Annotated in this window: 211 protein-coding genes, 4 tRNA genes and 3 pseudogenes (2 of these 218 only partly in view); 121 read left to right on the top strand and 97 right to left on the bottom strand. The window is 50.9% G+C overall.

Annotation, left to right across the window (positions count from 1 at the left end):
* Both ACK3CJ_RS12045 and ACK3CJ_RS12040 read left to right on the top strand, forming a co-directional pair.
* Nucleotides 1-678 carry the 3' portion of a heme o synthase gene (locus ACK3CJ_RS12045; protein ID WP_409522452.1) on the top strand. The gene continues 243 nt to the left of window position 1, outside the view, so 678 of the gene's 921 nt are visible here — the last part of the coding sequence; its start codon lies off the left edge, out of view; its stop codon occupies nucleotides 676-678.
* 95 nt (nucleotides 679-773) lie between these two features.
* Nucleotides 774-1,376, top strand: coding sequence for a Yip1 family protein (locus ACK3CJ_RS12040; protein ID WP_409522451.1), 603 nt, complete (start codon nucleotides 774-776; stop codon nucleotides 1,374-1,376).
* On the opposite strand, the gene ACK3CJ_RS12035 is transcribed toward ACK3CJ_RS12040, so the two are convergent.
* Nucleotides 1,373-1,984, bottom strand: coding sequence for an SCO family protein (locus tag ACK3CJ_RS12035; RefSeq protein ID WP_409522450.1), 612 nt, complete (start codon nucleotides 1,982-1,984; stop codon nucleotides 1,373-1,375). The two genes, ACK3CJ_RS12040 and ACK3CJ_RS12035, sit on opposite strands and share 4 nt — an antisense overlap.
* Nucleotides 1,985-2,077: 93 nt before the next feature.
* Between ACK3CJ_RS12035 and ACK3CJ_RS12030 the strand changes: the two genes are divergently transcribed.
* From ACK3CJ_RS12030 to ACK3CJ_RS12010, 5 genes are all read left to right on the top strand, one after another.
* Nucleotides 2,078-2,602 carry a TlpA family protein disulfide reductase gene (locus ACK3CJ_RS12030; protein ID WP_409522449.1) on the top strand — a complete coding sequence of 175 codons (525 nt, stop codon included), beginning with the start codon at nucleotides 2,078-2,080 and terminating at the stop codon, nucleotides 2,600-2,602.
* Nucleotides 2,603-2,736: 134 nt separating this feature from the next.
* Nucleotides 2,737-3,486, top strand: a complete 750-nt coding sequence (locus ACK3CJ_RS12025) for a substrate-binding periplasmic protein (RefSeq protein WP_409522448.1) — start codon at nucleotides 2,737-2,739, stop codon at nucleotides 3,484-3,486.
* A 54-nt stretch (nucleotides 3,487-3,540) separates the two neighbouring features.
* Nucleotides 3,541-5,052, top strand: coding sequence for a sensor histidine kinase (locus ACK3CJ_RS12020; RefSeq protein WP_409522447.1), 1,512 nt, complete (start codon nucleotides 3,541-3,543; stop codon nucleotides 5,050-5,052).
* A 15-nt stretch (nucleotides 5,053-5,067) separates the two neighbouring features.
* Nucleotides 5,068-7,296 (top strand): two-component system response regulator, encoded by a 2,229-nt coding sequence (locus ACK3CJ_RS12015; RefSeq protein ID WP_409522446.1) that lies wholly within the window; start codon nucleotides 5,068-5,070, stop codon nucleotides 7,294-7,296.
* Between the two features lie 110 nt (nucleotides 7,297-7,406).
* Nucleotides 7,407-8,579: a PQQ-dependent sugar dehydrogenase gene (locus ACK3CJ_RS12010; protein ID WP_409522445.1), complete on the top strand. Its 1,173-nt coding sequence runs from the start codon at nucleotides 7,407-7,409 to the stop codon at nucleotides 8,577-8,579.
* 45 nt (nucleotides 8,580-8,624) lie between these two features.
* Here the strand turns inward: ACK3CJ_RS12010 and ACK3CJ_RS12005 are convergent, their stop codons facing one another.
* Nucleotides 8,625-9,875 (bottom strand): MFS transporter, encoded by a 1,251-nt coding sequence (locus tag ACK3CJ_RS12005; RefSeq protein WP_409522444.1) that lies wholly within the window; start codon nucleotides 9,873-9,875, stop codon nucleotides 8,625-8,627.
* A 147-nt stretch (nucleotides 9,876-10,022) separates the two neighbouring features.
* The gene (locus tag ACK3CJ_RS12000) at nucleotides 10,023-11,276 is read right to left on the bottom strand and encodes a TIGR03862 family flavoprotein (protein WP_409522443.1); all 1,254 of its coding nucleotides are present in this window, start codon (nucleotides 11,274-11,276) and stop codon (nucleotides 10,023-10,025) included.
* Nucleotides 11,277-11,513: 237 nt separating this feature from the next.
* Between ACK3CJ_RS12000 and pbpG the strand changes: the two genes are divergently transcribed.
* The 3 genes from pbpG (at nucleotide 11,514) to ACK3CJ_RS11985 (ending at nucleotide 14,417) form a co-directional block, all read left to right on the top strand.
* Nucleotides 11,514-12,434: a D-alanyl-D-alanine endopeptidase gene (gene pbpG, locus ACK3CJ_RS11995; protein WP_409522442.1), complete on the top strand. Its 921-nt coding sequence runs from the start codon at nucleotides 11,514-11,516 to the stop codon at nucleotides 12,432-12,434.
* Between the two features lie 6 nt (nucleotides 12,435-12,440).
* Nucleotides 12,441-13,049 carry an HAD family hydrolase gene (locus ACK3CJ_RS11990; protein WP_409522441.1) on the top strand — a complete coding sequence of 203 codons (609 nt, stop codon included), beginning with the start codon at nucleotides 12,441-12,443 and terminating at the stop codon, nucleotides 13,047-13,049.
* Between the two features lie 174 nt (nucleotides 13,050-13,223).
* Nucleotides 13,224-14,417, top strand: coding sequence for a YbfB/YjiJ family MFS transporter (locus ACK3CJ_RS11985; RefSeq protein WP_409522440.1), 1,194 nt, complete (start codon nucleotides 13,224-13,226; stop codon nucleotides 14,415-14,417).
* A gap of 24 nt (nucleotides 14,418-14,441) precedes the next feature.
* Here ACK3CJ_RS11985 and ACK3CJ_RS11980 read toward each other — a convergent pair whose 3' ends face one another.
* Nucleotides 14,442-15,377, bottom strand: coding sequence for a LysR family transcriptional regulator (locus ACK3CJ_RS11980; RefSeq protein ID WP_409522439.1), 936 nt, complete (start codon nucleotides 15,375-15,377; stop codon nucleotides 14,442-14,444).
* Between the two features lie 113 nt (nucleotides 15,378-15,490).
* On the opposite strand from ACK3CJ_RS11980, the gene ydiJ reads away from it, so the two are divergent.
* From ydiJ to ACK3CJ_RS11960, 4 genes are all read left to right on the top strand, one after another.
* Complete coding sequence (gene ydiJ, locus ACK3CJ_RS11975; protein WP_409522438.1) at nucleotides 15,491-18,556, top strand: D-2-hydroxyglutarate dehydrogenase YdiJ; 3,066 nt, start codon at nucleotides 15,491-15,493, stop codon at nucleotides 18,554-18,556.
* A 97-nt stretch (nucleotides 18,557-18,653) separates the two neighbouring features.
* The gene (rraA, locus tag ACK3CJ_RS11970) at nucleotides 18,654-19,145 is read left to right on the top strand and encodes a ribonuclease E activity regulator RraA (RefSeq protein ID WP_409522437.1); all 492 of its coding nucleotides are present in this window, start codon (nucleotides 18,654-18,656) and stop codon (nucleotides 19,143-19,145) included.
* A gap of 557 nt (nucleotides 19,146-19,702) precedes the next feature.
* A complete protein-coding gene (gene nosP, locus ACK3CJ_RS11965) occupies nucleotides 19,703-20,863 on the top strand; it encodes a nitric oxide-sensing protein NosP (protein ID WP_409522436.1) in 1,161 nt (386 codons plus the stop codon).
* The gene (locus ACK3CJ_RS11960; protein ID WP_409522435.1) at nucleotides 20,856-23,126 is read left to right on the top strand and encodes a PAS domain-containing hybrid sensor histidine kinase/response regulator; all 2,271 of its coding nucleotides are present in this window, start codon (nucleotides 20,856-20,858) and stop codon (nucleotides 23,124-23,126) included. The genes nosP and ACK3CJ_RS11960 overlap by 8 nt, the downstream gene beginning before the upstream one ends.
* Before the next feature lie 90 nt (nucleotides 23,127-23,216).
* Here ACK3CJ_RS11960 and ACK3CJ_RS11955 read toward each other — a convergent pair whose 3' ends face one another.
* On the bottom strand, nucleotides 23,217-23,633 hold the full coding sequence (locus ACK3CJ_RS11955; RefSeq protein ID WP_409522434.1) for an organic hydroperoxide resistance protein: 417 nt from the start codon (nucleotides 23,631-23,633) through the stop codon (nucleotides 23,217-23,219).
* Between the two features lie 197 nt (nucleotides 23,634-23,830).
* Between ACK3CJ_RS11955 and ACK3CJ_RS11950 the strand changes: the two genes are divergently transcribed.
* Nucleotides 23,831-24,283 (top strand): MarR family winged helix-turn-helix transcriptional regulator, encoded by a 453-nt coding sequence (locus ACK3CJ_RS11950; protein WP_409522433.1) that lies wholly within the window; start codon nucleotides 23,831-23,833, stop codon nucleotides 24,281-24,283.
* Nucleotide 24,284: 1 nt separating this feature from the next.
* Here ACK3CJ_RS11950 and ACK3CJ_RS11945 read toward each other — a convergent pair whose 3' ends face one another.
* The 4 genes from ACK3CJ_RS11945 to ACK3CJ_RS11930 are packed head-to-tail and all read right to left on the bottom strand — an operon-like array spanning nucleotide 24,285 to nucleotide 29,983.
* Nucleotides 24,285-24,953 (bottom strand): response regulator, encoded by a 669-nt coding sequence (locus ACK3CJ_RS11945; protein WP_409522432.1) that lies wholly within the window; start codon nucleotides 24,951-24,953, stop codon nucleotides 24,285-24,287.
* Nucleotides 24,954-25,013: 60 nt separating this feature from the next.
* On the bottom strand, nucleotides 25,014-26,390 hold the full coding sequence (locus ACK3CJ_RS11940; RefSeq protein ID WP_409522431.1) for an SLC13 family permease: 1,377 nt from the start codon (nucleotides 26,388-26,390) through the stop codon (nucleotides 25,014-25,016).
* A gap of 37 nt (nucleotides 26,391-26,427) precedes the next feature.
* Nucleotides 26,428-28,218: an ABC transporter ATP-binding protein gene (locus tag ACK3CJ_RS11935; protein ID WP_409522430.1), complete on the bottom strand. Its 1,791-nt coding sequence runs from the start codon at nucleotides 28,216-28,218 to the stop codon at nucleotides 26,428-26,430.
* Nucleotides 28,211-29,983: an ABC transporter transmembrane domain-containing protein gene (locus ACK3CJ_RS11930; RefSeq protein WP_409522429.1), complete on the bottom strand. Its 1,773-nt coding sequence runs from the start codon at nucleotides 29,981-29,983 to the stop codon at nucleotides 28,211-28,213. The genes ACK3CJ_RS11935 and ACK3CJ_RS11930 overlap by 8 nt, the downstream gene beginning before the upstream one ends.
* A gap of 266 nt (nucleotides 29,984-30,249) precedes the next feature.
* Here ACK3CJ_RS11930 and ACK3CJ_RS11925 point away from each other — a divergent pair, with 266 nt between their 5' ends.
* The 7 genes and pseudogenes from ACK3CJ_RS11925 to ACK3CJ_RS11895 all read left to right on the top strand — a co-directional run bounded on the left by ACK3CJ_RS11925 (nucleotide 30,250) and on the right by ACK3CJ_RS11895 (nucleotide 35,251).
* The gene (locus ACK3CJ_RS11925; RefSeq protein ID WP_409522428.1) at nucleotides 30,250-30,756 is read left to right on the top strand and encodes a TRAP transporter small permease subunit; all 507 of its coding nucleotides are present in this window, start codon (nucleotides 30,250-30,252) and stop codon (nucleotides 30,754-30,756) included.
* Nucleotides 30,756-32,075 (top strand): TRAP transporter large permease, encoded by a 1,320-nt coding sequence (locus tag ACK3CJ_RS11920; protein WP_409522427.1) that lies wholly within the window; start codon nucleotides 30,756-30,758, stop codon nucleotides 32,073-32,075. The genes ACK3CJ_RS11925 and ACK3CJ_RS11920 overlap by 1 nt, the downstream gene beginning before the upstream one ends.
* A gap of 192 nt (nucleotides 32,076-32,267) precedes the next feature.
* Complete coding sequence (gene dctP / locus ACK3CJ_RS11915) at nucleotides 32,268-33,314, top strand: TRAP transporter substrate-binding protein DctP (RefSeq protein WP_409522426.1); 1,047 nt, start codon at nucleotides 32,268-32,270, stop codon at nucleotides 33,312-33,314.
* A gap of 112 nt (nucleotides 33,315-33,426) precedes the next feature.
* Nucleotides 33,427-34,032 (top strand): DUF4202 domain-containing protein, encoded by a 606-nt coding sequence (locus ACK3CJ_RS11910; protein ID WP_409522425.1) that lies wholly within the window; start codon nucleotides 33,427-33,429, stop codon nucleotides 34,030-34,032.
* Between the two features lie 78 nt (nucleotides 34,033-34,110).
* A pseudogene (locus tag ACK3CJ_RS11905) lies at nucleotides 34,111-34,275 on the top strand (GFA family protein); the annotation flags it as partial.
* 51 nt (nucleotides 34,276-34,326) lie between these two features.
* Entirely contained in the window at nucleotides 34,327-34,707 is a 381-nt protein-coding gene (locus tag ACK3CJ_RS11900; RefSeq protein WP_409526643.1) for a hypothetical protein, read from the top strand.
* Nucleotides 34,700-35,251 carry a YdeI/OmpD-associated family protein gene (locus tag ACK3CJ_RS11895; protein WP_409522424.1) on the top strand — a complete coding sequence of 184 codons (552 nt, stop codon included), beginning with the start codon at nucleotides 34,700-34,702 and terminating at the stop codon, nucleotides 35,249-35,251. Before ACK3CJ_RS11900 ends, ACK3CJ_RS11895 begins: the two co-directional genes overlap by 8 nt.
* A 182-nt stretch (nucleotides 35,252-35,433) precedes the next feature.
* On the opposite strand, the gene ACK3CJ_RS11890 is transcribed toward ACK3CJ_RS11895, so the two are convergent.
* The gene (locus tag ACK3CJ_RS11890; RefSeq protein WP_409522423.1) at nucleotides 35,434-36,429 is read right to left on the bottom strand and encodes an NADP-dependent oxidoreductase; all 996 of its coding nucleotides are present in this window, start codon (nucleotides 36,427-36,429) and stop codon (nucleotides 35,434-35,436) included.
* A 144-nt stretch (nucleotides 36,430-36,573) separates the two neighbouring features.
* Here ACK3CJ_RS11890 and ACK3CJ_RS11885 point away from each other — a divergent pair, with 144 nt between their 5' ends.
* From ACK3CJ_RS11885 to ACK3CJ_RS11855, 7 genes are all read left to right on the top strand, one after another.
* The gene (locus ACK3CJ_RS11885; protein ID WP_409522422.1) at nucleotides 36,574-37,482 is read left to right on the top strand and encodes a LysR family transcriptional regulator; all 909 of its coding nucleotides are present in this window, start codon (nucleotides 36,574-36,576) and stop codon (nucleotides 37,480-37,482) included.
* A gap of 139 nt (nucleotides 37,483-37,621) precedes the next feature.
* The gene (locus ACK3CJ_RS11880) at nucleotides 37,622-38,833 is read left to right on the top strand and encodes an FAD-dependent oxidoreductase (RefSeq protein ID WP_409522421.1); all 1,212 of its coding nucleotides are present in this window, start codon (nucleotides 37,622-37,624) and stop codon (nucleotides 38,831-38,833) included.
* Between the two features lie 165 nt (nucleotides 38,834-38,998).
* Nucleotides 38,999-39,655, top strand: coding sequence for a PAQR family membrane homeostasis protein TrhA (trhA, locus tag ACK3CJ_RS11875; protein WP_409522420.1), 657 nt, complete (start codon nucleotides 38,999-39,001; stop codon nucleotides 39,653-39,655).
* Nucleotides 39,656-39,835: 180 nt separating this feature from the next.
* The gene (locus ACK3CJ_RS11870; RefSeq protein ID WP_409522419.1) at nucleotides 39,836-40,066 is read left to right on the top strand and encodes a hypothetical protein; all 231 of its coding nucleotides are present in this window, start codon (nucleotides 39,836-39,838) and stop codon (nucleotides 40,064-40,066) included.
* A 132-nt stretch (nucleotides 40,067-40,198) separates the two neighbouring features.
* Complete coding sequence (locus tag ACK3CJ_RS11865) at nucleotides 40,199-42,385, top strand: OsmC domain/YcaO domain-containing protein (RefSeq protein WP_409522418.1); 2,187 nt, start codon at nucleotides 40,199-40,201, stop codon at nucleotides 42,383-42,385.
* Between the two features lie 37 nt (nucleotides 42,386-42,422).
* Nucleotides 42,423-42,929: a Crp/Fnr family transcriptional regulator gene (locus ACK3CJ_RS11860; RefSeq protein ID WP_409522417.1), complete on the top strand. Its 507-nt coding sequence runs from the start codon at nucleotides 42,423-42,425 to the stop codon at nucleotides 42,927-42,929.
* 81 nt (nucleotides 42,930-43,010) lie between these two features.
* The gene (locus ACK3CJ_RS11855) at nucleotides 43,011-43,766 is read left to right on the top strand and encodes a substrate-binding periplasmic protein (RefSeq protein WP_409522416.1); all 756 of its coding nucleotides are present in this window, start codon (nucleotides 43,011-43,013) and stop codon (nucleotides 43,764-43,766) included.
* A gap of 98 nt (nucleotides 43,767-43,864) precedes the next feature.
* Here the strand turns inward: ACK3CJ_RS11855 and ACK3CJ_RS11850 are convergent, their stop codons facing one another.
* From ACK3CJ_RS11850 to betC, 4 genes are all read right to left on the bottom strand, one after another.
* The gene (locus ACK3CJ_RS11850) at nucleotides 43,865-44,344 is read right to left on the bottom strand and encodes a methyltransferase family protein (RefSeq protein ID WP_409522415.1); all 480 of its coding nucleotides are present in this window, start codon (nucleotides 44,342-44,344) and stop codon (nucleotides 43,865-43,867) included.
* A gap of 155 nt (nucleotides 44,345-44,499) precedes the next feature.
* Nucleotides 44,500-46,539, bottom strand: a complete 2,040-nt coding sequence (gene betT, locus ACK3CJ_RS11845; protein ID WP_409522414.1) for a choline BCCT transporter BetT — start codon at nucleotides 46,537-46,539, stop codon at nucleotides 44,500-44,502.
* A gap of 9 nt (nucleotides 46,540-46,548) precedes the next feature.
* The gene (locus ACK3CJ_RS11840) at nucleotides 46,549-48,192 is read right to left on the bottom strand and encodes a SulP family inorganic anion transporter (RefSeq protein WP_409522413.1); all 1,644 of its coding nucleotides are present in this window, start codon (nucleotides 48,190-48,192) and stop codon (nucleotides 46,549-46,551) included.
* A 29-nt stretch (nucleotides 48,193-48,221) separates the two neighbouring features.
* Nucleotides 48,222-49,745, bottom strand: a complete 1,524-nt coding sequence (betC, locus tag ACK3CJ_RS11835) for a choline-sulfatase (protein WP_409522412.1) — start codon at nucleotides 49,743-49,745, stop codon at nucleotides 48,222-48,224.
* A gap of 115 nt (nucleotides 49,746-49,860) precedes the next feature.
* Here betC and ACK3CJ_RS11830 point away from each other — a divergent pair, with 115 nt between their 5' ends.
* Nucleotides 49,861-50,766, top strand: coding sequence for a LysR substrate-binding domain-containing protein (locus ACK3CJ_RS11830; protein WP_409522411.1), 906 nt, complete (start codon nucleotides 49,861-49,863; stop codon nucleotides 50,764-50,766).
* 118 nt (nucleotides 50,767-50,884) lie between these two features.
* Entirely contained in the window at nucleotides 50,885-51,619 is a 735-nt protein-coding gene (locus ACK3CJ_RS11825) for an NYN domain-containing protein (protein WP_409522410.1), read from the top strand.
* A gap of 29 nt (nucleotides 51,620-51,648) precedes the next feature.
* Here the strand turns inward: ACK3CJ_RS11825 and ACK3CJ_RS11820 are convergent, their stop codons facing one another.
* Complete coding sequence (locus ACK3CJ_RS11820) at nucleotides 51,649-53,094, bottom strand: PLP-dependent aminotransferase family protein (RefSeq protein WP_409522409.1); 1,446 nt, start codon at nucleotides 53,092-53,094, stop codon at nucleotides 51,649-51,651.
* A gap of 173 nt (nucleotides 53,095-53,267) precedes the next feature.
* On the opposite strand from ACK3CJ_RS11820, the gene ACK3CJ_RS11815 reads away from it, so the two are divergent.
* Both ACK3CJ_RS11815 and tpx read left to right on the top strand, forming a co-directional pair.
* Nucleotides 53,268-53,438, top strand: a complete 171-nt coding sequence (locus ACK3CJ_RS11815) for a DUF1127 domain-containing protein (protein ID WP_409522408.1) — start codon at nucleotides 53,268-53,270, stop codon at nucleotides 53,436-53,438.
* Nucleotides 53,439-53,635: 197 nt separating this feature from the next.
* Nucleotides 53,636-54,133: a thiol peroxidase gene (gene tpx, locus ACK3CJ_RS11810; protein WP_409526589.1), complete on the top strand. Its 498-nt coding sequence runs from the start codon at nucleotides 53,636-53,638 to the stop codon at nucleotides 54,131-54,133.
* 37 nt (nucleotides 54,134-54,170) lie between these two features.
* Here tpx and ACK3CJ_RS11805 read toward each other — a convergent pair whose 3' ends face one another.
* Nucleotides 54,171-54,809, bottom strand: coding sequence for a response regulator (locus ACK3CJ_RS11805; RefSeq protein ID WP_409522407.1), 639 nt, complete (start codon nucleotides 54,807-54,809; stop codon nucleotides 54,171-54,173).
* A gap of 250 nt (nucleotides 54,810-55,059) precedes the next feature.
* On the opposite strand from ACK3CJ_RS11805, the gene ACK3CJ_RS11800 reads away from it, so the two are divergent.
* The 5 genes from ACK3CJ_RS11800 (at nucleotide 55,060) to ACK3CJ_RS11780 (ending at nucleotide 62,861) form a co-directional block, all read left to right on the top strand.
* On the top strand, nucleotides 55,060-57,177 hold the full coding sequence (locus tag ACK3CJ_RS11800) for a methyl-accepting chemotaxis protein (protein WP_409522406.1): 2,118 nt from the start codon (nucleotides 55,060-55,062) through the stop codon (nucleotides 57,175-57,177).
* A 289-nt stretch (nucleotides 57,178-57,466) separates the two neighbouring features.
* Nucleotides 57,467-58,966 (top strand): CoA-acylating methylmalonate-semialdehyde dehydrogenase, encoded by a 1,500-nt coding sequence (locus ACK3CJ_RS11795; RefSeq protein ID WP_409522405.1) that lies wholly within the window; start codon nucleotides 57,467-57,469, stop codon nucleotides 58,964-58,966.
* A gap of 88 nt (nucleotides 58,967-59,054) precedes the next feature.
* Nucleotides 59,055-60,713: a GMC family oxidoreductase gene (locus tag ACK3CJ_RS11790; RefSeq protein ID WP_409522404.1), complete on the top strand. Its 1,659-nt coding sequence runs from the start codon at nucleotides 59,055-59,057 to the stop codon at nucleotides 60,711-60,713.
* A gap of 125 nt (nucleotides 60,714-60,838) precedes the next feature.
* The gene (locus ACK3CJ_RS11785; RefSeq protein WP_409522403.1) at nucleotides 60,839-61,966 is read left to right on the top strand and encodes a pyridoxal phosphate-dependent aminotransferase; all 1,128 of its coding nucleotides are present in this window, start codon (nucleotides 60,839-60,841) and stop codon (nucleotides 61,964-61,966) included.
* Complete coding sequence (locus tag ACK3CJ_RS11780; RefSeq protein ID WP_409522402.1) at nucleotides 61,947-62,861, top strand: LysR family transcriptional regulator; 915 nt, start codon at nucleotides 61,947-61,949, stop codon at nucleotides 62,859-62,861. Before ACK3CJ_RS11785 ends, ACK3CJ_RS11780 begins: the two co-directional genes overlap by 20 nt.
* A 16-nt stretch (nucleotides 62,862-62,877) precedes the next feature.
* Here ACK3CJ_RS11780 and ACK3CJ_RS11775 read toward each other — a convergent pair whose 3' ends face one another.
* Nucleotides 62,878-64,248 carry a cache domain-containing protein gene (locus ACK3CJ_RS11775; RefSeq protein ID WP_409522401.1) on the bottom strand — a complete coding sequence of 457 codons (1,371 nt, stop codon included), beginning with the start codon at nucleotides 64,246-64,248 and terminating at the stop codon, nucleotides 62,878-62,880.
* 230 nt (nucleotides 64,249-64,478) lie between these two features.
* On the opposite strand from ACK3CJ_RS11775, the gene ACK3CJ_RS11770 reads away from it, so the two are divergent.
* From ACK3CJ_RS11770 to ACK3CJ_RS11760, 3 genes are all read left to right on the top strand, one after another.
* Nucleotides 64,479-65,030 (top strand): TRAP transporter small permease subunit, encoded by a 552-nt coding sequence (locus ACK3CJ_RS11770; protein ID WP_409522400.1) that lies wholly within the window; start codon nucleotides 64,479-64,481, stop codon nucleotides 65,028-65,030.
* 2 nt (nucleotides 65,031-65,032) lie between these two features.
* Nucleotides 65,033-66,427, top strand: a complete 1,395-nt coding sequence (locus tag ACK3CJ_RS11765) for a TRAP transporter large permease (protein ID WP_409522399.1) — start codon at nucleotides 65,033-65,035, stop codon at nucleotides 66,425-66,427.
* Between the two features lie 392 nt (nucleotides 66,428-66,819).
* Nucleotides 66,820-68,493: a DUF342 domain-containing protein gene (locus tag ACK3CJ_RS11760; RefSeq protein ID WP_409522398.1), complete on the top strand. Its 1,674-nt coding sequence runs from the start codon at nucleotides 66,820-66,822 to the stop codon at nucleotides 68,491-68,493.
* A gap of 5 nt (nucleotides 68,494-68,498) precedes the next feature.
* On the opposite strand, the gene ACK3CJ_RS11755 is transcribed toward ACK3CJ_RS11760, so the two are convergent.
* The 4 genes from ACK3CJ_RS11755 to ACK3CJ_RS11740 form a co-directional block, all read right to left on the bottom strand.
* Nucleotides 68,499-69,116, bottom strand: a complete 618-nt coding sequence (locus ACK3CJ_RS11755) for a LysE family transporter (RefSeq protein WP_409522397.1) — start codon at nucleotides 69,114-69,116, stop codon at nucleotides 68,499-68,501.
* The gene (locus ACK3CJ_RS11750; RefSeq protein WP_409522396.1) at nucleotides 69,113-69,481 is read right to left on the bottom strand and encodes a hypothetical protein; all 369 of its coding nucleotides are present in this window, start codon (nucleotides 69,479-69,481) and stop codon (nucleotides 69,113-69,115) included. Before ACK3CJ_RS11750 ends, ACK3CJ_RS11755 begins: the two co-directional genes overlap by 4 nt.
* Nucleotides 69,482-69,621: 140 nt before the next feature.
* Nucleotides 69,622-71,157, bottom strand: a complete 1,536-nt coding sequence (locus tag ACK3CJ_RS11745; RefSeq protein WP_409522395.1) for an alanine/glycine:cation symporter family protein — start codon at nucleotides 71,155-71,157, stop codon at nucleotides 69,622-69,624.
* Nucleotides 71,158-71,248: 91 nt separating this feature from the next.
* Nucleotides 71,249-71,680 carry a universal stress protein gene (locus tag ACK3CJ_RS11740; protein WP_409522394.1) on the bottom strand — a complete coding sequence of 144 codons (432 nt, stop codon included), beginning with the start codon at nucleotides 71,678-71,680 and terminating at the stop codon, nucleotides 71,249-71,251.
* A 400-nt stretch (nucleotides 71,681-72,080) separates the two neighbouring features.
* On the opposite strand from ACK3CJ_RS11740, the gene paaN reads away from it, so the two are divergent.
* Genes paaN through ACK3CJ_RS11725 form a run of 3 tightly spaced genes read left to right on the top strand, consistent with a single transcriptional unit; the run spans nucleotide 72,081 to nucleotide 75,372 of the window.
* The gene (paaN, locus tag ACK3CJ_RS11735) at nucleotides 72,081-73,763 is read left to right on the top strand and encodes a phenylacetic acid degradation protein PaaN (protein WP_409522393.1); all 1,683 of its coding nucleotides are present in this window, start codon (nucleotides 72,081-72,083) and stop codon (nucleotides 73,761-73,763) included.
* Nucleotides 73,764-73,822: 59 nt separating this feature from the next.
* Nucleotides 73,823-74,608, top strand: coding sequence for an enoyl-CoA hydratase-related protein (locus tag ACK3CJ_RS11730; RefSeq protein WP_409522392.1), 786 nt, complete (start codon nucleotides 73,823-73,825; stop codon nucleotides 74,606-74,608).
* A 17-nt stretch (nucleotides 74,609-74,625) separates the two neighbouring features.
* Nucleotides 74,626-75,372, top strand: a complete 747-nt coding sequence (locus ACK3CJ_RS11725) for an SDR family oxidoreductase (RefSeq protein WP_409522391.1) — start codon at nucleotides 74,626-74,628, stop codon at nucleotides 75,370-75,372.
* A 22-nt stretch (nucleotides 75,373-75,394) separates the two neighbouring features.
* Here the strand turns inward: ACK3CJ_RS11725 and ACK3CJ_RS11720 are convergent, their stop codons facing one another.
* The 5 genes from ACK3CJ_RS11720 to ACK3CJ_RS11700 all read right to left on the bottom strand — a co-directional run bounded on the left by ACK3CJ_RS11720 (nucleotide 75,395) and on the right by ACK3CJ_RS11700 (nucleotide 80,269).
* A complete protein-coding gene (locus tag ACK3CJ_RS11720) occupies nucleotides 75,395-75,871 on the bottom strand; it encodes a MarR family winged helix-turn-helix transcriptional regulator (RefSeq protein WP_409522390.1) in 477 nt (158 codons plus the stop codon).
* Between the two features lie 18 nt (nucleotides 75,872-75,889).
* The gene (locus ACK3CJ_RS11715; RefSeq protein WP_409522389.1) at nucleotides 75,890-77,101 is read right to left on the bottom strand and encodes a multidrug effflux MFS transporter; all 1,212 of its coding nucleotides are present in this window, start codon (nucleotides 77,099-77,101) and stop codon (nucleotides 75,890-75,892) included.
* A 107-nt stretch (nucleotides 77,102-77,208) separates the two neighbouring features.
* Nucleotides 77,209-78,513, bottom strand: a complete 1,305-nt coding sequence (locus tag ACK3CJ_RS11710) for a TRAP transporter large permease (RefSeq protein ID WP_409522388.1) — start codon at nucleotides 78,511-78,513, stop codon at nucleotides 77,209-77,211.
* Nucleotides 78,514-78,545: 32 nt separating this feature from the next.
* Nucleotides 78,546-79,136 (bottom strand): TRAP transporter small permease, encoded by a 591-nt coding sequence (locus ACK3CJ_RS11705; protein ID WP_409522387.1) that lies wholly within the window; start codon nucleotides 79,134-79,136, stop codon nucleotides 78,546-78,548.
* A 113-nt stretch (nucleotides 79,137-79,249) separates the two neighbouring features.
* Nucleotides 79,250-80,269 (bottom strand): TRAP transporter substrate-binding protein, encoded by a 1,020-nt coding sequence (locus tag ACK3CJ_RS11700; protein ID WP_409522386.1) that lies wholly within the window; start codon nucleotides 80,267-80,269, stop codon nucleotides 79,250-79,252.
* A 530-nt stretch (nucleotides 80,270-80,799) separates the two neighbouring features.
* On the opposite strand from ACK3CJ_RS11700, the gene ACK3CJ_RS11695 reads away from it, so the two are divergent.
* A complete protein-coding gene (locus ACK3CJ_RS11695; protein WP_409522385.1) occupies nucleotides 80,800-81,714 on the top strand; it encodes a LysR family transcriptional regulator in 915 nt (304 codons plus the stop codon).
* Nucleotides 81,715-81,724: 10 nt separating this feature from the next.
* Here ACK3CJ_RS11695 and pepQ read toward each other — a convergent pair whose 3' ends face one another.
* Entirely contained in the window at nucleotides 81,725-83,053 is a 1,329-nt protein-coding gene (gene pepQ / locus ACK3CJ_RS11690; protein WP_409522384.1) for a Xaa-Pro dipeptidase, read from the bottom strand.
* 159 nt (nucleotides 83,054-83,212) lie between these two features.
* Between pepQ and ACK3CJ_RS11685 the strand changes: the two genes are divergently transcribed.
* The gene (locus tag ACK3CJ_RS11685; protein ID WP_409522383.1) at nucleotides 83,213-83,818 is read left to right on the top strand and encodes a cupin domain-containing protein; all 606 of its coding nucleotides are present in this window, start codon (nucleotides 83,213-83,215) and stop codon (nucleotides 83,816-83,818) included.
* A gap of 27 nt (nucleotides 83,819-83,845) precedes the next feature.
* A complete protein-coding gene (locus tag ACK3CJ_RS11680; protein ID WP_409522382.1) occupies nucleotides 83,846-84,583 on the top strand; it encodes a glycerophosphodiester phosphodiesterase in 738 nt (245 codons plus the stop codon).
* 120 nt (nucleotides 84,584-84,703) lie between these two features.
* Here ACK3CJ_RS11680 and ACK3CJ_RS11675 read toward each other — a convergent pair whose 3' ends face one another.
* The 4 genes from ACK3CJ_RS11675 to ACK3CJ_RS11660 form a co-directional block, all read right to left on the bottom strand.
* Nucleotides 84,704-85,903 (bottom strand): aromatic amino acid transaminase, encoded by a 1,200-nt coding sequence (locus ACK3CJ_RS11675; protein ID WP_409522381.1) that lies wholly within the window; start codon nucleotides 85,901-85,903, stop codon nucleotides 84,704-84,706.
* A gap of 11 nt (nucleotides 85,904-85,914) precedes the next feature.
* Nucleotides 85,915-89,427, bottom strand: coding sequence for an indolepyruvate ferredoxin oxidoreductase family protein (locus ACK3CJ_RS11670; RefSeq protein WP_409522380.1), 3,513 nt, complete (start codon nucleotides 89,425-89,427; stop codon nucleotides 85,915-85,917).
* 317 nt (nucleotides 89,428-89,744) lie between these two features.
* Nucleotides 89,745-90,080, bottom strand: coding sequence for a hypothetical protein (locus ACK3CJ_RS11665; RefSeq protein WP_409522379.1), 336 nt, complete (start codon nucleotides 90,078-90,080; stop codon nucleotides 89,745-89,747).
* Between the two features lie 11 nt (nucleotides 90,081-90,091).
* Nucleotides 90,092-91,477 carry an NAD(P)/FAD-dependent oxidoreductase gene (locus tag ACK3CJ_RS11660; RefSeq protein WP_409522378.1) on the bottom strand — a complete coding sequence of 462 codons (1,386 nt, stop codon included), beginning with the start codon at nucleotides 91,475-91,477 and terminating at the stop codon, nucleotides 90,092-90,094.
* A gap of 232 nt (nucleotides 91,478-91,709) precedes the next feature.
* On the opposite strand from ACK3CJ_RS11660, the gene ACK3CJ_RS11655 reads away from it, so the two are divergent.
* From ACK3CJ_RS11655 to ACK3CJ_RS11625, 7 genes are all read left to right on the top strand, one after another.
* Entirely contained in the window at nucleotides 91,710-92,171 is a 462-nt protein-coding gene (locus tag ACK3CJ_RS11655; RefSeq protein ID WP_409522377.1) for an Lrp/AsnC family transcriptional regulator, read from the top strand.
* 209 nt (nucleotides 92,172-92,380) lie between these two features.
* Nucleotides 92,381-94,057: an FAD-dependent oxidoreductase gene (locus ACK3CJ_RS11650; RefSeq protein WP_409522376.1), complete on the top strand. Its 1,677-nt coding sequence runs from the start codon at nucleotides 92,381-92,383 to the stop codon at nucleotides 94,055-94,057.
* Nucleotides 94,058-94,087: 30 nt separating this feature from the next.
* Nucleotides 94,088-94,291 carry a DUF2783 domain-containing protein gene (locus ACK3CJ_RS11645; protein ID WP_409522375.1) on the top strand — a complete coding sequence of 68 codons (204 nt, stop codon included), beginning with the start codon at nucleotides 94,088-94,090 and terminating at the stop codon, nucleotides 94,289-94,291.
* 89 nt (nucleotides 94,292-94,380) lie between these two features.
* On the top strand, nucleotides 94,381-95,505 hold the full coding sequence (locus tag ACK3CJ_RS11640; RefSeq protein WP_409522374.1) for a homogentisate 1,2-dioxygenase: 1,125 nt from the start codon (nucleotides 94,381-94,383) through the stop codon (nucleotides 95,503-95,505).
* A gap of 48 nt (nucleotides 95,506-95,553) precedes the next feature.
* On the top strand, nucleotides 95,554-96,573 hold the full coding sequence (locus ACK3CJ_RS11635; protein WP_409522373.1) for a fumarylacetoacetate hydrolase family protein: 1,020 nt from the start codon (nucleotides 95,554-95,556) through the stop codon (nucleotides 96,571-96,573).
* Entirely contained in the window at nucleotides 96,570-97,211 is a 642-nt protein-coding gene (gene maiA, locus ACK3CJ_RS11630; protein WP_409522372.1) for a maleylacetoacetate isomerase, read from the top strand. Before ACK3CJ_RS11635 ends, maiA begins: the two co-directional genes overlap by 4 nt.
* Before the next feature lie 65 nt (nucleotides 97,212-97,276).
* Nucleotides 97,277-98,239 (top strand): MBL fold metallo-hydrolase, encoded by a 963-nt coding sequence (locus ACK3CJ_RS11625; protein WP_409522371.1) that lies wholly within the window; start codon nucleotides 97,277-97,279, stop codon nucleotides 98,237-98,239.
* A gap of 144 nt (nucleotides 98,240-98,383) precedes the next feature.
* On the opposite strand, the gene ACK3CJ_RS11620 is transcribed toward ACK3CJ_RS11625, so the two are convergent.
* The 4 genes from ACK3CJ_RS11620 to ACK3CJ_RS11605 form a co-directional block, all read right to left on the bottom strand.
* Nucleotides 98,384-99,133, bottom strand: coding sequence for a hypothetical protein (locus ACK3CJ_RS11620; protein WP_409522370.1), 750 nt, complete (start codon nucleotides 99,131-99,133; stop codon nucleotides 98,384-98,386).
* Nucleotides 99,124-99,918, bottom strand: coding sequence for a lipase family protein (locus tag ACK3CJ_RS11615; RefSeq protein ID WP_409522369.1), 795 nt, complete (start codon nucleotides 99,916-99,918; stop codon nucleotides 99,124-99,126). The genes ACK3CJ_RS11620 and ACK3CJ_RS11615 overlap by 10 nt, the downstream gene beginning before the upstream one ends.
* Nucleotides 99,919-100,088: 170 nt before the next feature.
* Nucleotides 100,089-100,838 carry a hypothetical protein gene (locus ACK3CJ_RS11610; RefSeq protein WP_409522368.1) on the bottom strand — a complete coding sequence of 250 codons (750 nt, stop codon included), beginning with the start codon at nucleotides 100,836-100,838 and terminating at the stop codon, nucleotides 100,089-100,091.
* Nucleotides 100,839-100,974: 136 nt separating this feature from the next.
* Nucleotides 100,975-101,979: a GlxA family transcriptional regulator gene (locus tag ACK3CJ_RS11605; protein WP_409522367.1), complete on the bottom strand. Its 1,005-nt coding sequence runs from the start codon at nucleotides 101,977-101,979 to the stop codon at nucleotides 100,975-100,977.
* 71 nt (nucleotides 101,980-102,050) lie between these two features.
* Here ACK3CJ_RS11605 and ACK3CJ_RS11600 point away from each other — a divergent pair, with 71 nt between their 5' ends.
* The 4 genes from ACK3CJ_RS11600 (at nucleotide 102,051) to ACK3CJ_RS11585 (ending at nucleotide 103,498) form a co-directional block, all read left to right on the top strand.
* On the top strand, nucleotides 102,051-102,251 hold the full coding sequence (locus ACK3CJ_RS11600) for a glutathione S-transferase (protein ID WP_409522366.1): 201 nt from the start codon (nucleotides 102,051-102,053) through the stop codon (nucleotides 102,249-102,251).
* A complete protein-coding gene (locus ACK3CJ_RS11595) occupies nucleotides 102,248-102,559 on the top strand; it encodes a cupin domain-containing protein (protein WP_409522365.1) in 312 nt (103 codons plus the stop codon). The genes ACK3CJ_RS11600 and ACK3CJ_RS11595 overlap by 4 nt, the downstream gene beginning before the upstream one ends.
* 84 nt (nucleotides 102,560-102,643) lie before the next feature.
* Nucleotides 102,644-103,060 (top strand): MarR family winged helix-turn-helix transcriptional regulator, encoded by a 417-nt coding sequence (locus tag ACK3CJ_RS11590; protein ID WP_409522364.1) that lies wholly within the window; start codon nucleotides 102,644-102,646, stop codon nucleotides 103,058-103,060.
* Between the two features lie 48 nt (nucleotides 103,061-103,108).
* A complete protein-coding gene (locus tag ACK3CJ_RS11585) occupies nucleotides 103,109-103,498 on the top strand; it encodes a tautomerase family protein (RefSeq protein ID WP_409522363.1) in 390 nt (129 codons plus the stop codon).
* Nucleotides 103,499-103,567: 69 nt separating this feature from the next.
* Here ACK3CJ_RS11585 and ACK3CJ_RS11580 read toward each other — a convergent pair whose 3' ends face one another.
* Nucleotides 103,568-105,922 carry a bifunctional diguanylate cyclase/phosphodiesterase gene (locus ACK3CJ_RS11580; protein WP_409522362.1) on the bottom strand — a complete coding sequence of 785 codons (2,355 nt, stop codon included), beginning with the start codon at nucleotides 105,920-105,922 and terminating at the stop codon, nucleotides 103,568-103,570.
* 211 nt (nucleotides 105,923-106,133) lie between these two features.
* Here ACK3CJ_RS11580 and ACK3CJ_RS11575 point away from each other — a divergent pair, with 211 nt between their 5' ends.
* Nucleotides 106,134-106,934 carry an enoyl-CoA hydratase gene (locus tag ACK3CJ_RS11575; RefSeq protein WP_409522361.1) on the top strand — a complete coding sequence of 267 codons (801 nt, stop codon included), beginning with the start codon at nucleotides 106,134-106,136 and terminating at the stop codon, nucleotides 106,932-106,934.
* Nucleotides 106,935-106,955: 21 nt separating this feature from the next.
* Here ACK3CJ_RS11575 and ACK3CJ_RS11570 read toward each other — a convergent pair whose 3' ends face one another.
* Together ACK3CJ_RS11570 and ACK3CJ_RS11565 are read right to left on the bottom strand one after the other, a co-directional pair.
* On the bottom strand, nucleotides 106,956-107,585 hold the full coding sequence (locus tag ACK3CJ_RS11570; protein WP_409522360.1) for a 4'-phosphopantetheinyl transferase family protein: 630 nt from the start codon (nucleotides 107,583-107,585) through the stop codon (nucleotides 106,956-106,958).
* Nucleotides 107,586-107,621: 36 nt separating this feature from the next.
* Entirely contained in the window at nucleotides 107,622-108,047 is a 426-nt protein-coding gene (locus tag ACK3CJ_RS11565) for a GFA family protein (protein WP_409522359.1), read from the bottom strand.
* Between the two features lie 175 nt (nucleotides 108,048-108,222).
* On the opposite strand from ACK3CJ_RS11565, the gene ACK3CJ_RS11560 reads away from it, so the two are divergent.
* Entirely contained in the window at nucleotides 108,223-109,095 is an 873-nt protein-coding gene (locus ACK3CJ_RS11560) for an MOSC domain-containing protein (protein ID WP_409522358.1), read from the top strand.
* 31 nt (nucleotides 109,096-109,126) lie between these two features.
* Here ACK3CJ_RS11560 and yeiP read toward each other — a convergent pair whose 3' ends face one another.
* Nucleotides 109,127-109,693: an elongation factor P-like protein EfpL gene (gene yeiP / locus ACK3CJ_RS11555; protein WP_409522357.1), complete on the bottom strand. Its 567-nt coding sequence runs from the start codon at nucleotides 109,691-109,693 to the stop codon at nucleotides 109,127-109,129.
* Nucleotides 109,694-109,883: 190 nt separating this feature from the next.
* Between yeiP and ACK3CJ_RS11550 the strand changes: the two genes are divergently transcribed.
* From ACK3CJ_RS11550 to ACK3CJ_RS11535, 4 genes are all read left to right on the top strand, one after another.
* On the top strand, nucleotides 109,884-110,369 hold the full coding sequence (locus ACK3CJ_RS11550) for a thioesterase family protein (RefSeq protein WP_409522356.1): 486 nt from the start codon (nucleotides 109,884-109,886) through the stop codon (nucleotides 110,367-110,369).
* A 121-nt stretch (nucleotides 110,370-110,490) separates the two neighbouring features.
* Nucleotides 110,491-111,183 carry an aspartate/glutamate racemase family protein gene (locus tag ACK3CJ_RS11545; RefSeq protein WP_409522355.1) on the top strand — a complete coding sequence of 231 codons (693 nt, stop codon included), beginning with the start codon at nucleotides 110,491-110,493 and terminating at the stop codon, nucleotides 111,181-111,183.
* 83 nt (nucleotides 111,184-111,266) lie between these two features.
* Nucleotides 111,267-111,581: a helix-turn-helix domain-containing protein gene (locus ACK3CJ_RS11540; protein ID WP_409522354.1), complete on the top strand. Its 315-nt coding sequence runs from the start codon at nucleotides 111,267-111,269 to the stop codon at nucleotides 111,579-111,581.
* Entirely contained in the window at nucleotides 111,571-112,803 is a 1,233-nt protein-coding gene (locus tag ACK3CJ_RS11535) for a type II toxin-antitoxin system HipA family toxin (RefSeq protein ID WP_409522353.1), read from the top strand. The genes ACK3CJ_RS11540 and ACK3CJ_RS11535 overlap by 11 nt, the downstream gene beginning before the upstream one ends.
* A 21-nt stretch (nucleotides 112,804-112,824) precedes the next feature.
* On the opposite strand, the gene ACK3CJ_RS11530 is transcribed toward ACK3CJ_RS11535, so the two are convergent.
* Nucleotides 112,825-113,751, bottom strand: a complete 927-nt coding sequence (locus tag ACK3CJ_RS11530) for a DMT family transporter (RefSeq protein WP_409522352.1) — start codon at nucleotides 113,749-113,751, stop codon at nucleotides 112,825-112,827.
* 122 nt (nucleotides 113,752-113,873) lie between these two features.
* Between ACK3CJ_RS11530 and ACK3CJ_RS11525 the strand changes: the two genes are divergently transcribed.
* From ACK3CJ_RS11525 to ACK3CJ_RS11515, 3 genes are all read left to right on the top strand, one after another.
* Nucleotides 113,874-114,752, top strand: a complete 879-nt coding sequence (locus ACK3CJ_RS11525; protein ID WP_409522351.1) for a LysR substrate-binding domain-containing protein — start codon at nucleotides 113,874-113,876, stop codon at nucleotides 114,750-114,752.
* Between the two features lie 537 nt (nucleotides 114,753-115,289).
* Nucleotides 115,290-115,928 (top strand): SinI family restriction endonuclease, encoded by a 639-nt coding sequence (locus ACK3CJ_RS11520; protein ID WP_409522350.1) that lies wholly within the window; start codon nucleotides 115,290-115,292, stop codon nucleotides 115,926-115,928.
* Nucleotides 115,925-116,485 carry a hypothetical protein gene (locus tag ACK3CJ_RS11515; protein ID WP_409522349.1) on the top strand — a complete coding sequence of 187 codons (561 nt, stop codon included), beginning with the start codon at nucleotides 115,925-115,927 and terminating at the stop codon, nucleotides 116,483-116,485. Before ACK3CJ_RS11520 ends, ACK3CJ_RS11515 begins: the two co-directional genes overlap by 4 nt.
* Nucleotides 116,486-116,489: 4 nt before the next feature.
* On the opposite strand, the gene ACK3CJ_RS11510 is transcribed toward ACK3CJ_RS11515, so the two are convergent.
* From ACK3CJ_RS11510 to tnpA, 5 genes are all read right to left on the bottom strand, one after another.
* Nucleotides 116,490-116,963 carry a hypothetical protein gene (locus ACK3CJ_RS11510; protein WP_409522348.1) on the bottom strand — a complete coding sequence of 158 codons (474 nt, stop codon included), beginning with the start codon at nucleotides 116,961-116,963 and terminating at the stop codon, nucleotides 116,490-116,492.
* Nucleotides 116,960-118,453, bottom strand: coding sequence for a DNA cytosine methyltransferase (locus ACK3CJ_RS11505; protein WP_409522347.1), 1,494 nt, complete (start codon nucleotides 118,451-118,453; stop codon nucleotides 116,960-116,962). Before ACK3CJ_RS11505 ends, ACK3CJ_RS11510 begins: the two co-directional genes overlap by 4 nt.
* A gap of 397 nt (nucleotides 118,454-118,850) precedes the next feature.
* Nucleotides 118,851-119,093, bottom strand: a complete 243-nt coding sequence (locus ACK3CJ_RS11500) for a hypothetical protein (RefSeq protein ID WP_409522346.1) — start codon at nucleotides 119,091-119,093, stop codon at nucleotides 118,851-118,853.
* A complete protein-coding gene (gene tnpB, locus ACK3CJ_RS11495; RefSeq protein ID WP_409522345.1) occupies nucleotides 119,094-119,372 on the bottom strand; it encodes an IS66 family insertion sequence element accessory protein TnpB in 279 nt (92 codons plus the stop codon).
* The gene (gene tnpA / locus ACK3CJ_RS11490) at nucleotides 119,372-119,617 is read right to left on the bottom strand and encodes an IS66 family insertion sequence element accessory protein TnpA (protein ID WP_409526588.1); all 246 of its coding nucleotides are present in this window, start codon (nucleotides 119,615-119,617) and stop codon (nucleotides 119,372-119,374) included. Before tnpA ends, tnpB begins: the two co-directional genes overlap by 1 nt.
* A gap of 394 nt (nucleotides 119,618-120,011) precedes the next feature.
* Between tnpA and ACK3CJ_RS11485 the strand changes: the two genes are divergently transcribed.
* The 6 genes from ACK3CJ_RS11485 to ACK3CJ_RS11460 all read left to right on the top strand — a co-directional run bounded on the left by ACK3CJ_RS11485 (nucleotide 120,012) and on the right by ACK3CJ_RS11460 (nucleotide 122,393).
* The gene (locus ACK3CJ_RS11485; RefSeq protein WP_409522344.1) at nucleotides 120,012-120,248 is read left to right on the top strand and encodes a helix-turn-helix domain-containing protein; all 237 of its coding nucleotides are present in this window, start codon (nucleotides 120,012-120,014) and stop codon (nucleotides 120,246-120,248) included.
* A 148-nt stretch (nucleotides 120,249-120,396) separates the two neighbouring features.
* On the top strand, nucleotides 120,397-120,663 hold the full coding sequence (locus tag ACK3CJ_RS11480) for a carbon storage regulator (protein ID WP_409522343.1): 267 nt from the start codon (nucleotides 120,397-120,399) through the stop codon (nucleotides 120,661-120,663).
* Nucleotides 120,664-120,782: 119 nt separating this feature from the next.
* Nucleotides 120,783-120,974 carry a hypothetical protein gene (locus tag ACK3CJ_RS11475; RefSeq protein WP_409522342.1) on the top strand — a complete coding sequence of 64 codons (192 nt, stop codon included), beginning with the start codon at nucleotides 120,783-120,785 and terminating at the stop codon, nucleotides 120,972-120,974.
* Between the two features lie 79 nt (nucleotides 120,975-121,053).
* Complete coding sequence (gene fosF, locus ACK3CJ_RS11470) at nucleotides 121,054-121,452, top strand: fosfomycin resistance glutathione transferase FosF (protein ID WP_409522341.1); 399 nt, start codon at nucleotides 121,054-121,056, stop codon at nucleotides 121,450-121,452.
* A 70-nt stretch (nucleotides 121,453-121,522) separates the two neighbouring features.
* Nucleotides 121,523-121,699 (top strand): transposase, encoded by a 177-nt coding sequence (locus ACK3CJ_RS11465; protein ID WP_409522340.1) that lies wholly within the window; start codon nucleotides 121,523-121,525, stop codon nucleotides 121,697-121,699.
* Nucleotides 121,700-121,862: 163 nt separating this feature from the next.
* A complete protein-coding gene (locus tag ACK3CJ_RS11460) occupies nucleotides 121,863-122,393 on the top strand; it encodes a hypothetical protein (protein ID WP_409522339.1) in 531 nt (176 codons plus the stop codon).
* A 323-nt stretch (nucleotides 122,394-122,716) separates the two neighbouring features.
* Here ACK3CJ_RS11460 and ACK3CJ_RS11455 read toward each other — a convergent pair.
* Nucleotides 122,717-123,335: pseudogene (locus tag ACK3CJ_RS11455) on the bottom strand (transposase); the annotation flags it as partial.
* A 70-nt stretch (nucleotides 123,336-123,405) separates the two neighbouring features.
* Here ACK3CJ_RS11455 and ACK3CJ_RS11450 point away from each other — a divergent pair.
* From ACK3CJ_RS11450 to ACK3CJ_RS11435, 4 genes are all read left to right on the top strand, one after another.
* The gene (locus ACK3CJ_RS11450; RefSeq protein ID WP_409526527.1) at nucleotides 123,406-123,861 is read left to right on the top strand and encodes a hypothetical protein; all 456 of its coding nucleotides are present in this window, start codon (nucleotides 123,406-123,408) and stop codon (nucleotides 123,859-123,861) included.
* 151 nt (nucleotides 123,862-124,012) lie between these two features.
* Nucleotides 124,013-125,260: a transposase gene (locus ACK3CJ_RS11445; protein WP_409526526.1), complete on the top strand. Its 1,248-nt coding sequence runs from the start codon at nucleotides 124,013-124,015 to the stop codon at nucleotides 125,258-125,260.
* Between the two features lie 189 nt (nucleotides 125,261-125,449).
* Entirely contained in the window at nucleotides 125,450-126,124 is a 675-nt protein-coding gene (locus ACK3CJ_RS11440; protein WP_409526525.1) for a hypothetical protein, read from the top strand.
* Nucleotides 126,125-126,361: 237 nt separating this feature from the next.
* A complete protein-coding gene (locus ACK3CJ_RS11435; RefSeq protein ID WP_409526524.1) occupies nucleotides 126,362-128,467 on the top strand; it encodes an ATP-binding protein in 2,106 nt (701 codons plus the stop codon).
* A 393-nt stretch (nucleotides 128,468-128,860) separates the two neighbouring features.
* Here ACK3CJ_RS11435 and ACK3CJ_RS11430 read toward each other — a convergent pair whose 3' ends face one another.
* Nucleotides 128,861-128,989: a hypothetical protein gene (locus tag ACK3CJ_RS11430; protein ID WP_409526523.1), complete on the bottom strand. Its 129-nt coding sequence runs from the start codon at nucleotides 128,987-128,989 to the stop codon at nucleotides 128,861-128,863.
* Between the two features lie 47 nt (nucleotides 128,990-129,036).
* On the opposite strand from ACK3CJ_RS11430, the gene ACK3CJ_RS11425 reads away from it, so the two are divergent.
* On the top strand, nucleotides 129,037-129,510 hold the full coding sequence (locus ACK3CJ_RS11425) for a HEPN family nuclease (protein ID WP_409526522.1): 474 nt from the start codon (nucleotides 129,037-129,039) through the stop codon (nucleotides 129,508-129,510).
* 313 nt (nucleotides 129,511-129,823) lie between these two features.
* On the opposite strand, the gene ACK3CJ_RS11420 is transcribed toward ACK3CJ_RS11425, so the two are convergent.
* Entirely contained in the window at nucleotides 129,824-130,864 is a 1,041-nt protein-coding gene (locus ACK3CJ_RS11420) for an IS110 family transposase (RefSeq protein ID WP_409526521.1), read from the bottom strand.
* Between the two features lie 208 nt (nucleotides 130,865-131,072).
* On the opposite strand from ACK3CJ_RS11420, the gene ACK3CJ_RS11415 reads away from it, so the two are divergent.
* The gene (locus ACK3CJ_RS11415) at nucleotides 131,073-133,325 is read left to right on the top strand and encodes an ATP-dependent nuclease (RefSeq protein ID WP_409526520.1); all 2,253 of its coding nucleotides are present in this window, start codon (nucleotides 131,073-131,075) and stop codon (nucleotides 133,323-133,325) included.
* Nucleotides 133,307-135,211 carry a UvrD-helicase domain-containing protein gene (locus ACK3CJ_RS11410; RefSeq protein ID WP_409526519.1) on the top strand — a complete coding sequence of 635 codons (1,905 nt, stop codon included), beginning with the start codon at nucleotides 133,307-133,309 and terminating at the stop codon, nucleotides 135,209-135,211. The genes ACK3CJ_RS11415 and ACK3CJ_RS11410 overlap by 19 nt, the downstream gene beginning before the upstream one ends.
* Nucleotides 135,212-135,314: 103 nt before the next feature.
* On the opposite strand, the pseudogene ACK3CJ_RS11405 reads toward ACK3CJ_RS11410, so the two are convergent.
* Nucleotides 135,315-136,110: pseudogene (locus ACK3CJ_RS11405) on the bottom strand (IS110 family transposase).
* A gap of 292 nt (nucleotides 136,111-136,402) precedes the next feature.
* Here ACK3CJ_RS11405 and ACK3CJ_RS11400 point away from each other — a divergent pair.
* Nucleotides 136,403-137,026, top strand: coding sequence for a suppressor of fused domain protein (locus ACK3CJ_RS11400; protein ID WP_409526518.1), 624 nt, complete (start codon nucleotides 136,403-136,405; stop codon nucleotides 137,024-137,026).
* 41 nt (nucleotides 137,027-137,067) lie between these two features.
* Nucleotides 137,068-137,517 (top strand): hypothetical protein, encoded by a 450-nt coding sequence (locus ACK3CJ_RS11395; RefSeq protein ID WP_409526517.1) that lies wholly within the window; start codon nucleotides 137,068-137,070, stop codon nucleotides 137,515-137,517.
* A 426-nt stretch (nucleotides 137,518-137,943) separates the two neighbouring features.
* Here the strand turns inward: ACK3CJ_RS11395 and creC are convergent, their stop codons facing one another.
* Both creC and creB read right to left on the bottom strand, forming a co-directional pair.
* Nucleotides 137,944-139,389: a two-component system sensor histidine kinase CreC gene (creC, locus tag ACK3CJ_RS11390; RefSeq protein ID WP_409526516.1), complete on the bottom strand. Its 1,446-nt coding sequence runs from the start codon at nucleotides 139,387-139,389 to the stop codon at nucleotides 137,944-137,946.
* Nucleotides 139,386-140,054, bottom strand: coding sequence for a two-component system response regulator CreB (gene creB, locus ACK3CJ_RS11385; protein ID WP_409526515.1), 669 nt, complete (start codon nucleotides 140,052-140,054; stop codon nucleotides 139,386-139,388). Before creB ends, creC begins: the two co-directional genes overlap by 4 nt.
* A 251-nt stretch (nucleotides 140,055-140,305) precedes the next feature.
* On the opposite strand from creB, the gene ACK3CJ_RS11380 reads away from it, so the two are divergent.
* The 4 genes from ACK3CJ_RS11380 (at nucleotide 140,306) to ACK3CJ_RS11365 (ending at nucleotide 145,081) form a co-directional block, all read left to right on the top strand.
* Nucleotides 140,306-142,360, top strand: a complete 2,055-nt coding sequence (locus tag ACK3CJ_RS11380; protein WP_409526514.1) for a marine proteobacterial sortase target protein — start codon at nucleotides 140,306-140,308, stop codon at nucleotides 142,358-142,360.
* The gene (locus ACK3CJ_RS11375) at nucleotides 142,357-142,947 is read left to right on the top strand and encodes a class GN sortase (RefSeq protein ID WP_409526513.1); all 591 of its coding nucleotides are present in this window, start codon (nucleotides 142,357-142,359) and stop codon (nucleotides 142,945-142,947) included. The genes ACK3CJ_RS11380 and ACK3CJ_RS11375 overlap by 4 nt, the downstream gene beginning before the upstream one ends.
* A 537-nt stretch (nucleotides 142,948-143,484) precedes the next feature.
* Entirely contained in the window at nucleotides 143,485-143,970 is a 486-nt protein-coding gene (locus ACK3CJ_RS11370) for a shikimate kinase (RefSeq protein ID WP_409526512.1), read from the top strand.
* A 148-nt stretch (nucleotides 143,971-144,118) separates the two neighbouring features.
* Complete coding sequence (locus ACK3CJ_RS11365; RefSeq protein WP_409526511.1) at nucleotides 144,119-145,081, top strand: calcium/sodium antiporter; 963 nt, start codon at nucleotides 144,119-144,121, stop codon at nucleotides 145,079-145,081.
* Between the two features lie 20 nt (nucleotides 145,082-145,101).
* Here the strand turns inward: ACK3CJ_RS11365 and ACK3CJ_RS11360 are convergent, their stop codons facing one another.
* Entirely contained in the window at nucleotides 145,102-146,013 is a 912-nt protein-coding gene (locus tag ACK3CJ_RS11360) for a LysR family transcriptional regulator (RefSeq protein WP_409526510.1), read from the bottom strand.
* Nucleotides 146,014-146,108: 95 nt separating this feature from the next.
* On the opposite strand from ACK3CJ_RS11360, the gene ACK3CJ_RS11355 reads away from it, so the two are divergent.
* A complete protein-coding gene (locus ACK3CJ_RS11355; RefSeq protein WP_409526509.1) occupies nucleotides 146,109-146,996 on the top strand; it encodes an NmrA family NAD(P)-binding protein in 888 nt (295 codons plus the stop codon).
* Between the two features lie 18 nt (nucleotides 146,997-147,014).
* On the opposite strand, the gene ACK3CJ_RS11350 is transcribed toward ACK3CJ_RS11355, so the two are convergent.
* Entirely contained in the window at nucleotides 147,015-147,551 is a 537-nt protein-coding gene (locus ACK3CJ_RS11350) for a DUF4426 domain-containing protein (RefSeq protein WP_409526508.1), read from the bottom strand.
* 286 nt (nucleotides 147,552-147,837) lie between these two features.
* On the opposite strand from ACK3CJ_RS11350, the gene ACK3CJ_RS11345 reads away from it, so the two are divergent.
* From ACK3CJ_RS11345 to ACK3CJ_RS11330, 4 genes are all read left to right on the top strand, one after another.
* Nucleotides 147,838-148,119, top strand: a complete 282-nt coding sequence (locus tag ACK3CJ_RS11345; RefSeq protein WP_409526507.1) for a peptidylprolyl isomerase — start codon at nucleotides 147,838-147,840, stop codon at nucleotides 148,117-148,119.
* A gap of 298 nt (nucleotides 148,120-148,417) precedes the next feature.
* Complete coding sequence (locus tag ACK3CJ_RS11340; protein WP_409526506.1) at nucleotides 148,418-148,642, top strand: addiction module protein; 225 nt, start codon at nucleotides 148,418-148,420, stop codon at nucleotides 148,640-148,642.
* Nucleotides 148,639-148,971, top strand: coding sequence for a type II toxin-antitoxin system RelE/ParE family toxin (locus tag ACK3CJ_RS11335; protein WP_409526505.1), 333 nt, complete (start codon nucleotides 148,639-148,641; stop codon nucleotides 148,969-148,971). Before ACK3CJ_RS11340 ends, ACK3CJ_RS11335 begins: the two co-directional genes overlap by 4 nt.
* Nucleotides 148,972-149,099: 128 nt before the next feature.
* Nucleotides 149,100-149,399, top strand: a complete 300-nt coding sequence (locus tag ACK3CJ_RS11330; RefSeq protein WP_409526504.1) for a DUF2726 domain-containing protein — start codon at nucleotides 149,100-149,102, stop codon at nucleotides 149,397-149,399.
* A 103-nt stretch (nucleotides 149,400-149,502) separates the two neighbouring features.
* On the opposite strand, the gene ACK3CJ_RS11325 is transcribed toward ACK3CJ_RS11330, so the two are convergent.
* From ACK3CJ_RS11325 to ACK3CJ_RS11305, 5 genes are all read right to left on the bottom strand, one after another.
* A complete protein-coding gene (locus ACK3CJ_RS11325; RefSeq protein ID WP_409526503.1) occupies nucleotides 149,503-150,219 on the bottom strand; it encodes a YebC/PmpR family DNA-binding transcriptional regulator in 717 nt (238 codons plus the stop codon).
* A 178-nt stretch (nucleotides 150,220-150,397) separates the two neighbouring features.
* Nucleotides 150,398-151,861, bottom strand: coding sequence for a succinylglutamate-semialdehyde dehydrogenase (gene astD / locus ACK3CJ_RS11320; RefSeq protein WP_409526502.1), 1,464 nt, complete (start codon nucleotides 151,859-151,861; stop codon nucleotides 150,398-150,400).
* A complete protein-coding gene (gene astA, locus ACK3CJ_RS11315) occupies nucleotides 151,854-152,903 on the bottom strand; it encodes an arginine N-succinyltransferase (RefSeq protein WP_409526501.1) in 1,050 nt (349 codons plus the stop codon). Before astA ends, astD begins: the two co-directional genes overlap by 8 nt.
* Nucleotides 152,890-153,900 carry an arginine N-succinyltransferase gene (locus tag ACK3CJ_RS11310; protein WP_409526500.1) on the bottom strand — a complete coding sequence of 337 codons (1,011 nt, stop codon included), beginning with the start codon at nucleotides 153,898-153,900 and terminating at the stop codon, nucleotides 152,890-152,892. The genes astA and ACK3CJ_RS11310 overlap by 14 nt, the downstream gene beginning before the upstream one ends.
* Nucleotides 153,901-153,910: 10 nt before the next feature.
* Complete coding sequence (locus ACK3CJ_RS11305; RefSeq protein ID WP_409526499.1) at nucleotides 153,911-155,125, bottom strand: aspartate aminotransferase family protein; 1,215 nt, start codon at nucleotides 155,123-155,125, stop codon at nucleotides 153,911-153,913.
* A 251-nt stretch (nucleotides 155,126-155,376) separates the two neighbouring features.
* Here ACK3CJ_RS11305 and mtgA point away from each other — a divergent pair, with 251 nt between their 5' ends.
* Nucleotides 155,377-156,081, top strand: a complete 705-nt coding sequence (mtgA, locus tag ACK3CJ_RS11300) for a monofunctional biosynthetic peptidoglycan transglycosylase (RefSeq protein WP_409526498.1) — start codon at nucleotides 155,377-155,379, stop codon at nucleotides 156,079-156,081.
* 35 nt (nucleotides 156,082-156,116) lie between these two features.
* Here mtgA and ACK3CJ_RS11295 read toward each other — a convergent pair whose 3' ends face one another.
* Entirely contained in the window at nucleotides 156,117-157,919 is a 1,803-nt protein-coding gene (locus tag ACK3CJ_RS11295) for a GGDEF domain-containing protein (RefSeq protein ID WP_409526497.1), read from the bottom strand.
* Nucleotides 157,920-158,147: 228 nt separating this feature from the next.
* Nucleotides 158,148-158,897: a hypothetical protein gene (locus ACK3CJ_RS11290; RefSeq protein ID WP_409526496.1), complete on the bottom strand. Its 750-nt coding sequence runs from the start codon at nucleotides 158,895-158,897 to the stop codon at nucleotides 158,148-158,150.
* 301 nt (nucleotides 158,898-159,198) lie between these two features.
* On the opposite strand from ACK3CJ_RS11290, the gene ACK3CJ_RS11285 reads away from it, so the two are divergent.
* The 6 genes from ACK3CJ_RS11285 (at nucleotide 159,199) to ybaK (ending at nucleotide 167,372) form a co-directional block, all read left to right on the top strand.
* Nucleotides 159,199-161,622, top strand: coding sequence for a putative bifunctional diguanylate cyclase/phosphodiesterase (locus ACK3CJ_RS11285; RefSeq protein WP_409526495.1), 2,424 nt, complete (start codon nucleotides 159,199-159,201; stop codon nucleotides 161,620-161,622).
* Nucleotides 161,623-161,784: 162 nt separating this feature from the next.
* Complete coding sequence (locus ACK3CJ_RS11280) at nucleotides 161,785-162,723, top strand: glycine betaine ABC transporter substrate-binding protein (protein ID WP_409526494.1); 939 nt, start codon at nucleotides 161,785-161,787, stop codon at nucleotides 162,721-162,723.
* Nucleotides 162,724-162,729: 6 nt separating this feature from the next.
* Entirely contained in the window at nucleotides 162,730-164,436 is a 1,707-nt protein-coding gene (locus tag ACK3CJ_RS11275) for an ATP-binding protein (RefSeq protein ID WP_409526493.1), read from the top strand.
* The gene (locus ACK3CJ_RS11270) at nucleotides 164,433-165,554 is read left to right on the top strand and encodes a hypothetical protein (protein ID WP_409526492.1); all 1,122 of its coding nucleotides are present in this window, start codon (nucleotides 164,433-164,435) and stop codon (nucleotides 165,552-165,554) included. The genes ACK3CJ_RS11275 and ACK3CJ_RS11270 overlap by 4 nt, the downstream gene beginning before the upstream one ends.
* Before the next feature lie 119 nt (nucleotides 165,555-165,673).
* Nucleotides 165,674-166,882, top strand: a complete 1,209-nt coding sequence (locus tag ACK3CJ_RS11265) for a TraB/GumN family protein (RefSeq protein WP_409526491.1) — start codon at nucleotides 165,674-165,676, stop codon at nucleotides 166,880-166,882.
* A gap of 19 nt (nucleotides 166,883-166,901) precedes the next feature.
* Entirely contained in the window at nucleotides 166,902-167,372 is a 471-nt protein-coding gene (gene ybaK, locus ACK3CJ_RS11260) for a Cys-tRNA(Pro) deacylase (protein WP_409526490.1), read from the top strand.
* Nucleotides 167,373-167,379: 7 nt separating this feature from the next.
* Here ybaK and ACK3CJ_RS11255 read toward each other — a convergent pair whose 3' ends face one another.
* The 3 genes from ACK3CJ_RS11255 to trpB form a co-directional block, all read right to left on the bottom strand.
* Nucleotides 167,380-168,528, bottom strand: a complete 1,149-nt coding sequence (locus tag ACK3CJ_RS11255; RefSeq protein WP_409526489.1) for a patatin-like phospholipase family protein — start codon at nucleotides 168,526-168,528, stop codon at nucleotides 167,380-167,382.
* Between the two features lie 66 nt (nucleotides 168,529-168,594).
* A complete protein-coding gene (trpA, locus tag ACK3CJ_RS11250; protein WP_409526488.1) occupies nucleotides 168,595-169,365 on the bottom strand; it encodes a tryptophan synthase subunit alpha in 771 nt (256 codons plus the stop codon).
* A gap of 2 nt (nucleotides 169,366-169,367) precedes the next feature.
* Nucleotides 169,368-170,591 (bottom strand): tryptophan synthase subunit beta, encoded by a 1,224-nt coding sequence (gene trpB, locus ACK3CJ_RS11245; RefSeq protein WP_409526487.1) that lies wholly within the window; start codon nucleotides 170,589-170,591, stop codon nucleotides 169,368-169,370.
* A gap of 81 nt (nucleotides 170,592-170,672) precedes the next feature.
* Here trpB and ACK3CJ_RS11240 point away from each other — a divergent pair, with 81 nt between their 5' ends.
* Nucleotides 170,673-171,254: a TetR/AcrR family transcriptional regulator gene (locus ACK3CJ_RS11240; RefSeq protein WP_409526486.1), complete on the top strand. Its 582-nt coding sequence runs from the start codon at nucleotides 170,673-170,675 to the stop codon at nucleotides 171,252-171,254.
* A gap of 176 nt (nucleotides 171,255-171,430) precedes the next feature.
* Nucleotides 171,431-171,970 carry a DUF924 family protein gene (locus ACK3CJ_RS11235; protein ID WP_409526485.1) on the top strand — a complete coding sequence of 180 codons (540 nt, stop codon included), beginning with the start codon at nucleotides 171,431-171,433 and terminating at the stop codon, nucleotides 171,968-171,970.
* Between the two features lie 33 nt (nucleotides 171,971-172,003).
* Here the strand turns inward: ACK3CJ_RS11235 and metH are convergent, their stop codons facing one another.
* A complete protein-coding gene (metH, locus tag ACK3CJ_RS11230; protein ID WP_409526484.1) occupies nucleotides 172,004-175,717 on the bottom strand; it encodes a methionine synthase in 3,714 nt (1,237 codons plus the stop codon).
* 386 nt (nucleotides 175,718-176,103) lie between these two features.
* On the opposite strand from metH, the gene ACK3CJ_RS11225 reads away from it, so the two are divergent.
* The 4 genes from ACK3CJ_RS11225 to ACK3CJ_RS11210 all read left to right on the top strand — a co-directional run bounded on the left by ACK3CJ_RS11225 (nucleotide 176,104) and on the right by ACK3CJ_RS11210 (nucleotide 185,172).
* Complete coding sequence (locus ACK3CJ_RS11225) at nucleotides 176,104-177,999, top strand: propionyl-CoA synthetase (protein WP_409526483.1); 1,896 nt, start codon at nucleotides 176,104-176,106, stop codon at nucleotides 177,997-177,999.
* A gap of 245 nt (nucleotides 178,000-178,244) precedes the next feature.
* Entirely contained in the window at nucleotides 178,245-179,150 is a 906-nt protein-coding gene (rarD, locus tag ACK3CJ_RS11220) for an EamA family transporter RarD (RefSeq protein WP_409526482.1), read from the top strand.
* A 194-nt stretch (nucleotides 179,151-179,344) separates the two neighbouring features.
* Entirely contained in the window at nucleotides 179,345-181,081 is a 1,737-nt protein-coding gene (locus tag ACK3CJ_RS11215) for an autotransporter assembly complex protein TamA (RefSeq protein WP_409526481.1), read from the top strand.
* Nucleotides 181,078-185,172, top strand: coding sequence for a translocation/assembly module TamB domain-containing protein (locus ACK3CJ_RS11210; protein ID WP_409526480.1), 4,095 nt, complete (start codon nucleotides 181,078-181,080; stop codon nucleotides 185,170-185,172). The genes ACK3CJ_RS11215 and ACK3CJ_RS11210 overlap by 4 nt, the downstream gene beginning before the upstream one ends.
* 49 nt (nucleotides 185,173-185,221) lie before the next feature.
* On the opposite strand, the gene amt is transcribed toward ACK3CJ_RS11210, so the two are convergent.
* Nucleotides 185,222-188,686 carry an ammonium transporter gene (amt, locus tag ACK3CJ_RS11205; protein WP_409526479.1) on the bottom strand — a complete coding sequence of 1,155 codons (3,465 nt, stop codon included), beginning with the start codon at nucleotides 188,684-188,686 and terminating at the stop codon, nucleotides 185,222-185,224.
* A 249-nt stretch (nucleotides 188,687-188,935) separates the two neighbouring features.
* Here amt and ACK3CJ_RS11200 point away from each other — a divergent pair, with 249 nt between their 5' ends.
* The 4 genes from ACK3CJ_RS11200 (at nucleotide 188,936) to ACK3CJ_RS11185 (ending at nucleotide 195,077) form a co-directional block, all read left to right on the top strand.
* Entirely contained in the window at nucleotides 188,936-191,338 is a 2,403-nt protein-coding gene (locus ACK3CJ_RS11200; protein ID WP_409526478.1) for a sensor domain-containing diguanylate cyclase, read from the top strand.
* A 362-nt stretch (nucleotides 191,339-191,700) separates the two neighbouring features.
* The gene (locus tag ACK3CJ_RS11195) at nucleotides 191,701-193,338 is read left to right on the top strand and encodes a diguanylate cyclase domain-containing protein (RefSeq protein ID WP_409526477.1); all 1,638 of its coding nucleotides are present in this window, start codon (nucleotides 191,701-191,703) and stop codon (nucleotides 193,336-193,338) included.
* A gap of 165 nt (nucleotides 193,339-193,503) precedes the next feature.
* Nucleotides 193,504-193,968: a hypothetical protein gene (locus ACK3CJ_RS11190; RefSeq protein ID WP_409526476.1), complete on the top strand. Its 465-nt coding sequence runs from the start codon at nucleotides 193,504-193,506 to the stop codon at nucleotides 193,966-193,968.
* A 47-nt stretch (nucleotides 193,969-194,015) separates the two neighbouring features.
* Complete coding sequence (locus ACK3CJ_RS11185; RefSeq protein ID WP_409526475.1) at nucleotides 194,016-195,077, top strand: GGDEF domain-containing protein; 1,062 nt, start codon at nucleotides 194,016-194,018, stop codon at nucleotides 195,075-195,077.
* A gap of 8 nt (nucleotides 195,078-195,085) precedes the next feature.
* Here the strand turns inward: ACK3CJ_RS11185 and ACK3CJ_RS11180 are convergent, their stop codons facing one another.
* From ACK3CJ_RS11180 to ACK3CJ_RS11155, 6 genes are all read right to left on the bottom strand, one after another.
* A complete protein-coding gene (locus tag ACK3CJ_RS11180; protein WP_409526474.1) occupies nucleotides 195,086-196,462 on the bottom strand; it encodes a DEAD/DEAH box helicase in 1,377 nt (458 codons plus the stop codon).
* 93 nt (nucleotides 196,463-196,555) lie between these two features.
* Nucleotides 196,556-197,827 carry an EAL domain-containing protein gene (locus tag ACK3CJ_RS11175; RefSeq protein WP_409526473.1) on the bottom strand — a complete coding sequence of 424 codons (1,272 nt, stop codon included), beginning with the start codon at nucleotides 197,825-197,827 and terminating at the stop codon, nucleotides 196,556-196,558.
* Between the two features lie 288 nt (nucleotides 197,828-198,115).
* Nucleotides 198,116-198,253 (bottom strand): TIGR02450 family Trp-rich protein, encoded by a 138-nt coding sequence (locus ACK3CJ_RS11170; protein WP_409526587.1) that lies wholly within the window; start codon nucleotides 198,251-198,253, stop codon nucleotides 198,116-198,118.
* Nucleotides 198,254-198,761: 508 nt separating this feature from the next.
* Nucleotides 198,762-199,424 carry a response regulator gene (locus ACK3CJ_RS11165; RefSeq protein WP_409526472.1) on the bottom strand — a complete coding sequence of 221 codons (663 nt, stop codon included), beginning with the start codon at nucleotides 199,422-199,424 and terminating at the stop codon, nucleotides 198,762-198,764.
* Between the two features lie 87 nt (nucleotides 199,425-199,511).
* Entirely contained in the window at nucleotides 199,512-199,952 is a 441-nt protein-coding gene (locus ACK3CJ_RS11160; protein WP_409526471.1) for a response regulator, read from the bottom strand.
* 77 nt (nucleotides 199,953-200,029) lie between these two features.
* Complete coding sequence (locus tag ACK3CJ_RS11155; protein ID WP_409526470.1) at nucleotides 200,030-200,692, bottom strand: DNA-binding protein; 663 nt, start codon at nucleotides 200,690-200,692, stop codon at nucleotides 200,030-200,032.
* 142 nt (nucleotides 200,693-200,834) lie between these two features.
* Between ACK3CJ_RS11155 and rimO the strand changes: the two genes are divergently transcribed.
* The 3 genes from rimO (at nucleotide 200,835) to ACK3CJ_RS11140 (ending at nucleotide 205,060) form a co-directional block, all read left to right on the top strand.
* Complete coding sequence (gene rimO, locus ACK3CJ_RS11150; protein WP_409526469.1) at nucleotides 200,835-202,151, top strand: 30S ribosomal protein S12 methylthiotransferase RimO; 1,317 nt, start codon at nucleotides 200,835-200,837, stop codon at nucleotides 202,149-202,151.
* 87 nt (nucleotides 202,152-202,238) lie between these two features.
* Nucleotides 202,239-203,681: a DUF2868 domain-containing protein gene (locus tag ACK3CJ_RS11145; protein ID WP_409526468.1), complete on the top strand. Its 1,443-nt coding sequence runs from the start codon at nucleotides 202,239-202,241 to the stop codon at nucleotides 203,679-203,681.
* Nucleotides 203,678-205,060 (top strand): GTPase/DUF3482 domain-containing protein, encoded by a 1,383-nt coding sequence (locus tag ACK3CJ_RS11140; protein ID WP_409526467.1) that lies wholly within the window; start codon nucleotides 203,678-203,680, stop codon nucleotides 205,058-205,060. The genes ACK3CJ_RS11145 and ACK3CJ_RS11140 overlap by 4 nt, the downstream gene beginning before the upstream one ends.
* Before the next feature lie 14 nt (nucleotides 205,061-205,074).
* Here ACK3CJ_RS11140 and ACK3CJ_RS11135 read toward each other — a convergent pair.
* From ACK3CJ_RS11135 to ACK3CJ_RS11110, 6 genes are all read right to left on the bottom strand, one after another.
* A tRNA-Leu gene (locus ACK3CJ_RS11135) sits at nucleotides 205,075-205,161 on the bottom strand.
* Between the two features lie 68 nt (nucleotides 205,162-205,229).
* Nucleotides 205,230-205,303 (bottom strand) — tRNA-Cys (locus ACK3CJ_RS11130).
* A gap of 21 nt (nucleotides 205,304-205,324) precedes the next feature.
* Nucleotides 205,325-205,400, bottom strand: a tRNA-Gly gene (locus ACK3CJ_RS11125).
* Nucleotides 205,401-205,485: 85 nt separating this feature from the next.
* Complete coding sequence (gene pgsA, locus ACK3CJ_RS11120) at nucleotides 205,486-206,034, bottom strand: CDP-diacylglycerol--glycerol-3-phosphate 3-phosphatidyltransferase (RefSeq protein WP_409526466.1); 549 nt, start codon at nucleotides 206,032-206,034, stop codon at nucleotides 205,486-205,488.
* 33 nt (nucleotides 206,035-206,067) lie between these two features.
* Nucleotides 206,068-207,912: an excinuclease ABC subunit UvrC gene (gene uvrC, locus ACK3CJ_RS11115; RefSeq protein ID WP_409526465.1), complete on the bottom strand. Its 1,845-nt coding sequence runs from the start codon at nucleotides 207,910-207,912 to the stop codon at nucleotides 206,068-206,070.
* A gap of 27 nt (nucleotides 207,913-207,939) precedes the next feature.
* On the bottom strand, nucleotides 207,940-208,257 hold the full coding sequence (locus ACK3CJ_RS11110) for an excinuclease ABC subunit C (protein ID WP_409526464.1): 318 nt from the start codon (nucleotides 208,255-208,257) through the stop codon (nucleotides 207,940-207,942).
* A gap of 73 nt (nucleotides 208,258-208,330) precedes the next feature.
* Between ACK3CJ_RS11110 and ACK3CJ_RS11105 the strand changes: the two genes are divergently transcribed.
* Entirely contained in the window at nucleotides 208,331-209,188 is an 858-nt protein-coding gene (locus tag ACK3CJ_RS11105; RefSeq protein WP_409526463.1) for a DUF1853 family protein, read from the top strand.
* A complete protein-coding gene (locus tag ACK3CJ_RS11100) occupies nucleotides 209,185-211,269 on the top strand; it encodes a GAF domain-containing hybrid sensor histidine kinase/response regulator (RefSeq protein ID WP_409526462.1) in 2,085 nt (694 codons plus the stop codon). The genes ACK3CJ_RS11105 and ACK3CJ_RS11100 overlap by 4 nt, the downstream gene beginning before the upstream one ends.
* A 78-nt stretch (nucleotides 211,270-211,347) precedes the next feature.
* On the opposite strand, the gene ACK3CJ_RS11095 is transcribed toward ACK3CJ_RS11100, so the two are convergent.
* The 5 genes from ACK3CJ_RS11095 to ACK3CJ_RS11075 all read right to left on the bottom strand — a co-directional run bounded on the left by ACK3CJ_RS11095 (nucleotide 211,348) and on the right by ACK3CJ_RS11075 (nucleotide 214,269).
* Nucleotides 211,348-211,488: a hypothetical protein gene (locus ACK3CJ_RS11095; protein ID WP_409526461.1), complete on the bottom strand. Its 141-nt coding sequence runs from the start codon at nucleotides 211,486-211,488 to the stop codon at nucleotides 211,348-211,350.
* A gap of 129 nt (nucleotides 211,489-211,617) precedes the next feature.
* Nucleotides 211,618-212,487, bottom strand: a complete 870-nt coding sequence (locus ACK3CJ_RS11090; RefSeq protein WP_409526460.1) for an NAD(P)-dependent oxidoreductase — start codon at nucleotides 212,485-212,487, stop codon at nucleotides 211,618-211,620.
* Nucleotides 212,488-212,511: 24 nt separating this feature from the next.
* Entirely contained in the window at nucleotides 212,512-213,279 is a 768-nt protein-coding gene (mtnN, locus tag ACK3CJ_RS11085) for a 5'-methylthioadenosine/S-adenosylhomocysteine nucleosidase (RefSeq protein ID WP_409526459.1), read from the bottom strand.
* A gap of 78 nt (nucleotides 213,280-213,357) precedes the next feature.
* A complete protein-coding gene (locus ACK3CJ_RS11080; RefSeq protein WP_409526458.1) occupies nucleotides 213,358-214,134 on the bottom strand; it encodes a pseudouridine synthase in 777 nt (258 codons plus the stop codon).
* 47 nt (nucleotides 214,135-214,181) lie between these two features.
* A tRNA-Ser gene (locus tag ACK3CJ_RS11075) sits at nucleotides 214,182-214,269 on the bottom strand.
* A 118-nt stretch (nucleotides 214,270-214,387) separates the two neighbouring features.
* On the opposite strand from ACK3CJ_RS11075, the gene ACK3CJ_RS11070 reads away from it, so the two are divergent.
* The 7 genes from ACK3CJ_RS11070 (at nucleotide 214,388) to ACK3CJ_RS11040 (ending at nucleotide 218,163) form a co-directional block, all read left to right on the top strand.
* Nucleotides 214,388-215,068 carry a Bax inhibitor-1/YccA family protein gene (locus ACK3CJ_RS11070; protein ID WP_409526457.1) on the top strand — a complete coding sequence of 227 codons (681 nt, stop codon included), beginning with the start codon at nucleotides 214,388-214,390 and terminating at the stop codon, nucleotides 215,066-215,068.
* A 75-nt stretch (nucleotides 215,069-215,143) separates the two neighbouring features.
* Entirely contained in the window at nucleotides 215,144-215,536 is a 393-nt protein-coding gene (gene tusD, locus ACK3CJ_RS11065; protein WP_409526456.1) for a sulfurtransferase complex subunit TusD, read from the top strand.
* A 1-nt stretch (nucleotide 215,537) separates the two neighbouring features.
* Entirely contained in the window at nucleotides 215,538-215,903 is a 366-nt protein-coding gene (gene tusC, locus ACK3CJ_RS11060) for a sulfurtransferase complex subunit TusC (RefSeq protein ID WP_409526455.1), read from the top strand.
* The gene (gene tusB, locus ACK3CJ_RS11055; protein WP_409526454.1) at nucleotides 215,903-216,187 is read left to right on the top strand and encodes a sulfurtransferase complex subunit TusB; all 285 of its coding nucleotides are present in this window, start codon (nucleotides 215,903-215,905) and stop codon (nucleotides 216,185-216,187) included. The genes tusC and tusB overlap by 1 nt, the downstream gene beginning before the upstream one ends.
* A gap of 2 nt (nucleotides 216,188-216,189) precedes the next feature.
* The gene (locus ACK3CJ_RS11050) at nucleotides 216,190-216,525 is read left to right on the top strand and encodes a TusE/DsrC/DsvC family sulfur relay protein (RefSeq protein ID WP_409526453.1); all 336 of its coding nucleotides are present in this window, start codon (nucleotides 216,190-216,192) and stop codon (nucleotides 216,523-216,525) included.
* A gap of 23 nt (nucleotides 216,526-216,548) precedes the next feature.
* Complete coding sequence (locus ACK3CJ_RS11045) at nucleotides 216,549-217,445, top strand: NAD(P)-dependent oxidoreductase (protein WP_409526452.1); 897 nt, start codon at nucleotides 216,549-216,551, stop codon at nucleotides 217,443-217,445.
* Nucleotides 217,446-217,581: 136 nt separating this feature from the next.
* Nucleotides 217,582-218,163: a chemotaxis protein CheW gene (locus ACK3CJ_RS11040; RefSeq protein WP_409526451.1), complete on the top strand. Its 582-nt coding sequence runs from the start codon at nucleotides 217,582-217,584 to the stop codon at nucleotides 218,161-218,163.
* Nucleotides 218,164-218,288: 125 nt separating this feature from the next.
* Here the strand turns inward: ACK3CJ_RS11040 and ACK3CJ_RS11035 are convergent, their stop codons facing one another.
* The 14 genes from ACK3CJ_RS11035 to ACK3CJ_RS10970 all read right to left on the bottom strand — a co-directional run bounded on the left by ACK3CJ_RS11035 (nucleotide 218,289) and on the right by ACK3CJ_RS10970 (nucleotide 229,543).
* Nucleotides 218,289-219,389: a malate dehydrogenase gene (locus ACK3CJ_RS11035; protein ID WP_409526450.1), complete on the bottom strand. Its 1,101-nt coding sequence runs from the start codon at nucleotides 219,387-219,389 to the stop codon at nucleotides 218,289-218,291.
* 101 nt (nucleotides 219,390-219,490) lie between these two features.
* Entirely contained in the window at nucleotides 219,491-220,276 is a 786-nt protein-coding gene (locus ACK3CJ_RS11030) for a TatD family hydrolase (protein ID WP_409526449.1), read from the bottom strand.
* An 8-nt stretch (nucleotides 220,277-220,284) separates the two neighbouring features.
* Nucleotides 220,285-220,638: a PilZ domain-containing protein gene (locus ACK3CJ_RS11025; RefSeq protein WP_409526448.1), complete on the bottom strand. Its 354-nt coding sequence runs from the start codon at nucleotides 220,636-220,638 to the stop codon at nucleotides 220,285-220,287.
* A gap of 20 nt (nucleotides 220,639-220,658) precedes the next feature.
* Nucleotides 220,659-221,651 (bottom strand): DNA polymerase III subunit delta', encoded by a 993-nt coding sequence (locus ACK3CJ_RS11020; protein WP_409526447.1) that lies wholly within the window; start codon nucleotides 221,649-221,651, stop codon nucleotides 220,659-220,661.
* Nucleotides 221,648-222,271, bottom strand: a complete 624-nt coding sequence (tmk, locus tag ACK3CJ_RS11015) for a dTMP kinase (RefSeq protein ID WP_409526446.1) — start codon at nucleotides 222,269-222,271, stop codon at nucleotides 221,648-221,650. The genes ACK3CJ_RS11020 and tmk overlap by 4 nt, the downstream gene beginning before the upstream one ends.
* Before the next feature lie 3 nt (nucleotides 222,272-222,274).
* Nucleotides 222,275-223,309: an endolytic transglycosylase MltG gene (gene mltG / locus ACK3CJ_RS11010; protein ID WP_409526445.1), complete on the bottom strand. Its 1,035-nt coding sequence runs from the start codon at nucleotides 223,307-223,309 to the stop codon at nucleotides 222,275-222,277.
* The gene (gene pabC, locus ACK3CJ_RS11005; protein WP_409526444.1) at nucleotides 223,309-224,133 is read right to left on the bottom strand and encodes an aminodeoxychorismate lyase; all 825 of its coding nucleotides are present in this window, start codon (nucleotides 224,131-224,133) and stop codon (nucleotides 223,309-223,311) included. Before pabC ends, mltG begins: the two co-directional genes overlap by 1 nt.
* 48 nt (nucleotides 224,134-224,181) lie before the next feature.
* Nucleotides 224,182-225,420: a beta-ketoacyl-ACP synthase II gene (fabF, locus tag ACK3CJ_RS11000; RefSeq protein ID WP_409526443.1), complete on the bottom strand. Its 1,239-nt coding sequence runs from the start codon at nucleotides 225,418-225,420 to the stop codon at nucleotides 224,182-224,184.
* A gap of 88 nt (nucleotides 225,421-225,508) precedes the next feature.
* Entirely contained in the window at nucleotides 225,509-225,742 is a 234-nt protein-coding gene (acpP, locus tag ACK3CJ_RS10995) for an acyl carrier protein (protein WP_010323864.1), read from the bottom strand.
* 168 nt (nucleotides 225,743-225,910) lie between these two features.
* Nucleotides 225,911-226,654, bottom strand: coding sequence for a 3-oxoacyl-ACP reductase FabG (fabG, locus tag ACK3CJ_RS10990; RefSeq protein WP_409526442.1), 744 nt, complete (start codon nucleotides 226,652-226,654; stop codon nucleotides 225,911-225,913).
* A 37-nt stretch (nucleotides 226,655-226,691) separates the two neighbouring features.
* The gene (gene fabD / locus ACK3CJ_RS10985) at nucleotides 226,692-227,624 is read right to left on the bottom strand and encodes an ACP S-malonyltransferase (RefSeq protein ID WP_409526441.1); all 933 of its coding nucleotides are present in this window, start codon (nucleotides 227,622-227,624) and stop codon (nucleotides 226,692-226,694) included.
* A 156-nt stretch (nucleotides 227,625-227,780) separates the two neighbouring features.
* Nucleotides 227,781-228,815: a phosphate acyltransferase PlsX gene (gene plsX / locus ACK3CJ_RS10980; protein ID WP_409526440.1), complete on the bottom strand. Its 1,035-nt coding sequence runs from the start codon at nucleotides 228,813-228,815 to the stop codon at nucleotides 227,781-227,783.
* Nucleotides 228,816-228,817: 2 nt separating this feature from the next.
* Nucleotides 228,818-229,000, bottom strand: a complete 183-nt coding sequence (gene rpmF, locus ACK3CJ_RS10975) for a 50S ribosomal protein L32 (RefSeq protein WP_151705342.1) — start codon at nucleotides 228,998-229,000, stop codon at nucleotides 228,818-228,820.
* An 18-nt stretch (nucleotides 229,001-229,018) separates the two neighbouring features.
* Complete coding sequence (locus ACK3CJ_RS10970; RefSeq protein ID WP_409526439.1) at nucleotides 229,019-229,543, bottom strand: YceD family protein; 525 nt, start codon at nucleotides 229,541-229,543, stop codon at nucleotides 229,019-229,021.
* 118 nt (nucleotides 229,544-229,661) lie between these two features.
* Between ACK3CJ_RS10970 and ACK3CJ_RS10965 the strand changes: the two genes are divergently transcribed.
* Entirely contained in the window at nucleotides 229,662-230,243 is a 582-nt protein-coding gene (locus tag ACK3CJ_RS10965) for a Maf family protein (protein WP_409526438.1), read from the top strand.
* A 34-nt stretch (nucleotides 230,244-230,277) separates the two neighbouring features.
* Here ACK3CJ_RS10965 and sppA read toward each other — a convergent pair whose 3' ends face one another.
* Nucleotides 230,278-230,686 carry the 3' end of a signal peptide peptidase SppA gene (gene sppA / locus ACK3CJ_RS10960; protein ID WP_409526437.1) on the bottom strand. 641 nt of this gene lie beyond the right edge of the window, so 409 of the gene's 1,050 nt are visible here — the last part of the coding sequence; the start codon falls outside the window, past its right edge — the gene reads right to left on this strand; it ends in the stop codon at nucleotides 230,278-230,280.

Below are 230,686 nucleotides of genomic sequence, written 5' to 3'. Positions count from 1 at the left end.
TTGGATCAGATGATGCTTCGCACTTCACGCCGCCCAGTGGCAGAGGGCAGGTTGAATAGTTGGCAAGCGGCGCTTTATGCTTCCAGCCTTTCTGTTGCCGGGTTGTCTCTGCTCTGGTTTGAAGTGAATCCGCTGACCTCCATGCTGACCGCAGCGGCTCTGCTAGGCTATGCGGTGGTATATACGGCATTTCTTAAGCGAGCCACACCTCAGAATATCACTATTGGTGGATTAGCAGGTGCTGCGCCACCATTACTGGGTTGGACTGCTGTTACAGGTAACATTCACTCTGATGCTCTGTTGCTGGTTCTGATTATTTTTGCCTGGACACCACCTCATTTCTGGGCTTTGGCCATCCATAAGCGTGAGGAGTATGCCAAAGCAGGTGTTCCGATGTTGCCTGTCACACATGGCACCGAGTTCACACGACTTCAGATCTGGCTCTACGGCTGGCTCACTGTTGCTGCCACACTCCTGCCATTTGCAACCGGCATGAGTGGCTGGATCTACCTGGTAGGTGTTATTGGATTGAATGCGCGTTTCATGTACTGGAACTGGAAAATCTGGCGTGGGCAGGATGCCACGGCACCACTATCAGCCTTCTGGTTTTCAATTCGTTATATTCTGTACCTTTTTGGTTTGCTTTTGCTCGATCATTATTTTTTTCTACTAATATAAGAGAAGGGAGGATGACGCTTTTCCTGATAAAAATAAAAACAACAGTGTCAGCAAGCCCTATAACCGGGTAGACATGCATATCAAGGAGATCACATATGTTATTTCAGCAAATGTGCGGTGTAATGTTCCATCAGAAAGATGTCTGGACCAAGATTCGGGAGCGTAAGTATACGATCGTTGAGTGTTATACCCATGTCCTGCTATGGCTTTGTGCGATAGCCCCTGTCAGCTTTTTCTTTGGTACGACCCAGATAGGTTGGAGTATTGGCACCGGCGACTATGTCAAACTGACGGCAGGCAGCGCCTTCATGATTGCTATCCTTTTCTACTTCGCGCTATTGATCGGAGTTGGATTTATGGCTCATGTCATTCACTGGATGGAAAAAACCTATGGCGCTGATTCTGATCTGGAACATTGTATGGTTCTGGCAACCTGTACGGCGGCTCCTCTACTGCTGGCAGGTATAACGGGACTCTGGCCAATGCTTTGGTTCGTGGTGGCAGTGGGCCTGGTAGCGCTGGCCTATACGGTTTACCTCCTTTATTCAGGAGTGCCTGTGCTGATGAATATTCCTGAAGAGCAGGGGTTCATGTTTTCCACCTCCATACTGACCGTCGGTATGGTTGTGCTGGTCAGCATGCTGGTATCAACTGTTATTCTGTGGGATCTGGGCATCGCACCAGCATTTACTAACTAAAGTCGACTGCTGCTGAGCAGGTTGATAAGGGTGTTTACAAGTGGCTCTGGATCATTGCTGTGATGAACCAGAGCCAACACCTCTCCTCGACTATTGACCAGATAGGTCTGTGCTGAATGGTCCACGGTATATTCCATAGCGGAATCAAGCGTGACTTTTCTGAAAAACGCCCCGTACTGTCGAGTGATCATCTCGATTTCATCCATCGAACCGGTCAGCCCGATAAACCGTTTATCAAAAAAAGCGACATATTCAGCCAGATAATCTACCGTATCACGCTCAGGATCCACGGTGATGAACAAAGGCTGGATACGTGCACTTTGTTCTGGCTCAAGTTGCTTGAGGCTGGCGGCAGTTGTCATGAGTGACGTGGGGCAGATGTCTGGACAAGAGGTGAAGCCGAAAAAAATAAGGATCAGCTTGTTGTCAAAATCAGACAGGCTGACAGGGCCGCTGGCAGATTCCAGGGTGAAAGGGCCACCAAGCTGATTGCCTGCTGACAGCTCCTGCGGTTGCGCTGTGATCTCTGTTTTGACGAGAGTGTATGCCGTAATGGCCAGTAGCAGCCCTGCAAGTGCAGAGGCCAGAATGATAGGGTTGGATTTCACACCGAGTCCTTCTTTTGTGTTGTATTAATCCGAGGGAGTCATGATAGCGTATCCAGACTGTATAAATGATAGTGACAGATCTCAAGGTGAAAAATGACTCTTGTATCAACTTTTAAATCAATGCGCTGGTGGCTGTTTGCTCTAGTGGTGGTGTTGATCGGCCTTTCCACATTAGTGGCTATCAAGAGTGAGGGTAAATCGCTTCCCGAAGGTATTATGCTGGCTACTATCGAAGGCCAGTCAGTTCAACTCGATGAGTTCAAGGGAAAGCCTCTGATCATCAATTTCTGGGCTACATGGTGCCCTCCCTGTATTCGTGAGATGCCACTTCTGAATCGTTACGATGACCTTCAGGATGTTGATGTGATTCTGATCAATCAGGGAGAGGCTGTGCCAGTGATCAAGTCTTATCTGGAAAAAGCCGATATCAGCTTTCGTAACATGTTGCTGGATCCTCGCCAGCAGAGTCTTCAGTCCCTTGAAATAAGAGGTTTGCCGACAACGCTTTTTTACTCTGCTGAAGGTGTGCTTGTGGATCAGCATATGGGCGAAGTGACAGCCGAACAACTCGATGCTTTCATCCAGCGATATGCAGCGCCAAATGACAGAAAATCCTGACTTGTCAATTGCTTGTCACATACACTAGACTGCTGAGACGATATGCTGAAGATGGTTGCCAGGGAGCATTCAGTTAGATGAAAAGATCAGGCTCATTGAGCATTCATCTTTTTCTTTGTTCATTGCTTTATTCAATGACACTTTCTGCTGCTTTTGCTGATGAGAGATGTACTCGGTTAACTGCCAGTGGTAACCCTGAGTATCCTCCTTACCTATGGCGTGATCCCAATGATCCGCAACGCTTGATCGGAGCAAATGCACAGATGATCGGGTTTGTTGCCAATGAGCTGGGTATTGAAATAGAACTTTATTACAGCGGTCCCTGGGGACGAGTCCAAGAGGAAGTATCTGCTGGTCGAATCGATCTGATTGCCGGTGCTTTTTATACTTCTGAGAGAAGCGGTTGGATGGATTATATCTATCCTGAATTTCAGGGCACCAGAACGGCTGTCTGGACTCGTGAAGATGCAGATATCGACTATCAGGAGTGGATTGATCTGAAGCCCTATCTCGGCGTGACAGTTATCAACAACAGTTTTGGTCAAGAATTTGATACTTTCGCCCGGGAAGAGCTCAATATCATGGAAGTAGGAAGTCTTTCTCAGGCGCTGAAACTGGTAGCCGAGTCGCGGGCTGACTATCTGATCTATGAAGATAACCCGGGTAAGGCTTATGCCGAACAGCTCAATATCAACAATTTGAAACTATTGCCAGTCGCCATCACCAGTCAAAATCTTTACCTGACCATATCCCGGCTGTCACTGTGTAATACTGATGAAATGAAAGAGAGGTTGTCGCTGGCTCTGTTGAAGCTTGAAAAAGATGATCTGATGTCCTTTTTTCTGGAGAGAGCACACGCTCAATGGCGTGTTCAGACTCAGTAATAGATGTGATGAGATGTATACGAGGAGTTGATCTGTGGTGCGGATAAGCAGTTAATGATTACGACATTGATCCAGACATCGCTCAGTAAGCGCTTCCTGTCCAAGGTGCTGCCTGTATTGTTTATCGCATCGGTTGTGTTTCTCGCTGTCCTGGCTTGGCTTGAGCTGGAAAAAGCGCAGGAGGTCAATGCACACCTTGCTCAGCAGAAGGTTAACAACCTGTCGCGACTTCTTACCGAGCCGGTCTGGCAGCTAGCACATTCGGTATCTGAAAATATTCTTGAAACAACTCTTGAAGACCCCTCGGTAGGCTGTGTGTCACTTGAACATGCTTCTGGTGGTGTACTCACATCCCCCCCTTTACAGGTGGGTATTTGCGAAAATTCAGAGGCTGGCTGGAGTCACTTTACAAGCTCGATCGTGTATTCAGGCCCACGGGGCGATCATGAGCTGGGTACAGTATCCCTGCATGCTGATGTAAGCAGCAGTTGGCAAGATATCACCGGTCAGCTATGGGGGCTCGCGCTACTGGTAGCGATACTCTTTCTGGCACTGGTAACCACTACGACGCTGGCATTTCGCTGGACAATTCTGCGACCACTCAACAGTTTCTCTGAGTCCTTGAAGCACTATCAGAACACTGGTAAACGGTTGCCGGTTGACTGGCAGTCGCGTGATGAGCTGGGGTTGCTGATTAACGAATACAATGCAACCTTGCAGCTGCAGAGTAAAACCGAGCGACAGCTGTCTGAAGCCAAGGATGAAGCTGAGCAGGCGTTGGCGAGTCTTAAAGAGGCTCAGGATATGCTGATCCAGACTGAAAAACTGGCGTCACTCGGGAGATTAGTGGCAGGTATTGCGCATGAGATCAATACACCTGTCGGTAATAGTCGCACCGTTGTGACAGCCCTGGGGCTCAAGGTAAAAATGTTTAATCAGGAGCTTGAATCAGGCTTGTTGAAGCGCTCCAGTCTGGATAAGTTTCTGGCATCGCTTGATGAAGCAATACGTATTCTGGACTCCAGCCTTGATATGGCAGCAGAGCAGATCAGCAACTTCAAACAGGTAGCCGTCGATCAGACCAGTACGCAGCAGCGGCGCTTTGATCTCAAGGAAGTGGTGGACGAGGTTATCTATACCCTCAGACCACGTATCAAACATACTCGGTTCAATGTCGAAGTGGATGTGCCAGAGGGGATCGAACTGAATAGTTTCCCCGGTCCGCTGGGCCAGATTATTACTAACTGCTTTAACAATGCATTGATTCATGGATTTGAAGGGCGTGACGAGGGATGTATCACGATTTCAGCAAGGCGAAAAGGCGAGCATGATGTTATGCTTGAGATCAGTGATGACGGCATAGGCATGAGTGCTGCTGAGCTCAAGAAGGCATTTGATCCGTTTTTTACGACCAAAATGGGACGTGGTGGATCTGGTCTTGGATTGCATATTGTGTTCAACTTGGTTAATACGGTACTACGCGGTTCGGTCGAACTTGATAGTGCGCCGGGTAAGGGGCTTAAACTTATGTTCAGGATACCGGTGCAAGTATTGGCTGATGCTTAATGATTAAGGGTAGCTATGGGTAACCGTCACTCACAAGATGATGATCTGTTGATATTTGCAGAAGAAGACCTGGAAGGTTATGAGTCTGCAGAAGAGGATGGCCAGTGCTGGCACGTCCTGATTGTTGATGATGAACCTCATGTCCATGATGCCACCCGTTTCGCACTTGCCGACTTTAAAATTCTCGGCAGAATAGTCGAATTCTCCAGCGCCTATTCGGCCGCCGAAGCAAAAGAACTATTGTCTGATGGTCCACGCTTTGCCTGCATACTCCTTGATGTTGTGATGGAGTCTGAAGATGCTGGCCTTAAACTTGTCAGCTATATCCGTGAAACCATCCATGAGTTGTCGAGTCGTATCATTCTTCGCACAGGCCAGCCAGGTTATGCTCCTGAACTGGACGTTATTCAGCATTATGATATCAATGACTACAAATCTAAAAGTGAGTTGACCAGCAACCGCCTGATTACGACACTGATTGCAGCGATACGTTCCTATCAGCAATTGGAAATGATTAATGCTAACCGACAAGGGCTGGCAATGATCATTGATGGTGCATCGGAGCTGTTCAAGGAAAGAGCCGTTGATACTTTTTCCCGTGGCGTGCTGATGCAACTGTGCAGTTTGTTGCAAATCAACCGTAACGGTTTCATGTGCTGTCATGAGGATTCTGTCGATCATGAAATTAAAGTGGTGGCAGCTTTCGGACGCTTTGAGCCCTTCGCTGGTGAGAGTATCGACAGGCTTCAGGATGAGGTACTCAAGAGTGAAGTGAAGCAGGTCCTGGAAACACGCCAACACCTGATTGATGAAACGCATGTCGTGCTATACCTGCTCTCACCACATGATGATGAACTGGTGGTCAGGGTTGAAACCAGTCGTCCAATGAATGAGCTCGATGTGCGATTGATTGAGCTGTTTTCAGTCCATATTTCGGTTGGCTTTGATAATGCGCGTCTGTTTGAGCGTGTGGAACATCTTGCCTATATCGACTCTTTGACCGGCTTGCCAAATCGAACCGGTTTTCTGCACAAGCTGGGCAAGTTGATGTTGAACAAGGAGCCATTCAGCCTGGTTCTTGCCGATATTGATAATTTTCAGGCCGTGAACGATGGCCTGGGCCATACCACCGGCGACAAAACGCTGGTTAAGACAGCTCAGCATCTGCGCAGTTTCTTTGGCGATGAGTGCCTGATGGGCCGCATCTCTGCTGATAACTTCTGTATTCTGCTGCCAGGTATCGACGAAGCGGACCTGTCACTTCAGGTCAGCAGCCTGAATCAGTCACTGGCACATGGTTTTTCCATTGCCGGTAACGAAGTTCCTGTCAGCCTGACAATCGGAATTGCGCTCTATCCAACGCACGGCAAGGATGCTGAATCTCTGCTGCAAAATGCGGGTATTGCGCTGAAGCACTCCAAGCGGACTCAGCGTGCCTCTTTCAGTATCTTTGGTACCGAATTCGAGCAAGAGCTGCAGCAGCGCCTACAGATCGCCCTTGAGCTGCGTCACAGCGTTGAGCGTAAGCAATTAATCCTGCACTTCCAGCCTCAGGTGTCTCTGGTGGATCGGAAAGTGGTGGGGGTTGAAGCCCTATTGCGTTGGCAGCGTGATGGTGATCTGGTACCACCCGACCTGTTTATTCCGGCTGCAGAAACATCCGGTCACATTGTGTCCATGGGTGCCTGGGTTCTGGAAGAGGCTTGTCGTCAGCAGGTACTGTGGGCTGAGGAGACAGGTCAATCGATTCGAATGGCGGTCAATGTCTCTATTCGCCAGCTTAAGGACGCAGATTTCTTAAAAATGCTGGATGATGTGTTGCTCAGAACAGCGATCAACCCACACTGCCTGGAGCTGGAGATCACTGAGTCGATGGTGATGGAGGATCACGAGGCGCTGATCGATATTCTGAATGCGATTCGCAGTCGTAATATTCAGGTGGCGATGGATGATTTCGGCACCGGATACTCCTCATTGAGCTATCTACGCCAACTTCCGATTGATCGTCTGAAGATAGACCGTGCCTTCACCAACAAGATTACGGTTGGTGAGCAGGATAAAGCACTGGCTGATCTGATGATCAAAATGGGACATCTGGTGAATCTCAAGGTTATCGCTGAAGGTGTGGAAAGTGAGGTGGAAGAGGCTATGCTGATTGCACTGGGTTGTGATGAGGCACAGGGATACTTTTACTCTCGCCCACTTGATTCGGCTCAGTTCATAGATTTCCTGAAGAAAAAATAGATCTGGTAACAGTCGTAGTGCCTCTATGATCCAGCTGAACGATCAGCTGTTGCCTTGGTCTACACCTGATGGATGATCAGACTGGCGGCCAGAATTCAGGAGGTGACAAGGTGCCACTTAAACCTCGTTATAGATCGAAACGTATATTTTTCGTACTTGCTTGCTCACTTTCCGTTGCGGTGCTCGCTGGTGCCGTGCTTTTTGATACCAAAAAAACTGTTCGTATTGATACGCAGCACTACAGCCTCTCTCTCGAAATCGTTGCAGACAATTTAGCGCATCCCTGGTCTATCGCTTTTCTGCCTGATGGTGAGGTGCTGGTGACCGAAAGGCCGGGGCGATTGAGACGGCTTGTTGATGATGAACTCTTATCGGAGCCTGTCACAGGTCTGCCTGATGTGACTGCCAGCGGGCAGGGAGGGCTTCTGGATCTGGCTCTGCATCCGGAGTTTGCCGACAATCGCTTACTCTATTTCTCCTATTCTGATCAGACTTCGGCTGGCATGACGACCCGTGTAGCAAGAGCGCGATACGAGTCAGGGCAACTGCAGGAAGTTGAGCCTATATTTGAAGCCTTGCCCCGTTCCAGTGGCGGTCGCCATTTTGCCGGCAGAATGGTATTCGATCCCGATGGCTATCTTTATATCAGTGTAGGTGATCGTGGTGAGATGGAGCGCGCTCAGAACCCATCTGATCATGCAGGTAGCATTATCCGGTTGAATGATGATGGCTCAGTACCTGAGAATAATCCCTTTGTTGATCAATCGCAGGTGCGTGACGAGATCTTCACCTGGGGTAACCGTAATCCTCAGGGGCTCACAGTTCATCCTCAGACGGGAGAAGTCTGGTCCAATGAACATGGACCGCGCGGTGGTGATGAGATCAACCTGATTCGCTCAGGACTCAATTATGGTTGGCCTGAAGTGACGCACGGCATTAACTATACCGGTTTCAGCATTACACCTCATACCGAGTTGCCAGGCATGGAGTCGCCACTGCTGCACTGGACACCCTCGATTGCCCCCAGTGGCATCGTGTTTTATACCGGTTCGGATTTTCCTCTCTGGCAAGGTCAGATTTTTTCTGGTGCACTGCGTGATAAATTGATATCGAGAGTATCAGTTAAGGAGACAGATGAGGGGTATCTGTTGCAAGAAGAGGAGCGTTTTCTGCAGGAGTTTGGTCAACGTATTCGGGATATCCGCCAGGGGCCTGATGGCTACCTATGGTTGCTGACAGATGAGAATCCCGGGCAGATTGTGCGTATCAAGCCTGCGCAGTGAAGAGAAAGCCAGCACCTGCTGATATCAGCAGGTGCTGGCTGTACATCAAGTTACAGTGTCTAGCGCAGCTTTTTTTGAGCGGCCACGATGGCCGATAAAATACCAGATCAGCGCAAGCGCCTGAACAGCTGCGCAGATGCCGATACTGACCTGGTAAGCTTGTGCGGGATAGAAGCCATTTTCCAACGGTTGCCAGAAACTCACCATCACCCCGATCAGCCACTGCAGCAGAAACGCGCTGATAAACACCATCAGGTTCAGCGCCGTATTGACCCGCCCGGACAGAGACTTTGGAAACCCCTGTGACAGAGCCGCATACATCAGTGCACCGGCTGTACTGAACAGTCCCAGAAGGAACCATAAAGGCGTTGCTGGCAGATCGGCTCGAATCAGTACCAGTGTCAGCAGGAGCAGAAAGAGCACCATGCAGATGATACTGACCAGTGAGGTGGGAATGCCGAGTGATTGTAGCCGAGATGCCAGCCAGCCGAGCGTCAGAAAGCCCACCACCATGCCTGCAGCTGACCAGAGCAGCAGATCAGCCGTTGCAGCCTGGCTATAACCATCCACTTGTCTGAGCCAGATTGCTGCCCAGAGACTCAACAGGGCTACATAGAGCGCCTGATTGATAACGCTGGCAGGTGCAATACGCAGAAACAGCGGGTGTCTGAAAATCGCGAGACTCTCTTTGATCTGAATCGACAGGGCGACAGGCTTGTCAGTGGTGGGGAGGATGGGCGGCACACGAAAACGCACGAAGACAGCCAGCAGCAGACTCAGCACAGCCAGCCCGATAAACAGACCACGCCATCCAATTAAAGGCAGCATCAACTCCACCGGAAGCGTGGCGGTGAGCGCGCCGAGGCCACCGGAAGCCAGCTGCAAACCGTTTACCAATGGCAGGCGTTCTGGTGGCAGCAACGCGGCATAGGCTCGAAACGCTGCCATCAGGCAGGCAGAGACACCCAGCCCTATCAGGCCACGTCCCAGCCAGAGCATCAACGCGCTCTGGGCGAAGGCAAATGTCAGTGAACCGATGGCAGCTATGATCAGAATATAAGAAGCGACTTTGCGCGTATCGTAGCGATCGAGCAACACACCCAGCGGTAGCTGTGATGATGCAAAAAACAGGAAATAGGCGCTGCCGATCCAACCCAGTGATGCAGGACCCAGTCCCAGCTCCAGTGCGACAGGTTCAGCGATGACGCCATTCACAACACGGAAAAAATAGGAAAGGTAATAACCCATTGCGAAGGGCATAAATACATGCAGAAAAAAGCGCAGATTCAGATTCACAGCGAGATCCCGTTTCAACAGAAGAGGGCACAACTTAAGTGATTCATAATATTCTTACAAGATACAGATTGCCCTGAGCTTTACGGTAACTGTCTGGTCAGAGGAGGATATATCATCTGCCACTATTACCCTCACATCAATGAATGATCAGATATCCAGCCACTTCATAACACCTTTGGCGGCGTGTACTCCACTGGCAAAACAAGCAGTCAATAGATAGCCGCCAGTGGGGGCCTCCCAGTCCAGCATCTCACCGGCACAGAAGGTCCCGGGCAGGCTTTGCAGCATCAGGTCAGGGGTCATAGCCTCAAATGAGACCCCACCAGCCGTGCTGATCGCCTCATCGACAGGACGGGTGGCAGTCAGTGTCAGAGGCAGGGATTTTAAGGTAGAGGAAACTTGCGCCATATCCTGCATCTGTACGGCACTGAGTACTTCGCGCAGCAGGTCGGCCTGTATACTTTTCACTCCCTGGCGCCGCAAATGGTTGCTGAGCGAGCGCGAACCTCGGGGCTTGCTCAGGGCCTTGCTCAGTTGCTGCTCACTGCGATCCGGCACCAGATCAATTCTGACCTTGGCTGATCCCTGTGCCTCGATGGTATCGCGAATGGGTGCCGACAGGGCATAGATCAATCCGCCTTCAAGTCCGTAGCGGGTCAGCATCAGCTCCCCTTTCTGTTGGCGCCTATTTCCCTTCAGGTCTGTGCAGCTCAGCACCACACCTTTGAGTGGTTCACCGGCATGACGGCTCTGCATCAGATCGCTCCAGTGGCATATAAAGCCGCAGTTGGCAGGTCGTATCGGTTGCAGCTTAACACCTTCAGCCTCAAGTAGCGGGTACCAGGTTCCGTCTGATCCCAGCTTTGCCCAACTGCCACCTCCCAATGCCAAAAGGGTCGCATCGGCCTGCACTGATCTGACACCTTCAGGTGTATCAAATGTCAGTTGTTGCTGATTCCAGCCGGTCCAGCGATGTCTGACATGAAAACGTACTCCCTGTGCACGCAAACGGTGTAACCAGGCGCGCAGCAACGGTGCAGCTTTCATCTCACGTGGAAAAACGCGGCCAGACGAGCCGACAAAGGTTTCAACACCCAGCTCAGATGCCCATTGCCGCAGTTGGTTGGCATCAAAATTTTGCAGCATCGGTTGGATCTGTTCAGCGCGCTCACCGTAGCGACTGATAAAGTCGCCGAAGGGTTCGGTATGAGTGATATTCAGACCACCACGACCGGCCATCAGAAATTTGCGTCCCAGCGAGGGCATGGAATCAAATAGCTCGACCTGAATGCCTGCGTTGGCGAGTGTTTCAGCAGCGATCAGCCCTGCAGGACCGCCTCCTATGATGGCGACCAGTGGCTGTGTGTCACCTGACTGGGAAGGAGGGGATTGCTGAGTCATCGGGCCTGCTTATGGTGTCATTTGTTGTCTGTATACTGTGTGCGGCATGATAACAGCTGTCGAGCATTCAGCGAAGTAGTGCCCTTGGTAAACCACTAATGTGCTGCCGGTCACTACTCTATCAGAGCAAGATCGGTGCAAGCACTTTCTGCAAGTTTCCATTATCATTGTTATGGTGTCGGATGAGCTATTTTATCTGTTCATCTGTTTTTTCCATCTTTATGTCGAATCTTTATCATGAAAAAACTACTGCTCGCTGCTGCTGTTCTGTTCGCCACTATCCCTGCTGCGCCTGTCATGGCCGACACTGCTTTAATTCGCAAGGTGCAGACACTGGATAGCTCAGCCCTGAATCTTGCTTCTGTTCATGCTGCCATCGCCCCTCTGGGATCCGATACCCTGATCTTCAGTAAACATGCTGACAAGGTTGTGCCTATCGCTTCGATCACCAAGCTTATGACCGCCATGATCGTGCTGGACTCCGAGCAGTCGCTTGATGAGTGGGTCGAGATCACCAAACGCCACAAGCCTGCTGCGACCAATGCTTATTCCCGTATCCGTATCGGATCTGAAGCGAAACGACACGACCTGCTGCGGATGTCTCTGATGTCTTCTGAAAATCTGGCCTCGTATCAACTGGCCCGCCATTATCCCGGCGGCTATGATGCGTTCATCATCGCAATGAACGAAAAGGCCCGATCACTGGGGATGCTTAATACCCGTTTCGTTGACTCTACCGGTCTTTCCACCGACAACCGTTCCACCGCTTCAGATCTGCTCAAACTGGTGGCGGCAGCTTATCAATACAGCGAGATTCGAATGCTTTCGACTGTGGGGAATTACGACGTCAATTTCAGAAAACCACGCTATGCACTGGCATATGGCAACACCAATCCTCTGGTTCGTTCTGAACGCTGGGATGTTCAGATGAGCAAGACTGGTTTTCTGAATGATGCTGGCCGCTGCCTGGTGATGGTGGCGCGAATCGATGGCGAACTGGTAGCGATGGTGTTTCTGGATTCCTTGGGCAGAATGTCTCCCGTCGGCGATGCCGGACGTGTACGTCGTTGGCTTGAGACCGGTAATGGTGGTGACGTAACAAGCGAGGCCCTGGCCTATGAGCGTCAGCGCAGGACTGAGCTCTACAGCAGCAGGTAATTGATCATGGATCTGATGGCTATCAGAGCAGTCGTGTTTGACCTGGATGGAACGCTGGTTGATTCAGGCCTCGACTTCAAAGCGATGTGCGATGAGCTGGGTTTGCCTCATGGCACACCTATTCTGGAGCATATTGACCAGTTGGAATGTGAGGATGCCCGACGTTCAGTCGAAGAGGTGGTGCGTCAGCATGAGCTTGAGGGTGCACGCAGAGCTACCTGGATGCCGGGCGCCAAAGCTTGTATTGATGCTTTGCACCAACTCGGTATGCCGATGGCTATCCTGACCCGGAATATGCGTGAAGCCACCGAGTTGACGCTGAAACTGTTGGAGATACCGATTGATCTGGTACTGACGCGTGAAGACTGTCTGGCCAAACCGGATCCAGAAGGGTTGCATCTGATCGCCGATAAGCTTGGTATCCCCTGTGCTGAAATGGTGTATATCGGCGATTACATCTTTGATATCCAGGTGGCGGCCAATGCACAAATGGCCTCGTGTCTTTATCGAAATCCTCGCAATGCCCATTTTGGTGAGCAAGCCGATTGGATTATCGATCATTTTGATGAGCTGACTTATAAGGTTGAGCAGAGGCTTCTGACGATTGCTCGGTGATCTACTACTGTTTCTGAATAGGGAGAGTCTGACTATCAAAACAGCCTGTTACGACTAAAGTCTCAGAGCATTACATTAGATGAACTGTATACTCGTTCGCTTTTGGGCGGGGTGTTACCGTGAAACTGCTGTGGTGAACTGTTGTTATGAGACTGTTGCGATGAAGCTGTTGTGATGAGACGCAGACTTGAAGTCTACCTGAACAGAGAAACCGTGCATCTGGTGTTGTTGGGTATGGCTGCCACTGGTATGGGAATAGGACTGGGGCGCTTTGCCTACGCGGCACTGGTGCCCGGGATGATCGAAGCCGGTTGGTTTTCGGAGCGCACAGTAGGGCTGATGGGAGCCGTGAATCTGCTCGGTTATCTGCTGGGTGCGGTGACGGCCTCATCCTTTGCAAGACGCTATCCTGTTCATCGCATTATTCAGTGCTCAGCACTGGGCATCGTTCTCAGCTTTCTGCTCTGTATTCTGCCACAGCCATCCGGTTGGTTTTATCTATGGCGATTTATTGCCGGTATGACTGGTGCTTTGCTGATGGTGCTGGGGCCTGCCTCTGTGATGCGGCTGTTGCCGGAGGCCGTACGCAAGGTAGCCTCCACCTGCGTATTTGCCGGTATTGGTGTCGGTATACTGCTCTCCGCAACATTGGTGCCTATGCTGGTCAAACACTCGAATAGCTTTGGTTGGGCTGCTCTGGGTATTGCTGGTTTGCTGGTGTTTGCCTATATGTTCAGGTGGCCTGCTGTCTCATTCAGCAACGGACAGCATGCGCGAGCGCTTGATCGCGCAGATAAGCGTGCATTGCTGATGGCAGGGGTTGGAGTGGTGATCGTGGCCTATGCACTGGATGCGGCGGCTTTTGTACCGCACACGGTGTTCTGGGTAGATTATCTGCAGCGTCATCTTGGCTGGTCTTCTGCCGCCGGTGGTTTTCAATGGGCACTTTTTGGTATCGGTGCCATTCTCGGGCCATTCCTGGTCGCGATGCTGTCCGCTCGCTTTGAGGTCAGCCACACGCTGCTGATTGCATTGTTATTGAAGAGTCTGGCAATCATGATGCCAACCTTTCTGCATGCACCGATCTTTATCAGCCTGTCATCATTGGCGGTGGGTGCGTTGATTCCCGGAGTGGTGGCATTGACCTCAGGGCGTCTGGCTGAACTGGTGGGTCTTGAGCATCATGCCTGGGCCTGGGGGTTGGCAACGGCGACTTTCGCTTTGTCGCAGGCGTTTGCCGGATTCGGCTTTGCGGCACTCTATTCAGGTAGTTTCAGCGCAGGCAGCGTATTTGTGCTGGCGGGTTCACTGGCTATGATTGGCGTGTTTTGCCTGTTGCTGATCAAGCAGCACAGAGTCCAGGTCTGAACTGGATTTTCAAAATACAATCCATTAACCGATAAATCTCACGCTGGCGGGCAACTGTGCTTTCGCCAGACCATCCCTGACATACTTGAGCAGAGACTCTGCCGCAGGTGTCAGCGAGCGTTTGCGACGGGTGATGATGCAGATTTCACGCTCTATAAGAGGAGTGTTCAGCGGAATGAAACGCAAGCGTTCAAATGAGCTGGTGTCGGCAGCCAGTGCCGGTATGATCGAGATACCGAGCCCTTCACTGATCAGAGCGGCAAGACCTGCCGGATTGGATACCTCAAGCAGTGATGTTTCCAGCGTGACAGGTGCTACTCCTTGAGCTGAAAACCCCTCCAGTTGTGCTCGAATACCCGTATCGGAGGAGAGCAGGATCAAAGGGTAGGCGCGTACCTGACTCCACTGCAAGGGCTGTTTCAGTGTGACCAAAGGGTGCTCCTGAGGCACCACAACACCATAACGGTCGCGAAGTACTGGCTCATAATTCAGCTCAGGTTGGCGCGAGTGGTTACTGGCCAGACCGAAGTCCACCTCATTATCGAGCACTCGCTGTTCGATACCGCCAGCGCCATCATCGCGCAGATAAAGGCTGATCCCCGGGTAATCGGTAGCGAAGTGCTTCACAATGGCTGGCAGCAGGCGTGTCAACATAGAGGGAGAGGCCGCAAGACCGACATGCCCCTGTTGGCGCAGTGAGGTGGCACGCAGATCCTCCATCGCGGAACGAAAGTCAGACAACAGGCGTTGGGCTACCGGTAAAAACCTTTCACCCTCCTGAGTCAGGAAAACGCGGCGAGTGGTGCGATCCAGCAGGGTCAGCTCTGCCTGTTCTTCCAACTGCTTGATGGTGGCGGTCAACGTTGACTGTGTCAGATGCAGGTGTTCGGCAGCACGGGTAAAACTGCCACTGGACGCAATCTCAACAAAGGCTTGAAGGTGGCGTATGGAAATGCTCATTTATTTGTTTTTACAATTAATTGATAGAATTTTATCGTTTGATTGATTAATAGATATTTTGCATCATTGCACCCTACAACACCAGTCAGAACTTTTTCCCAGCAGGCAGCCTCATGATTCCACGTATTGCCGAGATCAACGCCACTCAATCACTGTATCTCGACTTCATCGAAACTCTCAAGCGTAGTGGTTTTGAGGGCGATCTGAATCCCGATTATGCCAACCGGGTGGTGCTGTCGACCGACAACAGTATCTATCAGGTGCTGCCACAGGGCGTCATCTATCCAAAGCGAACCGAGGATCTGGTCAGAATAGCCAGACTGGCAGAAGAGGAGCGCTTTCAGTCAGTTGTGCTCAGCGCACGAGGCGGCGGCACGGGCACTAATGGTCAGTCGCTGACGGATGGACTGGTGGTGGATGTGTCCCGGCATATGAACCGGATACTCGAGATCAATCCCGATGAGCGCTGGGTAAGGGTGCAGGGTGGTGTGGTCAAGGACCAGCTCAATGCGGCACTCAAACCTTACGGGCTGTTCTTTGCGCCGGAGTTGTCGACCAGTAACCGCGCCACCATTGGCGGTATGATCAATACTGATGCCAGTGGGCAGGGATCTGTGCTGTACGGTAAAACACGTGACCATGTGCTGGATCTGACCAGTGTCTGGCTGGGGGGTGATATCTGGCACTCAGCACCCTTGGAAGCCGGTGAGCTTGAGGTCGCGAAAACCCAGCCGGGTAAAGTCGGTGAGATTCATCGGCTGCTGGACGAGATTCATCGGGATCAGGCCGAGTTGATTGATGCGTGCTTTCCCAAGCTGAATCGTTGCCTGACCGGTTATGATCTTGCGCATATTTATGATGAATCGGGTCGTTTCAATCTGAACTCCATTCTCTGCGGCGCCGAAGGTTCTCTGGCGTTTATTGCAGAGGCGCGCCTCAATGTGCTGCCGATCCCGACCTATTCGGCGCTGGTCAACGTCAAGTACGACAGTTTCGAATCATCGCTTCGAGATGCCAAGTCACTGATGGAGTGGCAGCCAACATCGATAGAAACCATCGATTCCAAAGTACTCAATCTGGCGATGGGCGATATTGTCTGGGATACCGTGCGTGACTATTTTCCGCAGCGTGATGATGAGCCGGTGATTCAGGGGATCAACCTGATCGAGTACACCGGTGAAGATGAAGCAGAGCTAAAAGGAAAGGTAGAGCGTCTGTGTCAGCATCTGGATGCGGTATCCGGTCAAGCGGGTAAAAGCTTTGGGCATAGCGTGGTATACGGTTCAGCCGAGATCAACAAGGTTTGGGCAATGCGCAAGAAATCGGTCGGGCTGCTGGGTAATACCCAAGGGCAGAAGCGTCCGGTACCTTTTGTCGAAGATACTGCCGTGCCGCCTGAGAATCTGGCGGATTTCATTATGGCATTTCGTAAGGTGCTGGATGATCAGGGGCTGCAATACGGGATGTTCGGTCATGTTGATGCAGGGGTGCTGCATGTCAGACCGGCACTGGATATGAAAGATCCGGAACAGGAGAAGTTGATTCGCAGTATTACCGATGAAGTAGTGAAGCTGACCCGCCAATACAAGGGATTGCTGTGGGGCGAGCACGGTAAGGGGGTACGTTCAGAATACGCGCCTGAATTCTTTGGCGAACTCTATCCGCAGCTACAGCGGATCAAGGCGGCCTTCGATCCGCGCAATCAGATGAATCCCGGCAAAATTGCCACGCCTGCAATAGAGGGCGTTGAGCTGCTGAAGATAGATGGGGTGCCGACTCGCGGTCGTCATGACCGGCAGATCAGTGCCGTGGTTCGTGAGCAGTATGATTCGGCCATGAACTGCAATGGTAACGGCGCCTGCTTTAACTATGACCCGAATGATGCGATGTGCCCGTCATGGAAGGGCACTCGTGAGAGGGTGCATTCACCCAAGGGTCGTGCATCGTTGATTCGCGAATGGCTGCGTCTGCTGGCGGAGCAGGGCAGTGATCCGGTTGCCGAAGCAGGGCATATCCGCAGTCGAAGCTGGTTATCTAGCCTGACAGCAAAAGTTAAGAATACGCTGGGTCGGCGTCGCGGAGAGTATGATTTCTCGCACGAGGTGCATGAAGCGATGATGGGATGTCTGGCGTGTAAATCCTGTGTCGGGCAATGCCCGATCAAGGTCAATGTACCGGACTTTCGCGCCCGTTTTCTGGAGCTTTACTATGGCCGTTACCTGCGTCCTGTGAAGGATTACATGGTGGGCAGTCTGGAGTATATGATACCTGTCGTTGCCAGGTTTCCGGCACCTTATAACCTGCTGATGAATAACCCTTTCAGCCGTGCCGTGATGAAGCATGTTGTCGGTCTGGTCGATAGCCCTCAGATCTGCCGTTTCAGCCTGAAACAGGGACTGAAGGCGCGCTCCATCGACTGGGCTACACCGGAGGTGATTGCTGCGTTGAGCCCCTCGCAAAAAGCGCGCAGCGTGATTCTGGTTCAGGATGCCTTCACCAGTTATTTTGAAACTCAGTTGGTGCTGGATCTGGCCGATCTGCTGACGCGTCTGGGCTTCAACCTTCTGGTAGCCCCTTTCAAACCCAATGGAAAGCCGCTGCATGTACATGGTTTCATGCAGAAGTTCGAGCAAGCCGCACAGGATAATGTGGCAATGTTGCGAGCACTGGAAGCCAGCGGTGTGCCATTGATTGGTCTGGACCCCTCCATGACGCTGACTTACCGCCAGGAATATCGTGAGTTTGTCAGCGGAGAGTTGCCTGAAGTGCAGTTGCTGCAGGAGTGGCTCAGTGGCGAGATTGAACGTCTGAATCTGGCTGACAAGTTGCCTGGTGGTTCCTATCGGTTGTTGGCGCATTGCACTGAGAAAACATCAGCAGCCCCTTCATTACGCCAATGGCAATCGATCTTCTCTGCAATGGGGCAGGAACTGGAGATCATGTCTACCGGATGCTGCGGCATGTCGGGTACATTCGGACATGAGCGCGAAAATCTCCGCCGTTCAGAGGATATCTATCGCTTGAGCTGGGGCGAGATCGTTAATGACAAGCGGATCAACGGTAATCTGATGGCGACAGGCTACTCCTGCCGCTCTCAGGTGAAGCGCATGGATCGACAGCAGTTGCCGCATCCGGTTCAGGTACTTCTGGCTATCCTCAGTCAGCGCGTGAATCAATGAAGATTTTTGCCATCAATATCAGTCATTCGTTGTAGTGCAATCAGCGGTATGATCAGACACACTGACCCATCAGTTAAAAATGTAGAAGGAGAATTGAATGGACGATCTGTTACCTGAGCTCTGTGACCAATTTCCTGAATTAGTCAGGGTGGTTGAACCGATGTTTGTTAACTTCGGTGGCCGTGAAAGTTTTGGTGGTGAAATAGTTACCATCAAGGCTTATGAAGATAACTCGCTGGTGCGCGAACAGGTGGCTGAGCCGGGTGAGGGCAAAGTACTGGTCGTGGACGGTGGTGGTTCAATGCGCCGGGCAATGCTGGGCGATATGCTGGCAGAGAAGGCCACGCAGAATGGCTGGGAAGGAATTCTGATCTATGGCTGCATCCGCGATGTGAATGCGATAGGAATGTTGGATCTGGGTGTGCAGGCGCTGGGCAGCCATCCGATGAAAACTGACAAGCGAGGACTGGGTGATCTGAACGTGCCACTGGTTTTTGGTGGTGTCACCTTCATGCCGGGTGAGTATGTGTATGCTGATAATAACGGTGTGCTGGTATCGGCACAGCAACTGACGTTGGAAGATAACTGATCTATTGAAAATTAATCTTCTGTGAAAGTTAATGTATTACATGATGAATAAAAATTTTACTATGTAATTCAATGACTAATCACCTACATGCAATAAATTTATTCACTTTTTCAAAATATTCATTAGCGTGATGCTCGATAGAGTGCTAATGTTAGTCATAGCGACGTGTCTCTGCTGTATTTTCAACTTAAATGAACAGGGATTATTAAGATTACGTTGCTGTTGCTCGGTTAAGCTCAGTATCACAGTGTCCCCTTCCTGACATCGATACCTGAGTTACAACATGACATTGCAAGACCCTGCCGCTTCACTGGTCACCCCTTCGCTAGTGAAGCGGCTTCTTTTTTATCAGTCACTTATCCCGCACTCCTCATTTCGTTTCCTCATCAGTGATCGATGATTTCCAGCGATTAACCAGACTTTGTCTTATCTGTGCATCACAGGTTGCATTCAACCAGTACTGAAGTAGCATTAAACTAATCAGATCAGCCCTTTAGTATAGTGTTCATGTACCAGGGGTTGGTGCTCGATGTCTGGTGGAAACAGGGGGGGCTCAGATGAATGCACCATATATGATAGAACCGGTCCAGACGGCCGCATCCCGCCAGACTGATTCCGCGCTTGCCGCCAGCGAACTGGCAGCACAATTATCCGACCCGGCATTGGGGTTTGTGCTGTTCTTCTGTTCGGCTGAGTATGACCTTGCCTCACTGGCCAAGTCTCTTGAGCAGTCGTTAGTGGGTATTAAAGTCATTGGTTGTACGACTGCCGGCGAAATCACATCACATGGGTATGAGCAGCACTCGATCACTGCCCTGGGATTTAATCGACACTGTTTTGCGGTAGATGCCGCGCTGATTGAATCCTTGGATCAGTTTGGCCTGGTGCAGGCTCAGGCTCTGACAGAGTCACTGATCGCCCGCTGCCTTGAGCATCGGGTTGCGCCCATTAAAGGCCACAGCTTTGCCATAACCCTGCTGGATGGCCTGTCCAGTCAGGAGGAGATGGTATTGCTGGCGCTTAATTCGGCACTTGGCAGTATTCCACATTTTGGTGGCTCAGCGGGTGATGATATTCATCTCGCCAACACCCATGTCTATTTTGATGGCGCGTTCCATACGAAAGCGGCAGTTGTTATTCTGATCAACACCTTGTTGGATTTCGAGGTTTTCACGACTCATCACATGCTTCCTCTCCAGCATAAATTCATCGTAACTCAGGCAGATCCGGCTACCCGCACCGTATTTGAGTTGAATGCTGAGCCTGCTGCCGAGGAGTATGCGCGTCTGGTGGGTGTGCCGGTGGAGGCACTGGATCATCAGATGTTCGCACTTAATCCGCTGGCGGTGCGCATCGGTCAGGAGTTTTATGTGCGCTCCATTCAGCGTGTTAACCCTGATCTGAGTCTGACTTTCTATTGCGCCGTGGAGAATGGAATTGTGCTCACGGCTATGGAGCCTGGCGATATGCTTCCAAATCTTGAAGCGGAGTTTCAGCGCATCGAGGCTCAGATAGGAGCGCCGTTGATTACCCTGGGCTGTGACTGTTTTCTGCGTAAGCTGGAAGCGCAGTGTCGGGGAACCCTGACTGAAACATCTGATTTTCTGGTCCGGCATCGTGTTGTGGGGTTCAATACCTATGGGGAGCAGTTCGATGGTATGCATATTAATCAGACCTTTACTGGTGTGGTGATCGGCAGGAATCAACGTCATGTCTGATGCGGACCGTATCAGGCAGCTCGAACAGCGAGTCGAATCGCTGGAATATGAAAACGCCAAGTTGGAGCGCATGAAGAATGCACTGATCGAACGTGTTGAAGGGAGTAGTGGCAGTGCGTTGCGCACAGATGCCTATGCCGCTTTTGAGCACTCGGTAGTGCTGGCCGAGCAGGTGCGTGAGCGCACCGAAGCGCTGAACACCGCTCTGGGTGATCTCAAGCAGAGTAATGAATCGCTCAAGCGTGCCAATCATGAGGCTGCAATTGCACATCAGCGCCTGATTGATGCTATCGAGAGCATATCTGATGCGTTCGTGCTGTTTGATCGTGAGCGCAGGATCGTCCTGTTTAACAGTAAATTTCGTGAATACTGGGCTGGCACCGGCACGGAGATCGAATGCGGCATCACTATCTCGGATGTCAAGCGTCTGGCAGATGAGCAGGGGTTGATTGCTGAGGAGCAGATCGGCCACGACCATGCAACGGTCTATCGACTTTCCAACGGTCGCTGGGTGCAGATGAGTGAGCGGATCACCGGAGATGACGGGTTGGTCATCCTGTATAACGATATCACTGCGCTCAAGGCCAGTGAGGCCGCTCAGCGCGAGCAGGCACTGGCACAACAGCATGCAGAAACCCTGCGTGAGAGCGAACGCTGGATTCGCCTGATTACGGATCATGTCCCCGCTTTGATCGCCTATGTCGGTGATGATCTCTGTTATCAGTTTACCAATCAGGTTTATGACGACTGGTATGGCTGGCCCCGCGGTTCTTTGCTGGGCGAAACCATTCAACGGGCCCATGGGGTGCAGCAGTTTGTCAGGCTGCAGCCCTATATTGAGCAGGCGTTACTGGGCGAAAGCGTCACCTTCGAGATTGACGAGCATAATGCGGCCGGTCAGCTGCGGCATATGCTCAAGTCTTATGTGCCCAATCGGGAGGCTGATGGGAAAACTGTCGGTTTATTCGTTCTTATTCGTGATATCACCGAGCACAAGCAGACGGCGTTGGCGCTGCAGGAGGCGTATCAGCACCTTGAACAGCGTGTACGTGAGCGTACCTCCGAGTTGACCGAAGTGAATCAACAGATGCGCCAGGAGATCAGCGAGCGGCGAGCTGTGGAGGGCAGGTTGCGTGAGGCCAAGCAAGAGGCTGAGCGGGCAAATCTGTCAAAAACCAAGTTTCTGGCGGCTGTCAGTCATGACCTTTTGCAGCCACTCAATGCAGCGCGCCTCTTCACCAGTGCGCTGCTCGAGCAACCTGTGTCTGGTGATGTGGCATCACTGGTACATTCTGTCAGTCATTCACTGGAGGATGTGGAGAGCTTGTTAGGCACGCTGGTGGATATTTCAAAGCTGGATGCAGGTGTTGTAAAGCCGGATGTATCTACTTTTAAAATCAATGCATTAATGGATAATATTGCTGCAGAATATAAGCATATCGCCAGTACTGAATCTCTCAGTTTCAGCTATCATCCGAGCGCTGCAGTCGTCATGAGCGATATGACTCTGCTGGCACGTATTCTGAGGAATCTATTGTCGAATGCTGTGCGCTATACACCAGCCGGTGGACGCATTCTACTGGGCTGTCGTCGCTCTGCCAGCACATTGAAAATCCAGGTGTGGGACACGGGGTGCGGGATTCCTGAGGATAAGCTTGAAGAGATTTTTCAGGAGTTCAAGCGTGTACAACAGTTCCGGCCAGTACAGGATAAGGGGCTGGGGCTGGGGTTAGCCATCGTCGACAAGATATCGAAGATGCTGTCACATCCGATCAGCGTCCGCTCCGAGGAGGGTAAGGGTTCCCTCTTTACCGTTGAGGTTCCACTGGGTGTACTGGCTCCGGCTGCTGATCAGGCATCTGAAGCTCCGATTGGTCTCGATCAGCAGTTACAAGGCAGTCGCATCTGGATGATCGATAATGATCCGGCTATCTGCAAAGGGATGCAGGTGCTCTTGTCCGGTTGGGGATGTGACGTGCGAGTCGCGACTGGGCTGGAGGCACTTCAGGCGCAGTTAGACACAGCGTCCGAGGCGGTCGATCTGCTGATCATGGATTATCATCTGGACAATGATGTCAGTGGTATTGAGGTGGTCAATGAGTTGGTGCGATGTCGTGGTGAGCCACTGCCAGTATTGATGATCACGGCTAACTACAGTAATGAGCTGAAGCAGGAGATACGTGAGCGAGGCTATCTGCTGCTGCATAAACCGGTACGGCCCATGAAGCTCAAATCGGCGCTGAGTCATATGCTCAAGCATTGAGTCTCCCGGGTCGGCAATAGCTATAGTGCTTGCCGATCCGGGATTTAATGCTCTCAGATGTAAAAAATGCTGAGGGTTATTGGATGAGGGTTAAACGCTGACGTGCAGGCGAACGTCAATATTGCCGCGAGTTGCATTTGAGTAAGGGCATACCTGATGAGCTTTGGCAACCAGCTCATTAGCAGCAGTTTCATCCATACCCTGCAGGCTGACATATAGATCAGCATCCAGACCAAACCCGCCCTCTATCTGACCTATACCGATCTCTGCACGCACCTGTGTGCTATCTGGCAGTGTCTGTTTGAGTTGTGCGGCAACAAACTTCATTGCGCCAATAAAGCAGGCTGAATAACCGGCAGCAAACAGCTGTTCCGGGTTGGTCGCACCACCGTTTCCGCCGAGCTCACGCGGAGCAGACAGTTTGACTTCGAGCAGGCCATCATTAGATTTTGCCTGACCATCCCGACCGCCGGTTGACGTAACGACTGCTGTGTAGAGAGTTTTCATAATATAGCGTTCCTGTTTTTTGATTTTTGATTCATGGTTAATGGTTAACGTGGAGGCATCATAATCAATATTAATATTGTATGCAAGTATCTTGTATAAATAATAAGTGCGCGAAATATAATCTGGCAATCTATTGCAAGCCCTGATTGGAGAGGGGACAATGCACGCAGTCCCGAAAAGTGATGATAGAACTGAAAATGAAAACACTACCGCTTGATGATCAACTCTGCTTTGCGCTCTACAGTGCGACCAATGCGCTGGTCAGGCGTTACAGACCGCTGCTTGAGCCTTTTGATCTGACTTATCCGCAGTATCTTGTGATGCTTGCTCTGTGGCAGCAGGATGATGTCAGCCTGGGAGAGCTGGGCAGGGCGACGCTGTTTGACTCAGGGACACTCACACCGCTGGTCAAGAAGCTGGAGCACAAGGGAGTGTTGCAACGCCTGCCGTCACCTGATGATGAGCGAGTGAAACGTGTTGTATTAACCGAGGCAGGCAAGGCGCTGGAAGCAAAGGTGACCCCTGTGATGGAGGAGATGCTCTGCCTGGTCTCGCTGGATAAAGAGGGGCTGGTTCAGTTGCGCACTCTGGCACGTCAGGTGCAGCGTGATATCGAACGCTGGGAGCAGAACAAGAATCAGCCAGCCTGATTCAACGACGCAGATACTGCGAAAAGTTGATATCGCTGGCTGACAGTATCGCCTGGACTCGGTTGTGTACACCCAGCTTCCTGAGAATGGCCGACACATGCGCCTTGACGGTGGTCTCTGCGATATTCAGGTGGTAGGCGATCTGCTTGTTGGATTCTCCCTTTGCCATGCGCTCCAGAACCAGTAACTGTCTGCGGGTAAGAGACTCAAGCAGCTCAGGAGGCAGTGGTGTCTGCTTCTGGTTTCTGCTGCGATCAGGATCGCTGCGAGTGGAGCGGATGATTTCTGAAGGCAGATACACACTGCCATTGAGAATCTGCGTCAGTGCTCGGGTCATCTCTTCACGGGATGAGGATTTGCTGATGAAGCCGACCGCGCCATAAGTGATCGCCTGAAGAACAATCTGCTTGTCATTCTCTGCCGAGACTATCACCACCGGGATGGTCGGTGCCTGATTTCTCAGGCTCATCAATCCACTCAGCCCATGCATGCCCGGCATATTCAGATCCAACAGAATCAGATCGATATCATCCTGCTCGATTGCTTGGGCGAGTGCAGTGTCCAGATCATACGTTTCCTGTGTCTGACTGTCTGGAAAAGCCGCCTGAATGACGTTGGTGATTGCCTCACGAAACAGCGGGTGATCATCAGCTATCAGTATCTTGTACAAGTCTGGCGCTCCTGCTTATCTTTATTATTGTGGACTATTATACAGCATCTACAACCCTGGTCAGATCCAACCAAGGAATTTCCACCAGAGATAATCCAGCGGCACCAGCAATAACAGGGTAATGGCGACTAGTGGAAGGGTGAGCTTAAGCGTTGAGATCACCGACTCGCGCGCCAGCAGCATTGCGACTACCAGTGGCCCTGACTGATAAGGGAGCAGGATAGTAGAAAACCCTATTACCTGAGTCATCAGTACAGCCTCCAGACTCCAGCCCGACTGTTGTGCGAGATCGCCGGCAATGGGTGTCAGTACCGCAGGCACGCCAGGTAGCGTTGTGAAGATACCGGTCAGGAAAGCGCTCAGGATCAGGGAGATGAAGTTGACGAAATCTCTGCCTGGTGCCAGTGGTAAGACATTGATCAGCGCTTCGCCCAGCATGGCGCCAAGCCCGGTGGCATTGATAATGGCGCCCAACCCCAGAATCGCCGAGATAAACAGCAGAATGCCCAGATTCACCTGCGCGGCAAAGCTTTTACTGTCGACAACGCCGACGCGGGGCAGCAGCAGAAACACTGCTGCACTCAACCCCACCCATGCCGGGTTGATGCCATGAAAAGAGTCTGTCATCCAGAAGAACAGTGCGGCAGACAGCACCATAATCAGCAGCTTCTGAGCGCTATTGAGAGCGCTGGGCTGGCTGAAATCACTCGGGTGAGGCTTAACCTGATCAGGGAAAAAACGCAGTATCAACCAGATCACCAGTGCCGCCTTGACCACACCGAGCAGAGGGAAGTGCAACAGCAGGTAGGAGGTATAGTTAAAGCTGGTGCCATAAATGGTTTCAGCAGCACCGACCAGCACCATATTGGGAATGTTGGAGGGCAAAATAGCAAAGGTTGGCAAATGGCAACCAAAGGCTGCGGCCAGCGCAACGCCGGTACGCCCTTTGCTGCCGGATGCAAGCTGGCATCGATCAGCCAGGGCCATGGCGATAGGCACCATCATCACAGCGCGGCCAATAGAGGAGGGCATGAAAAAACCCAGTACCACACAGGCGATGACGATACCGCTGATCAGCATCGGGTAGCTGTGCTCAAGGTTACGCCCAAGCGTACCGGCGATGCGATCGCCAAGGCCGGTATCCTTGATGGCAGCGCCCAGCACCATGCCGGAGAAGATCAACCAGATCGCTGTCGATGTAAAGCCAGAGAACACAACAGATGCATCGGCGACATTGAGCAACATCGCCGCCAGAAAAAACAACAGGGCAGTCAGGTACTCCGGCAGCAACGCCGTTGCCCAGAGAGTGATGGCCATAACGACCAGGCTCAGAGCAAGAGTCTGCTCCTGTGACAACATGGCAGGCGGGAACAGCACCAGTATCAGGCATGCCAATGCCATTATGATGACCAGTAGAGGCTGTATCCTGATTGTCATGACTATACCTTTATCATCAAATGTTTACAGGTAACTATTAATGCGCAGCCTTCTCGACTTTTTCTGCCTGTTTCTGCAGTCGATACATCTTCTGATAGCGTCCTTTCGGATGTGTCATCAACTCTTTGTGGCTTCCCATCTCGACCAGTTCGCCCTGTGACAGCACCAGAATCTGATCTGCATCGCGAATGGTCGACAAGCGATGGGCTACAACGATCAGTGTCACCTCACCACGCAGGTCGTTAAGGGCACGCTGCACCACCTGCTCTGTTTCACTGTCGACATTGGCTGTTGCTTCATCCAGCAGCAGAATTCTGGGAGCGGCGGCCAGCGCTCTGGCAATGATCAACTGCTGTCGCTGTCCGGCAGACAGGCGAGTGCCTCGTTCACCCAGATAGGTATCATATCCCTCGGGCATCGCTTCGATGACCCTGTTCAGATGCGCTTTTCGGGCTGCTGCTTCAATCTGCTCACGCGGGAGATGGCGGCCCATATCGATATTGTCATGGATCGTCCCGGACATGATAAAGGGTTCTTGTGGAATAAACCCGATACCCAGTCGCAGGGCCTCATGTCCATATTCGGCCAGTGGGCGATCATCGATACAGATCTGACCGCTCTGGGGTTGGTAAAAGTTCAGAATCAGCTTCAGCAGTGTGCTCTTGCCACTGCCGGTATGGCCGGCAATCGCGTAGAACTGTCCTGCCGGGATTGTGACCGACAGACTCTTTATGGCGGGTTTGTCTGCCTCATAACTGAAATCAAGATTAGTCAATGCCAGCGAACCGTGATCAATGGCCAGTGAGCTGTCGGGATAGTGCTCCTGAGGTTCCTGCAGCAGCGTGTGGACTCGGCCACCCGCAACAATCGCCTGCTGGTACAGATTAAAGCGCTGAGTGATCTCGGCCAGTGGCTCGGTAAAACGTCCCAGATAGTTAATGAAGGCATAGAGCACGCCGATTTCGGCAACACCCATTACAACCTGTGTGCCGAACAGATGCAGAATGCCCGCTATCACCAGCACGCTGATCAGGTCAATGGCAGGGCGCAACAGAGCAGCGCCAACCTTGACTGTGCGCATGCGTGCTTTGTAATAGTGACCGTTCAGTTGTTCAAAGCGTCCCGTGAAGCGCTGCTGCTGATTCACGGCCTGGATCACATCCATCCCGGCAATCGACTCACTGATCTGAGCGTTGATATCGGATCTGAGCTGGCGAGTACGCGCGACGGCAGCACCACTGAGTCGCTGATAGATATAGATGACTGCAATAATGGTTGGAATCAATGTCAGGGCGATCAGCATCAATTGCACATCCAAAAGAGACATCGCTATGATGATGCCGATCAGGAGTATCACATTGCTCAACACCACCGATAAAAACTGCACATACAGATCCTTGATCGCTTCGGTGTCGTTAGTGATGCGGCTGACCAGCTGCCCGGTGATGGCATGATCAAAATAGCGCATCGGCACCTTGAGCACATGTGCAAACACGCGTTGTCGGATATCCAACACGGCGGCCAATGCCATATCGGTGAACTTCAGGGTCTGATGGTATCTCAACCAGGCCGCCAGTAGCTGACTGACCAGGTACGCCACCAGAAGACCAGCCAGAGGCGCAACCGCAAAGTTGTTCTGCATCAGATAGTCATCGATGAAGATCTTCGCCAGAATCGGGCCAAGCACATCGGCTGCGGTTGCCAGTAGCAGCAATCCCACCGCCTTGAACAGTAACCTGCGGTCACGATGGATGTAGTCGAACAGCAGGCGAAATGCCGAGTGACGACTGTCTTTGTCCAGAGTCGCTTCTGTTGTGGAGTCATGCATCCAGGGTTGCCTCCAGTTTCTGATACACCCACATTCTGGCGTACCAACCATCCTGTCTGATCAGATCGGTGTGTGAGCCTCGTTCACTGACATGGCCCTGTGTCAGTACCAGTATCTCATCGGCGTGCTCCAAAGCAGACAGGCGATGGCTGATGATGATGGCACTCGACTTTGATGTCGGGTTCTGGTCAGGCTGATGGCGCTGACGCTGTTGCAGATGTGCGATAATTTGCTGCTCAGTTTCAACATCGACTGCCGACAGGGCATCGTCCAGAATCAGCAGTGGTGCACCGCTGAGCAGTGCGCGTGCAATCGCCAGACGCTGGCGCTGTCCACCGGATAGCGTCATGCCTCGCTCACCGACAGGAGTTTCATAACCCTGTTTGAAGCGCAGGATGTCCTCATGAATGGCGGCAGTTCTGGCGGCTGCTTCTATCTCTTCGCGACTGGCATCGGGCCGGGCGAGGGCGATATTGTCTGCGATACTCATGCTGAACAGAAAAGGCTCCTGTGGCACATAAGCAAAGCAGCGTCGCAGTTCCTGAAGGGGGTAGGCCGACAAGGGCTGGTTCCCCAGCAGTAACTGATCTGTCTCGGCACTATCGCGATAGCGCATGATCAGTTGAATCAGGGTGGTTTTGCCTGCACCTGTTGGCCCCGCGATGCCGAGCACCTGCCCAGATGGCAGGTTGAAGTTGATTCCATCCAGCGTGGCTTCATGACCACCGGGATAGGTGAAGCTCAGTGCTCTGGCCTCCAGAGAAAGATCGCTGACCGTTGCGATACCCTGATCAACTATTTCATCTGGCTTGATCAGCATCTCATCTACACGCTTGAAAGCGGCACTGCCGCGTTCAATGATATTGAGCAGCCAGCCGAAGGCAAACATCGGCCAGATCAGTTGGCCGAGATAAAGTGTAAAAGTGGTCAGCTCTCCAACCGTCAACTCGTTGCGTGCGATCAACCAGCCACCACACCCCAGTGTCAGCAGCACCGCCATGGTGAGGCAGATAAAGATCACCGGATCGTAGAGCGCCTCACTGCGTGCAACCTTGTAATTACTGCGTGCAGCACCCTCGGCCAGTTGATTGAAAGTGGCAGATTCAGACGCCTCGAGCCCCATCGCCTTGACCAGCGCAATGCCCGACAGCACCTCTTGAGTCTTGTCATTCAATGCTGAAAAACGCTCAAGGGCATCACGGAATTGATGATGGATGGCATTGGATATTCGATAGAAGGCAATCCCCATCAGCGGGAAGGGGAGCAGTGCCAGAGCAGTCAGGCGCCAGTCGATCAGCGCGAACATCATCACCAACACCAGTATGAAGGTAAGCAGCCCATCAAACCCAGACAGCACGCCTTCACCTGCAGCCAGCTCGACCGCATCAATATCGTTGGTTGCACGGGCCATCAGATCGCCAGTGTTGTGGCTGCTGAAAAAACGCTGTCCTTGATGCGTCAGGCGGGTATAAAAGCGTGAGCGCAACAGGTTGCCAAGGCGGTAAGAGGTACCAAACAGAATCCAACGCCAGGCCACACGCAACAGATAAACAGTCACACCCAGTGCCAGCAGGAAAAAGAGCGTCTGGTAATGCTCGGTGGCAAGTCCGTTGCCGGTATGGTTCATCAGCGTATCGACACTGCGGCCGATCAGCCAGGGTATCGTCAGGTTCAGCACTGCCACGAGTGTCAGCATCAACAGCGCAATCAGATAAGTGCGCCAGTTGTCTTTGAAAAACCAGGCGAGATGACGAAAAAGTGCCATTGTGCATTCCAGTGCATATTAGCGAAGAGGCGATTATGCCTGCTGAACAACCATCTGCCAATCTGACCCGAGCCATCTCCATGCTGGACAAATGTCAGATCCATACTATAAGAATTACTAATGCAATAACGTAAGTGATTGTAATGCTGTTTGCCCCATCATTTTTCCGTGACTAGTATCGGTATTGATGGTGATAAAAAATGCATCATCTGGTCATGCACTTTTCAGGTGCTGACAACTACCAAAAAAAATAAAGGGACCGTGCAATGCCACAAGTCATCAGGGCCTATGTGCGCTATGTGGATGCAGTTAATCGGGCAGTTGGCCGGTTTGCCATGTGTCTGATTTTTGTCATGATGGGTATCTTACTTTACTCATCTATCTCGAAGACGTTCTTCGTTCCTGCACTCTGGACCATGGAAATGGCCCAGTTCACGATGGTTGCCTACTACCTGTTGGGCGGCAGTTATTCCATGCAGATGGGCAGCCATGTGCGTATGGACCTGCTTTACGGCATGTGGTCGGATCGCACCAAAGCCTGGGTCGATTGTTTCACCATCTTTTTCCTGATTTTCTATCTCGGCGTTCTTCTCTACGGCGGCTTTAACAGTACTGAGTATTCGCTCCAGTATGGTGAGCGCAGTAATTCAGCCTGGCGACCCTATCTGTGGCCAATCAAGATCATCGCCTGTATCGGCATCTTCCTCATGTTACTGCAGGCGTTCGCCATGCTGTTTAAAGATATTGCCAAAATCAAAGGAGAAGAGCTCTGATGAGCTATGAAATGATCGCGTTGATGATGTTTGCCTCCATGATGCTGATGCTCATGACGGGGCAGCGCGTGTTTGCAGCCATCGGGATCGTTGGGGTAGTCGCCTCGATGGTACTGTGGGGAACTGGCGGCTCGGAGATAGCCTTCTCCGCCTCGATGAAACTGATGGGCTGGTATCCACTGCTGACCCTGCCGTTGTTCATCTATATGGGTTTCATGCTTTCGGAATCGGGCCTGGCCAACGATCTGTATGACATGTTTCATGTCTGGTTCGGATCGCTCAAAGGCGGGTTGGCTGTGGGCACCATCGTGATGATGGTGGTGGTATCGGCGATGAATGGTTTAAGCGTCGCAGGTATGGCGATCGGTGCAACGATTGCACTGCCGGAGCTGTTGCGCCGTGGGTATGACAAGATCATGGTTACCGGGGTGATCCAGGCAGGTAGCTCCCTCGGGATTCTGGTGCCGCCCAGTGTCGTGCTGGTGCTCTATGGCATGATTGCACGCCAGCCGGTTGGACAGCTATGGCTGGCCGGTGCGATACCTGGCCTGATGATGGCAGGTATGTTCATCATCTATATTGTAGTTCGCTGCAAACTGCAGCCATCGCTTGGTCCGGTATTGCCTGCGGAGGAACGCAACATACCGATGCTGCAGAAACTCAAGCTGTTGCAGGCGGGAATCGTGCCCTTCGCCATATTCTTTTGCATGACAGGTCTGTTCCTGATGGGCTATACCAGCCTGGTGGAAAGCTCGGCAGTAGGGGCAGGTGCAGCCACTGTGGCGGCGCTGGTTAAGCGTCGTCTCTCCTGGAAAGTCCTTGAAGCGACCGTGCGCAAAACGCTGGGCGTGAGCTGTATGTTCATGTGGATCATCCTGGCAGCCATGTGCTTTGGTGCCGTGTTTGATGGGTTGGGCGCAGTGCGCGCTGTTGAGACCTTTTTCCTGGATAATCTGGGATTGGGTCCTTGGCAGGTCTTGGTAATCATGCAGCTTTCATTCCTTCTGATGGGTACCTTTCTGGATGATACCGCGATGCTGGTCATCGTTGCGCCCTTGTATGTTCCACTGGTGGCAGCGCTCGGGTTTGACCTGATCTGGTATGGCGTGCTTTACACCATTACCTGTCAGATCGCCTATATGACACCGCCATTCGGCTACAACCTTTTCCTGATGCGTGCGATGGCTCCTCCGGAAGTAGGGCTGATGGATATTTACCGCTCCATCATTCCTTTTGTCATGATCATGGTGTTGGCGCTGGCGCTGGTGATGATATTCCCGCAGATCGCTCTGTGGCTGCCGAGTTTGCACTATGGTTAAAAGCAGGCATGGTTAAAAGCTGACATGTTTGAAAGCTGGCTGGTTAAAATCAGGCCTGTTTTTAAAGTAAAGACTGAGAAAAAACATAATGTCATGTAACCGTAAAAAAGCGAGGTATTCATCCTCACAGGGGGATGGAAAATAAATCCGGTGGCCATCGAGCCACATCAATAAAAAAAGGGATCCAGAACAATGACTAGCAGACGCGACTTTTTAAAAAAAGCAGGTGTGGCCGGTGTGGCTGGTGCAACCTTGGGCGCTCCGGCGATTGTGCAGGCACAGCGCAAAATCCGCTGGCGCTTTCAGACCTATGCCGGGCCAGCCTTGGGTGAGCATGTTATCAAACCCGCCATTGATGCCTTCAACAAGGCAGCCAATGGCGAGATGGAGATCGATCTCTATTATGCTGATCAGTTGGTGCCCACCAATGAGTTGTTCCGTGCGATGCAGCGCGGAACAATAGATGCTGTTCAGTCAGATGATGACTCAATTGCTGCGCCGGTCGATATCTCGGTATTCGGCGGTTACTTCCCCTTCGCCACTCGCTATAGCCTGGACGTGCCGGTGCTGTTCAACGACTGGGGCCTGAAAGAGATCTGGGAAGAGGCGTATAACGAGGTGGATGACGTGACTTGGCTCGGTGCTGGTGCCTGGGATCCATGCCACTTTGCCACTAAAGACCCGATCCGCAGCCTTGAAGATCTTCGAGGAAAACGTATCTTCACCTTTCCGACTGCTGGCCGCTTCCTCAGCCGCTTCGGTGTGGTGCCGGTTAATCTGCCCTGGGAAGATATCGAAGTTGCGATGCAGACCGGCGAACTGGATGGTATCGCCTGGTCCGGTATCACCGAGGACTACACCGTGGGTTGGGCCGATGTCACCAACTACTTTCTCACCAACAACATCTCTGGTGCCTGGTGTGGCTCTTATTTCGCCAACTCCAAAAAGTGGGATGAACTGCCGGATCATCTCAAAGAGCTGTTCAAACTCTGCATGGACAGTTCACACTACTACCGCCAGCACTGGTACTGGGGTGGTGAAGCACGCCTGCGTACCGAAGGCACCAAGCTTGAGCTGACCACCATCCCGGATGCTGAATGGGCAACAGTGGAAGCTGAAGCACTCAAGTTCTGGGACGAGATTGCCGAGACCAGCCCACGCTGCGCTCGAGTTGTACAGATCTTCAAGGACTATAACGCCATGATGACAAAAGCGGGTCGTCCTTACCGCTACAGCTGATCTCCCTCTGCCGCCAACCGGGTGCCAAACCACTCATTGCCCGGTTGCGCGGCCTTTTCTCCCGCCTTTGACATGCTAGAATGGTTCTTTACTATTTCATGGAGTGGTGTGGATGTCCGTTCAGCAAGCCTATAGCCAGACATTGGTCTTGATAGATTCAGCCAACAGTGCAGACCCGAATCAAGCGATCGACAACGGCAACTCCCGTCCTAAAGAGCAGCTCTATGCCGAGCGCATGACCGATATGCTGCTGCGCTTCAAACCCGATGCCGACGAACTTCAGCACTTGGCAGCCAGGGCCCAGCATATTGAGCGCTGGAAGACTCCCCGCAGCAATTACCCGATGGATAAACAGGGCTATATGCAGTGGCGAACCGGCCTTTATCGCTATCATGCCGATCGTGTTGGCGAGCTGATGCTGCAAAGCGGCTACGATGCTGACTCCATCGAACGAGTGAAGAAGGCGGTCGGCAAAAAGGGGATTAAGGTTAACCCGGATAGCCAACTGATAGAGGATATCGCCAGCCTGGTGTTTATAGAGCACTACATGCTCGATTTCGCACAGCAGCACCCGGAGTATGATGAGGCCAAATGGATCGGCATCATTCAGAAAACCTGGCGTAAAATGTCGGAGCAGGGGCAGGCTTTCGCACTCTCAGGTCAGCTCAAACTGCCTGAGCCGCTGGTGCCGGTTATTCAGAAAGCATTGGGAGTCTGATGCTGCCTTCATAGGCCAGATTGGCTCTGACCGGTTGCTGTAGGCATTCCACTCCCTTGATTCAGGAGGAGATACAGCATGGAAAAATTCACAGGCGGCTGTCTATGCGGAGATGTCAGAATTATCGCAACAGGACAGCCATATCGGGTCGGTATTTGTCACTGTCTCGAATGCCGTAAGCATCATGGCGCTCTGTTTCATGCGTCGGCTGTGTTCCCTCAGGATGCGGTTACAATCACAGGTGAAACTCGAGAGTACACCGGTCGGCATTTCTGCCCCCGCTGTGGCTCTACCATGAAATGGATCGCCATGCTTTTACTGACTGTGTCAATTGCTGTAAAAGCCGAAACTGAGCTGGCGTTTCAGTTGTGTTCTTCTTATATTCAGCAATCAGAGGTTGGTGCCCTGAGTGAAGAGGGCCGCTGGCCGGTTTACATCAAGCTGACCGAGCTCGGGACCTCAATTTTTGGTGAGTACACCACAGCTAATGTTGGCAGAATGATCCACTTGAAAGTCGGTGGCCATGAGTTTACGAGAGCAGTGATAGTGGTGCCGGTGAATACTGGAAATATTTGGGGCCAGTTCGACACTAAGGAAGAAGCGATGAGGTGGCAGGACGTTCTGGCAGGTGGTTTGCCTGCATATCCGTGTGGAGCGAGGACTCAGGATGATTAAAAGCGACATTATATCTCAGTTCGAAGCAAAGTTACTTCGTCCGGCGCAGTTGGACGGTGATCCTCTGTGGGCATTTGTCATTCTACCCAAGAGTGAGAGCGCAAAACTTCCCAGACGTGGAAGGACAACGGTAGAAGGTAGCATCAACGATCATGGGTTTCAGGCAACACTTGAGCCTGATGGGCAGTTGAGTCATTGGTTGAAGGTAAACCATAAACTACTCGAAATAGCAGGAGTCAATGCTGGTGACACTGTGACGCTTGAAATCAGGCCAGTAGAGCAAGAGCCAGAACCTGAGATGCCAACCGACCTGCAACAAGCCTTGGCAGCTGCTCCCGAGGCAGAAGCTGTTTGGAAGGATACAACCACCATCGCACGTCTGGACTGGATACATTGGGTTACTTCGGCCAAACAAGCCAAGACAAGGGCGAAGCGCATCGGTGACGCGTGTGACATGCTTGCTTCAGGAAAGAAACGCGTTTGCTGTTTCGATACATCCGGTTTCTACAGTAAAGCGTTAAGCGCACCCAAAGCTGCCGATTAAATCTCAAATGAGACCAGCAACTGGCCAAGCTATTTTTCTTCTGATGAAAGCCATTACTTTGCTCACCGTACCGATGGCCGCTGTCGGCATCGGCCGTGTCTGGGTGACCCATTGAGCTTGATACACGAAACGTCATGGGTCACATTTTTTACATAGTACTGACATTCAAACACAAGAGACTATTAAAGTTTCACGATCAGCTTGCCTTCGTTTCCACCCGTAAAGAACAGGTTTAAACCCGTTATGGCTGATTCGAGTCCTTCAAGTGTGTGCGCACGATATTTGATTTTTCCCTGTTGCACATAAGGTGTCAGTTTGGCCAGTAGTTGCGGTGCCTGATGTAGATGATCCGGCATGGTAAAGCCCTGAATCAGTAAACGCTTTTTGATGATGTTTATCCAGTTCGGCCCTGGTCTGGGCTCACTTGCGGTGTAGTCGGCTATCATGCCGCAGACAATGATGCGCCCGTGTGCATTCATGCGCTCAAATACCCTGTGCTGTATCGGCCCGCCGGTATTCTCGAAATAGAGATCGATGCCGTTGGGAGCGAGTTCGTCCAGTTTGGCATCAAGATCATCGGTCTTGTAGTTCACCGCACCGTCAAAGCCGAGTTCATTGATGATCCAGTCGGCTTTAGCATCACTACCGACGACACCGATAACGGTCAGGCCATCCGCTTTGGCCAATTGTCCGACTATAGAGCCTACTGATCCTGCTGCGCCAGAAACCACTAGCGTCTCACCGGGTTGTGGTTTGCCGATACTGTATAACCCTTGGGTGGCAGTTAAGCCTGGAAGAGCAAAGACTGACAGCAGCATTTCAGGTGGCAAGGATGCATCCACCTTATTGACGCCTTGGCCTTTGCTGACGGCCAGTTCCTGCCAGCCAAACATGCCCATGACACGGTCGCCTGTTGTGTAATCAGGATGTTTCGACTCAATAACCTCACCAATACCGGATGAGCGCATGACAGTGCCCAGTTCAACAGGTGGTATGTAGCTGTCAGTATCGGCAGACATCCAGCCCAGCATGGCTGGGTCCAATGACATGTGTGTCTGGCGAACCAGAAACTCACCTTCGTTAAGTGCAGGAACCGTTTTTTCTACGATTTCGAATAGCTCGGGTCCGATAGCGCCCTGTGGTCGGCCGATCAGGTTAATGGCTGTGTAGTGCTTCATAAATGTGACTCCTGAAATGCTTGCTATCAATTAGTCTGATTGTTTTGCTTGGTACCTATTATTGCTTTTATTAAATTGATATAAAGACCCGTTTGGGCGAATATCTATTGTCTTTAAAGCAATAATAGAGGCATCTCAGGCGCTATGGATCAGCTACGGGCGATCAAATACTTTGTGAAAGTTGCAGAAACCGGGAGTTTCTCACGGGCAGCGGAGCATTTTCAGGTGCCGCCATCTTCGCTGTCGCGGCGTGTGGCAGATCTTGAGACGCTCCTTGGCGCTACCTTGCTGACCCGATCGACCCGCGTGGTCAGGCTGACTGAGATAGGTCAGCGCTATTACCGTGACATCTCAGAAGTGTTGTCACAACTGGATGCGACAGACGAGGCGGTCAAACTGTATCAGACCGAGCCCATGGGGCGGTTGCGCATCAGTGCAACAGTGGGATTCGGAGAGCTGATTCTATTACCCTTGATGGATCGATTTAACCAGTTCTATCCTGAGGTTCAACTGGATATTACACTCAGTGATGAGTTGAGTGTGCTCGACCGGGATGATGTAGATATCGCTATTCGTGGCGGATATGCACCAGACGCCCGAGTGGTGGCAATCAAGTTGATGAGCAACGATTTCATCGCTGTGGCCGCGCCTGACTATCTGGCACAATATGGTACGCCGAGTCATCCGCTGGACTTGAAACACCATAAAGGGCTGTATTTTCGAACACCTCAAGGCCCGACTCGCTGGATTTGTGAGTTGGACGGCCGTTGGCAGGATGTATCAGCGCCCAGCGTGGGTGTTGCCAACACCGGGCGATGGTTGCTGAACCGTGCTATCAGGGGGGAAGGTATCCTGATGTTGCCAGAGTGGGTGTTAAAGCCCTATCTGGAGCGCGGCGAGCTGGTGCCTGTTGTGGTGACGCCCGCTTTGCAGATTACTACTCAGCCGGGCCTGGCGATCTATCTGTTGTATCAGAAAACCCGATATCAGGTGCCGAAAATACGGGCAGCGGTGGATTTTCTGGTGTCCGAGGTAGCGCTGCTATCTGACTGAGCGGACGTATGCTGCGGCAGGGGTGTTGAATTTGACTCCCCTGTGGTTTGATAGCGACCCGAAAGGCGCCCACCAGTAAGTCGAGAGTGTGCGAAGCCTATTGGCTAGGGTGTTGTCCTGAATTTTGTAAGAGTGCTGTATGAAAAATCAAAGGATTGCCATCATAGGTGCAGGAACAGCCGGGCTTGCAACCGCTACATTGCTGGGCCGTCAAGGTCATGACATCACTGTAATAGAGCGTGCCAAATCATTAACCGCTGTTGGTGCCGGGATTCTGTTGCAGCCTTCAGGCGTCGGAGTCTTGTCAGAAATCGGTTGTCTGGAGCAGATGCAGCAGTTTGGTCATCGGATTGATGCTCTGTATGGTTGGACCAGATCCGGTCGAGTCATCATGCAGGTTGAATACGCCCACTTGAATGAAAGCCGTGATGTTTTCGGCCTGGGTATTCATCGTGCATCTCTGTGCCATGTTCTGGACCATGTGCTTGCGGCGGTATCCCATCAGCGCTGGTTCGGATGTGAAGTTGATTCAATCCAACAGAGCGCAAAGGAGGCCGTCGTCAGTTTCCGTCGCGAAACAGAAGTGCATCAGGAAGTGTTCGATGCTGTGTTGATTGCTAATGGCAGTGCCAGTCAGCTTCGTCCGCAATCGCTTGTTCGTTATGATCGGCAGTATCCCTGGGGTGCCATGTGGTTGATCAGGCCGCTGACAGACAACCTATCATCTCTTAATAAACCACATCTTCAGCAGAGGTATGATGGCTCCTCGATAATGGTAGGGGCTTTGCCAACAGGTTGTACTCCAGGTGATACCGCAACACCTATGTTAAGCCTTTTCTGGAGCCTTCCTATAGCGGCGATACCTCAATGGCAAGCGGAAGGCTTCGATCTGGCAGGTTGGAAAAGTGACGTGGTGAACCTGTGGCCCGAGTTGCATCCGGTTATCAATGCCATTCAAAGTCCTTCAGAGTTGCTGCCCGCGACCTACAGGGATGTCATCATGTCGCGCTGGGGCGAAGGACGGATGGGTATCATTGGAGATGCTGCTCATGCCATGAGTCCTCAATTGGGGCAGGGTGCAAATATGGCGCTTCTGGATGCGTCTGCTATCGCAAGGGCTGTAGAAGAGAGCAATGATTGGGAAAGTGTCTGGCAAAAGTACTATGCTGCAAGAAGTGGATCAATTCGTTTCTATCAAAAAATGAGTCGCTTTCTGACCCCGCTGTTTCAATCAAAAATAGTGGGAGCTGGCCTTGTCCGTGACATGGCACTGCCTGTTTCCCATAAGCTCCCCTGGGTACGTCGGCAGATGGCAGAAACAGTTGCAGGCAGGAAGCAGAAATGGATTTAGTGACTGAGAATAATGAGTAACGTATGTCAATCAAGGCAATAGATACAAGTGCCTAGGATGGAGTTTTGCATGTTCAGGCTGCGGGTCTGCAATGGTTAAATCAAGCGGTGGGTTCGGCAACCTGGAACGACCCAATAGTATTGTTGGCAGTCTGGAGGAAAGTGTATGCAAGAATCGCTTACCCACCTCAGTCGAGAACAATCTGGCGGAGAAGAGATAGCCAACGCAGTCAGTCATGGGGCAGGGCTAGTTGCCGCGTTGATTGGTACGCCATTTTTAATAATGCATGCCATTGAGCAGGGCGAAACAGCCTTTGTTGTCGGCGTAAGTGTGTTTTGTGCATCGATGATACTGCTCTATCTGGGATCCACGCTGTATCACTCATTCCCTGCTGGCAGAGCAAAACGCGTTTTTCGGCGGATTGAACATGCGGCCATCTATCTGCTGATTGCCGGCACCTATACACCCTTCACCTTAGGTGCACTTAAAGGGACGTGGGGCTGGATACTTTTCGGTATTATCTGGGGGCTGGCGCTTGTTGGTGTTGCCCTCAAGGTTTTCCAAAAGCACCCCCATCTACTTTTTTCAACCAGTCTTTATTTACTGATGGGGTGGGTGATTGTTATTGCCCTTGAGCCATTGCTGGCAAATGTGCCCACCGCAGGTATATTGTGGTTATTATCAGGTGGTTTGTTTTATACCGTCGGTGTGATATTTTTTGCGACCGATGCACGGCTGCGGTATGGCCACTTTATCTGGCATTTATTTGTCATTGCGGGCACTGTCTGCCACTTTTTCACCGTGCTTTGGTATGCCGCTTAGTAAATAAAATCAACTTTTTATCGAATTAAGTTAATCAGATTGTAGAGCATGTTGACTGGGCCTGGGGTACTCCGGCAGATCACTGACCGAACAGGGTCGGTACTGGCATATGATCTACATCGATCCCACCATGCTCCTGCGCCAGCTTTCCGATGAGGGTCTGTTTGCGCAGTTGCGCAGTTGCGCAGTACGCAACGCAAACTTGTCGAGAGCCAGTTCAAACCTGATCTGAAGCGTGTGTTGGATCTGGTGCTGCTGACGCTGATTATTTTTGCACTCTATGGCTGGTTTGCAGCGCTGTTTCGCTCGACTCTATTGAATAATCCACGCGCTTTGTTAACCATGCAACGTGGCTTTGCAGCTGCTTTTGTACTGATCGCAATTCAGTTAGTGCTCAGCGCATTGACATAGAGCACAAGGGTACGGTTTTTACCGCTCGCTAGCTTGTCTGCAATGCAACCGAGACTAATGGCAGCAAAAACGGGATAATAGCGGGCTGAACGCAGAACGCTTGCTGAATCTTACATATCCGGTACCTTGTTAATGGAAATCAAAGTCAACTTTCTCGACAATCTCAGACTTGAAGCCAAGTTTGACGACTTCACCGTCATCACCGACCAGCCTATACGCTACAAAGGTGATGGCTCTGCCCCCAGCCCGTTTGATTACTTCCTGGCATCTTCAGCGCTTTGTGCTGCTTATTTTGTGCGTGTTTACTGCCTTGCGCGCAATATCCCGACTGAGAATATCCGTCTGTCGCAGAACAACATCGTGGACCCGGAGGATCGCTATAACCAGATTTTCAAGATTCAGGTTGAGCTGCCGGAGGATATTTCAGACAAGGACCGGGAAGGGATACTGCGTTCGATAGATCGCTGTACGGTCAAGAAAGTGGTTCAGACAGGACCAGTTTTTCAGATCGAAACCGTAGAGAGTCTGGATCAGGATGCGCAAGCCTTGCTGATGGCGAAGCCGGAAGGTGAGGGCAGTACCTATATTGTCGGGAAAGATCTGCCGCTGGAGCAAACCATTGCCAATATGACCGCGATTCTGGCAGATCTGGGCATGAAGATCGAGATCGCCTCCTGGCGCAATATCGTGCCGCATGTGTGGTCGCTGCATATACGTGATGCGGCCTCTCCCATGTGCTTTACCAATGGCAAGGGCTCAACCAAAGAGAGCGCACTGTGTTCGGCGCTGGGTGAGTTCATTGAGCGTCTGAGCTGCAACTTTTTCTACAACGATCAGTTTTTTGGTGAAGAGATCGCCAACAGTGATTTTGTTCACTATCCGAATGAAAAGTGGTTTCAGCCAGGTCCTGACGATGAGCTGCCTGAAGGTATTCTGGATGACTACTGCCTGGCGATCTACAACCCGGACGATGAGTTGTACGGCTCCAACCTGATTGATACCAACTCAGGTAACAGTGAGCGGGGCATCTGCTCCTTGCCCTTTGTGCGCCAGTCGGATGGAGAGGTGGTCTATTTTCCTTCCAATCTGATCGAGAATCTCTACCTCAGCAACGGCATGAGTGCCGGAAATACATTGTATGAGGCTCAGGTGCAGTGTCTGTCGGAGATATTCGAGCGGGCAGTGAAGAAGCAGATCATCGAAGAGGAGATCGCACTGCCGGATGTGCCGCTATCCGTATTGGAGAAGTACCCGCATATTCTGGAAGGCGTTAAAGCATTGGAAGAGCAGGGCTTCCCGATTCTGGTCAAGGATGCATCATTGGGTGGCCAGTTTCCGGTGGCCTGCGTCACACTGATGAACCCGAGAACAGGAGGCGTATTTGCATCCTTTGGTGCGCATCCCACCCTGGAAGTGGCGCTGGAGCGCAGTCTCACCGAGCTGTTGCAGGGCCGCAGTTTTGAAGGTTTGAATGATCTGCAGCCGCCAACATTTAATGGTCTGGCAGTCACAGAGCCGAACAATTTTGTAGAGCACTTTATCGATTCGTCCGGGGTGATTTCCTGGCGCTTTTTCAGCGCCCGAGCGGATTATGAATTCTGCGAATGGGACTTTTCCGGCACAAATGAAGAGGAAGCCTCCTGCCTGTTCAGCATTCTGAAAGAGATGGGCAAAGAGGCGTATATGGCTGTTTACCAGGATCTGGGTGCGCCAGTCTGCCGTATTCTGGTGCCGGGTTATTCTGAGGTTTACCCAGTGGATGACCTGGTCTGGGATAACACCAATAAGGCGCTTGATTACCGGGAGGATATCCTCAACATCCACTCTTTGGATGACGATCAGTTGGCTGATCTGGTGGAGCGTCTGGAAGAAAGTCAGCTTGATGACTACTCTGATATCATCACGCTGATAGGGATTGAGTTTGATGAGAACACCGTCTGGGGACAGCTCACGATATTGGAACTGAAGCTGTTGATATACCTTGCTCTGCAGCAGCGCGAAGAAGCGCTGGAGCGGGTAGAGCGCTTCTTGCAGTACAACACCAATACGGTTGAGCGTGGGCTGTTTTACCGTGCTGTCAATGCGGTACTGGAAATTACCCTGGATGATGATCTGGAGCTGAACGATTACCTTCCAAACCTGAAACGGATGTTTGGTGATGAGGTCATGAACAGTGTTGTCGGGTCTGTAAATGGTGATATTCGATTCCATGGCCTGACACCTACCAATATGCAATTGGAAGGGCTGGACAAACATCAGCGTTTGATCGAAAGCTACAAAAAGCTTCATGCAGCACGTGCTGCAAGATGTGCTGAGTGAAAAATCCTGAGGTAAACAAAATCATCGAGATATCTGCATGAGCGGTAAAGTGATTAAAACCATCTCAACAGACCATGCACTGGAGATTCTTGATCGAGTGCATCTGTTTGATTCCTTGTCTCAGGTCGATAAGAGTCTGATTACTCAAATTCCGCACCTGTTTCAGGTTATCCCTGAGAACGACACCTTTATTCATGCCGGCGATATTGATCACAGCATCTATGTATTGCTGTCGGGCGAAGCGGTTGTCATCAAGCAGGGCGTTATTCTGGCAAACATCGCACCAGGTGATTTTGTCGGGGAGGTGGGGTTTGCAACACAAGAGGTGCGAACTGCTTCAGTAGTGGCGATGAGTGATCTGATAGTGCTGACGATTAATGCTGATCGCTTCAGGCAGTTGCCGTGGAATGTGCGTGAGATCATCAAGGATCATATTATCGAAGGATTGGTAGAAAGGATGAAACGAATGAACCAGGAACTTGTCAATTACCGGGAGTTACTGGCTGATCATCGACGCCCCTCTGTTAAACCAAAAGATAATTGAGTATGTTAGTCGAGTGCCTAATAATATCGCTCATTATAACTATAAATACTATGGTCCATCAGCCCCTAAGTCAGGAACGTCATGAGAGTATTTGCAGTTCTCTTTGCACTGGTGCTCGCTTGTCCTTCGCTTGCAGCCCAGAATCAAATTGACGCAACGGATGCGACATTAACTTTTACTACCGCCGATGTCTGGCCTTGGGGATACAAGGGTGAAAATGGTGAACCAGCCGGTTTCGTTGCAGATTTTGTTGCTGAGCTGGCGGTGGAATCAGGACTGCAGATAGATAATCAGTTGAGCCCCCACTCACGTGCTCTGATTGAGCTGAGCGCCGGGCAAGTAGACCTTTCGGTGCTCTATTACAGCCCAGCCATGGATGATATAGGAATCAATCTTGGTCGGGTTGTTACCGTTCCTGTTCTGTTTGTGACTCATAAGAGGGATCACCGCTCCATTAAATTTGATGAGCTCACAGCAGGGCACTCGATAGGCTACATTCGCGGTACCTACTATGGAGATGCTTTTGCCAGTATGGACGATGTCACCAAAGTGCCTGTACAGTATCTGGATCAGGCAATCCGCATGCTGGAGTTGGGCAGGATCGATGGGCTCCTGGCCAGTGACCGCGCATTTTTTGGTACGCTGAAACAGTTGGGGCTGGATGTAAAAAACTTTCAGTTCGATAATATCGTCAATCAACAGACTGCTTATCTTTACATGTCTCACGGGAGTAAACGCCAGTTTAGTGAATCACCGCTGCGAGAAGCTCTGAATCGAATGCGCCGCGATGGTCGTCTGGCGAGCATTTTTTCAATGGATTGGGGTGAGGTTGAGTAGATCAGCTCATCACTAGTAACTCCTCAAAACCGCCTCACAACTACCTCACAACTACCTCACAACTACCTCCTCACAACTACCGCTTCACCAAAAACACTTTACCAAAACCACCGCTTCACCTGCTTCTGATAGTTCGTATACGTTTCTCCGAACTTATCGGACAACGCACGCTCCTCCGGTTCTATCTGAAAACGATCCATATAGAGTGTATAAAGCCAGGCGAAGATCAGTGCCAGCATGCTTGCCAGAAAGATCCCCCATCCAGCCAGAGCGATTAAAAAACCAAGATACATGGGATTGCGTGTATACCGATAGATGCCACTGGTGACCAGTGAAGAGCTTGCATCCGGTGTCATGGGGTTTACGGTGGTCGATGCACGCTTGAAGCTGATCACGCCAGCCAGGGATATACCAACGCCTGCGACAACCCCTGTGATCAGAGCAGCCCAGCGCAATAAGTCGGGTAGGGGAAGACCAGGTAGCGGCCAGGCAATCAGCCACATGATCGCCGCAGTTATCAGGACGACGATAACCGGCGGAATTTTTAACTTCAGTGCTTTCAGTTCGAGTGATTTCATTCAGGCTCTGATGACAGGTTATTGATTCATGAAGAACCTTTGCACATAAGTGCACGTCAGACAAGGGGGGCACGGCCAGATCAGTACACATCAAAACCGAAAAGGCCCTCTCACCAGTGGATGAGAGAGCCTGAGGGCAGACGAATGAACGGCTGTCAGATCAGTGCGTTGATGGGTTCCGGTTCATGGCCGGGAATGGTATCCAGATTGCCATTTTCCGACGCCAGTGAAAGAAATCTCAGATGGCGTTGGTACTCATGCAGCGCATCGTGGATCACCTGCAAACGAGTATAGCCATTCAGATCCTGACCCAGTCCACCTTCAGCCAGATGTACATCCAGTCGTAGATAATAATCATCATCTGCAGCGAGGAAGCTTGGCGCTTGCATACGCTGGGGCTGAATGCTGTATATGAAGCTGGGAGCACCATCAAAATCCACACGCAAGGTCGGACAGAGCAGTTGGGTTTGCTCACCGACCTGGTCTGTCACGCTGGCTTTCTGGCCGCGCTGTGTCAGCTCTTCGGCAAGTTGAACCAGCGCGGGGCGAATGGCGTGGCGTAAGGTGGCTTCAGCACCATGCTGAGTCGATCCATCCAGTGTACGATCCAGTTGCTCTTTCCAATCAGTGGTGGAAATACCACTGCTGACAACCTGTTGCCTTGCATCGGCTTTGCCTACTTCAACTTTGAGTGATTTATACATGCCATACATGGTCAAGAAGATCACGACAGAGAAGGGCAGAGCAGCTATCACCACCAGGCTTTGTAGTGTTCGCAATCCCCCAGCCATCAGCAGGGCGATGGTGACAAGCCCGATCACGGCCGACCAGAAGATACGCAGGCGCACTGGTGCATCATGGTTCACATCCCGCATGATGTAGGTGAAGTTTGACAGGACCAGGGCGCCGGAATCTGCCGAGGTGACAAAGAATACGATGCTCAGTACCAGAACAACAGTACCGGTCAGGTTAATCCAGGGTAACTGCTCCAGGAAGGTATAGATGCTGGCCTGAGGCATGTTCTGTGCCTGCTCACCCAACTCCACCAGTCCACTCTCTACCATGTCGATGCCGCTGTTGCCGAACACGGACATCATTACCATCACGAATATCAATGGAATAAACAGGGCACCGGCGATGAATTCACGGATGGTACGACCACGGGAGATGCGTGCCAGAAAGAGGCCGACAAAAGGTGCCCAGGCGATCCACCAGCCCCAGAAGAATACGGTCCAGCCATTAAACCAACCTTGCTTCTCGGGGGTATAGGCGTAAGTGTCGAAACTCAGTGTGGTGAAAGCTGCAATATAATCGCCGGTGTTCAAAACCAATGCATTAAGCAGATGGAGGGTATCTCCTTGGAGCAAAACGAAGAGTACGATACCGACGACCAGTAGCAGGTTGAATTCAGACAGTCGACGAATGCCCTTATTGACACCGGTAACGACTGACAGGGTAGCCATGATGACAACCATGATGATCAGCAGAATCTGTACATTCAGCCCCTGTGGAATGCCGAAAAGATAGGTCAAACCGTAGTTCATCTGCATCACGCCTATGCCCAGCGCAGTGGAGATGCCGAACACAGTAGCCAGCACCGCGGTGATATCTACCGCATCGCCGATCGGTCCATAAATACGTTTGCCTAGTATCGGGTAGAGGGTCGAACGGATCGCCAGTGGTAAGCGGTGACGGTAGCTGAAGTAGGCCAGTGCCATGCCCATCAGGACATAAAGCCCCCAGCCGGACAAGCCCCAGTGCATGAATGTCTGCACGATGGCGCGGCGCTGTATCTCCGCACTGGTGCCACCAGACACTGGTGGATTAAGGTAATGGGTCAGCGGTTCGGACACCACAAAGAAGAGGATGGCACCCCCAAGCCCAGCGGCAAAAAGCATGGCTGACCACGACAGGAGTGAGAACTCGGGTCGGGAGTGATCCGGACCCAGGCGGATTTTGCCGAAACGGGAAACGCCGATCAGAAGAACAAAGACAAGGTAGGCGATAACCGCCAGCATGTAGTACCAGCCGAAGGAACGGCCGATCCAGTCAAGACCTGCATTAAAGAAAGCCGTTGCATGATCAGTAAACGCCATGGCGTAGATCGCAAAGGCGACGATACCTGCTGCCGAGCCATGAAAGACTCGTTTATTCAGGCGGTTGTGTTGCGCATCGTTGGGTGGTGCTTCGTTCATTGGATGCCCCTATATTATTCTTATCAGGTTGGTGAGTTCTGTATCCGGACAGACCAGCCCTGCTCGTTGCAATCGCGCAAGGAGTTCCGGCTTTGGCCAGGCCAGATAAAGATCACCGCCCCGTTTTTGACAGGCGAGTGCCTGATGTTGGATTAAGTGGATTCCGCTCAGATCTATAAAATTAATGCCTGCCGCCAGTATCAGCATGTTTTGCCGATCATAGCGTTCGAATCGCTGAGCAACCGACTCGCAGGCACCAAAGAATAGGGATCCGTCTATCCTGAGCACATGGCAGGACGCTTCGCTGAGTGACTCTGGCAGCCGATCAGGTGCTTGCGAGAGCAAGGATTCAACAACAGGAGGACGGGTGGTGCGGCGCAGGTACAACACCAGAGAAACGATAACGCCGAAGAAAATCGCAAACTCCAGTGCCAGCATCAGAGTGCTGATGAAGGTGATCAGCATCACTGCTGACTCGGCGCGGCTGCTCTTTAATATCTCTCGAATACTGTGAAAGTCGATCAGGTTGAAGGCGACTACCAGCAGCATACCTGCCATTGCGGCTAATGGCACATGGCGCAATAGCGGTGCTGCCAGCAGGATCAGAATGATCAGAAACAGGGCGGAAAATACTGCCGCCAGTGGAGAGCGTGCGCCAGCAGTGGCATTCAGCCCAGATCGGGTAAATGAGCCTGATGAGATGTAACTGGAAAAAAAGGCGCCACCGATATTGGATAGTCCCTGACCAATAAACTCCTGATTGCTGTTGATGCGCTGACCACTATGGCTCGCCAGTGACCGGCTGATCGCCGCCGCTTCAGCCAGACCCAGCAGGCCCAGTGCGATGGCGCCGGGTATCAGCAAACGAATCGTTTCCGGCGAAAAATCGGGGAGGGACAAGGGAGGTAGCCCCGCCGGTATTGTGGACAGACGTGTGACCAGTTGTGCGTCAGGGTCTATCAGTGCAGCCAGTAGCGCTGCGGCTATCAGGGCGATCAACATCCCCGGCCAGCGTGGCAGCCAGCGCTTGAAAACGATACAGATGATCAGAGTTGCCGCGGCCAGCAACAGTGCGATCGGCTCTATATTGCCGATCTGGCTGAGCAGGTAGTACCAGGATGCCGTAAAGCTGAGGCTGCCGGAAGAGCTTACTCCCAAAGCATACGGCAACTGGCTGGTGGCGATAATAAGGGCTGCACCTGCCGTAAAACCGATCACGACCGTATGGGATACCAGATCTACAACCGCACCCAGACGTGCCATTCCGAGCAGGAGTTGAAACAGTCCAGCCAGCAGGGTGAGTGTCAGGACCAGCGAGATGAACGCCTCACTACCACTCTCGGCAAAGGGCTGCAGTGTGGCAAAGAGAGCAATGGAGAGCGCTGCAGTCGGTCCGCTCACCATCAGAGGAGAGGAGCCGAACAGTGCTGCGAGTATGGTCGGGATGATCGCTGTATACAGGCCATACTCAGGCGGTAGACCAGCGAGTAGTGCATAGGCAACACCTTGTGGAGCCACCAGTACGGCACCGGTCAGCCCGGCCATGAGATCTGCTCTCACTGAGCCTGGCGTCTGGAAACTCATCCAGGCCAGGAACGGGAGCACTTTTTGTACTCTGGCTATTCCTGTTGAACGATTACTGACACTCAGCATGCTGGCTCCTCTGATTGCGGCTCTTGATATCAGCTTGTCACACGTGGGAAACGTGCCCGCATTTCCAGATCATCCAGATCAATTGTGTTGCGCATATACTGAGTGCCGGCATCAAATAACGGCTGGTGATCCCAACTGGTATTTTTACCTTGCTTCAGAGCCTGATAGACCAGCTTGCGCCGACGCTGGCTGGCAATCACCTCATCATGCAGTTGCTCATAGTTCCAGCGTTCAGCTACCTCATCCCGAAATGCCTGGTATAACTCCTGGTGTACAGGACTCTGCGCAAGATTAACCAGCTCAAGCGGGTCAGTTTCAAGGTCAAACAGTTGATCTGGATCTGGAGCGGTGTGAACGAACTTATATCGACCGCGTCGTATCATCAGCAGCGGAGCTATTGCGCCTTCTCCCAGATACTCTCCGATCACCTCGTCATGTCCACCTTCACGTTTGAGATGTGGCAAAAGGCTACGACCATCCAGCGGCACGGCATATTCCGGTTTCCCTGCACCCAGTGCCAATTCGGCGAAAGTTGGCAGCAGGTCCATGGTGGAAACAGACGCTTTGACTCGACCGGACGCAAAACGGCCAGGTGCGTGCACGAACAGCGGTACACGGGCGGAGTCCTCAAACCAGCTCATCTTGTACCAGAGTCCTCGCTCACCGAGCATGTCACCATGATCGCCAGAGAACACGATAATGGTGTCATCATCCAGCCCAGTTTGCTTCAGCGCTTCCAGAACCTTGCCGATCTGTTCGTCCACATAGCTGATCGCGCCATAGTAGGCGTGACGGGCATTGCGGATCTGTTCGTCGGTGACGGTTTTCTCGTCCAGTTGATACACAAAGCGCAGTCGGCGTGAGTGGGGATCCATCAATTCGCTGGAATAGGGGACGCGTGGCATGGGGATCTCATCATGATCGTACAGATCCCAGTATTTCTGCTCGATGGTGTAAGGATCATGCGGATGAGTCAGTGACACAGTCAGGCAGAAGGGCCGTTGTTCACCATTGCGTGCATAATCGTACAGAAAACGCTGTGCACGAAATGTCACTTCATCGTCAAAATCCAGCTGATTAGAGCGCACACAAGGGCCTGCCTGGGTAACGGAAGACATGTTGTGATAGTAGCTCGGACGGGTATCGAAATTTTCCCAGTCAACCATCCAGCCGTAATCAGCAGGATAGATGTCGGTGGTCAGGCGCTCCTCGAAACCATGCAACTGATCTGGCCCACAGAAGTGCATCTTGCCGGACAGCGCCGTGAAGTAACCCGCCGCTCGCAGGTAGTGGGCGAAGGTCGGGGTATCGGCAGGAAAGTCTGCAGCATTGTCATAGCCACCGATGCGTGACGGCAACTGGCCAGCCATCAGGGTGAAGCGGGAGGGTGCACACAAGGGGCTGTTGCAGTAGGCGGAGTCAAACACAACACCTTCACTGGCCAGGCGCGACAGATTGGGTGTTTTGACCAGAGGGTGACCATAAAACGGCAGGGCACTGGCCGCCATCTGGTCAACCATCAGGAACAGGATGTTGGGCATTTTTTCGGACATGTACTGGACTCCGATTATTGTTGATAGGTGTTGATAAACGTATGATGGCAGTCTAAGGATTAATTCAATTGGCTGTAAACTCGGTCATTTTTTATGAGAGGCATTAGTTGATCTAATGTTTAATGTTGGCAAGTCAGTATCGCCCAATAGTCTGCGAGTGTTCGAGTCGGCTGCTCGACACCTCAGCTTCACGAAGGCTGCTCGGGAGTTGCGATCTACACAGTCCGCAGTCAGTCAGCAGATCAGGCAGATCGAGGAGCAATTGGGTTTTCAATTGTTCGATCGTATCTATCGTGGGGTGAGGTTGACCGAGGCAGGACAGGTTCTTTTTGCCAGCGTTCAGGATGGCTTTGGACTGATCGAACAGACGATCGATCGGTTGCAGAAGCGCACACGTCATCCTCACCTGAATATACTGACGGACTTTTCATTTGCGTCATATTGGTTGATGCCGCGCCTGCCTCAGTTTCGAGCGCAGCACCCTGATATCGATGTCAGGATCATCACCAATCAAGGGGTCATGAACTGGAAGGATCAGGGGGTCGATATTGCGTTGCTGTTCTGTGATGAACAGACGCTAGAAACGGTTCCTGTACTGTTTTACGAGGAGGTATTCCCAATCTGTTCGCTGGGTTTTCTGGAGCAAAACGGACCGATCGATACGCCTGAGGCGCTCAGTCGTCTGGCATTGCTGACCCTGACAGCTGATGAAGGGCAAAGCTGGATGGATTGGCCTCATTACTTCAGGCAAAAAGGCGTGACTCAATGTCTGGATTCCGCAGAGTTGGCATTCAATAACTATACCTTGCTGATACAGGCAGCCATTGCCGGGCAGGGTGTCTGCCTTGGCTGGCGAGGGCTGGTTGACGATCTACTGCGTGCCGGCATGCTGGTTGAGCTGCCTGGTCTGACGCTGAACTCAAGGCGTGGTTATGGAGTAGTGGACGTGCATCCTGAGACGCGAGATGAGGTGAAGGATACCTTCCGGAATTGGGCACTCGGGTATAAAGTTGAATGCTGACTAAGCGGGTTTGCCCGAAACAAAGTTTGTGACCCTGGTTTTATCACAGTACATTAGAGTAACAGGCTGATATGGTTACATCCATGCCTTCTACATCACCTATTCAAGGACAGCAATCATGGCCAATGAAACCGAAGCAAACTCATCACTGGCAGTGTTGATCGATGCAGACAATGCAAGCCCTGCTATCATCGAAGGGCTGCTGGCTGAGGTGGCCAAGCTGGGGGTGGCCAGTGTCAAACGGATATATGGCGATTGGACCAAGCCGAATCTGGGCTCATGGAAAAACGAGCTTCTACAGCACTCCATCCAGCCGATTCAGCAGTTCGGTTACACGACCGGAAAAAACGCGACTGATAGTGCGATGATCATCGATGCGATGGATCTACTCTATGCCGGTCACTTTTCAGGCTTTTGTATAGTATCCAGTGACAGTGACTTTACCCGCCTGGCATCGCGGATACGTGAGTCGGGTCGGCGTGTGTATGGTTTTGGTGAGCGCAAAACGCCGCGCCCCTTTGTGTCAGCCTGTGATCGTTTCATCTACACGGATGTATTCATGGCACCCAAAGATGATCCCGAGCAGGAGGTGATCAAGCCGGTTACCGCCAAGCAACTGAAAGGGGATACGGCTCTGGTCAACCTGATTCGCTCAGGGATCGAGGCCGAGTCTGATGAGGCTGGCTGGGCACCTTTAGGGCCGGTTGGAAGTTATATCAATAAAACCGCGAATGATTTCGATCCACGTAACTATGGATTTTCCAAACTGAGTCAGTTGATAGCATCAATCGGCCTGTTTGAAATTGATCGGCGTGACTCGATAGTTCTGGTGCGTGATGCCAGGAAAAAGTGATCCTGCTGATCAACTCCTGTGCGCAGGTATCAGACAAAAACAGCCATCTTTTCACCCTGCAGCTCACTGATCAGTTTTTTCGACTCCTGGCCGAGCAGTTCCACGGCTTTTTCGTTCTCGATACAGGGGCGTTCGGTAAAGTTAAGGCGCATGCAGTTGCGGTATTTACCGGAAGCCGAGAAGAGTATGCCGGGTGCCAGACTGACCCCTTTGCGTGTGGTGCGCTTGTTCAGCTCAGCCGTATCCACTTCTGCCGGCAGCTCAACCCAGAGCAGAAAGCCCCCCTGTGGGTAGCTGATACGTGTGCCCGTGGGGAAGTATCTCTCCACCCAGTCAATCATCATGTCGCGACTGTGCTGGTAGCGTGAGCGCATTTTGCGCACATGTCTTTCATATCCTCCCTGTGCAATGAACTCTGCCAGCGCCAGTTGCGGCAGGGTGGCGCTACAGGCGGTCGAGACATACTTCATATGAATCACCTGATCAAGATGACGCCCCGGAGCCACCCAGCCAACGCGCAGACCCGGCGCCAGAGTTTTCGAAAAAGATGAGCAGAGCATCACACGGCCATCAGTATCATAGGATTTGATAGTGCGCGGCCGAGGGTACTGATAAGACAGGTCGCCATAGATATCATCTTCAATGATGGTCAGATCATAGCGGGCAGCCAGCGCCACCAGCTTTTTCTTGTTCTCTTCCGGCATGGTGTAGCCGAGCGGGTTGTTGCAGGTAGGTGTCAGTTGCAACGCCTTGATCGGCCATTGGTCCAATGCCAGCTCCAGAGCCTCCAGGCTGATCCCGGTTTCGGGGTGGGTCGGTATCTCGATGGTTTTAAGGCCGTGAGCCTTGATTGACAGCATTGAACCGTAAAAGCTCGGCGAGTCCACCGCAACGATATCGCCGGGGCTGCAGATCGCCCGAAGACTGACTGACAGCGCCTCCTGGCAACCGGTAGTGGTGACGATATCATCCGGGTGCAACAGGCTACCGGAATCCACCATCAGGCGCGACAGTTGTATACGCAGCTTTTCTGAACCGCGCAGATCTTCATAGGAGAAGGTTTGAATAGGTGCGGTGCGGTTCAGTTCAGACAGGATTTTACGCAGCGGAATAAGCGATTTGGCGTTCAGATCGGGAATTGCCCGGCTGAGCTGTATCACATTCGGCTCATACATATTTGAGAGCAGATTCAACACCTCTTCCCAGTTTGATACCTCAAGCGGGCGTTGAACGGGGCGAGATACATCAGGCAGGTTTGGTATGCGTTGGCGGTTCAATACATAGAAGCCGGATTTGGGCCGTGCCTCAATCAGTCCTTTGCGCTCCAGTGTTCTGTACGCCTCCTGTATGGTGGAGATACTGACATCGTACTCAGTGCTCAGTACGCGTATCGAGGGAAGTTTCTGGCCCGATTGATAGTAGCCCTGCTCAATACGTTCGCACAACGCCGTGGCAACCTGCTTATAGAGCTTCATATCTGTATTGCCTTTAATTGGGTTGTAACCAGTACAGATTGGTTATGAATCTTCGATACACCGGAATGAGTGTCTATCTGTACTGGTCAAAATAAAATTATTCTGGATCTGTAATGTATTCAGTCTACCCCGTATTCTATATCTCATCAACAATGTGATAGGGGGTCACTGAGATGCATATACAGACAGTTCTTCTTCGTGCGTTAAATGCTGTAAAACGCGCCCATCAGCGCAGAGTGGCGCGTCGCCAACTGATGAAAATGGATTATTACAGCTTGAAGGATATCGGCATGACACATTTTGATGTGATGCGCGAAGCCAACAAGCCGTTCTGGAAACGCTAGACCATGACTTTACCCCGCACAGATCTCTGTAGCGGGGTTTTTTTTGCATGGATCTTCAGTATGGACAGACAACACCGGCGCGGCACTACCCTGGTGTCCGACAGTGCTGGCGCTGAGTCTGTTATTCGCCTAAAGTAGAGAGCATCTGATGCGTCGCCAAGACGTATCACTATCATTCAATAAATGGAGATGTGATGATGGCAACAGTAACTCTGCGTGGCACCCCCTTTAATACCGTCGGTAACCTGCCAGGTGTGGGTGCACAGGCGCCCGGATTTGAGTTGACGGCTGGCGATCTGAGTACGATAAAACTGGCAGATTATGCCGGCCAGCGTCTCGTTCTGAATATTTTTCCCAGTGTTGATACACCGACCTGTGCAGCTTCTGTTCGTAAATTCAATGAAGTAGTCAGTCAGTTGAATAACACTTCAGTGTTGTGTGTGTCGGCTGATCTGCCATTTGCTCAGTCTCGTTTCTGTGGCGCGGAAAATATTGAAAAGGTCAGCAGCGGCTCAACCTTTCGCAGCAGCTTTGGACAGGATTATGGCGTATCTTTTGCCGATGGCCCACTGATGGGGCTGTTGTCGCGGGCGGTGGTTGTGATTGATGAAACCGGTAAGGTTATCTATAACGAGCAGGTCAGTGAGACCGCTCAGGAACCTGATTATGATGGTGCGATTGCCGCACTGAAGTAATCGTGTCAAACGCTCCCGAGCGCTTCGGGAGCGATCTTCATATCAGTTGGTTCTCTATCGCAAACTTTGTCAGGCCAGCTGTCGTCTGAATCCCCAATTTGCTTTTCAGCTTCTGTCGATGAGTTTCTACGGTGCGAACACTGATGCGCAGATCCCGGCCTATCTCTTTATTTGAAAGACCTGCTGCGAGTAACTTCAGTACAGTCAGCTCTCGTTTACTCAGGTCACTGGGTGCCTGTTTGCTGGTGGTATCGGGCTTCTGAAACAGGGCATTGGAGGCACCTGAACTGAAATAGGTATTGCCGGAGTGAACTGTTTCTATCGCATTAATCAATTCATGTGAAGAGACATCCTTCAGTACATAACCGGATGCACCGGTTTGAATCAATGACAGAATATATTCACGATCATCATGCATGCTGAGAATAAGAATGCGCGTGCCGGGGAGTTCTATATTGAAGCGTTTGGTGGCTTCAAGGCCATTAAGTACCGGCATGGATACATCCATGATCACGACATCGGGTGACAGTAAGCGGGCGGCAGTCAAGGCCTCCTCACCGTTGTTGGCAGTACCCACGATCTCTATGTGAGGCTCCATGGCCAGTCTTGCCTGAAGGCCGTCAAGAACCAGCATATGATCGTCTACAAGTAAGACACGGATTGTTTCGTCAAGCATAGTTCCAGCCAGAAGATGTTATTGTTATCTTGATGGTGGCTAAACCAACAGCGCTGTGCCGTAGCAGTCAGGCAGTATACCAGTTATTCAGTCACAGTCATTCTACGTAGTATTACTTAGTCTGATCCGTATTTCTCTCCTTTCATTCCGTAATGCTACGAATGGACTTGGTTTCTCGTACGATGGAAAATACAGACTACCCTGAGTGTATGTGCTTAACTATAACAATAAAATCCTGAGGATAAGGCTGATGAGAACCTGGTCATTACGACTGAAGTTGACTCTGGGAGCAGCTCTGGGGCTGACTCTGACACTCATAGCAGTGATTGCAATCGGCTGGATCACCATGCAGAAAAGTGGTGAACAGGCTGTGGAGGATGCTTCTACCTCCTTTGAAGCATTGGTGGAGCGTAATTTGACGGAAGCCGCTCAGGTAGTGTCCGGAGAAGTATCCCAGTTCATTAACCGCAGTTTTGATCTTCCCAATACCCTGAGTACGATTCTCACATCCAGTGCAGCCGGTAGCGGAGGGCTCCCTTTTCAGCGCTACACCGTAATGAGCATGGTACGGGATACTCTGTCAGCCAATCCCGGCGTCAGCTCGGCCTATGCTCACTTTGAGCAGGATGGGTACGATGGCCTGGATAACTTCAATATTGGCCCACACCTTGAGCACTCGTCTGACAATGGCAGCCTTGAACTTTACTGGGTACGAGAAAGTGGTGAGTTGGTGTTCTATCCTACTCCCGACAGCAGTTTTAAATACATCGAGACACCTAATGAGTTCGGGGTACGTGAATCTGAATGGTATCTCTGCAGCCGAGATACTCTCAAACCTTGCCTGATGGAGCCTTATCTGTACGAAATAGAAGAAGGCAATGAGGTATTGCTTACTTCACTGGTCAGCCCAGTGATCGTCGATAATGAATTCCGTGGTGTAGTGGGTGTTGATATCAATATGCCGGTGATTCAGCAGCGTATAGAGGCGTACCAGAAAACGCTGTTTGATGGTAACTCGACTATTCATCTGATCAGTGACATGGGATTGATTGTTGCAAGTACATCTCATTTTGACATGGCTGGAAGGTCCCTCAAGGAGGCAAATGCGGACTTGGTAGCGACTTTGAGCGGTATGAGTGGCAACACGGCAGAGATAGATGGCGTGATGGTGGTCAGGGCGCCGGTTAATCTGGAGTTGTCGGATGAGCAATGGGTTGCCATTGTCACTGTTCCGACCGATATTGCATTCGCTGCAACGCGTGAGCTTGAGAAAACACTGGTGACCGGTTATCAGAATACTGCGTTGACCATGCTGATTTCTGGCGTCGGACTTTTGATTGTAGCGATATTGATTCTGAGTATCTGGTTGCGCCTGACCACTCAGCCGATGGTGAGAATGCGCGAGCTGGTTGATGACCTGTCAGGTGCAGAGGGTGATCTGACACGCCAACTGGAGATAACCAGTCACGAGGAACTGATTGGTATCGCCAACGGTTTTAATGCCTTTACGAACAAGCTGCGCTCGATGATTATCGATCTCAACTCTTCGGCGAGCGAGCTGCGAGGCCAGAGCGTGCTGCTGGTCAATGCATCGCATGAAACTGCCTCAGCGACACAGGCTCAACAGGTTGAGATGCAAAGCGTCGCATCAGCGATGACCGAGATGTCGGCCACGGCTAACGAGGTGGCTGGTCTTGCATCGCGCACAGCGCACGAAGCGGAGCAGTCAAATGCAGCGTTGAGCGAGGCTCAGGGAGCCTTCCGTGTGACGGTGAACGAGGTGCGCTCTGTTGCTGAAGAGATTCAGGCGGCCAGTGAACGTGTGTCCAGTGTTGCGAAGAGCAGTGAAAATATCTACGGCATTATCGAGGTGATACAAGGTATAGCAGAACAGACTAACCTGTTGGCTTTGAATGCGGCGATTGAGGCTGCGCGGGCAGGTGATCAAGGGCGCGGCTTTGCGGTAGTGGCGGATGAGGTGCGTAACCTTGCCCGTCGGACTCAGGCATCGACTGAAGAGATCCACTCTTTGATTCAGCGGTTGCAGGATGATGTATCGGCCTCGGTCAAGGATATGGAAGCCAGTACTCTGCGTGTGTCGCGTACGGTAGAAGAGGCCAGCAAAGCCTATGATCAGATGGAGTCTGTTGCGCACAATATCTCAACGATAACCAGTAACGTGACTCAGGTGGCGACAGCTGCCGAAGAACAGGACAAGGTGGGTGAAGAGATCAGCCGTAATATCACGGTAGTCGAGGATGCCAGCACGCGACTGGCTGAGCTGGCCAATGATGTTCGCGGTGTCAGTGAGTCGATGAGCAATATCACCGATGCGTTGGAGACTCAGTTGCGTAAACTGAAGGTCTGACGGCTTTTGCTGTAATCCTGCAAGAGTGTAATAAAACGCCAGAGCTGCAATTAGCGCTCTGGCGTTTTTGTGTTCAGGGAGCATTCCCTGCTTACTTCTTGCGCTTTGGATATAATCAATGCTTATGACACTCTTTTCAAAATCTCATTGGATTTGTCGCTGAGCTTTTGCCAGAGTTGTCTGATACCTGTGTCGCCGTTTACCTGTATTCATTAATGTACAGAGGTTTTCAGCAGCACATCAGATAATGAGTTGAGGCATGTGATGCCTTAAAGCGAGGATGCTCAGCATGACAATTAATTATATCGATCACTATGTTGCCGGCCAGCGCATTTCCGGTGATAGTTCTCGAGCGCAGCCAGTCTATAACCCGGCAACCGGGCAGGTCACAGGGCAGGTGCGGCTGGCGAGTCAGACTGATGTCAAAGGAGCTGTTGCTGCCGCCAAGGCAGCCTTCCCGGCCTGGGCCGCTATGCCGCCACTGCATCGCGCGCGTCTGATGAACAACTTTCTGCAATTAGTGCGTGCAAATAAAGAGAAACTGGCGCATGCGATCACCGCAGAGCATGGCAAGGTGTTTACCGATGCCTGTGGAGAGGTGGAGCGAGGTATCGATATCATCGAATTTGCTTGTGGAATTCCTCAACTGCTCAAGGGTGATTATACCGAACAGGTGTCGACTGGGATCGATAACTGGACGACACGTCAGCCTCTTGGTGTTGTAGCAGGTATCACGCCTTTCAACTTTCCTGTCATGGTGCCCATGTGGATGTTCCCGGTAGCGATAGCTGCAGGTAATACGTTTATCTTGAAGCCTTCACCCACTGATCCTACGCCCTCACTCCTGTATGCAGACTTGATGAAAGAAGCAGGATTCCCTGATGGTGTTTTCAATGTGGTGCAGGGTGATAAGGAGGCTGTAGATGCACTGCTGGCTCATCCGGATGTGCATGCACTCTCTTTCGTTGGCTCCACACCGATCGCCAACTATATCTATGAAACCGGAGCGCATTTCGGCAAGCGTGTTCAGGCGCTCGGCGGTGCCAAAAACCATATGTTGGTAATGCCAGACGCGGATCTGGATAAGACTATTGATGCCCTGATGGGGGCGGCCTACGGTTCGGCTGGTGAGCGCTGCATGGCCATCTCGGTGGCGGTGCTGGTGGGTGATGTCGCAGACAAAATTATTCCGGAGTTAGCCGTGCGGGCACGCAATCTCAAAATCAAGAATGGCACCGAGCTGGATGCCGAGATGGGTCCTATTGTGACAGCTGCCGCACAACAGCGGATTACAACCTATATCGAAAAAGGGATTGAAGAAGGCGCAACACTGGTAGTGGATGGCCGTGGTTATCAGGTGGATGGGCATGAAGGGGGCTTCTGGCTGGGTGGCACGCTGTTTGATCATGTCACACCAGATATGACTATTTATAAAGAGGAGATCTTTGGTCCGGTGCTGGTGTGTGTCCGTGCAAAGGATTTTGCTGAAGGTCTTGAACTGATCAACAATCACGAGTTTGGCAATGGCGTGTCGCTGTTTACCAGGGACGGCAATATAGCGCGTGAGTTCGGTCGTCATGTGCAGGTTGGCATGGTGGGTATCAACGTGCCGATTCCGGTGCCGATGGCCTGGCATGGTTTCGGTGGCTGGAAGAAGAGTCTGTTCGGTGATATGCATGCCTATGGCGAGGAGGGCGTGCGTTTCTACACCAAGCAGAAATCGATCATGCAGCGTTGGCCCGAGAGTATTGCCAAGGGTGCTGAGTTCACCATGCCGGTCTCTCAGTAACTGCATAATAGCTACTTAATAGCTGCGCAATAAGTGCGTAACAAAAAACAATAAGAGCAATATCACGCTGAAAAGGAGTTGAGTTGCCATGCCACGTGATGCGTTTGACTATATAGTCGTGGGTGCCGGTACAGCCGGTTGTCTGCTGGCCAATCGCCTGAGTCAGGATCCGACTAAAAGTGTGCTGCTGTTGGAAGCGGGAAAACGGGATAATTACCCCTGGATACACATTCCAGTCGGGTATCTCTACTGCATCGGAAATCCACGTACCGACTGGCTCTATCAGACTGAACCGGATGCAGGTCTGAACGGGCGTTCGCTGCGCTATCCCCGTGGCAAAACGCTGGGTGGCTGTTCCTCAATCAACGGTATGATCTATATGCGCGGTCAGGCGCGTGATTATGACCAGTGGGCGACACTGACGGGTGATGATGGGTGGAGCTGGGAAAACTCTCTGGCTGATTTCAAGGCGCATGAAAATCACTATCGACTTGACGATGGACAGAACCCCATCAGTGAGAAGGGAATCCCTTTTGCAGACCTGCATGGCCATGGCGGTGAATGGCGCGTTGAAAAACAGCGTCTACGCTGGGATATTCTCGATAGCTTTGCTGATGCGGCTGTTGAGGCTGGTATTGAGCGATCCACTGATTTCAATACCGGCGATAACGCCGGGATCGGATATTTTGAGGTCAATCAGCGTCAGGGCTGGCGTTGGAATACAGCCAAGGCGTTTTTGAAACCGGCAAAGCAGCGCCCCAATCTGACCATCTGGACCGAGTCTCAGGTCGAGCGTCTGATCTTTGACGACCAGGACACCGAACTGCCGCGCTGTAGCGGGGCAGTCGTTCGTCGTGGAGGGGATGCCATGACGGTGAGGGTCAAACGCGAGGTGATACTCAGTGCAGGAGCGATCGGGTCACCGCAGATTTTGCAACTATCGGGCATCGGTCCGGCAGCTCTGCTTAAACAGCATCAGATTCCAGTGTTGGTCGACGCGCCCGGGGTGGGTGAAAATCTGCAGGATCATCTGCAGATCCGTGCCGTATTCAAAGTGAAAGGAGTTAAAACGCTGAATACACTGGCCAGCAACTTGCTCGGTAAGGCGATGATCGGTCTTGAATACCTGCTCAAACGCTCGGGGCCGATGAGCATGGCACCCAGTCAGCTGGGTGCGTTTACCCGCTCCGATCCTGATCAACCCCATGCCAATCTTGAGTATCATGTGCAGCCGCTGAGTCTGGATGCTTTCGGAGAGGACCTGCATCCGTTTCCTGCCTTTACTGCGAGCGTTTGCAACCTCAACCCGACCAGTCGGGGTTTTGTCCGCATCCGTTCCAATCGTTTTGATGACGCCCCACAAATCGCACCCAACTACCTCAGCACCGAGGAGGACCGTAAGGTGGCCGCGCAGAGTCTGCGTCAGGTACGTGAAATCGTTTCACAATCGGCACTTGCAAAATATGAGCCGCAAGAATGGCGACCCGGTGTGCAGTATCAGACAGACGATGAGCTGACCAAGCTGGCCGGTGATATCGCAACCACGATATTTCATCCAGTCGGCACTGCAAAAATGGGGCGTGATGATGATCCGATGGCTGTGGTGGATTCTCGTTTGCGTGTTAAAGGTGTGACTGGGCTCCGTGTGGTGGACGCCAGCATCATGCCGACCATCACCAGTGGCAATACCAACTCACCTACCTTGATGATTGCCGAGAAAGCGGCACGCTGGATAGCCGAAAGTTGAAGTGTCGGGTTGCAGTAGCGTAAGGTATTGACCGATACGTGACTGCAACTCCGATGCAGTATAATAATCGGGTACTCTGAAACGGAAACGCTTCTCGGCAGCTTCTCTCATAATAGGTGTATCTCATGGCGCGCTATCCCAAACATATGATCGGACATGGCCCCGTAAACCCTTTCCCCGGCCTTAAAGCGCTTGAACGACGACTCGGGCGTGAGATTCCGCATCGGCTCGGCTCTAACGAGGGGTTGGACATGCCGCATCAGGCTTTGCGGCAGCACTTCGGCGATGCGATGGTAGAGCATGTGTACTGCTATGGTGATTGTGATGCGCAGGGTGTGCGCGAGCGGATCAGCACGCAACAGGGGATAGAGTTGGATGCGCTGTTGGTGGATGCCGGAGCGGATAGCTTGATCGCCTTGTCACTGAGATCCTTGGTTGACCCGGGTGAGGCGGTCGTCTGTGCCCGTGGTACTTATCCTACGTTTGCTTATTTTGCTGAAGGGCAGGGGTGCCGGGTGGTGGAGCCACCCTATCTGGAATCCCCCGGCGTGCTGGCTCCAGATATTGATGCGTTGATCGAGGCGGCCAATCAGGAAAATGCTCACCTGGTCTATCTTGCCAATCCGGATAATCCCAGCGGTCATCTGCATGACGATGCTGAAATTCTTCGTCTGCGCGCCGGTTTGCCTGATGAGTGCTGGCTGTTGCTCGACGAGGCCTATCATGATTTCAGAGAAGATGCAGACAGTTCTTTTGCATCAGAGGTCATCCCCGGTGTTGTTCGTTTGCGCACCCTCTCGAAGGCGCATGGTCTTGCTGGACTGCGTATCGGTTATGCGATTGCCGATCCTGAAGTACTGGCGATGATGCAACGGGTTCGAATCCATTATTCGGTGTCGGCATTATCACTCGCGGCGGCAGAGGTTGTACTGGATCATCCTGAGGAGGTGCGACAGCATATTGCACAGGTTAAAGAGCGCCGTTCACAACTGACCGAACACTTGCGCAACCTGGGTGGTGAAGTGCTGTCCAGCAATACTAATTTCATCGCTGTCCGCCTGCCAAGTGTTGAACTGGCAGAGCAGATTCAGCGCGATTTGCTGGCAATCGGTTGTCTGGTTGCCCGTCCTGCTCACCCAGCATTGGGGCATATACTACGCATCACGGCAGTAGCTGATGCTCTGGTACCCGGGCGTCTGGCAATTCTTGAAGAGGCACTGATAAGGATACACGGTGGATCACACCCGGCTTAAGGCATTTGTGACGGTTGCGCAGGAGGGAAACCTGACGCGCGCTGCTGAGCGCCTTTACATGACACAACCTGCGCTCAGCTTGCAGCTGAAAAAGCTTCAGTCTGAGATAGATCTGGTGCTATTTGAGCGTACCCCGCGCGGCATGAGGTTGACAGACGAGGGCAGGAAACTGCTGCCGGCTGCAGAGCGTGCGGTGCAGTCTGTCAGTGAGTTTGCCGCGGCAGCGGCAGGCCTGAAGGGAATGGTGCACGGTGAGTTGCGTTTGGGTACCATCGTTGATCCCGAATTTCTGCGTCTGGGCGCTTTTCTTGGGCTACTGGCCAAACGGCATCCGGGACTTGCGTTTGATCTGCGCCACGGCATGTCAGGTGCCGTGATGCGGGATGTTGAAATGGGACAGTTGGATGTTTCCTACACGTTGGGTGTGCCGGGTTTTCATGAGCTGAAGGATAAGTTTCATGTGGTACCGCTGGCGACCTTCAATTACCGCGTGATAGCACCACCTGGCTGGGATTCACAGGTACGTGGGAAGGGCTGGCGAGAGCTGGCTGCGCTGCCCTGGATTGCCACGCCGCCTGAGTCTGCACATTCACGTTTGCTGAGTAGGATCTTTGTTGATCAAGGGGTGGAACCTCATGTGGTGGCAAGGGTGGATCTTGAGGCGTCTATGATCGATCTGGTGCGATCAGGTGTTGCTCTGGCTCTGGCTCGTGATAGCCTCGCCCTGCGTGCGGCGCATGAGCAGGGTGTGGTGATTGCCGACAGCGTCAGCGTTGATGCGGCACTGGGATTTATCTGCCGTAAAGATCGACGGTTGGAGCCACCTATTATGGCCGCATTGGAAGTGGTGGCCGAAATATGGGCGGCTCAAAAAACCTACTGCTCAACTCGCTGATTTATTTGCTAACTGCTCACGATACTTTTTGAGCTACTCGTTTGTAGGGAAGGTTGGCACTGATCTGCGAGCCGTGCCCCTCTTCCGAGTGCAGTGAGAAAGTGCCGCCGATCACCTCGACTCGCTCCTTCATATTGACCAGCCCGATCCCTTGATGGTTTGAATCACGTGTATTGAACCCCTTACCGTTGTCCATCACCTGGAACAGGATCTGATCGCCTGCGCTGCTCAGTTGTATATAAACACGGTTGGCATCTGCATGCTTTTCGATATTGGTCAGGCACTCCTGTGTCAGACGGTAAATGGTAGTTTCGATATCATCCGGTACCTCCAGTCCATCCAGAGCAAAGCTGAGATTCACCTTGATGGAAGTCCGCTCAGAAAACTGATCAAGCAGTCCATTCAGGGCGGATTTCAAGCCAAGGTCATCCAGCAGGACAGGGCGCAGATTATGCGAGATCTGCCTGACCTCCTGAATAGTTTGATTGAGTACTTTACTCGCTATGTTCAGATCGCTCAGTGCAGGATGTTGCAGTGAGTCGATTTCGAGCTTTTTTACGGCCAGTTCAATACGGAATTTGAGCGAAACCAATTGCTGATTGATCCCGTCGTGCAGTTCGCGTGAAAAGCGTCGACGCTCATTGACCTGCAGGCGCATGAACTTCTGAACCAACTCCTGCAGGCGACTGTCTGCCAGCCGATGTTCATGAAGATTGATCGCCAGCCCCAGCATGATGATCAAAATTACTGTTACCAGCAGTACGGTCATCACGGCGATAAAGCTATTGCGGATATTGGTATCGAAAGAGGTTTTGACCTTATCCACTTCTGAATAGATGGTGTCGAGATACAGACCGGTTCCGAACATCCACTGCCAGGGTTCGATCAGTGTTGCATAACCCAGTTTATCTTCCTGCTGCATCAGGGGCGGGCGCTCCCAGATATAGCGGTGATAGCCGCCTCCCTGATTGGCGGCAGCCAGCAGGTGCTGAATCAACTGGTTGCCGCTGCGATCCTGAAACTCATACAGATCTTGCCCGACAAACTCTGGAATAGTTGGGTGGACCAGATTGATGCCATCCTGACTGTAGGCAAAGAAATAGCCATCCTCTCCAAATGTCAGATTGCTCAAGAGTACTTTTACCGCCTGCTGCGCTTCAGCTTCTGTCAGGTCCGGGTCACGTACAATGCCGTTGATTGCTGACTGAGCCAGATCGACCTGTTCTTTAAGCGCCTGCTTTTTGGATTCCACCAGGTTGTACTCATAGACCTGAAGCACCTGATCCGCCAGGTTGCGAGCGTGGGTAAGTCCCAGATAGGAGAGAATACCGGCTGCCGTAAGTAGTGGCAGTATGGCCAGTAACAGAATCTTTGCCTTCAGGTTCATGTGTGTCTCACATCTGACTGATCATTTCTCTGCAGAGTCAGCTGCAGTGTTAGCTATTAGAGTACTACACGGAGAGCGCCAGGGGACTACGTAGAAATACTGACCACACTACGTATTTCCTACCTGACTTTTAGGTACTGATACGAATAGAAAGTGGAATAAATAAAAGGGATTATACAGCCTGTCTTATCCTGCCTTAAGGCTAATAACTATAATCTCTGAGGTAAACAATGCAGATAATGTCATATCTGGTCAGATTGATCTGCTCCATCAATCTGCTCCTTGGCATCATTTTCTCCTGGTTTTCGCTCGGCATCGTGCTGATCTGCTTTTCGGTCGTTGTCCTGCGTTACTTCTTCTCCACCGGCTTTGTCTGGATGCAAGATCTCTACGTCTGGCTCAACGGCATGATGTTCATGGGGATTGCCGGTTTCACGCTGCTGAAAAACGGCCATGTCCGCGTCGATATTTTCTATCGTGAAGCCCGTGTCAAAACCAAGGCGACGGTAGATATGTTCGGCACCCTCGTGTTCATCGGCCCCTTCGTCTATGTGCTCTTTTACTACGGCTTGCCCTATGTACAGCGCTCCTGGAGCTTCATGGAGGCCTCTGCCAACTTCGGCGGCATGCCGGGGCTGTATATCCTGAAGAGCTTCCTGCTGGTGTTCGCTGTGGTGATCGCTCTGCAGGCACTGGCCATGTTCCTGCGCGGTGTACTGGTATTGTTGGATCGCGAAGATCTGCTGCCGGAATCCCTGCGCTATCATGAAGGGAGTATCTGAATATGGATCCGGTACTGCTTGGGGAGATCCTCTCCCTGTTGATGTTCTTCTCTATTATCGGCGTATTGATGCTGGGCTTTCCGGTCGCCTTTTCACTGGCCGGCACATCACTGTTTTTCGGTACTCTGGGCTACTTTCTCGGGGTGTTTGACCCCTCCAACCTGTCCAGCCTCGCCCCGCGCTACATGGGTATCATGCTCAATGAGGTGCTGGTGGCGGTGCCGCTGTTCATCTTTATGGGGATGATGTTGGAACGCTCCGGCATTGCCGAGCAACTGTTGATCACCATGGGGCGCCTGTTTGGCTCACTGCGTGGTGGTCTGGGGTTGTCGGTTATCGTGGTGGGTGCGCTGCTGGCGGCCTCCACCGGTATCATCGGTGCCACTGTGGTAACCATGGGGCTGTTGTCGCTGCCGGCAATGATGCGCGCAGGCTACGACACCAAGCTGGCCACCGGGGTGATCTGTGCCTCGGGCACGTTAGGGCAGATCATTCCGCCCTCGACCGTATTGATCTTCATGGGCGATATGCTGTCCGGTGTGAATGCTCAGGTACAGATGGCCAAGGGTAACTTCGCGCCGACACCGGTATCGGTCGGGGATCTGTTTGCCGGGGCGTTCATTCCCGGTCTGATCCTGATCGGCGTGTACATGAGCTGGATGATCTATAAAGCGATCCGTGAACCTGAGAGCTGCCCGGCACTGATAGTGACCGCCGAGGAGAAAGCACGCCTGTTCCGCGATGTACTGGTGACACTGCTGCCGCCACTGCTGCTGATCATTGCGGTGCTGGGTTCGATTCTGACCGGTGTGGCAACACCGACTGAGTCCGCGTCTGTCGGGGCTGTGGGCGCGATGCTGCTGTCGGCAGTCCGGCGCAAACTGACCTATCAGAACCTGCGCCAGGTGATGACGGCAACAGCCAACACCACGACAATGATCTTCATCATCCTGCTGGGTGCCTCAGTCTTCTCGCTGGTGTTCCGCATGATGGGCGGGGAAGAGCTGGTCAGCGACTTCCTCAACAGTCTGCCGGGTGGCAAGCTGGGGGCGATCATCTTCGTCATGCTGCTGATGTTCGTTCTGGGCTTTATTCTGGATACCTTCGAGATCATCTTTATCGTGATCCCGATCACGGCACCGGTGCTGCTGATGATGGATGTACACCCAGTGTGGCTGGGCGTGATGGTGGCGGTGAACCTGCAGACCAGCTTCCTGACACCACCGTTTGGCTTTGCGCTCTTCTATCTGCGTGGCGTGGCTCCGAATACGGTCAGAACCTCGGATATCTACCGTGGTGTGCTGCCGTTTGTGGGGCTGCAGCTGTTCGTGATTGCGCTGCTGGTAGCCTTCCCTGGGCTGGTAACCTGGCTGCCTAATCTGATTTACGGTAGCTAAATTACGGTAGCTAAATTAAGGTAGTTAAGCTCACCACCTTTCTCCCTTGGCTGGCCTGGTCCTTGATCAGGTCGGCTCCTTTCACCTGCTGGTATAGACCCGTTACAAAGTGGCTGCTTCCACATTGAATGATCATGTATCTAAATTAACGTTGGTTAAATTAGTGTTTTAATTGACTATTTTATGATCAGCTGAAGTGTGTTGAACTAGCTTGCTCTATCGTTCAAATAATAGTCTGTCATTTGTTAAAAGTTTTATAAAAGTAAATAACTTAACATAAGACTATATTAGTTGTCCCTGTTTGATTTTTGATCAGTTGATATGCTATAAATTGATCAGTATGGCTGTTTAAATCAGCCAATTTGAGCCACTACAATAATTAGAAAGGCCCTATGTCTTCATTAGCAGCGAAACCTCCTATGGATAACGCTGCTGCAAATCAGTCTCTGGTTTCAGCAGTTCTGCTTACTTTCGATCCAGATACCCAGTCAGTACTGGCAGAACTGGAGCCTTCTCCGACTGCTCATAAAATGGACCTACCCACGCTTCAGGCACTGTTGGAGGCTCAGGGCTATGGTGAGTTTTATACATCCAAATCAAGCATGCATGAGCTGATCACTCAAGCCAATCAGGGTAAAGATGGCAGTATGGTCATTGCTCATCGGCGCGATGCTGAGCTGGAGTGGGTAGTTAAGCCTGATAAAATGGCAGTTTATCTGACAGCGATGCCAGCTTATGGTGGTAAAACAATAACCCGCGAATGGCTGCTTGAAGAACTGCAGGCGCAGGGTGTTGATGAAACCTGTGTGGATCAGGTTGTACTGGATCAGGTGCTGGAGGCAGGTCAGGCGGAGCGACTCTGTGTGGCGCGTGGTATCGAGCCTGAGCCTGGGCTGGACAGTCAGTTTGAAGGCCTGGTTGAGGGTTGCAAGAACCTCCTTGAAGGCTACTCTGAAGAGGATCAGGTCGACTTCCATCAGGTGCAGGATTTTATTGTGGTTGAAAAGGGTGAGGCTCTGATGCAGCGCTTGCCTCCCACGCCAGGTGTGCCTGGGATGAACGTGCTGGGCGACAAATTACCGACTGAGCCTGGTTCGGAATTGGCGTTTAATCCCAATGCTGATGGCGCGATTATCGATCCGGATAATCCGGATCAGCTAATTGCAGCGGTAAAGGGCCATCCCATACTGATTGAAAATGGCGTCTTTGTTGATCCGACATTAAGGATCGATGCGATCAATCTTGAGAGTGGCAATATCGATTTTGATGGCTCAGTTGAAGTAAAAGGCGATGTTACCAGCGGCTTTTCTCTGAAGGCGACAGGCGATATTTTTATTCGTGGCATGGTTGAGAAAGCAACGGTTATTGCCGGTCGAAATCTGACCATTGTAGGCGGTGTTGCGGGTGAGGATCTGGGGCGTGATCAGAACAAAGAATTGATCCTGAAAGCGCGGATCAGAGCGGGTGGCAATATCAGAGCCAAATTTGCCAACCTGGCTTACCTTCGTGCCGGTGGCGATATCATTATTCGTGAGTTTGTTCTGCAAAGCCATCTGTCTGCTAATGGCGGTGTTTATCTGACACAACCCGGCAGTAAAGGCTGCATCATCGGTGGCCGAACCATCGCCCGCACCGAAATTGTTGTCAATTGCCTGGGAAGTGACGCGAATGTCCCGACAGTCGCCAGAGTCGGCAGGATCAACTGCAAACGCAGGCTGGAAGAGCAGCTGCAGACGGAACACAAAAATTGCCTGAAGAACTGCGAAAAGCTGGAAAAAGTGCTTAAGTCAGCTGAGAGTACAGAACAGAAATCCTCTATCAATGGTGATATGGTCCGTAAGATCAAAGCTACACTTCACTCCTATGTGCAGAAAGCCGAGCGTATCAAAACGATTCAGGCGCGATTGAGCGCACGTAAAAAGACAAGCAGTGATGCAGTTGTGACGGTCAAAGGGATGATCTATCCAAACGTCTGCATCGGGATTGATGGTGCAAGTTATAACAATCGCGCACGAAAAGGCGGCTGCTCCATGATACGGGAAGGCGGTGAGGTTATCTCACGCTGAGTCCTTCAGCGTGATGAGACCGCCAGAGCTGCACCTGCAGAGATAAATAATCCACCGAATACCCTGTTTTGAATACCCAGCATCTTCTCATCATGGAACCAGCGTCTGAAGCGGCTGGCCATCAGCGCTATCACTGACATGATAATCACATCCACGACCACCATGGTAACGCCCAGAATGCTGTATTGCAGTACCTGTGGTGCATTCGTGTTGATGAACTGGGGTGTCAGCGCAACGATAAAGATAATCGCTTTAGGGTTGGTCAGGTTAACCAGTAACCCTTGTCTGAACAGGTGTGCGCTGGATTCAAGATGAACCCGTTCAGCCTCTATGGCGTGAACCGGCGAAGTCCATTTCTGAAAACCCAGCCAGACCAGATAACCGGCACCTATGACTTTCAATGCAAGGAATGCGGTATCCGAAGCCGCCAGCAGTGCTCCCAGGCCAATTGCAACAATCGCCAGATGAATCAACAACGCAAGCTCAAGGCCGATCAGTGCGTGCACAACAGAACGGTAGTTGTAGCGAAGTCCTGTTGCCAGAACCAGCACGGCTCCTGGGCCGGGTGTGACGGCAATTATGATTGATGCCACAATAAAGGCCAGCCAGACACTCAAACTCATCGTTTATCCTCCGTGTGCTCAATTGCTTCCTGTGATGCCTTGAACTGCTCAATGGCAGTGATGGTGACCGGGTCGAGTAACCCAAGGCGTGGTCCTTCGTAGTAACCCAGTAGTTCCAGATGATATTGCAGTGTTCTCAGTTCCAATCGCTGACCGACCTGACCCAGGTTAGCCCGAACCTGGCCATTGTGATAACCAAGTTTATCCAGTGATTGAGTGATGCTGTCTATCAACTCCTGCTGTTCGGGAATCGTTTCCATCACTATAGGCTCCGGGCGCATATCATCGCAACTGCTCAGTAGCAGGCACAACAGCAAGAATATGATACGGACGGGTGAGGACATGAAGTCAGTGCGCTTAATCATTGATCCATTCTAACAGCCAATAAATCATTGAGCAGCCTAAATAACTGGCAACTGTTCCTGCGTTGCCAGCATGCTGCCCATCCTTGGGCATAAAAAACCGCCCATGAACAGGCGGTTTTTTGAGAGTTAACTGTCAGCTATCAGCTGCTGGTAGCAGGCTTGTCGACGCGCTGAATTTCACCGCTGTCGATCTTGGCCCAGTAAGCGTTCAGCTCACGTTTGACGACCGGCATCAGCAGATAAAGACCGATGATGTTGGGGATCGCCATGGCAAACAGCATGGAGTCAGAGAAGTCGATAACCGGACCAAGGCTCATGCTGGAACCGATAACGATAAACACGCAGAACACGAAGTTGTAGGCCATCTCCTTGTTGCGCCCTTCACCAACCAGGAAGGTCCAGCTTTTCAGTCCATAGTAAGACCAGGCAAACATGGTAGACAGTGCGAAGAGAACCACTGCAACAGCCAGCACAGTCGGGAACCATGGCAGAACAGTTGAATAAGCGGCTGAAGTCAGCTGTACACCGGTCAAATCGGTCATCAGCGCGCCGCTGATGATGATTACCAGAGCGGTCATGGTGCAGATCACGACGGTGTCGATGAACGGCTCAAGCAGCGCAACAAAGCCTTCAGTTACGGGCTCTTTAGTACGTACTGCTGAGTGTGCAATCGCCGCCGAACCGATGCCGGCTTCGTTGGAGAAAGCGGCACGTCTGAAACCCTGAATCAGTGCACCGAGGACACCACCGACAACACCCTCACCGGTGAAGGCACCACGGAAGATTTCAGCAAAGGCCCAGCCGACCATATCAATGTTGACGGCGATGATGATCAGACCAGCAAACAGGTACAGACCCGCCATCAGAGGAATCAGTTTTTCTGTAACACGGCCAATCGATTTGATACCACCGATGATTACACTACCCACCACGATGGCCATTATAAGACCGAAAAGCCAGCCTTTGTCTGCCAGGAAGCTGTTTTCACCACCGGTAACGTTGACCACCTGAGAAAACGCCTGGTTAGCCTGGAACATGTTGCCACCGCCAAGCGCTCCACCAATACAGCAGATCGCGAAAATAACAGCGAATACCTTGCCAAGGCCCGGCATATTACGCTCTTCTTTCAGACCGCGCGCCAGATAGTACATCGGGCCACCGGATACACGGCCATCAGGTAGCTCATTACGGTATTTGACGCCGAGTACACACTCAGTGAACTTGGATGCCATCCCCAACAGGCCAGCCAGAATCATCCAGAAAGTGGCACCGGCACCACCAATGGAAACGGCCACGGCAACGCCTGCAATGTTACCCAGACCAACAGTGCCAGACAGAGCAGTCGTCAGAGCCTGAAAGTGGGAGACTTCACCGGCATCATCCGGATTGGAGTAGCGACCACGTACCAGATCGATCGCATGCTTGAAGCCGCGAAACTGAATGCAGCCGAAAAAGATAGTGGCAACGATACCACACAGCACCAGCCAGCCCACGATCAGCGGGAACTGAACACCCGCTATGGGGACGGAGTAGAAAATGACAGCACCGATAGTGTTTGCGATGGGTTCAAAAATGCTGTTGATGGTTTCATCGAACCCGTTGGTCTGGGCGAAGCTGCTGGATGCAAACATCATCAGCAGCAGGGAAAAGATGAGTTTATTGAAATAATTAAGCATGATGGGTTATTCCATGTCTTGTTTTTGTTTATATAACGCGCTGCTCTGCCTGCTGCAGTGAATATGACAGAGTAAAGCGTGAAGACCTGGTTCAGGGAACGACTGTGACCGGGACGGGGGAGGTCTGTACCAGTGACAGCCCCAAACTGCCCACCATCAGACGAGTCAGTTTTGATGCGCCTTTGCGGCCAACAAAAATTTGTGCCGCCTTCTTACTCTTGGCGATTTCGCACATCAGTTCGCTGGGGTTGCCGTAGCGAACCTCGCTGGTCACATCAAGGCCCTGATCACGAAGTGCTTTGCAGGTGGGGGAGATGAACTTTTCTGCGCTGGCCACTTCTTTTATTTTGCGCGCGTGGCGCTCATGAAGCTCTTCCTGAGTGAGAAAGGAGTAGGGAGACCACTCCAGAATATGGACGAGATGAATAGTGCCGCCCTGAGACTTGGCACACTCAACCGCAAAGTCCATGGCTCGCTGGCATGACTCAGTACCATCGAAACCGACAATAAATGTTTTAACCATGATAATTTCCCCGATTTTTTTATATTTTCAGGCGATATCCGGGACTACTGATACCATCCTTTTTGTGCTTTTTGTGCACATCCGCGATGCAATCAACCAAACGGATGCATGCAAATTCCATAGCACTGCTATTATTCTATACCTTAGTCGTAGTTTCGTATTGTCGAATAGTTGAGGTGTTTATACAAATTCTCCGAAATTACGGCCTTTGGAATACCATTAAGATGGTTCGGATTCGGTATTCAGGCCTTGTTTACGCTAAAAGAGATACACTATGAGTAAATATTTATAACTTTTCGTATCACAATAATTGGTGTATTGTTGGCCTCATACTTTCACCTGCATAACTAACGGTAAGTTTCATGCCTTTTCAGGCTGGCCCCAGGCAAGAGGAATTCTGATGAGTACGCCACTGAATAAACTGTTTGAAAAACACTCTGATACGCTTCAGGGTGCGCTGAAAGCGATACGCACACGTGACTACTGGTCTCCCTATCCAGAGAACCCAAGCCCGCGTGCCTATGGCGAAACAGCCAATCAGGACGGAGAAGCGGCATTCAAGGCGTATCTGGGCAAGCCTTTCGAGCTGGATATGCCCGGTATCACCGGTCAGGCAGGTAGTGAAAAGTCTCCTTACGGTATCGATCTGAATGTTCAGTATCCTACAGCTGATCTGAATACACTGCTGCCAGCGATGGATGAGGCGCGCAAGGCCTGGCGCGAAGCCGGTGTTGATGGCCGTGCGGCCGTCTGCCTTGAGATTCTGGATCGTCTGAATAAGCGCAGCTTTGAGATCGCTTACGCAGTGATGCACACCTCCGGCCAGGGCTTCATGATGGCATTTCAGGCGGGTGGCCCGCACGCTCAGGATCGTGGGCTTGAGGCGGTTGCCTATGGTTATGAAGTGATGAGCGCAGTGCCTGGCAAGGCGACCTGGACTAAGCCTCAGGGTAAGCATGATCCGCTGGTGATGGAAAAAACTTTCACGACGATGGGTCGTGGTATCGCTTTGGTGGTCGGTTGCTCAACCTTCCCGACCTGGAACACTTACCCTGGGATGTTCGCATCACTTGTTACTGGCAACCCCGTCGTGATCAAGCCTCATGCCGGTGCGATTCTGCCGGCTGCCATCAGTGTGCGTATTGCGCAGGAAGTGCTGAAAGAGTGTGGGCTGCCACCGCATATCGTTTCAATGGTGGTGGATCAGGATCCGCAGGCTCCCTGCACCAAAGAGTTGGCTCAGCACCCGCTGGTCAAACTGATCGATTTTACCGGTAACACCGCTTTCGGTAACTGGCTGGAGCAGAACTGCCCTCAGGCACAGGTTTATACCGAGAAAGCGGGTGTTAACACCATCATCATCGACTCGACTGATGATTTCAAAGGGATGGTGCGCAACCTGGCCTTTACGCTGAGCCTCTATTCCGGTCAGATGTGCACGACCCCACAGGATATCTTTGTTCCGGCAGAGGGTATCGAGACTGAAGATGGTCATAAAACCTTTGATGAAGTTGCGCAGGCGCTCGCGAGCGGTGTCAGCAAGTTCCTGTCTGATCCAGAGCGTGCAGCAATGGTACTGGGTGCCGTACAGTCAACGCTGACTGAAGAGCGTATCAAGTCCAGCGCATCGCTTGGTCAGGTTGTGCTTGAGTCCAAAAAACTGGAGAACGCACAGTTCCCGGATGCTCGCGTTTACTCGCCACTGATCATGACCATCGATGCTGATAAAGCTGATGTCTACATGAATGAACTGTTTGGTCCGATCAGCTTTATCGTTAAATCCAACAGCCGTGAGCACAGTATTGAACTGGCTCATAAGGCAGTGAAAGAGCATGGTGCGATCACCATGGGCTGCTACAGCAAGGATGATGCGATGCTGGAACAGATCGAAGAAGCCGCGCTGGATGCAGGCGTAGCGCTGTCGATCAACCTGACTGGTGGTGTGTTTGTTAACCAGAGTGCAGCCTTCAGTGATTTCCACGCGACGGGTGCCAACCCAGCGGCCAATGCGTGCCTGAGTGACTATGCCTTTGTCTCCAATCGCTTCCGCGTTGTGCAGAGTCGCCGCCACCCAAAGTCGTAAGCACCAGCCTCAGTCGGCCCGAGACGGCTGCTGTCGCTGGTCAGAATAGGGATCTTAAGATGGGATTCGAAACGATCAAGGTAGAGCTGACGCAGGGGGTCGGTGTTATCACGCTGAACCGTCCTGCGGCGATGAATGCGTTGAATGTCACCCTGACGCGTGAGTTGGGTGAGGCGATAGATGCACTGGAAGCAGATGCCTCCATCGGCTGCATTATCCTCACCGGTGGCGAGCAGGTATTTGCCGCAGGTGCTGATATCAAGGAGATGAAGGGGCAGAGCTTTGCGGATCTGTATAGCCGTGACTTCCCTTATATCCAACGCGATTGCTGGCGTGCGATCGATGATGCGCGCAAACCGATCATTGCGGCGGTTGCCGGGTTTGCGCTTGGTGGTGGTTGTGAGTTGGCAATGGCGTGTGATTTTATCATCGCGGCAGATACGGCTAAATTCGGTCAACCCGAGATCAATATCGGCACCATGCCGGGTGCCGGTGGTACACAACGCCTGACCCGTGCAGTCGGCAAAGCGAAGGCGATGGATATGTGTCTGAGCGGGCGGATGATGGATGCAGCTGAAGCGGAGCGCAGTGGTCTGGTATCTCAGATCGTGGCGGCTGATGCACTGGTAGAGGCGGCTTTCAAAACTGCTCGTCGGATTGCGGCCAACTCACGTCCGGCAGTGATGATGATCAAGGAGTCTATACGCGTGGCAGGCAATACTCACCTCAATGAGGGGATGCGCTTCGAGCGCCATGCCTTCCAGTCCACCTTTGTGTTCGAGGACTGCAAAGAGGGGATGGATGCCTTTGCCGAAAAACGTAAACCGGTGTTCAAGCACCGCTGAAGGCAATAGGAGCGGTAATGCAGCTGCAAGGCAAACGTGTCTGGATCACCGGAGCCAGTTCCGGTATCGGTGAAGCGACCGCTCGACTGCTGGCTGAGGAGGGCGCCCTTGTGGTGCTCTCTGCACGTCGGCGGGACAAGCTCGAAGCACTGGCCACTGAACTGAGCGGGCAGGGAGCTGAAGTTCATATCGAGGTGGTGGATGTCTCCGACCGCGCAGCGATGGCGGCGGTCGGCGAGCGGCTGGCGGCGTTGGGCGGGATCGATATTCTGATCAACAATGCCGGCACCATGCCACTGAGCCCGATACTCTCGGGCCGTGTGGATGAGTGGGAGCAGATGATTGATGTCAACATCAAGGGTGTGCTCTACGCGATCCATGCCGTTTACCCGGGCATGGCCGAGCGCAAGGATGGGCATATCGTTAATATCAGCTCTGTGGCGGCCCGGCTTACCTATCAGAGCGCTGGCGTCTATTGCGGCACCAAGCATGCGGTCAGAGCGATCTCCGACACGCTGCGCAAGGAGGCGATCCGCTTTGGTGTGCGGGTGACAGATATTCAGCCCGGTTCGGTGGATACTGAACTGCCTGACAGTATTCGTCACGACAAGATCCGTTCAGCGGTTAAGGACAATATGTATGCCGAAGGCTCTCCGATATTGAAGCCAGAAGATATTGCCCGTGCCGTGCTCTATGTGGTTACTCAGCCTGCTCATGTTGATGTCAGTGAGCTGCTGATACGTCCCTTGATCCAGGAAAACTGATTCAAACTGATTCAGGAAACCGCTACTCCTCGGATGGCAGTTCGCAGGTGTTGAGCTTGTCGAGCTGCTTATCCAGCTTCTGCATGATATTGAACAGATCCCTGTACTCTTTTGCCGAAAGGCTGGCGACCAGCGTGCTTTCCCATTCCAGCGCACGGGGGATCAGCTCATCCAGCAAGGCATGCCCCTTGTCTGTCAGGCTCAGCATCACTTCTCGTTGATCATCCGCATTGCGTCGGCGGCTGATCAAACCCTCTGTGGCAAGCTGATTGACCGCGCGCGATACCTTCACCTTATCCATCTGACAGTAGCGGCCGATCTCTCGCGCTGTCATCTCGTTCTGAGAATTCAACCAGACGAGAATTCGCCACTGTGGAATGCCGATGCCGAACTCTTCCTGATAGATGTGCGACAGGGAGCAACTGATGCGCTGAGCGAGGTTGTTGATCCTGTAGGGCAGGAACTGCTCCAGCCTGAGTAAGACGCGATTGTGATCCAACTTAGTCTCCAGATGCGATTAGTCTGGCTGTGCGGCCAGTTGCCAGTACCAGATAGCAAAACCGATCAGGCCGCAGAGCGACATAATAACAGTTAAGGGTATGACAGTTGCGTTGTAGAAGTAACCGGCCAGTGCACCTGTTGTCGCTGCAGTTCCGATCTGAATCAGCCCGAAAACGGCAGATGCCGAACCTGCGTACTCCCGGAACAGACTGATGGAACCTGCCTGGCTATTGGCCAGCGTCAAGCCGCCTGAGGCAAACACCAGGAACATTGCAAACAGCACGCTGATCAGATTGATCCACCCAGTCATAATCGCCAACAACATCACCAGGCTGGCCAGCAGCAGCAAGCCTAATCCCAGTCCGATGGTTTTATTCAGCCCCAGCCGGGAGACCAGTCGTGCACTGGAAAACGCCCCTATCATATAGCCCATTACGTTAGCGGCAAAGGTGTAGCCGAACAGCTGTGGTGAAAGGCCGATCACCTCCGTAATGATATAGGATGAGGAGGAGATGTACGCGAACATGGCGCCGAAAGAGGTACTGGCGCAGATCACATAGGCGATGAATAGCCGATCCTTAATAAAGCGCGGAAAGTTGCGGAAAATATCCATGAATCGCCGTTTCTGTCCTTCGGGGTGATCCGGTCGAGTCTCCCATAAAAACAGCAGTACACCGATCAGAGTAATGACCGAGAAGGCAGCCAGTGCAACAAAGTGTGATCTCCAACTGAACCAGATCAGCAGCCAGCTACCGATAATGGGTGCCAGAGCCGGAATCAATGCCATGGCAGAGCTGAGGTAAGCCAGCACTTTTGCAGCATCCTCACGTGGGTAAACATCACTGACAATCGCACGACCCAGCACCGGGCCGACACTCGCACCAAGCCCCTGCAGAATACGGCCCACCCACAATGCTTCAACCGTTGGTGCCCAGATACAGATCAGGGAAGCCAGAAAGAACAGCACCAGCCCGAGTTTAAGCACTGGCATCCGCCCCCAACTGTCAGCCAACGACCCACTGATGATCTGGCCCAGGGCGTAGCCCAGCATGAACAGGCTGAGTGTCAGCTGTACATGGCCGTGGTTACTGTTCAGGTCTGTGATCATGGCGGGCAGGCCCGACAGATACAGATCGGTGGAGATGGCGCTGAATGCAACCAGCCCGACCAGGACAATGCCCTGTATCAGGCCCGGTGATCGTTTGGATGATGATGCAGATTGGCTCATGGGGCTGTCCTTATCCGAAAACAAAACCACTAGCAGCCGACCTCATGAGTCAGCTACTGTGGTGGTATATTGGTTTGTTGCAGTAGTTAAGAATTAAGAGTTAAGAGTTAAGTGGTGTACAGCAACTGGGGGAGGTAGAGTGCCAGCGCAGGGATAAAGAGTACCATCAATAGCCGCACAATATCAGCCACCCAGAAAGGGGTAATACCTCTGAATATGGTGGATGTCTTTACATCCGGCACCAGACCTTTCAAAACAAACACGTTCATCCCCACCGGTGGTGTAATCAGACTGATCTCAATCACAATCACCACAATGATACCGAACCAGACCAGATCAAAACCGAGGCCAGCGACAACCGGGAAGAAGAGCGGCACTGTCAACAGCATCATCGACATGCTCTCCAGCATGCAGCCCAGCAGAATATAAATGGCAAGGATCACCAGCATTACCATCATCGGGGTCAGGTTCCAGCTGTTGAGCATCGCCAGCAGCTCCTGAGGAAGGCCTGCGCGGTTGATGAAGTTGGAGAAGATCAACGCCGCGATGATCACAGCGAACAGCATCGCAGTGGTGCGTGCGGTATCCACCAGCACTTCATACAGCACACCCCAGGTAAGCGCACGACGCATGAAAGCCAGAATAAAAGCACCAAATGCACCGATGCCAGCCGCTTCAGTGGGTGTGAACATGCCGATATAGATGCCACCAATGACAAGGATGAACAGCAGCAGGGTGGTGCCGACGCCCGCCAGTGCTGAAAAACGCTCTGGCCAGTCAGCTTTTTCGGCATCCTGGCAAGCATCTGCATTGCGACCGACGACAAACTTGACTGCTACCAGATAGAGCAGAATACCGAGTATCCCGGGGATAAGGCCTGCAGCGAAAAGCTCACGGATACTCTGTTCGGTCAAAATACCGTAGATAACAAGCATGACACTCGGCGGAATCAGAATGCCGAGCGTGCCGCCGGCCGCAATGGAAGCGGTCGCCAGTGCATCGGAGTAACCGTATTTGCGCATCTGAGGCATCGCCACTTTGGTCATGGTGGCCGCTGTGGCCAGGCTTGATCCACTGATGGAGCTGAAGCCCCCACAGGCCAGAATGGTCGCCATCGCCTGACCTCCACGGAAGTGACCGATAAAGGCGTTGGACGCACGATAAATAGCATCCGAGAGGCCCGCCTTGGTCACCAGATTACCCATCAGGATAAACAGGGGGATGACAGACAGGCCATATTCCTGGCCAGTATCTACAATACGACGGGCCGACATCGCTGCCGCCGCATTCCAGTTACCGCCGAGGACATAATAGAAACCGATAAAGCCTATGGCGCCCATCGCAAAGGCGAGGGGTACACGTAGCAGAATCAATGCAAAGAGGATGGCAAAGCCGATAAGTGATTCAAACACAGTAAAGCTACCTCAAAACCGATGAAACCAGATTACTGGCCGTTGGGCTGATTATTGTTTTTGTCGGGATGAGACGCGCTGCCCAGATACTGATCCGACATTTTTTCGGGATCATGGTGGGCCCAGGTCTTGTAGCCGAAAATTTCAGGTATATAGAACAGTGCGCGAATAAACGTGAAAACAGCGGCCATCCATGCCATCAAAGACATTAAATAGATCAGATAACCCACTGGTATTCTTAGAAATTCAGTAACATCACCATAAGACATCGAACGGCCGGCAAAGGCCCAGATACGATCAGCCATGACATAGAGTGCAAAGGTGCAGATACCGTTGATGAATATCTGGCGCCAGGGCACAACCCAGGCTGGCACCCACTGGTCGAGCAAGTCTACGGCGATATGTTCCTCTTTCCAGCACACAACCGGAAATGAGCAGAAGATCACAACAGCCAGCATCAACTGAATGAGCTCGATAGCACCCAGCAGAGGGGCGTTGAAAAAGAAGCGACCAATGACGTCAAAGGTGGTCACAAGCATCATACCGAGCAGGGCAATGCCAGCCAGGCCTTCCAGTCCTGTTCTGATAACGCGTTCGGTGTTATGTGTAAGATTGGCCAGCATGAATAACCTCGGATGAATCGGGGTGACGTTCGGCAGAGGGCAGCAGGCACTCTACACTGTGCAGATATAGTTTCAGTGTAGAGTGCTTTTAGATAAACAGCCGGGCTGTTGGATTACTGCTTCAGTTCCGCAAGTTGAGCCTTGAAGAAGTCGAGTGCGGCTTGGGAGTCCACACCGTCCTTGGCAGCATTTTCAACCCATGTGGCTTCCAGATCTGCTGTCAACTCACGCGCAGCAGCCACCACTTCAGGTGAAGCGTCAGTGAAGGTATTACCCTGCTCTTTGGCGAAGGCAACACCGCTCTCGTCAGAGATATCCATCATCTCACCGAACAGACGAGACAAACGCTCACCGGAGACACCCATGATTGCATCACGGTCAGCAGCGGACAGCGAGTCCCAGGTGTCTGGATTGATGACGATGGCAAAGCTACCGCGATACAGGCCACCTGGCAGGCTTAGTGTGTAAGGTGCGACTTCGGCCACACGGAATGAGCGCAGACCTTCGAGGGTCAGGAAGGCACCATCGATAACACCCTGTGATGCCGCTTCATAAGTCTGAGTAGGGGGCAGGTTGACGCCAGAGATCTCCAGACGACGGGCAATTTCAGACATCACCCCACCGCCGACACGCATGCGCTTGCCTTTGAGCTCGTCCAGCGATTCGATCTTTTCACGGCTGAATATCTGCCCTGGTCCATGCACACCAACAGCCAGTACTTCCACATCGCGGTGCTCGCGAGCCTTAGCCAAGTATTGTTCATGGGTGCGCCAGTAAGCGGCTGACATCACTTCGGAGGAAACATCTTCAAAGAAGGGCAGCTCAGGCAACTCGGTAGTCAGGAAGCGGCCGGGGAAGTGACCGTGGAACATCCAGGTGACATCACCAATACCATCTGCGACGATATCCATCTGCGAGTGTGATGGGCCCAGATCATAAACAACATTAAGTTTGACACGGCCTTCGGTGGCTTCTTCAATCCACTCACCCCAGGTAGGCCATACCATGGAGTTGATGCCGTGGTTGGGAGAGGCCCAGGTGCTGACGGTCAGCGTGGTTTGTGCCATGGCAGGGGTAAACGCAGTAACGGCCATAAAGCCAGTCGCCAGCATGAGGGTCTTGATAGTTTTCATTCGTTTGTCCTTTCGAGAGTTGAAGCGTTGTATTTATAGTTTCACTCGAAACTTACTCAGTCGTCGCTGAATAATAGGTCACTACCCGGTGGCGGTTTTGATAGGTGCATCAATGGCGGCATCAATGGCGGCACCTTTGGGTATTGAACGTTAAGCAATATCTGATATATTGCCGCCCGCTGTCAAGGCTGTACTCTTAGGTCATTAGTTACATATGAAACCAAATTGGATTTATATCAGCCTGCATGAGGCGGCTTGGTTCGGGTTTTAGCTACCTGATTGAATGGCAAGTGGGCCAGGCGTTTAACAGAGGATTTCCGAAATTAAATCCTTGATCTGAATCAATAAAGAATTTATATGTTCAGACCTGATATCTGTATTCAGGCAACTCATCGAGAAGTGGAAGTCACTGTATTGAGATGATTTTCTGCTAAGCTCTGTTGTGATACTTTCCGATTGCGAAATAATGTTATTCGATTTGTGAAGTGGTGACATTGCTCGCTGCTCTGACTCATTCAAGGAGATAGGATTTGGATCTGTTATCTGCCATGGCGATTTTTGTCAGAGTGGTTGATCTTAAAAGCTTTTCACTGGCTGCAAATGAGCTGGGTATTTCCAGTTCATCTGTCAGCAAGCAGGTGTCGCAGTTGGAGAAGCACATAGGCGCTCGCTTGCTTCAGCGCACTACACGACGCTTGAGTGTGACAGAGGCAGGCGCGGCCTATTACGAGAAGTGCATCAGCATTATGGCTGAGGTGAAGGAGGCTGAAAATCTGGTATCGCAGCTCCAGGGGCAACCCAGAGGGATACTGCGGATCAATTGTAATATGACGTTCGGACAGTTTCAGCTGGCCAGAGCGATCCCTTCATTCATGGAGAAATACCCTGAGGTCAGTTTTGAGGTCACGCTGGATGACCGCATGCCGGATATTGTCAGAGACGGCTTTGATCTGGCGATACGCATCACCGATCCACAGCTGCCAGACTCCAGTCTGATTGCACGTGAGATCGCAACGATTCCGATGTATACCTGTACAACGCCTCAGTATATCAAGCAGCATGGACGCCCACGCACACCAGAGGCCCTCAGAGAGCATAACTGCCTGATCTTCGTACATGCCAGCAACGCAAACCTCTGGTCACTTCGGAAAGGGGAGAAGAAGCATAGTATTCAGGTCAGTGGAGACCTGCGCGCTAATAACAGTCTGGTCGTACGCGAGGCAGTGCTGGCGCATCGCGGCATTGCCAATCTGGCATCCTTCGTGATCAAGCCCTATGTGATGAGTGGTGAAATGGAGCTGCTTTTCCCCGATTATGAGCCGGAGCGGCTCAGTATTTTTGCGGTATACCCCGATCGCAAATATATCTCACCCAAGGTCAGTGCCTTTATTGAGTATTTTCAGAAATGGCTTGAGGATAATCTCGAATTGCAGATCGATGTCTGATCAAAGCGCTTCAAGCCTTCAGCGCCTGGAAGGCCTCGCGTGTCAGGTTGCGGCTTTGCGCTTCAGCGATGATCAGGTTGTCCTCTACACGAACTCCGCCAAAAGGTTTCAGACGCTCAATCAGGTCCAGATTACAGCCATGTTGTGGAATTTCACGCACCATCCGATCCAGCAGCATGGGTATAAAGTACAGTCCCGGTTCAATGGTGATCGCCATCTTACTTTCCAGACGACGTGTCAGGCGCAAGAATGGCGCATCATCACCCGGTTTGAGCAGTGTGCCCAGTTCATCAATCTGATGTCCGGCGACATCATGTACCTGCAGACCTATCAGATGGCCCAAACCGTGCGGTGAAAATACCTGCGGGATACGCTTCTCCATCTGCTCATCCACCGACAGCGAACAGATCCCCATCTGGTGCAGGACACCGGCGATTTCTCGCAAGCCGGTCTGATGCAGGTTCTGATAGTCTGTGCCGGCCACAGCCGCTTTACAGATGCTCTGCTCAAGCGCTTCCATTTGGCTCAGCAGCTCTGCAAACAGGGCTCCGTCAGAAGCATGATGGTTGCAGTAGGTGCGCGTGATATCACTGCAATAGCCAAGATGGTTCGCGCCGGCATCTATTAGCATAGAATAATATACATCAGGTCTTTGCCATAGCTTATGCTCATAGTGCAGAATAGCAGCTGCATGATTCAGGCAGACGATGCCGGGGTAGGGTTCGTCTTTGCTCAGTTGCTCACTGGCAGCCAGAAAATCGAGATAGATCTCTGCCTCGCTTTTCCCTGCATGAAAACCGGCTTCGGCGGCAAGGTGACCTTTTACACCCTTGATGCTGGCCAGCTCCATACAGGCGATCTCGTAGTCACTCTTGATTGCGCGCTGATAATAGAGCGGATGCAGCAAGTATTCCGGGTTGATCTCTGGCTTGGTTGCCAGGCTTTTCAGCTGTTGGTTAAGCGGGCCCAGCCAGGTGATGCGACCTTGCAGAGCAGGCATCCAGTCTTTCAGTGCAGAGGCGGTTTCAATCTGCCACAGGGATTGCCAGTCGCCATCTGGAATCTGAGCGGTGGTGTGCCAGAAATCAGGTTTGTCTGGCCAGATCAGCCTTGGTTTTCCTTCTCGGCTGAGCAGAATAAACAGGTCCGGCCGGGCGACAAAGGGTAGCCACTGTTGGGCACCGGCGTAGGCCTTGAACGGATGAGTATGGTCATCATGGAAGTAATAGGACTGGCTACCACTGCTGATGATCAGGTGATCAACATCGGTGCTGCTCATCAGTGTTTGATACTGTTTGCACAGGCCCAGCAGGTGTTGCGGGTAGAGTTCTGTTGTCATAAATGAGCCGTCTCTGAATATCCTGTTACAAATCGGGTCGTATTAACCTGCAACTTGCATATAATGTTCAATAGTGAAAGTGTACTCAGACTAAAATTTTTAGTACAGATAAGATTTTTAAAAAATGCCGTTTTTATCGAATAAAAAGAGAGTAGCCCAATGAGTCACCCACAAGAGCAGGACGCCATCACGTTGACATCTGCAGCACCACTTGGCCAGCTCGCGCGCAGTCGTCGCAAAGCGCTTGGATTAACTCTGCAGCAAGTGGGCGAGCGGGCCCATCTTTCGATCGGTTTTATTTCACAGATGGAGCGCAATCTGGTGTCGCCATCATTGGCTTCACTTGTGAACCTGGCAAAGGCGCTGGATGTCAGCGTCGACTACTTCGTCAAAATGCCTGAAGGAGTGGGGCATGTCTCACGCAAGGCTGAGCGCAAGTCGATGCAGTTCAGCAATAATGGCCTGACCTACTCATTGTTGTCGACCGAGTTCAATGGCCAGACCATGAGCGCCATTGAGATCGATATGGATCCGGGATACCTGTCTGAGCTGGTCAGTCACGAGGGTGAGGAAACCATGCTGGTACTGGAAGGGGAGTTGTTTCTCAAACTGGACGGGCAGGATCATGTTCTGCAGCAGGGGGACAGCGCTCATTTTCAGGCAACCATGCCACACCAGTGGGGCAATGCCTCGCAGGATAAGGTCACCCGTGTCTACTGGGTGGGTAATCTTGAAGTTAACTTCAAACCTCATCAGGCTGAGTAATCAGGTGATGACGGTGAGAGTTTGAGAATGTCTGGCCCGGTCTGGATCAGCCACCGCGGCTACAGTCAGCTCTTTACCGAAAATACCAGCAACGCTTTTGATGCCGCGGTGGATCTCGGCTTCACTCATTTTGAAACCGATCTTCGCACTACCTGCGATGGCCATCTGGTACTGTGTCATGATCCGGATCTTGAGCGCATCGCGGGTTTTTCCCGTTCAGTTGAGGGCGCCACACGCTCCGAACTGGCATCTCTTCAGTTGAAAACAGCTGCATCGACAAAATGTGCTCTGCTTTTTTTTGATGAGATGGTTGAGCGCTATGCTGAATATCGCTGGACACTGGATATCAAACCTGAGAGTGGCATGCAGACACTGAGCTACTTGCTGCACCTCTGGACACGGCCCGGTTATAAAGAGTTTCTGACTGATCAGGTGCGTTTTCTGTTCTGGCGGAAAGAGCAGGAGCAATATCTGCTAGGGCATCACCCGGATGCTATCTGCATGGTCAGAGAGGGTGGTTGTCGTAGGGCCGGTGTTATGTCTCTGATGCGGCTGCCGTCTCTTGCGGGTATCTTACCTGGCAAGGTGTATTCGTTGCCATCTCGCTTTATGGGTATTGAAGTGATGCGCCCCGAAATGGTGTCACGCTATCACGCTTATGGTGCCAAAGTGCTGGCGTTTTTGCCGGAGACAGATGAGGATGCAAAGCAGGCGATAGAGTCAGGAGTGGATGAGATACTGACCAATCATCGGATACTGTTGTAACTGCTGTAACTGAATATGCTGTAACTGGATATGTTGTAACTGATGCAGCTGTTCGGAAAAACTAAGCGAAGAGCGGCAGGTACCGTTGAGCGGAGCCCAGGGGTACCTGCCGATTCAGCTTCAGCTGGTTTTCAGTACATTGATGACCGCTTTGCAGACGTAGTCCAGATTCTGACTGGACAGTCCCGCCACGTTTACGCGGCTGGAATCGACCATATAGATGCTGTACTCATCGCGCAGTCGATGTACCTGTTGCGCAGAGATACCCAGGAAGGAGAACATCCCTTTCTGGCGTTCGATAAAGCTGAAATCCTGCTCAACGCCTTGCTGACTCAGTGTCTGGTTGAACTGCACGCGCAGATCACCGATCCGCCTGCGCATCTGGCCCAGCTCCTGCTGCCACAGATTGCGCAGATCACCATTGCTCAGAATCACTTCAACTATTGCAGCACCATGGTTCGGTGGCATGGAGTAGTGGGAGCGGATAGTACCGAACAGCTGGCTTGCGGTATTCAGTGACTGCTCAGCATTGGCAGACAAAATCAACAGCACGCCAGTACGCTCGCGGTACAGGCCAAAGTTCTTCGAGCAGGACGCTGCGATGATCAGCTCAGGAACTTGCTCAGCCAGATAGCGCACACCGGCAGCATCTTCGTCCAGTCCATCACCGAGTCCCTGATAAGCCATATCGACGAAGGGCAGCAGGCCCTTGCGCTGAACCAGTTCGGTGACAGCCTTCCACTGCTCCAGGTTCAGGTCGGCACCGCTCGGGTTATGGCAGCAACCGTGCAACAGCACGACATCGCCAGTTTTCGCTGCGTCCAGCGCGCTCATCATCTTGTCGAACTGAATACCGCCACTGGCATGGTCATAGTAGGCATAGGTCTGGATCTTCAGGCCAGCGCCGCCGAGCAGTGGAATATGGTTGGCCCAGGTCGGATCACTGACCCAGACGGTGGTATCAGGAGAGCAGCTTTTCAGAAATTCGGCTGCCATACGCAGTGCGCCACAGCCACCAGGAGTCTGAGCAACAGCCAGGCGGTTGCTGAGCTGCTGATAGAGCGACTGGCCCAGAATCAGTTGGCTGATCAATTGATTGTACTGAGGAGCACCAGCCGGACCGATGTAGGTCTTGGTCAGCTCCTGTTCGATCAGAATGCGCTGGGCGCGATCAACGGCCTGCATGATCGGGGTGTTGCCCAGTTCATCCTTGTAGACCCCCACGCCAAGGTCGACCTTGTGTGGATTCGGGTCCTGGCGATACAGTGCCATCAACTGCAGTATCGCGTCGTGGGGCTGGGCTTGAATGACTTCAAACATTATTATTCTCCTCAGGCTGCGCTGGCGGTAGCGACAGCAACTCCATTTTTATACTCTGCGAGCAGGATCTGGTGCTTTTCAGCCGCTTTTTCAGCCGCTTGCTCACGCACCGGGCCAAAGCCACGGATCTCGGCGGGCAGATTAGCCAGTTCTACAGCCGTTGCATAGTTCTCTTTGTCCAATGTGGCGACAAACATCTCCAGCAGTGCTTCATACTCGGCCAGCAACTGCCGATCCAGCTTGCGATCGGCACTGAAACGGAACGGGTCGAGCTTACCGTTTCTGAGATGGCGCAGACCTGCCAGCACCTTGAGTGCCTTCAGCATCCAGGGACCAAAACGACGTTTGGCCGGGCGCCCCTTGCCATCGAGTGCCTTGGACAGCAGTGGTGGAGCCATATGGAAATTGATCGTGTAGTCACCACTGAAGGTGCTTTCAATCTCCTTCAGGAAGTCTGTTTCAGTGAACAGACGCGCCACTTCATACTCATCTTTATAAGACATCAAACGGAAGAGTTGTTTCGCAACGGCTTCGCTCAGTTTACCAGATCCCTTGATATTAGAAGCTACCTTACCTGATTGGCTGATTAGATTCGCCTCGGCTTTCTGGAGCTTTGCCATCAGTTCACGATAGCGGGCTGCCCAGGCGCCGTTCTGGTAACGTGTCAGATAGTGTGCATTTTTCTCTATCTGCTGTTCAAGGCTCAGCGGGGCAGAGACCTCTTCAGCAATGAAACGTGTCTTGATGTACTCGGCATCCGCTGCAGCGAGTCGACCCCAGGCAAATGCCTGTTTGTTCTTCTCAACCGCCACACCATTGAGTTCGATGGCGCGCTGCAGTGCTGCCAGCGAAACAGGTACCAGACCACGCTGCCAGGCGAAGCCCAGCATCATCATGTTGGAGAAAACAGTATCCCCCAGCAGACGCTCTGCCATAGTGTTGGCATCCATGCTGTCGAAGCCGGACTCGCCAGCGATATCGGCCAGCATGCCGACGCGCTTGCGGCTATCCATGTTGGCATCGCGGAACAACACATAGTCGGCGGTCGGCAGCTCGGCCTGATTGATAACGATGCGGGTATGGTTCTTGTTCAGAACATTCAGCGCCTTCTGTGAGGTCGCTACAACCATATCACAAGCGATCATCGCATCGGCCTGACCCTCTTCGATGCGTACCTGATGCAGCTTTTCAGGGCTGTCGGCCAGTCGAATATAGCTGAGTACTGCGCCACCTTTCTGCGCAAAACCCATAAAGTCGAGTACCGATGCACCTTTGGACTCAAGGTGCGCGGCCATGGTGATCAGCGCACCGATGGTAACAATACCGGTACCGCCGACACCGACGACCATCATGTCATAGGTGCCCTGCAATTCTGGGTGCAGCGGTGTGGGCAGATCATTCACCTTTTTCCAGAAGCTGTCGCCAACGCTCTCCGCCTGAGGCTTGCGCAGTTCACCACCTTCGATAGTGACAAAACTGGGGCAGAAGCCCTTTACGCAGGAGAAGTCCTTGTTACAGGAGGACTGATCGATCTTGCGCTTACGACCCAGTTCAGTCTCACGCGGCACAATCGACAGACAGTTGGACTGTACGGAGCAATCACCACAGCCTTCGCACACATGATGATTGATAAAGGCGCGCTTGGCAGGATCAGGGAACTGGCCACGCTTGCGACGGCGGCGCTTCTCGGCAGCACAGGTCTGGTCGTAGATCAGTACGGTACAGCCTTTGATCTCACGCAGCTCACGCTGAATCCCATCCAGCTCATCACGGTCGTGGAAGGTGACACCCTTCGGGAACTGACCTTCATGACCTTTATACTTCTCCGGCTCATCGCTGAGCACGACAATGCGTTTAACACCTTCGGCGGCGGCGTGGTTAGCGATCATCGGTACCGTGATCTGACCGTCCACCGGTTGGCCGCCGGTCATGGCAACGGCATCGTTGAACAGGATCTTGTAGGTAATATTGACGCCCGCTGCAACCGCCTGACGGATCGCCATCGAACCTGAATGGAACCAGGTGCCTTCACCCAGATTCTGGAAGATATGGCCATTGCCGGTAAAGCGGCTCTTGCCAACCCAGTTGACACCTTCGCCACCCATCTGAATCAGAGATTCGGTTTCGCGCCCCATCCAGGATGCCATAAAGTGACAACCGATACCGGCCAGCGCCTTGCTGCCCTCCGGCACTTTGGTTGAGCTGTTATGCGGGCAGCCGGAGCAGAAGTAGGGCATGCGACGCACACCACCGGGATCTTTGGTGCCGCAACTGCTGGCTTGCAGCGTTGCCAGTGGCTCATCGAAACTGATATTGAAGAAACGGCTCAGGCGCGCAGCGACAAACCCTGCCAGAATCCGGGGGCTGAGTTCGCCGACGTAAGGGATCAGAGGTTCGCCCACTTCATTCTGTTTGCCGACGATCAATACTTCGCCGGGATGATCGGGTTCAGACATCGCTTCCTTGATCTGGCTCTCGATGATGCCGCGCTTCTCTTCGATCACCAACACTTCCTGCTTGTCGTGAACAAAGCTCAGCATGCCCTGTTTTTCGATTGGCCAGACCATGCCGACCTTATAGATATCGATGCCCAGCTCACGCGCACGGGCTTCATCAATACCCAGCATCTCCAGCGCTTCCATCAGATCAAGATGGCCCTTGCCGGTAGAGACTATGCCATAGCGTGCCTGGGGATTGTTGAACAGGCATTTGTCGATCGGATTAGCACGGGCAAACGCCTGAACGGCGGCCAGCTTGTGTTCGATACGGGTTTCCAGCTGTGGTCCCGGCAGATCTGGCCAACGATAGTGCAGACCAGTGGCGGGTGCTGTGAAATCGGTTGGCATAACGAATGTGGGCAGAGGCTTGAGATCAACAGAAGCCGCACTTTCGACCGTTTCGGAGATCGCCTTGAAACCAACCCAGCAACCGGAGTAGCGCGACAGCGCATAGCCCCACAGGCCGAAATCGATATATTCCGCAAGGTTGGCAGGGTTGATGGTCGGCATAAACCAGGACATAAAGGCCACATCCGACTGATGGGGCATGGAGGAGGAAACACAACCGTGGTCGTCACCTGCTACAACCAATACACCGCCATGAGGGGAGCTGCCATAAGTGGTACCGTGCTTGAGCGCATCGCCAGCGCGATCGACACCAGGGCCCTTGCCATACCAGAGGCCAAAGACACCTTCGACCTGTTTATCCGGGTCGGTCTCAACCTGCTGGCTGCCGAGCACCATGGTGGCAGCAAGATCTTCATTGATGGCGGGAACAAACTCTATCTTGTGATCATCAAGCAGCGTGCGGCACTGCCACAGTGCCTGATCGTAACCACCGAGCGGTGAGCCGCGATAGCCGCTGATCAAACCGGCAGTATTAAGGCCGTTCTGTTTATCCAGTGCAGCCTGCATCAGGGGGATGCGGACCAGCGCCTGAGTGCCGGTCAGGAAGACTCTGCCTTCCATGCGGGTGTAACGATCTTCCAACTGATAGTCATCGAGCTTGGAGATATGGCTATTCATTGACGTTGCCTGCTGGGTCTGATTTCTTGTTATGTCACCCATAACGGCGTAAAAACAGGATTCCGCCACAGGTGCAGTTGTTACAACCATTGTAGGAAAAATCAGGAGAAAGGTGCTTGCGAAAAGGGCGGGTAAAAAGTCAGGATATGAAATTTTATTTCTAAATAGTACCTATAAAGTAAATATTCTTTCTTAAATCGCTTATTTCATTCTAATATAAACAACTGATGTTGATATGAAGGTATCAAATGACAGAAATAGAGAGGGGTCAGTCGCTCGGTTGTATCTCCGGCGACTGATCATCAGAAGCTGGCTGTTCAGGCTTTACGATTTTTCAGATAACAGATCGGGTGCAATACCAGCCAGGCGTAGATACCCAGTCCAATCGAAACGCCGATCAGGTTCATCCAGTCAACCCAGGTATTGACATACGCGATGCTGGACAGGGTGTGAATCGGTACCAGAAACAGTGCTGCAATCGCCACGATCGGTGGCAGCAGTTTTGAACCAATACCGCCTGGTTTTGTAAAGCCATAGCCCTTTGTGCGTGCGATCACCTGTGGGATCAGAAAAATCACGATCATCAGTGCAATCAGCCATAGCCAGGGCAGGGCGGAGTACCAGAGAACAGTCAGAATGCCAGTCAGTGTCATGGTGATACTCCTTATATTTTGCCTTCAAGCATGGCGTAGTAAGCGGGGCGCAACATGCGCTCTTTCATGACCCATACGGTCCAGGATTCCTCTTTCGGATCGATGAAGGAGAAGGAGGGCAGCAGCTTGCTGTCCCAGCCAAACTCCACCAACATCGCCTTGCCGATACTGGTGATCAGTGGGCAGGAGGTGTATCCGTTGTGTCGGGCAGGCAGTGGGCGATCCTGCAGATAGGCCAGGAAGTTCTGTTCCAATACATTTGCCTGCATCTTCACGCTGGCAGCGGTCTTGTTGCTGGGCATTCCCATCACATCACCGATACCCCAGACATTGGGATAGTTGGGGTTCTGCAGGGTTTCTCTGTCCACCTCCATCCAGTCGACAAAGGGTCCTTCGCTGAAGCGCAGGGGGCTGTTTAGGATTGATTCCGGAGCGGTCATGGGTGGGACTACATGAATAAAGTCGTAATCGCGTGTTTCCTCCCAGCTGTCATGATGGTCACCCCCAACAGTATAATGGCCGGATGTTGCCGTTCCTGTGCGCTCGCCCTTGACCTTATAAGTGGCTTTTTTTGCATCAGCATCAATCCCTGTGAGCGTCCAGAAATCGTTGCGTATCACCCCCTGTTCAGTAAATCGTTGCTTTACAAAGTCGTTATAGAAGGGCACGCCAAACAAGCCACCTGAAGGCGTCATGAACTCGACATTGAATTGATCACGTTTACCACTATTCTCAAGGCGGGACAGGGTGGTGAAAGTCATTTTAAGGGGCGCACCAGCACACTTGAGGGCAGACGGTGGCAGATTGAACAGACCAGTACCTCGTCCACTTGCTATCCAGCGATCGATCTCGACACTGGTTGCTTCAGCCTCATTAATCCCGGCATAGACACTGCCGATCCCCTTGCCCTGGCCAATCAGGCGTGTATCCATCCCTTCAATCCGTTCATAGCGCAGCTGTAATCCGCAAGCCACTATCAGATAGTCATACTTTAATGTTTCACCATTACTGACTGTGACTTGATTGTTATCCGGATCATACTCGGTCACCATGCCACGTACCCAGTTGACGCTGGGTGGTAGCCATTCGGCGGTTTTCGACAGTGTCTTCTTTTTGTTCCATACCGCTGAGGCAACCAGTGTCCAACCGGGCTGATAGTGATGATCCTCACGGCTGTCTATGATGGTGATACGCGCGCCGGGGAGGCTCCGGGTAAAGCGGTTGGCCATTGCGATACCACCTGCACCAGCACCGCTGATAACAATATGCGCATTAGTCTGCTGAGCCAGCGCGTCAGGAATCAAACCTAGTGCCGGCCCTGCAACGGCAGATGCCAGACCTAACTTGAGCAGGTCTCGGCGACTTTTACTATCTGGATGTGGGGTCTTTCTGGTCATTGCACTTTACTCCGGGCGCCACTGAGTGATTAATTGGTGATCACTCTATTTTTATATATATTAACATGGCTTAAATTATATATAACTAATACCAAGGTCAATATTCCATTCTGTTTTACTTGCGCTGGATCAATACTTGAGTGGAAGGTTTGAATAGGTCATTGTGTAGGGATAACATTTGAACAAATAAACAGACGGATGCCGCTGTCCGGCAGAGCAGGTAAGTTCAACCGTGATTCAATTAGATACCTACGACAAACGCATCCTCAAGCTGCTTCAGACTGATGGACGCATCAGCAATCAGGAGTTGGCCGACAGTATCGGGTTGTCTCCCGCAGCTTGTTGGCGTCGGGTTAAGGCGCTGGAGGAAGCAGGCGTTATTCGTGGTTTTGTTGCGCTGGTGGAGTCACGCCAGGTAGGTCAGCCCCTGTGCGTGATGGCGATGGTGACTCTGTTACGACACAGTGCCGACAGCACCGTTGAGTTTGAGGAGCGGGTGAAGCAGTATCCGGAGGTTTTACAATGCTATGCCGTGACCGGAACGGCAGATTTCATGTTGCGTGTGGTTATCCCGGATATGGAATCTTATGACCGCTTTCTGAATGAAAAAATCTTCACCATTTCCGGCATCTCACAGGTGCACAGTAATTTTGCACTGCGCGAAATCAAGAACGAAACAGCCATTCCTGTCTGACAGATCCCTGTCTTACGTATGCTGCCAGACACACCTCAGTCCAACTATCACAATCTGCCTGTGTTCAGTGGATAGATAGCAGTCTGAGATCTACTCTTTCCTGTAAAGAAATAATCTTCTTCACCCTGTCGGGATTATCCCCGGATCAAAATTGGGTAAGGTAGGTCAGATATAGTGAACCTACAAAAACAAGAAAGAAGAGAGCGACGATGCTGAACACCTATACCTTCCCCGAATATGACTATATTCGTTCCAAGGACCAGGATGCGGCTGAACCTGTACGCCATCCGGTAATCGTGGCCGGTGCCGGTCCGATCGGCATGGCAATGGCGTTGGATCTGGCGCTGCAGAATATCCCCGTTGTCGTGCTGGATGATAACAACACTGTCAGTGTCGGCTCGCGTGCTGTCTGCTACGCGAAACGTTTTCTTGAGATTATGGATCGCCTGGGTATTGGTCAGCGTCTGGTTGATAAGGGTGTGACCTGGAATATCGGTAAGGTTTTCTTTGATCGTGATCTGGTTTACACCTTTAATATGCTGCCGGAAGAGCATCATCGCCGCCCCGGATTCATCAATCTGCAGCAGTATTATCTCGAAGAGTACATGGTGGATCGCATCCATGAACTGGGTGGTATCGATCTGCGCTGGAAGAACAAAGTCACCCAGGTGAAGCAGGATGAGCAGGGCGCAACACTGACTGTTGAGACGCCGGAAGGCAGCTATCAGATGCAGTGTGATTACCTGATCGCCTGTGATGGTGCTAACTCACAAATCCGCAGTCAGTGTGGATTGGAGTCTAAAGGACAGATCTTCAAGGATCGCTTCCTGATTGCCGATGTGGTGATGGACCCGAGCAACTTCCCACCTGAGCGCTGGTTCTGGTTCAATCCGCACTTCCATGAAGGACAGTCCACCTTGCTGCATCGTCAATCCGACAATGTCTGGCGTATCGATTTCGATCTGGGTTGGGATGCCGATCCGGAAGAGGAGAAAAAACCGGAGAATATCATTCCCCGCGTGCGTGCCTTCCTCGGTGAAGAGGTCGAATTTGAGCTGGAGTGGGCGAGTGTTTATACCTTCACCTGCCGCCGCATGGACAACTTCCGCCAGGGCCGTATTTTCTTTGCCGGTGATGCTGCACATCAGGTATCGCCCTTCGGTGCACGTGGTGCCAACTCCGGTGCGCAGGACACCGATAATCTGGCGTGGAAGCTCAAGCTGGTGATGGAGGGGCGCGCTCCGGATGCACTGCTGGATACCTATTCGGATGAGCGCGTGTATGCGGCAGATGAGAACATCCTGAACTCGACCCGTTCAACCGACTTCATCACACCAAAGAACGAGATCAGTCGCGTTTTCCGCGATGCCACGCTGAGCCTTGCGCGGGACTACCCGTTTGCCCGCCGCCTGGTCAACTCTGGCCGTCTATCTTTGCCTGCGGTGTACACGCACTCATCGCTGAATACGCTGGATCAGGAGGCGTTTGTCGGCAAGATGGTGCCGGGTGCGCCCAGTACCGATGGGCCAGTCAATCGGGCAGGGCAAGAGAGTTATCTGCTCGAACAGCTGGGCAATCAGTTCAACGGTCTGCTGTTTATTGAAGGTAAGCGTGATCTGACTCAGTCCGTGCTGGATCAGTTGGCGGCTCTCTATCAGGCGAAAATTCCGCTGAAGAGCTTCCTGATCTGTTCGCACCAGATCGACCTGCCATTGCCAGAGGGTGTTGAATTGCTGGTGGATACCCTGGGTGTGGTCAAGGAGCGTTTTGATGCCACGCCGGGCACTTTCTATGTGATGCGCCCGGATCAGCATGTCTGTGCCAGAATGCGCCAGTTTGATAACAACCGCGTTGCTGCTGCAATCCGCAAGGCAACGGCTCAGTGATGCTGTCAAGACAGAATAAGAGAGAGAAACATGACTAAACTGATAACTGACCCGAACCTGCCTGAGCCAGATGATTTCTATCAGGAGCTGACGGATCTGCACCGTGACCTGTCAATGGAGCAGAGCGCCGAGATCAACGCCAAGCTGATCCTGCTGCTGTGCAACCATATCGGCGATCAGGCGGTACTGTCGGAAGCGATGCAGATCGCTAAAAAGACAACGGCGGTTCATTAACCGCCAGTGACGAAAACGACACAGTGCACTGGCGCGTCAGATGCCGGGCACTTCTTTGCTGTAAGTATTGTTTAACAATAGGGTGATACATGAAAAAATGGATTCACTTCCCCGTGATCGAGGGTGAAACCACGCGTCAGGCTCACTGCGATATGCCCGCAGGGACCTTTGACCGTGAGGTCGGTCGTGAGGGTTTCTTCGGCCCAGCCACGCAGATGCATCACAAGCATGCGCCGACCGGCTGGACACGGATGGAGGGGCCGTTGCGTCCACGCTCCGCCGATATCAACGAAATTTCCAACCGGGCAGACAGTCCGGCAGATGCCGTGTTGCTGCTGCATAATGCGGCGTGCAAGGTGCGTACCTGGCGCTGCGATCAGGCGATGGATCATCTGTTCCGTAATCAGGATGGCGATGATCTGCTGTTCATCCACGAAGGTGCTGGTGAGTTCTTCTGCGACTATGGCCATTTCACCTTCAGTGAGGGTGACTATATTGTGATTCCACGTGGCACCCTGTGGCGTATCGAGCCTACCGCGCCGATCTTCATGATGCTCACGGAAGCGACCAATGATGCCTACCAACTGCCGGAGAAAGGAGCAGTAGGGCAGCACGCAATCTTCGATGCTGGTGTGCTGGATCGCCCGCATATCAATGATCTGTTCAAAGCGCAGCAGGATGAAAACGAGTGGACTATCCGGGTCAAACGTCTAGATCAGATCACCGAGATCACCTATCCCTATAACCCACTCGACTGCATCGGCTGGCACGGTGATCTGTGTGTGGTGAAACTGAACTGGCGCGATATCCGCCCGTTGATGAGCCACCGTTTCCATCTGCCGCCGAGTGCGCACACCACCTGGGTGGCAAAGCGCTTTGTGGTCTGTACTTTCTGCCCACGCCCGATGGAGACCGATCCCGGTGCGCTGAAGTTACCCTATTTTCATAACAATGATGATTATGATGAAGTGCTCTTCTATCATCAGGGTAACTTTTTCAGCCGTGACAATATCCGTGCCGGGATGATCACTTTCCATCCTTGCGGCTTTACACATGGCCCGCATCCAAAAGCCTATGCCGCAGCCGAAAGTAATGCCGGCAAAATGACCGATGAAGTGGCGATGATGATCGACACACGCGATCCGCTGGAACACACAGCAGCCTTCAATCAGGTCGAAGATATCAATTACGTGAATTCCTGGAAGCCGAAGTAACCGGCAACGACAGGCAATCTCAAGATAAGCATTTTACAGGGTGAACATATGAAACTTGGATCTCTCAATCAAGGACGCGACGGCAAGCTGGTCGTTGTGTCTCGTGACCTCAAACTGGCCGTTGAAGTGCATAACATTGCACCAACCATGCAATACGCGATCGACAACTGGGATACCGTCGCACCTGCGCTGGAGCGCATCTATTTTTCACTGAATGAAGGTGAAGTAGTCGGTTCGTTTGATCTGGATATCAATCAGTTGGCTTCCCCGTTGCCGCGTGCATATCAGTGGTGTGATGGGTCAGCCTATGTTAATCACGTAGAGCTGGTGCGCAAGGCGCGAAATGCTGAAATGCCACCCAGCTTCTGGACCGATCCACTGATGTATCAGGGTGGTTCTGACACTTTCCTGGCGCCAAGCGGCGACATTCTGATGGAGAGCGAAGAGTGGGGCATCGACTTTGAAGCAGAAGTCGCCGTCGTTACCAGCGATGTACCCATGGGTGTCAGCGCTGAAAAAGCGGCTGATACGGTCCGTCTGGTGATGCTGGTGAATGACGTATCCCTGCGCAATCTGATTCCGGCTGAGCTGGCCAAAGGTTTCGGTTTCTTCCAGTCCAAGCCATCAAGCGCCTTCTCACCCGTTGCTGTCACTCCGGACGAACTGGGTAACAGCTGGCAGGATGGACGCCTGCATGGATCGATGCTGGTGGAGTACAACGAGAAGCCATTCGGTAAGGCAGATTGTGGCACCGACATGGTGTTCAACTTCCCGCAATTGATCGCCCATGCGGCCAAGACACGCCCACTGGGTGCCGGCGCGATTATCGGCTCAGGCACCGTGTCCAACAAACAGGATACGGAACACGGCTCTGCGATCGAAGATGGTGGCGTGGGCTACTCCTGCATCGCCGAGGTTCGAATGATCGAGACGATCAACAGCGGCGCTGCGAAAACTCCCTACATGAGCTTTGGTGACCGTGTGCGTATCGATGTTAAAGATGCGAAAGGGCAGAGCATCTTCGGTGCGATTGACCAGAGGGTTGTCAAATACACAGGGCAAGCATGATGAAGCTCTATGATTACTGCCGCTCGTCGGCAGCCTATCGCGTGCGTATCGCGCTGAACATGAAAGGGCTGGAGTACGAACAGATTCCAGTCAGCCTGCTGGAGGCCGAGCATCGCAGCGAGGCCCACCTGGCGCGCAACCCTCAGGGTCTGGTCCCCATCCTGGAAGATAAGGGCGCGATCATCAACCAGTCGCTCGCAATTATCGAGTATCTGGAAGAGCGTTACCCGGACACCTTGCGTCTGTTACCGGTTGAACCTCTGGCACGTGCACGTGTTCGCTCATTGGCGCAGTTGATCGCCTGCGATATTCACCCGGTGAATAATCTGCGCGTTCTGAAATATCTGGTCGCTGAATTCGGTATCTCGGAAGAGCAGAAAACCGCTTGGTACCGTCACTGGATACAGGCCGGTTTTCAGGCGTTGGAGCAGCACCTGACAAGCAGCGCAGAAACAGGTGTGTACTGTCAGGGCGACAGCCCGACACTCGCAGATATCTGCCTTGTCCCTCAGGTATACAACGCAAACCGGTTCAAATGCGATCTCAGCGATTTCCCGACTATCCGTCGTATCCATGCAGCCTGTGAAGAGCTGGAGGCGTTCAGTAGGGCGCATCCTGATCTGCAGCCCGGTGCTTGAGATCTGACTTAACTCGAAATAATAGTTCGACATAATTCGGCTTAATCCGACAACAGGAAATAATCATGGCTAAAAAGCCCTTTGCATCATCCGCCGATCTCGGCGACAAAAAAGAGATCCTCGAAGTTCTTGGCGACGGCATCTTCGCACTGACTGCTGAAGGCGACCCCAATGTCGGCGCAATCGAAGCGGAAGACTTCATCATCGCGTTTGAAGCGCGCGCCACGCCCAAAGCCGCAAACGACTGGCTGGAGATGCTGCGCGAACATACCGATAAACCGGTCAAATATCTGGTGCTGTCGCACTATCATGCGGTGCGTGTGCTGGGTGCATCTGCCTTCAAGGCTGAAAGCATCATCGCGCATGAAAAAACCAAGTTCCTGATCGACGAACGTGGAAATGAAGACTGGGCCAGCGAGTATGGCCGCATGCCACGCCTGTTCCGTGAGCCTGATGGTATTCCTGGCCTGACTCATCCGGATATCGTGTTCAGCGATCGTCTCGAAATCCCTCTGGGTGGCGATCGCGGCAGCCTGATTCTGGAGTACTGTGGTCGTGGTCACACCGCCGGTGATATCGTTGCCTGGTTACCAAAACAGAAAGTCCTCTTTGCAGGCGATCTGGTTGAAGCGGCAGCCGCACTCTACACCGGTGATGCTTTCCACTTCGATTGGGCCAGCAAAACACTGGACAAGGTCAAATCCTACGAAGCAGAAGTGCTGGTGGGTGGCCGTGGTGCAGTGGCCCGTGGTCGTGCCGAAGTGGATGCAGCCATCGAACAGACCCGTGGATTCCTCACCGGTATGATCGAAAAAGTGGGTGAAGTACACAAGCGCGGTGGCACACTGAAGGAAGCCTTCGAGCAGACTCACGAGCACCTGGCACCCAAGTTCGGCATGTGGCCGATCTTCGAACACTGCCTGCCATTCGATGTGCAGCGCCTGTGGGACGAATTCGACGACATCGACTGGCCACGCATCTGGACAGCGGAGCGTGATCAGGAAGTCTGGGATAAGCTGCAGGATTAATTCTGCCTGGAGCTGGTTGGTGCTGCTCTGATAGTCACGCAGCACCGCCAGCTAGGTCCTATTTATCTGGCAACAAGCATAGCCTGGCTGAGCGAGAGCTATCGATAGTAAAGCTGGCGCTGATCCACTCGAAGGCTAACTGTCTCACCGTGTGTTCTGGCAAGAACGATATGGTGCTTGCATCACGGAACTTAGTTCAGCAGGAATACGCAGTTTCAGGTAACGCGCAGGATCATGAGCTTTACCCACTGCCAATCCGTGTTGTAGTGCTCCTAAATTTTGTCGATTATCAGGTGGGGGCTCGTCGCCAATATAAAGATACACTATCGGATTTTTTCTAAAAGTTGTTCCGAGTTCGATTGCCTGTATGCCTGTGCTGGTAAGGTTTGTACGATAGCGATGTAAATAGGAGGACATCAGCTCATCACCATCCTGTATGACATAGCGGAAGTTGAATTCATCATTGCTGACATCAAAGGGGATATTCCCATGTTGAAAATAACGAAAACCACTTCGAACCAAGTATTCCATGACGCTATGAGTCCCTTCATCCTTGGGGAATTGCAAATTCGCACTGGGCTCTAAGTAAAGTTGTAACTGCATCTTTGGACTATCAGGTACATAAACCAGTTCAGTCCAGTAGGCTCTGACTGCCATCAAGCCCGGATCCAGCTCTATGGCGTTTGCAGGTTCCAGCGAGAACACCTTGGCAAATTCAGCGTTATAAACCAGTCCGTCGTTAAACTCCTGGCAAACTGTTGTCGCAGTTTCTATCTCGGTATCAGAGACAGGTGGGGCAGTATTGGCCTGAGACTCAAGGCTTGAATCCTGGCAGGCACTGAGCAGAAGCCCAAGGCTGCACATGAGTAAAGCGCGCATAGGGCTTATGACCATTCGATCGGCTCCTGATAAATGGGGTCTCGCTCAAGTACCTTAACAAGATTACTAATGCTATGAGCACAAAGGGCTGTGCTGGTTTTCTGCCGTAATAACATTGTGCCGCTCTGTCGAAAGTACGTTGAACGCTTAAAGTCTGGATAGTGATAACGTACATTCTCTTGAGCCGCTGCATGGCATTCCAAGTCAGGGACGGTCAGGAGTCGTTGTATGGTAGGTATGCCAAAGTGCGATATGGGATCGTTTTCTGTTTGAACATGAAGGGCTTTTCGATGAGTATTGTAGTAGGCGTCAAGGCCATTCATGACTCGATCTCGCGCATAGAATACGGAACCTTTACCCCAGAGGTAGCGTGCGCTTCGAGTTACACCCGGGGCATTGAACGTCACGGTGGAAATATTACGCACCCCACGACGCCATTTGTCCACAGAGCACAGGGCCGCTAAACCACCTCCTAGGGAATGGCCTGTGATGTACAAATCTGTTTGAGGTCCAACTTTTTCACTGGCGTCCCTTAATGCAGCCAGAGCATCAGGGTATTGCCGTACCATGCGACCCCTAACGAAGTTGATATTGCTGACCATGTCATGATCTAGGAGACCATCTGTTCCACGAAAGGCCAGAATGGCTTCGTCACCTGTAGAGGTTTCGCGGAAAAATAACACACCGGAAAAGCCGCTTGCCTTGGGGTTATAACGCACCTCACGTATCCAGCCAGCAAGATTCGGATCATTGCTATAACTGGCTTCACAGCTTTTGGCGAGGTCTAAAATACTTGGCATCGTGCTCTCCCTGTTCCTTGATTGCCTGATCCGCATTACTTCCTTGCGGGATGTAAAATTACATTTAAATAAATGGTTTTATGAATAACGTCTACTGACAGATTTAGCTACATTGCTTGCAAGCACTTAACGACTGCATCAGGCCAGCAACTACCAGAGTAATCAAACCCTCACCGGCTCGCCGTTGCACCTTGGCAGGAGCGATAAGGTGATTTCATGATAGGGCTGAGCTCAGATGGGATGTGTAGTTTCAGGAACTCGTCAGGATCGTATTCTTTGTCTTGAGACAAGCGGTTGAACATATCTGACTCCTGACTTCCATCAACAGGCGACTCACCGATATACAGATAAACCACTGGGTTATTGATAAACGTAGTCCCAAGCTCAATCGCTTGAATGCCACTACGTGTGAGATTAGTGCGATAGCGATAGAGAGGGGCCGACATAACTCCAGTGTCGTCTTCAATAACATAGCGATGATTAAATTCATCATTGCTCCTCTCAAAAGGCACAGCTCCATGTGGAAAATAGCGAAAGCCACTACGCACAAGAAACTCTATGCGATTGCCTGTCCCTTCATCTTTCGGGAACTGAAGGTTTACTTCTGGCTCTAGATACAACTGTATTTGCATTTTCGGAGAGTCAGGCTGATAAACCAGCTCAGTCCAATATATTCTGACCGCCATCAAGCCCGGATCCAGCTCTATGGCATTTGCAGGCTCCAACGAAAACACCTTGGCAAATTCAGCGTTATAAACCAGTCCGTCGTTAAACTCTTGGCAAACTGTTGTGGCAGTTTCTCGCTTTGTATCAGAGGCTGTCGAGGCAGGGGAATCAAGGCTTGAGTCCTGGCATGCGCTGAGCAGGAGTCCAAGGCTGCAAATCAATAAAGTACGTATTGGGCTTATAGCAATTGGCATCTTATTTCCTTATTCCATGATGCTATTCTCTGCGATACACCCTTGCAGAGCAGCGCAATAAACTAAAACAAACGTTTATGATTGTAAAGTCGGGATGCTGGCATACTTTACCGTCCATGCCATGTCCAAGGTCCGGTCAAAGCATCCCAAACCTTTCCCGGTAATCCTGAGGTGATACCCCAATATGGCGCATGAAACAGCGTCGCATCCCCTCATATCCGGAAAAGCCACAGCGGCGTGAAATGCTGGCGATACTTTGCTTCGTGGTCGTCAGCAGCCGCTGTGCCTCTTCAAGTCTGAACCGCTCAACGGCGCGCGCAGGAGATAGCCCCGTTATCTCCTTATACTTGCGGTAGAAGTTTCGTGGGCTCATGCTGACCTGTTCAGCCAGCAATTCAATGCTGAGATCCTCTGCAAGATGCTCGATAATCCAGGCGTGTAATGTATCGAAACGACCAAGGCCATCATTTATCTGGCTCTTGAGCAGATTGCTGAACTGTGCCTGCCCGCCGGGTCGTTTAACAAAAATCACCAGCGATTGAGCCAATTGCATTGCAGCAGTATGACCAAGATCCTCTTCAACCATAGCCAGTGCCAGATCTATCCCCGCTGATACACCTGCTGAAGACCAGATATGCCCATCCCTGACATAGATTGGGGCGGCATCGACTTGCACCAGCGGGTAGCTCTGCTGCAGTTGCTCACACCAACGCCAGTGAGTTACGGCGCGCCGGTGGTCCAGAATACCAGCCGCCGCCATAATAAATGCGCCCATGCAGACAGAGCCCACGCGCCTTACCTGCTGGCTTTGGGTTGCAATCCAGTCGGTGAGTCGCTTATCGGTTGCCGCTGCCAGTGCACTGCGGCCACCGGCAATCAGCAAGGTATCGATCGGGCAGGATGCGGCTTGCTCCAGTGTTACCGTATCAAAAGTCACACCGGTATCTGTTGCGACTCTTCCACCTTCAACAGAGGCGAAAATCGGTTCATAACAGGGTGTATCACTATTATCGGATCGCGCCTGATGAAATACCTGAAGCGGTCCTGCAATATCCAGCAGCACAGCTTCCGGAAACAGAATAAACACGAGTCGTCTGGGTGACTCGCTGGTGTTTGTTGGTTTGGCAGTATTAGTGGACATCTTGTCATTTATGCCATGACTGTTCGGATTAAGCTAGCGGAAATGATCAAGTAACACATGAGGTGCACGCGATGATTCTGAAACTTGAAAACTGCATCAACAGCCACTGTCCCTGGTCGGGTAATCCTGTCAGCGCTGAGGCATTAGCCCTGTATCGTGGAATGACTGTCGGATTCTGTAATCCTGGGTGTCGGGATAAGTTTATTGAGTCCACCAGCCTGTTTGATGAAATGCTGAAAAGTCTGGAAACTACAAAGCGAGGCAAGGAATGAAAATTATCCGGTCTCATGAATTCACAGCTCCACACGCCTGGGGTGCAATGGATATCTGTTTGATTGAGGGAGCCTCTGTACGACTGCACTGGACAGATCAGCCCTATCGCTGGCATATCAATGATGGTGAAGAGGTATTTGCAGTGATGGATGGCAAGGTAGAGATGCGCTTTCGACAGCAAGGGAAGGAATGCGCTGTTGTGTTGAACACCGGCGATATTTTCTTTGCATCTTCAGGTACCGAGCACGTTGCGCATCCAATGGGTGAGGCCAGAGTACTTGTGGTTGAAAAAGAGGGGAGTGTCTGATGTCGACATCAGTCAAGACAGGTGCTTTGCGTTTTCTCTATGCATATAGTTGCATAGCTAACTACGTGGAGCTACACTGTTGCTATGTTTGAATATTGCCTCTACTTCAATACAACAGCGCTGGCTCGCCAACTGGAGAGAGAGTGGGCTGATGCCTTTGCGCCTTTTGGGTTAACACCGCCCCAAGCATTTATGCTTCGGACTGTGTTGGATAGACCTGGGTTGCTTCAGCGTGAAATTGCTGAATCCATGGCCATATCACGCCCCACTGCAACACGTGCACTAGATGCTCTTGCTGCGAAAGGCTTTATTCAGCGCATAAGTTCCAAACACGATGGCCGTGAGCAAACGGTCCAGCCGACAGCGGTTGCGGTCGAAATTCATGGGGCGCTCAATGAAGCTAGCGGGGTTGTGACGACAAGAATTAAGAACGCCATCGGACAAGAAGTTTTTACTGATACGGTGACCAAGGTTCGTGGTGTTCGCTCCGCCTTAAAGTGAGTGTTTTTTTATCTATATAGTTGCAAAGCTAACTAAAGGAAATCAACTATGCCGATTCTCAACGTCAAAGTGAGTGCGAAAAAATCTCCGGAAATGACAAGATCTATTTCCGGCCTCTTAATGGATCTCACAAAGAGCATCCTCAAGAAAGGACCGGAAGTAACGTCAATTGTAATCGACTACGTTGACCCTGAAGACTGGATCATTGGTGGAAAATCTCTATCAGAACTCGGCAAAAACAGTGTCTACTTTGATATCAAAATCACAGATGAGACAAACACCAAAGCTGAGAAAATCGAGTATATCCATGCCGCATATGATGGGTTCAGGAAATTGCTCGGAGATCTGCATGAGGTCAGCTATGTTTACGTTCAAGACGTACGGGCTACTGCATACGGATACGGAGGTAAGACTCAAGAGTACCGATATCATTTATAAAAGTCGGTACCAGTAGCCTGTCGGACTTAATCAAATAGCATCCTCGTGAGGTAATCAACGATGACTCATTCAGGAAGAGGAAGTCACACCCTTTTGATTTGAAATCAGCACCTCCAGCGGTTGTGGCTTCGATATCAGGTAGCCCTGAATGAAGTCACAGCCAACACTTCGGATCAGGTCGGACTGCTCGATTGTCTCGACACCTTCCGCTACCACCTGAATACCCAGCTTATGCGCCATCAGCACCATTGCTTCACACAGTGCCAGTGCATCAGAGTGCGGACTGAGGTTACTGATAAAGCGGCGATCTATCTTCAGATAGTCAATGTCATATCGATGGATATAGGCAAGCGATGAATAGCCCGTACCGAAGTCGTCCAATGCCACCTGAACGCCACGCTCCTGAAACACCACCAGCTTTTTGATGGTTTCGCTATTGGGATCCAGCATGACCCCCTCTGTGATCTCGACAATAATGTCACTGCACAACAAGCCTTGCGCATCGAGGTTGTGAACCCAGTCGGTCAGTTGCGTTTTCTCATGAGCAAACTGTATCGGTGAAACGTTGATACTTACCTGGAGTGCCGCGCCGTATTTCTGCTTCAGAGCGGGGAGATCCTGACACACCTGATCAAATACTTTTTGTCCGATGGGTATTATCAGCCCACACTCTTCAGCAAGTGGAATGAATTCAGCGGGGCTGATCAGCCCTTTTTCAGGATGCTGCCACCTTATCAGCGCTTCTGCTTTCGTGATCCGATGCGATGCACAATCGAGTATCGGCTGGTAGTACACGACCAGTTCGGTATCCATGGCGTCTCGTAGATCGCTGATCAACTCTTGCTTGTGCAGAATATTTTGCTGCATTGCCGGGTCGAAATATCTGAGCCTGTTTCGGCCATCATGCTTGGCCGCAAACATCGCCTGATCTGCGGATTTGAGCATTTCTTCCACAGTTCTTCCATCAGCAGGGTAGAGGGCAACCCCGATACTCGTAGTGATGAAAAGGCGATGTTCATCTACCTGAATCGGTTCTGCCAGCTGTTCAAGTATCTGCTCACAGAGCTCATTGATTCGGTTCGCGTCGTGGAAATCAGTGAGAACAATGGTGAATTCATCACCACCAAGTCTGGCCAGCAGGTTCGGTTCCTTGATCACGCCTTTCAGTCTACCCGCCACCTCGCGAAGCAGTTTGTCACCGGCCTCATGACCAAGGGTGTCATTAATATCCTTGAAATTATCCAGATCAAGCAGCAATAGGCTGAGTTGTTGATCCTTCTGTTTTGCATGATCGAGAGTCTGGGATAGCTGATAGTTGAGCATATAGCGGTTCGGCAGGGCGGTCAGCGAATCGATATTGGCCTGGATCCATATTTGCCGCTCGGCTTCCAGTCGCGTTTCTGCCATCTGCTCAAAATGCCGTTTTAATTGCACCAGTTCGATAACGCCTTCATTGGCTTTATTGGGCTCGAAAATACCGCGCTGTAGCTTGCGGCTGGCTTCAGTGAGCGCAGCAATCGGCTCCAGCACTCCATTCTTAAGCAATCGGGAGCTGATCAGGTAGATACCCAGCATGACCAGTGAAAACAGGAACAGCGAGAAATAAAAGCGATGATTGATCCTTTGCAGCACGGTATCAGTCGGTACACCGATGGTAACAACGAAAAACTCCTCATCGTTATTGTGCAGTAGTGGAATGGAATACTTCATCCGCCTGATGCCGTCCACACCGATCAGTTGCTCTGCCTGGGAGTGGCCATTGATATCCGTAACTGTTTTACCCAGCTCATCCGGGTTGGCGGGGTAGTTCGCTACCATTGTGCGTTGGCTATCAGTAATAAAAGCGGTGCTGGATTCAGGCAGATTGCTGGATTCAAGGTAGTGAGTCCACCAAGCCAGCGAAACAACTGCAACAGCGACCCCACGTACCTCGTCAGTTGTTGCGTCGGTGACCGGATAGCCGAAATTGATACTGGTTGTGTTGGCGGCGCGATCATGCTGAAAAGTACCGATAGAGAAACGTCTGTTGGTCAGCGCATCCTGATAATAGGGGCGATCAAATACATTGATATGACGATTCAACGGATGTGCGTTGCATAGCAGATCACCGTTGGCGAGAGGTACGCCAAGATTCACGAACTGTGTATTGAGTTTGAGTATCTTTGCCAGAAACTCACCACAGGCAGGTGCAGCCGGGTCCTGGACTTCAGGTAACTGAGCGAGATAAGTCAGGTAGGCTTCGGTGTCGGTGAGAATCCTGCGCTGCAAAGCAGCCAGTTCATTGGCTGTTACCTCGACCTGGTGCTCAAGGTTTAATAGCGCTTGCTGCCGGTTTTCCAGCATGTCGACGGAGATGGCCAGAAAACCGGGTAGGGTTATCAGGCCAACCAACAGCGAGAGGCGATTCCGTAATGACCTGATCAATGCCTCAGACCCTCAGGTTAATTAGTACTAATATGGCAGATAACTGCCGGAGGCACACTGAAGCATGTATGCAATTTTGCTATTTGTTTATATCAACAACAACTAAAAGGTTATGTCTCATTCGGAAGCTTGTCAACTGAAACAGCCGTAGATAAAGAATTTCTAATATGATAAAGGTAAGCTGGATCAATAAATAATAAAAGGATATAGCATGACCTCTGCCACTGCTTTGGGAGACACACAGCTTTTACGCATGGATGAGAAAGGCGTAGCCTGGCTGACCCTCAATCGACCTAAGGCCCGCAACAGCCTGTCACTTGATTTGATCGCGACCCTCCAGGCCGAGCTGGACCAGATAGCAGCAACGCCTTCCATCCGCGTGGTTGTCTTATCAGCCAATGGCCCGGTGTTCTGTGCCGGACATGATCTTAAAGAGGTCTCATGTGCTGATCAGGTCTTCCATCAGATGCTGTTCAACCGTTGCAGTGAGTTGATGCTGAGTATTCGGCGCTTGCCGCAGCCAGTGATTGCCTGTGTTCAAAGCCTGGCAACGGCTGCTGGTTGTCAGTTGGTGGCGAGCTGCGATCTTGCGGTGGCAGCTCGCTCAGCCCGCTTCGCGACCCCGGGTGTTCATATCGGCCTGTTCTGTTCTACACCAATGGTGGCGCTGACACGTAATGTGCAACCCAAGCAGGCAATGCAACTGTTGCTGACGGGTGATCCTATCGACGCGAATACTGCGCTCGCTTATGGACTGGTCAGTCAGGTGGTGGAGGATGATGCGCTACAGGAGGAGACCTGGGCACTGGCCAATAAAATTGCAGCCAAATCGGGTAACACACTACGTATCGGCAAAGAGGCTTTTTATCAGCAACTGGAGATGAGTGAGCCGGATGCCTATGCGCTGACCAGCGAGGTGATGGCAAAGAATCTGCAGATTGACGATGCCAAAGAGGGGATCGCTGCTTTTATCGAGAAGCGTCACCCGGTTTGGGAGCAGGATAAAGAGTAGCTAATCAAAGCTGTCTGACTGCTATCTGTCTGGCAACTGAGCGATTAGATGCCAGTTTATGTTGGCAGGTTTTCGGTAGCACAGGCAGAGCATGATATCGTCCAACTGCCGGTGCTCTGTCAGCAACTGAGTTGGCAAAGGCTCTGCCAGCACCTGAAGCAGGGGAGTGCCACTGAGTTTGCTGTAGGCCTCCCCGGCAGTCCAGGTCTGATAAAAGTCGACAAGTGATTTCGGTACTTCTTTGAATATTCCGAACTGTTTATAAAAATCAGAAAGATAGCGTCTTTTTTTCATCCTTTCTATATCCAGTCCGACCGCCTGATCTGCGCTGATGGCTCCTCCAATAACCACTCCAATAGCCACCCCAATAGCCACGCCGATGGCATTACCAGAGTGGCTGATCGACAGGGGATAATCCAGACCCGCCACACTAAGCTCAGGTGCAGTCCCGGTCGGGAGGGAGATGATGACGTCGTGGAAGGGTATCTGGCGTTGTGTGCACAGATAGGATCGTACCAACGCTCTGCCATAACAAAACTCATATTGCCGTTTGCTGCTGACTCCATCCAGATACTGCAGCTCATCAGGCATCAGCCAGTGACGCGGCAGGGGGCTGTCAGGTTCAATAACATGGTAGATGCACTCAATCACGCCAACTTACCCATGACATCGCCTGACATCTCCTGCTCACTCCTGAGACGCACCAAACTGTGCAAACACCTCGGCACCTGTCATGTTCTTCGTTGTATTGGCAAAGTCGTAATAGGCCGGTTTTTCATCAATGAATACCTGATGGTCAAACTGCCACTGCTCATTCGCAAACAACCCAGCCGGAATGGCATGGAAGCCGCCCCCCTTAAGACGATAAAAGAGGTGGGTGCCACAATCACGACAGAAGCCACGCTCGGCCCATTCTGATGAGTTGAATACCCCGATATGCGCTTCTCCGCCGAATTTAACATCATCTCCACATTCCAGTGCCATCAGTGGTCCACCACCCCATTTACGGCAGATGCTGCAGTGGCAGGCGCCAACGCTCTGGTTCTGAACAGTCGCTTCCAGACTGACGGCTCCACAAAGGCATTGCCCCTGTAAGGTCTGTTGTTCTGACATGGTTCACTCCTTGATTACTGATTGAGGAAGAATAAGTTGTAGTAGTCGTGTTGATTCAGAATTCTAGCAGCCGATGGAGATTTTCGCCTCAACTCCCGATCCTGCATTTAATTACTGAATATATCTCGCTACAATCAATCGCTTCCCGCCCGTATTCAGTCACAGGATGTTGATAATGTTTGAAGTGGTTGCGCTGACTATCTATCCCGTTAAATCCCTGCAGGGAATCTCATTGAACGACGCTCAGTTGGGTGTTCGTGGGCTGGCCCATGATCGTAACTGGATGATCGTGGATGATGAGGGTCATTTTGTTACTCAGCGCCAGATACCCAAGATGGCGACCATTCGAGTGGCACTATCGGATCAGTCACTGGTGTTGTCGAATCCTGATGCTGATGATCTCAAAGGGTTTGATGATCTCAAAGTCCCGCTGCAACTGGAGGCATCCGTTCAGCGCGATGTTGTGGTGTGGGGTGATCAGTGCAAAGCGCTGGATGCCGGTGATGAGGCATCCACCTGGCTGACGACGGTACTGGGTGAGTTCAAGGGGCAGAAGCTGCATCTGGTTCGCTTTGCCGATGATACCCGGAGGAACGTTGACCCCAACTATTTACAGGATGAAGAAGCCCATACAGCCTTTTCTGATGGTTTTCCTTTTTTGATTACCACTGAAGCGTCTCTTGATGCATTGAATCAACAGTTACGTGAGCGTGGTGCCAGCCCGGTGGGTATGGAGCGCTTTCGTCCCAGTATCGTGCTGCGTGATATTGATGGTGCAGGGCAACCCTTTGCGGAGGATGGTTGGAAGCAAGTGAGAGAGCAGAGCGGGGCATATGAACTGGGGATACGCAAACCCTGCCAGCGTTGCAAAATTACCACCGTCGATCAACAAACGGGGCAGATCTCAGAGCCTGCCGAGCCTTTGCGCACGCTGGCTGCGATGAATACCCAACCGACACTCAAAGGTGCATTCTTTGGGCAGAATGCCATTTTGTCATCAGGAGAGGGTGTAAGAATAGCAGTGGGTGACAGGCTGCTGGCCGAGTGAGTGGCGCGGCAGCCTGAGTTTCAACAGTGCATCAAGCCCGTGACAGGTACTTGCCGGTTTCGGTATTGATCTTCACCTTGTCGCCAGTTTCAAGGTACTCAGGCACCTGAAGCTCCAGACCTGTCGCGAACAGGGCAGGTTTGGTGCGGCTGGTAGCACTGGCAGACTTCATCGCCGGTACGGTTTCGATAATCTCCATCACCACCGTTGGTGGCAGGGCCAGAGCGATCATGTTGCCATCGACCAGCAGGGCCATCAGGCCATCCATACCATCACAGATGAATGGAATCTGATCTTCAATGGTTTCCTGATCGATGCCGTACTGGCTATAGTCCTCTGCATCCATAAAGGTCAGCAGATTGTCTTCACGGTACAGGTAGGAAACACGACGCCTTTCCAGCTGTATATCTTTGATGATGTCGTCACCAACATAGGTTTCTTCATGCTTGCGGCCGCCGGGAACCTGGCTGAAGCGCACTTTATACAGCGTTGCAGCACCACGTGCCGAGGGGCTTTTTACATCGACAGTCTGGGCTATATAGAGGTTGCCGTTGATCTCGACGACATGGCCGCGTTTGATTTCAGATGCCTTTGGCATGGTTTTCTTCTCAGAAAGTTGTCTTGTTGGCCGGCCGACTCTTATCCCGGGTGCATCGGATCGACACCTGTACAGTTGAGTAGGCTCTGGAGTCTGTTTGGCGACAGTCATAACTGCCGGTGGCGAATTGTATTCCACTCCGGGTTATGATTCGATCTCTGAATACAGATTTTTTTGAGGATTCTGAAACATGTCTGAGCAGCTTCTCTTACTGGGTGAGGGCAAGGTACTGCCCGAGTGGATCGATTACAACCAGCATATGAATGTGGCTTATTATGTACTGGCATTTGACCACGCCACTGACGCGCTGCTGGCTCATCTGGGGATGGATGCAGAGTATCCGACACGAGAGGGTGGATCATCCTTTGCGCTCGAGATGCATGTCACCTATGACCGTGAGTTGCAGTGCGATGAGCCCTATCTGATCTATACGCAACTGCTGGATGCTGACAGCAAGCGTCTGCACTTTTTCCATCAGATGATCCACGCCACTGAAGGCTGGCTGGCCGCTACGAATGAGGTGATCACCATGCACGTCGGCATGGCCGAGCGTCGAGCAGCGCCTTTCCCGCCAGGGGTTCAGCAGCAGGTTGATCAGTTACTGGCAGCACACCACAACCTACCACGACCCGACAAGGCGGGCAGGGTGATCGGCATCCGGCGCAAATCTGAATGATTCTGCTCATTAAAGGGAACTTAATCCATTATTTCGAGTAATAAGAGTTACGTGGCATTAACTTACGTATCATTAACTTAGCTGTCATTTATTTGCGTGCCATAAACAACAGGGAGAGACAATGAAAACGATCGGTTTGTTGGGCGGCATGAGCTGGGAATCTACCGTCAGTTACTATCAGGCAATCAACCAGGGCGTCAAACAGGCGCTGGGTGGCCTGCACTCAGCCAAAGTGGTGCTTCACAGCGTCGACTTTGCTGAGATCGAAGCCCTGCAGCATCGTGGTGAATGGGATGAAACAGGACGAATTCTGAGTGAAGCAGCACGCTCGGTTGAAGCGGGTGGCGCTGATTTTCTGCTGATCTGTACCAACACGATGCACAAGGTTGCCGATCAGATCCAGGCGGCTATCGATATCCCGATACTGCATATTGCCGATGCCACCGCCGAAGTACTCAGGCAGGATGGGATTCAGCGGGTTGGACTACTGGGCACACGCTTCACGATGGAGCAGCCCTTTTACCGCTCCCGACTGGAAGATCATTTCGGTATCGAGGTGCTGGTACCGGATGAGCCTGAACGTGATGATGTGCATCGCATCATCTACTCCGAATTGTGTCTGGGCAAGATCGAGTCCAGCTCACGCACACGTTATCTCGAGATTATCGCCTCACTTGAGCAACGCGGTGCGCAGGCCGTCATCCTCGGCTGTACCGAGATTGCATTACTGGTCAGCCCATCGGATACAACAACACCCCTGTATGACACCACCGCGATTCATGCGGCCCGGGCAGTCAGAGAGGCGCTGGCTTAAGTTTCAGCGTCTATTTGCATCATACATAAATGAATACTATAGTTTCCTTTAAGCGCTATAAGGAACATTATGGTATTCATTCTATGAAAAATCTGTCATCCCCATCTGAAATTGCATTGCAGCAGTTAGGCGAACATCTTCAGATTGCACGCAAGAGCCGGCGCTGGACGCAGGCAGAGGTTCAGGCTCGCACAGGGTTATCTCGCGTTACCATCCGCAGAATTGAACAGGGCTATCCAGGTGTGACGATGGGCAACCTGGCAACCCTGCTGGCACTCTACGGACGGGTGGAAGCGCTTGCTCATATCATCGAGCCGGAGCAGGACCTGCTCGCATTGAACTTTGATCTGCCACGTAGAATCCGGCAGAGCCGAAAAGAGTATGACAATGACTTCTGAGCATGACGAAATATTCAGCGCGTATGTATTCGTCGAGCTGCCCGATGAGGAGGAGTCTGTACTGGCAGGGCGGTTGATACTGGAATCGCGACGCAGCGTCTTCTTTTACGGTAAGTCATACCTGAACCGGCCGGATGCTTTTGCATTTGACCCTATCAACCTGCCGCTGGTTAATACGCCACAGATATTTGCCGGGCAGAATCAGATACCTGCCGTTCTGTTGGATGCAGGCCCTGATAACTGGGGCAAGCGTTTGATGTATACGCTGCACAAGCGCACGCCGCGCAATGCCGTTGAAGAGCTGCTGGCAACACGCGGAGCCGGTGTGGGCGCATTGAGCTTTTCGCTCTCTCGTACCCGACCCAAATCCACCCCTGAGTTCGAGTCTTTAAAGCATCTGCTGGCTTTGGATAAAGGGATCAGTGACCTGTTGGAAAGTAACCTTCTGACGCCAGAAGTTGTCCGGCTTTTTGAGCCGGGTTCATCCATGGGCGGAGCAAGGCCAAAGTCTGTTGTGCAGGATGAGATGGGAGCTTTATGGATTGCCAAGTTCAACAGGCCAGAAGATCTGTTTGATCAGGCGGCAGCCGAGCAGATGTGTTATCTGATGATGAGAGAGTGCGGTATCAATGCCTGCCATACCCGTCTGATCAGAGCCGGTGGAAGGCATGTGCTGCTGGTCCGGCGATTTGATCAAACCGCGGCAGGACGACGTTTACACTTTATCAGTGCGCACGCCCTGATGTACCAGCCACGAGTGCGGGTGGATGACGTACCTGTCCAGTACGCATACCCGCGTCTGGCCAGCCTGATTGACCAGATTGGTGATAGGGCAGAACAGGATAAAACCGAACTGTTCCGCAGAATGGTTTTTAATATCCTGGTGGGCAACTCGGATGATCATCTGCGCAATCATGGGCTGCTGAAGAACATATCTGATCATCATTACCGCCTGACACCTGCCTATGATGTTGTTCCTCAGCCTGGTCAGTTTCATCTTCAAGCGATAGGAGTGGGGCAGAAGGGGCGCGAAAGCTCACTTGAAAATGCGCTGTCTGCCTCTCAGCACTTTGGGCTTTCGACAATCCAGGCAGAAAGCATTATCAAAGAGATCGCCAAAGTGACACGCCAGTGGCGAGACTATGCCGAGCAGGCAGAGTTGTCTGAAGCGGACTGTCGGATATTGACGGAGGTGATGGAGCTGGATCGCACTACCAGATAAACAGAGGGATGTTAGCCGGGATTACACTCGACTCTCAGAGCATCTCGTAGCAGACAAGGGTGCTTTCTCCATCTGAATACGTGCGCGCTGCACCAGCCATACCCCTGTTAGAATCAAGACCACTGCCAGTAAATCCGATGATCTAATATCTTCTCCAACCAGGGTGAATCCGATCAGCAAGGCAACTATCGGTGGAATATAAGTGACACCGGAAGCAGCTATGGCACCCATCTGATTGACCAGAAAATAGTAGATGATATACGCGAGCCCGGTACCCAGTATGCCAAGACCGATCACCATGGCAATCAGTGCTTTCAGATCCCCAAGAATGAAGGATATGTTGCTGGTTTCAGTCGTCGCAAACAGAAGGATCGTGGCGAATCCTGTCTGATAAGTAGCCAATGCCAGCGGAGCGATCTCCAGCGGTTTGATAAATATCTTCGCATACACGAAAGACACTCCGACGCATAAAGCGCCACCCAGCATATAGAGCACACCTTCAATGCTGACAGAGCCTGAACTGTTCCATGGCTGAGCGATGATAAGCACACCGATAAACCCAAGCACAGTGCCACTCATTGAGCTCCGATTGATAGGTTCGTCGCGCAGAAATATCAGTGCAGCCAGAAAAGTGAACAGCGGTATAGAGCCACTGAGCATACCGGCGACACTGGAAGGCAAAAGCGCAGTACCCTTGGCGAAAGCCAAGTAATACACGGCGGTTGCGAGCAGTGACATCACAACGAAATGATACCAGTGACGCAGATCAGCCCATTTCAACGCTTTGATGCACAGTGCGAATCCAAACAGTGGCAGAAACCCGAACAACACGCGTAACAGCGTGGTCTGGCTGGGAGTGATAACCTCTGCAGCCCATTTCATAAAGATGAAGTTACTGCCCCAGATCACGCCAAGCGTGATGAAAGCGATAATAGTCAATGTGCGCATATATAGCCTGCTTACTTGCCTGAATGGATAGTTAGTAAGACAAAGTGTGTTCCCCCAAGACCGTAAGAACAAACGCGAATTTCTTGTGCTAGACTGAAGAAAATCTACACTCAAGGTGAGACATGAGAGCAGCAAACCTGAATGGATTACGTATCTTTGAAGCGGTAGCCAGGCACCTGAATTTTCGTAAGGCTGCAGAAGAGCTACACCTGACTCAGAGCGCAGTCGCTCAAAGAATCCGACGTATGGAAACAGATCTGGGTATCTCTCTGTTTGTGAGAAAGCCAAGAGGGGTAGAGCTGACTGATGAGGGCAGCAGCTTATATGGTGCAGTAGTTGCCGGTCTGGGCATAATGGACGATGCGCTACGGCGGATTACGACAACACATCGACAAGTCGTGATCAGTGTGCCGCCCTCATTTGGGGCCAAATGGTTAATACCCCGGCTCGCTGACTTTCATCAGGCGTGCCCGGATATTGATCTTCGCATCTCGGCAAGTGAGGCAGTGAGTAGCTTTCGTAACGATGATGTTGATTTTGTGGTGCGTTACGGAGAGGCTTCAGCGCTGGGAAAAGGACTGCATTTTGAGCGCCTGACTGACAGCCTATTGTGCGCTGTTGCCAATCCGGCTTACCGAGATCTCCATCCTGAAATTAACCAGATTGAAGACTTCACACATCATCGGTTGATTGAAGATTCCCATGGTCATTGGGAGCATCTGGCGAGAACAAATGATCAGTTACGCATCGATAAAATTTTGCACCTGAACCAGACAAGTATGGCAATTGACGCCGCGGTAGCAGGGCAGGGAATCTGCATTGCACCCAGGATATTGCTGGAATCCCACCTGGGCCAGCAAGAGTTGGTTGTGCTGATGGAATTGGCGCAACCCGATGATAAAGGCTTTTATCTTGTATACCCAGAAGGGCGAGAGTTTGATTCATTCAAGCTGGCAACCATCACTTGGCTGAGGTCACAGGCGCTAGCGTACAGGCAGTAATCCGAGTAGCTGGTATACGGTTTTGAATCATCTATTCACTCATCCCAGACCCATTCGTACATTGCACCCACAAGAAAGATAGGGTAATTTCAACCAGACAACTCAGATGTACCAACTTGCTGTGATGGAGCACCGGCCGGGCGGTAGCGTGTCTGACGGTCTGTAAATCTTGGCCCAGCAACAAACCACTGCCATAAAGCATCTGAATTACCAGTTGTTTACGTTCAGACAGCCGATCTATGTATGTTTTTTCAGTGCGTAAGGATTCGATGAATAGGCTTACTGCCATACGAACCCCGGGAATTGTATGCTTACACAGTATATTGGTGGTATTAGTTGACCACTACAACCACTACAGTACACCACTGGTGGTGAGGATAGATCTTCTATGTTTATATAACTTCCTAAGCCCACTAAAAAAGATTAGTAGTAGTCCTTTAGAGCGATGTTAGATAGTAACTGTAACATCGCACCTAATCACATAGAGCAGTAGTAATGACTTTTATAAAAAATGCAGAACACGTAGCTAGGACAACAATGAATCAGATCAATCCGTCGCTAGTGGAGCAGTACGTCGGAATCATCAACTTCCTCGCCAGCCACCCGGCTGCTGCTTCGGGGATGCGTGGTAAAAACGCACCATCATTAGGGTCAGTGGACTACATCAGTCGGCAGGCCCATAATTTCGCGGCGTCGCGTAACCCAAGAGTTCCTAAGCCACCTGAAACCGTACCAGATGAGATGGTTTCCGTGATACTTGTTTCATATTTCGACATTGATAAGGCTGATGTAGAGCGTATTAAGTGGGAGCATGCGCTCTCTATGGGTGCAGAAAACTTGATCGGAGATCTGCTGGAACGTTATCTTGCGTCCGTGATGGAACCTAAAGGCTGGCTCTGGTGCTCGGGTGCTTTGGTAAAGGCTGTAGACTTTATCGAGCCTCCTTCTACTAGCGGTGAGCCTTGGCGACTTCTGCAAGTAAAAAATCGGGATAACTCAGAAAATTCCTCTTCAAGCGCAATTCGCCTAGGAACGACCATAGAGAAGTGGCACCGAACATTCTCTAGGAGAGTTGGGTCGAATTGGGAAGCCTTTCCTGATGTTTCACTTCGCAAGGAGCTTTCAGAAAGCGCCTTCAAGAAATACGTCAAGGACTACTTAGGAGGTTTAAAGTGAACACAGGCAAAGATCGAAATCAGGCTGTTCCCCACGACACTGAAGACCGAGGCTGGTGGTACCTTCATGGCGAGAAGCTGGAAGAAAAATTTGTATCCATTTGCCGTGGTAAACTCAAAATCAATGCAAGCATTAACCCACAAAAAATCGATGATAAGACCGTGCCAGATCTGATTGTCGAAGGCGCCCTAGCCGATCTGAAGACGCAAAATACGCCATTTTTCACCGTCAGCCGTTACAATATGGATCCACGCTTCACTGTCACCTTCAATCGGAAGGACTACGAGCGTTATCAAGCCTTGTATCCAGACATTGTTATCTATTTCTGGCTGGATTGGACACAAACCAGATGGCAGAAAAATGAGGTGGAATATCTTGGTGGAGTTTTTCGGTTACCCTTCAGTGCTATCGTGGCCATGATAGAGTCGGGCGCGCCTGAGCATCATTATGTGCACAGGCAAAGTCCCGAAGACCGCAATGCTAAATCGTCATTCTTGCTGGATGTTAGGACATTCGAGACCCTCTTCATAGCAAAAAATCGCGACGGAACCTTTTGAAAAGCTATAGCCCCCCTTCCTGGAGGATTAGTGATGCGTCCTCTTGAGATAGGCGTTTGAGTCCGCGCTGAAGGACGCACCCCCATTTGATCGTTCCCTTGGGAATAAAGCCGAGGCGATCCTTGACCTCGTGAATGTTCACATTACGCTTGAAGTGCCGGATGTCTGTCAATTCTAATACCGCAGCAGGAGGGCTCGAAAGGGCATCACCATCGGCTGAATAGTTTACTGCGTTGAAGTAAACATTTCCTGCTGTCGCGATGGCGACGAAGGCTTGCCCACGAATACCCGCCAAATAGACTATTAAGTCGTCTCCCGCCTTAATTTCAGACTTGTGCGGGGTGTTGGCGTTAAGGCCCCAGAGCCCAACTTCAAACCGTCTTCGAGCCATTTCTTCAGCGGGAATTTTTTTCCCGTCAATTGACTCCGAAGTAGAGGCCACAAGCAGATAGTGTCCTTTTTCCCTCGGTTTACTCATACACTTTTCTCCGTAAAAAGTGCTATCTGCTTTTGGTCTGTTTTTTCCTTCGGCTTGACGGCACGCTTTTTGATCTTACCTTTTCCGGCTTCGTCGTCGAGACCCATGATTTCACGAGTACGAGCCTCCCACGAAACTTCGTCGTTGTTCTTATATCGACTGAATGGGAACCCTGAAGGGGGGTGCTCATCGCGACCTTCTATATGGGCGAGAATAGTGCGCCCCACGGCCTCCCCAAGCCCTACTGGAACTGCGTTCCCTATCTGTTTGTAGCGGTCGGTTATAGAGCCACAGACTATCCAGTTATCTGGGAACTGTTGAATACGTGCATATTCTTGAACAGACAGTGGACGGTTTTCTTCAGGGTGGCAAATATCTGTTGCTGGCATCGTCGGTGATGTCACTAGTGTGCAAGAGGGCTTGTTCCAATCTAGTCGACGAAGGAAACCTGTCTTGCCTCCACCAGAGTCCAAAGAGCGTCCTAGGGCCTCGCGGTGGAGCTCCTTGGGAAGGTGTTTCCAGTACTGCCCTGGCCCTAGCATACGATAGAAACGTAAACGATCTTCTGGGAACTCGCCGCTGTCACCAGCCTTTGGATCTAGCCCACTGAAGGCTTCACGCAGCGTCCTCCATTTCGGCAGCCCATAAGAACCGTCTTGAGAGTGCGTGGGATTTAGGTGCGGTAGCTTTTTCCCATCTCGGGAGCAGATCAGTATAACCCGCTCTCGGGACTGGGGGACTCCGAAATTGGCGGAGTTATACAGATTGAATGATACCCCGTAGCCGCCTGCCCTTAGCAGCTGCAATACATGCATAAGAGCGCCTCCTGGCCGCTCGGTTGGGGCTGGCTTCCAATCTGATCCACGTTCAGCGTGCCGTGTGTGAACCATCGGGGCGGATAGTAGGCCTCGGACGTTCTCTATGACCGCAAACCGAGGGCGCATCTCTAAAATCAGATCAATGTAGCGAATGAACGCGTTGCCTCGCTCGTCGTGGAAACCGCGTCTTGCACCAGCCGTAGAGAATGCTTGACAAGGGGGCCCTCCTACCATGACATCGATGTCGTCATCGACATCAAGACCAGCCGCAGCTCGAATTTGATGAGCGTCGTACTTCCATATGTCGCCAAGTAGTGCGAGATCTGGCCGGTTCGCTGTGATCGTCCTTCGACAGGTTTTGTCGAATTCACAGGCGAGAAGCATGTGGATCCCCGCCTTCTCAAGCCCTTGATCCAGACCCATCGCGCCAGAAAAGAATGACAGCGCCTTTAGCTTTGGAAGCTTTCCAGGTTTTCTTGGCCGATCCTCCGGTGGCGTTGGGGCGCCCTCCTCAAGGTAGAGTTTTACAGCCTCCTCGGTCGTCAGCCATTGTTTACCGATCTGTCTACCCTCAATGGCGCCTGAGCGAAGAAGCGTCCTTACGCGTTGTTCAGACACACCGATGATTTCCGCAGCTTGTTTTGCTGTGATTGCATTTGGTATAAGTTCCATTTCGCCCTCGAAATATAAAATATACCAAGCAAATTACCACACTAAGAATAGCTGTCAATAAAAACTGAGTACATGAGGTCTCAACAACTAATAGGACATGCACATTAGTCGACTATCAAAATTAAAAAATTCATAGATCGTAGCTATTGACTGTGATGGGCTCATCGTTGACCGCTGGATTAACTGAATGTCCATCAGTAAACCGCAATGATGAGGTTTTACAAAGTTATGGCAGAGAACTCAGTCCCATATAACGCTTCGGGCGCGACGCATCTCACTGAAATAATCAGCATAAGCGTCCTGGGAGACGTTGATATCGGTGATAGTCGTCAAAGGCGACAGTTTTGTCGGTTTTGATATCTGCCGCTTAGCGAGGTGGATATAAGCTCTATGCCCTTCATTGCTGGGGTTCAACGGGGTGGTGTGATAGGTTTGGGAGGTATCTGTCGGAATCATCGGCAGAAACGACGATGAAGAAACTGTTATGTTCTGAGGGGTATGCTTGGATATTGATCACCGAGACCTTGCCAAGCGAGTAATTGAGCTCTCTGGCGGCAAGCAGAAGCTTAATGACGAGATGAATCAAAAGCTTGCTCGGATCAACGAAAAATGGAACCAGGATGTTGGTGTCTATGGCCATCTATTTTGACCCACTTGGGGGTGAATACGTTATCTTGAACTTCTCCTCGGCCAGCGCCTTGTAATAAAGCACGAAGCCGTTGTCTTCCCACATCAGGCATTTGATCTTGTTACGCTGGCGATTGGTGAAGGCATACAGTGCGCCGGTAAAGAGGTTGCGCCCCAGCTCCTGCTCAATCAACAAGGCCAGACTGTTGGCCTGATTGCGGAAGTCGATCGGCGCACGGTAGAGGTACATCTCCGGTATATCCTGTGCCGGACGCAGGTAGCGGCTACGCATCACAGCTGCCTCAGGATCGAGCTCAGCAGATTAATATTCCCGGCATGCAGACCAATGATCGATACGCCACCGGGTAGTGATAGTGTCAACTCCGCCGGGGAGTGAGAGCTTTGGAGTGGTGTGGCTTTGGCAAACCCTGCCACCACGTCGGGTTGTGCATACTCATCCTGTGTCAGCTTTTGGCGCCAGTAGACAAACTGGTGATATGAGAGTACATGCCGTTTGCAGAATGCGGCACCGGGCAGATTAGATGCCTACCAGTCTGCCATCTGTTGCTGCCAATACTGCTGACGTTCGTAAGTGGTCATCACTTGATTCCTTGATACTATTGCGATGAAATCAGTGTGGCGCGGCTGGCATGTGGAATACAGGTGCTAATTTATTGGCGTTTACATCCTCTCAGATCGAATATCAACATTAGGCAATGTGTGCAGGATCGCTTGCGCCAAAAGTCGAGACGTAATATTAAGCTCAGTCCAACCCACGACTGCCGGTCTTGCTAGCTATCTTCTTAAGATAGTATGGTTAGATGAAGCGGATTGCTGAAACTCTGCTCAGTTTGATATAAACGAGCTGGCTAGTCTAAGGAGGGATGCTGCAAAGAATGATAGTCAGCCCTCTAAATAAATTGAGGGCTTTATGCATTCGCTTCCCCAGCTCTTGGGCGCCAATATCTGTGCCCTCAGACTGCAGAAAAATCTATTGCAAGATGGGTTGGCTCTGTTGTGTGGGCTGGACAGAAGTTATATGGGCAGGATTGAACGTGGTGAGGTGAACATCACCGTAGAAACGCTATATCAGATAGCAGAGGCTCTGGGTTGTGAGCCTGCGCCAGTGCTGCCCCTCAAGAACGAGGTTATTAGTTCTAAGAGCTAATGATCGATATGTGGTAAGCATGCCCTTTATTATAGCTTCCTATACAATGGGTGGATCTGTATTTGATCTGTATTTGATCTGTTGCCCTACCATTACTGATCTGGAAAAACTGAACACACAAGTGAAATACGTTATCAAGGAGGATGACATGAAAACACTGACACTACAGTCAGGAGAAGCCCTATATATCGGTGGGCAGACTGAGATCCGTATCCTCAGCAAAAAATCACGCAGAGTGAAGCTAGGAATAGTTGCGCCTGAAGATTGTGAGGTTTGGAGGAGTGAAGTTCCTTTATCTGATGAAGATGACAGCCCTCATGATTTGTCCTGTCATAGTCAAATTGACTTCCTTGGAAATCAGGTATTTTCCAGCCATTTGAAAAGGCTCTTGGCGATTGTTTTTTTCCGGAAGTGATACCTGGACTTACGTGCGAGCTATGGAGCCGCTAGACACTCTATGTTAACACTGCCAATGCGGTCAAACTGCGCTGTTGTTGACAGGCAGCTTCAGAAAAGCTCTTCTCTGCGGCAGAGTTGCTACTGCCGGTCGAAGCCGAGAACTTGTTTGGGCAGTGGTGCATCGCCGATGTTGACCTTGCGCTTATGATTAATCGTCTGACCCTCAATGGTGACGCAGTGCCAGAGAGGCTGGCTGCTTATGCAAGGCGGCAGTGGCAACGACACACCGTACAACTGTGGGTTAACCAAAGGCGTCCGCCGCTCTGATGGGGCTAACTCGTCATTGCAGCGGATCACCTTTGGCAGCCACTGAATTCCAACGTTAAGTTTGCTCAAGGTGGATCGCATGATTACCGGCATCAATCACATCACCTTTTCTGTCCATGACCTGAGTTCGTCGATCGAGTTCTACCGTGATCTTTTGGGAATGAAATTGCATGTTTTCTGGGACACAGGCGCCTATTTGACAGCAGGCGATACTTGGTTATGTTTGAGTATGGGGCAACCTGAGCCCGCCAAGGACTATACACACGTCGCTTTCAGTGTGAGCGAAGAGAAGCTCGTTGAGCTGCGAGCTAATCTGAACCAGGCTGGCGTTGAAGAGTGGAAGCAAAATACCAGTGAGGGCGACTCCATCTATTTACTCGACCCAAATGGGCATCGCCTTGAACTTCATTGCGGCACATTATCCACTCGCCTGGCTGAACTGGAAAGCTCGCCCTACAAAGGACTAGTGTGGTGCTGAAAAGTAACAAACGGCTGTTGTCGCCCCTTCGGGGCTGGGGCGGCATATCTACAGCCAGCGATTGGGTACTGTGGAACCGGTATTTGGCAATCTGGAGTGCAACAAGGGGCTGAATCGGTTTACCTTAAGAGGCAGAACCAAAGTTAATGCCCAGTGGTTGATGTATTGTCTGGTGCATAACATTGAGAAGATCGCGACACAGGGTCAGCAGCGGGAGTGGCAACTGGCGCTGATAAAGGTGCGTTGAGCGCATTAAGTACTGTATACAGGCTGTTTGAATGGGTGATTGAGATCATTGGTTCGAGCGGGGAATAATCACCAGAATGAAGGGCGGGTTGTTGATGCTGGGGATTTTGATTTCAAAATCTCTAATCCGACAGGCTCGTTAGGGTTTCAAGAGGATATGCAAAATGGCCAAGCATAATTTGGGCGAGTTAGTCCCACTCCTCGAAGAAAAACTTGGCATTGAGCCAGGATTCTTTGATTCTTTAGATAATGATGAAGAGAACGATTGGTCGTTCATAATTAAAATGCACGCGCTTATCGAAGCAGCGATTTCCCACTTGCTCACAGAGCATCTCGGAAAAGCAGGTTTAGCTGATATATTTTCACGCCTTGACATGAGCAACAAAGCTACAGGCAAGGCTGCTTTTATAAAGTCACTTGGTCTACTTGATGAAGCGGAACGGCGTTTTATAAGCTCCTTTTCAGAGCTACGAAACAAACTAGTGCATGACGTCAAGAACGTGAATTTTGATCTGGCCGAACATGTCGAAAATATGAACTCCAAGGAAAGGGATATATTTTTGAAAAATTTCAATCTCTTATCTACCGAGGTAACTGACGACGTTAGAAACCTATTTAGGTTCGATCCTCGGCAAGCTGTTTGGTATGCATCAATGGCCCTGCTGGGCATTGTGTACCTTCGTGTTCAACCCTAACACATATGAGCCCCCACGGAGTCAATAGGTAAAACCGCTCCTCTGGCCGCGTTAGCGGCCAGTCTGTGTCCATCAGCAAGATAGACTGCTTCATCTGTCATCATGGTTTCCAGGCGATAGCTTGCAACAAACACATATCGGGGCTCTCTTATCTCATGTTCAATGAGCGCCTGCTGATTTCAGCTTCCGTACTGACAGCAGGGGCACCAGACAATCATCGGTTAACCTGTGGCTGGCACTATTCAAGGCGTCGGGTTTCAAGCCAGTTAGTTTCAGGCTCAGTACAGGTGCAAACCATCTTGCTGATGGTGATGCGCGGCGACAAGGTGTAGCACGGCAATTTCACCGAAGGCCCACTTCAGATGAGCATTGCCGATTTTATTGCCCTGGGTTTCCATAGCTTTTTCCTGCTGATTCGGCTTTGCACTTAATCAGGCGACTGTATGATGCAAAATCCTGCACGGTGCTAAATCGACTGATGTCGCCGACTCCAAACAGAATAGTCAGTGCCAGAATGCGACCAATGCCCGGGAAACTGGTGAGGATGTGGTAATCGCGGCCGTTGTGATGCTTGGCATGCTTTTCCATAAACCACTCGATGGCGCTGAGTTCGTGACGGTAAAGCGCGATGATGTTTAAGTCCAGGTTATTTTTGGCTTTACCGCCATGTATAGCCTTCATGTAAAGCGCATGGCCGAGAATAAAGTCGATGCCATGCTCAGCACAAAAATCGCTAACCCAGTACCAGCAGTGCATGCATTCAGCACCAACGACAATGTTACCGATGTAGGGTGCCAATAAATCCAGCAAAGGTTCTGGTAATGCTTTGATTTCACGGTGCAGGATGGTTTCACCGGTTTCATCCAGAATGCACACGTACAAAGAGCGCGCGTGCAAATCTATTCCACAATAGTACGGATATTGTGTAGTATAAAACTTCATTGGGTCTTCTCCTTTTTGGTTTCGTCGCCTTCCAGCTTAGCCAATCTGACTAGGTCGGGGAGAAGGGTCAATGAGTATCAATCGCAAGCAACGGAACAATTTTTCGTTAACGCTAAAAATAGTCCGCTGTGCGGGCGTTAAATCTCAACCGGTGATCAAAATGGGTCGTAGGTATCGAAGAAGAAATAATCTCGGTTCGGTAGTAACCGATGTCGTTCGAGTTGCCTCCCGCCTTCCTTGGTGGGGCGCTCTGCTTGTTGGCCTTATCGCTTACTTAGTGATTTATATTGGCTTAGGCGGATATCTTGAAGGTCAACTTGCCGCACAAGAAGGCAGTCAGTTTTATCCTATTATCGAGGCACGATATGGCCGACTCATTCGGCTCACATCTTGGGTCGGACACGCGTGTTTGATAGCGGGAGCATTTTTCGCTATCCGCAATCACTTCTTTGGCGCCAATGCTCAACGCACCGAAAAAGGTATTGTCGGTGTAGTTTCTAGAATCTTGGGGCGGAGCATTGATTAAAGGATTTAACAATCGCGTCAAATGCGGTGCTCTTACCTCGCGCGCTTTACGGAGGCGTTGAGACTGTCGGATTAGTCCCACAGCCCTTGGCTGACGCGGCAGACAAAGGCTAAAATCGGGTAACAGAACTTTACCTCACAGGTGGCAAGGGATGGCGCGGTATAAACACTACGATTACAACCAAACCAAGATGATCCCCCTGCGGTTTGCGGATCAGATCCAACCTGGCACGTTTGAATATACGCTGAATCATGTTGTGGATAATGATCTGGATCTCAGCGTGTTTGAATCCCGCTATCGCAACGACTACAACGGTGCTCCCGCCTATGACCCGGCGATTCTACTGAAGGTTGTGCTGTTTGCTTATTCCAGAGGGATCACCAGCAGCCGTAAAATCGCTCAGGCTTGTCGTGAGAATGTATTGTTCATGGCCTTGTCAGCTGATAGCCAGCCCCATCACAGCACCATTGCGGATTTCATCTCCCGGATGGATGAGGTGATTGCACCGCTGTTTACTCATGTTCTGATGGTGTGTGATGGCCTGAACCTGATCGGGCGAGATATGTTTGCCATTGATGGCTGCAAAATGCCCTCCAATGCAGCCAAGGAGTGGAGTGGTACCCGTGCAGAGTTAAGCCGGAAGCAAGCCAAGATCGACCGCGCGGTGGAGCGGATGATGACAGCACACCAACAGGGCGATCAGCAGGATCAGCCGGTTGAAATCACTGCTCGTGAACAGGCCCAGATTGAAAAGCTGGTTACGGTTGACAGTAGCTTTCACAGTGAAGCCAATGTGAAGATGATTTATCGCCTCGGTATCGATGGCTATATCGCCTATAATCAATTTCGTAAACGTGATCCCCGGTTCGCAGAATCGATCACGTTCAGCAAGGCCAAAGCCCAGCGCCGTAAAGAGCGTGGCGGTCAGGTGGCGAAACGCTTTACACCGGCTGACTTTGATTATGACTCGGTGACAGACACCTGCCGTTGCCCCGCGGGTAAGCCGATGTGGAAGCGCTTCAAGGGGCAAATTGCCGAACAGGAAATAATCAGCTTCCAGGGCTATCGCGAGCACTGCCGAGATTGTGCATTGAAGCATCAGTGCCTACGGCGAGAGAACCAGCCGGATGGTCGCCAGGTCAGCTTTACACTGGGTGATGGTAAAAAGACCTCGGGCTTTATCGAGAAGATGAAGCAGAAGATCGACAGCTCGATGGGGCGGCATATCTACAGCCAGCGATTGGGTACTGTGGAACCGGTATTTGGCAATCTGGAGTGCAACAAGGGGCTGAATCGGTTTACCTTAAGAGGCAGAACCAAAGTCAATGCCCAGTGGTTGATGTATTGTCTGGTGCATAACATTGAGAAGATCGCGACACAGGGTCAGCCGCGCCACTGAGTGGCAGCTGGCGCTGATGAAGCTGCGTCAAGCGCATCACGTACTGAATACAGGCTGTTTGAATGGCTGGTTAATATCATCGGTTCGAACGGGGAATAATCACCAGAATGAAGGACGGGCTGTTGATGCTGGGGATTTTGATTTCAAAATCTCTAATCCGACAGGCTCGTTAAAAATAAGAGAATCCGGATGTTTTCAAGAACAACAATACTTGAATTGATTAAGGCACTAAATTTTAAGACGCATGACGAGATCGAGCGCTTTGTTTTCGAGCTGGAAATGGACGGAGTTGTGCAAGGTGATTATCTAAAACAAAAAGAGACCTCAATATCAAAGCATTTAGTTGCAAATGCTGGAACAAAGGGTCCGTCGGGTTCGGAGCTGGCGATAGATGTTGTTGAGTACCTTTTAAGAAAGGCACCGTATTCTGGCTATGAGCATGCCAGCCTAGTGAATGCACTTGAAAAAGATGGTTACATACTCACAGAAACTTCTGTAAGAAAATCATTGCCATCACAAATCCCACTGGCAGAGAATGAAGACAATTTGATTAAAATTCTGAGGAAGAGGAATTTTAAAATTGCCTTAGGCCACTATGAGCAAGCTATAGCTGCACATGGGCGAGGTGAATGGGCAGCCGCCAACGCCCAATTAAGATCATTTGTTGAAGAGTTTTTTAATCGAGTACATACTTTAATTAACGTAGGATCGGCAACTGATACCCAGCAACGAAAAATAGAGCTCGCAAAAAGCGGTTTCTTTGCTGCTCACTATAACGAGTTCCTATATAATGGTACAGGGTTTGTGGAGGGCTTTTGGAAACGCCTACATCCTCAAGGATCCCATCCAGGGCTTTCTGAGTAAGCTGACTCAACGTTCCGGCTTCATTTGGTATTGCTAGTAATACATTTTTTTGCAGAGCGGCTAGATAATGGACTGGCCTAACAAACGGCTCCCCGCAGACGTCCAAACCTACGCGGTTTTTGTGGTTTCGCTGCGCTACACTTTAACACAAAAACCACTCCGGTTCGGCCGCTGGTGAGCCCGGCGTTATAAACCAATGGCTAGCCCTCTAAGCATCACACAGAAGGAAGATAAAAGATGGATTTGAAAATTAGTGATAATCACACAAAACCGATGGTTCGTGTTTTTATCATGTTAATCGGGTTGCTTTGCGCTCTTCTTATTTCATGGAAATTTACTGGCTCTCCTCTTCCGCAAGACTCTAAATACGCACTGATTTTTCAGAATGCCTTGCTGCTAATTGTTCTTGGCTCCGCCATCTTAGAGCACTTTTTTACTAAACCGGCTGACTCGATGATCAATTCGCTTATGGCAGGGATAACAATGTTTGGTGTATACCATGTTTCACCTGCACTAGCATGGTGGGTAGTATTCTCTTATTGCCTTTTTGTTTTTTTAATTTCATCAGTTTGTGTTGCTACATCTGGCGGCAGGGTTTCTGGTGATATTGCTTCAGTAGTAAATAGTCGTCTTTATAGGCCAGCAATTGTTCTTGGCCGATCCAGGCTGATTTTTTCCATAGTTTTTTTGTTTGGCGTTTACTCGTTCTACTCAATTCAATCTGAAATTTCGGTTTACCTCATCGTATTTTGGGGTGTTTTCATGGCCATATGGCCACTTAAACTACCTCAGCTGTTATCTTCTATTAGTTTCAATTCTCAAGAGACAGTCTTTCCAATAGGCAAGTTACTCAGAATGGATAATCCCGGTGTTTTAAGATTTGCTATAAATCAAAACACTGACTGGGAGAAAGGGAGGCCGTTAATCTATCAGCGCGTAGATAAAAGCCAGCAATGGGTATTACCATTATATTCACACCTTAATGATGAGCGAAGAATTGGAACAGCAATGCTTTTGGGCGCGGTTGAAAAAATTAAGACTGGCCTAACGGACGGTCATATCTATGAATTTGAGGAAGAGTTAGATAATGATGCCGTAATGAGTCTTCTAGGTGAAACTACTCAATCTAGGCTGATTGGCTTTGTTGCCGAGGACTCATCAATTGGACGAATCAGGCTGGAAGTCAAAGCAGACAGTCCTTGTGCAGATGGAATGCTTATCTGGTGCAAAGTTGGTGGAGTGAAGATTTATTATCAAATCTCTGCTGGCACAACGATTGAAGAAAACTTAGACGGCGATAAGCATGGTTATCAAATAGCCTATGCAGCTCAGTTAGGGACTCTAGAAAACGGTGAATTTAAGAAATTTGACTGGCTTCCAAATATGAATGCACCAGTCTTTTCTTTGATTGATGATACGGTTGATATTATCGGAGAAGCTCCAAATCCTAACGATTTCAAGTTTGGAAATCTTCCAAAATCAAACATTCCTGTGCTTGGTGATTTTGTTGGGAACTTCAATTTTCATACCGCAGTTCTTGGTGTAACAGGCTCAGGTAAAACTGAATTCGCATTTGACTTAATTAGGCATTCGGTCTCCAGCGGCATCAAAGTAATCTGTATTGACCTTACCTCACAATATAAAGATAGGTTGGCGGATTTAACCCCCACTGATCTTTCAATCCAAGAACAAACATCAATAGAATTAAGTCAAAAACTATTTGATGTCGAAACTGGAACCTATGGCGCGCCAAATGAAAAGAAAGCCTTGCAAGCGTTTAGTAACAAACTTAGAACTGATGTTGATACTGAACTCAGAACATTTATGGCAAACGATGAAAGTAGATTAGGGTTAATACAATTGCCGGAGATATCCAACTCGCAGGCATCCATTTTCATCACAGAGATATACATGTCTTGTTTGCTCAATATCGCCAAAGAAAGTTTTGGTGATGATTCTAAAAGAGTACTTGTTGCAGTTGAAGAGGCCCATACGATCATGCCTGAATCGGCAACAATGGGTGTGTCGGACTTTGCCTCTAAAGGCTTAGTGGCTAAAATTGCACAAATTGCTCTACAGGGAAGGAAATATAATGTCGGACTCTTAGTTCTAGCTCAAAGAACTGCAAATGTGAGTAAGACAGTGCTAACACAGTGCAATTCTATAGTCAGCTTTGCATGCTATGACGATACAAGTATTAGCTTTCTAAAAAATATGTTTGGTTCCAGTTGTGCTGAGATGGTTCCAAATCTAAAGAAACTTCAAGCAGTTGTTTTTGGTAAGATAGTTAAATCAGAAAGGCCAGTTGTTGTCGAAATACCGTATGACCAAAATAAAGTCTAGCATCAGCGAGTGTTGGCTTATAACAAGTGACTGTGGTCACCAGTCAATATATTTATACATTTTTTGAGCTCCATCGTTCTTCATTCTTAACCATGGTGTTCAGTATGACTGATGAGCTTTCGCATACAGGCAATCAAGACGACTTTTGGCAGTTTTCCAGATGCCTTTAGATGGGGGTAGTAACGTTTGAATACCGGGTTGCATTGAATGGCAGACATCATTGCCATGAACATCACTGTGCGAATGCGTGGGCGGCCCCCGTATGCGCCGCTTGTGTCAGCAACAGTGCTAAAAGTCAGTAAAGGAGGTGCGGACGTTATTTTGGACTACAACGGCGTGGAATACGGCTAAATCTGCTCACGGGCCCTGGCGCTTAAGCAAAAGCCTCGCGCTTTACAGGGCGTTGCCGAACAGATATTTTGCCAGCTTGGGGCTGCCATCATTGGCGGCATGAGGGACAATGAGGAAATGAACCGCCGTGGTACGTGACCCGGATGCCCGGTGGTGTGGGAGGAGGGGCATTGTGAGGTGCCTCCCTATCCCGATTATGCTCACAAGGTGAAAATGAAATGAGTAGATCAACAGATTGGAATGTTCTTATCCAGGGTTATTTGAGCCTTATGTGGTGCCAAGATTCAATAGCACCTGAAAATCAAGATAAAAAGCTGTCAGTTTTATTAGGCGAATTTCAAAACAAAAATGAAGGAATAACCCCATTAAATATTGGCTCATTATTATCTTCTGCGTACATATGTTTTATGTACCCGCAACAAACTGAGTTTGAAAACCTAAATTTTGAATCAATATCAGCAGATAACTTCTCAATAATATACGGGCGAGATGGCGATGCGAAATATCGTTGTCGTAGAATAAGAAACTCTCTTGCACATGCTAGATTTCAAGTTTCCAAGGAAATGTTCATATTTGAAGATCAAGACCCAAGAGGGAATGATAAATTTAAAGCTACAATAAAAGCATGCCACTTCGGAGATTTTTTGAACAACTTCTTTCATGAATGCAAGAATCAGTATTTTAACAGATGAATAGCATAACACCTATGAGCCGTCACCCTGTCAATAGGCATTAGTTTTTTATTGGCCGTGTTAGCGGCCAATATCAAGTCCCGGAGCCAGTGATCCTACTTCGTCTGTCATCGTTGGCTGTGAATGGCTTACAGCAAACACCTATTGAGGCTCACTTATGTGGTTTTCACCACTGCCATTCCGGGTTGCTTCCTGCAGGTTGGCCTGGGGCACTAGACATTCATCGGTTAACCGGCATCTGTCCTATTCAAAAAGCGGGTTGCTTGTCAGTCCCAGTTAGTTTCAGGTTCAGCGCCGGTGTAAGCGCACTCGCTCAGGGTATTGATGCACGCCAGCAGGCTGGATATTTGTTTTTTAACATGAAATACACAGCACGACCCATTTTGTGCGCCAGTGCTGACAAAGCTTTAGCTTTACTCATGCGCTTCTGGAAGCGCTGTAATAACTTCTGGGCACCCGGGTTGCCCCGCAAGTACAGGACGGACGCTTCAGAGAAGGCCCACTTCAGATGCGCATTGCCGATTTTATTGCCCTGGGTGCCATAGGTTTTACCGGCGGACTCGGCCTTGCACTTGATCAAACGGGCATAGGAGGCAAATTTCTGTACGGATTCGAAGCGCTGGATATCACCGACTTCATACAGGATGGTCAGCGCCAGAATACGCCCGATACCGGGAATGGTTTTCAGGAGTGAGAAGTCAACAGGCCGGTGCCGCTTGGCCTGCTGTTCGAGATGACATTCCAGCTTGCTCAGTTCACGGTGGTAGCACTCCAGAATATTCATGTCGAGATCAATATTGCGTTGAACATCCGGTTGATCGAAAGTAGATCTGAGCTGTTCACAGGCACCGTAATTTTTCAGGTTCACTCGATTTGGGGGTAGGTTGTACTGGCTTGTGGTGTTGGCGACATGAGCTTTGAGGTCGGCACCGTGTCGGACAATGCGTGTGCGTCGACGGAGCAGATCACGGGTGGCGCGCATCTCTCTGGGATAGACATAAGCCAGCGGGAAGTTACCACCCCGCATCAGTGCAGCGATTTTATAGGAGTCGATCCTGTCATTCTTGGTTTTACCGCCGTGAATGGCTTTCATGTAGAGGACATGACCGAGAATGAACGGGATAGCCTGCTCCTCACAAAAGTCAGACAGCCAGTACCAGCAATGCATGCACTCGACACCGATTACCAGATCATCCAGGTAGGGCAGAATCAGGTTATAGAGAGACTCAGGCCTGGCCGGGATCTCTTTATGCAGCAGAGTGTCGCCCGCTTGATCAATGATGCAAACATACAGTGATCGTGCATGCAGATCGATTCCACAATAATGCTGATGAGTGCTATTGTAAAAGTTCATTGAGTCTTCTCCTTTTTGGTGTGGTGCCTTCCAGCTTAGCCAATCTGGCTGGGCTGGGGAGAAGGCTCAATGAGTATCAAGTCAATTCAACCGACCGCTGACGCGGCGGCTGATTGAAGCGTTATACGGCGCACTAAGTCCGCTTACGACCCAAAGCGGACATTAGCATGAAAGTTATATCAATCGCGCTATGAATTAGGAAATTGACATGCGAATTACAAAAATACAAGTAAGAAATTTTCGCCTTCTTAAAGATACTGTGATTGATCTGGAAGATGATCTGTCCGTGGTCATTGGAAAAAACAATTGTGGTAAAACATCACTATTGCTGATTCTCGATAAGTTTCTTGGTAATGGTTATCCAAAAAATAGCTTTTCCTTTGATGACCTTAACGTCAATCTCAAGGAAGAAATAAAATCCTGGATAGATGGGGATAAGTCAGGAGAGCCATTCCCCTTTATGGGAATATCACTCAAGCTCTTCATTGAATATGACGAGCAGGATGACTTATCAAATATCAGCAATAAGGTGATTATGGATTTAGACCCTGAAAACAGGGTGGTGGTGTTAGCATTTGAATACTCAATTACTCAGGAACGGTTCCAGTCTCTCAAAAGCGAATACAAGGTCTATTGGGATAAAAGAAAAGCTGAGGGAAAGAAGCAGAAGGACATATTCGCATTTTTAAAGGAACAGCATACTAATTATTTTAACATTACGTGGAAAAGCCTTCTCTATGACTTAGAAAAGCAAGTAGAAGATGAGGAAGTTTTCACTGATCTCAAAAAAGAAAAAATCCCACTTGATAAAATCATTAGTTTCAAATGGATCAGCGCCAGAAGAAGCGTTTCAAATAAGGATTCTGAAAAAGCATTATCAACGCAGTCTTCAAAAATTTACAAGAAATTGGAGGCTAGCAATAACAACCCGGATGTAATTGAGCGCTTCAAGGATACCCTAAGCGATACGGACGATGAGCTTGATAAAGTCTATCAAGCTTTGTTTGATGAAGTCATTAATGATGTAAGGCAATTTGGAGGGGTTAAGACAGAAGACTCTATAATTAAGATCGTCTCCTCTCTACAACACCGAGAGCTACTCGAAGAAAATACTACTGTAATGTATGGGATTGGAGCTACTGACCATACCTTACCGGAAAGTTACAATGGCCTAGGGTATATGAACTTGATCAGCATGATTTTTGAGATCAAGATTTTGTTGCATGAATTCCAAAAAGAAAAAAATGAAAAACCTTCAGACATAAATCTCCTATTCATCGAAGAGCCTGAAGTCCATACGCACCCACAAATGCAGCGTATATTTATCAAGAACATAAAAACGCTATTGCAGAACGGTGTTGTTCGTGAAGATGGAGAAAGTCGAAAATTACAAACTATACTTTCAACTCACTCTTCTCACATAGTTTCAGAAAGCGATTTTGAAGACATAAAATACTTCAAAAGGACTCCTGAAGGCGTTCTTTCGAAGAACTTAAAAGAACTAAGAGCTGAGTATGGGGAAGAAAGCGCATATTATAAATTTCTGAAGCAATACCTTACATTGCATAGAGCAGAACTTTTCTTTGCGGATAAAGCAATTTTTATTGAAGGGGATACGGAGAGAATCTTGCTCCCCGCAATGATGAAAAAAATTGATCAAGACGATAGGATAAAAGAAGTCACTGAAGGTGCAGCTCCCTCGCTGCCATTGCTTTCCCAGAACATTTCTATTGTAGAGGTGGGATCATACTCCCAGGTCTTTGAGAAATTCATAGATTTCATAGGCGTGAAGTCCCTTATCATCACCGATATAGATTCTACAGGAATGCTTCCTGATCTGGGTGAGAATGGAAGTGTAAAAAAGAACGAAGATGGTTCGGATAAACTAAAGCGAGGGAAGTGCCCCGTAGAAAGCGGGGATCAAACGAGTAATGCATCCCTAAAATTTTTCTATGGATCAGACAAAACGCTTGATATCTTCAAAAGCCTTGCTTTTGAAGATCGTATTCTAAGAAAATCTAAGGAAGTGGAGCCTGCCGAGTGGCTACAAAGCCCGGAAGGACATTTGGTTTGCGTATACCAAATCAAAGAGCAAAACAACGCCGGAAAAGACTACTGGGCGAGAAGCTTTGAAGATGCCTTTTTTCACATCAATGGCCAATTCATAGCAGACAACACGTTTGACAGCGATCAGACCTTCATTGGAGATAAAACCTTCCCAAGCCTTACTCAGAATAGAATGCAAGAGTTTGCTAAATCAGAAATTGATGCCTGGGATATGGCTGGAGCCGTTTCCAAAAAACCTGCGTTTGCAATGGAGATATTGTTATGCAGCACCACGAAGGCAAAGTCTGTTAAGGACAAGGAATCTGGCGAAGATGTTTTAGTTTCAATAGAGTTTTCAAACTGGAATATCCCGACCTATATTCGGGAGGGCTTGCAATGGCTGAAACAAGATTGAAGCTGGAGCCAGAAGTCCAAACGATCCTTGGATATATTGACGAGGGAAAGAATTTTCTACTCAGTGGAGGGGCTGGTAGTGGAAAGACTTATTCCTTGGTTCATACGATTGCTCAAATTATTGAAGAAAACCCGACTGCTAAAATTTCCTGTATGACCTACACGAATGCGGCGGTACGAGAAATTCAGGATCGTTTTAATAATCCAAACCTAACTGTAAGCACGATTCATGATTTTCTTTGGGATAGCATAAAATCTTTCCAGGGGGAGTTAAAAAGCACCCTGATAACACTCATTAATTCAGAGGATGTCAAAGAAGTAAAAAGCCCGGATGGAGAAGTTGAGCCCGACTTTTTTGAAGAGAAAGAAATTCAGTACAAAGAATATACCATTATTAAAGAAGGCATCATTTCCCACGATGAGTTATTGGTTTTAGCGCAGCATATGTTCATGACCTACCCAAAACTCTGCGATATTTTAAAAGACAAGTTTAAATTCATTTTGATAGACGAGTATCAAGATACCAGCCCATCTGTCATAGAAATATTTCTTACTCATTTCAAAAAGAGTAACAGAAAAAACATCATTGGCTTTTTCGGCGATGCCATGCAGTCTATTTACGATGATACAATAGGTAATTTGGCGTCTTATGTGGCAGCAAATGACGTTACTGAAACGAGGAAAGCACAAAATAGAAGAAACCCCAAACAGGTCTACGAACTGGCAAACAAGCTCAGAACTGATGGAATCGTCCAAGAGCATTCTACAGATGAGAATGCTCCAAACATGGAGAACGGAAGTGTAAAAGAAGGCAATGTCAAGTTTTATTATACAACGGATGAAGAGAGGCTAGAGGCACTTAAGCAAACACTGGAATGGGATTTTTCTAACCCTAAGAAAACCAAGATATTAAATTTGACTCATAATCTCATTGCCCCTCAAGCAGGTTTCACTGCTTTGATGGCTATATATGACGGTGACAAAATTCTAGACTATAAAAAACGGATCACCGATTACATCAAAAAGAACACGATTACTGAAGATTTCTCAGAGCTTACATTCGGCCAAGTTATAGATAAACTGTTAGAGGGAAAGACCTCTGATGCTCAGAAAAAACCCATACTTCCGACTGCCGGAATGCAAACATTCATTGACCAACATAATCAACTGTTTGAGACAGCGAAGAGCTACCCATTTGAAGAGTTTAGAAGGATTTATGTCGATAAGGATGCTTTGCTAGATGATAAAAAAGATGATGAGAATGATGAATCAAAAACGGGCTCTAAGCGAGATAATCTCATAAAACACCTGTTCAAAATTCAAGATCATGTAAATTTATATAATGAGAAGAAGTACAACGAGTTTTTAAGAAAAACAGAATTCCAGATTAAGTCTATTGCCGATAAAAAAAGCTTGAGAGATGTTGTCATGACGCTGCAGAGCATGTCTGACAGCACAATCGAAGAGGTTATAGAATATGCTCACAATAATGGTATATGCCGGAAAGATGACAATCTTCAAAGTTTTATAGAAAAGAAAAAATACATTTATGATCAGGTCATCCAGCTAAAATTTCAAGAGTTCCAAAATCTGTTTTCCTATCTGGAAGGATATACCCCTTTCTCCACTCAACATAAGATTAAAGGTTCTGAGTTTGATAACGTCCTAGTAGTCTTAGATAATGGAAATTGGGCGAAATATAATTTTCAATACCTTTTTGAGAATAATGGAACAGAAAGTGTTCGAGAAAGAACACAAAAGCTGTTTTATGTTTGCTGCACTCGGTCAAAAGAAAATCTTGTTGTTTATTATCATAATCCCAGCCAGGCTACTATAGCTACAGCCAAGAATTGGTTTGGTGAAGATAATGTTCAGGTGCTCTTGTAAAGCAATTTACTTTTATAAAACGTCCGCTCCTGGCCGGATGAGGATATATTGATGATGGTGCAGACCACGTATAACAAGTGACTGTGGTCACCAGTCAATATATTTATACAATTTCTGAGCTCCATCGTTCTTCATTCTTAACCATGGTGTTCAGTATGACGATGAGCTTTCGCATACAGGCAATCAAGGCGACTTTTGGCAGTTTTCCAGATGCCTTTAGATGGGTGTAGTAACGTTTGAATACCGGGTTGCATTGAATGGCAGACATCATTGCCATGAACATCACTGTGCGAATGCGTGGGCAGCCACCACGTATGCGCCGCTTGCCTTGATAGTTACCACTTTCGCGGTTCATGGGAGCTACACCAACCAAAGCGACGATCTCTTTCAACAACACACGTAGTACCCGATTGATGGATGAGTTCACTTCTTTAGGCATGATATGCAGACGGGATTGCTCCATTGTCTGCATTTCCATTAGTTGTGACCGTCTTGCCAGTAAGTCTTCGATCAGAAGGGATTGTTTATCAGGATATAGGCTTTATATCCGGTTGTATCGTTGCAGCAAAACGAGCAATGACAGCGGCGTCCAGCTTATCAGTTTTGGCGAATACGCCGATAGCCTGGGCATAGCGCCGGATGCTGATGGGGTTAACGACAATGATGGGCAGATTAGCTTTGTCACAGGCAAAAACAAAAGCGTGTTCATAGCGACCAGTGGCTTCGGTGACGATCCGTTTGACTGGGTGTTGCTTTAGTACCTGGATAATTTTCTGAATACTGTGATCATCATTGGGAATGGAAAAGTGAAGGTTCAGCGGATGAAAGGCAATATCAAGTTTTGACTTGCTGACATCCACGCCGACATGGACTTCGATTTGGTTTTCAGTGTGATTCATAATAAGCTGACTCTGCCTTGCTATGCGGGCTCGAGGCCCCGATGACTGTTCGAGTTATCGCTAAGGAGTCATGCAACGCTACCCACTTGTTACCGGTCTCTCGAAAGAGGAGCCTGCGCTACACCGAGCTGCTGCATGAAGACCCTCAACGGCCATTGAGGGTGGGCCTCACTTTACCCAGAAATGGAACGAATTAACCATACAAGGCGCTGTTGTCGCCGCTAGCGCGGCTGGGACGGCTTATGTTACGCTCCAGCCGCTCCAAAGCTTTGCGTTATGCGAAGGAGAGGGAATGAGCTTCCTTGAAGAGTCGTGGGAACAAAGAGAAGAGACAACATACAAAGAGATATTTGGTGATACTGGGCCGGGCATTTTCCCTCTATCAAATGAAGTCTTTGATCGAATGAATGCGAAGGAAATAGATCCTCGCTGGCTTACTCATGGTGTATTTAAATCTCCGCCAAATGGCAGCAGGAGCACATGGGCATATGTAACCTCGGGAATGTCTAATCCCTGGGATGCAGTAGAGCCAGAGGAATACTCTGGTATGGGCATAGAGCTTTTGATAGAGACAGTAGAAGAAGAGACCTGGGCAATTGAGGTTCTTCAAACTCTAATGGCCTACAACCTATTACTGGCAAGCGGTCAAATGGGTGATTTTCCTCCGTTGGATTATGGGCATCGAGTGCCTTTAGCTCTGTCTGAATCAATAAAAGCGATGATGCTTATCCATCCTGTTAATTTTCCTAGCACCTTTTCCATCAAATCAGGTAGGGTCGATTTGTTGCAAGTTGTAGGCATCACTCCTTCGGAGTTGGAAGCTGCAAAGCAGACATCATCGGATGAAATAAGGGAAAAATTGGTTAGTAGGACTGGCGGTCTGGTTACAAGCAAGGAGCGAGCTAGTGTCGTGTAAATCGCATATCAATCGGCTGTTGTCGCTCCTTCGGGGCTGGGATGGCCTTTCCGTCGCTTCGCGACTACAAGCCCGCCCCAAAGCCGGGTGTTTTAGGTTCTACTATGTTCGCCGATCCGTGGAATCCCTCTAGCGCCGAGATTAGACAGTGGGCTTATACGCACACTGCGGAGGAGCCCTGCCAGGATTGGGATCTTGCTTTGTCTTGGGCTGCTCATGAGCGTGATTATTTAGAATATGCCGCCGACCCTTGCTGTCCAAATCGTAGCTTCTTCCTTCATGTTATCTATTTAATGGTTGGTGACGCAGTTCGCAGCAAATATCGAACAACTCCCGAGGCAGTTGTCCGGGGCTTCATTGAGTTAACTAAAGACACCAAGAGCAAGCCTTTGCAGCGCTGGCGCGAGCGATCCAACCACCTGCTTAAGCATCCATCTGAATTTGATTATGCCGCGTGGTGTGGCGGTGGATACTCCAGCGCCGAAACCTAATAATTGGTTCAAATCGTTCGCTGCGCTCACTGGGGCGGGTAAAGCCCGCCCCTTAACCAAACGTTATGTGTGAATCAGGATGAGCAAGTTGAACGAGCAAGAGAAGGCATTTTGGGAACGGATTCGTAGCATCCTTTGGAGGAAATGGGATCCTATCGGTGTCTACGAACCAAATAGCGAATGGGACGACGAGTACGATAGTTACTGAAGGCTGTGACCACATACGAATAGCAGCGTCTTTGACGGCAACAATCAATCAAAGCATCGGCCTGAGCGCGGCAAACAACAACGAGCATGACATAGGTGTAGCCAAGTTGATTGTGTCAGCAAAAGAAGAGTTATTGGGGTAATACGGATATCCCTTCCTGGGTTAAAGACAGCGAAGCATTGCAGAAGGCATTCAGCCAGATCGCAAAAGATATTTCATCACTCAGCTGGCAGTGTCAGTGAGAACACAGTGGTTGGTGGTTCCGTTGCGCGGTGGTAGTTCAGCTTTCCGTTATGCAATTGCATGATTTCATGAACAAAACTCAGCCCCAGCCCACTGCCTTTGCTGCCATCTGTCCGGGGCAGACAGAAAAAGCGCTGGGTCAGTTTTTCTTCGGCAAAAGGCGGCACCCCGGGCCCGGAATCTTTTACGCTGATGTAAACAGAACCATCGTTTTGTATGGCACTGATCAGTACAGCTGACTCAGGCGGTGAGAACTCTGTGGCGTTCCGGATCAGGTTGCTCAATGCATCCTGCAGCAGGGTACTGTCGCCGGTGATGGACAGGGAAGGGTCACAGCTGTATTCAAGGCTGACTCTGTGCTGGCTGGCATAGTCTTCAAGGCTCCGGCAGACTGCTGTGATCAGCTCTTTCAGTACGACTTTGTCGTGTCGTTCCAGGCTGCTCTGATATTCAATGGCGGCCAGTTTCAGCAAGCGCTCGATCAGCTCCTGCATCCTTGAACCTTGCTCAATAATATTATTGAGAAACTGATTGCGCCGTGCATCGGACATCGGCTCCTGTAACAGCTCTGCTGCACCACGGATACCGGCGATCGGGGCTTTCAGTTCGTGCGTCAGGCTCTGCACATAATCTGCCACATAGGATTTGCCATCCAGTGCGGCTTTCATGCTTTCAAGCGCTTTACCCACACGCCCAACTTCATTATGACCAAGCGCAGGCAGAGCGGGGCGTTCGCCTCTGGAAACCCCTCTGGCATACTGTTCAAGGCGGAGCAGAGGCCGTGTAATCCAGAGGGTGATCACAAGACCGGTCAACAGAGTTGCCAGTGCAGCGACCAGTGAAATCCAGAGCAGGTTGGTGCTCAGGTGGCTGATAAAGCGGTTAATGTTGCGGGTGGGCTTTCCGGTGGACACCACACCGATAATATCACCGCGATACAGCACCGGGCTTGCGACATAGAGCCGTTCGGTATCACTATGGCCGGGTACATCGTCGCTGCTGCGGGCACCATAATGACCGCGCAGAGTCAGATAGACATCGCGCCACTGGGAATAATCGCGGCCGGTATCGGTGTAATGGGAATCAAAAATCACGGTGCCTCTGGCATCGGTGATATACATTCTCAGATCAACTTCGGTTTTAAGCAGATCATAAATCTGTGCGTTTAGCGGCCTGCCGGCCAGCCCTGCAAAGAGCCGTTCAGCCAGATGTGTGTCGATCACGGTGCCACCGCTTTCGCTGAAGCTGACGCCTTCGTTTGCGATCAGAGTGGCCATCATCTCTGATATATCGACCAGAATCTCCTCCTGAGCTTCCTTATAACGGGGCTCCAGCTCATCGAGTACCCAGTAAACCACACTGCCAAGGCCTGTCAGCACTGAAAACAGAAACACCAGAATCAGGCGTAATCTCAGGCTCATGCGTCCGCCTCAAAGCTGTAGCCAAGACCACGGTGGGTTCTGAGCGGGTCGCAGTTTTCGCTGATGTCGCGGATTTTGCGCCTGAGGGTTTTGATGTGTGTATCGACAGTGCGGTCGAAACTGCGTTCAGGCTCTTCCCACACCTGTTGCATCAACTGTTCACGGGAATAGATTCTGCCGGGATGGCTCATCAGTAACAGTAGCAGGCGGTATTCATAGCGGCTCAGATCCAGCAAGACACCATCCAGCGTGATTCTGGCGCCATCTGCATCGTGACTGAAGCCGGCAGAGGTGATATTCGCAGCTTTCGGCGGCTGGCGCAGGCGGGCACGGATACGGGCCGTGAGCACCCGGGGGCTGAAGGGCTTGGTGATGTAATCATCAGCACCCAGTTCAAGACCCAGCACCTGGTCGATCTCTTCATGGCGGGAGGTCAGAAACACCACCGGCACAGAGGATGTCTGCCTGATGACCCGGCAGACATCAAATCCGCTCATATCGGGAAGGCCGATATCCAGCAGAACCAGCTCTGTATTACCCTCGCTGAGTGCATCCAGAGCCTGCTGCCCGGTGGTGACCCAGATGTTATCTATCCGTTCGGTTTCCAGAGCATAGCGTATGGTGTCAGCAATAGATGGCTCATCCTCAACAATCAGTACCGCCATGGTGTTCCCTCTGTTAAAGCGCCGGTCCATACGTGGTGCAGATGCTCACATTATCTCTGGCAGATCAGCTACTGTAAAGCCGCGTACATTACCACAAAGCTGCACAGACTCCGGCGTTTTAAAGCGGGTTCATAAGGTCCAGCCGGTGGTGTCGTCATCAGCCTTCACAGAAAAACAGGACTTCACACTCACTTCATATTTTCCTCAAGCAGCAAGCAGATACTGGCCACATCTTAATGAGGAGAATAGAAATGCATACATTTTCACACAAGGGAATTCGCCCACTGATTCTGGCCTGTCTGATGATTGGGTGTGCACAGAATGTGGTTGCTGATGTTGTTACCCACGGTACCCTGGTATCCCGTGATGAGCAGGGGCAAAAGCAGGATATGCCGCTGGTCAGCACCCGTGTGGCCATGGATATTACAGGCTCTGTGCTGCGCGCTCAGGTAACCCAGGTATTCCATAACCCCACAGATAACTGGACAGAGGCACTGTATCTGTTCCCTCTGCCAGGTGAGGCAGCAGTTGATCACCTGAAAATGCAGATAGGAGACCGCATCATCGAGGGTGAAATTCAGGAAAAAGAGCAGGCCCGGGCAATCTATGAGCAGGCAAAATCTCAGGGACAGAACGCCGCGCTCACCGAGCAGGACCGCCCCAATCTGTTTCACACATCCGTTGCCAATATTCCGCCGGGTGGCGAGGTCACCATCAGTATTGAGTACCAGCAGACACTGGTCTGGAAAGATGGCCGGTTCAGCGCCGGTTTCCCGCTGGCGATCACCCCACGTTATAACCCGGTACAGCCCGGAGAAGTGCGCCGTGTGGTTGAGGGACAGGCTACCCTGAACAGCGGCTGGCAGATACTGCCGGGTGAGCGTAAAACAGTGATGGCCACAATCGGTGATGATGAAACCGCAGTCAGCAATACTCCGGGGCCTGTTGAGATCAGCCTTAATCTGCAACCTGGATTTAGACTGAGCTCTCTGGACAGCCCTTCACATCAGATCAGTCAGAAACAGACAGAAGATGGCGGCTACATCATCAGCCTGCTGGCGGATGAACCGGATGAGTACCGTGATTTTGTTTTGAACTGGACACCGGTGGAAAGCGACGAACCTTCGGCTGCGTTTTTCTCTGAGCAGCATGGGGATGAACACTATGGTCTGCTGATGCTGATGCCGCCTCAGGATCTGCACACAGCACGCTACAGCCGGGAAGTGATCTTTGTGATTGATACATCAGGCTCCATGGCGGGTACCTCAATTGAAGCCGCGCGCAGAGCGCTGCAGGCCGGTATAGATGGGCTGGCATATGATGACACGTTTAACGTGATTCAGTTTAACTCTTCAACTGATACGCTCTTTAACCAGCCGGTTATAGCCGATATCCAGCGCCGTCAGCAGGCCGCCAGCTATATCAACTCACTGCAGGCAGGAGGTGGTACCGATATGGCACCTGCGCTGACTTCTGCACTGACAGGCATACGCAGCAATGATGACACCCCCAGATTGCGCCAGATCGTGTTTATCACCGATGGTAGTGTGTCCAACGAACAGCAACTGTTTGATCTGATCCGCAGCCGTCTCAATAACACCCGCCTGTTCACCGTGGGTATCGGCAGCGCACCAAACAGTTACTTTATGGAAGAGGCCGCAGTAGCCGGGCGGGGCACCTATACGTATATTGCGTCTCCGTCTGAATCTGAAAGCACCATGCAAACGCTCTTCAACAAGCTGGAAAAACCGGCAATGACCGATATCCGGATCGAAGGCGAGGGGATTAAAGACCTGATGCCATCGGTCATTCCTGACCTTTACTCCGGTGAGCCGCTGGCTGTTTCGATGAAACTGACAAACGGCACAGGCGAAGTCCGTATCAGTGGCCGTACCGGTGATGCCGCATGGCAGGAAACACTGATACTGGCACCGGCGGATAATACCCGGGGTATCATGACAGACTGGGCCCAGCGTGCGGTGCAGGACTGGCGCCGTGGGTATCTCAGAGGTGTCAGCGAAGAACAGATCCGTTCTGAAATCATAGCGCTGGGTCTTAAATATCACCTGGTTACGCCATACACCAGCCTGGTTGCCGTTGATAAAACACCTGTCCGTCCTGAACAGGAAGAGAGCGAAACTCTGGTGGTGCCTGTAGCCAAACCCCACGGCCTTGATCTGGGAATGGCCCAGGGCGCTACCGGGTATCAGCTGACCCTCGCCGGAGGACTTGCCGCACTGCTGGCAGCACTTTCCGTCATGATTGTGGAGCGTCGCAGAAAGTCCGGTTCAAGGTGGTGTGCATGACCCTCAGCATCCGTAACCTCGCACTGGCAGCCCTTGTGGCTGCTGGTCTGATCCTCACCTCAACAGCCCTGTGGATTCCTGTAAAAGCACGGCTGGCGCAATGGCTGCTGGCTGATGCCTGGGCCGAAAGTCTGGACAGCGGCACAGCAGTAAAACCCTGGCCCTGGGCCGACCACTGGCCGGTTGCGCGTCTGAGCGTGCCTGATATGGATATTGATCAGATTGTACTGGCCGGAGACGGCGGCAGCTCGCTGGCTTTTGGCCCCGGTGAAAATATGCAGGCACATGCGATGACCCATGCCGCACGGATTATCAGCGGACACAGAGATACCCACTTCAGCTTCTTGAGGAATATACAACCAGGCCAGACTCTGATGCTCAGCGACCATAACGGAAATGTGACATACCAGGTTGATCAGATTCAGGTGGTGGATTCGGCCGTTACCCGGCTGACGCCCACTGCCTTTCCAGATGGACTGATACTGGTGACCTGTTATCCCTTTGATGCGCTCACCGCAGGGGGAACCCTGCGGCTGGTTGTGATGGCCTCTGCTGTTGAACCTGAGAAGCCCCCTGTTATACCTTAAAGCAGGTGCACCTTAGGCAGCATGCGCTTGTTTACGGCGTTGAGACTATCGAATGAGTTGGCTGACACGATAGACAAGGGCTAGAATCAGGTAACACAAACCAGTCGATTACGAGGCCGAAGACTTCTATGGAAACTGTTATCTTATGGGGATGTAAATCGTGCAATTGACTTACGCACTTATAGGGGTGTTGATCTACTACGCGTCTGTTACTGCTATCGGAAAATGGTGTCGGAACAACAATATATCCAGACCGTTAGCATTTCGTGTGGGGGCTGCTGCTTGTATTTTACTGGCGCTGGTCACGATTGTCGGCGTGAGTCTGTACTTCGGCAGAGTTATGCTAATAAACGAGGATCCACTAGTCACAGCCGGATGCGTTATTGTTATCGCATTGCTAGGCGGTCTGCGTTGCCGGGATCAAATACCTAAAACCCTATCTGACGAAACATAGTGCCATAAATCAAAGGCAAATCAGTCATGCCTGAGCCTGTGACAAGTCGCTGAATGCGGTGATACCGAGGTGGGAGTAGCGCATTGAAAATGGTACTTCTTGGAAATGCCGGGTCTGGTAAGAGCACCCTCTCAAAAAAATTCATTACTAAGCAACAAGCTGCTCGCCTGTCGCTGGATGAAGTGGCGTTTCAGGGCGGTTCGGAGAGGCGGCGCCTTCAAGACAGCATTGCTGATGTAAAGCGCTTCATCGCTGATAATGAGCACTGGATAATCGACGGTTGTTATTCGGATATTATCGAACCGATCCTGGCAGATTGTGAAGAGTTCATCTTTCTTAACCCTGGTGTCGATGCGTGCATTGCCCACTGCCGCGCAAGGCCATGGGAGCCGGAGAAGTTTAGTTCGAAAGAGGAGCAGGATGAACATCTGGACAACCTGATCGAATGGGTGACTGCCTATGAGACCCGCTCAGACGAGTATGGGCTTAGCCGGCACCGGGCACTTTTCGAATCTTTCAGTGGGAAAAAACGTGAACTCAGTGATCCACGCGAGTATGAATCGGTATAACTATCGCAGACACGCAAGAAGGCAGTGGGCTTTACTCAATGATCAAAAAGCACCAGCGCACACCGACTGGATGAAGCACCGAGTTGATAGTCCAAAGGGTAGGCTGATGCAGCCATTTAATTAAGCTCGCAACCGGAAGCTCAAAATTATGTTGAACCTGCTGTTCGTCGCTATCGGAGTGTTGCTACTGACTAGTGGCGGTGAGGCACTGATCAGAGGGTCTTTGGCCGCTGCAAATCGTCTGGGTATTTCTCCTCTGCTCAGCGGCTTATTAATTGTCGGTTTTGGTACGTCTGCGCCAGAGTTGGTGGTCTCAATTGAGGCAGCTCTGAGTGAGCAGCCCGACATCGCAATCGGTAACGTTGTGGGGAGTAATATTGGCAACATCCTGCTGATTCTAGGCTTATGTGCACTGATAACGCCTCTTGCTGTCAAGCCGCTCGTATTGCGGCGTGATGCTGTCACTGTTGTCGCGGCTAGCATTTTGTTTCTTATTCTTGTCGGTGGGGAGGCTTTGGTAAGGTCTGACGCTGCCATATTCCTTTTGGCGCTCGCCGCTTATCTGATCTGGGCTTATTGGACCGAACGCTCTGGAGAAGCGCCTTCCGCAGAGTTACATATAGCTGAAGGGGAGGAAGTTACGTCTCTGCCAAAAACAACGCTATGGATAATCATGGCGGTTGTGCTGGGTTTGGTCCTTTTGATCACCGGCTCACAAGTATTGTTAAAGGGGGCCATAGGAATAGCCGAGTCGTTTGGTGTCACAGAAGCTGTGATAGGTTTGACCCTTGTTGCGGTTGGCACGTCTCTACCCGAGCTTTCGATATCAGTCATCGCGGCGTTCCGCCGTCATGCCGATGTTGCTATTGGGAATGTCCTGGGCAGCAATATTTTCAATCTTCTGGGAATACTCGGAATTTCCGCGTTGCTACAGCCACTTCCAGTCCCTGAGCGAATCCTGCAGTTTGATCAATGGGTCATGTTGGGAACGTCACTGGTTCTGTTGTTATTTCTATATACGGAGCGTCGGCTTAGCCGGATCGAAGGAGGGTTGCTCTTGCTGGGCTACGGTGTCTATGTAAGCCTGAGTTTCACGGTATTCGGCACATAGTATTGAAAAGCTGTCCATTGCTATATTAGTTCACGGGCAATTTCTACTATCTGGTTGCGAAGCCATACATTAGCAGGATCATAATGCTGCCTTTCATGCCAGATAATAGATGGCGTGAAAGACTGTATTTTTATAGGTAGTTCGAGTATTTCAATAGGGACTGACTTAGCCATTCGATGGGCTAATCTACGTGGAATGGATAGGATCAAATCACTTTCGGCCACGATCATGGGAGCAACCAGGAAGTGAGGGGTGCGTACTGCAATTCTTCTCGTGAGTCCATGTTGCGCTAACGCGTCATCCACGGCACTGCTTCCTTGGCCGGTAATAATCACGGACAGGTGCGACAGCGATACGAAGTTTTCGAGAGTCAGTTGTGCGGCGACTATTGGATGATTTTTGCGCACGACACATACAAAGTCTTCATCATAGAGTGCTCGACAGTAAAACCTTGCAGGTAGCCCCTGAAAGGAGCCAATCGCCAGATCGGCGCCTCCCTGAGCAATTAAACCTACGTTATCACCCGCTGGTGCCGGCATGACCAGATCAATCCCGGGTGCCAACGTCGCAAGTTTAGAAACCAGTGCGGGCATCAACAACAGGGCCAAATGGTCCGCTGTTGCAATTGTGAATTGTCCTGATGCGGTGCTTGGATGAAACTCGGAAGGTGCAACGATTGCTCGTGCATCATCAAGCAGCTTGGTCACCGATCCTGACAAGGCTATCGCTCGTGGTGTTAACTCCCATCCATTAGCTGTTCGCACCAGAAGCTTGTCGTTTAGTAATCGGCGCAAGCGACCCAAGCCTCGACTCGCTGCAGGCTGGCTAAGCCCTAATCGTTCGCCAGCACGAGTGACACTGCCTTCTTTCAGCAATGCGTCAAACAGCTTGAGAAGGTTCAGGTCAACCTCATTTAAATCCACTTTTTGCATGCCCGTTATTATCCTCATGCATTTTTAATATGTAGGCGGACTGTATAGCATTCCTCTCGTTGGATCTATCAAGTTTCTTAATCAGGAGAGGAATAATGAGCACTACCGAATTGTATGTAGTGATAGGCGCTACTGGTCGCACAGGGTCTGCTGCAGCGAACACGTTACTGAATGCCGGCAAACGTGTGCGCGTTGTCGTGAGAGATGAGTCACAAAGGGCTACGTGGGCAGCTCTCGGGGCTGAAGTTGCTGTGGCTGATTTAACAGACCACTTTAGCCTATGCAAAGCCTTTGCTGATGCGGACGGTGCGTATATCGTCAGTCCCCCGCAATATTCGTCTGAGAAGCTTTTTTCGCAGGCTGAAGCCATGGCTCGTTCCATTGCGGACGCGGCGACAAACGCGAAGTTGCCCAAGCTGGTTGCCCTTTCATCAATCGGTGCAGAGCAACCAAATGGCACAGGCTGGATCGCCATGAATCGTATGCTTGAGGAGTCCTTAAGCGGTACAGGAATACCGGTAACATTCCTGCGTGCAGCCTACTTTATGGAAAACTGGGGGGCGCTCGTTAAAATCGCTGTAGAACAGCATCAATTACCCAGCTTTCTTTCGCCGTTGAATCGAAAGTTTCCGATGATCGCAACAGCAGATATCGGCCGCATAGCGGCTGAAGCTCTCTGCGAAAATTGGGAAGGTGTGCGAATTTTCGACCTGGAAGGTCCCGCCAGATATTCCCCGAATAATATCGCGGAGCACTTATCCCTGACACTCGGAGAAGCGATACAGCCAGCCTCAATACCGGAGTCAGACTGGGCGCTATCGATAGCTGGGCAAGGTTTCTCTTCAGCGGCCATTTCCGGATTTATTGAAATGACCCAAGGGATTAACTCTGGCCATATAGCCTTCCATGATCGATTGAACGCTGAGCGTCGTACGGGGTCCGTAAAGCTTGAAACGGTGATTGATGCACTGGCTGCAGGGTAGGCCTGTCTCCTGCTTGAACTAGGGGATCTGCGCTTCGAAGCTCATTTGCAGTGGTAGGTCGGTATTTTCGACCTGTGCCTCGATGACGAATTGAAAAACACGCTGTGTGCTGGTGTCCAGAGTACCGACATAGGATACGAGGTCGTTCGCCTCAACCTCACGCATATCGATTTTTGTAGTGTGACCGGTCACGCTTTCGTAGTATGCGCTCAATTCGCCCGTCGCAGGCACTGGCTGCTGCTCTTGTCCATTTTCCAGAATGACCACGTTGAGCAGGAATACGTTGGCATCGGCTTCGATACCATATTGTAGCGCCATGGCATCGGGCAAATGTTCGGTAGGGCTCACATTAGCCCGGAGCGTATAGCCATCAAACTCAGCGACATCTCCCAGAGGCTGTTCGCTCGCCTCGCGCTCATCGACATTTACCTGGCTGGCGGTTACATCGGCGGGCTGGTCTGATCTGTCGCAACCGACCAGCAGAGCGGCGAGGGCCATGGTTAGTATGGTCGGCAACGCGAGGCTGCGGACTTTGTTTTTTTGTATGGTGTTCATGGTGTGTTCTACTCCCGGGGATATACAGAACTTGGCGGTATCGCTGTTGGACCGTACCTCCACTCATCGCAGACGTGCGTAAGCGCTATCTATTGAGCCAGTTTAAGGAATGACAAAAGCCATGTCGGTGCGTTACACCACAGATCTCTGACAGCGCCATGCAGGATTTTTACTACCGGTGTTAGCGCTTTGCTGTCATTCTTCAGGTGGCTACTAGCCCCATTTTTAAAAGCAGTATGTTAAGATTACCGGTCCATAAATTCTGTTGAAAAGTGAGGGTACCGGGATGGCACAAGCTGCAGCACGTCATATTCTTGTTCAAGATGAAGCAACCTGTAACGAACTGAAATCAAAAATTGCTGCGGGTGAAGATTTTGCCGCACTGGCACAGAAGCACTCCATGTGCCCCTCTGGCCGAAGTGGTGGTGATCTGGGCACTTTTGGCCCGGGCCAGATGGTTCCGGAGTTCGACAAGGTTGTATTCAGTGCGCCAGTCAACGAAGTGCAGGGGCCGGTAAAAACGCAGTTCGGCTACCATTTGCTGGAAGTGACTCAGCGGACCGACTAAAACAAACAGATGAGGCAGCCATCTGACTGCGTTGCATTGGCCTGAAATAGCGCCACTATTCCAGCACCAATGCACCTTGAAGCTGGCCGCCTTGTACTGGTCAGTTCATGCCGGGTCCCAAAACTTCCAAAGTAGTCGATCCAGTCACGTATAAACTGACGGGCTTCGTGTGTCGCCGCCATAACTAACAAAGCAAAAGCAGGGAGCACATTTTTACGGCGTTAAAGCGAAAATAGAGTCGTAGCACCCGTTCTCCAATTGTGACAAAATTGAATCATATTAAACGAGAGGTTTTTCCATGAATCTCCAGAGCATTGAAGACGAAGCGCTCCACCTTCCAAAAGAGGAACGAGCGAAATTGATCCAGAGACTGGTATTGAGCCTTGAATCTCCTACAGAAGAGGAACTCAGGTCCGATTGGTTGCTTGTGGCCCAGAGCAGAGCTGAAGAACTCGATAATGGCTCGGTTCAGGCTGTATCAGGTCAAAATGTCATGAGGAGGGCTAGAGCACTTACCAAATGAACTATTCTTTTCATCCGGCAGCGGAAGCCGAATTCCTGGAGTTAGTTGGTTATTACGAATCATCAGTTCCGGGATTGGGAAGTGCGTTCATAGAGGACTTTGAGGCTCTGGCCAACTTAGTAGGCGAATCTCCAAGAGCCTGGCAAGTTGAGTTGCCGCCGGATATTCGTAGAGTACCCCTTCATAGATTTCCGCTGTCCATCGTTTACCGAGAGAAGCCTGGTGGTTTTCAGGTTCTTGCTAATGCTAGTGATATTGCCAAACTAATCAAGAACAGTAGTGGCACGCTTGCGCAGGCCGAATTAAGCGCTAAATTGTTGATCTCATAGGTGCACTTGCAGGCACGAAAATGGAGATCGTCGGCGTGCGATCAGGGTGAAAGTGTCTTACGCGAATGAAACGGTACATATCCACCGTTCGCCAGTTGTGTCGGCTTTCGATTTGTTGTACGCCGAGTATGACCATAGAAGAGCGCGGGTTTATGAAAGGCCGGAGCTGCTGTGATTTTGTGCTCTACTTCAAGGTGGGTAAGAAACCGCTGGCGGTCATTGAGGTAGATGGGGGAGAGCACGATAAACCGCAACAGAAGAAATGGGATGCCCTGAAGAATAGCATTCTCCAAAAAGGGGGCTTACCTTTGCTTCGACTGAAAACAGTCGAAAGCCATATTGAAGAAAAAATCGAAAACTTTTTGGTTACAGTGACTGGGAACACTCAGTCCGAGGGTGATTCAAGGCGTCGGGATGAAAGCCAGTAACTCAGATACTTATGGGCTTTTAGATGAGGCGACAGGCAGGTGAGTCACCTGCCTGTGTTCTATCTTTATCTACCAGAGTAACTCAGAGCTGACTGAATCAGGATCAATACTCTGCGCTGTGATAGACGTTCTGAACATCGTCCAGATCGTTCAGCATATCGAGGAAACGCTCGAACAGGGGCAGGTCGTCGCCGCTGATCTCGGTGGTGGTCTGTGGCAGGAACTGAATTGCATCGACTTCGAAATCTATCTCGCCGAAGGCCTCAATCAGCGCCTGTTTGGCTTTGAAGGATTCGGTATGCGGCGCGAATACGGTGATCATGCCATCTTCATCTTCAATATCGGTAACATCGACATCGGCCATCATCAGAGCTTCTAGCACAGACTCTTCATCATGCCCTTTGAAGGCAAGAATAACGCAGTGATCAAACATATGGCTGACGCTGCCAGATGTGCCGATCTTGGTCTTGGTTTTGGTGAAGCACTGGCGTACGTCACCGAAGGTGCGGTTAGGGTTGTCGGTCAGACACTCGACGATCACCATGCAGTTGCCTGGGCCAAAACCTTCGTAGCGGGCTACCGAGAAGTCTTCACCACCACCGCCTTTGGCTTTATCCAGTGCCTTATCAATTACATGCGCAGGCACCTGATCTTTTTTGGCGCGGTCCATCAGGCCACGCAGGCTCAGGTTGCCGGATGGATCCACCCCGCCTGATTTGGCACAGACGTAGATTTCACGGGCATATTTGCTGTAGATCTTGGTTTTGGCGTCGGCCGTTTTGGCCATCGATTCTTTGCGGTTCTGGTAAGCGCGACCCATATCCGGAGTCCTGTCAGTTGTCGGAAAAGGACTGATTCTACTCGCAATCAGTGGGCTAATCTATTCTCTGTGTGGGATTTGGCAAACACGGGAGTGCGTGTTTGCCGTGCAGGCACTCCCGCAGCAGTGAGAAGGCTGCAGGAGTATTGCCAGGTGGTGTAACAGGAGTGCTCAAAAATCAGAGTGTCATCCCAGGTGGCAGCGACGCAGGCATGCTGAGCGCCTTCTGCTCCAGTGATGCTACCGGGTAAGCGCAGTAGTCGGCTGCATAGTAAGCGCTGGGGCGATAGTTACCGCTCAGGCCTGTGCCGCCGAAAGGCATCGCTGAACTGGCGCCCGTGATAGGCTGGTTCCAGTTGACGATACCGGCTCTGATCTCTTCCAGGAACTGCTTGTATTCAGCCTCGTTATGGCTGAGCAGACCTGCTGAAAGACCGTAGCGGGTATCGTTGGCAAGTCTCAGTGCTTCATCGAAACTCTGATAGCGACGCACCGTCAGCAGGGGGCCGAAGAACTCTTCATCTTCAACACTCACGCCAGTCAGATCGATGATGCCGGGTGACAACAGCGCATCGTTGCCCTCCAGCGCTCTCATCTCCAGCAGCGATTTGCCACCGGCCTTTATCCAGTTGGCATAGGCCGCCTGCAGTTTGCGTCCGGTTTCAGGGTTGATCACCGAACCCATGAAAGGAGAGGGCTCCTGATCATAACGACCGATGGTGAGTGCCGCTGTGGCCTCAACAAAACCTGCCAGCCACTCATCGCCCGCCTGACCAGCAGGGACCAGCATGCGACGCGCACAGGTGCAGCGCTGGCCGGCACTGATGAAAGCTGACTGCAGTGCTGCCCAATGGGCTGCTTTGGCATCAATATCGCTGCCTATGATCAGTGGGTTGTTGCCGCCCATCTCCAGCGCCAGAATCTTATGCGGCTGAGCACTGATGGCAGACTGAATCGCCATCCCGGTGAGCGCCGATCCGGTAAACAGAATACCGTTTACCTTGGGGTGCTGCGCCAGTGCCTGACCGGTGACGCGTGCGCCCTGAATCAGGTTGATAACACCTGCGGGCAGCCCAGCTTTCAGCCAGAGCTTCAGCGTCAGTTCAGCCGTTTTAGGCGTCTGTTCAGACGGCTTGAACACGATGGTATTACCGGCAATCAGTGCCGGAACTATGTGTCCGTTAGGCAGGTGGCCAGGGAAGTTATATGGCCCGAATACTGCCATGACACCATGCGGACGGTGGCGCAATACACGCTGCCCACCCGGCATCTCGAAGGCATGCTCACCGGTGCGCTCATGATAGGCTTTGATCGACAGGTCAATCTTGCCGATCATTGCGGCAATCTCGGTGCGTGATTCCCACAGTGGTTTGCCGGTTTCACTGCCGATCACATCAGCCAGCATCTCTTGATTGGCTTCCAGCTCGCCCTTGAAACGCTGCGCCAGTGCAATGCGCTCATCCAATGGGGTGCGTTTCCATTGGCTGAATGCGGCGCCGGCAGCCAGTATTGCCTGTTCAACCGTGTCGGGATCGGCCTCATGACCACTCCAGAGCAGTTCCTGAGTAACAGGGTTGCGCGATTCGAACGGGGTGCCAGTGCTGGATTGCCACTGTCCATTAATCAGATGTGTTTCAGCCATCCTGGGGCTCCTCGGGTTTCAGGCTCATGATTCGAACGGGGTCACCGGCGCTGACACGCAGCATTTCTGCCTGTTCCTGTGTCAGCTCAAGCACGGGGCCGTCGCGATAAATATGGGGCAGACTGATCAGTCTGAATTCAGAAAAACGTTCGTTACAGACCAGCCATTGTGGGCGGACGCTGCTGTCGGTTTCGGTGCGCTCAACGATGCGTGTGTTCAGTCGTTCACTGCGCCGAACACCATCGATGCGGCTCAGTTCGCATTCGACAGAGGGGCCGGCATCAAAGATGTCGACAAAGCCGTTCTTACGGAAGCCTTCGCTCTCGAGCATCGCCAGTGCAGGTTGTGTCAGTGGGTGAACCGCACCGATCACGTCCTGTGCCGCTTTGTTCAGCATTGGCACATAGATCGGGAACTTCGGCATCAACTCGGCAATAAACACCTTGTTGCCGGAGCCTGTCAGGAAGTCAGCATCACTGAACTTCATATTGAAGAAGTTCTTGCCCAGCCCCTCCCAGAAGGGCGAAATGCCATTGGCATCAGAATAGCCACGCATCTCTGCAATCACGCGTTCACTGAACAGCTTCGGGAAGGACGCAAGAAACATATAGCGCGACTTCGAGAGCACAGAACCATTACGGTTACGACGGCTGAGTTCACGCAGATAGAGTGACCCCAGTTCGGTGGCACCGGTCATATCGTTGCTGAGGAAAAGGGTCGGGGTGCGGCGATAAACACCCAGCGTTTCCGACGCCTGTATCACTTCGCCGAGGCGATAGTTGTACCAGACCTCGTCGCGGCCGATACGGGCCTCTATACCGCACAGGCCAACAGGCGGGCCGTCGGGTGTTTCCTGCATCACGAAAATGTAGTGCGCCTCTTCCGGTGGCAGCTTTTGCTGAAAAGAGGCCACGGCACGTTTGAGTTTGCGTGCCATCAGTTCAGGGTTATCTGGCAGGCTGGTCACGCCGACACCAGACTCGCGAGCCATGGTGATCAGCGCATCGAGATCAGATTCTGCAATCGGTCTAATCAATGTCATGCTGAAGCTCCAGAGGCATCACCAGAGTCGGTGTATTATCGGACAGGATCGTCTGAGTACTGCTCAGCAACATATCATCTATCAGAGTGCCCTCAACCAGCATGCAGATGAAGTCGGTACCCTGCCCCTGGCTGACGAGCCACTGCTGCGAATCGAGCCCATCTTGCTGGTGTACACCACTGACGTTTCGTATCGCTCGGATTGAGTTCATCTTGCAGATTTCGCCGCGATAGGTGGGGCCGCCATCAAAAGGATCGATATAGCGTGATTTTGCCAGGCCTTCCTGCTGCAGCCATTTAACTGTGCGCTCCGTACGTGGATGAGGTTCGGCCAGCGCTTTGCGGACAGCTTCGGGCAGCAGTGTGGTGTAGATGGGGTAGGGTGGCAGCAGCTCGGCGATGATGGTTTTACCATGCAGTGCACACTGGTTGTCTGCAGTGATGAAATCCAGACCGAAGAACAGCTCGCCGACACTTTTCCAGAAAATACTCTGCCCCTCGTCGTCCCAGATCCCCTGAATTTCGCAGATCAACTCATCGGCAAAGTGCTCACGATGTGCGGCGATATACATCAGGCGTGAGCGTGTCAGCAGATCGAACGCCGCGGTTGAGCGCAGCTTTTCAAGCATCGTGAAGGAGCAGAGGCTGGTCAGTCCTGTGAGTTCGTGCGACAGATACAGCACTGGCTGACGCTGATGTATCTTCAGATGTCTGGAGGCATGCACCAGCTCATCGATGCGATAGCTGTAGAAGGGTTCATCCGCACCGGCATAGGGTTGTATGCCACAGACACCAACCATGTTGCCGTTATCTTCGTGCAGCCCGAACAGCAGCGTTGCCTTGTCGTCGAGCCCGGCAAAACCGGACTCGGCAACCGCAATACGCTCTGCCAACTGATCACGCTCAGTCGGCAGTGTGCTCAGGCGCAGAGGGTTCAAGTTCATCAGTGATTCAAGCGCAGGAAGGTCCTGCGCGGTCACTGGTTTTACTTGCCACATATCCGGCACCTCAGGCTGCAACGACTTTAGCGACAGCACGCTCGAGCCTGAGCATCGCTTCGGCAATATCAGCATCCGGGATGATCAGTGAAGGTGCCAGACGCAATACGTTAGGGCCTGCCACCAGAATCATCACACCTTCTTCCATCGCGGCAGCCATGAAGTCTTTGGCCTTGCCATGCCAAGCCTCAGTCAGTTCTGCACCGATCAGCAGCCCCTGGCCACGAATCTCTGTGAAGATATTATGACGCGCATTGATGTCATCGAGTCCCTGACGGATCTGTTCATGGCGAGAGTTCACACCTTCCAGCACCGCTGGCTGGCTGATAATCTCCAGTACCTTGCTGGCTACTGCGCAGGCCAGTGGGTTGCCGCCATAAGTAGAACCATGAGTACCAAATGCCAGGCTTTCCGCGATTTTGGCAGTCGTCAGCATCGCTGCCACTGGGAAGCCGCCACCGAGAGACTTGGCAGTGGTCAGTACATCCGGCACCACACCATAGGTCATATAGGAGTAGAGCATCCCGGAGCGACCGACGCCTGTTTGCACTTCATCAAAAATCAGCAGGGCATCATGTTTGTCGCACAGACGCCGTGCTGCCTCAAGGTATTCCTTATCGGCGGGGCGTACGCCACCTTCACCCTGTACAGGCTCAACAATAAACCCGCACACCTTATCGCTGAACGCTGCTTCCAGTGCCGCAATATCGTTATAGGGCACATGGCTGATACCACCGGGTGCTGGGCGGAAACCTTCGGTGTACTTCTCCTGACCACCGGCTGTTACGGTAAACAGTGTACGGCCATGGAAAGAGCCATAGGTCGATAGTATCTCGTGCTTGGCTTCACCGGCCTTGTTCCAGGCATGGCGGCGAGCCAGTTTCAGTGCAGCTTCGTTGGCTTCACCACCGGAGTTGGCAAAAAACACGCGCTCGGCAAAGGTCAGATCACAGATCTGTTGTGCAAGCCGCAGCGCGGGTTCATTAGTGTACACATTGGACAGGTGCCAGAGCTGGTCGGCTTGTTCCTTGAGAGCGGCAACGAGTTCTGGGTGACAATGCCCCAGCGCATTGACGGCGATACCACCGGCAAGGTCGACATATTCTTTATCCTGCTGATCCCAGACGCGTGAACCACGGCCTTTGACAGGGATAACCTGGACCGGAGCGTAATTGGGAACCATAACCTGGTCGAAGACAGAACGATCGGGATGTGTAGTATTCATAATTTCCAGCCTTGTTTTTGTTGACCAAAGTGTATCCCTTTAAGGTTCAGAATACGTTTCAAAAACGCGACAGCGAATTTTGGAAATGCGGCAGGCGCTGATTTTTCAATGATTTATTGCAGATGTACTACAAAAAACGGAGGGACAATCTTTGCGGTTGCAAGCAAACCTCAAACAAACCATTATGTGGCGGTGCCCACAACTGTTTCTAAGCGTTGTTGTGCCTCCCATGGTTATCCCGAGATTTGCACGTGCGTCGATTGCTTCGCCTGTCATTCCGTTATCTTTTTCTGGCTCTGCTCATCTGGGTTGGATTCAGCCTGTTGCTCATAGTACCGCTTAAGTGGATTAACCCCCCGATCACGATGGTCATGGCGGATCGCTGGTTCAACAACAGCAGCGATGACTTCACATTACGCCAGACCTGGCTCAGTTGGGATGAGATCCCGACTCATGCAGCATTGGCCGTAGTCGCCTCGGAAGATCAGAGGTTTCCGCTCCATCATGGCTTTGACATAACAGCGATACAGCAAGCGCTGAGTGAACGTGAGCGCCGTGGGCAGTTGCGTGGTGCCAGTACGATCAGTCAGCAGGTGGCACGTAATCTCTATCTCTGGACCAGCCGCAGTTGGATCAGGAAGGGAGTCGAAGCCTGGTTTACGCTGCTGATAGAGTTGACCTGGAGCAAGCAACGCATTCTTGAGGTGTATCTCAATATTGCCGAATGGGGGGAGGGTGTGTTTGGGATAGAGGAGGCCAGCCTGCACCATTTCGGCAGACCGGCAGCTCAGTTAACCCCGATGCAGGCCGCTCTTCTGGCCTCAACACTACCCAGTCCGCTGCGATATGATCCGGCAAAGCCTGCTGATCATCTTCTCAATCGCGCCAACTGGAATCTGGAGCAACAGCGCAGGCTCGGCGGTGCTCAGTGGCTGGAGCCACTCAGGGATCGCTAATCTCAGCAGCAGACTCAATGTTACTGAATCCACCTTCAAAGCGTTTTTGTTGAAGTTGCCGCTTGATCTGCCTCAGCATCCGAGTTAACCAGGTCCGACTCCCTGACGACACAGTTGCGACCACTGTTCTTCGCCGCATAGAGGGCTCTGTCGGCACGTAGCAAGATGCTGTCGAACTCTTCCTGCGAGGTATGCTGGTCGATATGTGCAAGTGTGGCGACGCCTATGCTGATGGTGACTCGGTAGTGGAAAGAGAAACGGTGTTCGAGGTTCAATTCATGAATTGCCTGGCGAATCCGTTCGGCAACGGCCAGTGCATTATCCTCATTCTGATCCGGGAGAAGAACCGCAAACTCCTCACCACCGATTCTGGCCACCAGTTCACCGGCGCGCTGACACTGCTCCTGCATCACCGATGAGAGCTTTTGCAACACCTTGTCACCTTTGTCATGACCATAGTGGTCGTTATAAGGCTTGAAGAAGTCAACATCCAGCATCAGCAAGGACAGGGGATGTCCGCTGCGTTGGGCACGGCGATTCTCAAGCTGTCTGATCTCGTCAAAATGACGACGGTTGGCGAGATCAGTCAATGAATCAGTATTGGATAATTTCAGCAGTTCTCTTCTGCTCTTCTCAAGCTCGTTAAGGCTGAGCCAACGCTCCGTCAACTTGAAAAAAGCCTCAGCTGTCATCTGGGCAAGCCGTCGCTCCTGCGGATCTCTGGCCTTTTCCTCCATGCCATGAAGAGCCAGCAAAAAGCTGTCACGCTCCCCGATAAAACAACATACCAGAGTGTTGGGTAATTTCCTGTCATAGCTGACACTCCAGCCTCTGGTCTTGCCTGGGGAGGGTAGAGGATGTCCTTCAGCCCAGTCAATGATCGCGCTTTCATCCCGCCAGATAAACCGCCAGGTCCAGGCCTCTCCATTTTTGCAGTTGGCAATGGCGCAGGCATTGGCGGCATGATAATGGGCTATCTCATAAAGCGCTTTTCTCAGCCCAGCAGGAAACTCAAGCAAAGGCATATCGATCAGTTTGACCGAGATACGTGACAGCAGCTCAAGATATTCGTTGATATGGGCGATCACTTCAGTCCGCTGTATAACACGATGGTCGAGCTGCTCTTTTTCATTTGCCAGTGCCTCCATCGCTCTGTCTCTCTCGTCTACATAGCGTGCCAGGCTGGTTCTCAATGTATTGAAACCCTCAATCACCAGATCGATCTCATCACGCCAGTGGCGCTTGGGGCGGGTGATGACCAGGGGATGCATATGGCGCTTGGGTGACAGTGTGGCGGCATATTGTGCTATCTGCTGCAGCGGTTTGTTGAGGTTTCGCTCCATTACAAGCCGAATTAACAGATATATAAGAGCGGTAAACAGTGCCAGCTCCAGTAACTCAAGCGAAATACTCGCGATCAGGCTATTGTGCAGATACTCAGTATCATACGTCACACCGAGCGTTCCTATGTGCTGTTCAGGAATAGTTGGGTGGGGAATATCAATCACCAGGTTGACCTGATCCAGTGCGGTGATATAACCAGCACTGAACTCTTGTCCGGATGAGGTTTCGACAACGACGGCGGCAATCTCAGGCCTGACGACCAGCAGCCAGAGATTTTTTTCTATGGCACTACTTTCCGGATTGCTCAACTCGGTCATCAGCAGGGGCACGTGAGCCATACTGAATGCTTCCGCGAGCTGATTGAAGCGACTGAGCTCAGCCTGGTAGGTCTGGAAAGATTTGACAGCTCCCATGGCCACTGCAAAAAAGATCGCCATGGCGACAATTTTTGTGAGGAGGATATTGGTCAGCGGTCGTGTTGATTTTTTTTGCATATATCCCGTTAGTCCGTAGGACGTGGAAGAGAAAGGGGCAATAACAATATCGGGCACTCCCTTCATTGATTCCTCAAGTGTTCAAGTATAGGCGAAATGGTTGATTGTGAAATAACCTACCTCCAAGCTATGTTATGTTCATGTTTTAACCACACAAAGCCAGACCATAGCTAAGGGGATGCCATGTTGTACGAACATAGCCAATGCCTTATCGGCTGCCAAAGATGGCTATGGGTCAACAGTTTCCACAATATCTGCGAAGGGTCCTAGAATGTCACGCAACTCGCCACTGCGTTTCATTTCAGCCAAGACCTCGTTAAAGTGCGATAAAGCCTGTTCATTTTCTGGCGTTACGCGGCATACAATAGAGGCCCCTTCATCCCGATACAATGCCAGCTCTTCTGCGAAATGAGGAGGCGGCAAGTTTAAAGCATCGGCAACCACCAGCACATCAGGCACAAAACCAATAATCACATCCAATCGCCGAGCATCCAGCATTCGCACGCGTACACTTTCATTCGGTGTTTGTTCAACAACGGCATCAACGTTCCCCAAAAATGCGTCTGGGTCTAACCCGTTCCACAAGGCCACGCGCTGGCCAGCCAGTTGCTGCATGTCTGTGATAACGGGATCTTCCGGGCGCGTTAAAACGCGCAAGCTGATGGCGTCTACCGGATCACCGGTCAGTAAAGGAATATTGGCAAACTGCGGGTAAGAACGAATGACTGCATTGATGGTCGCCGGGAAGTTACAGGCTGCGGGTTCTTCTTCCATCGCACGTAAAGCGCGTACTAAAGAAACCACCGTTAAATCGATGGCAACGCCCCGCGCTTGAAGGGCTTGAATAAAAGCATGGTAGTGACCTTCGCCACTGGGTTGCAGACGATAATCCAAATCATAGCCATAAACCTTTAAGGGCTCGGCAAATGCTACACAAGAGAACCAGAACAGAAGGTAGGTAAGTGCTGTACATTTCATTATTGCTACCTAATCGCTACCACTGAGTTATATATTTAACAGTAAAACTGCCATGTAGCCAATAAATATAGCCATCTAAACCCCAGGCAGGTCACGCTGGAGGCTACCTTTTTCAACATGATTCTGGTTCTTATCACTAGCGTTTTATCAAAAACCAATTATGGATACTCGTTGACAGTTTTTGGGCTGGGGGGTGTAATGTGTACTGCTTGGCTTAAACAAATACTATCCACTAACGGCGACTCAACAGCGACCCTGTAATGACACGACTTGGCTTAGAAATAACCATCAGGCGTAGAGGATGAGCGTCGACTTTTTCCAACGGATCTCGGTTCGGCTGGCCCGTAATGCAGTGCTTGTTGCCGTCTTGATCGGGCTATTAGGTGCTGCCTTACAAGTTATGATTGATGCACGCACGCAGGTTCGCCAATTTCAGACTCAGCTTGATGAAATTGCCTTAGTCAGTGGCAGCTCTGCCCAAAGGGCGGTGTATCTGCTCGACAATGTACTGGCGGAAGAGGTCATCCGCGGTTTGCGAAATTATCGTTTCCTGCATCAAGTCAGCATTCTGGATGACCGGAAAAATGTGCTCGCGGCCTATGCAGCTGCGATCCAACCTTCACGAACCTCTTCCTTCACGCAATGGTTTTTGGGCGGTTTGTCTAAAGAGTACCAATATCCGCTGGTGAATCCAGACAATGGCAATGTCGAAGGAACGCTGATTCTTGCTTTAGATAATGATATGGCCATGGCCCCTTTTTACGGGAGAGCGTTGTATATCTTTTTATCGGGCTTGGTCAGCAATATATTTCTTGCCTTGATCCTCCTGCTCCTGTTTAACCGTTTGTTGACCAGTCCGCTAACCAACATTGCAGATCAAATCGGTTCGGTGAGTCAACGCAAACTTGGCCAACGCAGCATTAAACATCCTTTAGGCCATAAGCGCGATGAATTGGGTTTTATTGTGGATTCCACAAACCAATTCATCGAACAAGTCGATAGCTCGCAAGCTAAACTTAAGGCCAGTGAGCTGCAGTTACGTGTTGTTGTAGATTCAAGCCCTAACCTATTGTTTGTGCTTAACAATCAGCATGAAATTGTGTTTGCCAATCAACGCATGGCCGAGTTTTATGGAACGGATATAGAGGGCCTGATTGGGCAAAATTATCTCGAATTACAACAAAGCCTGAATTTACTGGAAGCAGACCGGATTGCCGATGAAGTGATGCGGGTGCTGAGTCATAACGAACGCATTAACCACGACAGTGCTACCCTGACCGACATCTACAACGTAGAGCGCACTGTTCAGGTCACGCGTATCCCGTTTTCCTTCTCAGGCTCAACATGCGTTCTCTCCATTGCGGGTGATATCACCGACCGCGTGGCAGCGGAAGCGCACGTTGAACACCTCGCCTATTACGACACTCTTACCGATTTACCCAACCGGAATTTGATTTTAGACCGTTTGGAAATGGACATTCGCCGCGCTCAACGGAACGGACAGTATGGCGCGGTGATGTTCGTCGATATTGACGACTTCAAACGCATCAACGATACCATGGGGCATAGCATTGGTGATCAACTGCTGGTTGTGCTGAGTGAGCGCATGAAAGTACAGATGCGCAGTACCGATACCTTAGCGCGGGTGGGTGGCGATGAATTTGTGCTGAGCTTGCCTGAGCTATCCGAACAACTTGAGGACGCTGAAAGCAAAGCCGCTTATCTGGCCGAAGCGCTTAATGTTCGTATCAATGTACCCATTCGTATTGGCGAGCATGAGTTCCGCATGTCGGCCAGTATCGGCATCGCCATTTATTCCACACAAGACGAGTCGGTAGAAGAGATGCTGCGCTTTGCCGATACCGCCATGTATCAAGCCAAACGCAATGGCAAACATCGGCATGAACTGTTTCAGCTCTCAATGGCCACCGAAGCTACACGTTTGGTTCAATTGGAGCACGATTTACGGCAAGCTTTGCTGGAAGACCAGTTTGAAGTCTATCTGCAGCCCATCGTGAGCCAGTTTGATGGCGCTCTGGTCAGTGCCGAGGCACTATTACGCTGGCAGCACCCCACTCAAGGTTTGCTGACCCCCATCCACTTCATCAATTTCCTGGAAAACTCCAACATGATCCATGAGGTGGGGCAGTTGGTAATAGATCGGGTGTGCCAATACCTCGCCGCTGACAAGATAGACCACCAACTGCCGGACAATCTGCGCATCTCCCTCAATGTGAGCGCGCGTGAATTGTTTCACCCGGACTATGTTGAAAACGTGAAAGCCACGTTGTTCCGCTATGGCCTGACTGGGCAACGGTTGGAGTTTGAGATCACCGAAGGTGTCGCGATACAAAACATTTCCGATGCCATTGAGATTATGCGACAACTGAAATCCTTGGGCATAACCTTCGCTTTGGACGATTTTGGTACGGGATACAGCTCACTGAGTTATTTGAAGCAGTTGCCGGTCGATACGGTGAAGATCGATAAGTCCTTCATCAATGACATCACGCACGACAACCAGGACGCTGCACTGGTCGCCTGTATTATGGCGATTGCACAGACGCTGAACCTTAAAACAGTAGCCGAGGGAGTGGAGCAGCTCGACCAAGCCGACTGGCTACGCCAATATGATGGGGTTTGTATGCAAGGTTACTTATACAGCAAGCCGATTCCAATGCCGGAGTTTCATCAGAAGTGGAAAAAGGCGTCTTTGCCCGAATGAATAGCTTTTTCTTATCAGTTCATGGCGCTGGGTAGTACGGGGGCAGGAAAATTTCCACCATTTCATATTCCCATTTCATGTTGTAGCTTCTATTCTGTTATATGAAACTGTTCTGCACACCTTCTTGATATCGAATTTTCCACGGACTCTGAGGATCACAGTATGAAATCCATTCTGATGACGGGTTGCTTGTTATTGGCTTTTATCCAGAGTTCATGGTTGCAGGCCGAAGAGCACAGAATAGTGCTTGGGGGCAAGAATTTCACCGAGCAGTTTTTACTTGCGCGCATCACCTCTCTGATACTGCAGGAACGAGGTTTTGTTGTCGAAGAAGAGCTCAATCTGAGCACCATTGAGATACGTCAGGCCATTCTTGATCAGAAAATTGACCTTTACTGGGAGTATACCGGCACGGCTTATTCTGCCATTCACCGGCTGAGTGACCCGGAGGTGATTGCCGATGCCGAGAAGCTCTATACTGCTGTGAAGGGGCTGGATGAAGAGAGAGGCTTGATATGGCTCGACAAGGCGTCGTTGAACAATACATATTCTCTGGTGGTTCCAGCTAAACTCGCCGAAACACATCGGTTGGCAAGCATTTCTGATCTTGGCGTGCTGGCACAAATTGATTCATCATTGACCATGGGAGCGGATGGGGTTTTTATCCGCCGTCCAGATGGATTGAGACAGATGCTGCAGCACTATGGGTTCAGCTTTGGTCCTGGAAACATCATTGAGTTACAAGGGAACCGTCCAGCTTACAGCCTGCTCCAGCGGGGTCGTTTGCAAGTGGGTATGGCTTTTGCCACGGACCCTCAGATATACGCGCATGATCTGGTCGTTCTGGAGGATGATCTCGGATTTTTCCCTGTTTATAATCCCGCACCGGTTATCAGGCGCGAGGTACTGGAACGCCATCCTGAGCTGGAATCACTATTAAACTCATTGCCAGGGTTTCTGAATGATAAGGAGATGATTCAGTTGAATTACGCTGTCGATATCGATAACAAATCAGTTGATCAGGTGGCTCGTGAGTGGCTGATCGGGAAGGGTTTGATATCCGATACACAATCGGTATCCGAAATGCCTGAAGCAGGATGACAGGCTGTGACTGATCATTTTCGTCCCACCTTGTTCAAGAAAATCTTCCTTATTGGCGGCGGTTGCCTGCTCCTTTCGCTGTGTGTGGTCACCTGGATAAATGTTACAACGGTCAAGCAAGCCTTTCTGCAGAATATTCACTCCGATGCGGCCCTTGCTGCCCTGCAGTTTGAAGAAGCTATCAAGACTGAGCTGGAGTGGGGAGGGGATTTTGAAGAGGCCGGCCGTGAGTTCACCTGGGGCATATCGCGCTATCTGAGAGTGCCCGCTGTATCTGAAATCCTTACAGAGATGGCTGTTATCAGCCTGTCCGGCGAAGTGCTTTCACACCGGAATATTGATGAGATTGGCAAAGTCCTGTCCGATGATGAGCTTGAAACCATTCAGGATATTCATGGTCCAGTAACCTATAGAAACCAAAGTAGCTACGATGTTTACTTGCCCATAATTTTTGATGGTCGATCACAGGGTTATGTCATGATCGGTTTTTCGCCCAAAAGGGTGGATCATCAGATCAGGCAGATCATTGAGCGAACTGTCATGGTTGCGATAGGAATGCTGCTGCTTGCCGGAATGCTGCTTGCTGCTGGTATTTCACACTTTGTTACGCGCCCACTGAGAAGCATCGTGCATAATATTGAGCATATTACGGATTCGGGTGATTTATCGACACAGGTAAGCGTGAATTCTCATGATGAGATGAATGACCTGGTTCAGCATTTTAATCAGATGCTTACAAAACTGTCAGATAAGGAGCAGGCTATTAAAGAGGCCAGTGTGCAATTGGAGGCGGCTAATCTTCAGCTACGGTCATGGAGTAAAAGTCTGGAAGAAAGGGTCGAAGAGAGAACCGCTGAGCTGACCTTGACCAACCAGGAGCTGGAAGAGGCGTTGATTTCACTGAAGTTGATGCAGGAAAACCTTATCCAGTCCGAGAAACTGGCCTCTCTTGGCGGGATCGTAGCGGGAATTGCTCATGAGATAAATACGCCAATAGGCAGCGCGCTGACCGTATCAACCGCCTTGCAGGATAATACCAGGCATTTTCGAAAACAGCTGGAACAGGGTGCGCTCAAACGTTCCAGCCTCGATCAATTTATCAGTCTGGTAGATGAGGCCACAGGTATTATGTACCGTAGCCTCAACGCTGCTTCAGAACAGGTATCTCATTTCAAGCAGGTGGCTGTGGATCAATCCAGCTCACGAAGACGTGTGTTCAATCTGCTTGAAGTTGTTGAGGAAGTAATATCGACACTGCGACCTGGCATCAAGAGGACTCAGCATCAGGTTCATATTCAGATACCGGATGACATTCTGGTAGATAGCTATCCGGGCCCCTTGGGTCAGGTGATCAGCAACTGTTTTAACAATGCGGTTTTTCATGGTTTTGATCAAAAAGAGGTCGGCACTATTGTGATAGCCGCGGAGTTGATTAACGAACACGCGCTTTTATTGCGTATAACCGATGATGGACATGGAATGTCATCAGAACAGGTTAAACATGCGTTCGATCCTTTTTATACGACACGACTGGGGCAGGGTGGGTCTGGACTTGGGCTGCATCTTGTATACAGTATCGTGACAGGTGTGTTAGGTGGCCATGTTTCTCTATCAAGTAATCCCGACAAAGGTACGACATTGACGTTTGAATTGCCGTCGGCCGCTCCACTTATCAGCTCCTCTGGGAACGTTTCTGGGAACATTAGTACATGAATTTCATCTGCTGTTATTTACGTAAGCCGCTATCAACAATACTGCTATTAACACTTCCAACTTTTTCCCTGGCCGCCCCTGAGTTCAGAACATCTGATGCCCTTGGCAAGGGCGACTGGCCAGAATACAGCGAAGACCTGTGTTCAGTGGCTCAAGAAACGCTGACATATCTCAAGCAAGGTAGTGAGTATGACCCTGCTGCCATCCATGGTGGCAAGCTCAGTCAGATCGCTGTGCCTCAGGCCCGTATTGAGTCCACCTTGGCATTCATCTGTCAGGTGGTGCAAGAGGATCGGCAAGCCGGTCGCGCATCACGCCTTGCCGATCCGGCGTTTATTCAGAAATCCTTTGAACTGGTTCAGTGGTCTCCGGATCGAGCAAGAGCAGCAAGCCTTTCGGAAGGTAAACCACTGTTGCAGAAGATCCCACAGGACAAGCTGCTGCTGACTAAGTACTACGTGCGTATGGCAGAGGGTAGCGATGTCAAAACAGCAGATAAACCTCATGCGCTTTACGGGCTGCCTTATGACGAAGCCAAGCTATCACTGGATGAGGCCGACAGTTTGCCCAGTTTGACACGAGCACGCCTGGGCAAGCAGGCGGTTCTGGCCGGTGCGCTGGAAACAGAACCGGCTCTGGCGCCCCCATTGATCTGGCTAAGCCGTGCGGACCTTGAAGGCGCCCTGCTGCAAGGAACAGCGGTGCTGGAACAGGATGGTAAGCGCCGCTACTTCAATGTGCACCGAAACAACGGCATTGCCTATGATCGTACCCGTAAGCCAGAAGAGCAGGAGCGTTACTGGTATTTCAAAGAAGTTCCGGGTGTGCTGGGCTACGGCCGTGATGCGGACTACAAAATTCCGGTCAAGCCACGTGTGACAGTGGCCGGTGATATCTTTCAGTTGGGGTTGGGGCGTCTGATACTGCTTGAGACCACAGAGTCGGGTCAAACCACCTATCGCTTGACTGTACTGGCAGATACGGGAGGGGCTTTTGCTGATAACCTCTATCAGTTGGATTGGCTCAGTGGCTACTACCGTGACTGGGATCATTATCATGCCAATAATCGACACATCAGCGATTATGCCAGAACCTGGTTGCTGCTGAAGAAAGAATAGATGGATGAAAACTTTTGAGTTTATTCTGCATGACTTGGTTATTGCCGGTTGTTAAGGGATAATCCATGCTCTTTAACCCGTTGCTACGCCAATAACAGACAGGAATTCCTGCCAGATTTATGACTACTGCGATTACAGCCGGCCCGCGTAAGGTGCTGAAGAAGCATGATACTGAATATACCTTGTTGGGCACCGCCCATGTATCCAAAGCCAGTGCAGATGAGGTCCGTGGGCTGATTCGTTCCGGTGAGTTTGATGCTGTGGCGATCGAGCTTTGCCCGACACGTTACAAGTCGATCATTGATCCCAATGCCCTCGAAAAAATGGATCTGTTTCAGGTCATTCGCCAGGGCAAGGCGGGTATGGTAGCAGCAAGCCTCGCTCTGGGTGCCTATCAGCAGCGCGTTGCTGAGGAGTCTGGTATTGCCCCGGGTGAAGAGATGAAAGCCGCCATTGAAGAGGCGCAGGCGGCGGATATTCCATTACTGCTGATCGACCGTGATATCGGCACCACCCTGAAGCGTGTTTATCGAAGCGTGCCCTGGTGGCAGCGTTCGGGGTTGATAGGCGGCATTATTGGCAGCCTTGTCACCAAGGATAAGGTCAGCGCTGAGGAGATCGAAAAGCTTAAAGAGGGGGATGTTCTGCAATCCACCTTCAATGAGTTTGCCGAGGAATCCGAGCATCTGTATCAGGCTTTGATTACCGAACGTGATCACTATATGGCGCTGCGTCTGGCGGAAGACAATGGTGATAGCCGCTATAAAAAAGTGCTGGTCGTGATAGGTGCTGGCCATCTGCAAGGGATGAGTGAGAGCCTTGAGGGGCATCTGCCGGAAGATCCATCGATTCAGCGTGCTCTGCTCGATTCAGTTCCACCTGGCAGTCGTTGGCCGAAGTATATCCCGTTGGCGATTATTGCGCTGGTGATTATTGGCTTTGTGATTGGATTCAGTCGTAACACAGAGCTGGGTTGGCAACTGGTGTTGGACTGGTTCCTGATCAATGGCACCTTGACTGGCATAGGTGTGCTGCTGGCAGGCGGCCACCCTTTGACCATCATTGCCGGTTTTTTCGCTGCACCTTTCACATCGTTAAACCCAACTATCGGCGCTGGGTTTGTAGCGGCAGGAGTTGAGCTTTACATGCGTAAACCGACTGTCGGTGATTTTTCTCATCTGCGTCATGATGTCACTTCAGTTCGCGGTTGGTGGAAAAACAGGGTATCACGCACATTGCTGGTGTTTTTCTTCGCCACACTGGGCTCTGCTGCAGGCACCTATATTGGCGGTTTCAGAATTTTCGGCCAGTTGGCTGCGGCAGGGTAAAGCGCAGGAGATCCGCGGAATGACGCCTGCAATAACAACACTTAAGCGCTCATCGGTTCAGCATCGGGTTCATGAGTATCATCATGATCCCGCTGCCGAGTCATGGGGGCTTGAGGCAGCAGAAAAGCTGGGAGTTGTTCAGGATCAGGTGTTCAAGACGCTGGTGGCTGAAACAGAAAATCAGAAGTTGGTTGTTGCCATTATTCCCGTCAATCGTAAACTCAACCTGAAGCAACTTGCCAAGGCTGCAGGATGCAAACGAGCCGCCATGGCGCAGCCAGCAGCAGTCGAGCGCTCATCCGGGTATGTGTTGGGTGGAGTCAGCCCTCTGGGGCAGAAGAAAAAACTCAATACTTTTCTGGATGCATCTGCCCTGCAGTTTGCTACCATATTCGTCAGTGCTGGTAGGCGGGGTCTTGAGATTGAGCTATCCCCGCAGGATCTTATGACACTGACCCAGGCTGATGTTGTGGAACTACAGGCTGAATGAAAATTGATCAAAGCTGCCGTGGTAGATCGAAAAAAACCTGCAGTTTTTCCTTTTCCCACACCGTATCCCGGTATCCAAGCGCGATCAGCGCCTCGCAGAATGCAGGCGTGAACAGCAGATAACTGGCTATGCCAGCACCGCCGCCTCTGGCAGTTGCACCCACTGCTCTCATTGCAAAGCGAAGGCTTTTTGGCAGGTAGCGGATCTTTCTGCCAGCAATTTTATCCAACTGCTCTGAAGGTGAAATAATCAGGCTTTCAATAGGTTTGAGTGCTATTCCACTGGTCGCTCTTGCTGTTTCAGGGATCAGTTCAACCAGTTTGTTGATCCGTTCAAGATGCTCGATATCTCCCTCGAGGGCGTCGATGAACGCACTGCTGAACATATGCCCCATGATCTGAGCCATGGATGGGGAGTGTTTGACGGTAACGCGCTTACCCCAATGCTTGGGGCTGCGATTACCGCTGACACCGATGATGAAAATCTGATCGGCACCGAGATGCAGCGCTGAACTGATAGGAGAGGTTTGACGGATCGCACCATCGCCGAAGTACTCGCGGTTGATATGCACGGACGGAAAAATGGTCGGCAGTGCGGAGGAGGCCATCAGGTGATCCAGTGTCAGCTCACAGGGAGATCCATTGCGACGATGACGCTGCCATCCCAGTAGCTCTGGTTTCCCCTGAAAAAAGCTGATTGACTCGCCTGAGTTATAGCCCATAGCCGTGATGCTGACCGCATCGAGGCGTTTCTCCTGAATGGCAGGCGCAATGTTTTCAAAGGGGATAGTGCGCTTGAGCAACTCATACAGTGGGGTGTTATCAAACAAGGCGATCGGCTTGTCACGCCCGGCACCTTCATTAAAAAGCGAAAAGCCCAAGCGGGCAATCCCTTTGAAGATAGACCAGGAATCGGATCTGAAGATCTGTTCAGGTGTCAGCTTACACCAGATAGATTCAAGATCGGATACAGCCGCTTGAAAACTGCCGGTGTGTGTTGCCAGCCAGACTGCATTGATCGCACCCGCCGACGTGCCGCAGATGATGGGAAAGGGGCAGGGTGCATCTGCTGGCAGAATCTCTGCCAGCGCCTTGAGCACACCCACCTGGTAAGCTGCCCTTGCTCCACCGCCCGATAGAATAAGCGCTCTTTTCATTTACAGCCTGAGTCCTGTCCCTGCGATGCTTTTACCTTTGATCATAGCAGCGCGCAAAGGAGATTGTCAGGCGTTTTTCAATTCAGTCAACAGGTTGCGAAGCTTATCAAGGCCGCCATTGTTGTAGGCATTGAGCAAACCGGAGCCGATAATGGCGATATCGGCGACTTCAGGCAGGCTTCTGATATCGTCTGCACTCTGAATGCCGAAGCCTACACCAAGTGGTAGATCTGTAGCAGCACTGACGCGAGCCAGGTAGCCATCCAGTCCACTCATTCCATTCGATTGCTGGCCAGTCACCCCTTTGCGACTCACACAGTAGATCATGCCATCGGCCTTGCGTACTACTTGATCAAGGCGGGTATCGGGCGTGTCCGGTGTCAGTAACCAAATCGGCGTTATGCTGCTGTCAGCCAATGGCGCCAGCAGTGAGTCATGCTCTACCGGTAGGTCGGGGATGATAATTCCACTGATAATGCCGTTTCCCTGTTCTGCCAGGCGCTCAAAACCAAACTGCAGCAAGGGATTCAGATAGCTCATCAGCAATATGCGACTGTCAGGATACTGCCTGGATAGCGTCTGTAATTCGTCAATACAGTTTTGCAGAGTCGGTTTTTGTGACAACGCCTGGTGACAGGCGCTGGTGATCAGTGGGCCATCTGCTACCGGATCCGAAAACGGAAACTGTACTTCAAGCAGTTCAACGCCACCATCAAGTAGCAGGTGCATGATCTCGAGACTTTTTTCAATACTGGGGTAGCCGAAAACCACATGTGTCATCAGCAGTTTTTTGCTGGACTTGCGCTGTGTCCGGATATAATCAGTCAGGGCATTCATAATCAGGCATCCTGTTTCAGATAGTGAGTGAGGAAGTCGTTAAAGGCCGTATCGCCGAGTGCTTTGGCGATATTGAAAATATCCTTATCGCCTCGTCCTGACAGATTGATCACCAGATGTTGATCCGGGAGCATATCAGGCGCCTCACGCAAGGCCGCAGCGACGGCATGAGAGGACTCCAGTGCCGGTATCACCCCTTCGTGCAGTGTTAGCCTGCGAAACGCATCAATCACCTCAGCATCATTCGCGCTGGTCATGCGGATCTCGCCCCGTGACTCCAGATCAGCCAGAATCGGTGAGACACCGACATAATCCAGTCCTGCTGATATGGAGTGTGTTGGCAGCAGCTGTCCACTTTCGTCCTGCAGGAATCGGGTGGAGAAGCCCTGAGCGATCCCAAAGCGGGCCTGAGGAGTATGGAAGCGTTTGGCATGCTGGCCTGGTTCGTCGCCAATACCACCGGCCTCTACTCCGATCAGTTCAGTGCCGGAGCCGACATAAGGCAGGAAAATCCCACAGGCATTACTGCCGCCACCGACACAGGCATAGATGCGATCAGGCTGCGCATTGAACTGGGCCAACGCCTGCTCTTTGCACTCCAACCCAATCACGGATTGAAATCCCGCTACCATCTCAGGATAGGGTGCGCAGCCGCAACTGGTACCAATCAGATAGTAGGTGTCGCTGTAATTGGCTGACCAGTCGCGCAGCGCCTCATCAAGGGCATCCTTCAGGGTGGCAGACCCTGTGGTCACGGGTACGACAGTAGCGCCTAGCTGCTTCATCCAGAATACGTTGGGGTACTGGCGCTCGATATCTTCTGCCCCCATATAGACGGTGCACTCAAGGCCAAGGCGTGCAGCAACCAGTGCCGTGGCAAAGCCATGCTGGCCGGCACCTGTTTCTGCAATCACGCGCGTTTTGCCCATACGCTTGGCCAGCAAGCCTTGCGCTATGACGTTGTTCATCTTGTGAGCACCACTGTGATTCAGGTCCTCACGTTTCAGGTAGATCTGTGCGCCACCAAGCTCCCGACTCAGATTAGCACAGTGTGTCAGCGGAGTCGGTCTGCCTGAAAACTGCTGCAGCTCCTGCTTGACCGACTGCAGAAAACTCTCATCAAGCATCGCCTCGCGGTAGCTTTTGAGTAGCTGCTGCTGGCTGGTATAGAGAATTTCGGGGATATAACTCCCACCGTATTGACCATAGCGACCTTCTTCACTCATTATCAGACCCTGCCAATCAATTTATTAACTAAACGGTTTGGTAAAATTAATACACTTTCGACGTAACGTCAATGGGGATTTATGGCCAGAGGCAGACCCTCTAAAAAAGAACTGATTCTGAAGATGGCGCGAGAGCTGTTTGCCGAGCTTGGGTATCAGGGCACCTCTATTGAGTTGGTGGTGCAACGAGCTGGTGTTTCGAAACCGACGGTTTATAACAATTTTCCTACCAAGCAGGTGCTGTTTGAGGAGGTTGCCGCACAGCTCCTGCAGGAGATGGAGGCATCCAGAGCCTTACTGAGCAGTACTTATCAAGATGATCAGGTGGGTGGTTTGATGGCAGCATTCAGGCTTATAGCCTCGCAGTCTGACCATTTGACTGTATATCGCATAGCGCTTGGAGAAAGTCATAAGCTCAAAGAGGCGCGGCGGTTAACAGATGCTTATGAGCAATCCCTGATCAGTTGGTGTTGTGAGTGGTTGCAGGCACACGGTAAGCTTGATGAAAACCTGCATTTCATTACCATCGCCTTGTGTCGAGAGGCGATACTGATTCCGGTTCTTTTCGAGCGGGCAGAGTCTCTTAGCGCAGATGCCGAGGTTGAGTTGCGGCTGCGGTTGAACAGCATTTTCGGTTTATACTTGGAGGCTGCCCGAGAATAGACTGACCTACTGCGGGAAAGCCGTTCTGGTCATTTTTTGAGCTTTTTTTCGTTGAATAGAACCACTATTCGCCTCAAAATAGCTCAAAAACTGCCTCAAAACGGACATTCCCTCGCTACGGTCACTATTCTCGGACAGCCTCCTAGCGAAGATCCTTATTTAAATACGAGGCAAACATGCACTATCAGGATGTTATGACTTTCTGGTTTGAGGAACTCACACCAGCGCAGTGGTTTGTTAAAGATCAATCAGTTGATGAACTTATCAAAAGTCGTTTCTCATATCTTTTGACATCAGCAAGCAGGGTTGAGTTGTTTAACTGGCGTGAATCTGCCGCGGGTGCGCTGGCCGAAATATTGGTGCTTGATCAGTTCTCGCGTAATGTCTATCGTGATAAACCAGCGGCATTTGCTCAGGACCCTCTGGCACTGGCGTTGGCGCAGGAAGCGATTCGGCGAGGGTTTAACCAACAGCTACCAGTAGAGCAGCGCTCCTTCCTCTATATGCCATTCATGCACAGCGAATCGCGCCAAATACACGAGCGGGCAGTAGAGCTGTTTTCAGAGCCGGGGTTGGAAAATAACCTCAAATTCGAGCTGGCACACAAGGATATTATTGATCGCTTCGATCGCTATCCGCATCGTAACCAGATTCTGGGCAGGGTTTCCACGGCAGAAGAGATTGAGTTTCTGAAGCAGCCCGGCAGCTCTTTCTGAGTGCCGGGCTGCTCCAGTGGAGGCATGGGACTATCAGTTCTGCTCCGGCTCATAGCCCAGATTTGGCGATAACCAGCGCTCGGCTTCCTCAAGTGTCATACCCTTGCGCTTGGCATAGCTGACAACCTGGTCTTCACTGATCTTGGCCACTCCGAAATACTGTGATTGGGGATGGCTGAAATACCAGCCGCTCACAGCCGCAGTTGGCAGCATGGCGAAGCTGTCGGTGATGCTGATGCCGGTATTGTTCTCGATATCCAGCAACTGCCAGAGCAGACCTTTCTCGGTATGATCGGGGCAAGCTGGATAGCCGGGAGCAGGGCGGATGCCTTGATATTTCTCTTTGATCAGGGCGTCATTGTCCAGTGTTTCATCAGTGGCATAGCCCCAGAACTCCTTGCGCACCCGTTCATGCAGGTGTTCGGCAAAGGCTTCTGCCAGGCGATCAGCCAGCGCCTTGATCATGATGCTGTTGTAGTCATCGTGATCGGCTTCATACTCGGCAACGATCTCATCAATACCAAACCCGGTCGAAACCGCGAAGGCGCCGATCCAGTCATCCTTGCCTGAACTCTTGGGCGCAACAAAATCTGCCAGACACATATTGGCCTTGCCTTCGATCTTCTGAGTCTGCTGTCTCAGGTGATGCGTGCGCATCAGCAACTGGTGTCGATCATTGTCATGATACAGCTCGATATCATCGTGCTGCACAGTATTGGCCGGGAAGATACCAATCACGGCATTCGCCTTGAGGCGTTTATTGATGATAATGTCGTCCAGCATTCTCAGCGCATCGGCATAGAGCTTGGTGGCTTCTACACCGACAATCTCATCCTTCAGAATGCGTGGGAACTTGCCTGCGAGCTCCCAGGACTGGAAGAAGGGGGTCCAGTCGATATAGTTACGCAGCTTGTTCAGATCATAGTCGTTAAAGACATGGATCCCGGGCTTCTTCGGCTGCGGCGGAGTGTAGCTGTCCCATTCGATCGGGAAGCAGTTGGCGCGCGCTTGCTCCAGGTTCACCCTGCGCTGAGCACCCTGACGCTCAGCATGACGCTCACGAACGGCCTGGTAGTCCGCCTGTATCTCTTTGACAAAAGCATCTCGCCTATCTGCCGAAAGCAGGTTGGATGCCACACCAACAGAGCGTGAGGCGTTGGTGACATGCACCACCTGGTTGTTCTTGTAGTTGCCCTCAATCTTGACGGCCGTGTGCGCTTTGGAGGTTGTCGCGCCACCGATCATCAACGGGATAGTGAAGCCCTGACGCTGCATCTCTTTGGCGACATGCACCATCTCATCCAGCGATGGTGTGATCAGGCCAGACAGACCGATGATGTCGGCGTTCTCTTCACGCGCAGTGCGCAAGATAGTCTCGCTAGACACCATGACGCCCAGATCAATGATCTCGAAGTTGTTACACTGCAGCACGACCCCGACGATGTTCTTGCCGATATCATGTACGTCACCCTTGACGGTCGCCATAATCACCTTGCCGGCTGAGCTGCTGGCATTTTCCGCTTTGGCGGCCTCGATGAAAGGCATCAGGTACGCAACCGCTTTTTTCATCACGCGTGCAGACTTCACTACCTGAGGCAGGAACATCTTGCCGGCACCGAACAGGTCGCCGACGACGCTCATACCATCCATCAGCGGGCCTTCGATCAACTGAATCGGTTGCGTGAACTGGTGGCGACACTCTTCAACATCTTCATCAATGAAGTCGGCAATACCCTTGACCAGTGCATGCTCAAGACGCTTCTCCACCGGCCAGGTGCGCCACTCCAGATCCTGATGGTTCGCTATCGTACTGCCGCCATCACCACGGTACTTCTCGGCCAGCTCCAGCATCCGCTCTGTTGCGTCATCGCGGCGGTTAAGCACGATATCCTCGACATGCTCACGCAACTCCGGCGACAGCTCATCGTAGATCTCCAACTGACCGGCATTGACGATACCCATGTCCATGCCATTTTTGATGGCGTGGTAAAGGAATACACAGTGAATCGCTTCACGTACCTTGTCATTCCCGCGGAAGGAGAAGGAGACGTTAGACACACCGCCCGATATTTTGGCATAGGGGAGGTGCTGCTTGATCCAGTGTGTGGCCTGGATGAAGTCGACCGCATAGTTGTTATGCTCATCGATACCGGTAGCGATGGCGAAGATGTTGGGGTCAAAGATGATATCTTCTGGCGGGAAACCAACCTTATCAACCAGCACACGATAGGAGCGCTCACAGATCTCGGTCTTGCGCTTGTAGGTGTCTGCCTGACCATCCTCGTCAAACGCCATAACAACCACAGCAGCTCCGTAGCGACGGATCTTGCGTGCCTGCTCGATGAAGTTGGCTTCACCTTCCTTCAGGCTGATGGAGTTGACGACGCCCTTGCCCTGAATGCGTTTGAGACCTTCTTCGATAATGTCCCACTTGGAGGAGTCGATCATGATCGGAACGCGGGAAATATCCGGCTCAGAGGCGATCAGGTTGAGGAAGCGGATCATCGCTGCCTTGGCATCCAGCATCCCCTCATCCATGTTGATATCGATGATCTGGGCGCCGCTCTCAACCTGTTGGCGAGCAACATCCAGAGCGGTTTCATAGTCACCCTCTTTGATCAGGCGACGAAAGCGGGCAGACCCGGTAACGTTGGTACGCTCGCCAACGTTGATGAAGAGGGTATCCGCACCGATATTCATCGGCTCAAGTCCTGCCAGGCGGCACTCAACACTGATATCCGGTATTTCGCGTGGTGCTTCGTGCTCTATCGCTTCGCGAATCACGCGAATGTGTTCGGGGGTGGTACCACAGCAGCCACCAACGATATTGACGAAGCCCGATTCGGCCCACTCTTTGATCTCTGCGGCCATCTCTTCAGGTGACTCATCATACTCACCAAAGGCATTAGGCAGGCCCGCATTCGGATGAACGGACACATAGGTGTCGGCGATGCGTGACAGCTCTTCAACATACTGACGCAGCTCTTTAGGGCCCAGCGCACAGTTGAGGCCGATACTGATTGGGCGGGCGTGTGATACAGAGTTCCAGAACGCTTCTGTGGTCTGGCCCGACAGGGTTCGACCGGAAGCATCGGTAATGGTCCCTGAGATCATCACAGGCAAGCGAACCTCATGCTCATCGAAATAGGTTTCGACGGCATAGATGGCGGCCTTGGCGTTCAGGGTATCGAAAATGGTTTCGATCAGGATGATGTCTGAACCACCCTTTATCAGACCATCAATCGATTCGGTATAGGCCTCTACCAGTTCGTCAAAGCTGACGTTTCGAAAGCCCGGGTCATTCACATCAGGGGAGATGGAGGCGGTGCGGTTAGTCGGGCCCAGAACACCTGCCACATAGCGTGGGCGCGTGGGTGTTTTTGCCGTGATCTCATCGCAGGCTTCGCGCGCGAGCCGTGCGGCCTCGACATTAATCTCGTAACTCAACGACTCCATGCCGTAATCGGCCATCGCAATGACCGTGGCATTGAAGGTGTTGGTCTCAATGATATCGGCACCGGCTTCCAGATACTGGCAGTGAATGCGGCGAATCAGCTCTGGCTGAGTCAGTACCAGCAGGTCGTTATTACCCTTCAGATCACTTGGCCAGTCGGCAAAGCGCGCACCGCGATAATCCTCCTCTTGAAGCTTGAGCTCCTGAATCATGGTTCCCATGCCACCATCAAGGAACAGAATGCGATTATTGAGGCTATGCTGCAGGCTGGAGAAGAGTGCTGATCTGGTCACTGAAATATACCGCTGTTGGTCACTGGCAAAATTAAGAGTCTAAAGTAAATGGACTAAACAAAGGGCTATTGTAAAGCAATCATGCTGAATAAGGGTGAGGAGAACTCATGGGATCATGAAAAAGATTAAAGACGGAGGAGGGGTTACGAGCTGAAACAACTAAGTGATTAACCTACTTTGTCGACACTTTAGCGAATCGGGGTCTTCTCTTGGCAGTTATATTTCACATGACTCAGATCATCAATTGGTATAATTCAATGGATTTTTAGCCTTTTGTCTTAGTTTATTTGAGAGAATCATTGTTTAAAGTATCTACTGATTGAAGGGGTAACTGTCAACAATCATAAGAAACCGTCTGTCCATCAACTTAAGAGAGACCCGCTCCCATGTCCTGGAAAGCAGAATACACCGCATCCATCGAACATCCGGAAACCTTCTGGGCCAGTAAAGCCGCTGACCTGCCTTGGTATAAGTCACCGCAGCAGATACTGTCAAAAGATGAGAACGGTATTGACCGTTGGTTTGCAGACGGTGAGATGAATACGGCCTACATGGCACTGGATTATCATGTGGAGCAGGGGCGTGGTGAACAGACGGCCATCATTTATGATTCACCGGTGACAGACTCCAAGTGCCGCTACTCCTACTCAGAACTGCGTGACCTGGTTGCTCGCTTTGCCGGTGTATTGAAACAGCAGGGTGTTGGGAAGGGTGATCGCGTCGTTATTTACATGCCGATGGTGCCGGAAGCGCTGATTGCGATGCTCGCCGTAGCCCGACTGGGCGCCATCCACTCGGTCGTATTTGGTGGGTTTGCACCGAATGAGTTGGCTGTCAGGATTGATGATGCTGAACCCAAAGTGATTGTCAGTGCCTCCTGTGGCATTGAGATCAGCAAGGTGATTGCCTACAAGCCGATGCTGGATGAAGCGATCAGTCTGGCAGCCCATAAACCTGATGCCTGCATTATTCTGCAGCGCCCACAGGCTCTTGCCGAAATGCAGTCAGGACGAGACCTGGACTGGCAGGAGGCGATGGTGTCAGCGGAGCCAGCCGACTGTGTGCCGGTTAAAGGGAGTGATCCACTGTATGTGCTCTACACATCTGGCACCACTGGTAAACCCAAGGGCGTGGTGCGTGATAATGGCGGCCATGCAGTTGCACTGAAATACTCCATGAAAGCGATATATAACATCGAGCCAGGTGAGGTGTTCTGGGCTGCATCAGATGTCGGCTGGGTCGTTGGGCACTCCTATATCGTTTATGCACCTTTATTAGCTGGCTGTACGACAATTGTTTATGAAGGCAAGCCTGTACGCACACCCGATGCCGGTGCCTTCTGGCGAGTCTGTGCCGAGTATGGTGTTAAGGCCGTATTTGCAGCGCCCACCGCGTTCCGGGCGATCAAGAAGGAGGATCCGGATGCGCTTGAGCTGGCCAAGTATGACTTGTCACGACTGGAGTGCATTTTCATGGCCGGTGAGCGGTTGGACCCGCCGACCTATCACTGGACAGTCGAAAAAACCGGCAAGCCGGTCATTGATCACTGGTGGCAAACGGAGACCGGTTGGGCCATCTGCGGTAATCTGACAGGTATCGAGCGCAAGGAGACCAAGCCCGGCTCCTCAACGTTGCCGATACCTGGCTATAACATCTGCATCCTTGATCCTGCCGGTGTTGAATTGCCCTCGGGTGAGCAGGGCTCGATCGCTATCAAGCTGCCCTTGCCGCCGGGTTGTCTGCCGACCGTGTGGGGAGACTTTGAACGCTTCAGAAGCGGTTATCTGAGTGAGTGCCCCGGTTATTACGTCACCGGCGACGGCGGTTATATAGATGAAGAGGGCTATGTATTCATCATGGGCAGGACCGACGATGTGATCAATGTGGCGGGGCACAGGCTCTCAACCGGAGAGATGGAGGAGATAGTGGCCTCACATCCGGCTGTGGCAGAGTGTGCGGTGATTGGTGTTGGTGATGCGTTGAAAGGTCAGGTCCCGGTAGGCCTTGTCTTGCTCAAAAATGGTGTCGAGCTGGATGAAAGCAGTCTCGAAAAAGAGCTGGTAGCGATGGTCAGGAAGGAGATAGGGCCGATTGCCTGTTTCAATCGGGCAATTGTCGTACAGAGGCTACCAAAGACCCGCTCTGGTAAAATCCTGCGCAAGATTCTGCGCCAGATCGCCGATGGCAAAAGTTACAATGTGCCATCAACCATCGACGACCCGGCCAGCTTGTCTGAGATCGAGCAGATCATGGATGGGCAGGGGCTGATCACCCAGAGCTGATTTTTTCTTTATTCTGCCCAGAACTGAAGTGTAAGAGGGGGGAGTCAGCCCCCTCTATCCTGCTGACCTGCAAGGTAGTTTTTTGTATTGGTGACAATTTCACCTGCCCGCTACGCTTCCATATTCCATATCGCTGCCCTATAGTCATCTCATTCCTGTCACACGCCATTATTGACCTCAGGCGGCCATCCGGCCATCTCTGCTGTCATGTAACGCTACCCCTTTGATCTTGAATTGAGAAAGTTATGCAGCTGGACAAGCAGGGCATCTGGTTCGCGCTCGGTGCTTATATCATGTGGGGTATTGCCCCTCTTTATTTTCATCAGGTTTCGTTCGTACCTCCCATGGAGGTACTTTCGCATCGTGTTGTCTGGTCATGCGTGCTGGTCATACTGTTGATTCTCGTACTGGGTAAATGGCGCCAGACTCGGGATGTTTTGAAGCAACCACGCTCGGTCAAATTTCTATTGCTGAGTTCGGCCCTGATAGGGCTTAACTGGCTGGTATTCATCTGGGCCATTAATAACGGCAAGCTGCTGGATGCCAGCCTGGGCTACTTTATCAACCCTCTGATCTCGGTTGCCCTGGGGATGCTGTTCTTCAAGGAGAAACTGCGTCGCTTGCAAATACTGGCCGTTTCCATGGCCGCGATCGGCGTGCTGATTCAGTTGATTCTGTTTGGTGAACTGCCTTGGGTGGCGCTCGTTCTGGCCTTCACCTTTGCTTTTTATGGCATGGTGCGCAAAAAGGTCGGGGTTGATTCTCTGACTGGGTTAGGGGTCGAAACGTTTCTCCTGCTACCGCTTGCAGTTATCTATCTGACGATCTCTAACAGCCCAACCAGCAATCTGATGCAGAATACAACTGATATCAACTTGTGGCTGGCAGCCTCAGGCCTGGTAACCACCTTACCACTGCTGTGCTTTGCGGCAGCAGCTAATCGTTTGCCTCTGTCTGTAATGGGTTTTTTCCAGTACATATCACCCAGTATGCTGTTCCTGATGGCGATCCTGGTCTTTGGCGAGCCGTTTGAAATCTACAAGCTGATCACCTTTGCGTTTATCTGGCTAGCCTTGGCATGCTTTGTCTTTGATGCCTGGTATAACCAGCGTTCAACACCACTTGCGACTGTGCCGGCAGGGAAGCTGTAACCATCAGGAGGTGGGGTGATCGGTTTTTCTTCTAGCTACGTAAGAAATTATGCTTACGTGCATGATGATTGCCTGGTTGCAGCGCCGGGATTTCACAAGAGCATCTGGTATCATCGAGCCTTTTTGTGCGATCCTAGGGCTATCTATAAACTGCACACAATGAAACGCTACTGGGAGAGATGGATATAATCCCTTTGAAGAAATTACGCCGCACGGCTCACGGCTGTTTGTTCGGGTTAGCCATGCTGGTCGCCAACACGGCTGTCTCTGACACCCTGCGATTGAATATCCTGGGCCTCAATGAAGAGCAGCAAGCCAATGTTCGGGCATATCTCAGTATTCAGTCCATGGCAGATCAGCCGATCAACAGCGAAAGTCGCATGCGGTTTTTGCATAACCTGGCTGAAGAGGAGATCCGCAAGGCACTGGAACCTTTCGGTTACTACAACCCCTCCATCACCGTCAGTCTGAATCAGCAGGACGATAACTGGATCGCCAGCTATGAAGTTGATCCGGGTCCGCCGACGCTGATCAGCAGTGCCGATATTGATATTCAGGGAGAGGGCGCATCTGATCCCGAATTTATGGCTCTGTTATCGCGCCAACCGGTTCGTGAAGGGGCGCAACTTCGTCATGCAGATTATGAAAAACTGAAAAGCGACCTGCAGTCGATTGCCGCGGATCGTGGCTACTATCGTGCTCGCTTTATGCGCCAGCGTATCGAAGTGGATCCCTCGCTGAATACGGCTGTCATTGAGTTGCATGTAGATACTGCAGCCCGTGCCCGTATCGGTGAAATACGTTTCAGTGAATCCCCGATTTCTGAAAAGCTGTTGAGACGTTATCCGCAATTTTCCGAAGGTGACTTCATCAACACCAATCGTTTGGTTCGCTTACAGGGCGCGCTCGTAGACAGCGACTATTTCGCAGATGTTGAAGTACGTCCTCTGCTCAACGAGATGGTGGATGACCGCGTGCCGATCGATGTGAAGTTGACCTCTCGCCCTCGCAGCCTTTACCAGGCCGGCCTTGGATATGGTACAGATACCGGTGCGCGCATGCAGTTTGGTTTGACTCGTCGCTGGGTCAATTCGCGAGGTCATAAACTGGATGCTCGCCTGAGGCTGTCACAGATTCGCAATGACCTTTCGACCAGCTACATAATTCCGGGCGGCAATCCGCTGACGGACAGATATGGCATTCGGGCGCGTTACAGCGACGAAGACTCAGATACCGTTACTTCAGAGATATTCGCAACTGGCGTGTTCTGGCAGAAACAGGTCGGTGACTGGGAGCGCGTACTGTCACTGGATATAGAGCAGGAGCAATTCAGCTTTAACGGAGATACGCGTGATATCCGCCTGCTGATTCCCCGTGCTCAGTGGAACAAAACCGTAGCCGACGACCGTCTGAACACAAGCCATGGTTATCGTTTATCCTTTGGCGTTTCCGGGGCTTCGGATGTACTGCTCTCTGATGTCAGCTTTCTGCAGACAACAGCAGGTATCAAGCGCGTAGACTCCTTTGGTGAAAAGGTAAGGCTGTTGACTCGTGCGGAACTTGGCCTGACTGTAACCGATAGTTTTTCCAATCTCCCTGCCTCACATCGATTTTATGCAGGTGGGGACTCCAGTGTGCGTGGCTATTCCTATCAATCTCTGGGGCCCCGCGGTACTTCAGATAATGTCATTGGTGGCAAATATCTGGTTGTCGGTAGCGTTGAAGCCGACTATCTGGTGCGCGAAAACTGGCGCATGGCGGCATTCATGGATGCTGGTAATGCAATTGATGACGTCAGTGATCCTCTGAAAACATCCGCTGGTGTCGGTGTGCGCTGGCAATCTCTGGTTGGTCCCATCAGGCTCGATCTGGCCTTTCCGATTGAAGATGGTGGCTGGAGAATTCACTTTACACTTGGACCGGATCTGTGAAACGCAAGCTGATTTTCCTCTCTCCGCTGATTCTCATTCTACTGCTGGTCTTTCTGCTGATCGGTGCCGTATTTATCCCGGGTTTGATTCCGGTGTTGCTCAAAATTGGTGATCGATTTGCACCTGGTACATTAACTTATGAGCAGGCTGAAGGAGCCTTGGCTGGCCCACTTCGCATCTCAGGATTGAGTTACCTGGATGGCGATACCTCGATCAGTATCGGACAGATCTCTCTGGACTGGCATCCACAGTGCCTGGTTCAGCAGAAACTTTGTCTGGACCGTCTGCATCTGGATCAGGTTGAGGTTCGGATACCTGCAGCTACGGAAGACGTGACGGATACTGAAGAGCAAGCAGAACCTTTTCAACTGCCCGACATAGAGCTGCCCTTTGCCTTCAGACTGACTGATATCGTGATCCGTGATTTGACAGTCTGGCAGAATGATCAGCTGTTGCTGCCACTGGAGCATTTTTCTGTATCAGTCAGTGGAGAGGAGGGCGCGGTGAGTCTGGCCGAGCTGTTGGTCCGGCAGGGCAATACCCATCTGACACTAGCTGGCCAAGTGCGTCCACAGGAGGATTACCCTTTCAGCTTTGATCTTGACTGGGCATTTGATACCACGGATTTCCCTTTTGAACTTGAGCTACCGGAGCACCTTGAGAATATTTCGCTCAAAGGGCAAGGCCAGCTTTCTGGTGATATGCAACAGATGCAGGTGCAACATCAACTCAGAGGTGACGTTGAGCTGGATCTGGTTGCACAGCTGAACCAACCCCTTGATGATCTCAGTTGGGTGGTATCGCTGGATCAGCTCAAGCTTGATCTGGCGTTAATTGATCCATCACGCAGTGAATCGATTCTTTCCGGACGGCTGGATACACAAGGCAGTCTTGAGAAACTGGATCTGCAAACAGAGCTGGCCATATGGCTTGTCGAAACCGGACAGGTGAACACATCGCTGGATGCGGCTATCAGCGTTACTGGTGAGCAGTTGCAATTGACTGCACTGAATCTGACGCTGCCGGAAACGGACAGCAGTATTAACCTTTCGGGTTCAGTGCAAAGCTGGACGCAACCTGATTTTGATCTACTCATGGAGTGGTCCGGGCTTCAGTTACCTCTGCAGCCAGTGGAAGAGGGGGCTGAACCCTTCATCAGCGAAGCCGGTACGTTAAAGCTTGCAGGCAAGTTGGATGGTGATCTTCTGGCAGCTCAGGCTGAATTGGCAACACAGGTTGATGAAACAGGTGTTGTGCAACTGCTGGTGGAGCTTAATGCCGATCTTGCTTCACAGTGGCTGGCGATCCAAACCCTGAGCCTTGATCTGCCGGATGCTGCCATGCAGCTGGAATTGCAGGGAGAGATCAGTAACTGGGCGGAGCCAGATCTCGTGTTGTCGGGTAACTGGAAAAACCTGTATTACCCTATCTTTTCTGAAGTGGACGAAGCGCAGCTCTTCGCAAGCCCGGAAGGTGAGTTCAGTCTGAAGGGCAGTCTGGATGACTATGATCTGGCACTGAAAACGCGCGTCAGTGGCGAGCAGATTCCCACTGGTGAATGGCAGTTTTCTGGATCCGGGAATCAGGAGGCGCTGCGCAGTCTCACTCTTGCAGGCAACCTGCTTGACGGGCAGTTGTTGGTGGAGGGTAGTGCCGCTTGGTTGGCTCAACCTGCCTGGGATCTTCAGGTTGAGTTGCAGGATATTAATCCTGGTGTCCATTGGCCGGAGTGGGAAGGTGATATCAATCTCAAGCTGATCAGCACCGGAAAACTGGTTGATGGCATCCCTCAACTCAGCGCCACCATCGAAGAGTTCCGAGGTGAAATGCGTGATCAGGTTCTGCAAGGGCAGGGAGATATCAGCCTGGCAGGTGAAAATCTGCAGATCGATGCTTTATCTCTGTCTCTGGGTGGCGCGAATCTACAGGCGTCAGGCTCAATTGAAGAGCAGATAGCGCTTGCATGGTCCTTATCCATCCCAGATCTTTCACAGGCATTACCAACTGCTTCCGGTCAATTGACAGCCGTTGGCGCCGTGGCAGGCAGCCGGGAGATGCCGCGTATCAGCGCGTCGCTGGAGGGGGATAATCTTACCCTGGAAGATCAGGCCAGGATTGAGCGCCTCAATGGGTCCGTCAAACTCGATTTCTCTGGTGATTCTGAATCGGATATCAATATTGAATTACTGTCGATTCACGCCGCAGGTCAGGCTATTGATCGCGTTCTTTTACAGGGGCAGGGCACACCGCTTAATCATCGCCTTGAGCTGAGTATTGCTGGCAAGCCACTGGATCTTGATCTGGCTGCAACCGGACGGTGGGATGATATCAGTTGGGCGGGAACGCTCGATCAGCTATCTGTATTTCGTACAGAAGCAGGCCGATGGGAATTGGTTGAGCCGGTTCCAGTTACTGTAGAGCCGCCCGCCTTCACAATGGGGCGTACCTGTCTGCAACAACTGGATCGGTCAGGCCGCTTGTGTGCACGTACTGAAGTGACCAAAGATGGTGCCATTTCTGGTGCAGCTGATCTGAGATCGCTGTCGCTGGCGATGATTGAACCCTGGCTCAATGGAGCAACTATTGATTCGATGCTGGAGATGGATGCCGAGTTTTCTGTTGTGAGTGGTCAGCCCGTCGTTGATGCTGTTATCAGTACCACTCCCGGCACGATCACCACTATTGAACAGAGAACTTTGAACATTGGTCGGACGGAAACACGCGCCATTATTCGTGATGATAATATGAACGTATCCATGTCTGCTCTGCTTGATGATATACAGGGAAGCATTAAGGCAGAGCTTGAAGTTTCTGCACTTTCAGCGGCACAAACTCTGGAGGGTGAGCTGGAGATCCGGTTGGCCGATCTCGAAATCATTTCAGTCTTTGCTCCTCAAATACAGAATATCGCAGGCCTTATCAGTGGCCGCTTTATTATCTCGGGTGATGCCGCATCACCTCGAGTTAATGGTGCAATCAGTTACCTGGAGGGCGGGGCTGAGCTGCCTGCCCAGGGCATAATACTGTCGGATATAGAGATGACGGTACGAACCAATGTCGATCAGGTTGATCTATTACTGTTCGATGGCAGGCTGACATCCGGTGACGGCACGATCAATCTGGCTGGACAGTTTGATCTGACAGCGCTGACCGGCAATATAGAGCTTGCGGGTGAGAACTTTACAGCCATGCACACTCGCGACATTCATGTGCTGATCTCGCCGGATCTTGAGGTGGTTATTTCAGATGAGGATATTCGTCTGGGTGGTAGTCTGACTGTACCTTTTGCGAGAATTTCGCCTCCTGAATTGTCACAAAGTGCTGTTTCCAGCTCTTCCGATGTTGTCATTGTAGGAAGTGAAGAAGAGGAAGCAGGTGTCGGGCTTCCAATCAGAACTAACCTTCGGTTGGTCTTGGGGGATTCTGTTGAAGTGGATGCGTTCGGCTTCAAAGGCCGACTGATAGGAAGCCTGAATGTGATCGATGAGGGGGTTGATGTCGTCAGAGCTACCGGCAGCATCCAGGTCGAAAGTGGTCAGTATCGCCTATATGGGCAGGATCTCAACATACAGCGTGGAGGCCTGATCTACACCGGTGGGCCGATTGATAATCCAGGCTTCGATATGCTGGTCAGCCGCCATGTTGAGGACGTGGAGGCCGGTGCCAGAGTTCAGGGCACACTGCGGCAACCGGATCTGACTCTCTACTCTGTTCCGGCCATGCCAGATAGCAGTATTCTCTCCTATCTTATTCTAGGCAGAGGGCCGGGTTCCACATCATCTGCTGAACAATCAATGATGATGCAGGCCGCCATGGCAATGGGGATGCAAGGTGGCAATGCGATTACCGATCAGTTGCGAGACAACTTGAGTCTTGATGAACTGGGGTTTGATACCAATGCAGGTGGTGAATCAGCGTTCTTTATTGGTAAATATCTCACACCCAGACTTTATATCCGTTACGGCATCGGCCTTCTGGAGTCGGTGGATATGCTGATGCTCAGCTATCAATTAACCTCTCGCTGGAAAATTGAGTCCCAGAGCAGCAGTGTCGGCAGTGGTGCTGACGTTCTGTTCACGCTGGAGAGATAATCTTCAACCTGGAAAGCAAAACGAGGGTAATACCATGTTGAACACATGTTCAGCGTGGCATTACCCTGACGTTGCTGAGGGTTTCCAGTGGTGCAGGACGGGAGATATGATAACCCTGCACATAATCCACCCCCAATGTCTGTAGAATGTTCAGAGTTTCTTCGTTTTCCACACACTCGGCAATGGTTTTCAGGCCCATGATATGACCGATGTTGTTGATGGAATCTACCATCGCCTGATCAATCACATTTTCGGCAAGCTCGCGGATGAATATACCGTCTATTTTCAGGTAATCGACCGGTAACAGCTTCAAATAGCCAAAGGATGACAAGCCGCTGCCGAAATCATCCAGAGCGAACTGGCATCCCAGTTGTTTCAACTCCTGAATAAAACTTCCGGCATGAGATGGATCTGACATGGCGGCCGTCTCAGTGATTTCAAAGCAGATATATTCGGCTGGTACTCTGTGCTTCCTGACCTGCTCGCGGATACACTCCAGCACATCCTCTCTGCCGATTGAGGTACCCGAGAGGTTGATTGAGCAGAAAAGAGGGGCACCATGTTGCCTGATCTGATCACCCATCCAGGCCAGTGTATTGCGTATTACCCAACGGTCTATCTGAGGCATCAGCCCAAAGCGTTCAGCGGCAGGAATGAAGGCACCGGGAGGAACGATATGCTGCTTATCGTCCAGTAATCGGATCAATATTTCGTAATGAGGTATGTCGGCCCTGTTCTTATCCAGTGGCCTGATGGTCTGGAAAAAAAGCCGGAAACTGTCGTGATCTATCGCATCCTGTATACGACTTCCCCATTGAATTTGCCCTTGTCGTTCGATCACCTCCTGATTTTCAGGTTCATAGACATGCACGCGGTTACGCCCAAGATCCTTAGCGGTATAGCAGGCGGTATCCGCATTGCTCAGCACCTCATCGAGCGTGCCACAAAGTGCATTTATACGCACTATGCCTATACTCACGCCAACCGAGAACACCTGCCCCTCCCATGAGAATCGGAAATCGGCAATCACCTGTCGAAGTGACTCGGCAAGCTCCACTCCTTGCTCGAGTGGGCAGAAAGAGAGCAGGGCTCCGAACTCATCGCCCCCCAGCCGGGCAAGCGTATCACTCTGACGCAGAACAGGCTTCAACAGTCCTGAAAGCTGTTTGAGTAGTACATCTCCGGCGCGGTGACCACAGGAGTCATTGACCAGTTTGAACTGATCCAGGTCCAGATAGCAAAGCAGGTGTTCAGAGTTGTTTAGCTGCGCTTCGCTGATCAAAGCGTCAAGTCTGCGTTCAAACTCGCGCCGATTGATCAGGCCCGTTAGTGTGTCATGCACCGCCTGAAAGGTCAGCTGCGCCTGCAAATGACTGTGCTGGGTAATATCCTGAATCGCAATGACCCATCCAATCCTTTTCCCCAGATGATCGTGCAGGGGAGCAAAATTCAGCTGTATCTCGGCTCGCTCGCCATGATGATTGACCAAAGAGAACTGATGATACTTTCCAGCTACACCAGAGGGCCCAGCTACACCAGATGGTCCAGATCCGTCTGACGGTGCGTCCTGTGTGTTGCATAGAGATGAGAGTGAAACAGGATCATTTTCGCGAGTATACAACTGGATCACCTCATCCACTTGCAAACCAAATGCCTCCTGCTGCCCCCAGGCGGTCAGACGTGATGCCATCGGATTAAGATATATCACCTTCATGGCATCATCACAGGTAACAACAGCTTCAGTAATCGCTTCTAGTGTCACCTGTGCTAACTCTGAGTGGCGGTGTAACCGGGCTTCCATCTTTTTGCGCTCACTGATGTCACGGATCACGGCACTGTATTGAACACCATCATCTGTCGGGCTGGCAGCCGTTGTGACCTCAATTGCGAACGAACGCCCCTGGCTGTCTTGTGCCACCAGTTCGTGAGGACCTTCATGGTGGCTGGATGCCAGTCTCGGTAGCAGATCGGCCAGTGCGGTTCCGGGAAAGTGTCTGCTCGTGTCATCATGGAGGAGGGCTCCGGCAGGCTGTCCAACCATATCATCACTGGTTCGTTTGAACAGAAGCTCCATGCCCGGGTTTGCACTGGTGATGACACCTGTTTTTGAGAAGGTGATTACACCATCACGCATATCTCGGATAATCAACCGCGTGCGCGTCACCATGCGATTCAGGTTTGCCATCACACGATTATATTGAGCGGCTATCTGACCGACTTCAGTAAAGGGCTCCACTGGCACCCTGGCTTTCAGGTCCCCCATGCGCTCCTGCAACTGCATTGCATTCAGCAGCTGACTCAGTTCGGTTCTGGCACCATGCTCAGAAACATTCAGCCCATCCTCTTCAGCCTGCTCAGTTACGCGCAGGGGAATGAATCGTTTGAGCAGCATCAGAAAGAGGTATGCCAACGGAAAGACATACAGCGCACAGGCCACAATTCCCATCAGTTGCACCTGAAGCTGCTGCAACTGTGTCAGCCCGGTATCAAGCCGTTGTGGGTCTCCCAGTAGTGCAACGGCAATCGTTCCCCAGATACCGGCAGCAAGATGGACAGGCACTGCTGAAATGGCATCGTCCAGTTTTTTGCGCAGCATCCATTTTTCAGCCATCACCATGACAACTGCACCGATTGCACCAATGACTGCGGCATGCGGAGTGCTGACGGCATGACATCCCGCCGTGATAGCAACCAGCCCTGCGAGCGTGCCATTTATAGTCAGCGGCGTGGTCTGGTTTCGCTCGATCGAAACATGTCCCATCAGCATGCCGACAATACCGCCACTGGCTGCAGCTATCAGCGTGTTCACAACGATGCCGGGTATCTCTTTACTGAACCCCAGGGTACTGCCACCATTAAAACCTATCCAACCGATGATAAAGAAGATCATGCCCAGCATCGACAGTGGAAGGTTGCTGCCGGGGATATGCCTGACTTTGTTCTTTTTGAAGCGCCCCTGTCGAGGTCCAACAGCAATCACAGCTGCCAGGGCCACCCATCCACCCACACTGTGTACGACTGTGCTACCGGCGAAATCAACAAAGCCAAGCTTTTCGAGCCAACCTGAATCCGCATTCAATACACCACTCCAGGCCCAGTGACCGAATACAGGATAAAGCGCCAGACTTATCAGAATCGTCAAAAAAATATAGGTAATAAAGCGTGTTCGCTCGGCAATGGCACCGGATACAATTGTGGCAGCTGTTGCGCAAAAGGTGAGCTGAAAGAAAAAGAAGCTCGCATGCCAGACACTGTCATCCTGACTGAAGTCAGCGGCAAGCCATTGTGTATCTAGCCTTGTTGGCTGGTGGTCACCAAACATGATACCGAAGCCGAATAACCAGAAGAGCATCGCTGCGACGAGTAGATCAAATGCATTTTTCAGTGCGACATTGATGGCATTCTTGCTTCGAGTCAGGCCAGATTCCAGACAGAGAAACCCACCTTGCATGATCAGCACCAGTATTGCGCCAATCATCAGCCATAAAGCATTCAATGCCTCATTTTCGCTCATCGATCACCCCTGATGGACACTGATCGACCCAACAAGGTGCATGGATCAGATCTTCGCATGGAAACGACTGCTCTATGAGTAAGTAGCAGTTTCTATGCCAGAACTTACTTATGCCAAAACTTATGCCTGACCCGGAACTCCACTGGTAATGTAGCTATACTTTTCATCTTTAGTGTCTATCTTTTGTATAGATGGATAGCACTATCTGTTTCGGGCAATATAGGTTTTTCATTCTGTTATGGTGCCTAGATGCGTAGTCGCCCCTTATTTCCGGTCATTCTTCAGGTCAGCGGTTTGCTGGCAGTGATTTTCATAGCCATTTTCTTTCTGTTTCAGACAATCAATCGCAATGACCTGGAAACATCACTGCAACGCGATTCTCAGTCGCTGAAAAGCGCGTATGACATCTCAATCAGTAACCTGAGCCAGCAGATGGTTGTACTCGCTTCTGTCTTCACATCAGACCCTCAGGTTCAAGAGCTGTTCTTCGCTGCCCGCAACATGGTCAGAGCAGAGGGTGGAGGTCGGGGAGCTGAGGAGTCGGCACGCTTGAGGGCAGCGCTGTTTCAACAGGTGTCAGATGGTTGGATATCAATGCAGAATAGCTTTGGCCTCAGGCAACTGCATTTTCATCTTCCACCGGACTCCACTTCATTTCTTCGCGTGCACGTGCCAGATCAGTTCGGCGACAAACTCAGTGATGTCAGACCAATTCTGGCGGCAACCAATCATACATTGACAGCACAAACCGGGTTTGAAATAGGGCGGTTTTACTCAGGATTGCGTGGCGTAGTGCCGTTCTTTTATGAGTTTTCAGATGGCCACAGGGAGTATGTTGGCACGCTCGAAGCAGGCACCTCGCTGGATGATATGATTGAACGACTGGATCGGGATCTCGGTGCTGGCATTGCCGTCACACTCAGTCATCATGCGCGCGACGCGGTTTCCTGGGATGAGCTTGATCCAGAGGAGCGCACCTCTAACCATGAATGTCGCTGTTATATTGAAGCAAGTACACGTCCGGACCTATTGACCTGGCTGGATAATGGGCTGATATCACCACAACAATCCGGCTTTGCACTCAATACATCACTGTTGGAGTGGGAAGGGAAAACATATCTTATGACTCAATTTCCAATGCGGGATTTCCTTGGCGAGCAGCAGCCGAGTCGTGAGCCTGTCGGCACTGTTATCATGTGGCAGGATAAAACTGAGTTGATCAGTAGCTGGAGGAAGAATCAACGCTACTTGTTGTTATCCCTCCTTGTGGCATTTTTTGTTGCCACTACACTGGTTATCTGGCTGCTGAATCTGATGCGCAAGGGGCTGCAACATCGTGTAGATATAGCGACAGAAGAGCTTGAGAAAACACATACTCAGCTCGATTCATTACTGGCTGCGTCTCCTGCTGTCACTTACAGTGTCTCGCTGGAAACCCATAAAGTGACTTACATTGCACCGAACGTGATGCACAAGCTAGGTTACAAGGTGAATGAGGTGTATGCCAACCCAAACTGGTGGAGTGACAACATTCATCCGGATGATGTAGGCAAGGACACAATTCAGGCAGACTGGTCTCAGTGGGAAGATGATCGAACTGTCCGTCGCTATCGTTTCTATCATGCATTGGGCAACTGGCTCTGGTTGGAAGACCGATGCAAGGTTGTTCGCAATCAACAGGGTGTAGCAACTGAACTCGTGGGTAGCTTTGTAGATGTGACCGAGCAGCAGGAGACAGAAGAAAAACTCAGAGTCACACGCAAAAGACTGGAACTGATTATTGAGGACTTTCCCGGTGCACTGATGATAGAAGATGAGCGTCGGTGTGTTGTTCTGGTCAATACAGCCTATTGTCGAATTTTCAGGTTTGAAAAAAACATGAGAACCCTGGTCGGTTCCGATGCCAGAAAGCTCATGTCCGAAAGCATAAGCGCATTTGATGAACCAGAAACACAGCAGACACAGATGGATTCACTTCTGGAGATGAAACAGCCTTCATTCAACGATGAAGTGATTTTTGCCGACGGACGCACCATGGAACGTGACTTTCTTCCTGTCAGTGAAGGCAGTGAGCACCTGGGTGTACTCTGGGTATATCGTGACATCACGCTCAGAAAGCAGCGTGAAAGCGAACTGCGAAGGCTCGCCACAACCGACACACTCACAGGACTGGCCAATCGTCGTTATTTCCTCGACAGATTGACTCAAGAGCTTCTACGCACGCGGCGTTATGATGCAATTGTCTCATTGCTGATGCTGGATATTGACCACTTTAAATCGATCAATGACCGTTTCGGCCATGCTCAAGGTGATGAAGTGCTTAAAATCTTCAGTCAGGTGTGTCAGAACAGCTTACGTGAAGTTGATTTTATCGGACGGTTGGGTGGCGAGGAGTTTGCGATTGCGCTTCCCGGTACAGATATTGAAGGGGCACTTCAATTTGCAGAGCGGCTTAGATCGACCATTGAAGAGACAGTCATCCCTTTACCTGATGGTACTGATCTCAGGGTGACAGTCAGTATTGGCCTGACCAGACTCTCAATAACAGATCTTAATGTTGACACCCCTTTGGCAAGAACTGACGCAGCTCTCTATGAAGCCAAACATCTTGGCCGCAATAGGGTAGTCGTGACATCAAAGGTGGTGGTATAAGATTGTTGGCATAAAAAAACCGCAGACCCTGCCAGAGATCTGCGGCTGAATATGGTGCAAGCACCATGAACAGACTACCCTGAACGGATAGATGTTCGACCTGTCAATGAGATTTAATAATAATACGATGTATTATCATTTGCAATAGCGAATATGCATTTGTGTGCATTTTTTACGTAAAATAATTTTTCATGATGGACATACAGAAAAAATAGGCTACTCTTTCTGGTTAATTATCCTCCAACTAAAATAATAAGTGGTTAATATTTGATGTGGTATGTATATCAGGAAGATGGGATGCTTCGTATCTGTTGCTGTCGCAAGTCCTTACGCTCATCTATCAGACGTTTCTGGCACTATTAATGAGGAATACTAAGCGTAATCTCTCGCTTGGTACGTTTGTGCTGATCAATACGGCACTGATTTGCCTGCTGATGATATTAATCGTGCTCGCAGTGCGCTTACTTGTGATGTACCCAGCATTCATTGAACAGGCTGAAGAGCTGCAACATCGTGAGCTGGATAGTATTCATGCGGGCTTTGCCAACGAGTTGGATGGCCTGGATGTCCAGGTGGATGACTGGGCGACATGGACCGAAACAGCCGACTTCCTGCGTGGAAACAAACCCGAGTATGCTGACGACAACCTGATGCCAGCGGCTCTGGATGCGTTAAAAATTGATATGCTGATTCTGTCTGATCTTCAGCGCCAGCCTGTCAATAGCATTCTGGTTGATGAAACCGATGGTTCAATTTTGATGCGCCAGCCCGCATTCATTGAATTTACCGAGTCCATGCTGGGAGATTTTTCATTCGTACCTGATGCTCCTGAACATCGCCATGCCGGTTTTACTGCATTTAATGGCACACCTTTTCTGTTTGTAACACGCGCGGTACTCTCTTCGACACGAGAAGGTCCAGCAGCTGGCTATCTGACCATGGTGAGGCAAGTTGATGGCAAAGTGCTTGAGCGCATCTCAAGAGTTGCCCGCGTTGACCTGTCGCTGTTAAGTGATGTCAGTATTGCACCTGTGTCAGAAGAGCAATGGACAAGTGCTTTTGATGGACTTCAGATACAGCGCTACCGTCCTCTGATGAACACGGAAGGGCAGGTTGTTGGAGTGCTTCAGATCCGCCATACGCTTGACAGTATCCCGGAACGACTGGATCTACTGACTATTCTGATCGTATTTTTTCTGGCTGTTCTGCCTCTTCTGATGATGGCGGTGACGTCCTATCTGATACTGACACCGATCAGGCGTGCGAATCTGGTTGTATCTAAGATGCTCGAGATAGGGCGTCCCATACAGATACGACAGAGCCTGCTATTCACCGAGCTGAATCAACTTAGAGACTCATTCAACAGCCTTGTACATCTTGTTGAAAAGCAAAGAGTAAAGCTGATTCAAAAATCCAATATCGATGGTTTGACTGACATAGCAAACAGGCGAGCTTTTCAGGAAAGGCTCGAAGTTGAATGGCGAAGGGCGATGCGCTCAGAGAATAGCCTTTGCGTCATTATGCTCGATATTGATCACTTCAAACTTTTCAATGACAGCTACGGACATGTTGCCGGCGATGATGCGTTGATCAAAGTTGCTCAAATGCTCAGCTCGCAAGTACAGCGAACTTCAGATTTTGTTGCCAGATATGGGGGAGAGGAGTTTGCTCTGATTCTGGTCGGTCTGGATTATGAGCAACTTGAACAAATGATGCTGAATATTGAAGTAGCACTGGCGAGCCTGTTCATTGAGCATTGCTCATCTCCCACCAGCCAGTATTTGACGGTCAGTATGGGGGCCTGCATGATAGAAGCACCAGGTGATTGGATGATCAATGAGGAGCCTAGAACCCTTCTGCGCCAAGCAGATGAGGCCCAATATTTGATCAAGCACTCCACCCGCAGCAGCTTCAATATAGCTCAGTACCAACCTGAGCACCCAAACAATTCGGCGCTGGTTTCAAGCGATACATTTCGACAGGCCTCACTACTCGATTGAGTGACACGTTCAGCATCTACGCAGAGGTGTAACTCTGGCCATAAAAGTCTCTTAAAAACCTGAAATCAAACCCAGACCGCTTGTGGACTGTCGTAAGAAATGGCAGCATTAGCGTCTGACGATATACGTAATGAGCCGGTTTAACTGAAGGAGACCGCCGAAAAAATGATTCCATTACGAGTGATACTAGCCTTAATTCTATTGGTTACAAGCTCACACTCTTTCTCGGACACTCATTACATCACTTTGATTCAAAAAGAAAAAACAACTGATATATTAGTTGATACTTTGAGAGAGCAGGCGGATATTGAGTTTGAATTGTATGAGCCTTTCAGGCGTGAAACCGTTCAAGTACGAGGCTTAATGCTGCACACATTGCTTTCACAGTATTTTGATCCCTACCCAACCACCATTCGACTGACAGCTCATGATGATTACAAAAGCACTCTTAACGACTGGGACAAAGCGAACTGGGTTCTGATAACGCATGAAAATGGACGAGAGCTGGGTCTCCGACAGCAAGGCCCGATCCGTTTGCTTGAAAAAGACTACACCGGACGCGATCCCGAGAACCTGCGCCACTTTAATGACTGGGTATGGATGATCAAAAGTATCGAGGCGGTTCAGTGATATGGAGCTTTTTACGTAACCGGCTAGGATGGTTATGGCTGAGCTTCATGAGCTTCAGCATAGTATTAATATGGGTAGCCTATGAGGTCAGATGGTTTTACCCTGAGATGCAGCGCTATTTCGGTGATGCCGGAACACTGGCTGGACAGCAGTTGGCAACACGTTCACGCACTTACCTTCAGGCAAGTCTGGAAACACTGGGAACCGAGTCTCTCACTGAAGAAGCACTCAAAAAAGTAAAAACCAACCTGGATCTTGCCTATGGCTTTCTTGACATAGGCCTTTATCGTGAGCGTTACGATTGTACAGAAGCCAGCCTGGCACTGCTTGATGATTTCGATCGCCTCATAGATAGTCCGGAGGTGCCGGATTCACGCGAATCAGTAGCACATTTACTTCCCGTCATACAATGCGCCACTGTAATTGAGATGGGCCAGTGGAGCCGGCGATCTGTTGTAGCGATGGAGATGGTCGAGAGTATAGACTGGCATCAGCGTGTATTTCTCTGGGGTACCATTCTTTTCTATGTGATCGGCTTAGGTTTCTGGTGGATGCATGAGAAGCAGAGAAGGGCATTCACGCAGAGTATCAGAGATAAACTCAACTGGATGCAGCAAGCCTTGGAAGATCCCCTCACAGGCGCTCATAACCGACGAGCACTAGACAGCGACCTGCTCGGCCACCTCGCACAATACAAGCGAGGATCCAAACCATTTTCTCTGATTATGTGTGATATCGATTATTTCAAATCCTATAATGATGCCTTTGGTCATGCAGATGGTGACGAAGCACTTAAGCAGATAGTCAGCGCCATATCGAAAACACTTCGCGCCAGCGATCGTATCTATCGTTATGGTGGGGAGGAGTTTGCCATCATACTGCCAGACACCGATGGCAACGAGGCTGTAGATGTAGGCTTGAGAGCAATAGAAGCTGTCGAGACACTTTATATCGTCAATCCAGAAAGCCCCTATGAAAAGTTGACGATCAGTGCTGGTCTGGCATCTACAACAACGTCTATTGAAGAACCGGATACCCTGATCCGGTTAGCTGATGACAGGCTGTATGAAGCCAAAAGCTCCGGTAAAAACAGACTTTCTACAGGCTGATATTTTAGTCATTTCTGAAAAATAGAGCGTCTACCCGCACTATTCCCGACATCACTCACTCCCGTATCCATCGTGACGGTCGGTTTTTCGCTTCGTCCAGGCACTGACTTCTGAGCGGCCTTGCTACGCTTTGGCGTACCAGACCCCTTTTGTTTGGCTGCTTTGTGTGGCTGTCCAGAGCTTTTCTTTTTCGGGCTCGCCTGATTATCAGGGCGTGCCGGAGTTACCTTGGGGCCATCGACCAGCTTACCCTGTTCGATAGTAGGTACGCCCAGAAGAGGGATCTCCTTTCCGATAAGAGCACAAATATCCACCAGAAATCGTCGCTCATCCGGTGCGACCAGCGAGATCGCCAGACCGGACTTGCCAGCTCGGCCGGTACGACCGATTCGATGGACATAAGCCTCGGGCTGGTTAGGAAGATCGTAATTAATTACCTGGGGCAGGGACTCTATATCAAGTCCTCTGGCAGCTACATCTGTCGCGACCAGCACACGTACATCTCTGTTTACAAATGCGTGTAGCGCAGCATTACGCTCACGCTGGGTGCGATCACCATGTAAGGAAACCGTACTGATGCCCTCGTGTTCAAGGTAGCTGGCAACCTGATCCGCGCGTTTTTTGGTGCGCGTAAAAACGAGTGTCTGCGACCAGTTACAACCAGAGATAAGGTAGCTAAGAATATCTGATTTATCTTTATTATCAACATAATAAGCGCGTTGTTTAATGCTGGATACAGTTGTGTTGGATGGCGTGGCACAGGCACTGACAGGATTATTCAGCAACTCCGCAGCCAGGGTATCGATCGATCCGCCGAGAGTGGCTGAAAAAAGTAATGTCTGGCGCTCATCTGGCATAAAAGACATAACCTTGCGTATATCTTCAATAAATCCCAGATCAAGCATTCTGTCTGCTTCATCAAGCACCAGTATTTCGAGCTTATCGAGCATAACAGTCTGATGCAGAAGCATTTCAATCAAGCGGCCCGGGGTGGCCACAAGGATATCGGCACCTCGGTTGAGCCTGCGTATCTGATCTTCGTAACGGACTCCGCCATAGATAGAAACAACTTTAATACCCAGCTCCCGACCATAGGCCAGTGTGTTATCTGCCACCTGAATAGCCAGCTCACGAGTCGGGGTTAGAATCAGGCCGCGAACAGGGCGCTCGCCTGATGAAAGAGGCGACTTGCTGAATAGCTCAATCATGGGCAGGGAGAACGCAGCAGTTTTGCCTGAACCTGTCTGCGCCTCTGCAAGCAGATCCTTGCGAGCCAGAATATGAGGAATAGCCATAGACTGGATTTTTGTGGGCTCAACGTAACCCAGCGACTCAAGGGTGTATAGAAGTTCAGGGCACAGATTTAGACTGCTGAAGGATGGCATGCACGTTCCGAATTACACTGTAGATTGGCCACCAATCTTACAGGAAATTAATAACACGAGCGATCTCGTACAGCGTTGATGGCGCCTTGCTGGCTAATCCTTCCAGTCAACATCACAGCAAAGCACCTGGGTTTGATCACCAATCTGTATGGCCTGCGAAACAGTAATACACATATGTGAATCCGCGACCGATAGATAGGGCTTGCTGATATGAATCATGCCAGGCTTCTGGATCGCACGATAATGATAATCCTTGTGTGCCCAGTTAGCATTATTGCCGCAAAGCAGGGGAGTGAAACGGGCATTCAGGAGATGTTGATAATGCGGCGCATATATATTACGGGCCAGTTGATAGCCCTCTTTATCAAGTAAATAACATCGTACAGTTCGCATATCCTGAAACAACAAAGCGCTGCCTTGCTCAAAAGAACCTTGAGCGCAGAGCTGAGACACCGCAAGCCTGAAAAGCGACTCAATATCCTGCAAATACATTTGTAGATCTGCACCGCGGCTAGCTGTTTCCCACTGATGTCGTCGACGCAGTTGATCGAACCTGTCCGCGAGTGCGCTGGTATCAGAAATGGTCGGCTGAGGCTTTGAGAAATAGAACCCTTGTACCATATCAGCATTGGAAGAGAATGCGATAAGAGCCTCCTCTTCAGTCTCAACTCCCTCCAGTACAACCAAACTACCCGCTTCATGAATCAATGAAACAAGCCCATTTAACAGCCTTGCTATCTGGCGTGAGCGCCCTGCACGCGCCAGGAGTCCACGATCAATTTTTACTATATCGGGCTCCAGTTCCCATATCCGGTCAATATTGGAGTGACCGGCACCAAAGTCGTCAATGGCGATCAGACAACCCAATGATCGAAAATGAGTTATAAAATGCTGTAATTTGGCATGGTCACTGATTTCACTCTCGATGATTTCAATAACCAGTCTGTGCGGCTCAACACCCACCATATTCAGCAGTTCACCTGTAAATCCTATACCAGGCTGCTCAGCCACAAGACACTGAGAGTCAAGATTAATGAACAGCCAGGAGTCATCGGTATTTTGGCTGGCAAAATTTTGGATATGAAGCGCCCTACAGATACGATCAAGTTTCAATTTTTCTTTGCTGGATTCGGGAAGGGCAAGAAGCTGTGCTGGCGATTCATGAATGCCATTTACATGGGCGCGAATAAGTCCTTCGTAGCCGACTGCACGTCGATGGGCAAGGCTGAATATTGGCTGAAAATGACTACTGAGTGTGCGTCCGCGGAAAAATGCTGAATGAGGAAGCCTTGTGCCCAGAGTGTCTGCTTGGTGCAGTGTCGCTTCATGTCTGCCAAATGCCTGCAGCATAGGTGCATTGTTCATCTCATGTTCTCCATGCACTAAAAGGGTAACTTGGTGCACTACAATAGTGATAATCAGTGAAAGTATGCGTAGTCAAAGACCGTATGCTACCTATGCAGCCCAATAGCGCATTTCGTAGCATCAAAATCCGCACCTTCATCATAAGTTCCTTAGTTATATAACTGTTTTTAATGCATAAAAAAACGCCTGCACCTACTGAAATATTTCATCAGCAGATGCAGGCGCCGTTGCCTGAGCAGGAGTAACTTTGTTCCATCCTACGTTAAATGTAGCAAAACTCATGCCCAACTAATTCCATCCCTGATGCCAGACTTCACGACTCCTGAGATTCTGCCAGGGTAGAGTGAAGGTGCGCTTTGATAGAATAGCCTCAATAACACAGCAAATAACAAGCTCCTGTTCGTCACGGATTAGCTCAATCACCATGAAGTGTTTCTCACGGTTTTGAGGAGTTACGGCCGTCCACTTGCTGCGGAGAAGTTTCTCAGGATTGATGGGGCGCATTAAGATAGTCCTTAAAATACACAATACATATTATGTATCGAATGACCATTACCGGTAATGCATCAGTGCTGATTAACTCAGCTGAACACCAACAGTGATGAGATTCAATGGTGAAGTAACAAGTTATAGGAAGAGATGGCAGCTATGGATCATTACACTGACACTACAATAATTTATTTAACATAATATAGATTATGCGAAGTAGTTAATATCAATAATACTGGGCTGTAGCCTATAGCGAGCAATCACTTCAAACCCTGTTTTTAGGCAGCAACGCAACACAAACCGGGTCAAAAGCTAAAAATTTGATGGCGCTTGGATGAGCAATGCAGCCATACAGCGGACTGCAACTCCGCATACGCCGGTTGGTTTGGTTATGAATTGGAAACGAGAAACATGAGGATATGGGTATCGCCCGCCAGAGCGGCAATTAAGACTCGATGATACCCTGGCGGATGGCAAGACGGACAATGTCCGCATTTGTCTTCAGGCACAGCTTGCGCAGAATATTGGCCCTGTGCGCATGAACTGTCTTTGGGCTAATGGCGATGGTTTTAGCAATATCGGATACTGAGTAGCTCTCAGCCAGCATAGTGAAAATTTCCAGCTCACGATGACTCAGCTTGCCAACAAGCTGTTCATTCAAAGCGCTACTCTCAATTTCAGCAGTGATGGATTTAGATAGGTACTTGCGGCCATCAAAGACGGCATGCAAGGCTTTAACCAACTCATCAGGTGCGCAGTTCTTGGTAAGATAACCATAAGCACCAGTTTGCATTACTTGTGATGGGTAAGGTTCGGTGTTCATGGCCGTAAGGACGAGCACCTTTGCCGCTGACTCAGACAAAAGAATTCTACGAATAGTCTCCAACCCATGGGCCGTCGAGACATCCTGGGAGCCCTTTTTGAGCGGAATCGCGAGATCAAGCATGACGACATCTGGCTTGTATTGGCGAAAGGCATCAAGAGCGCAGTGGCTGCTCTCGGCCTCAGCCACCACACTGATCTCCGGATCTCGTTGAAGAATCTGCTGATAGCCCGCGCGAATGATTGAATGATCATCAACCAATAGTAGCCGTATCTCTTTTTTCAAAAAAATCACCACAAACAGTGCACATGGAATAATTACAGCTACATGCTAGCTCAAAGGAGTGAAATTATCAGCACTTAATGGATTGATTTATCTACCCTGCAGGCTGTCAGCTCCCTTGTATGCATCCGACGTATCTACTTCAAGTGCATAAGCTGACATCAGCTCAAGAGGATCGAGACCAGTTGGCTGGGCAACCAACTCATCACTGAAACCAATAAGTTGGACGCCCTCTTTCTTGCAATGCTTTAAAACTTTCTCTAGTGCTTTGATCACCGTCAACTGCCGATCGGTAAATTGCTTATCACCTGACTGTTCGCTTCGTTTACGGCTTGAAGCTTGCCGGATAACATATTGATCGGAATCAAGAAGCTGCAGCGTGATGCCAACAGCCTTTTCTGCCACCAAAGCGGCCTTGCCTGACTCGAAAATTCTCTCCTGATAGCAGCAAAGTACATCACCCTGCGCGCTTTCTCTGACGATATCCCGTATCTCAGAGATCGTCAGCTCATCAGCAATATATCGTTCCATATATCAATATCTTAAATAGATTATTTAAAGTGTTATTTAATATTTTCTACATGACCAAAAGGATCGCACAAAACCAACTAACGCGCCATCAGTTGCTTTCTGAGTGTTGCATTCTCGTTCAAAAGCTCATCATTCTTGCGCTTAAGGCGGTCAATTTCCTCTTCCTGAATTTTTATCCTGACCTGGGCCTCTATCATCTGATCGGCACTGCCGCTTCGCCCTGCTCCATCTTCAATTCGCGCCTGCCTGATTAGCGACTCATTCTCGGCCGTCAGGCGAAATGCACGCTCCTCAAGCTGCATATTAAGGCGTTCAAGCTCACGTTTCTGATCATGGAGCACCTCGCATTTTTCAAGGAGCCGCCCATTTTGCGTTTGCAGATCTCGTGCAGCCTGCCCGCCACCGGCTTCGGACTGCCTTAGAGTTTCCTCCAGCGATTGCTGCTTTTCAAGAAGCTCTTGGCGCTGAGCCCTGAACCTGTCTTCGGCATAAGCGAGAGCACGATCCCATGTCTGTGATGCAAGAGTCAGCACAGGCTCGGGCAACTCCGGGTGCTGCTCCTGCCGCGACATGCGCTGCGACAGTTGCTGCCACCACTCACCAAGCGCCTTGTTGATAGTTGTCAGGCTACCGGTTCCGATCAGTTCTCTGACACTTTGCTGCGTTGGGCGTATCCCTTGCTGAAGGAGTTGATCAGCAGCCTGATGCACCTGTTCGCGTGTTCTATTAGGTTTTGCCATATTATTAATACACAGTACATATCGTTTGATATGTATTATAGTGCCATTTGGCGCTATATTGAAGCTGCTACGTGTCTCATCTCGCACGTATATGAACTTTTCTGTAAAATTGCGTTTTCGTATTTTATGAGGTTTTTATTAGATGAGCGCACCAAGGGTAGGCTTTGTAAGTCTGGGGTGTCCCAAAGCACTGGTCGATTCTGAAAGAATTCTGACTCAGCTGCGTACAGAAGGTTATGAGATATCCCCCTCTTACGACGGTGCCGATGTTGTGGTGGTGAATACCTGTGGCTTTATCGATAGTGCCAAGGCCGAGTCGCTGGACGCAATTGGCGAAGCTATTAAAGAAAATGGCCGCGTTATCGTCACCGGCTGCATGGGCGTGAATGCGGATGAGATTCTTGAGCTGCATCCACAGGTTCTGACGGTCACGGGGCCACAGGCATATGAAGCAGTCGTCTCAGCTGTTCATGAACATGCGCCCTATGAAGCCACACACGATCCGTTTACCAGCCTTGTTCCACCTCAGGGTATCAAGCTGACGCCTCGTCATTATGCGTACGTTAAAATCAGCGAGGGCTGCAATCATCGCTGCACTTTCTGCATCATTCCCTCTTTGCGCGGCGACCTTATCTCGCGCGAGGCGGACGACGTTCTCAGCGAGGCTGAGCGTCTTGTTAAAGCTGGCGTAAAAGAGCTTCTAATTGTTTCTCAAGATACAAGCGCTTATGGCGTTGATCTTAAGTATAAACTTAGCTTCTGGAATGGCCGCCCAGTCAAAACCCGCATGCTTGAACTCTGTGAAGCACTTGGCGACCTGGGTGTATGGGTGCGCCTGCATTATGTTTACCCCTACCCGTCTGTTGATAAAGTGATACCGCTGATGGCGGCAGGCAAAATCCTGCCCTATCTTGATATCCCTTTCCAGCATGCAAGCCCTAAAGTGTTGAAAGCAATGAAGCGCCCTGCTGCTGCCGAGAACAATCTTGAGCGAATCAAAGCCTGGCGCGAAATCTGCCCAGAATTGGTTATTCGAAGCACTTTTATTGTAGGTTTCCCCGGCGAGACGGAGGAGGACTTCCAGTTGCTGCTTGATTTTCTGGAGCAAGCCCAGCTTGATCGAGTAGGCTGCTTCCAGTATTCACCGGTTAATGGCGCTACCGCAAACGAGCTTTACGACCCCATACCTGATGATGTAAAGCAGGATCGCTGGGATAGATTTATGGCCGTTCAGGCGCGCATCAGTGCTGCTAAAATGCAGGCACGTATCGGTTCCGAGATAGATGTGATTATAGATGAAGTAGTAGAGGAAGGAGCTGTCGGCAGGAGCAAGGCAGACGCACCTGAAATTGATGGTCAGGTATTTATTGATGATGCGACCCACCTCGAGCCAGGCGCAATTGTACGCGCTCGCGTTATCGATGCAGATGAGTACGACCTCTGGGCCGAACTGATCTGACAGCCGCTATCGCCACCCTCAAGGATGAGGGTTGCACACACCTCGATCGCTCTTTGAATCAGCCAGCAATGCCAAGGATAATCCTTTGTGACTTTTCGAGATCGCCTGATAGCCGAGCTAATCAAAGCCAGACATAACAATGGATTGATTGATTTTTTTACGGCAATTTCGCTGGAAAATTCAAGGCGCCCCGATGTACACGCTGATCGATCCAAAGCAGCCCCCTCCAAGGAGGCGCTCATCCTTCGAAGCTGCAGTCGCTTCAATGATGATATTCCAGAAGAAATAATCTCTTCAACCACCAGAAAAATAACATTATTTTCTATTTTTTTCAGTCTGCTGATGTTTTCCCTGGGTGCACTTGGTGCAATTCAGGCGTTTGCACAACCCTCTGCGAGCGGCGTTAATATCTTCTGGCTATTGCTGATACTGCTGGGTCCGCACCTTATAATGCTGATTATCTGGCTAGCAGTGATGTTGCTCAACGGTTCTCCATCTTCCTCGGGCGTATTGGCCTCCCTGTCCAGCCATGTGTTCAAGCTTTTATTTTCTGCCCCCTCAGGCATTAAAAAGGAGTCTGAATTATTACAAACCAATTGCTTAGCAATACTTTCCAAGCCGCCACATGGGCGTTGGCTCTTCAGCCTGGTCGGCCATCTTGGATGGGTTGGATTCATGCTCGGCGGCTTACTATGTACAATTCTGGTTCTTCTGGCCAGGCAGGTAAATTTTGTCTGGGAGACGACCTTACTGGATGCAGATGCCTTCACGCACCTGACGCTAATGCTGAGCTATCTCCCTTCGCTTATCGGTTTCGATATGCCGAACGCCACAACAGTCGACCTGAGTCGTCTCGGCGCAGCAGATGAGCAACTGGCGGAGGTACGCACTCAATGGGCTTCATTTCTGATCCTGTGCATTGTTATTTACGGCCTGCTCCCCCGCCTTCTTTTTGCCAGCTTGAGTTATTGGCTGTATTTATCCCGACGTGAAAGGTTTCGCCTGGATCTTTCCGACCCTTTTTATCAGCAACTGATAAGGAAGCTTGAACCACCATCCCGGCATGCTGGAATCCTGGACCCTGATGAGCAGCAGCCCTCTACCCTGCAGGCACACCCATCAAGCCCCAGAAGCCCTCTTGCGCCTCAAGGGCCTGAATCAGCCGACTGGATCGGATTTGAGCTGGACTCTCCATCAGACTGGCCCCCGGCTGCGATTAAACAGGGCACACCTCTTCAGCAAGTCAGCGATCGTCAGGCGCAACAACGGCTATTTGATCAATTAAGAGGTCATAAAGGGCACACATTGGTTGTTGTCACCTCATTCCTGCGCACCCCAGACCGAGGAATCGAGCGCTTTATCAAACAAGCACGTGAGTGTAGTCAAGCCACGTTTTGGTTAGGGCTTGAGGCTTCTGTCGCGGATATGACAAAACACCCGGAACGACTCGATGACTGGATTCAGCTGGCCGCTCGATGCAGCATCCCGCCTCACCAGATGTTCGTAATTGATAAGGATAAGGACAGATGACACCCAACAGCCCCCTTAAGGTTGCAGTCGTTGGCCATACTAATGCTGGCAAAACATCTCTGCTGCGAACGCTCTTGCGTGATGAGTCCTTTGGTGAAGTATCCAATCATGCGGGCACGACCCGCCACTCAGAGGCAGCGAGCTTACTGCTTGATGGCGAACCGGCAATTGATTTCGTTGATACACCCGGCTTTGAAGATTCGATCGGCTTGCTGACGGCCCTTGAGGAGCTTCAGAAAACAAGTGGAGCGGATCGCCTGGAGTCACTGCGCCTGATTTGCAAGAAGACCCACGAGTATCCCGAATTTGATCAAGAGATCAAAGTTGTCAGGCAGCTACTCAGTAATGAGCTGTTTTTTTATGTGATCGATGTCCGCGAGCCAGTGCTGGGAAAATATATCAATGAGCTGGAGATTCTGGCTTATGCTGCGAGGCCGGCAATCCCCGTTCTGAACTTTACTGCCTCCCCATCAGCACAGACACGCACCTGGAAAGAACACCTGGCTCGGCTCAATTTCCACACCCAGGTCGTCTTCGATACCGTAGCCTTCAGGGCGGATGATGAGAAGCGCCTGCTCAAGCAGATGCAGACGATTCTCTCAGATCGATACGAGCTTCTCGAATCAATTATTGAGCAGCATGTGAGGCAGCAATCAGAGTTGGTTGATAACGCTTGCAGGATCATATCCGAACTTTTGACTGATGCCGGGGGGCTGTATATAGACTGCGCTAATAACGAGAGCGCCATCAACACTGCGCAAGCTACCCTGCAGGACAAAATACGTGATGCCGATACGCGCTGCATGCAAAGCGTATTGCAGCTATATCGATTTCAATCCACCACCCTCAGCAGCTCGGCACTGAACATAGATCAAGGTGAATGGAAGCTCGATCTGTTTGACGACACTAACCTGCAGCGGTTTGGCGTTGCCGTTGGCTCAGGTGCCGCCAAAGGCGCTCTGCTTGGTGCTGGTTTTGATCTATTTACCGCCGGGATGTCTCTGGGAGCAGGAACAGCTACAGGGGCGCTGGCGGGCGCTCTGCTACAAACCGGGCAACGCTACAGGCATGAGTTAAGCGCTAAAATCAAAGGCCACCGCTCCATCTGCGCCACTGAACCAGCGCTCAGTGCAATGTTGCTGCGACAGCTTGATCTACTGAACAAGCTGCAACACCGCGGCCATGCTGCAGTGGATGCCGTTACGGTTGAATCAATGAGCAAAGAAGATTTACCAGAGGAGTTTCAAAGCTGGATCAAGCACCTGCATGAAAACCCACAGTGGTCACGACTAGGGACGCGTTTTGATTCACAGGATGAAGGCAGAAGTCTGTTTATTACCCAAGTTGCCGGTGCAATAAAATCTAAGAGGCTGAAATAAATAAACTTGAAACATGGTGCCTAGGGCCGGACTCGAACCGGCACGGGCTAACGCCCGGGAGATTTTAAGTCTCCTGTGTCTACCGATTTCACCACCCAGGCTGGGAGTGTTGCTTTCTGATATGGCTTGAGAGCCTTGAAAGCCTTGCAGGTGTATCGATCAAGTGTAATGGAGGCTGGAGTCGGAATCGAACCGGCGTACACGGAGTTGCAGTCCGCTGCATGACCACTCTGCCATCCAGCCTTTTCACTCTTGATCTATGTTTGGAGCGGGAAACGAGACTCGAACTCGCGACCCCGACCTTGGCAAGGTCGTGCTCTACCAACTGAGCTATTCCCGCGTTGCAAACAGTGGGGCGTATTATAGAGAACCCAGCGCCAGTGTCAACAGTAAAACTGAAATAAAATTGCTTAAAGATTAACCACTTAGATATCGTTGCTCATATGCGGCCAGGAAGCCCTTAAATACAGCAGCATAGACCAGAGTGTCAGCAATGCTGCACCATAAAGCGCGAAGATGCCAATCCAGGAGATCGAAGTCCAGGGCGGTGCCGCAATCAGAGCCAGCAGAGAGATCATCTGCAATGTCGTTTTAACTTTACCGATCATTGAAACCGCCACATTGGCGCGCTCCCCTATTTCCGACATCCACTCACGCAGTGCCGAAATCACGATCTCTCGGCCGACTATGATTACAGCGGGTATGGTAATCAGTGGATCCGCAAAGGTTTCCACAAGAACAACCAACGCCGCAGCGACCATAAGCTTGTCCGCAACAGGGTCCAGAAATGCGCCAAAAGGTGACGATTGATCAAGACGGCGAGCAAGATATCCATCCAGCCAGTCTGTAAGCGCGGCGATTCCGAAAATCGCAGCCGCAATCAACTCTGAGTAGCTGTAAGGCAGGTAATAAATCAGCACAAAAACGGGAATCAACACAATCCGCATCAGTGTCAGCAGGTTTGGTAGTTTCATTGACAGGATCATGTATGTTTCTGACTCCGCAGATCAGCTATCGGGGTGAAGCGTTGCGTAGATAGTCTGCGCAAGCGTTCGACTTATGGTAGAGACTTTTGTAATTTCTTCAATACTTGCGTTCTCTATCTCCTTGGCACTACCGAAGTATTTCAGCAATTCTCTCCTGCGCTTCGCCCCCACACCGGGTATATCTTCCAGTAATGACTTTTTGCGTGCCTTACCTCTCCGGGCACGATGGCCAGTAATAGCAAAGCGGTGCGCTTCATCGCGAATATGCTGCAACAGGTGCAACGCAGGTGAATCTGACTTGATGACCGTTTCTTTGCCCGTATCGCCAGCCACCAGCACTTCGAAACCGGCCTTGCGTGTCGGCCCTTTGGCGATCCCTATGACCAGCACCTCATTGACCTGGAGCTCTTCGAGCACCTCCATCGCCTGGGTCACCTGACCCTTGCCGCCATCAATCACCAAAAGGTCGGGCATTTTACCCTCTCCCTTTTTCAAGCGCGTGTAGCGTCTATGGAGAGCCTGATGCATAGCAGCGTAATCGTCACCGCCCGTTATATCTTCAATATTAAAATGACGATAGTCAGATGTCAGCGGACCATTGCCATCAAACACCACGCAGGAAGCCACAGTTGCCTCACCAGAGCTGTGACTGATATCAAAGCACTCCATGCGCTGTATTGGCGTATCCAGCTCCAGCAGCTCTTGCAGCGCGATAAAGCGATTGTAGATATTCTGCTTACTGGCCAGGTGGCTGGACAGCTGCTGCTCGGCATTAGTCTGAGCCAGCCTTTGCCAACCCGCCCGATCTCCGCGAACACGGTGCTTGATAGCAACTTTGCGCGTGGACTTATCAGACAGCGCCTGCTCCAGGCATTCAGTATCAGAAAGCTCAACTGTCGTGATCAGTTCCTGAGGGATTTCACGTACGGATGACAGATAAAACTGGGCAATAAAGGCCGACAGTATCTCATCAACACTCTCTTCAACGCTGACCTTGGGATGGTAAACCTTACTACCGATAATTCGCCCACCACGCACAAATAGCGCGTGTATACAGACAGCACCCGAGCCCATTGCACATCCGAGAATGTCTGCATCCCCACCCTGGCCATCAACATACTGCTGCTCCTGCACTTTTCTCAAGGCTGTGATCTGATCTCTCAGCTCTGCGGCCTGCTCGAAATCAAGTGCGAGTGAGGCATCATCCATTTGTTGGGCCAGCTCGCTCATAATGGTTTTGTTACGCCCTTCAAGGAACATTTGTGTATGGCGAATATCGTTCTGATATTGCTCAGGATCAATCAACCCGACGCAGGGCGCAGTACAACGCTTGATCTGATACTGCAGACAGGGGCGAGATCGGTTGCTGAAAAAACTGTCTTCGCACTGCCGGGTTCTGAATAGTTTCTGCAGCAAGTTAAGGCTTTCCCGCACCGCGCCACCGCTTGGAAAAGGGCCAAAATAACGCCCTTTCGCACGTTTGGCACCGCGATGAAAACGCACAGCCGGGTAAGTATCTTTATCTGAAATAAAAATATAGGGGTAGGATTTGTCATCGCGCAGCAGGATGTTGTACGGAGGGCGCTGCTGTTTGATCAGACTTTGCTCAAGCAGCAGCGCTTCGGTTTCACTGTTGGTAACGGTGACTTCAACACGCTGTATTCGTGCGACCAGCGCTAGAGTCTTGGTACCAACCGCACTGGCACGAAAGTAGCTGCTGACACGATTCTTGAGGTTTCGCGCTTTGCCGACGTAGAGGATCTGGCCAGCGCTATCATACATCTGATAGACACCCGGGCGCGTATTCAACGTCGCCAGAAAGGCCTGACTATCAAATGTTGATTTGCTCTCTTCAGTTTTGTTCACGCGACAACCAATATGGATGGCCGAAAATCAGCTTTTGACTGCATTCAGGATTTTGTTTGCATCCATATGAAGGTGCGTTGCCTCCTGGTGAATAGAACGCAACTGATCCCTGGTATCATCAGTTATTCCCGCACCACGTGACAAACCCACCTCGAAATACACCCCGATCTCTGCATAGTAATAAATACGAGCATCAAAAGATCTGGCACGCTTGAGCTTACTAAGAGCAATCTGCGCACCATTGACAAGAATCGTATTAATGTCGGAGTCCGACATCATGGGATGGCGATTCGACTCACTGGCTGTTTTCTCATCCACTTTCTTCTGCTGGCCTTTCAGCGCCATGATCATACCCCTGTCAGGCTTTGCGTTGATGCGGCATACTTTAGGCTGTTTTGCCTCTGAAGTGAACCTTGATATGACCGATATTGAACTTGCCACCGCTCAACTGCAATGGCTGACCCATGCGCCGGACCTGATCCTGCCTCCTGAGTCGCTCAGGTTGCCGGCTGCCTTTACACTTGAGCTCAATGAAGTGCTGCTGAAGCTGGCTGAGGACCCAGGCAGACTGCTGGTGGATAGGCGTGAGTTCGGTAAAGGACGCCTGGGTAAACAGTTCGAGGACCTAACCAGTCTTTACTTCAGATTAAATTGTCAAATAATTGATATTAAAAGAAATATACAAATAAAAAAGGATAATATTACACTGGGTGAACTGGACTTTATGATTCAACTGCCCGATAGATGGGTCCACCTTGAGGTTGCCGTTAAATTCTACCTTCTGGATGGCGACGGCAGTCATCTGGATCACTTTATAGGCCCAGGCCGCGCTGATAAACTCGGCGCCAAATGGCGCCACATGATCCACCATCAGTTACCGATTGCGTACTCACCTGCAGGGTTGAGTACCTTGGCCTCACTGGGCATTGACGATTTCACACAGGCCGCCTGGGTCAAAGGCGCCCTCTTCTATCATTGGCAACAAGAGTCAGTGCCTGCTATACCCTTATTAGTAAACCCTTCTCATGACCGAGGCTGGTGGGTCAGGCATTCAGAGCTCACAAGCATGAAAGAGCATTACAAAGTAAATAACATACAACTGATCAGTAAACCCGATTGGCTGATGCCGATTGATGTCCTTGGCACCTATCATCAGCAATCGTTATCTGATATACAGATTGAATCACTGCAACACCCTGTTATGGCTGCAGTTCTGACTGGCAATGGGGACACATCACGGGGCTTTATCGTACCGGATGACTGGGGTATATCATGATTCAATCACACGCCGACTCGCAGGCAGTGCAAGTCTATGATTTCGAATCAAAGATTCTTGAGCAAATCACTACGGGTGCCAGTCTTACAACCGTACTCGAAAGCATCATACAGGCTATTGAGACACTTGCTCATCCGGCAATCGCTTCTATTGTATTTCTGGATGAGACAGGCCAGCACCTTAGACACGGCATAGCTCCTCACTTGCCAGAGGAGTACAACGACGCGATTGATGGCCTTGAGATTGGCCCAAATGAAGGCTCGTGCGGTGCCGCCCTCTCCCGTGGTGAGCAGGTCATTGTCAACGATATAAATACCGATCCTCTCTGGACTAAATACCGCCAGATTGCACTTCAATACGGACTGAGGGCCTGCTGGTCGACACCAGTCAAGGATACAAAAAACCGGGTACTGGCAAGCTTTGCTCTTTATTACAAAGAACCCAGAACACCCACTCATGATGATTTGCAACTGATTGAGCGCTTCACGCACCTTGTTGCAATCGCCATAGAGCGAATTCGCAGCAACAATTCACTGCAGCAAAGCCAGGAACGGCTGCAAGAGCGGTTGAAAGAGTTGAAATGCCTCTACCAGGTACTCAACCTTACCGCTGATCAAAGGCGATCAGTCTCAGATATCTGCTCTGATCTGATTGATATTCTTCCACCGAGTTTGAAGCATGGAGATGCTGCGGTTGCCCGCATCGAGCTCGATGGTGTGCTTTATCACTGCAAGCATTGGTCACCACCAGTCGCATCACTCAAGTCAGCAGTTTTCAGTGACAATAAAAAAGCTGGATTTATTGAGCTTGGCTACACCAAACTGGTCCATACCCGGGATCAGGAAGCCTCCTTTCTCAGCGAAGAGAAGAAAATGCTTGAGGCAGTCAGCTCGCATGTCAGTAGAATGCTTGATAACCGCCATATGGCTATCAAACTGACACAGTCTGAGCGACTCAAGGCCATCGGACAACTGACTGGCGGCGTGGCTCATGATTTCAATAATTTACTGACGGTCATCCTGGGAAATGCCGAGCTTCTCTCTGAGAGGTTATCCAGTGATGATGACCTTCATTCACTGGCCAAAATGACCAAGCTGGCCGCTGAAAAAGCCGCGGAACTGACGCATCGCTTGCTCGCATTCGCCCGCCAACAGTCTTTGGCTCCTGAAATAACGGATATTCATACATTGATCGAGGGTATGGAAAGCCTTATTCGTCGCACACTGGGCGAGAATATCAATATCGAGATAAAGTCTGACCCCGATCTATGGGTTGCCCTTATCGATCCCTCACAACTGGAAAGTGCTGTTCTTAACCTGTGCATCAATGCTCGCGATGCAATGCCTGAGGGGGGGCGACTAACTATTGAGCTCTCCAATGTAGAACTGGATGACGTGGTGACGGCCTGGAGTGAAGAGGTTGCTCCGGGTGAATATATTCAGTTGACAGTTTCAGACACAGGCACCGGCATGCCACCGGATATTGCAAAGCGTGCTTTTGAGCCTTTCTTTACCACCAAGGATCCCGGCAAGGGCAGCGGGCTGGGATTAAGCATGGTATATGGCTTTACCCGACAATCCAGTGGACATGCACAACTCTACTCTGAACCTGGTATAGGGAGTTGCATCAAACTCTATCTGCCAAGAGGCCAGCATGTAGAGCCTGCCTTGCCTGCTATTGATGCTGCTCAGAACAGCACCTCCGGTGGTGAGAAAATACTGCTGGTAGAAGATGATGATCTGGTCAGATCACATGCGACCAATCTGCTTAAAATCATGGGGTATCAGGTCGTCAGTGCCTCCAATGGCGTGGAAGCCTTATCTATTCTGATGCAGGGCAACACCTTTGATCTTTTATTCACCGATATAGTAATGCCAGGCGGACTGGACGGCAGACAGCTAGCTGTTGAGGCGCAGAAACTCTATCCGGATTTGCCGATACTTTTCACATCCGGTTATACCGATGCAGCACTGCTGCATGATGGCAGCCTAAAACCCGGGTTTCAGTTGCTGAATAAACCTTATAAAAAGCAGACGCTGGCAGAGAAGATCAGGTTGGCGCTATCCGAACGTACTGCCTAGCCCCTTTCAGATAAGAGACATCCAGATTACAGATGTAAAAAAACCACCCGAAGGTGGTTTTTTTACATTCAGACAAGCTTATTCGCCAGCTGCTTCAGCATCCTTTGCAATCTGCTTTTTCAGGAAGATGATGCCGCCAACAGTAATGGCAACAACACCCAGAATCACCAGGATACTGGGCGCGAAGGAAATCATGCTGTATTTGTCGATGGGAGTCATAGAACGTCTCTCTTTCTTGATTTTTAAAGTAAAATCGGTACTCAGGCTTATGCATGCCTGTTTTTGGCGCGCATTATATAGAGTTTTCCGCTATTAAAAAACCAAGAGACGTCCAAAACTGATTATGAATTAGTCTTTTGACAAACGCTTAACCAAGCTCGATGTATCCCAGCGCCCACCACCCTGGGTCTGAATATCAGCATAAAACTGATCTACCAGCGCCGTAACAGGCAACTGAGCACCATTGGATCTGGCTTCATTCAGAGCAATGCCAAGATCTTTGCGCATCCAGTCAACGGCAAATCCGAAGTCGAACTCACCCTTCAGCATAGTGCGGTTACGGTTCACCATCTGCCATGATCCTGCAGCTCCATGCTGAATCACATCAAAGACCTTCTCACCATCAAGACCGGCCTGTTTGATGAAGTGGGTGGCTTCAGACAAGCCCTGAAGCAGTCCTGCAATACAGATCTGATTCACCATTTTCGCCAGTTGACCGGCGCCGGCATCACCAATCAGCTTTTGAGAAAGTGCATAAGCCTGCATGACAGGTTCGGCCCTTTCAAACTGGTCCTGATCACCACCGATCATGACACTCAACACGCCATTACTGGCTCCTGCCTGACCACCTGAAACCGGGGCATCGAGAAAACCAACGCCTTTCTCTGCTGCCAGCGCATAGAGCTCACGTGCAACCTCAGCAGAGGCCGTGGTGTGATCAATCAATAGTGTCCCGGGCTGCATGGCGTTCAGAACGCCTTCAGCGCCGAGCACCACCTGGCGCAGGTCGTCATCATTACCAACGCATGTAAAAACAAACTCGGCACCCTCAGCCGCTTGTGCCGGCGTACTGGCTGCAGTGCCTTTGTACTCTTCTACCCAGCGTACGGCCTTATCTGTAGAGCGGTTATAAACACATACTGAATGCCCCTTCCCGGCCAAGTGTCCCGCCATAGGATAACCCATTGTGCCAAGACCGATGAATGCAACCTTTGCCATCTGAACACCCCTTGAAAAAATAAATTACGATGTGGTATCGGCTTTTTTAACCAGCGTTTCAACCATATCGGATACCATTTTGGCCGAGTGCGTTGCCGCAATCGCCAGGAAAGATTTGAATGACAGGTTGGACTCCTTACCGGCAATATCCGACAAAGCGCGGATAATAATGAATGGAACACCAAACTGATAGCAGGTCTGAGCAATTGCTGCCGCTTCCATCTCAACTGCTTTGAGGTCGGGAAAGTGTCGGCGTATCTCTGCAACACGCTCTTCGCAGCTCATGAAACTGTCACCTGTAGCTATCAACCCATGGACGGTCTGCACACCATCAACGTTTCTAATGCTGTCAGAAGCCACTTCAACGAGTAACGTATCCGGTATGAACGCCGGAGGGAAGCCGGGCATCTGCCCCATTTCGTAGCCAAAGCTGGTGACATCCACATCATGGTGTCGAACCTCAGAGGAGATGACGACATCGCCTACCGCCAGCTCAGGATCAAGACCACCTGCTGAGCCAGTGTTGATCACACAGTCAGGATTAAAGCTGTTCAGAAGAAGTGTAGTTCCGATCGCAGCGTTGACCTTGCCGATACCGGATTTAAGCAACCCTATTTCTGCACCATGCAACATGCCATGATAAAAGTCATAACCGGCAATGTTCGATGCCTGGCAATTCTCAAGTGAAGATTTCAACAGATCAATCTCTTGATCCATGGCACCAATCAGTGCAATTCGGGGGCGGCGATCAAGGTTTTTCAGGCGGGTCAAGAGTGATTGATTGTCTGTCATCTGGCTTCGGAAACGATTTAATGGGATATAGCGGCACATGCTACCATGTAGGCTGCAATACGCAATTGTTAGCCGTGTTTATTGCATCGATTCGCCATATTCTTTCTCGATCAGCCCAGACCAGCCAAGTTGTGCAAAGAGTTGATTGATCTGCTCACCCGGATGTGCGGTGATTGACAGCGGACGCTCAGTAACGGGGTGCGTTAACTCAAGTCGGATAGCCATCAGAAGCAGTCGATAACAACCGAAAGTTTCGCGGAACAACCTATTGTGCCGCCCTTCTCCGTGGTTGGTATCTCCGACAAGTGGGTGAAATATATGCTTCATGTGGCGCCGGATCTGATGCTTTCGCCCTGTCTCGGGTTTCACTTCAACCACCGAATAACGTGCAACCGGATATTTACCCACCGGAATAGGCAACTCGACACAGCCCAATTGACGGAAATGCGTCACTGCATCCTTGGGGGCTTTATCCGGATTGGCCAGCGGATCTGCGAACTTATCGTATACCGGCTTGAGCGCGTAATCGATGGTACCCTCCGCTTCTGTCCAGCCCCGTACGACACATAGGTAGGTTTTACTGACCTGCCTGTCTCGGAACTTCTGCTGCAGAGCCTGGGCAACTTCCTTGTTACGTGCAAATACCATAACGCCCGATGTTGCTTTATCCAGACGATGAACGGTATGGATCGTTTCATCAGGAAACTGTTCTTTCAACAGCCCGACCAGAGTAACTTCCCCCGGTGGTGTTATCCAGCTCGGATGAACCAGCAGACCCGCCTGTTTATGAACAAAAATCAGATATTCATCCAGATGTAGGATTTCAAGCGTATACTGTTCGGTGAGTTGGGTCACAAGACTGGCCAGATTACAGATACAGGATGGAAGGTGAGGATGGAAAGTGGCGGAGGGACAGGGATTCGAACCCTGGGAGCCTCTCGACTCGTCGGTTTTCAAGACCGGTGCTTTCAACCGCTCAGCCATCCCTCCACAACAAAAAGAGATTCTACGGAGAAACTTTTCGTTGTCAAATGGTTCAAATAACTTGAAATCGTTATCCAGATAACGATGATAGTAACTTCTGCGATATACAAGAATGAGGGGCACCATGGAAAACGTACAACATACAGCACACCGCTCGGATCTGGCGGTACTGCAAACCAACAAGCTGATTCGCAACACCTATACGCTGCTCGGCATGACAATGGTGTTCAGTGCTATAACTGCTGGCATCTCGATGGCACTCAACCCATCGTTCTTTGTGTACCTGGGAAGTATCATTGGTAGTTTCGTGATGCTGTTCATTCTGCACAAGAAGCAGAACAGTGCAGCTGCACTGCCACTGATTTTTGCTTTCACCGGCATGCTGGGCTTTGGTCTCGGACCACTGCTTAACCACTACCTGGCAATGAGCAATGGTGGTCAGATCGTCATGACCGCACTGGGCATGACTGCTTTTACCTTTCTTGGCCTGTCCGCCTATGTGCTGACCTCCAAGAAGGATTTCAGCTTTATGGGTGGCTTCCTGGCTGCTGGCGCCATCGTGCTGCTGATCGCCATGGTAGCACTGTTTGTGTTGCCGATGTTCGGCGTTCAGATTGCTGGCCTGCATCTCGCATTCTCTGCCGCTGTAGTTCTGCTGATGGCTGGTTTTGTTCTGTATGACACCAGCAACATTGTCAACGGGCATTACACCAACTACATCATGGCAACTGCCAGCTTGTACCTGAGCATCTACAACCTGTTCGTCCACCTGTTGCACCTGGTCGGTGTTTTCAGCAGCGACTGATCAGGATCTGGCTATTTACAAAACCCCGCCTCTTCGCAAGAATGGCGGGGTTTTTGCTTTAACGGGATTCAGTTGATGATCTTCACCCTTATCATTCAGGCGTCACCCTATCAGCATCAGGCACCTGAAACAGCCCTGCGCTTCGCCAAAGCCCTGCTACGTCAGGGACATACTCTCCATCGTATTTTTTTCTACCGCGACGGGGTACACAACGGCAGTGCGCTGGTGTCATCTCCACGTGATGAGGTGAACCTGCCTGAGCAATGGCAGGCACTGGCAGAGGATCATGAACTGGATATCGTTGTCTGCATAGCTGCTGCGATCCGCCGGGGCGTACTGGATGCCACCGAGGCAAAGCGTTACGAACGGCGCGGCGACAACCTTCATTCAGCCTTTGAGCTCTCAGGTCTCGGGCAGTTGGTCGAAGCAAGCCTGCTCTCAGACCGCGTCATCACCTTCGGAGGTTGATATGAGCATTAACAAGCGCTTTTTACTGATCAGCCGCTCAGCCCCCTACGGCACGTCTGCCGCCAGAGAGATGCTGGATATCGCACTCACCTGCTCGGTTTTTGAACAGTCTGTGACACTACTGCTGATGGGCGATGCTGTACTGCAGCTGATTCGTGAGCAACAGCCTGCCGAGATAGCTCAAAAGAATCTGAATGCCCTGCAGGCATCACTGGCGATGTACGATATCGATCAAATTCTGGTTCCTCAATCTGCTCTTGATGCGCATGGGCTGTCACCTGATCAACTCAGCATCCCCATTAAACTGGTAGATGCCGATCGGCTCCCAGCCCTGATAGCAGAGCATGACATAGTGATTACCGTCTGATGCCTACATTACACACACTCAACCGCGGCCCATCGCATGCCAGCTGCCTGACCGATTGCCTCTCAGCCATGACTGATGGTGATACACTGCTGCTGATAGAAGATGGTGTTTACTGGATTTTGCCCGGCCATGTCGGCACGTTAAAAGATGTTAAGCAGATTCACCTTCTGCAGGCTGATATGCATGCCCGTGGCCTGCAGGGCCAGACCAACCTCGACCTGGTCGATGATGAAGGTTTTGTCGCACTTTGTACTGAGCACGACAGAGTCGTGAGCTGGTTTTGAGCATGGCAACCATTGAGGTTCACGGAGTTTTGCATGAGCTGGACAGCGATGGCTATCTGGTTGATGCAACTGCCTGGACACTCGACACAGCACAGGCGCTTGCGACACTGGAGTCCATCACACTGACCCAGGAGCATATTGAAGTTCTGGATGTGCTGAGGCAGTTTTATCAGGAGTATGAACACTCCCCGGCCATGCGCCCCTTGTGCAAGGCTGTCAGCAAGGCACTTGGCCCCGAGAAAGGAAAGAGCATCTACCTCATGCAACTATTCCCTGGAAGCCCTGCCAAGCGGGCTGCACGTATTGCGGGCCTGCCAAGACCTGATAACTGTCTCTGATAATCGCTTTAAGGAGCACCACCATGACCAAACCGACAATTGCATTTCTGGGAATCGGCCTGATGGGGGCACCAATGGCCAGAAACCTGCTGAAGGCCGGGTTTAAAGTTCATCTATGGAATCGTACACAGCACAAGGCTGAAAATCTCATTGCCGATGGTGGACAGGTCTTTGAACATCCTTATGAGGCAGTTGCAGGTGCTCAGGCCGTCATTACGATGTTGGAAACTGGGCAGATAGTAGATAGCCTTGTTTATCAAAGCCGGCTGCTGGACAGCCTTGAAGCAGGCACCCTCCTGATTGATATGAGCTCCATTCCTCCTTCCCTGGCCAAACAACATGCCCGGCAATGCGCTATCAGGGGACTGGCCTATCTCGACGCACCTGTTTCAGGTGGAACAGCAGGTGCCGAAGCGGCGAGCTTATCCATTATGGCAGGTGGCTCCGAAGAGGACTTCGGGCGAGCTCAAGCGATTTTCAGCGCGCTAGGCAGCCAAACTACCTATATCGGTCCTGCTGGATCCGGGCAACTGGCAAAGTGCGCTAATCAGGCGATTGTGGGCATCACCATCGGCGCTGTTGCCGAAGCCCTGTTGCTTGCCGCACGAGGTGGCGCTAACCCAGCGGCGGTACGTGAGGCCTTGATGGGTGGCTTTGCCAGCAGCCGGATTCTGGATCTGCACGGACAACGAATGCTCGACAGGCACTTCAAGCCTGGTGCCACCTCCAGAGTGCAGCTTAAAGACCTGCGTACTATACTGGATACGGCACGCGAGGAAGATCTGACGCTCCCCTTGACCGAGCAGGCGTATAACGAATATCTCGAACTGGCCAGCAAAGGGCTTGAAGATGTGGATCACAGTGGCCTGCTACTTCAGCTTGAGGCAAAAAACAGAACCAAGCTCAATCGTGAGATTTAAAACAGAGTAACAAAATCAAACTCTGTCTTTTCAAACTGATAGTGGCTGTGGGATACTCTGGATAATCGAATTTAAAATTACTGGCCCTGCTGGGCTGGAATTAAAACAGAACAGTATCAAGAAAGGACATTAAGCTATGGGTCTAGAAGCAGCAGCAGAACAGCTTAAAGTGCTCCAGGGTACCAACCAGAACAAAGCAAAAGGCAAATCCCAGAAAGAGTCTGATGCTGGCCGACGCAGCGAAAAAGAAGAGATTGTCTACCATCAGTGGGCGACCTTTCGTGTCAAACAGGAGCTGTTTGGCATAGATGTCATGCAGGTCAAAGAAGTTCTTCGATTTGTCGAAATCACACCGGTTCCCGGTGCTGATGCCTCGGTACTGGGCATTATCAATGTACGTGGTAATGTCGTAACCGTGATTGATACACGCCGCTTGTTCAAACTACCTGAAGTCGACTACAACGATGATACACGCATTATCGTTGTAGAGCTGAACGACAAAGAGGTGATTGGACTGGTTGTCGACAGCGTCGATGAGGTGATCAACCTGCCTCAGAACCGTGTTGATCGCGCACCCAGCCTGAACAGTGATGAGTCAACCAAGCGTTTTGTTCAGGGTGTTTGCTATCACAATAACATTCTGATCATTCTGCTCGATCTGACCAAAATGTTGCTCAGCATCACTCCGTCTGTCCCGGATGATGACTTTGCTCACTAAGCTGTATTGCTATAAGAAAGTCGCTTAAGAAAGTCACTTAAGAAAAAGGCCGGTGTCAAACCGGCCTTTTTCGTTTGCATGACTACAGAACTACAGTAACTACGGAACTACAGTAACTACAGTAACTACAGAACGCGATTGGTCGTCAGATATTTGGATGAGGCCTGTGGGCCGGTACCATCTGCGTATAGAGTGACGCCCGAGCGCAGACAGATCAACAGATCCTCATGAGAAGCAGCTGTTTCTGAAGGCAGCAGATGATTCACTGCATCCTTTTCATCCAGCAACTCCTGTTCTGTCAGGCGCATCTGCTGCCGGCTCCACTCATTGATATCAAGGCCCTTGACGATCTGATAGCGGCCATAATCACACCTGACCGGGAAAGAATAAACTATCCCCTTCTGGATTCCATAACTGCCATCACTGAAAATCCCCATACTGACAATCTCGCCCGGCGGGGTTCCGAGTACCCAGTCATGCATATGATCGACAATCGCCTGAGCTGCCGAGGCAGCGCTTGACTGCCCGCGCGCGGCAATGATTTCGCCACCACGCTGTTGCACCTTGGGAATATAGACACTGCGGTACCATTCTTCAGAGACCTGCTGCATGGCGGGCTCATCCAGTATTGTGGCATGGTGCAGGTCGGGATACTGAGTGGTTGAGTGATTGCCCCAGATCACAATACGACTGATATTCCTGGGGTTGGCGCCCGTGTGGTTGGCTAGTATGCCCTTGGCGCGGTTATGATCAAGCCTAGTCAGCGCAGTGAACTGTGAAGGACTTAACTTGGGTGCGTTGCGACTGGCGATCAGTGCATTAGTATTGGCAGGATTGCCGACAACCAGAATTTTGACATCGCGGTTAGCGAAATCATTCAGAGCCTTGCCCTGACGCGCAAAGATCTCGGCATTCATCTCCAGCAGATCCCTTCTCTCCATACCCGGGCCCCGTGGATATGCACCAATCAACAGCGCATAGTGGATGTTTTCAAAACCCTCCTCAACATTGTCATGCAGAGTAATGGTATGCAGCAGAGGAAAAGCACAATCCTCAAGCTCCATCGCTATTCCACGCAAGGCCTCCATACGACCGGGAACCTCTATCAGCTGCATGATGACAGGCTGATCTGTCCCCATCATCTCACCACTGGCAATTTTGAATAACAGACTATTACTGATAGCGCCGGCTGCGCCAGTTACTGCAATGCGTATAGGACGTCTCATGCTAATACCTTAGTCTAATAAGCTGGTTCGTTAACCCAGCTTAGACCAGAATGCCCAATAGATGAAGGAGATATAGCGTATTTTGTTCTATACGGGGTAAATTAATTGATGGGGGTCGCTTTTGAAAAAAGCCGGAAGAAATTGTCACGCGTTGCCTGTGCAACCTCCTCTATTGAAATACCTCGAATTTCAGCCACGCAACGCGCCACTTCGGTCACATAAGCCGGTTGATTCTGCTTGCCTCGATAAGGTACAGGAGCCAGATAGGGTGAGTCTGTTTCGATCAGTATGCGATCCAGCGGCAATGCCTTCACGACATCACGTAACTCCTGAGCATTACGGAAGGTAATAATGCCTGAGAAAGACACCATATAGTTCATCTCGACGGCTGCCTGGGCCATCTCCAGCGACTCCGTAAAGCAATGCAATACACCAGCGGTATCAAGATTGCCATGCTGCTTAATCAGATTGAGTGTATCCTCGCGCGCATCGCGGGTATGCACAATAACAGGCATACCCAGTTCACCTGCAACACGCAGGTGTCCGGCAAAGCTCTCATGCTGCGCATCTGCATGCTCTTTGCTGTAATAGTAATCCAGCCCTGTTTCCCCTATCGCCACTACTCTCTGGCGACTTGCCGCTTCACGCAGGCGAACCTCATTAAACGGTTGCTCGTCGACATGCATCGGGTGAACACCCGCTGAGGCAAAGATATTGTCGTAATCCTTGATCGTCTTGCACATCACCTCAAACTGCTCAAGATCAATCGAGACACAGAGCATCTGATTTACCTGCTGCTCCTGCGCCTGGCGAACAACTTCGGCAAACGAGTGGTTATGGCGTGACAGATCAAGCCTGTCGAGGTGGCAATGGGAGTCAATAAACATAAGCTTCTTCAGATGGTGTAGGTTCGCCGCGAACTGTTCAGCGCCCCTGCAAGGTAGTTTTCAATTTTTCGGACCAGCGCAGCGTCATCCGAGGTCAACTGTATCCCGATGCCTGGTACGCGCCCTCCCCCCTGAGCGGCCTTGGGGGTTACCCAGATCACTTTACCGGTAACAGGGATCTTATCGGGCTCCTCCATCAGAGTCAGCAGCATGAAGACCTCTTCACCAAGCTGGTAAGAGCGAGTCGTAGGAATAAACAGGCCGCCATAGCTGACAAAAGGCATGAAGGATTTATATAAATCCTCCTTGTTCTCGATAGTCAGCGACAGTATACCGTGGCTGATTCTGGGTACTATCGACATCCGACGCCTTACTCCCTCGACTAACGGACCAGATCGGCCCAGTCAAAAAATAATCGCTCCAGCAACAGCTGACGATTGAGGTTATGCCGCTGAAACATCCCAAACCTTTCCGCTTGGATATGATCCAGCATTGAGAAAATTTTAACGGCTGTTGTATTTTTAGCAACTGCAAACAGCATTTTACTCATATCACTGTTTACTAACGCAATCTCTTGAGCGCTTTGTACTCTGACTATATCTGCTAAAACACTTTGCAGCCAGTCCAGAATCAACAGAGTGTCCTGCTTTAGCATTTTCTCTGCCAGTACAAGCGGCGAAATTCGATTTTTCAGGATATCACTGAGTCCTTTCAACAACTCGGCGCGAACAGGCATGAGGTCGCCTCCCGCCAGACTGAGCGCCTTGAACGGGGAGCCCCGCGTAATACCAAGCAACTGCCGGGCACGTGTCTGATCGCCATTCAGGCGCCCCGCAAGCCACTCACAAGCAGTTTCTGCATCGGGCAGTGGTATATCAATACGCTGACACCGGCTACGAATGGTTGGCATCAATTGCCCCGGCCGATCAGAAACGAGCAGCAAAAGCGTATCATTGCCCGGTTCTTCCAATGATTTCAGCAAAGCATTGGCCGCTGCTATATTCATCGCCTCGGCCGGATTCATGATCACAACACGATATCCGCCCTGCTGCGCAGTACTGTGCAGCGTGTTGCCCAGGTCCCTGATCTGGTCAACTTTAATCGGCTTGCCGGGCTCTTCAGGGCTCAGGTGTATCAAATCAGGATGATTACCACCTGCCAGCAACTGGCAACTCTTACAGTGCCCACAGGGGCTGGACTCACCAGGTTGATGGCATAACAGAAAATTGGACAGGGTTTCAGCAAAAGCAGACTTACCTGTACCCGCCACGCCAGCAAGCAACAACGCATGAGGCAATCTGCCGCTATGGTGTTGTTTCATGACCTGTTGCCATTGAGTCCGAGCCCAGGGGAGAACTTCTGCCTGATGGATCATCGCCACTCCAGACTATTCAGCACTGCGGCTATCTGCTTCTGCACCTCTGGCAGCGACGGTGAGGCATCAATAATCGCAAAACGCTCAGGCTGTAACGCAGCACGCTCAAGATAAGCATTGCGAACGCGCTCAAAAAAAGCCGACTGTTCAGCCTCAAAGCGATCCGGCTCACTCCGGCTTCGAGCCCTGGCCAGACCGATTTCAACCGGCAGATCCAGTAGAAATGTCAGATCCGGGCGGATCGTTTTCTGCACTATCTCTTCCAGCTGCCCAATAAGCGCTTTACTCAACCCCCTGCCACCACCCTGATAGGCATAGGTGGCATCCGTAAAGCGATCAGATAACACCCAGGCGCCGCGTTCAATGGCAGGCAGAATACGGGTATTCAGATGCTGAGCTCTGGCTGCAAACACCAACAGAAGCTCACTCGTTTCGTCTACTTGCTCCTCTCTCGGCGACAGAAGCAGATCGCGTATCTGTTCAGCCAACGGTGTACCACCTGGCTCGCGTGTCACCACTACTTCCATTCCAGCGGTTTCAAGCCAGTCACGGATAAAAGCGAGATTGGAGCTTTTGCCAACCCCCTCAACACCTTCAATCGTGATAAAGCGCCCACGCATGATTCAACCTCCTGGTGAAGAGCGATAATCGCTGCGTCTGTTAAGCTGATACTGACGCACGGCTGCATTATGCTCCTGCAACGTACGTGAAAATTGATGCGAACCATCACCCTTGGCAACAAAATAGAGCCAGTCACCCCGTTCAGGGTTGAGAGCTGCGACTATCGCTTCACGGCCGACCAGGGATATGGGAGTTGGCGGCAATCCGCTTATCGTATAAGTGTTATAGGGTGTCGGTTGCTGCAGGTCAGCACGTCGAATACGCCCCTCATAGGAATCACCCATGCCATAAATCACCGTCGGATCGGTCTGTAGGCGCATGCCAACCTCTAACCTGCGTACAAAGACACCGGCTATTTTTGCTCGCTCTTCTGGAACACCTGTCTCTTTTTCAATGATTGAAGCCATAATCAAAGCCTCATAGGGTGACTCATATGGCAGGGATTCGTCTCTGGACTCCCACTGTTGCTCAAGAAATGTCTGGAGATCCCGGTGTGCTCGTCGCAGCATGTCAACATCTGTGTCATCACGCTGAAACTGATAGGTTTCCGCCAGAAACATCCCTTCGGGCGCAAGATCAGGACTCCCCAGCATCTCCATCAAGGCATCATCATTGATATCGTCCAGGGTTTGAGTAATGCGATCATCGAGGCTCAGTGCCAATCGCATATCATCAAATGTGTGCCCTTCGATCAGAGTAAAGTAATGGCGAACAACATCACCACGATTCATACGATCCAGTAACTGCAATAGAGATTCATCTGGTTGCAAGCGGTACTCACCCGCTTTGATAGCCGTAATCTGCGGATTGAGTCGAGCATAAAGGCGAACCAGATCAACGTTTCCGACAAGCCCTTCCTGTTGCAGCAAGCGGGTCAACTGATTGAAGCTAGTACCACTTCTGACCTGCACTGTGCGCTCTTGGGCCAATGGCAAGGTGGCCTGCATCTGTTGCTCCATGACATGCCAGCCATACGCGATCACACCGATAACCGGCAGCAGACTAATCAAAAATACATAAAATAGTTTCTTCAACATCAAAAAGCGCTCTTTTCCAATTCGTTTTGCAGGCGCCTGGTGACAGTGCCAAGGGGATATTCGCGTCCTTCCACTGATGTGACCGGCCAGATGCCGATCAGGCTGTTGCAGATGAAAACCTCTTCGGCATCATCAAGCACACGTGGCCAATATCGACCCACGTTGACAGTCATTCTGTTCTGCTGCGCTATCTGCAGAATTCTGGCACGCATCACGCCTGCCACACCGCAGCGACTCAGATCGGGTGTGCAGAGTTCGCCATTACGTACAAAAAACAGATTACTCATTGTCGCTTCTATCAGTTCACCTTCCATGCTGCAAACAATCCCTTCTCGATAGATACTTCCCTGCCACTCGGCACGTGCCAGCACCTGCTCAAGCCGATTCAGGTGTTTGATACCTGCAAGCAGTGGCTGAATGGCAAGACGAGTGCTGCAGTGACATACCGCAATTCCATTCTGGGCGGGATGCTCTGCGTAATCTGGTAACGGGGAAAGTTGGATGATCCGTGACACCTGAGGATTATCCGGTGTTGCGTAACCTCTTCCGCCCGGACCACAGGTAATAATGAGTTTGACGATGCCGGAGTGATCGGACGGAAGAGACAGCAGGTCAGATTCCAGTGCCGACTCCAGCCCTTCAGTCGGGATACCCAGTCTGACACAACCAAGCATCAAACGCTGCAAGTGCAAAGGCCATAGTGTCAGCCCCCCCTCCTTCAGCAGGATTGTTTCAAAAACACCATGACCATAACTCAGACCTCGATCGGAGATAGTGATGCTTTCGTTTGGAACACCGTTGAGCCAGGTAGTCAGATCGGCCATATGCTCAGCTTTCAAAAAATAGGGGCCTGCAAGGCCCCGGAGATCGACTCAGATTTTACTGAATACCAGCGTACCATTAGTGCCACCAAAGCCGAAAGAGTTCGACATGGTCGCATCAATACGACAACTTTGCGCGGTATGCGGCACATAGTTGAGATCACACCCCTCAGACGGATTATCAAGATTGATTGTCGGTGGTGCGACCTGATCACGCAGCGCAAGAACGCAGAAAGCGGCTTCCACAGCCCCGGCTGCTCCCAACAGATGTCCGATCATCGATTTGGTGGAGCTGATTCTTGTCTGAGTAGCATACTGCCCCAGAACCAGTTTCACCGCATTGGATTCAGCAATATCACCTGCTGGTGTTGAGGTGCCATGAGCATTGATATAGTGAATCTGCTCAGGATTTAAACCGGAATCCTTCAGTGCATTGTGCATTGACCTGGCCGCGCCAGAGCCATCCTCCGGCGGTGCCGTCATGTGGAATGCATCATCGCTCATGCCAAAGCCTGTGAGTTCACAATAGATCCTGGCACCACGTTCTTTTGCAGACTCATAGGACTCAAGCACCAGAATACCGGCTCCGTCACCGAGAACAAATCCATCACGATCACGATCCCAGGGACGGCTTGCCGCAACCGGGTCATCATTGCGAGTGGAAAGTGCTCTTGCAGCAGCAAAACCGGCAACACCCAGTGGTGTTGTTGCCATTTCTGCACCACCTGCAATCATGATATCGGCATCACCATACTGAATCATGCGCATCGCCTGACCAATATTATGAGTCCCTGTTGTGCAGGCTGTTGTGATGGCAATATTAGGACCCTGGAATCCATAACGGATGGCCAGATTGCCCGCAATCATATTGATAATGCTGCCGGGAACAAAGAAAGGTGATACTTTGCGAGGGCCAGACTGATTCAACGTGTCATGCGTTTTTTCAATCATGGGTAGCCCACCGATACCCGAACCTATTGCACAACCGATCCGTGTGGCGTTCTCTTCTGTGACTTCAAGACCCGCATCTTCAATCGCCTGAACGGCTGCTGCCATACCGTATTGAATGAAAAGATCGATTTTACGTGCTTCTTTAACGCTCATATAACGTTCAATATCGAACGCCTTGACTGATGCACAAAAACGAGTGGAAAACAGTGTGGCATCGAAATGATCGATTCCTGCAACACCGCTTTTACCAGCGAGTATACTCGCCCACGCATCCTCTACAGTGTTGCCGACAGGCGTCAGCAGACCCAGTCCAGTCACCACCACTCTTTTGCGTGACATGCCATTCCTCCAGAACCTCAAGCCATGAATAGAAAAGCCGCACTATACAGGTATAGGTGCGGCTTTTCGGCAAAACGTGACTGGTATCTTACTGATGAGCGTTGATGTAATCGATCGCCAGCTGAACAGTGGTGATTTTTTCAGCTTCTTCATCAGGAATCTCAGTTTCGAATTCCTCTTCCAGCGCCATTACCAACTCAACGGTATCGAGAGAGTCCGCACCCAGATCCTCAACGAAAGAGGCGCTGTTGACGACTTCTTCTTCTTTAACGCCCAGCTGCTCAGCGATGATTTTCTTTACGCGCTCTTCAATATTGCTCATATCTCTTCCTATATACTTATAGACACTATGACATCCCGAGTTGCGAGACGCAATTTTATTAGAACCGGTTACGCCCTAACAAGGGTGGCGGCTTTCTTTATGAATTGCTGACGCCAATTATCAACATATCAGCGAAAAAAACAAATATTTGTTCGCTATTATACTGATTCATGACATATACATGCCACCATTGACATGGATTGTTTCCCCTGTCACATAGCTTCCACCGTTGCTGGCAAGAAATCCAACAACCGCTGCTATCTCTTCCGGCTGCCCCAGACGATTCATCGGAATCTGTCCCTGCAGGGTAGCCTTATGCTCATCTGCCAGCCCAGAGGTCATATCAGTATCGATAAAACCCGGTGCAACGCAGTTGACTGTTATATTACGCGAAGCCACTTCGCGAGCCAATGCCCGGGAAAAACCTTCCATTCCGGATTTGGCGGCCGCATAGTTTGCCTGCCCGGCATTACCCATGGAGGCAACCACCGAACTGATGCTGATTATTCTACCCCAACGTGCCTTGGTCATGCCACGAAGACAGCCTTTAGCAAGACGAAAACCGGATGTCAGGTTGGTGTTCAGGACAGAATCCCACTCGTCGTCTTTCATGCGTAACATGATATTATCGCGGGTGATACCAGCATTATTGACCAGAATCGCGACCGGACCATATTCGCTCTGGATAGTTTTCAGCACCTCATCAACTGACTCACTACCGGCAACATCCAGCACCAACCCACAGCCACTATAACCACCGGCAGCCAGATACTCTGAGATCGCCTGAGCACCTTTTTCACTGGTAGCCGTCCCGATCACCACCGCACCCTGGCGCGCCAACTCTTCGGCAATCGCCTTTCCTATCCCTCGAGTCGCACCTGTGACCAGTGCAATTTTGCCTTCAATACTCATAATCTTTCCTGAATCTGTCTGGATTATAATGTCTGGATTATAGGTTCAATGCTTTTTCGAAACCTGCTGCGTCACCGATGGATGTGACCTCGAGTGCTTTGTCGATTTTCTTGTTCAAACCGGATAACACTTTCCCAGGACCACATTCAATCACTTGGGAGACACCTTCTGCAACCATATATTCGATACTGCGCGTCCAGAGCACAGGGCTGTAAAGCTGTGACAGGAGGTTTTGGGTCAACTCTTCTGTGGTTGCCGGGCGTGCCGCGTTAACATTCTGGATGACACTGATGGATGGCAAGCGGATATCAATCTCAGCGATAACACCTGCGAGTTGCTCAGCGGCAGGTTTCATCAGCTGACAGTGAGATGGAACACTGACCGCCAGTGGAATAGCGCGTTTGGCACCGGCTTCCTTGCAAGCAGCCATGGCACGATCAACAGCAGCACGCTCACCTGCAATCACGATCTGGCCCGGGCAGTTATAGTTCACAGGAGCGACTACATCATCACCGGCAGCAGCAGCGCAAGCCACCTCAACAGCAGCATCATCCAGACCGAGTATTGCGGCCATCGCACCGGTTCCCGGAGGCACGGCCTGCTGCATGAACTGACCACGCAGATTAACAAGGCGAATGCCGTCTGCGAAGCTGATCGCATCAGCACAAACCAGAGCAGAATATTCACCAAGACTGTGTCCGGCCAGCGTGGCAGGAGCCTGCCCGCCCTCCTGATGCCACAGGCGCCATAAGGCCACACTGGCAGCTAACAATGCAGGCTGGGTATTTTCAGTGCTGTTCAGAGCATCTTCAGGCCCCTTCTGCACCATCTCCCATAGATCGAAACCCAACGTATCAGATGCTTCCTGAAAGGTTTCTTTGATAATACTGTAAGAACTGGAAAGCTCAGACAGCATACCTACATGCTGTGATCCCTGCCCCGGAAAAACAAAAGCCAGCGATTGCGACATAGCGTCCTCATGTTGTTCTGAAAAACGGATACCCGGTGTCAGTTAAGAATCCGACCGAGTCTGCTCGTCGCATAGTTTACAACATTGAGAACTGATTAGAACGCCTGAATAAGACTTATGGCGAATATCGGGGGCAAAGCAGGATAAGTAGGTAAATCAACGCTGAGAATTATGCGACTCAAAATGGCTTTCAAGCTGTTCGCTGATGCGTGCGGGAACGTTCATTTTAATCTCTGCCAGCGCCTGATCGATAGCGCACTCAAAATGCTGCTGCACGGCACCTCCATGGCTCTTGATCACGATACCCTGTAGCCCTAGCAAACTGGCACCATTGCGGCGTCCGGGATCAATCTGCTGCTGCAACTCCTGGAGTATCGGTCGGGCAAGAAAGCCCAGCAGTTTGCGATAGAGGTTGCGCGTGAAGCTTTGGTGCAATTTACTGGCAAGTAAGCGCGCCAGACCCTCATTACTTTTAAGAGCTACATTTCCGGTAAAGCCATCGCACACAATCACATCAGCACGACCGCTGAACACCTCATCGCCCTCAATATATCCAATGTAATTCAACGTACTCTGGGCAGCGATCAGTCGTGAGGCTAGCTTGACCTGTTCATTACCCTTGATCTCCTCCTTGCCGATATTGAGCAGCGCAACAGCCGGCTCCGGCTTGCTCTCAACGGCCTGGACCATCACGGAACCCATAATGGCAAACTGCAACAGATGCTCAGCACTGCAATCAACATTGGCACCCAGGTCAAGCAGATAGCAATGCCCCGTATCAGTTGGAACGGCAGAAATAATTGCAGGACGATCTATGCCTGGCAGGGTTCTGAGAATAATACGCCCAAGGGCCATTAAGGCGCCGGTATTACCTGCACTGATGCAAGCATGAGCTTCACCGGAGTGCACCAGTTGCAAAGCGATGTACATCGATGAGTTCTTGCGGTGCCTTATCGAATAGGAGGGGCGCTCATCCATAGCCACAACGGTTTCGGCATGATGAATGATTATCTGATCATCAGGTACACTTCCACACCGGGAAAGTTCGGAGCGGATAGCATGCTCGTCTCCGACGAGACGGAAGCATAAATCTGGATAGCGCCTTGCGGCACTGACAATGGCGGGAATGGTGACGCGGGGACCAAAGTCCCCGCCCATTGCATCAACAGCTATGCAAAAACTTTCAGCCAAGCTTACTCGTCATCTTGCTTGCTGATGACCTGACGACCACGGTAAAAACCGTCAGCGCTAACGTGGTGACGACGGTGTGTCTCACCAGTAGTAGCATCAACAGCCAGAGCCGGGCCTGTCAGCGCGTCATGTGAACGACGCATATCACGTCGTGAACGGGATTTTTTGTTCTGCTGTACTGCCATGGTAAGGTATCTCCTGGTTCAACTCTTGTCGGCCGTCTTTTTAAGTTCGGCCAAAACACTGAAGGGGTTGGGTTTATCCTGTTGATTCTGAATTGTTTCAGCATCACCGAACGAGGTCTGAATTGTGCAGTCATCATGGTATGGCACAGACGGCAAGCTCAGAATCAGCTCATCCTCGATCAGCGACAGAAATTCAACATCTTCATCTTCAACAAGCAGCGGATCATAATGACCCGGCAAATTCTTGGCCTGCTCCTCATTGAGCACCACTGCGAGATTGGCTTCGGCCTTAACGTCGACAGCCACAGGCTCCAGACAGCGCTGACACGTCATAAAGACATGCCCGGAGGCTGTACCGGTGACTGTACGCAAGTGTTGCTGATCGATGGAAAAAGCCAGCGCCACATCGATACTTCCGCTATCACTGCACAGAAATGAAGCAAAACGAGTAAACTCAGCAACCTTGGCACTGCCACTGATTTCGGCGTTCCGCTCTGCGAGTTTTCGCGGATCAACTTTTTTTGGTAATGGACCGTTCGACATAAGCGCGCAATTCTAGGGAGTCAGAGCCCCTCTGTCAAAGGGATTCGGGGGTTTAAAGCAATAAAAATAGAGTTAACATTATAATTATGTCTATAAATGGATAAAAGTTGAAAAAATCATGGAAAATACACTGGTACTCGCTTCAAGCTCACCTTTTCGCCGGGAGATTCTGGATAAACTCGGCCTGCCCTATCGTTGCAAAACACCGGATATAGATGAAACGCCACAACCGGACGAACAAGCCGAAGCGCTGGTTGAAAGACTTGCACGTGAAAAAGCGATAGCTGTTGCCAGCTTCTTTCCCGATGCATTAATTATCGGCTCTGATCAGGTTGCCGTACTGGATGGCGAAGTTATCGGAAAACCCGGTACATTTGATCGCGCGGTTGCGCAGCTTGAATCATTTTCAGGACGCCACCTGACCTTTCTGACCAGTCTTGCGCTTTATAACACGGCCACAGGACGATGCCAGACGGAGGTCGTACCCTTTGAAGTGCACTTTCGCACTTTGACACGCAGCATGATTGAACAGTATCTCAAGCGAGAGCAGCCATTCAATTGCGCCGGGAGCTTCAAATCGGAAGGTTTAGGAATCGTACTGTTCGAAAAGCTTAATGGAGAAGACCCCAACACCCTGATCGGCCTGCCACTTATCCGCCTGGTGCGGATGCTGGAAGCCGAAGGGGTTGAGGTGCTGTAGTTATGCTGTGTAGCAGTTATGCTGTATGGCGAGCCTACTGAAGTTCAGGAATCATTCGCGCTGATAACTGAGCCGCCAACTGACTGGCAATCGACATGCTCAGACGGTCGGTCAATCGATCCAAAGGAGACGGTCTGAAGGTATAGTTCACCAACTTACTGTTTTGAACAATATCGCGAGCAACCGAGCTGGTACTACCAAGCCCATCGATCAACCCCAGTTCCAGCGCCTGCTCGCCAGACCATACAAGACCGGTAAATAAGGATGGATCATCTTTCAACCGGTCACCACGCCCTTCAACAACCTGCTGCACAAACTGCCGATGAGTGGTATCGAGAACCGTCTGCCAGAAAAGTTTATCCTCCTCTTTCAGCGGCTGGAAGGGATCAAGAAACCCCTTATTCTCACCAGCCGTCATGGTACGCCGCTCGACACCCACTTTA

This window comes from Nitrincola salilacus (assembly GCF_046271865.1).
Classification (GTDB): Bacteria; Pseudomonadota; Gammaproteobacteria; order Pseudomonadales; family Balneatricaceae; genus Nitrincola; species Nitrincola salilacus.
Note: the sequence above shows the minus strand (reverse complement) of the source record. Positions and strands in the feature narration are given on the sequence as shown.

Coding starts and splice junctions, on each gene's coding strand:
- ACK3CJ_RS12040 (WP_409522451.1), top strand. CDS start 774: ATGTTATTTCAGCAAATGTGCGGTGTAATGTTCCATCAGAAAGATGTC.
- ACK3CJ_RS12030 (WP_409522449.1), top strand. CDS start 2,078: ATGACTCTTGTATCAACTTTTAAATCAATGCGCTGGTGGCTGTTTGCT.
- ACK3CJ_RS12025 (WP_409522448.1), top strand. CDS start 2,737: ATGACACTTTCTGCTGCTTTTGCTGATGAGAGATGTACTCGGTTAACT.
- ACK3CJ_RS12020 (WP_409522447.1), top strand. CDS start 3,541: ATGATTACGACATTGATCCAGACATCGCTCAGTAAGCGCTTCCTGTCC.
- ACK3CJ_RS12015 (WP_409522446.1), top strand. CDS start 5,068: ATGGGTAACCGTCACTCACAAGATGATGATCTGTTGATATTTGCAGAA.
- ACK3CJ_RS12000 (WP_409522443.1), bottom strand. CDS start 11,276: ATGACTCAGCAATCCCCTCCTTCCCAGTCAGGTGACACACAGCCACTG.
- pbpG (WP_409522442.1), top strand. CDS start 11,514: ATGAAAAAACTACTGCTCGCTGCTGCTGTTCTGTTCGCCACTATCCCT.
- ACK3CJ_RS11990 (WP_409522441.1), top strand. CDS start 12,441: ATGGATCTGATGGCTATCAGAGCAGTCGTGTTTGACCTGGATGGAACG.
- ACK3CJ_RS11985 (WP_409522440.1), top strand. CDS start 13,224: ATGAGACGCAGACTTGAAGTCTACCTGAACAGAGAAACCGTGCATCTG.
- ACK3CJ_RS11980 (WP_409522439.1), bottom strand. CDS start 15,377: ATGAGCATTTCCATACGCCACCTTCAAGCCTTTGTTGAGATTGCGTCC.
- ydiJ (WP_409522438.1), top strand. CDS start 15,491: ATGATTCCACGTATTGCCGAGATCAACGCCACTCAATCACTGTATCTC.
- rraA (WP_409522437.1), top strand. CDS start 18,654: ATGGACGATCTGTTACCTGAGCTCTGTGACCAATTTCCTGAATTAGTC.
- nosP (WP_409522436.1), top strand. CDS start 19,703: ATGAATGCACCATATATGATAGAACCGGTCCAGACGGCCGCATCCCGC.
- ACK3CJ_RS11960 (WP_409522435.1), top strand. CDS start 20,856: ATGTCTGATGCGGACCGTATCAGGCAGCTCGAACAGCGAGTCGAATCG.
- ACK3CJ_RS11955 (WP_409522434.1), bottom strand. CDS start 23,633: ATGAAAACTCTCTACACAGCAGTCGTTACGTCAACCGGCGGTCGGGAT.
- ACK3CJ_RS11950 (WP_409522433.1), top strand. CDS start 23,831: ATGAAAACACTACCGCTTGATGATCAACTCTGCTTTGCGCTCTACAGT.
- ACK3CJ_RS11940 (WP_409522431.1), bottom strand. CDS start 26,390: ATGACAATCAGGATACAGCCTCTACTGGTCATCATAATGGCATTGGCA.
- ACK3CJ_RS11935 (WP_409522430.1), bottom strand. CDS start 28,218: ATGCATGACTCCACAACAGAAGCGACTCTGGACAAAGACAGTCGTCAC.
- ACK3CJ_RS11930 (WP_409522429.1), bottom strand. CDS start 29,983: ATGGCACTTTTTCGTCATCTCGCCTGGTTTTTCAAAGACAACTGGCGC.
- ACK3CJ_RS11925 (WP_409522428.1), top strand. CDS start 30,250: ATGCCACAAGTCATCAGGGCCTATGTGCGCTATGTGGATGCAGTTAAT.
- ACK3CJ_RS11920 (WP_409522427.1), top strand. CDS start 30,756: ATGAGCTATGAAATGATCGCGTTGATGATGTTTGCCTCCATGATGCTG.
- dctP (WP_409522426.1), top strand. CDS start 32,268: ATGACTAGCAGACGCGACTTTTTAAAAAAAGCAGGTGTGGCCGGTGTG.
- ACK3CJ_RS11910 (WP_409522425.1), top strand. CDS start 33,427: ATGTCCGTTCAGCAAGCCTATAGCCAGACATTGGTCTTGATAGATTCA.
- ACK3CJ_RS11900 (WP_409526643.1), top strand. CDS start 34,327: ATGAAATGGATCGCCATGCTTTTACTGACTGTGTCAATTGCTGTAAAA.
- ACK3CJ_RS11895 (WP_409522424.1), top strand. CDS start 34,700: ATGATTAAAAGCGACATTATATCTCAGTTCGAAGCAAAGTTACTTCGT.
- ACK3CJ_RS11890 (WP_409522423.1), bottom strand. CDS start 36,429: ATGAAGCACTACACAGCCATTAACCTGATCGGCCGACCACAGGGCGCT.
- ACK3CJ_RS11885 (WP_409522422.1), top strand. CDS start 36,574: ATGGATCAGCTACGGGCGATCAAATACTTTGTGAAAGTTGCAGAAACC.
- ACK3CJ_RS11880 (WP_409522421.1), top strand. CDS start 37,622: ATGAAAAATCAAAGGATTGCCATCATAGGTGCAGGAACAGCCGGGCTT.
- trhA (WP_409522420.1), top strand. CDS start 38,999: ATGCAAGAATCGCTTACCCACCTCAGTCGAGAACAATCTGGCGGAGAA.
- ACK3CJ_RS11865 (WP_409522418.1), top strand. CDS start 40,199: ATGGAAATCAAAGTCAACTTTCTCGACAATCTCAGACTTGAAGCCAAG.
- ACK3CJ_RS11860 (WP_409522417.1), top strand. CDS start 42,423: ATGAGCGGTAAAGTGATTAAAACCATCTCAACAGACCATGCACTGGAG.
- ACK3CJ_RS11855 (WP_409522416.1), top strand. CDS start 43,011: ATGAGAGTATTTGCAGTTCTCTTTGCACTGGTGCTCGCTTGTCCTTCG.
- ACK3CJ_RS11850 (WP_409522415.1), bottom strand. CDS start 44,344: ATGAAATCACTCGAACTGAAAGCACTGAAGTTAAAAATTCCGCCGGTT.
- betT (WP_409522414.1), bottom strand. CDS start 46,539: ATGAACGAAGCACCACCCAACGATGCGCAACACAACCGCCTGAATAAA.
- ACK3CJ_RS11840 (WP_409522413.1), bottom strand. CDS start 48,192: ATGCTGAGTGTCAGTAATCGTTCAACAGGAATAGCCAGAGTACAAAAA.
- betC (WP_409522412.1), bottom strand. CDS start 49,745: ATGTCCGAAAAAATGCCCAACATCCTGTTCCTGATGGTTGACCAGATG.
- ACK3CJ_RS11830 (WP_409522411.1), top strand. CDS start 49,861: ATGTTTAATGTTGGCAAGTCAGTATCGCCCAATAGTCTGCGAGTGTTC.
- ACK3CJ_RS11825 (WP_409522410.1), top strand. CDS start 50,885: ATGGCCAATGAAACCGAAGCAAACTCATCACTGGCAGTGTTGATCGAT.
- ACK3CJ_RS11820 (WP_409522409.1), bottom strand. CDS start 53,094: ATGAAGCTCTATAAGCAGGTTGCCACGGCGTTGTGCGAACGTATTGAG.
- ACK3CJ_RS11815 (WP_409522408.1), top strand. CDS start 53,268: ATGCATATACAGACAGTTCTTCTTCGTGCGTTAAATGCTGTAAAACGC.
- tpx (WP_409526589.1), top strand. CDS start 53,636: ATGGCAACAGTAACTCTGCGTGGCACCCCCTTTAATACCGTCGGTAAC.
- ACK3CJ_RS11805 (WP_409522407.1), bottom strand. CDS start 54,809: ATGCTTGACGAAACAATCCGTGTCTTACTTGTAGACGATCATATGCTG.
- ACK3CJ_RS11800 (WP_409522406.1), top strand. CDS start 55,060: ATGAGAACCTGGTCATTACGACTGAAGTTGACTCTGGGAGCAGCTCTG.
- ACK3CJ_RS11795 (WP_409522405.1), top strand. CDS start 57,467: ATGACAATTAATTATATCGATCACTATGTTGCCGGCCAGCGCATTTCC.
- ACK3CJ_RS11790 (WP_409522404.1), top strand. CDS start 59,055: ATGCCACGTGATGCGTTTGACTATATAGTCGTGGGTGCCGGTACAGCC.
- ACK3CJ_RS11785 (WP_409522403.1), top strand. CDS start 60,839: ATGGCGCGCTATCCCAAACATATGATCGGACATGGCCCCGTAAACCCT.
- ACK3CJ_RS11775 (WP_409522401.1), bottom strand. CDS start 64,248: ATGAACCTGAAGGCAAAGATTCTGTTACTGGCCATACTGCCACTACTT.
- ACK3CJ_RS11770 (WP_409522400.1), top strand. CDS start 64,479: ATGCAGATAATGTCATATCTGGTCAGATTGATCTGCTCCATCAATCTG.
- ACK3CJ_RS11765 (WP_409522399.1), top strand. CDS start 65,033: ATGGATCCGGTACTGCTTGGGGAGATCCTCTCCCTGTTGATGTTCTTC.
- ACK3CJ_RS11760 (WP_409522398.1), top strand. CDS start 66,820: ATGTCTTCATTAGCAGCGAAACCTCCTATGGATAACGCTGCTGCAAAT.
- ACK3CJ_RS11755 (WP_409522397.1), bottom strand. CDS start 69,116: ATGAGTTTGAGTGTCTGGCTGGCCTTTATTGTGGCATCAATCATAATT.
- ACK3CJ_RS11750 (WP_409522396.1), bottom strand. CDS start 69,481: ATGATTAAGCGCACTGACTTCATGTCCTCACCCGTCCGTATCATATTC.
- ACK3CJ_RS11745 (WP_409522395.1), bottom strand. CDS start 71,157: ATGCTTAATTATTTCAATAAACTCATCTTTTCCCTGCTGCTGATGATG.
- ACK3CJ_RS11740 (WP_409522394.1), bottom strand. CDS start 71,680: ATGGTTAAAACATTTATTGTCGGTTTCGATGGTACTGAGTCATGCCAG.
- paaN (WP_409522393.1), top strand. CDS start 72,081: ATGAGTACGCCACTGAATAAACTGTTTGAAAAACACTCTGATACGCTT.
- ACK3CJ_RS11730 (WP_409522392.1), top strand. CDS start 73,823: ATGGGATTCGAAACGATCAAGGTAGAGCTGACGCAGGGGGTCGGTGTT.
- ACK3CJ_RS11725 (WP_409522391.1), top strand. CDS start 74,626: ATGCAGCTGCAAGGCAAACGTGTCTGGATCACCGGAGCCAGTTCCGGT.
- ACK3CJ_RS11715 (WP_409522389.1), bottom strand. CDS start 77,101: ATGAGCCAATCTGCATCATCATCCAAACGATCACCGGGCCTGATACAG.
- ACK3CJ_RS11705 (WP_409522387.1), bottom strand. CDS start 79,136: ATGCTGGCCAATCTTACACATAACACCGAACGCGTTATCAGAACAGGA.
- ACK3CJ_RS11700 (WP_409522386.1), bottom strand. CDS start 80,269: ATGAAAACTATCAAGACCCTCATGCTGGCGACTGGCTTTATGGCCGTT.
- pepQ (WP_409522384.1), bottom strand. CDS start 83,053: ATGACAACAGAACTCTACCCGCAACACCTGCTGGGCCTGTGCAAACAG.
- ACK3CJ_RS11685 (WP_409522383.1), top strand. CDS start 83,213: ATGAGTCACCCACAAGAGCAGGACGCCATCACGTTGACATCTGCAGCA.
- ACK3CJ_RS11680 (WP_409522382.1), top strand. CDS start 83,846: ATGTCTGGCCCGGTCTGGATCAGCCACCGCGGCTACAGTCAGCTCTTT.
- ACK3CJ_RS11675 (WP_409522381.1), bottom strand. CDS start 85,903: ATGTTTGAAGTCATTCAAGCCCAGCCCCACGACGCGATACTGCAGTTG.
- ACK3CJ_RS11670 (WP_409522380.1), bottom strand. CDS start 89,427: ATGAATAGCCATATCTCCAAGCTCGATGACTATCAGTTGGAAGATCGT.
- ACK3CJ_RS11665 (WP_409522379.1), bottom strand. CDS start 90,080: ATGACACTGACTGGCATTCTGACTGTTCTCTGGTACTCCGCCCTGCCC.
- ACK3CJ_RS11660 (WP_409522378.1), bottom strand. CDS start 91,477: ATGACCAGAAAGACCCCACATCCAGATAGTAAAAGTCGCCGAGACCTG.
- ACK3CJ_RS11650 (WP_409522376.1), top strand. CDS start 92,381: ATGCTGAACACCTATACCTTCCCCGAATATGACTATATTCGTTCCAAG.
- ACK3CJ_RS11645 (WP_409522375.1), top strand. CDS start 94,088: ATGACTAAACTGATAACTGACCCGAACCTGCCTGAGCCAGATGATTTC.
- ACK3CJ_RS11640 (WP_409522374.1), top strand. CDS start 94,381: ATGAAAAAATGGATTCACTTCCCCGTGATCGAGGGTGAAACCACGCGT.
- ACK3CJ_RS11635 (WP_409522373.1), top strand. CDS start 95,554: ATGAAACTTGGATCTCTCAATCAAGGACGCGACGGCAAGCTGGTCGTT.
- maiA (WP_409522372.1), top strand. CDS start 96,570: ATGATGAAGCTCTATGATTACTGCCGCTCGTCGGCAGCCTATCGCGTG.
- ACK3CJ_RS11625 (WP_409522371.1), top strand. CDS start 97,277: ATGGCTAAAAAGCCCTTTGCATCATCCGCCGATCTCGGCGACAAAAAA.
- ACK3CJ_RS11620 (WP_409522370.1), bottom strand. CDS start 99,133: ATGGTCATAAGCCCTATGCGCGCTTTACTCATGTGCAGCCTTGGGCTT.
- ACK3CJ_RS11615 (WP_409522369.1), bottom strand. CDS start 99,918: ATGCCAAGTATTTTAGACCTCGCCAAAAGCTGTGAAGCCAGTTATAGC.
- ACK3CJ_RS11610 (WP_409522368.1), bottom strand. CDS start 100,838: ATGCCAATTGCTATAAGCCCAATACGTACTTTATTGATTTGCAGCCTT.
- ACK3CJ_RS11605 (WP_409522367.1), bottom strand. CDS start 101,979: ATGTCCACTAATACTGCCAAACCAACAAACACCAGCGAGTCACCCAGA.
- ACK3CJ_RS11600 (WP_409522366.1), top strand. CDS start 102,051: ATGATTCTGAAACTTGAAAACTGCATCAACAGCCACTGTCCCTGGTCG.
- ACK3CJ_RS11595 (WP_409522365.1), top strand. CDS start 102,248: ATGAAAATTATCCGGTCTCATGAATTCACAGCTCCACACGCCTGGGGT.
- ACK3CJ_RS11590 (WP_409522364.1), top strand. CDS start 102,644: ATGTTTGAATATTGCCTCTACTTCAATACAACAGCGCTGGCTCGCCAA.
- ACK3CJ_RS11585 (WP_409522363.1), top strand. CDS start 103,109: ATGCCGATTCTCAACGTCAAAGTGAGTGCGAAAAAATCTCCGGAAATG.
- ACK3CJ_RS11575 (WP_409522361.1), top strand. CDS start 106,134: ATGACCTCTGCCACTGCTTTGGGAGACACACAGCTTTTACGCATGGAT.
- ACK3CJ_RS11565 (WP_409522359.1), bottom strand. CDS start 108,047: ATGTCAGAACAACAGACCTTACAGGGGCAATGCCTTTGTGGAGCCGTC.
- ACK3CJ_RS11560 (WP_409522358.1), top strand. CDS start 108,223: ATGTTTGAAGTGGTTGCGCTGACTATCTATCCCGTTAAATCCCTGCAG.
- yeiP (WP_409522357.1), bottom strand. CDS start 109,693: ATGCCAAAGGCATCTGAAATCAAACGCGGCCATGTCGTCGAGATCAAC.
- ACK3CJ_RS11550 (WP_409522356.1), top strand. CDS start 109,884: ATGTCTGAGCAGCTTCTCTTACTGGGTGAGGGCAAGGTACTGCCCGAG.
- ACK3CJ_RS11545 (WP_409522355.1), top strand. CDS start 110,491: ATGAAAACGATCGGTTTGTTGGGCGGCATGAGCTGGGAATCTACCGTC.
- ACK3CJ_RS11540 (WP_409522354.1), top strand. CDS start 111,267: ATGAAAAATCTGTCATCCCCATCTGAAATTGCATTGCAGCAGTTAGGC.
- ACK3CJ_RS11535 (WP_409522353.1), top strand. CDS start 111,571: ATGACTTCTGAGCATGACGAAATATTCAGCGCGTATGTATTCGTCGAG.
- ACK3CJ_RS11530 (WP_409522352.1), bottom strand. CDS start 113,751: ATGCGCACATTGACTATTATCGCTTTCATCACGCTTGGCGTGATCTGG.
- ACK3CJ_RS11525 (WP_409522351.1), top strand. CDS start 113,874: ATGAGAGCAGCAAACCTGAATGGATTACGTATCTTTGAAGCGGTAGCC.
- ACK3CJ_RS11520 (WP_409522350.1), top strand. CDS start 115,290: ATGAATCAGATCAATCCGTCGCTAGTGGAGCAGTACGTCGGAATCATC.
- ACK3CJ_RS11510 (WP_409522348.1), bottom strand. CDS start 116,963: ATGAGTAAACCGAGGGAAAAAGGACACTATCTGCTTGTGGCCTCTACT.
- ACK3CJ_RS11505 (WP_409522347.1), bottom strand. CDS start 118,453: ATGGAACTTATACCAAATGCAATCACAGCAAAACAAGCTGCGGAAATC.
- ACK3CJ_RS11500 (WP_409522346.1), bottom strand. CDS start 119,093: ATGGCCATAGACACCAACATCCTGGTTCCATTTTTCGTTGATCCGAGC.
- tnpB (WP_409522345.1), bottom strand. CDS start 119,372: ATGCGTAGCCGCTACCTGCGTCCGGCACAGGATATACCGGAGATGTAC.
- ACK3CJ_RS11485 (WP_409522344.1), top strand. CDS start 120,012: ATGCATTCGCTTCCCCAGCTCTTGGGCGCCAATATCTGTGCCCTCAGA.
- ACK3CJ_RS11480 (WP_409522343.1), top strand. CDS start 120,397: ATGAAAACACTGACACTACAGTCAGGAGAAGCCCTATATATCGGTGGG.
- fosF (WP_409522341.1), top strand. CDS start 121,054: ATGATTACCGGCATCAATCACATCACCTTTTCTGTCCATGACCTGAGT.
- ACK3CJ_RS11460 (WP_409522339.1), top strand. CDS start 121,863: ATGGCCAAGCATAATTTGGGCGAGTTAGTCCCACTCCTCGAAGAAAAA.
- ACK3CJ_RS11450 (WP_409526527.1), top strand. CDS start 123,406: ATGAGTATCAATCGCAAGCAACGGAACAATTTTTCGTTAACGCTAAAA.
- ACK3CJ_RS11445 (WP_409526526.1), top strand. CDS start 124,013: ATGGCGCGGTATAAACACTACGATTACAACCAAACCAAGATGATCCCC.
- ACK3CJ_RS11440 (WP_409526525.1), top strand. CDS start 125,450: ATGTTTTCAAGAACAACAATACTTGAATTGATTAAGGCACTAAATTTT.
- ACK3CJ_RS11435 (WP_409526524.1), top strand. CDS start 126,362: ATGGATTTGAAAATTAGTGATAATCACACAAAACCGATGGTTCGTGTT.
- ACK3CJ_RS11430 (WP_409526523.1), bottom strand. CDS start 128,989: ATGCCCCTCCTCCCACACCACCGGGCATCCGGGTCACGTACCACGGCG.
- ACK3CJ_RS11425 (WP_409526522.1), top strand. CDS start 129,037: ATGAGTAGATCAACAGATTGGAATGTTCTTATCCAGGGTTATTTGAGC.
- ACK3CJ_RS11420 (WP_409526521.1), bottom strand. CDS start 130,864: ATGAACTTTTACAATAGCACTCATCAGCATTATTGTGGAATCGATCTG.
- ACK3CJ_RS11415 (WP_409526520.1), top strand. CDS start 131,073: ATGCGAATTACAAAAATACAAGTAAGAAATTTTCGCCTTCTTAAAGAT.
- ACK3CJ_RS11410 (WP_409526519.1), top strand. CDS start 133,307: ATGGCTGAAACAAGATTGAAGCTGGAGCCAGAAGTCCAAACGATCCTT.
- ACK3CJ_RS11400 (WP_409526518.1), top strand. CDS start 136,403: ATGAGCTTCCTTGAAGAGTCGTGGGAACAAAGAGAAGAGACAACATAC.
- ACK3CJ_RS11395 (WP_409526517.1), top strand. CDS start 137,068: ATGGCCTTTCCGTCGCTTCGCGACTACAAGCCCGCCCCAAAGCCGGGT.
- creC (WP_409526516.1), bottom strand. CDS start 139,389: ATGAGCCTGAGATTACGCCTGATTCTGGTGTTTCTGTTTTCAGTGCTG.
- creB (WP_409526515.1), bottom strand. CDS start 140,054: ATGGCGGTACTGATTGTTGAGGATGAGCCATCTATTGCTGACACCATA.
- ACK3CJ_RS11380 (WP_409526514.1), top strand. CDS start 140,306: ATGCATACATTTTCACACAAGGGAATTCGCCCACTGATTCTGGCCTGT.
- ACK3CJ_RS11375 (WP_409526513.1), top strand. CDS start 142,357: ATGACCCTCAGCATCCGTAACCTCGCACTGGCAGCCCTTGTGGCTGCT.
- ACK3CJ_RS11365 (WP_409526511.1), top strand. CDS start 144,119: ATGTTGAACCTGCTGTTCGTCGCTATCGGAGTGTTGCTACTGACTAGT.
- ACK3CJ_RS11360 (WP_409526510.1), bottom strand. CDS start 146,013: ATGCAAAAAGTGGATTTAAATGAGGTTGACCTGAACCTTCTCAAGCTG.
- ACK3CJ_RS11355 (WP_409526509.1), top strand. CDS start 146,109: ATGAGCACTACCGAATTGTATGTAGTGATAGGCGCTACTGGTCGCACA.
- ACK3CJ_RS11350 (WP_409526508.1), bottom strand. CDS start 147,551: ATGAACACCATACAAAAAAACAAAGTCCGCAGCCTCGCGTTGCCGACC.
- ACK3CJ_RS11345 (WP_409526507.1), top strand. CDS start 147,838: ATGGCACAAGCTGCAGCACGTCATATTCTTGTTCAAGATGAAGCAACC.
- ACK3CJ_RS11340 (WP_409526506.1), top strand. CDS start 148,418: ATGAATCTCCAGAGCATTGAAGACGAAGCGCTCCACCTTCCAAAAGAG.
- ACK3CJ_RS11335 (WP_409526505.1), top strand. CDS start 148,639: ATGAACTATTCTTTTCATCCGGCAGCGGAAGCCGAATTCCTGGAGTTA.
- ACK3CJ_RS11330 (WP_409526504.1), top strand. CDS start 149,100: ATGACCATAGAAGAGCGCGGGTTTATGAAAGGCCGGAGCTGCTGTGAT.
- ACK3CJ_RS11325 (WP_409526503.1), bottom strand. CDS start 150,219: ATGGGTCGCGCTTACCAGAACCGCAAAGAATCGATGGCCAAAACGGCC.
- astD (WP_409526502.1), bottom strand. CDS start 151,861: ATGGCTGAAACACATCTGATTAATGGACAGTGGCAATCCAGCACTGGC.
- astA (WP_409526501.1), bottom strand. CDS start 152,903: ATGACATTGATTAGACCGATTGCAGAATCTGATCTCGATGCGCTGATC.
- ACK3CJ_RS11310 (WP_409526500.1), bottom strand. CDS start 153,900: ATGTGGCAAGTAAAACCAGTGACCGCGCAGGACCTTCCTGCGCTTGAA.
- ACK3CJ_RS11305 (WP_409526499.1), bottom strand. CDS start 155,125: ATGAATACTACACATCCCGATCGTTCTGTCTTCGACCAGGTTATGGTT.
- ACK3CJ_RS11295 (WP_409526497.1), bottom strand. CDS start 157,919: ATGCAAAAAAAATCAACACGACCGCTGACCAATATCCTCCTCACAAAA.
- ACK3CJ_RS11290 (WP_409526496.1), bottom strand. CDS start 158,897: ATGAAATGTACAGCACTTACCTACCTTCTGTTCTGGTTCTCTTGTGTA.
- ACK3CJ_RS11285 (WP_409526495.1), top strand. CDS start 159,199: ATGAGCGTCGACTTTTTCCAACGGATCTCGGTTCGGCTGGCCCGTAAT.
- ACK3CJ_RS11280 (WP_409526494.1), top strand. CDS start 161,785: ATGAAATCCATTCTGATGACGGGTTGCTTGTTATTGGCTTTTATCCAG.
- ACK3CJ_RS11270 (WP_409526492.1), top strand. CDS start 164,433: ATGAATTTCATCTGCTGTTATTTACGTAAGCCGCTATCAACAATACTG.
- ACK3CJ_RS11265 (WP_409526491.1), top strand. CDS start 165,674: ATGACTACTGCGATTACAGCCGGCCCGCGTAAGGTGCTGAAGAAGCAT.
- ybaK (WP_409526490.1), top strand. CDS start 166,902: ATGACGCCTGCAATAACAACACTTAAGCGCTCATCGGTTCAGCATCGG.
- ACK3CJ_RS11255 (WP_409526489.1), bottom strand. CDS start 168,528: ATGAAAAGAGCGCTTATTCTATCGGGCGGTGGAGCAAGGGCAGCTTAC.
- trpA (WP_409526488.1), bottom strand. CDS start 169,365: ATGAATGCCCTGACTGATTATATCCGGACACAGCGCAAGTCCAGCAAA.
- trpB (WP_409526487.1), bottom strand. CDS start 170,591: ATGAGTGAAGAAGGTCGCTATGGTCAATACGGTGGGAGTTATATCCCC.
- ACK3CJ_RS11240 (WP_409526486.1), top strand. CDS start 170,673: ATGGCCAGAGGCAGACCCTCTAAAAAAGAACTGATTCTGAAGATGGCG.
- ACK3CJ_RS11235 (WP_409526485.1), top strand. CDS start 171,431: ATGCACTATCAGGATGTTATGACTTTCTGGTTTGAGGAACTCACACCA.
- ACK3CJ_RS11225 (WP_409526483.1), top strand. CDS start 176,104: ATGTCCTGGAAAGCAGAATACACCGCATCCATCGAACATCCGGAAACC.
- rarD (WP_409526482.1), top strand. CDS start 178,245: ATGCAGCTGGACAAGCAGGGCATCTGGTTCGCGCTCGGTGCTTATATC.
- amt (WP_409526479.1), bottom strand. CDS start 188,686: ATGAGCGAAAATGAGGCATTGAATGCTTTATGGCTGATGATTGGCGCA.
- ACK3CJ_RS11200 (WP_409526478.1), top strand. CDS start 188,936: ATGCGTAGTCGCCCCTTATTTCCGGTCATTCTTCAGGTCAGCGGTTTG.
- ACK3CJ_RS11195 (WP_409526477.1), top strand. CDS start 191,701: ATGAGGAATACTAAGCGTAATCTCTCGCTTGGTACGTTTGTGCTGATC.
- ACK3CJ_RS11190 (WP_409526476.1), top strand. CDS start 193,504: ATGATTCCATTACGAGTGATACTAGCCTTAATTCTATTGGTTACAAGC.
- ACK3CJ_RS11185 (WP_409526475.1), top strand. CDS start 194,016: ATGAGCTTCAGCATAGTATTAATATGGGTAGCCTATGAGGTCAGATGG.
- ACK3CJ_RS11180 (WP_409526474.1), bottom strand. CDS start 196,462: ATGCCATCCTTCAGCAGTCTAAATCTGTGCCCTGAACTTCTATACACC.
- ACK3CJ_RS11175 (WP_409526473.1), bottom strand. CDS start 197,827: ATGAACAATGCACCTATGCTGCAGGCATTTGGCAGACATGAAGCGACA.
- ACK3CJ_RS11170 (WP_409526587.1), bottom strand. CDS start 198,253: ATGGTGATTGAGCTAATCCGTGACGAACAGGAGCTTGTTATTTGCTGT.
- ACK3CJ_RS11160 (WP_409526471.1), bottom strand. CDS start 199,952: ATGGAACGATATATTGCTGATGAGCTGACGATCTCTGAGATACGGGAT.
- ACK3CJ_RS11155 (WP_409526470.1), bottom strand. CDS start 200,692: ATGGCAAAACCTAATAGAACACGCGAACAGGTGCATCAGGCTGCTGAT.
- rimO (WP_409526469.1), top strand. CDS start 200,835: ATGAGCGCACCAAGGGTAGGCTTTGTAAGTCTGGGGTGTCCCAAAGCA.
- ACK3CJ_RS11140 (WP_409526467.1), top strand. CDS start 203,678: ATGACACCCAACAGCCCCCTTAAGGTTGCAGTCGTTGGCCATACTAAT.
- pgsA (WP_409526466.1), bottom strand. CDS start 206,034: ATGAAACTACCAAACCTGCTGACACTGATGCGGATTGTGTTGATTCCC.
- ACK3CJ_RS11110 (WP_409526464.1), bottom strand. CDS start 208,257: ATGGCGCTGAAAGGCCAGCAGAAGAAAGTGGATGAGAAAACAGCCAGT.
- ACK3CJ_RS11105 (WP_409526463.1), top strand. CDS start 208,331: ATGACCGATATTGAACTTGCCACCGCTCAACTGCAATGGCTGACCCAT.
- ACK3CJ_RS11100 (WP_409526462.1), top strand. CDS start 209,185: ATGATTCAATCACACGCCGACTCGCAGGCAGTGCAAGTCTATGATTTC.
- ACK3CJ_RS11095 (WP_409526461.1), bottom strand. CDS start 211,488: ATGACTCCCATCGACAAATACAGCATGATTTCCTTCGCGCCCAGTATC.
- ACK3CJ_RS11090 (WP_409526460.1), bottom strand. CDS start 212,487: ATGGCAAAGGTTGCATTCATCGGTCTTGGCACAATGGGTTATCCTATG.
- mtnN (WP_409526459.1), bottom strand. CDS start 213,279: ATGACAGACAATCAATCACTCTTGACCCGCCTGAAAAACCTTGATCGC.
- ACK3CJ_RS11070 (WP_409526457.1), top strand. CDS start 214,388: ATGGAAAACGTACAACATACAGCACACCGCTCGGATCTGGCGGTACTG.
- tusD (WP_409526456.1), top strand. CDS start 215,144: ATGATCTTCACCCTTATCATTCAGGCGTCACCCTATCAGCATCAGGCA.
- tusC (WP_409526455.1), top strand. CDS start 215,538: ATGAGCATTAACAAGCGCTTTTTACTGATCAGCCGCTCAGCCCCCTAC.
- tusB (WP_409526454.1), top strand. CDS start 215,903: ATGCCTACATTACACACACTCAACCGCGGCCCATCGCATGCCAGCTGC.
- ACK3CJ_RS11050 (WP_409526453.1), top strand. CDS start 216,190: ATGGCAACCATTGAGGTTCACGGAGTTTTGCATGAGCTGGACAGCGAT.
- ACK3CJ_RS11045 (WP_409526452.1), top strand. CDS start 216,549: ATGACCAAACCGACAATTGCATTTCTGGGAATCGGCCTGATGGGGGCA.
- ACK3CJ_RS11040 (WP_409526451.1), top strand. CDS start 217,582: ATGGGTCTAGAAGCAGCAGCAGAACAGCTTAAAGTGCTCCAGGGTACC.
- ACK3CJ_RS11035 (WP_409526450.1), bottom strand. CDS start 219,389: ATGAGACGTCCTATACGCATTGCAGTAACTGGCGCAGCCGGCGCTATC.
- ACK3CJ_RS11030 (WP_409526449.1), bottom strand. CDS start 220,276: ATGTTTATTGACTCCCATTGCCACCTCGACAGGCTTGATCTGTCACGC.
- ACK3CJ_RS11025 (WP_409526448.1), bottom strand. CDS start 220,638: ATGTCGATAGTACCCAGAATCAGCCACGGTATACTGTCGCTGACTATC.
- ACK3CJ_RS11020 (WP_409526447.1), bottom strand. CDS start 221,651: ATGATCCATCAGGCAGAAGTTCTCCCCTGGGCTCGGACTCAATGGCAA.
- tmk (WP_409526446.1), bottom strand. CDS start 222,271: ATGCGTGGGCGCTTTATCACGATTGAAGGTGTTGAGGGGGTTGGCAAA.
- mltG (WP_409526445.1), bottom strand. CDS start 223,309: ATGTTGAAGAAACTATTTTATGTATTTTTGATTAGTCTGCTGCCGGTT.
- pabC (WP_409526444.1), bottom strand. CDS start 224,133: ATGGCCGATCTGACTACCTGGCTCAACGGTGTTCCAAACGAAAGCATC.
- fabF (WP_409526443.1), bottom strand. CDS start 225,420: ATGTCACGCAAAAGAGTGGTGGTGACTGGACTGGGTCTGCTGACGCCT.
- acpP (WP_010323864.1), bottom strand. CDS start 225,742: ATGAGCAATATTGAAGAGCGCGTAAAGAAAATCATCGCTGAGCAGCTG.
- fabG (WP_409526442.1), bottom strand. CDS start 226,654: ATGAGTATTGAAGGCAAAATTGCACTGGTCACAGGTGCGACTCGAGGG.
- fabD (WP_409526441.1), bottom strand. CDS start 227,624: ATGTCGCAATCGCTGGCTTTTGTTTTTCCGGGGCAGGGATCACAGCAT.
- rpmF (WP_151705342.1), bottom strand. CDS start 229,000: ATGGCAGTACAGCAGAACAAAAAATCCCGTTCACGACGTGATATGCGT.
- ACK3CJ_RS10970 (WP_409526439.1), bottom strand. CDS start 229,543: ATGTCGAACGGTCCATTACCAAAAAAAGTTGATCCGCGAAAACTCGCA.
- ACK3CJ_RS10965 (WP_409526438.1), top strand. CDS start 229,662: ATGGAAAATACACTGGTACTCGCTTCAAGCTCACCTTTTCGCCGGGAG.